General features: G+C 38.1%; 160 protein-coding genes, 10 tRNA genes, 3 rRNA genes and 8 pseudogenes (1 of these 181 running past the window's edge). 86 read left to right on the top strand and 95 right to left on the bottom strand.

The genetic code is table 11. The annotated features are described in order from the left end of the window. Positions 1–201: 201 nt before the first annotated feature. Entirely contained in the window at positions 202–618 is a 417-nt protein-coding gene (locus HW278_RS12230; protein WP_015782950.1) for an acyl-CoA thioesterase, read from the top strand. A gap of 111 nt (positions 619–729) precedes the next feature. Here the strand turns inward: HW278_RS12230 and HW278_RS12225 are convergent, their stop codons facing one another. After that, entirely contained in the window at positions 730–1,557 is an 828-nt protein-coding gene (locus HW278_RS12225; protein WP_178977968.1) for a purine-nucleoside phosphorylase, read from the bottom strand. 117 nt (positions 1,558–1,674) lie between these two features. Continuing rightward, entirely contained in the window at positions 1,675–2,490 is an 816-nt protein-coding gene (locus HW278_RS12220; RefSeq protein ID WP_178977967.1) for a M48 family metallopeptidase, read from the bottom strand. A gap of 740 nt (positions 2,491–3,230) precedes the next feature. On the opposite strand from HW278_RS12220, the gene HW278_RS12215 reads away from it, so the two are divergent. The 3 genes from HW278_RS12215 to HW278_RS12205 are packed head-to-tail and all read left to right on the top strand — an operon-like array spanning position 3,231 to position 5,902. Next, entirely contained in the window at positions 3,231–4,490 is a 1,260-nt protein-coding gene (locus HW278_RS12215; protein WP_034575722.1) for a tetratricopeptide repeat protein, read from the top strand. 39 nt (positions 4,491–4,529) lie between these two features. Further along, entirely contained in the window at positions 4,530–5,318 is a 789-nt protein-coding gene (truA, locus tag HW278_RS12210) for a tRNA pseudouridine(38-40) synthase TruA (RefSeq protein ID WP_053580623.1), read from the top strand. Positions 5,319–5,377: 59 nt separating this feature from the next. Further along, complete coding sequence (locus tag HW278_RS12205) at positions 5,378–5,902, top strand: membrane protein (protein ID WP_009421613.1); 525 nt, start codon at positions 5,378–5,380, stop codon at positions 5,900–5,902. Between the two features lie 56 nt (positions 5,903–5,958). Here HW278_RS12205 and rsmG read toward each other — a convergent pair whose 3' ends face one another. After that, entirely contained in the window at positions 5,959–6,576 is a 618-nt protein-coding gene (gene rsmG / locus HW278_RS12200; RefSeq protein WP_053580622.1) for a 16S rRNA (guanine(527)-N(7))-methyltransferase RsmG, read from the bottom strand. A 77-nt stretch (positions 6,577–6,653) separates the two neighbouring features. Between rsmG and HW278_RS12195 the strand changes: the two genes are divergently transcribed. Further along, the gene (locus HW278_RS12195; RefSeq protein ID WP_255493649.1) at positions 6,654–7,589 is read left to right on the top strand and encodes a DUF4421 family protein; all 936 of its coding nucleotides are present in this window, start codon (positions 6,654–6,656) and stop codon (positions 7,587–7,589) included. Here HW278_RS12195 and HW278_RS12190 read toward each other — a convergent pair. The 9 genes from HW278_RS12190 to HW278_RS12150 all read right to left on the bottom strand — a co-directional run bounded on the left by HW278_RS12190 (position 7,537) and on the right by HW278_RS12150 (position 14,653). Beyond that, on the bottom strand, positions 7,537–8,688 hold the full coding sequence (locus HW278_RS12190) for a class I SAM-dependent methyltransferase (RefSeq protein ID WP_178977966.1): 1,152 nt from the start codon (positions 8,686–8,688) through the stop codon (positions 7,537–7,539). The genes HW278_RS12195 and HW278_RS12190 overlap by 53 nt on opposite strands. A 31-nt stretch (positions 8,689–8,719) precedes the next feature. Further along, positions 8,720–9,808 (bottom strand): magnesium/cobalt transporter CorA, encoded by a 1,089-nt coding sequence (gene corA, locus HW278_RS12185; RefSeq protein ID WP_009419743.1) that lies wholly within the window; start codon positions 9,806–9,808, stop codon positions 8,720–8,722. Between the two features lie 236 nt (positions 9,809–10,044). Beyond that, complete coding sequence (locus tag HW278_RS12180) at positions 10,045–10,569, bottom strand: class I SAM-dependent methyltransferase (RefSeq protein WP_255493648.1); 525 nt, start codon at positions 10,567–10,569, stop codon at positions 10,045–10,047. Positions 10,570–10,689: 120 nt separating this feature from the next. Beyond that, the gene (locus tag HW278_RS12175; protein WP_015782942.1) at positions 10,690–10,977 is read right to left on the bottom strand and encodes a YciI family protein; all 288 of its coding nucleotides are present in this window, start codon (positions 10,975–10,977) and stop codon (positions 10,690–10,692) included. 33 nt (positions 10,978–11,010) lie between these two features. Then, entirely contained in the window at positions 11,011–11,688 is a 678-nt protein-coding gene (locus HW278_RS12170; protein ID WP_015782941.1) for an SDR family NAD(P)-dependent oxidoreductase, read from the bottom strand. Between the two features lies 1 nt (position 11,689). Beyond that, positions 11,690–13,165, bottom strand: coding sequence for an SLC13 family permease (locus HW278_RS12165; RefSeq protein WP_178977964.1), 1,476 nt, complete (start codon positions 13,163–13,165; stop codon positions 11,690–11,692). A gap of 165 nt (positions 13,166–13,330) precedes the next feature. After that, positions 13,331–13,609 carry a SemiSWEET family transporter gene (locus HW278_RS12160; protein WP_002666358.1) on the bottom strand — a complete coding sequence of 93 codons (279 nt, stop codon included), beginning with the start codon at positions 13,607–13,609 and terminating at the stop codon, positions 13,331–13,333. Between the two features lie 82 nt (positions 13,610–13,691). Beyond that, positions 13,692–14,213, bottom strand: a complete 522-nt coding sequence (locus tag HW278_RS12155; RefSeq protein WP_178977963.1) for a hypothetical protein — start codon at positions 14,211–14,213, stop codon at positions 13,692–13,694. Continuing rightward, entirely contained in the window at positions 14,210–14,653 is a 444-nt protein-coding gene (locus HW278_RS12150) for a hypothetical protein (RefSeq protein WP_178977962.1), read from the bottom strand. The genes HW278_RS12155 and HW278_RS12150 overlap by 4 nt, the downstream gene beginning before the upstream one ends. Positions 14,654–14,815: 162 nt before the next feature. Between HW278_RS12150 and HW278_RS12145 the strand changes: the two genes are divergently transcribed. After that, a complete protein-coding gene (locus HW278_RS12145) occupies positions 14,816–14,959 on the top strand; it encodes a hypothetical protein (protein WP_220389377.1) in 144 nt (47 codons plus the stop codon). A 64-nt stretch (positions 14,960–15,023) separates the two neighbouring features. On the opposite strand, the gene HW278_RS12140 is transcribed toward HW278_RS12145, so the two are convergent. From HW278_RS12140 to HW278_RS12080, 13 genes are all read right to left on the bottom strand, one after another. Further along, entirely contained in the window at positions 15,024–16,478 is a 1,455-nt protein-coding gene (locus HW278_RS12140) for a lipopolysaccharide biosynthesis protein (protein ID WP_178977961.1), read from the bottom strand. Positions 16,479–16,481: 3 nt separating this feature from the next. Then, complete coding sequence (locus HW278_RS12135) at positions 16,482–17,831, bottom strand: tetratricopeptide repeat protein (protein WP_178977960.1); 1,350 nt, start codon at positions 17,829–17,831, stop codon at positions 16,482–16,484. 43 nt (positions 17,832–17,874) lie between these two features. Beyond that, positions 17,875–18,321 carry a GyrI-like domain-containing protein gene (locus tag HW278_RS12130; protein ID WP_178977959.1) on the bottom strand — a complete coding sequence of 149 codons (447 nt, stop codon included), beginning with the start codon at positions 18,319–18,321 and terminating at the stop codon, positions 17,875–17,877. Positions 18,322–18,435: 114 nt separating this feature from the next. After that, positions 18,436–18,861, bottom strand: coding sequence for a hypothetical protein (locus HW278_RS12125; RefSeq protein WP_178977958.1), 426 nt, complete (start codon positions 18,859–18,861; stop codon positions 18,436–18,438). A gap of 197 nt (positions 18,862–19,058) precedes the next feature. Next, a complete protein-coding gene (locus HW278_RS12120; RefSeq protein WP_178977957.1) occupies positions 19,059–19,667 on the bottom strand; it encodes a hypothetical protein in 609 nt (202 codons plus the stop codon). Between the two features lie 19 nt (positions 19,668–19,686). After that, positions 19,687–20,724 (bottom strand): hypothetical protein, encoded by a 1,038-nt coding sequence (locus HW278_RS12115; RefSeq protein WP_178977956.1) that lies wholly within the window; start codon positions 20,722–20,724, stop codon positions 19,687–19,689. A 120-nt stretch (positions 20,725–20,844) separates the two neighbouring features. Further along, the gene (locus HW278_RS12110) at positions 20,845–22,464 is read right to left on the bottom strand and encodes an ABC-F family ATP-binding cassette domain-containing protein (RefSeq protein WP_178977955.1); all 1,620 of its coding nucleotides are present in this window, start codon (positions 22,462–22,464) and stop codon (positions 20,845–20,847) included. A gap of 177 nt (positions 22,465–22,641) precedes the next feature. Next, a complete protein-coding gene (locus tag HW278_RS12105) occupies positions 22,642–23,337 on the bottom strand; it encodes a class I SAM-dependent methyltransferase (protein WP_009420607.1) in 696 nt (231 codons plus the stop codon). Positions 23,338–23,356: 19 nt separating this feature from the next. After that, positions 23,357–24,670, bottom strand: coding sequence for a 5-methylcytosine restriction system specificity protein McrC (locus tag HW278_RS12100; protein WP_178977954.1), 1,314 nt, complete (start codon positions 24,668–24,670; stop codon positions 23,357–23,359). Then, complete coding sequence (locus HW278_RS12095; protein WP_178977953.1) at positions 24,651–27,029, bottom strand: McrB family protein; 2,379 nt, start codon at positions 27,027–27,029, stop codon at positions 24,651–24,653. Before HW278_RS12095 ends, HW278_RS12100 begins: the two co-directional genes overlap by 20 nt. A 96-nt stretch (positions 27,030–27,125) precedes the next feature. Beyond that, on the bottom strand, positions 27,126–27,632 hold the full coding sequence (locus HW278_RS12090) for an Lrp/AsnC family transcriptional regulator (RefSeq protein WP_009420604.1): 507 nt from the start codon (positions 27,630–27,632) through the stop codon (positions 27,126–27,128). 26 nt (positions 27,633–27,658) lie between these two features. Then, entirely contained in the window at positions 27,659–28,084 is a 426-nt protein-coding gene (locus HW278_RS12085) for a hypothetical protein (RefSeq protein WP_410493717.1), read from the bottom strand. A 182-nt stretch (positions 28,085–28,266) separates the two neighbouring features. Then, the gene (locus HW278_RS12080) at positions 28,267–29,322 is read right to left on the bottom strand and encodes a M14 metallopeptidase family protein (protein ID WP_178977952.1); all 1,056 of its coding nucleotides are present in this window, start codon (positions 29,320–29,322) and stop codon (positions 28,267–28,269) included. Between the two features lie 387 nt (positions 29,323–29,709). Between HW278_RS12080 and HW278_RS12075 the strand changes: the two genes are divergently transcribed. After that, positions 29,710–30,156, top strand: a complete 447-nt coding sequence (locus HW278_RS12075) for a helix-turn-helix domain-containing protein (protein ID WP_178977951.1) — start codon at positions 29,710–29,712, stop codon at positions 30,154–30,156. A gap of 56 nt (positions 30,157–30,212) precedes the next feature. Beyond that, a complete protein-coding gene (gene mnmE, locus HW278_RS12070; protein WP_178977950.1) occupies positions 30,213–31,631 on the top strand; it encodes a tRNA uridine-5-carboxymethylaminomethyl(34) synthesis GTPase MnmE in 1,419 nt (472 codons plus the stop codon). Here the strand turns inward: mnmE and HW278_RS12065 are convergent. The 8 genes and pseudogenes from HW278_RS12065 to HW278_RS12030 all read right to left on the bottom strand — a co-directional run bounded on the left by HW278_RS12065 (position 31,593) and on the right by HW278_RS12030 (position 38,580). Then, positions 31,593–32,063, bottom strand: a complete 471-nt coding sequence (locus tag HW278_RS12065; protein ID WP_178977949.1) for a hypothetical protein — start codon at positions 32,061–32,063, stop codon at positions 31,593–31,595. The two genes, mnmE and HW278_RS12065, sit on opposite strands and share 39 nt — an antisense overlap. Positions 32,064–32,067: 4 nt before the next feature. Next, positions 32,068–32,628 (bottom strand): hypothetical protein, encoded by a 561-nt coding sequence (locus tag HW278_RS12060; RefSeq protein ID WP_002671901.1) that lies wholly within the window; start codon positions 32,626–32,628, stop codon positions 32,068–32,070. A gap of 27 nt (positions 32,629–32,655) precedes the next feature. Continuing rightward, positions 32,656–33,413, bottom strand: a pseudogene (locus HW278_RS12055) (Mur ligase). A 3-nt stretch (positions 33,414–33,416) separates the two neighbouring features. Next, positions 33,417–35,162 (bottom strand): alpha-amylase family glycosyl hydrolase, encoded by a 1,746-nt coding sequence (locus HW278_RS12050; protein ID WP_178977948.1) that lies wholly within the window; start codon positions 35,160–35,162, stop codon positions 33,417–33,419. A 40-nt stretch (positions 35,163–35,202) separates the two neighbouring features. Next, positions 35,203–36,306 (bottom strand): annotated as a pseudogene (gene prfB / locus HW278_RS12045) (peptide chain release factor 2). 54 nt (positions 36,307–36,360) lie between these two features. After that, entirely contained in the window at positions 36,361–36,915 is a 555-nt protein-coding gene (gene frr, locus HW278_RS12040; protein ID WP_009750469.1) for a ribosome recycling factor, read from the bottom strand. A gap of 69 nt (positions 36,916–36,984) precedes the next feature. Then, a pseudogene (pyrH, locus tag HW278_RS12035) lies at positions 36,985–37,691 on the bottom strand (UMP kinase). Between the two features lie 604 nt (positions 37,692–38,295). Next, complete coding sequence (locus HW278_RS12030; protein WP_178977947.1) at positions 38,296–38,580, bottom strand: hypothetical protein; 285 nt, start codon at positions 38,578–38,580, stop codon at positions 38,296–38,298. Positions 38,581–38,853: 273 nt separating this feature from the next. On the opposite strand from HW278_RS12030, the gene HW278_RS12025 reads away from it, so the two are divergent. The 10 genes and pseudogenes from HW278_RS12025 (at position 38,854) to HW278_RS11980 (ending at position 54,604) form a co-directional block, all read left to right on the top strand. Continuing rightward, the gene (locus HW278_RS12025; RefSeq protein WP_178977946.1) at positions 38,854–39,672 is read left to right on the top strand and encodes an endonuclease I family protein; all 819 of its coding nucleotides are present in this window, start codon (positions 38,854–38,856) and stop codon (positions 39,670–39,672) included. Between the two features lie 5 nt (positions 39,673–39,677). Then, positions 39,678–41,579 (top strand): ATP-dependent DNA helicase RecQ, encoded by a 1,902-nt coding sequence (locus HW278_RS12020; RefSeq protein ID WP_178977945.1) that lies wholly within the window; start codon positions 39,678–39,680, stop codon positions 41,577–41,579. 41 nt (positions 41,580–41,620) lie between these two features. Next, positions 41,621–44,950, top strand: coding sequence for a transcription-repair coupling factor (mfd, locus tag HW278_RS12015; protein WP_178977944.1), 3,330 nt, complete (start codon positions 41,621–41,623; stop codon positions 44,948–44,950). A gap of 66 nt (positions 44,951–45,016) precedes the next feature. Continuing rightward, positions 45,017–47,889: pseudogene (gene uvrA / locus HW278_RS12010) on the top strand (excinuclease ABC subunit UvrA). Positions 47,890–48,000: 111 nt separating this feature from the next. Next, positions 48,001–50,889 (top strand): SusC/RagA family TonB-linked outer membrane protein, encoded by a 2,889-nt coding sequence (locus HW278_RS12005; RefSeq protein ID WP_178977943.1) that lies wholly within the window; start codon positions 48,001–48,003, stop codon positions 50,887–50,889. Between the two features lie 12 nt (positions 50,890–50,901). Continuing rightward, on the top strand, positions 50,902–52,035 hold the full coding sequence (locus HW278_RS12000) for a DUF1735 and LamG domain-containing protein (RefSeq protein WP_178977942.1): 1,134 nt from the start codon (positions 50,902–50,904) through the stop codon (positions 52,033–52,035). 147 nt (positions 52,036–52,182) lie between these two features. Further along, positions 52,183–52,266: transfer RNA gene (locus HW278_RS11995), tRNA-Ser, on the top strand. 29 nt (positions 52,267–52,295) lie between these two features. Then, positions 52,296–52,370 (top strand) — tRNA-Pro (locus tag HW278_RS11990). A 67-nt stretch (positions 52,371–52,437) separates the two neighbouring features. After that, positions 52,438–52,511, top strand: a tRNA-Arg gene (locus tag HW278_RS11985). 554 nt (positions 52,512–53,065) lie between these two features. After that, complete coding sequence (locus HW278_RS11980) at positions 53,066–54,604, top strand: YifB family Mg chelatase-like AAA ATPase (RefSeq protein ID WP_015782911.1); 1,539 nt, start codon at positions 53,066–53,068, stop codon at positions 54,602–54,604. Positions 54,605–54,656: 52 nt separating this feature from the next. Here the strand turns inward: HW278_RS11980 and HW278_RS11975 are convergent, their stop codons facing one another. The 3 genes from HW278_RS11975 to HW278_RS11965 all read right to left on the bottom strand — a co-directional run bounded on the left by HW278_RS11975 (position 54,657) and on the right by HW278_RS11965 (position 60,025). After that, positions 54,657–56,699: a M3 family metallopeptidase gene (locus tag HW278_RS11975; protein WP_178977941.1), complete on the bottom strand. Its 2,043-nt coding sequence runs from the start codon at positions 56,697–56,699 to the stop codon at positions 54,657–54,659. Between the two features lie 85 nt (positions 56,700–56,784). Beyond that, entirely contained in the window at positions 56,785–59,544 is a 2,760-nt protein-coding gene (locus HW278_RS11970) for a sodium-translocating pyrophosphatase (protein WP_178977940.1), read from the bottom strand. Positions 59,545–59,951: 407 nt separating this feature from the next. Beyond that, positions 59,952–60,025 (bottom strand) — tRNA-Met (locus HW278_RS11965). 93 nt (positions 60,026–60,118) lie between these two features. Here HW278_RS11965 and HW278_RS11960 point away from each other — a divergent pair. From HW278_RS11960 to HW278_RS11940, 5 genes are all read left to right on the top strand, one after another. Continuing rightward, the gene (locus HW278_RS11960; protein WP_015782908.1) at positions 60,119–60,856 is read left to right on the top strand and encodes a biotin--[acetyl-CoA-carboxylase] ligase; all 738 of its coding nucleotides are present in this window, start codon (positions 60,119–60,121) and stop codon (positions 60,854–60,856) included. Between the two features lie 210 nt (positions 60,857–61,066). Continuing rightward, positions 61,067–61,139, top strand: a tRNA-Gly gene (locus HW278_RS11955). Positions 61,140–61,322: 183 nt separating this feature from the next. Further along, positions 61,323–64,175 (top strand): carbamoyl-phosphate synthase large subunit, encoded by a 2,853-nt coding sequence (gene carB, locus HW278_RS11950; RefSeq protein WP_178977939.1) that lies wholly within the window; start codon positions 61,323–61,325, stop codon positions 64,173–64,175. A gap of 467 nt (positions 64,176–64,642) precedes the next feature. Then, positions 64,643–66,196, top strand: a complete 1,554-nt coding sequence (locus tag HW278_RS11945; RefSeq protein WP_178977938.1) for a reverse transcriptase domain-containing protein — start codon at positions 64,643–64,645, stop codon at positions 66,194–66,196. A gap of 640 nt (positions 66,197–66,836) precedes the next feature. Further along, entirely contained in the window at positions 66,837–67,673 is an 837-nt protein-coding gene (locus HW278_RS11940; protein ID WP_178977937.1) for a hypothetical protein, read from the top strand. A gap of 174 nt (positions 67,674–67,847) precedes the next feature. Here the strand turns inward: HW278_RS11940 and HW278_RS11935 are convergent, their stop codons facing one another. The 9 genes from HW278_RS11935 to HW278_RS11895 form a co-directional block, all read right to left on the bottom strand. Further along, entirely contained in the window at positions 67,848–68,723 is an 876-nt protein-coding gene (locus HW278_RS11935; RefSeq protein WP_178977936.1) for an outer membrane beta-barrel protein, read from the bottom strand. Between the two features lie 8 nt (positions 68,724–68,731). After that, positions 68,732–69,073, bottom strand: coding sequence for an arsenate reductase (glutaredoxin) (gene arsC / locus HW278_RS11930; protein ID WP_178977935.1), 342 nt, complete (start codon positions 69,071–69,073; stop codon positions 68,732–68,734). Between the two features lie 27 nt (positions 69,074–69,100). Next, complete coding sequence (locus HW278_RS11925; protein WP_002671857.1) at positions 69,101–69,865, bottom strand: DeoR/GlpR family DNA-binding transcription regulator; 765 nt, start codon at positions 69,863–69,865, stop codon at positions 69,101–69,103. A 195-nt stretch (positions 69,866–70,060) separates the two neighbouring features. Beyond that, a complete protein-coding gene (locus HW278_RS11920; protein WP_009750447.1) occupies positions 70,061–70,666 on the bottom strand; it encodes a hypothetical protein in 606 nt (201 codons plus the stop codon). 11 nt (positions 70,667–70,677) lie between these two features. Further along, the gene (dnaX, locus tag HW278_RS11915) at positions 70,678–71,769 is read right to left on the bottom strand and encodes a DNA polymerase III subunit gamma/tau (protein WP_002671849.1); all 1,092 of its coding nucleotides are present in this window, start codon (positions 71,767–71,769) and stop codon (positions 70,678–70,680) included. 2 nt (positions 71,770–71,771) lie between these two features. Further along, the gene (locus HW278_RS11910) at positions 71,772–72,290 is read right to left on the bottom strand and encodes a hypothetical protein (protein WP_106095448.1); all 519 of its coding nucleotides are present in this window, start codon (positions 72,288–72,290) and stop codon (positions 71,772–71,774) included. A 67-nt stretch (positions 72,291–72,357) separates the two neighbouring features. Further along, a complete protein-coding gene (locus HW278_RS11905) occupies positions 72,358–72,810 on the bottom strand; it encodes a retropepsin-like aspartic protease (protein WP_009418247.1) in 453 nt (150 codons plus the stop codon). Beyond that, positions 72,795–73,868 (bottom strand): mannose-1-phosphate guanylyltransferase, encoded by a 1,074-nt coding sequence (locus HW278_RS11900; protein ID WP_002671844.1) that lies wholly within the window; start codon positions 73,866–73,868, stop codon positions 72,795–72,797. Before HW278_RS11900 ends, HW278_RS11905 begins: the two co-directional genes overlap by 16 nt. Positions 73,869–73,896: 28 nt before the next feature. Then, a complete protein-coding gene (locus HW278_RS11895; RefSeq protein WP_053580585.1) occupies positions 73,897–74,496 on the bottom strand; it encodes a SprT-like domain-containing protein in 600 nt (199 codons plus the stop codon). 100 nt (positions 74,497–74,596) lie between these two features. On the opposite strand from HW278_RS11895, the gene HW278_RS11890 reads away from it, so the two are divergent. Further along, positions 74,597–75,118 (top strand): hypothetical protein, encoded by a 522-nt coding sequence (locus HW278_RS11890; protein ID WP_048746400.1) that lies wholly within the window; start codon positions 74,597–74,599, stop codon positions 75,116–75,118. 112 nt (positions 75,119–75,230) lie between these two features. On the opposite strand, the gene HW278_RS11885 is transcribed toward HW278_RS11890, so the two are convergent. Continuing rightward, entirely contained in the window at positions 75,231–76,205 is a 975-nt protein-coding gene (locus HW278_RS11885) for a deoxyhypusine synthase family protein (RefSeq protein ID WP_002671829.1), read from the bottom strand. A gap of 470 nt (positions 76,206–76,675) precedes the next feature. Between HW278_RS11885 and HW278_RS11880 the strand changes: the two genes are divergently transcribed. The 6 genes from HW278_RS11880 (at position 76,676) to HW278_RS11855 (ending at position 84,252) form a co-directional block, all read left to right on the top strand. Next, positions 76,676–77,392, top strand: coding sequence for a hypothetical protein (locus HW278_RS11880; protein ID WP_048746402.1), 717 nt, complete (start codon positions 76,676–76,678; stop codon positions 77,390–77,392). 111 nt (positions 77,393–77,503) lie between these two features. After that, positions 77,504–79,579 carry a phosphate acetyltransferase gene (gene pta / locus HW278_RS11875; protein ID WP_178977934.1) on the top strand — a complete coding sequence of 692 codons (2,076 nt, stop codon included), beginning with the start codon at positions 77,504–77,506 and terminating at the stop codon, positions 79,577–79,579. 62 nt (positions 79,580–79,641) lie between these two features. After that, positions 79,642–80,847 carry an acetate/propionate family kinase gene (locus HW278_RS11870; RefSeq protein ID WP_178977933.1) on the top strand — a complete coding sequence of 402 codons (1,206 nt, stop codon included), beginning with the start codon at positions 79,642–79,644 and terminating at the stop codon, positions 80,845–80,847. Between the two features lie 89 nt (positions 80,848–80,936). Continuing rightward, positions 80,937–81,392, top strand: a complete 456-nt coding sequence (locus HW278_RS11865) for a DUF1569 domain-containing protein (RefSeq protein ID WP_178977932.1) — start codon at positions 80,937–80,939, stop codon at positions 81,390–81,392. 420 nt (positions 81,393–81,812) lie between these two features. After that, the gene (locus tag HW278_RS11860; RefSeq protein WP_178977931.1) at positions 81,813–83,204 is read left to right on the top strand and encodes an arginine decarboxylase; all 1,392 of its coding nucleotides are present in this window, start codon (positions 81,813–81,815) and stop codon (positions 83,202–83,204) included. Between the two features lie 100 nt (positions 83,205–83,304). Then, positions 83,305–84,252: a DUF4421 family protein gene (locus HW278_RS11855; RefSeq protein ID WP_178977930.1), complete on the top strand. Its 948-nt coding sequence runs from the start codon at positions 83,305–83,307 to the stop codon at positions 84,250–84,252. 15 nt (positions 84,253–84,267) lie between these two features. On the opposite strand, the gene HW278_RS11850 is transcribed toward HW278_RS11855, so the two are convergent. The 12 genes from HW278_RS11850 to purE form a co-directional block, all read right to left on the bottom strand. Further along, positions 84,268–84,924 carry a hypothetical protein gene (locus HW278_RS11850; RefSeq protein WP_178977929.1) on the bottom strand — a complete coding sequence of 219 codons (657 nt, stop codon included), beginning with the start codon at positions 84,922–84,924 and terminating at the stop codon, positions 84,268–84,270. Then, positions 84,899–85,759 carry a DUF805 domain-containing protein gene (locus HW278_RS11845; protein ID WP_178977928.1) on the bottom strand — a complete coding sequence of 287 codons (861 nt, stop codon included), beginning with the start codon at positions 85,757–85,759 and terminating at the stop codon, positions 84,899–84,901. Before HW278_RS11845 ends, HW278_RS11850 begins: the two co-directional genes overlap by 26 nt. Before the next feature lie 52 nt (positions 85,760–85,811). Then, positions 85,812–86,648 (bottom strand): tetratricopeptide repeat protein, encoded by an 837-nt coding sequence (locus HW278_RS11840; RefSeq protein ID WP_178977927.1) that lies wholly within the window; start codon positions 86,646–86,648, stop codon positions 85,812–85,814. Between the two features lie 535 nt (positions 86,649–87,183). After that, a 5S ribosomal RNA gene (gene rrf / locus HW278_RS11835) occupies positions 87,184–87,294 on the bottom strand. A gap of 194 nt (positions 87,295–87,488) precedes the next feature. Then, positions 87,489–90,332 (bottom strand): 23S ribosomal RNA (locus tag HW278_RS11830). Positions 90,333–90,494: 162 nt separating this feature from the next. Further along, positions 90,495–90,568 (bottom strand) — tRNA-Ala (locus HW278_RS11825). Between the two features lie 95 nt (positions 90,569–90,663). Then, positions 90,664–90,737, bottom strand: a tRNA-Ile gene (locus HW278_RS11820). Positions 90,738–90,875: 138 nt separating this feature from the next. After that, positions 90,876–92,393: ribosomal RNA gene (locus tag HW278_RS11815) — 16S ribosomal RNA — on the bottom strand. The 16S, 23S and 5S rRNA genes sit together here with 2 tRNA genes alongside, the layout of an rRNA operon. A 358-nt stretch (positions 92,394–92,751) precedes the next feature. Further along, entirely contained in the window at positions 92,752–93,741 is a 990-nt protein-coding gene (locus HW278_RS11810) for an aspartate-semialdehyde dehydrogenase (RefSeq protein WP_009411842.1), read from the bottom strand. Between the two features lie 19 nt (positions 93,742–93,760). Next, positions 93,761–95,689, bottom strand: a complete 1,929-nt coding sequence (locus HW278_RS11805) for a LysM peptidoglycan-binding domain-containing protein (RefSeq protein WP_111973412.1) — start codon at positions 95,687–95,689, stop codon at positions 93,761–93,763. Between the two features lie 59 nt (positions 95,690–95,748). Continuing rightward, a complete protein-coding gene (guaA, locus tag HW278_RS11800) occupies positions 95,749–97,296 on the bottom strand; it encodes a glutamine-hydrolyzing GMP synthase (protein WP_178977926.1) in 1,548 nt (515 codons plus the stop codon). Then, positions 97,289–97,774 carry a 5-(carboxyamino)imidazole ribonucleotide mutase gene (purE, locus tag HW278_RS11795; protein ID WP_016478654.1) on the bottom strand — a complete coding sequence of 162 codons (486 nt, stop codon included), beginning with the start codon at positions 97,772–97,774 and terminating at the stop codon, positions 97,289–97,291. Before purE ends, guaA begins: the two co-directional genes overlap by 8 nt. A 912-nt stretch (positions 97,775–98,686) precedes the next feature. Between purE and clpB the strand changes: the two genes are divergently transcribed. Next, on the top strand, positions 98,687–101,293 hold the full coding sequence (gene clpB / locus HW278_RS11790; protein WP_048746776.1) for an ATP-dependent chaperone ClpB: 2,607 nt from the start codon (positions 98,687–98,689) through the stop codon (positions 101,291–101,293). A 152-nt stretch (positions 101,294–101,445) separates the two neighbouring features. Next, complete coding sequence (gene dnaK, locus HW278_RS11785) at positions 101,446–103,350, top strand: molecular chaperone DnaK (RefSeq protein ID WP_178977925.1); 1,905 nt, start codon at positions 101,446–101,448, stop codon at positions 103,348–103,350. A gap of 495 nt (positions 103,351–103,845) precedes the next feature. Here dnaK and HW278_RS11780 read toward each other — a convergent pair whose 3' ends face one another. Beyond that, a complete protein-coding gene (locus HW278_RS11780; protein WP_178977924.1) occupies positions 103,846–104,343 on the bottom strand; it encodes a hypothetical protein in 498 nt (165 codons plus the stop codon). Between the two features lie 166 nt (positions 104,344–104,509). Between HW278_RS11780 and HW278_RS11775 the strand changes: the two genes are divergently transcribed. From HW278_RS11775 to HW278_RS11750, 6 genes and pseudogenes are all read left to right on the top strand, one after another. Then, complete coding sequence (locus tag HW278_RS11775; protein ID WP_178977923.1) at positions 104,510–105,118, top strand: master DNA invertase Mpi family serine-type recombinase; 609 nt, start codon at positions 104,510–104,512, stop codon at positions 105,116–105,118. Between the two features lie 216 nt (positions 105,119–105,334). After that, positions 105,335–107,523, top strand: a pseudogene (gene recQ / locus HW278_RS11770) (DNA helicase RecQ). 678 nt (positions 107,524–108,201) lie between these two features. After that, positions 108,202–109,785 (top strand): phosphoenolpyruvate carboxykinase (ATP), encoded by a 1,584-nt coding sequence (gene pckA, locus HW278_RS11765; protein WP_009417149.1) that lies wholly within the window; start codon positions 108,202–108,204, stop codon positions 109,783–109,785. Positions 109,786–109,898: 113 nt separating this feature from the next. Then, on the top strand, positions 109,899–110,972 hold the full coding sequence (gene prfA, locus HW278_RS11760) for a peptide chain release factor 1 (RefSeq protein ID WP_002672024.1): 1,074 nt from the start codon (positions 109,899–109,901) through the stop codon (positions 110,970–110,972). Positions 110,973–111,060: 88 nt separating this feature from the next. Beyond that, positions 111,061–111,696 carry a viroplasmin family protein gene (locus HW278_RS11755; RefSeq protein ID WP_178977922.1) on the top strand — a complete coding sequence of 212 codons (636 nt, stop codon included), beginning with the start codon at positions 111,061–111,063 and terminating at the stop codon, positions 111,694–111,696. A 26-nt stretch (positions 111,697–111,722) separates the two neighbouring features. Continuing rightward, the gene (locus HW278_RS11750) at positions 111,723–112,622 is read left to right on the top strand and encodes a NifU family protein (RefSeq protein ID WP_178977921.1); all 900 of its coding nucleotides are present in this window, start codon (positions 111,723–111,725) and stop codon (positions 112,620–112,622) included. A gap of 96 nt (positions 112,623–112,718) precedes the next feature. Here the strand turns inward: HW278_RS11750 and mscL are convergent, their stop codons facing one another. Further along, positions 112,719–113,102 (bottom strand): large conductance mechanosensitive channel protein MscL, encoded by a 384-nt coding sequence (gene mscL / locus HW278_RS11745; RefSeq protein WP_002672032.1) that lies wholly within the window; start codon positions 113,100–113,102, stop codon positions 112,719–112,721. 158 nt (positions 113,103–113,260) lie between these two features. Beyond that, on the bottom strand, positions 113,261–114,625 hold the full coding sequence (hemN, locus tag HW278_RS11740; RefSeq protein ID WP_009419720.1) for an oxygen-independent coproporphyrinogen III oxidase: 1,365 nt from the start codon (positions 114,623–114,625) through the stop codon (positions 113,261–113,263). Between the two features lie 176 nt (positions 114,626–114,801). Here hemN and HW278_RS11735 point away from each other — a divergent pair, with 176 nt between their 5' ends. Further along, positions 114,802–114,966 carry a hypothetical protein gene (locus HW278_RS11735; protein ID WP_009421653.1) on the top strand — a complete coding sequence of 55 codons (165 nt, stop codon included), beginning with the start codon at positions 114,802–114,804 and terminating at the stop codon, positions 114,964–114,966. Between the two features lie 61 nt (positions 114,967–115,027). Here the strand turns inward: HW278_RS11735 and HW278_RS11730 are convergent, their stop codons facing one another. Then, a complete protein-coding gene (locus HW278_RS11730; protein ID WP_009417152.1) occupies positions 115,028–115,696 on the bottom strand; it encodes an alpha/beta fold hydrolase in 669 nt (222 codons plus the stop codon). A gap of 209 nt (positions 115,697–115,905) precedes the next feature. Between HW278_RS11730 and HW278_RS11725 the strand changes: the two genes are divergently transcribed. The 3 genes from HW278_RS11725 to serC all read left to right on the top strand — a co-directional run bounded on the left by HW278_RS11725 (position 115,906) and on the right by serC (position 118,365). Further along, positions 115,906–116,187, top strand: coding sequence for a GNAT family N-acetyltransferase (locus HW278_RS11725; protein ID WP_002672042.1), 282 nt, complete (start codon positions 115,906–115,908; stop codon positions 116,185–116,187). A 164-nt stretch (positions 116,188–116,351) separates the two neighbouring features. After that, the gene (locus HW278_RS11720; protein WP_009419717.1) at positions 116,352–117,317 is read left to right on the top strand and encodes a D-2-hydroxyacid dehydrogenase; all 966 of its coding nucleotides are present in this window, start codon (positions 116,352–116,354) and stop codon (positions 117,315–117,317) included. Continuing rightward, on the top strand, positions 117,304–118,365 hold the full coding sequence (gene serC / locus HW278_RS11715) for a 3-phosphoserine/phosphohydroxythreonine transaminase (protein ID WP_178977920.1): 1,062 nt from the start codon (positions 117,304–117,306) through the stop codon (positions 118,363–118,365). The genes HW278_RS11720 and serC overlap by 14 nt, the downstream gene beginning before the upstream one ends. 103 nt (positions 118,366–118,468) lie before the next feature. Here the strand turns inward: serC and HW278_RS11710 are convergent, their stop codons facing one another. Continuing rightward, positions 118,469–120,124, bottom strand: coding sequence for a ribonucleoside-diphosphate reductase subunit alpha (locus HW278_RS11710; protein ID WP_002672050.1), 1,656 nt, complete (start codon positions 120,122–120,124; stop codon positions 118,469–118,471). 371 nt (positions 120,125–120,495) lie between these two features. Between HW278_RS11710 and HW278_RS11705 the strand changes: the two genes are divergently transcribed. Continuing rightward, positions 120,496–121,185, top strand: a complete 690-nt coding sequence (locus HW278_RS11705) for a PAS domain-containing protein (RefSeq protein ID WP_009419714.1) — start codon at positions 120,496–120,498, stop codon at positions 121,183–121,185. Between the two features lie 77 nt (positions 121,186–121,262). Here HW278_RS11705 and yajC read toward each other — a convergent pair whose 3' ends face one another. Further along, positions 121,263–121,571, bottom strand: coding sequence for a preprotein translocase subunit YajC (yajC, locus tag HW278_RS11700; protein WP_002672058.1), 309 nt, complete (start codon positions 121,569–121,571; stop codon positions 121,263–121,265). 75 nt (positions 121,572–121,646) lie between these two features. After that, positions 121,647–122,588, bottom strand: a complete 942-nt coding sequence (locus tag HW278_RS11695) for a transcription antitermination protein NusB (protein WP_002672060.1) — start codon at positions 122,586–122,588, stop codon at positions 121,647–121,649. 186 nt (positions 122,589–122,774) lie between these two features. Here HW278_RS11695 and HW278_RS11690 point away from each other — a divergent pair, with 186 nt between their 5' ends. The 16 genes and pseudogenes from HW278_RS11690 (at position 122,775) to HW278_RS11615 (ending at position 135,217) form a co-directional block, all read left to right on the top strand. Continuing rightward, positions 122,775–123,065 carry an HU family DNA-binding protein gene (locus tag HW278_RS11690; RefSeq protein WP_255346883.1) on the top strand — a complete coding sequence of 97 codons (291 nt, stop codon included), beginning with the start codon at positions 122,775–122,777 and terminating at the stop codon, positions 123,063–123,065. Between the two features lie 364 nt (positions 123,066–123,429). Further along, positions 123,430–124,119, top strand: a complete 690-nt coding sequence (locus HW278_RS11685) for an SIR2 family NAD-dependent protein deacylase (protein WP_009419710.1) — start codon at positions 123,430–123,432, stop codon at positions 124,117–124,119. Then, the gene (locus HW278_RS11680; RefSeq protein ID WP_002672069.1) at positions 124,116–124,355 is read left to right on the top strand and encodes a hypothetical protein; all 240 of its coding nucleotides are present in this window, start codon (positions 124,116–124,118) and stop codon (positions 124,353–124,355) included. Before HW278_RS11685 ends, HW278_RS11680 begins: the two co-directional genes overlap by 4 nt. Then, positions 124,345–125,159 (top strand): annotated as a pseudogene (pyrF, locus tag HW278_RS11675) (orotidine-5'-phosphate decarboxylase). Before HW278_RS11680 ends, pyrF begins: the two are co-directional and overlap by 11 nt. A gap of 149 nt (positions 125,160–125,308) precedes the next feature. Then, positions 125,309–125,755, top strand: coding sequence for a GNAT family N-acetyltransferase (locus tag HW278_RS11670; protein WP_178977919.1), 447 nt, complete (start codon positions 125,309–125,311; stop codon positions 125,753–125,755). A 55-nt stretch (positions 125,756–125,810) separates the two neighbouring features. Next, positions 125,811–126,461, top strand: coding sequence for an epoxyqueuosine reductase QueH (locus HW278_RS11665; RefSeq protein WP_178977918.1), 651 nt, complete (start codon positions 125,811–125,813; stop codon positions 126,459–126,461). Positions 126,462–126,466: 5 nt separating this feature from the next. Beyond that, complete coding sequence (truB, locus tag HW278_RS11660; RefSeq protein ID WP_178977917.1) at positions 126,467–128,143, top strand: tRNA pseudouridine(55) synthase TruB; 1,677 nt, start codon at positions 126,467–126,469, stop codon at positions 128,141–128,143. Position 128,144: 1 nt separating this feature from the next. Further along, positions 128,145–129,194: a glutaminyl-peptide cyclotransferase gene (locus HW278_RS11655; protein WP_009419705.1), complete on the top strand. Its 1,050-nt coding sequence runs from the start codon at positions 128,145–128,147 to the stop codon at positions 129,192–129,194. 45 nt (positions 129,195–129,239) lie between these two features. Next, a complete protein-coding gene (gene recG / locus HW278_RS11650) occupies positions 129,240–131,354 on the top strand; it encodes an ATP-dependent DNA helicase RecG (RefSeq protein ID WP_178977916.1) in 2,115 nt (704 codons plus the stop codon). 110 nt (positions 131,355–131,464) lie between these two features. Then, positions 131,465–131,539: transfer RNA gene (locus HW278_RS11645), tRNA-Val, on the top strand. 40 nt (positions 131,540–131,579) lie between these two features. Further along, positions 131,580–131,657: transfer RNA gene (locus HW278_RS11640), tRNA-Val, on the top strand. A 36-nt stretch (positions 131,658–131,693) separates the two neighbouring features. Continuing rightward, positions 131,694–131,768 (top strand) — tRNA-Val (locus HW278_RS11635). A gap of 170 nt (positions 131,769–131,938) precedes the next feature. Then, complete coding sequence (locus HW278_RS11630; protein WP_002672085.1) at positions 131,939–132,643, top strand: MotA/TolQ/ExbB proton channel family protein; 705 nt, start codon at positions 131,939–131,941, stop codon at positions 132,641–132,643. A 26-nt stretch (positions 132,644–132,669) separates the two neighbouring features. After that, entirely contained in the window at positions 132,670–133,056 is a 387-nt protein-coding gene (locus HW278_RS11625; protein ID WP_002672086.1) for an ExbD/TolR family protein, read from the top strand. Positions 133,057–133,064: 8 nt separating this feature from the next. After that, positions 133,065–133,892 carry an energy transducer TonB gene (locus HW278_RS11620; RefSeq protein ID WP_178977915.1) on the top strand — a complete coding sequence of 276 codons (828 nt, stop codon included), beginning with the start codon at positions 133,065–133,067 and terminating at the stop codon, positions 133,890–133,892. Between the two features lie 110 nt (positions 133,893–134,002). After that, on the top strand, positions 134,003–135,217 hold the full coding sequence (locus HW278_RS11615; protein WP_178977914.1) for a bifunctional folylpolyglutamate synthase/dihydrofolate synthase: 1,215 nt from the start codon (positions 134,003–134,005) through the stop codon (positions 135,215–135,217). 41 nt (positions 135,218–135,258) lie between these two features. On the opposite strand, the gene mgtE is transcribed toward HW278_RS11615, so the two are convergent. The 7 genes from mgtE to HW278_RS11580 all read right to left on the bottom strand — a co-directional run bounded on the left by mgtE (position 135,259) and on the right by HW278_RS11580 (position 142,376). Continuing rightward, the gene (gene mgtE / locus HW278_RS11610) at positions 135,259–136,614 is read right to left on the bottom strand and encodes a magnesium transporter (RefSeq protein ID WP_016479534.1); all 1,356 of its coding nucleotides are present in this window, start codon (positions 136,612–136,614) and stop codon (positions 135,259–135,261) included. A gap of 27 nt (positions 136,615–136,641) precedes the next feature. Continuing rightward, positions 136,642–137,415, bottom strand: coding sequence for a 16S rRNA (adenine(1518)-N(6)/adenine(1519)-N(6))-dimethyltransferase RsmA (gene rsmA, locus HW278_RS11605; RefSeq protein WP_178977913.1), 774 nt, complete (start codon positions 137,413–137,415; stop codon positions 136,642–136,644). Between the two features lie 23 nt (positions 137,416–137,438). Then, complete coding sequence (locus HW278_RS11600) at positions 137,439–137,882, bottom strand: hypothetical protein (RefSeq protein ID WP_178977912.1); 444 nt, start codon at positions 137,880–137,882, stop codon at positions 137,439–137,441. 146 nt (positions 137,883–138,028) lie between these two features. Further along, on the bottom strand, positions 138,029–138,682 hold the full coding sequence (locus HW278_RS11595; RefSeq protein ID WP_178977911.1) for a hypothetical protein: 654 nt from the start codon (positions 138,680–138,682) through the stop codon (positions 138,029–138,031). Positions 138,683–139,032: 350 nt separating this feature from the next. Then, positions 139,033–140,109, bottom strand: a complete 1,077-nt coding sequence (locus HW278_RS11590; protein WP_178977910.1) for an LptF/LptG family permease — start codon at positions 140,107–140,109, stop codon at positions 139,033–139,035. 13 nt (positions 140,110–140,122) lie between these two features. Next, positions 140,123–141,253, bottom strand: coding sequence for a tRNA guanosine(34) transglycosylase Tgt (gene tgt / locus HW278_RS11585; RefSeq protein ID WP_178977909.1), 1,131 nt, complete (start codon positions 141,251–141,253; stop codon positions 140,123–140,125). A gap of 85 nt (positions 141,254–141,338) precedes the next feature. Next, on the bottom strand, positions 141,339–142,376 hold the full coding sequence (locus HW278_RS11580; protein WP_178977908.1) for a DUF445 domain-containing protein: 1,038 nt from the start codon (positions 142,374–142,376) through the stop codon (positions 141,339–141,341). Between the two features lie 144 nt (positions 142,377–142,520). Here HW278_RS11580 and HW278_RS11575 point away from each other — a divergent pair, with 144 nt between their 5' ends. Both HW278_RS11575 and HW278_RS11570 read left to right on the top strand, forming a co-directional pair. Continuing rightward, complete coding sequence (locus tag HW278_RS11575; RefSeq protein WP_048747467.1) at positions 142,521–143,012, top strand: DUF2271 domain-containing protein; 492 nt, start codon at positions 142,521–142,523, stop codon at positions 143,010–143,012. A 19-nt stretch (positions 143,013–143,031) separates the two neighbouring features. Beyond that, entirely contained in the window at positions 143,032–143,721 is a 690-nt protein-coding gene (locus tag HW278_RS11570; protein WP_178977907.1) for a DNA alkylation repair protein, read from the top strand. On the opposite strand, the gene HW278_RS11565 is transcribed toward HW278_RS11570, so the two are convergent. The 4 genes from HW278_RS11565 to HW278_RS11550 form a co-directional block, all read right to left on the bottom strand. Further along, on the bottom strand, positions 143,718–144,266 hold the full coding sequence (locus HW278_RS11565) for an RsmD family RNA methyltransferase (RefSeq protein ID WP_009422191.1): 549 nt from the start codon (positions 144,264–144,266) through the stop codon (positions 143,718–143,720). The genes HW278_RS11570 and HW278_RS11565 overlap by 4 nt on opposite strands. Before the next feature lie 92 nt (positions 144,267–144,358). Further along, positions 144,359–145,078, bottom strand: coding sequence for a YebC/PmpR family DNA-binding transcriptional regulator (locus HW278_RS11560; protein ID WP_178977906.1), 720 nt, complete (start codon positions 145,076–145,078; stop codon positions 144,359–144,361). Between the two features lie 7 nt (positions 145,079–145,085). Next, positions 145,086–146,222 carry a CapA family protein gene (locus HW278_RS11555; RefSeq protein ID WP_178977905.1) on the bottom strand — a complete coding sequence of 379 codons (1,137 nt, stop codon included), beginning with the start codon at positions 146,220–146,222 and terminating at the stop codon, positions 145,086–145,088. 8 nt (positions 146,223–146,230) lie between these two features. Beyond that, positions 146,231–146,881 carry a phosphatidylserine decarboxylase family protein gene (locus HW278_RS11550; protein WP_178977904.1) on the bottom strand — a complete coding sequence of 217 codons (651 nt, stop codon included), beginning with the start codon at positions 146,879–146,881 and terminating at the stop codon, positions 146,231–146,233. Between the two features lie 498 nt (positions 146,882–147,379). Here HW278_RS11550 and prmA point away from each other — a divergent pair, with 498 nt between their 5' ends. From prmA to HW278_RS11535, 3 genes are read left to right on the top strand one after another with little or no spacing between them, the layout of a single operon-like run. Next, on the top strand, positions 147,380–148,216 hold the full coding sequence (prmA, locus tag HW278_RS11545; RefSeq protein WP_178977903.1) for a 50S ribosomal protein L11 methyltransferase: 837 nt from the start codon (positions 147,380–147,382) through the stop codon (positions 148,214–148,216). After that, entirely contained in the window at positions 148,216–148,902 is a 687-nt protein-coding gene (locus HW278_RS11540; protein ID WP_053580656.1) for an SMUG2 DNA glycosylase family protein, read from the top strand. The genes prmA and HW278_RS11540 overlap by 1 nt, the downstream gene beginning before the upstream one ends. Before the next feature lie 3 nt (positions 148,903–148,905). After that, entirely contained in the window at positions 148,906–150,405 is a 1,500-nt protein-coding gene (locus HW278_RS11535; RefSeq protein ID WP_178977902.1) for a phytoene desaturase family protein, read from the top strand. Here HW278_RS11535 and HW278_RS11530 read toward each other — a convergent pair. The 3 genes from HW278_RS11530 to ettA all read right to left on the bottom strand — a co-directional run bounded on the left by HW278_RS11530 (position 150,369) and on the right by ettA (position 154,926). Beyond that, positions 150,369–152,432, bottom strand: coding sequence for a M13 family metallopeptidase (locus tag HW278_RS11530; RefSeq protein WP_178977901.1), 2,064 nt, complete (start codon positions 152,430–152,432; stop codon positions 150,369–150,371). The genes HW278_RS11535 and HW278_RS11530 overlap by 37 nt on opposite strands. 137 nt (positions 152,433–152,569) lie before the next feature. Beyond that, positions 152,570–153,148, bottom strand: a complete 579-nt coding sequence (locus HW278_RS11525) for a flavin reductase family protein (protein WP_041546842.1) — start codon at positions 153,146–153,148, stop codon at positions 152,570–152,572. A gap of 86 nt (positions 153,149–153,234) precedes the next feature. Beyond that, positions 153,235–154,926, bottom strand: a complete 1,692-nt coding sequence (ettA, locus tag HW278_RS11520; RefSeq protein ID WP_106095354.1) for an energy-dependent translational throttle protein EttA — start codon at positions 154,924–154,926, stop codon at positions 153,235–153,237. A gap of 271 nt (positions 154,927–155,197) precedes the next feature. Here ettA and HW278_RS11515 point away from each other — a divergent pair. After that, positions 155,198–155,796 (top strand): annotated as a pseudogene (locus tag HW278_RS11515) (hypothetical protein). Beyond that, the gene (locus tag HW278_RS11510; RefSeq protein WP_009419679.1) at positions 155,786–156,070 is read left to right on the top strand and encodes a winged helix-turn-helix domain-containing protein; all 285 of its coding nucleotides are present in this window, start codon (positions 155,786–155,788) and stop codon (positions 156,068–156,070) included. The pseudogene HW278_RS11515 and the gene HW278_RS11510 overlap by 11 nt, the downstream one beginning before the upstream one ends. 30 nt (positions 156,071–156,100) lie before the next feature. On the opposite strand, the gene HW278_RS11505 is transcribed toward HW278_RS11510, so the two are convergent. The 6 genes from HW278_RS11505 to HW278_RS11480 form a co-directional block, all read right to left on the bottom strand. Then, positions 156,101–156,721: an L-threonylcarbamoyladenylate synthase gene (locus tag HW278_RS11505; RefSeq protein ID WP_178977900.1), complete on the bottom strand. Its 621-nt coding sequence runs from the start codon at positions 156,719–156,721 to the stop codon at positions 156,101–156,103. Positions 156,722–156,738: 17 nt separating this feature from the next. Further along, positions 156,739–157,155, bottom strand: coding sequence for a PaaI family thioesterase (locus HW278_RS11500; protein ID WP_009750555.1), 417 nt, complete (start codon positions 157,153–157,155; stop codon positions 156,739–156,741). 50 nt (positions 157,156–157,205) lie between these two features. After that, positions 157,206–157,523, bottom strand: a complete 318-nt coding sequence (locus HW278_RS11495) for a DUF4298 domain-containing protein (protein ID WP_002672205.1) — start codon at positions 157,521–157,523, stop codon at positions 157,206–157,208. Between the two features lie 31 nt (positions 157,524–157,554). Then, the gene (locus HW278_RS11490) at positions 157,555–157,863 is read right to left on the bottom strand and encodes a septum formation initiator family protein (protein ID WP_002672207.1); all 309 of its coding nucleotides are present in this window, start codon (positions 157,861–157,863) and stop codon (positions 157,555–157,557) included. Further along, entirely contained in the window at positions 157,863–158,477 is a 615-nt protein-coding gene (gene udk, locus HW278_RS11485) for a uridine kinase (RefSeq protein ID WP_002672209.1), read from the bottom strand. The genes HW278_RS11490 and udk overlap by 1 nt, the downstream gene beginning before the upstream one ends. A 103-nt stretch (positions 158,478–158,580) precedes the next feature. Beyond that, positions 158,581–159,426 carry an NADAR family protein gene (locus HW278_RS11480; protein ID WP_178977899.1) on the bottom strand — a complete coding sequence of 282 codons (846 nt, stop codon included), beginning with the start codon at positions 159,424–159,426 and terminating at the stop codon, positions 158,581–158,583. A gap of 312 nt (positions 159,427–159,738) precedes the next feature. Between HW278_RS11480 and HW278_RS12775 the strand changes: the two genes are divergently transcribed. From HW278_RS12775 to HW278_RS11445, 8 genes are all read left to right on the top strand, one after another. Then, complete coding sequence (locus HW278_RS12775) at positions 159,739–159,864, top strand: hypothetical protein (RefSeq protein WP_255493641.1); 126 nt, start codon at positions 159,739–159,741, stop codon at positions 159,862–159,864. A 351-nt stretch (positions 159,865–160,215) separates the two neighbouring features. Beyond that, positions 160,216–161,544 carry a trigger factor gene (gene tig, locus HW278_RS11475; protein ID WP_009751461.1) on the top strand — a complete coding sequence of 443 codons (1,329 nt, stop codon included), beginning with the start codon at positions 160,216–160,218 and terminating at the stop codon, positions 161,542–161,544. Between the two features lie 232 nt (positions 161,545–161,776). Then, a complete protein-coding gene (clpP, locus tag HW278_RS11470; RefSeq protein ID WP_016479514.1) occupies positions 161,777–162,436 on the top strand; it encodes an ATP-dependent Clp endopeptidase proteolytic subunit ClpP in 660 nt (219 codons plus the stop codon). Further along, positions 162,436–163,668, top strand: a complete 1,233-nt coding sequence (gene clpX, locus HW278_RS11465) for an ATP-dependent Clp protease ATP-binding subunit ClpX (protein ID WP_178958805.1) — start codon at positions 162,436–162,438, stop codon at positions 163,666–163,668. Before clpP ends, clpX begins: the two co-directional genes overlap by 1 nt. 63 nt (positions 163,669–163,731) lie before the next feature. Continuing rightward, positions 163,732–164,334, top strand: a complete 603-nt coding sequence (locus HW278_RS11460) for a thioredoxin family protein (protein ID WP_178958806.1) — start codon at positions 163,732–163,734, stop codon at positions 164,332–164,334. Positions 164,335–164,364: 30 nt separating this feature from the next. Beyond that, positions 164,365–165,003, top strand: coding sequence for a hypothetical protein (locus HW278_RS11455; RefSeq protein ID WP_002672221.1), 639 nt, complete (start codon positions 164,365–164,367; stop codon positions 165,001–165,003). Positions 165,004–165,007: 4 nt separating this feature from the next. Next, entirely contained in the window at positions 165,008–165,682 is a 675-nt protein-coding gene (gene trmD, locus HW278_RS11450; RefSeq protein WP_048747434.1) for a tRNA (guanosine(37)-N1)-methyltransferase TrmD, read from the top strand. Between the two features lie 26 nt (positions 165,683–165,708). Continuing rightward, the gene (locus HW278_RS11445) at positions 165,709–167,337 is read left to right on the top strand and encodes an AMP-binding protein (protein ID WP_178977898.1); all 1,629 of its coding nucleotides are present in this window, start codon (positions 165,709–165,711) and stop codon (positions 167,335–167,337) included. On the opposite strand, the gene HW278_RS11440 is transcribed toward HW278_RS11445, so the two are convergent. The 5 genes from HW278_RS11440 to HW278_RS11420 form a co-directional block, all read right to left on the bottom strand. Next, positions 167,334–168,827 (bottom strand): sulfatase, encoded by a 1,494-nt coding sequence (locus HW278_RS11440; protein WP_178977897.1) that lies wholly within the window; start codon positions 168,825–168,827, stop codon positions 167,334–167,336. The genes HW278_RS11445 and HW278_RS11440 overlap by 4 nt on opposite strands. A 478-nt stretch (positions 168,828–169,305) precedes the next feature. Further along, positions 169,306–171,132, bottom strand: a complete 1,827-nt coding sequence (locus HW278_RS11435; protein WP_178977896.1) for a HEAT repeat domain-containing protein — start codon at positions 171,130–171,132, stop codon at positions 169,306–169,308. A gap of 10 nt (positions 171,133–171,142) precedes the next feature. Next, complete coding sequence (locus tag HW278_RS11430; RefSeq protein WP_178977895.1) at positions 171,143–172,588, bottom strand: SWIM zinc finger family protein; 1,446 nt, start codon at positions 172,586–172,588, stop codon at positions 171,143–171,145. 330 nt (positions 172,589–172,918) lie between these two features. After that, entirely contained in the window at positions 172,919–173,773 is an 855-nt protein-coding gene (locus tag HW278_RS11425; RefSeq protein ID WP_178977894.1) for a hypothetical protein, read from the bottom strand. Positions 173,774–173,829: 56 nt separating this feature from the next. Further along, positions 173,830–174,792 (bottom strand): transketolase family protein, encoded by a 963-nt coding sequence (locus tag HW278_RS11420; protein ID WP_178977893.1) that lies wholly within the window; start codon positions 174,790–174,792, stop codon positions 173,830–173,832. A 281-nt stretch (positions 174,793–175,073) separates the two neighbouring features. Between HW278_RS11420 and gltS the strand changes: the two genes are divergently transcribed. After that, positions 175,074–176,312: a sodium/glutamate symporter gene (gltS, locus tag HW278_RS11415; protein WP_111972411.1), complete on the top strand. Its 1,239-nt coding sequence runs from the start codon at positions 175,074–175,076 to the stop codon at positions 176,310–176,312. A 254-nt stretch (positions 176,313–176,566) separates the two neighbouring features. On the opposite strand, the gene nagB is transcribed toward gltS, so the two are convergent. From nagB to HW278_RS11400, 3 genes are all read right to left on the bottom strand, one after another. Further along, positions 176,567–178,510: a glucosamine-6-phosphate deaminase gene (gene nagB, locus HW278_RS11410; RefSeq protein WP_178977892.1), complete on the bottom strand. Its 1,944-nt coding sequence runs from the start codon at positions 178,508–178,510 to the stop codon at positions 176,567–176,569. A gap of 249 nt (positions 178,511–178,759) precedes the next feature. Next, the gene (gene cysS, locus HW278_RS11405) at positions 178,760–180,238 is read right to left on the bottom strand and encodes a cysteine--tRNA ligase (protein ID WP_178977891.1); all 1,479 of its coding nucleotides are present in this window, start codon (positions 180,236–180,238) and stop codon (positions 178,760–178,762) included. A 33-nt stretch (positions 180,239–180,271) separates the two neighbouring features. Then, the gene (locus tag HW278_RS11400) at positions 180,272–181,216 is read right to left on the bottom strand and encodes a glycosyltransferase family 2 protein (protein WP_178977890.1); all 945 of its coding nucleotides are present in this window, start codon (positions 181,214–181,216) and stop codon (positions 180,272–180,274) included. A gap of 355 nt (positions 181,217–181,571) precedes the next feature. On the opposite strand from HW278_RS11400, the gene gyrA reads away from it, so the two are divergent. Further along, positions 181,572–184,097 carry a DNA gyrase subunit A gene (gene gyrA / locus HW278_RS11395; protein ID WP_178977889.1) on the top strand — a complete coding sequence of 842 codons (2,526 nt, stop codon included), beginning with the start codon at positions 181,572–181,574 and terminating at the stop codon, positions 184,095–184,097. Positions 184,098–184,201: 104 nt separating this feature from the next. Here gyrA and HW278_RS11390 read toward each other — a convergent pair whose 3' ends face one another. Beyond that, the gene (locus HW278_RS11390; protein ID WP_178977888.1) at positions 184,202–184,495 is read right to left on the bottom strand and encodes a hypothetical protein; all 294 of its coding nucleotides are present in this window, start codon (positions 184,493–184,495) and stop codon (positions 184,202–184,204) included. A 226-nt stretch (positions 184,496–184,721) separates the two neighbouring features. Between HW278_RS11390 and HW278_RS11385 the strand changes: the two genes are divergently transcribed. Genes HW278_RS11385 through gltX form a run of 3 tightly spaced genes read left to right on the top strand, consistent with a single transcriptional unit; the run spans position 184,722 to position 187,303 of the window. Beyond that, positions 184,722–185,081 (top strand): YraN family protein, encoded by a 360-nt coding sequence (locus tag HW278_RS11385; protein WP_002672262.1) that lies wholly within the window; start codon positions 184,722–184,724, stop codon positions 185,079–185,081. Between the two features lie 50 nt (positions 185,082–185,131). Continuing rightward, complete coding sequence (locus tag HW278_RS11380; RefSeq protein ID WP_009411092.1) at positions 185,132–185,794, top strand: hypothetical protein; 663 nt, start codon at positions 185,132–185,134, stop codon at positions 185,792–185,794. 6 nt (positions 185,795–185,800) lie between these two features. Then, positions 185,801–187,303 carry a glutamate--tRNA ligase gene (gene gltX / locus HW278_RS11375; protein WP_178977887.1) on the top strand — a complete coding sequence of 501 codons (1,503 nt, stop codon included), beginning with the start codon at positions 185,801–185,803 and terminating at the stop codon, positions 187,301–187,303. Between the two features lie 162 nt (positions 187,304–187,465). On the opposite strand, the gene HW278_RS11370 is transcribed toward gltX, so the two are convergent. Further along, positions 187,466–189,595, bottom strand: a complete 2,130-nt coding sequence (locus tag HW278_RS11370) for a Tex family protein (RefSeq protein ID WP_048748008.1) — start codon at positions 189,593–189,595, stop codon at positions 187,466–187,468. Between the two features lie 276 nt (positions 189,596–189,871). Here HW278_RS11370 and HW278_RS11365 point away from each other — a divergent pair, with 276 nt between their 5' ends. From HW278_RS11365 to HW278_RS11335, 7 genes and pseudogenes are all read left to right on the top strand, one after another. Beyond that, on the top strand, positions 189,872–190,048 hold the full coding sequence (locus HW278_RS11365; protein WP_178977886.1) for a hypothetical protein: 177 nt from the start codon (positions 189,872–189,874) through the stop codon (positions 190,046–190,048). Between the two features lie 185 nt (positions 190,049–190,233). After that, positions 190,234–192,744, top strand: a complete 2,511-nt coding sequence (locus HW278_RS11360) for a tetratricopeptide repeat protein (RefSeq protein ID WP_178977885.1) — start codon at positions 190,234–190,236, stop codon at positions 192,742–192,744. A gap of 84 nt (positions 192,745–192,828) precedes the next feature. Further along, positions 192,829–193,425 carry a lipoprotein signal peptidase gene (locus HW278_RS11355; protein ID WP_178977884.1) on the top strand — a complete coding sequence of 199 codons (597 nt, stop codon included), beginning with the start codon at positions 192,829–192,831 and terminating at the stop codon, positions 193,423–193,425. Beyond that, positions 193,426–195,597 carry an endonuclease MutS2 gene (locus HW278_RS11350; protein WP_178977883.1) on the top strand — a complete coding sequence of 724 codons (2,172 nt, stop codon included), beginning with the start codon at positions 193,426–193,428 and terminating at the stop codon, positions 195,595–195,597. It begins immediately after the preceding gene. A gap of 566 nt (positions 195,598–196,163) precedes the next feature. Beyond that, positions 196,164–196,925: pseudogene (locus HW278_RS11345) on the top strand (DUF6261 family protein). Between the two features lie 3 nt (positions 196,926–196,928). Next, complete coding sequence (ung, locus tag HW278_RS11340; RefSeq protein ID WP_178977882.1) at positions 196,929–197,594, top strand: uracil-DNA glycosylase; 666 nt, start codon at positions 196,929–196,931, stop codon at positions 197,592–197,594. A gap of 218 nt (positions 197,595–197,812) precedes the next feature. Next, positions 197,813–198,343, top strand: partial view of a YihY/virulence factor BrkB family protein gene (locus HW278_RS11335; RefSeq protein ID WP_009411102.1) — the 5' portion only. It continues 381 nt past the right edge of the window; the window shows 531 of its 912 coding nt (coding positions 1–531); it begins with the start codon at positions 197,813–197,815; the stop codon falls past the right edge of the window.

Here is a 198,343-nt window from a genome sequence, read left to right as displayed (position 1 = left end):
CTTTTTTAGTGCTACTTTTTAGCTAAAAATTTGATTATTAGATTTTTTTACTAATTTTGCCGGTGATAAAACTGTTGTTTTTTCAGTGAGCAAAGTTGTGAATAATTTTTGAATAAAAAAAATATTTAACATTTGTTTTTGTACTTTTATTTTATATGGGAGCACTGTTAATGTTTTGTTAATATTTATATCTATCTAAATATGAAAGAATTATATTTTGATTATGTATTGCGTACACGCTATGCAGAAACTGACCAAATGGGGGTAGTGTACTACGGAAATTATCCTCAGTATCTTGAACTGGGAAGAGTGGAGTGGCTAAGGTCTATTGGCTTTACCTATAAGGCGATGGAAGAAGAAGGAATAATGATGCCTGTGGTATCTCTGCAAATTCAGTATAAAAAGCCTGCTTTGTATGACGAGCTCATTACTATTCGTACCAAATTAAAAGAATTACCCTCTACAAAAATAGAGTTTAACTATGAAATTCTCAATGAAAAAGGAGAACTACTCTCTACGGCTAATACTGTATTGGTGTTTGTAGATGCGAAGACTTTCAGACCGGTGCGTTGCCCTGAGAAGGTGCTAAAGCTTATTAAAGCAAAAAGTGAAGAGTAAGGAGAGGAGTGAAAAGTGAATAATTTGGTAATTTAACTTTGCCAAAGGTTGTAGCACAACAAGCTATTGAAACTTTGGCAAAGTTTATACCACAACTAAAAACTATTAAAACTATTGATAGTTTTTAATCAAATTCTTCACCAATAATATCACGTTTGGCATTGCGATATTAGCGGCGTTGAGTACTTCTTCGTGTGATACATCGGGGGAGATGTCAGGACCACCTAAGTCGGTGATGACTGAAAGAGCACACACTTCCATATTCTGATGACGTGCTACAATTACTTCGGGCACGGTACTCATACCTACTGCATCACCTCCTAAAATGCGCACCATACCATATTCGGCTGGGGTTTCAAAAGAAGGACCTTGCAAACCTACATACACTCCTTTTTGAAGCTTAATTTTATGTTTCTTAGCTATCTTTTCGAGCTCGGTTATCATAGCTTGGCTATAAGGCTTGCTCATATCGGGGAAGCGTGCACCAAATAGGTCTAAGTTCTTACCGCGTAGAGGGTGTTCAGGAAATAAATTGATATGATCGCGAATAACCATTACATCACCTATTGAAAAGTTAGGGTTCACCCCTCCTGAAGCGTTAGAAACAATCAGACGTTTAATACCTAATTGCGCAAAAACGCGTATTGGGAAGGTTACTTCTTGCATTGTATATCCTTCGTAATAATGCACACGCCCTGCCATCATTAGCACATAGCGATTTTCTATTTTACCGTAAATCAGTTTACCTTTGTGTCCTTCTACAGTAGATTTAGGGAAGTTAGGGATATTGTTGTATTTAATCTCAGAAATTACTTCTACTTCATCTTCTAACTTATTGAGTCCAGAACCTAAAATAATAGCAAATTCAGGAGTGTGCTCTGTAATGTACGACTGTATGATGCGAGCCGTTTCATTAATTTTATCGTAAACTTGTTGCATATCTTTATAATGTTTTATTTGTTACCTATATTGGTGTGAATAATACTAAAATGTTGACAACCTCTCCCTATACTCCTTCAAAAGAGGAATTGTAGCGATGCTTATCATATCTTTTAGCTATTGAAAATGGGTGACTCCAAACTTAGCAGCTTCAGCACGTGCTTTGGGTACTAAGGCAGTAAGGTTTTTGATACGAGAGGCATCAGAAGGGTGGGTGCTTAAAATAGTAGGTGTAGATTTACCATTATTCTTGGCACTCATACGTTTCCATAGCTCAGGAGCCTCAGCGGGGTCATAACCAGCAATTGCCATAATCTGGATACCTATGGCATCGGCTTCTGTTTCGTTGGAACGACTAAAGGGCAACATTACCCCTAAGTTAGACCCTAAGCCGTAAGCGAGCATAAACTGGTTGGTATAAGCAGCGTATTTGCTGGTTTGCAAGGCTACTGAACCTGCAATAGCACCTATTTGTTGTAAGGTAGCAGCACTCATACGTTGTGCTCCGTGGTCGGCTAAAGCGTGAGCCACCTCGTGCCCCATTACCACTGCCAAACCTGTTTCGGATTGTGTAATAGGTAAGATTCCCGTATAAACCACAATCTTTCCCCCTGGCATACACCAAGCGTTCACCTCGGGACTATCTACCAAGTTATATTCCCAACGATAATCATCTAAATAGCCTTTATAACCATTGGTATCGAGCCATAGTTTGGCAGCTTTGGCTATACGTTCGCCTACGCGTTTCACCATAGCGGCATCGTTTGTATTTTTCACTACCTTATTAGATTTTAAAAAGGTGGAATACTCACTAAAAGCCATCGGGAATACCTGACTATTAGGCATAAAGTTAAGGGTACTCTTTCCTGTAAAAGGGTTTGTCTTACAAGAAAAGACAATTAAAAGGAATGCGATTAAAGTTAATTTCTTCATAAGATTTTATTTGAGGGCAAAGATACAAATAATAATCGGAAATACAATAGTAATAATTTATAAATTTTATTGTTAATGAAAAACAATAATATAATAGGTGAAAAGTATTCTTTTTACAGTGAGACTACGTGCCAGAAATTAAACAAATTCGTTTCAAAATTAAAAGAGAATGAAGGTTGATTAATGCAAGCACTATATGACTTTGGAGAAGCTGAGAAAAAAATGCTAAAATTTCTAAAATAGAGCATATTTTTTTAAAATAAGACAACAAAATTCTTTTTCGTCTTTTAGTGAATTAAAAATAATAATTGTTTATATATCAGTTAGATATAAAATATACCTATCTTACCTTTTAGATGTATCTTAACCGAAGGAAGAGCGAAGGTAAGACGAACCTAAGACGAAGGAAAGACGAAGGAAGGAGGTTACTAAGTTGAATCTCAATTAGTAGAAAGAGGTATTTACGTTATTGAGAAAAAAATCATAAAAACGTGATTTTGGCGAAAAAAATGCAATTTTTAGTGTGAGTAACTTTTGAGGAACGTTTATGAGAATTGAAAATAGAGAGATATAACTTTCGAGGAACTTCAACGGACTAATTGTCAGAAGAATGCGGTTGACACAAGTTTTGTTGCTAAATAAAAAGTTGATAATATTTGGTGCTTTAAAAATAAAGTGCTACATTTGCGACTTCAAATTAGTACATAAAACAAAAAACTGCGTTAAAATTGCAAAACAATATGAGAAAACCATTATTAATGGCTGCTGCCTTACTGATTTCGGCAGTGGCGTTCGGACAAAAAAAAGAACTCAAAGAGATTGAAAAACAAATCCGTAAAGGAGATTTAACAACTGCTAAAAGCGGATTAAGCTCCATTAAAGGTTCTATTGAGGGTACTGAATTTGCACCTCAGTTCTATTTCTTGGAAGCACAAGTGAATGTGGAGGCTGCCAAGAAAAATGAAAATGTATTGGCTTCGTTGCAAGCGGCTTCTTCAGCTTTTGCCAAAGTAAGACAATTAGAAGGAGGTAAAGGCAAATACACAAACCAGTTGCAAACTTTGGCTGATGAGGCTATTAATATTGCAGCTAAGCAAGCACAAGACAATTACGAGCGTAAAAACTACAAGAATGCTTCGGTTGCTTTTGAACAAGTATACCGCCTCAGTCCGCGTGATACTGTATTTTTGTACAATGCGGCAGTAGTATCGGTTGAAAATAAAGATTATGACAACGCTGTGAAACTTTATAAAGAGTTGAAAGACTTAGGTTATGACGGTGCTGAAACACTTTATTTGGCTACTAATAAGCAAACTAAAAAAGAGGAAACTTTCCCTGATAAAAACCAGCGTGATTTGATGGTAAAAGCAGGTACTCACGAAAAAGCTAGAAATGAAAAAACGCCTTCAAAACGTGCTGATATCGTGAAAAATATTGCCTTTATTTACGTAGAGCAAAACAAGACTGATGAGGCGCTAAAAGCTTTTGCAGAAGCAAGAAAAGCTTATCCTAAAGATGCTAACATCATTCTTGCTGAAGCGAATGTTTACTTGCAATTAGACAATAAAGAAAAATTTAAACAACTAATGCAAGAAGCTGCACAGCTTGACCCTAATAATGCTGACCTTCACTACAATATTGGGGTTATCAATATGCAACAAGGTAACAATATAGAGGCTCGTAAAGCTTTTGAACAAGCCCTTAAAATTAAACCTAAATATGCTGATGCTACTTTGAACCTTTCGACTACTTACATTAATGAAGGTAATGCTTTGGTTGAGCAAATGAATTCATTAGGCAATTCGGCTGCTGATACTAAGAAATTCAATGAACTTAGAGACCAAAAAGAAGCTTTGTTTAAAAAAGCTGCTGAAGTATTAGAAAGCTACGTGAAAGCTAATGGCAACGATAAAAATATCTTGGAACAACTAAAGAGCATTTATGGAGCTTTGAGCGACAGTGCTAACTTCCAACGTGTTAAAAAACTATTGGGTGAATAATAATTTAGTATAAGATGTTCGTTAAAAGGTAACAGAGTTATGCTCTGTTACCTTTTACTTTTTATAAAGATAAAAATGCGTTATTTTATAGAACTTTCTTTCTTTGGTAAAAACTATTACGGTTGGCAATCCCAGCCCAAAGCTATTTCAGTGCAAGAAGTTTTACAGAAGGCTCTTTCTACTCTTTTGAGAACGCCTATAGAAGTTGTGGGAGCAGGTCGCACTGATAGTGGTGTGCACGCTTCGCAGATGTATGCTCACTTTGATGTGACAGAAGCGTTGCCCGCTAATCTGGTTCACAAGTTAAATGCTTTTCTTCCAAAAGATATAGCAGTTCATCATATATATGAAGTACAGCCTAATGCACACGCCCGTTTTGACGCTTTGAAACGCACTTATCAGTACCATATTAGCACTCAAAAAGATGCTTTTGCTTACGATTATGCGATGGCATTTACTCTTCCGTTAAATGTAGCGCTTATGAATGAAGCGGCTCAAATACTTTTTGATTATACTGATTTTCAGTGCTTCTCTAAAACACATACCGATGTAAAGACATATAATTGCAAAATATACGAAGCGCATTGGAATAAGGTGGAGAACCAACTCATTTTTACTATTACTGCCGACCGTTTCTTGCGTAATATGGTACGGGCGATTGTAGGAACACTTATAGATGTAGGCTTACAGAAACTTTCGCTTACAGATTTTGAAGATATTATCCTCAGTAAGAAACGCAGTAAAGCAGGAGCATCGGTTCCTGCTTGTGGGTTATATCTCACTCATATAGAATACCCCGAAAGTCTCTTTGTTGAAAAAAAGGATTAAATATTAGCATTATTCAAGAAGAATTACTACCTTTGCAAACTTTTAAAACAAAAACAGAAATGAAATATTTACAGAACAAATATTTAAAGATAGTTATAGCCGTGCTTATCATAGCGTGGGCGGTATATCAGTTCACACAGGGGAATATAGGAAATGGTATAGCGCTTATTTTGCTTTCTCTTATTCCTATTTTACTCTATTTTCGAAACGAATTTATACTTCTCACATTCTTACGTTTGCGCAAGCAAGACTTTGCAGGAATGGAAAAATGGCTCGGTAAAATAGCAGACCCTCAGACAGCTTTACTCCGCAAACAACAAGGCTATTACAACTATATGTACGGTATTATCTACTCGCAAAAGAACCTTACTCAAGCAGAAAAATACTTTCGTAAAGCCCTACAATTGGGACTTACGATGAGTTATGACGTAGCGATGGCAAAATTGAGTTTGGCAGGTATTATGATGCAAAAGCGGAAAAAACGCGAAGCGCAGGAGCTCCTCACTGAGGCTAAAAAGCTAGATAAACAAAACTTGATGAGCGACCAAATAAAGATGATGCAACAACAACTCAAGAAAATTTAAAGCATAAAAAAGGCTGTCGTTTTAGACAGCCTTTTTTATGATTTGGTTCTAATATTTTACCCCTTTAAATACACTATTTTCTTAGTATCGAAGAAAGGTTCATCGTAATAACTACTGATATCAGTCAGTACTGCCTTAGGGAAAGGTGCTAACTCCTCAGTAAGGTCACCGCCTTTTAAGTAAAGAATACCATTAGGGAGGTCGTTTTTGGAAGTCTTCTTGAACTTTCCTTTTACCCAAGGTACAAAGTCCTTCATTTGAGTAACAGCACGACTTACCACAAAGTCGTAAGTATCTTTTAGTTCTTCGGCTCTTATCTGCATAGCCGTTACATTGGTTAGCCTTAAAGCTTTTACTACTTCTTGTACTACTTTTATTTTCTTTCCGATAGAATCGACCAATGTAAACTGACAGTTAGGAAACATTATAGCCAAAGGTATGCCAGGAAAGCCTCCACCAGTACCGACATCTAATAGTACTGTACCATCAACGAACTGAATGCGCTTAGCAATAGCCAAACTATGCAACACGTGTCGCTCGTAGAAATCGTCTATATCTTTGCGAGAGATGACGTTTATTTGAGCATTCCACTTTTCGTACAGCGGTTTGAGCTCTGCAAATTGTTGTTGTTGCAACTCACTAAGTGAGGGAAAGTATTTGAGTATGATTTTCATAGTTGCTAAAAATGTATTACTTTTGCACCCGTTTTTATATATTATAATGAATTTACGAGCCTTATTATTGATTTTTTTTGTGGGGAGGTTGCCTTTCGTTCTTTGCACAAGAGCGCGATACTACCTACATTCAACCTTATCCGCAAGAAATATGGCTCAGAGCATATACTCCTACCAAAATGCTCATACTTACGCAAGGGAAAGAGGCTTATTCACCCAACTACCCATTTAGTTTAGGAGTTGGAATAGGTTTGCGCAAGATATTAGGGCTTAACGTACTTTATGCACAGAACTTATTCCGACTAAAAAATGAAACAAATCTAAAAACTCGCAGTATTGATATACAAGCACATAAATACGGTAAACGCATACTTATAGATGCTTATTATCAAGACTATACAGGATTTTATATCGATAGAGGTAAAGGGAATTATACCCTCTTCCCTACCCTTTCTACCCAGCAAATAGGTGTAGAAAGCACTTACGTATGGCGTGCAGACAAGTTCTCGGCGCGAGCTGCCTTTGAGCAAAGCGAACGCCAAGTGAAATCGGCGGGGAGTTTGCTTTTTGGCAGTGGTTTCTATTGGCATCGCATAGAACCTGATGCTAAAACAGAGAATGTAAGTAGCGAGGCTTTTGAGAATTTCCAAATAGGTTTTCACGTGGGCTATGGCTATTCGTGGGTAGCTGGCAAACACTGGTTACTTACAGGGGCGTTTATTGGTGGATTGAATTTTGGTAACCAAATGGACATACTGCAACAGCTGAATATTAAGGTTTATCCTACTTCTGTGACGCGCTTTTCGTTTGTATATCTGAAAGATGATTGGACTGTAGCCTTATCGGGAATTTTTAATAACAAGTCAGTTTATCCTACCGATAACAAACCTATTCGCTTGATTACTCCCAGTGTACAACTATCGTTTACTAAGCATTTTTACCTCAAAAGGAAAAACTTTCTCACTCGATTACCTTCCCTAAAAGTACGACCAACCCCTCAACGGAACGGGTAAAGATAAGATATTCATTACCACCTTCCACGATACGGTATTTTCTTTTAATTTCTGCTACCGATAACGGATAGTTTTTAGAGAGAATACAATATTTACTACCTTTTTTTAACTTTTTAAGATTGATAGGAGTTACCTGCAAAACACGTCCGGCAAAGGGCTTTTTTAGCTGCTCTGAAGTGTATAGATGAGTATTTACGTCCAACTTCTCTACCTCAAAATACTGCGCTATATAGTTAAATGCTCCTGATTTCAACAAAGCATTATTAGGAATATACAAGTATTGTTTAGGCGCACTATACACCACTTGAGAACTATGCAACACTTCTTCTGCAAATTGCAAAATAGGCTCTTCAGTCTCCAAATTCACACAATGTATTTGTACTTGCGTTTCTTTTTTAGGTTCTTGTACTACCAATACCTCCTTTACTTCATTGCGCAAGGCTACCAAATGAATATGTGTTATCTTGGGTAGCGTATGCAACAGATAACTAATGTCTATCATAGGTGATAGTTTGGTAAGCACTTTATCTGCTTTTTGCAATAGTACAGACTGTAACTCTAAGATATTAGGTGAGAGGTCTTCTAAGAGAAACTTCTTTTGTTTGAGAGCGTCTCTACGAGCAGGATCAAGATAAATAAGGTTGTAATGTGCTGTTGTAGCTTTCAAAAAAGCTTCTGCGCTTCCATTTATAAATGTAGCCTTGCACCCTAATACCTGCCAATTATGTTCTACTTTGCTCAGAAGTTCCTTATTTTGTTCTACCAACATAACTTCTTTAAACTTCTCTGAAAGAAAAAATGCATCAATACCGAACCCACAAGTAAGGTCTAAAAAACATTCTCCGTGTAAGCCTTGTGCCTTATACTGAGCGGTTGCTTCGGAGGAGGTTTGCTCTAAATTAAGTGTTGGGGGAAACAATATACCTTCCGCAGTAAGCAAAAAAGGGAGTTTTTTAGCTGCTGTACGTCTGCCTTCAATCTGTTGTACTAATTCTTTGTTAGAAATGCCATTGAACACAGTTTTTTTAAGGAGCAATGTTGTAGTTGTCCCCTCGTATTCCCTGATAAAGCGTTGTACATTCTCGTCTAACAAATTCATAGCGCGCAAAGATAGTGCATTTTCACAAAAATCAAAGCCATTTTTTGCGTTTGAAGTAGAAAATCATTGTTACTGAAATACCTATCATCACCAACCATACTAACGGATATGCCCACCATACTTCTAATTCAGGCATATACTTGAAATTCATACCGTATACCCCTACAATAAAAGTGAGCGGAATAAATATAGTAGAAATAAGGGTGAGCAAGCGCATAATGTTGTTCATCTTGTTACTCATTGCCCCCATATAGGTGTCAGTAAGTCCCCATAAAATATCGCGGTAGGTACTGAGTGTTTCGACAATTTGCACCGTGTGGTCGTGGAGGTCACGAAAATAATGCTTAGTATCGGTGTCGATAAGATGATGAGGGGTTTTCTCTATCTTGTTTACTACCTCACGCGAGGGCGTAATTGATTTCTGCAAAAAGATAGCACTCTTTCTCAACAACTGGATTTCGGAAATCATATCTTCACGAGGGTGAATAATAATATCATCTTCAATGGTTTCAATCTTATCGCTTACTTTATCCAAAATCACAAAATAGTTGTCTACAATAGCATCTAAGAGTCCGAATAGCAAATAGTCAGCGGGGCGTTTGCGCAGACTGCTATCGGCGTTTTGCAAACGTTTGCGTACGGGGTCAAACACGTCTTCGTCTTCACTTTCTTGAAAAGTGATGAGGTAGTTTTTACCCAATAATAATGCTAAGTGCTCTGAAATGAGTTGCTTATCTTTGCCGTAGTACAGCATTTTAATGATCACAAGAATATGTTCATCGAGGATTTCTACTTTCGGACGGTGTTCGGTATCGAGTACGTCTTCCAAAAATAGGTTATCTAAATGAGTATAAGCACCTAACTTTTTTACTTCCTCAATATTGTTTAAGCCGTTTACATTCACCCACGTGATACGGCTATCGATTATAAATTTAAGGGCTTCCTCAGCCGAAGAGACTTTCTTTACCTCACAAGAATGCTCGTTATAGGCAAAGACTTCTATATTGAGAGGCTTCTCTTTATTACCGAAATACACCAGACTACCGGCAGGCAAACCTACCTTTTTGGAGCGATTTGCCTTGCGTTTCCTCTTGGTAGTAGAGACTATATTTTTACTCATATATAATTATTATATTAAAATATTGGTTATTAATATTTTATTAAAACATTTTAAAGTTAAAGTATAAGTATTATAACAAAAACGAAAGCATTAGTAAGCGTAATAAATGCTTGTTACTTTTATTTAAATTGGTGGTTAATATACTGATTATTAGATTATTTTCACATTTATATACATAGTAAATAGATACTTTATAGAATATACATTAAATAAAAGGTTTACATTTTTATTGTAAGTTACTTATATTCAGTAGTTATTAGCTTGTAAAACACCCAACCTTGTATTCTTTCTTCTTGTACTAAGGATAGTCCTACTGAGTTTAAAAATTGACTAAAATCTTCTGTTCTTTTTAGCTTAGGAAGGTAATAACTAATCTTTGCATATTCACAAGCAATGAGAAAAATGCCTTTGTCTGAAAGTATACGTTTGACTTCCAAAAAAGCCTCTTTGAGGTCTTGCCAATGGAAGTGTGTTTGAAAAGCAGTTATCAAATCAAAAGTTTTATCACCAAATGAGGTATGCCGAATGTCCTCTAACTGAAAGATAGCCTTTGTATGAAGCTTCTTTGCTTCCTTAATAGCGATTTTGGATATTTCAATTCCCCAAACTTCACTATGAGGAAAATATTCAGTGAGCAGGACAGTTGATTTGCCATTTCCTACTCCTATATCTAATATTTTTCGGGGAGCTTCTGACGGTTTATAAAGTCCTAATGCCCATTGTACCATTGGTATATAAACACGATTAAAAAGTTTCATCATTATTACACCTACAAAACCCGAAGGCTTTTTAGACTGCTGAATTAGGTAATAAAGCAGGAGTATTAAGATTGAAAAAGTAAGGGCTGTTAGAAAAATAATTTTCACTTGTTAATTGTGGTTTTAAGAGACTACCTTACCGAACTCCTCAGAGAATTTGGTAGGAGTAAACTCAATGACCTGGTAGGTTGCTATTTTGTGCTGATAAAAAGGGTCTTGGGCAATGATAGTTTCTACCTCTCCCCTACTACCTGCCTTGCACAAAATTATACCACCTACACGGGGTACTTGTGCTCCTGAAGCGACAAAATGTCCTGAAGCATAATGCTTATCTAAATAAGCGCGATGTGCTTCTAAATGTTTTTCAACCTCTGAAAGGTCTTTTTGATACGTTAAAATAATGATGTACATATTTTAGTTATTAGTCGTTAGTTTTTAATTGTTTTATGGAGTTGTATTGGCTACTTGTAATACTTTTCCATTGAATACCTTACTACCATTAAGGGCAAAATCGGCAATGTAGCGTGCCATTTGCTGTGGGGTGATATTAGCTTTATAATCAGGGAAGGCTTCAGTGAGCATCTCGGTCTGTACCGCACCTAAGGCTAAGGTGTTGAAGATGATACCGCGCTCTTTGTATTCTTCGGCTAAAAGTTCCGATAGGGTAATAAGAGCACCTTTGGAGGAACTATACGCTGCCAAACCGCCAAACTTCAAACTCCCTTGTACCCCTCCCATACTGCTGATACTTACCACGTGCGAGCCATTCCTCATAAAAGGCAATACTTTCTGAGTGAGTTGTGCCACTCCGAATACATTTACCTTATACACTTCTAAAAAGTCAGTTTCAGTAAGTTGTTCAAAGGGTTTATTGATGAGTTTTCCTGCGTTATGAATGAGTATATCCACGCACTGCCATTGTTGCAAATAAGTGACTACCGTTTGTATGTCTTCTGTTTTTGTAATATCAAAAGGGAAACAATGCACATTAGGCAATTGCAGTGCCTCTATAGTAGCAGTATGCCGCGAAAGGGCTAAAATGTTATGTCCTTCCGCAGCCAACTGTTGTACTAGCGCAAAGCCTATACCTCTGCTGGTACCTGTTATGATAATGTTCTTCATATTAGCCTAAGAGATGTGTTTCTCCTACAATAAATAAAACAAGGTACCCTATCACCATACTGATAAGCCCTACGATAAGCCCCACTTTCAGCATATCGTTTTGTTTTACTAAGCCTGTAGAGTACGCAATGGCATTTGGAGGGGTAGAAATAGGCAAACACATCGCTGATGATGCTGCCAAAGCTATCCCAATAAGCACTGTAGAGGTACCTCCTATTGCGCTTAGGTTTTCTCCCATTCCTTGACAAATAGTTACCAAAATAGGAATTAACAAGGCTGCCGCAGCAGTATTGGAAATAAAGTTGCTGAGAAGATAACAAATAAGTCCTGAGGCAATCAATACTATTATAGGCGACCACGACCCAAATGGAATAGTATCAATAGCAAGTTCGGCTAAGCCCGATTCATTGATACCTAAACCTAAAGCGAAACCTCCCGCTACCATCCAGATAACGCTCCAATTGATGGACTGTAGGTCTTTGGCGGTAATCACGCCTGTTGCTGCAAAGATACCCATAGGTACTAAGGCAACGGTATTGGCATCAATGCCTGTTAGTTCACTGGGGAGTAGCCATAAAAGAATGGTAATGATAAAAGTGCCACTAACTACCCACATACGCCAACCACGATGTACTTTTCCTAAAATATGTAAGTTGATCGTCTTTTGAGTAAAAGGGAAGAATTTCAGTATGAGTCGCCACGAGATGAATAGCAACAAAAGCACTAAGGGAAACATAAACGACATCCATTCGCCGAAATCAACGCCCATATTCAGTCCTTTTGGGTCATTAAGAGCTTGCAGAGCAATAGCGTTAGGAGGTGTACCAATAGGAGTAGCCATACCGCCTAAGTTAGCGGCAATCGGGATACTCATTGTGAGCGCGGTACGTCCTTTACCACTTGCAGGCAATGCTGCAAAAACAGGAGTAAGAAAAGTGAGCATCATAGCTGCCGTAGCGGTATTACTCACAAACATTGAGAAAATACCCGTAATGAGCAAGAAACCCAATAGCACATTCTCGCTTTTATTTCCGAACGGACGTATCAAATTTTTGGCAAGCAAGACGTCTAACCCCGATTTGGTAGCGGCAATAGCCAAGAAAAAACCACCTAAAAAGAGTATAATCACAGGGTTGGCAAAGGTAGCCATAATCTCTTTACTGCTGAGTAGTTTTCCGAAAATCTCGTTCTCTTCTCCTTTAAAGAAGAACAGACTGTGGTTAGAAACCGTTAAACACATTAGGGTAATGATACCCAGCGAAGTAGCCCACGAAGGGATAGCCTCACTAATCCACATAAGAGTGGCAAACACAAAAATAGCGATAATTCGCTGATGTATCACCGTTAGTCCGCTAATATGAAACACCTCAGTAGGCAAATTCCACACTACAGCAGTTACAATCACTATACATATCAAAGCGATAAGGTGTTTTTTTTCAAAGTGATTGGTCATTACATTTTCTAATTCTTTAGACATAATATTTTGGTAAGTTTAAAAAGTTATTTGCTATTTAACAAACGAATGACAAAGGTATAAAAAAAGAATAATCCACCAAAGAAAAACGATAGTTTTTTATTGATGGATTTATTTATATTTTACTTTCTTTGTTTTAATTGAAATATATCCTATAACTCAATGTATTTAAAGAGAAGTAATAAAAGTTAAAAATCCTAAAACTACCCCCACCAAATTGGGGATAATGAGAATATAATCTGGCTTAGGCTCTTTTGTCCAGCCATACACGACCCAGATAAGACAAGACCCCGCTGCAAACAAAGGTTGCCAAGGTTGTGCTTTGTGCCCCTCTAAGTTGGCCATAATTTGAGGAATATAGGCTACAAATACCGCCACTCCTATAAAGGCTCCTATGGAACCTATAAACAAATTAATTTTTTGCTTGATATTTCTTTTTTCGTTCATAATAATATGGTTTTCTGCAAAGATAGTAATAATTTGCGTATTTTACAAAGAAACTTCAAAAATAATTAGAAAAATTTTTGTTTTACACTCTGCGTAACGAAGCTTGTAATCTACGAATATGAGGGTCTTCTATGTTATCCAAAATAGCTAAAGTATCTCTTGGAATAAAAATACATTTTTCCAAAAGGCTTTTCAGTAAGTTTTCCAATGCCAAAGTATATTCTTGATAAGTAATAAGTTCTTCTATCTGTTCAATAAACGATAAAACTAGTGAATCAGTTGAGAAATCATTAGTAAGTTGCTTTATAAACAAGTTAGTTGAGTAAGAAAGTATACTGATAGGTTCGCAAATACTAATTCCTAATTTCTCTTGAATGAGAGCTTCTACTTCTTCTTTGGTTTTTTCCCATTCTTCTCCTTCTCCCATAAGCCGTAACTCATTGATAACCTCCCACAGCTCATTTGTGGTATTATAGTCTCTGAAGTCTTTGCATATAAAATTGGAAGTATAATCTCCTACTTTTTTAGCATTATAGCCTTCTTTCCAAAGGGCTTGTAAGCCTTGAATGTAATAGACAATTGCTTTTATCTCTTCTAAAGTCATTTTATTACACTTAGTTTTTCAGGTTCATTAATAGGAATTCTTAGTCGTAAGCCAAGTTCAGAACGAGCGATTATATGTTTTGTATCCTCAAAATAGGCTTCCTTAAAATACTCGCTATTATCCAAAAACAAAAACCATAAAAGTTCCCCATTTTCTTTATTGATAATGTAAATAAAACCATCTCCTTCCCAACTACATTCACCTCCATAAATTTTATATTGGGCATTCTCTACCATAATTTTCGGATAGAGATTAGAGACATAATCCTCTTCGTTATAAGAAAAATAACTATCTAAGGACGATTTACACAAAATTCTTAGGTGATACTTCTCTTTAATCCATTGTCCCTCCAAAACAAGCATATCACCATTAGGGTAAGTAATAGATTTGATAATAGGATAAGTGTAATTTTCAAGAATGTTTTTGATACGTGGATGCATATTACATTTATTTTTTTAGTACATTTTAGGGTTACTAAAATCCAACGACAAAGATACAGAAAAAAGTATCATATACAAAGATATTTTGGGATATCTTTTATGATGAACAAATTCATAACAATTATACAAACATACTTAGCATAGAGTTTCACCGAATAATAAATGAAAGAAGAACGAACCTACAGTGGGTCTACAGTGGGTCTACAGTGGGTCTACAGTGGGTCTACAGTGGCTCTACAGTGGCTCTACAGTGGCTCTACAGTGGGTCTACAGTGGCTCTACAGTGGGTCTATAGTGGGTCTATAGTGGGTCTACAGTGGCTCTACAGTGGCTCTACTCTATACGAAAAGCGAATACAAGAACTAATTTACTAATTACTAAATCGGCGAATAAGCCTTATTAACTCCTCCGAAATTCCCAATTTAAGAAGAAAAAATACACTGACTCCCCCTACGAGTAATGATTTTAAGCTGATATTTACAAGAGGGTGAAACGGAAAGTCCCAAAAGAAGAAACCTCCTATGGCTACGATACCAAAGAGGGTGGTCTGTAACGTTTCTTTATAAAAAGGCTGCAAGTTGTATTTGCGATACACAAAAACAGACTTGAGTAGGTTATACGAACTAAAAGCGATTAGGGTTGCTAATCCCGCCCCATTGATGCCGTAAAGCGGTATGAGCCAAATATTCATTAAAACGGTGCCTATGACCAAAAAAACACCCAAAAACAATACGGTGCGATAGTAAGGTGAATTGAGTAATACCGCATTGCTGAAACCTACTAAGGCGTCCGATAGCTTTACTATCGATATGATGATAAGCACCGTGAGTCCTGTGCTGTAATCCTTATCAGGTAGAAGAGCATAACACTGCTGGGCGTTGACGATGATAAGCACACAAATCACCATACTCACAAAATAAGTATTCACGGTGCTACGCTTATACAGGTCGGATAGCTCTTTTGGCTTGCTTTGATTCATAAATTGTGCCGTCAGTGGACTCACAATCTGGTACATACTCCTATACGGAATAGCAATCACCGTAGCTGTAAAAATGGCTACATTATAAACGGCAATCTCACCGATAGGCAAGTATTGGTTGAGCATAAACTTATCAATATCCATCAATACAGAAGCTACCGACCCCGATAAAATCACAAAAAGGCTGTACAAAAAGACTTCTTTCTTGTTCTTAGGCAACCCCCAAGCAAATTGCGGTCGGCGTACATAGAAAGCGAAAACAAACATCAAGAGCATACGCAAGGCATAGACCCAAAATACGCCCCATATCAGTTGGTGAAAGTCGATGAGCTGCAAATAAATGGCTAATAGCAGGAGCATCACTCCTACCCTATGGAATACCTCTTTTAGGAAATTGCCAAAGACGGTTTTTAGCTGTACGCGCGTCCACGCATAAGCAATTTCAAAGTAAGCCATCGCTACGGAAGTGAGGAAGATGAGAAAAACGTAATCGCGTACTTCTTCGTTTTTAGCCGAAAGCCATTGCGCAATCTGTTCGTACCCAATTATCCCGACAAAGGTGGCAGGCACAATGATGAGCAAAGGCAAAAAGCAAAGCATCAGGTTGAATTGCGCTTGCTCTTTCTTATCTTGATAAGCAGTATAATAACGCACCAAGGTATTGTTCACTCCAAAGGCGATAAGAGGGGACAGAATGGTGGCAGTAGAAGTAACATAACTCACCAATCCGTACTGAGCTTTGGAGAGGAAGTAAGTAAACAAGAAAAGGGTGTTCAGTGCCCCTATAGCAAACCCTAAATAGGTAGCCAACACATTCTTAAACGATTGACGGAGCACTATCCCCATAAACTATTGTATTTTAAAGTTGAATTTGTGTTCAAAAAACAACTGCCACTCGGGTGCGTGTTGTAAGCCTAAGTGGTAATAATGAGTAGCCTCCTCTAAATCATCTAATCCGTAATAAGCCAAAGCAATACGATAGTAATTCTCCAGCTCGTGCGGGTAGATTTGTACTATATCGGCAATGATAGATAAGGCTTCTCGGTATTTTTGAGAGAGCAACAGTAGGTCAATCCATTCGATAAGGGTAGTATAGGAATAATCGCCGTTTTGTACCGCTTTCCGATAGCCGTATTCTGCTTCTTTTAGGTTCTGAAAGTGATAATAATTCAGCTCGGCGTAACGGCGCCAATAATAAGGCTCATTAGATTCAAAAGTAAGTACCTTTTTAATGTATTTTAGAGCCTTAGCGTGATTATGACGCAAGTAATGGAAGTCGGCTAAGGTAATCCAAGCCTTATCGAGCTGAGGGTCTTCGTGAGTAGCCCTGAAATAATACTCTTCTGCCTTGGCATCGTTACGCATTTTCTCATAACAACGCCCAATGTGTAGATAAGCTAAAGCTGAAGGGTCGTCTAAGGTAAGAGTAATCTTATAGTTTTCGATAGCTTTTTCGTAATCTTCCATCATTTCGAGCACACGAGCTTTCTCGAAATAAGCCCCCGTGAAAGTATCGTCGCTGATGATAGCAAAATCAAAACAACGCAAGGCATTTTTATGGTCGGTAATGGATAGATAGAGCTTACCGAGGTAATACCAAGCAACTTCACAATAAGGATTTTGGTCTAAGTAAGTGTTTAGAAAGTCGGTTGCCTCTTGCACTTCTCCCAACACCTCATAGCAGAACACTAACTGTTGGAGCGCGGTATAATCCTGAGGGTCTTCTTTCAAACATTTGGTAAAATACTTTTTGGCATTGGTATAATCCTCCGTATAGAGGTATTCCATTGCCATTAGGGCATAGATATTCGAAACGTCATCGGTAAGTGTAATGGCGTATTGTAGCAACTCAATAGCGCGATGATGTTTGTTCATTTTAGAGTACAGATTAGCCTGTTGCACGTGCACTTCAGCATTCATAGGTTCTATGAGCAACAGTTCATTGAGGAGTTCCGAAGCCTCTTCTAAGCGGTCTTCAAACACCAATTGTTCTGCATTTAGCAATTTAAGTGATGAAGCATCGGGGTGTTGTGACAAACCGATTTCCAAGGCACGTTTCGCTTTGCTAATGCGTCCGTATTCTAAGTAATATTCTACGATTTCTTCAAATTCATCAACGTCGAAAAAGAGAATGTTATTCTCTTTGAGCATCAATTCGAATTTGGTAACCGCGTAGTTTTCTTCTTCTGGTAACATCATTTTAGTTAAGAGGTTTTTTGGCGATCCTCTATTTTTAAGTTCGCTATTTGTTCTCTTTTACGCCTATAAAAATATCTACTTCGGAGGCATCACCTTGCTGAGACTTCTCGGTGTAGCGCTCATAGTCATATATATAAGTGCGATTGAGCGTAGCATCATTGTCCCAGATATGTTGCCACATCGCCCCTACTGCTTGAGGCATTGCACCCTTGGCTACAAACTTTTGAAAGGTTTGTTTAGGGAATTCTCTGCCCTCTAAGCCGTCGGGAATCGTGCTGAGCGTGGTAACTTCCACCCCTATTATACAAGTATAAGGCTCGGTATAGTCCTTTTGGTAATCAGTGTAGATGCTATAAATAGCATCGCTTACCTTATTGGGTATTTTTGCCAAAATTTGCTCGCTAAAAAAGCGTTGCCAAAGGTTTCCGATGTCTTGCATCGCTTGTCCGTTCTGATTGGTAGTGCGTACACTAATTCCGATGATTTTCATTTTTTATATGTTTTTATTTTTCAAAAAATCTCCTCTAACTCCTTACAAACTTGCCGATACTCTCTAAAAGTTGGGGTTTGTCTTCCAAAGTGTGATCCCAAGTGTAAATTTGTATTACTTAATGATATGTTTCCTCTTTAGCAACAAAAGGTATAAGTAGTATAAAAGATAGAGCCCTAAGATTACTATATCAAATATAGAGGTTTGTTCTCCTAATAATTGCCAACGATTGCGAAAGCAAAAGGTATAAACGTATAAAAATACCATTGCTATAAGCACATACATCATCATAGAAGTAGCTACCTTCTTGCGAAAAAATAGCACCGTAACAACACTTATAGGAGGTAAGAATACCGTAATACCAAATAGAACAGCTAATAATAAAGGATAATCTTTGAAATAAATCAGACCCCCTGCCCCAAAATGACTACCAATATAAACTTCATCGTAGGTCATTGTTTGATAAAAATCTTTGATACCCGCGCAAGTAATCAGTAAAAACAATACGCTAAAGATCCAAATAGTAATATTCTTTGTCATTTTCTTTTTATTTAAATAGTTTTTAATAAATTCTCTTTAACTTCTTACAAACTTACCGATACTCTCTAAAAGTTGGGGCTATTTGTTCTCTTTTACACCTATAAAAATATCTACGGAGGTATCGCCTTGTTGAGACTTCTCGCTGTAGTGCTTATTGTTGTATAATTAATTTTAGTTATAAGTATTAATTAGTGAAATTATAATTTTGTCTTACCATCTAATACTCCTTTCATATATTCTCCTAATGCACCTAATAAATAAAAAATGAAGACAAATAAGCGAATAACTAAAGTTATTATTATAATTTTAAATGTGATTATAAAGAAATTCTTTACTCCTATTAAAATACTATACTTACTAATTGTTACAAATCTATATTTCATTATATCAATTATAAAAAAATCATTAAACATTACTATAAGTAATAGTAGAACAATTAGAGTAAAACATATTAATAATGATTCTAATAGAATAAAAATAAACTTTCTACTAAAATTTTTAGTTCTAATAAACTCATCTTTATTACTAATTCTATTTTCTTTATTTTCAATATTTTTTCCTAAGAATTTATCAAATATTAAAGTCAAAGCTGGGACTATAAAACAAATTAGAATAGAAAACAGAGTTATAAGAAAAGTACTTATTTTTTCATCCTTGAATAAGTTCTTTACAAAAAGAGAAATAATAATAGCAAATATTATATAGTAAATATTTGACTTAAAAATATTTTTGAAAGTTAATTCTAGAGGATTATTGTTTTCTTTTTCTAATAGGTTTCTATTTCGCCATTTAAAACTTTCTTTCAAAATTAGGATTATATTCTTTCTAATCTTCATCTATAAAATCTTCAGGATATACTTCAGGTATTACAATTTCTTCCAATGTTTTTAATGCAAAATCTTCCAATTCTTTCCATATTGGAGTATAGTTTTCTTCTAATTTTATATAATTCTGTAAAAATATAGTAGGTTTTATTTTTATTGAATCATCATCTAAAACAAATCGAGTAGGAGTAGATAAGGTACTTCCTCCTTCCCTTATATAACCATATTGTTTATTGAATGTATCTAAAGATCGTGCTTCTCCTTTAGAATTTATTATTTTAAAATCTTTAATTTTTTTCTTCCAAAAAGATAGAGAAAGAGGATTTATATTTTTACTCTTAGAAAGTATATTTACCTCAATTATAAAGTTTTCTGAGGAATGTGTATCTCTATCTAAATCATCTATTAAATATTCATTAGAAAAAGTAAACTTTTCAATTATACCATTCTTTTTGATTTCTTTTTGCATTTCAATCGGCATAAAAGGTTTAAGAATAGCTTTCAAAGATAAGTTATCAATTTTGAATAAGTCCCGAATAAAAGGTAAGAAAACATCCGAAATTTGATCTGACGTATAATTTTGTAAAATAAGAATACCTTTACTCTTATCTAAAGGAGTAAAAAGTAAAAAGTAAAAATCATCTAAAAGTACAGATGTATTTGAAAGTTTGCTTTTCTTATCAGGATTTTTCAAATCTCCTTCTTCTTTTCCAGTATCATATTCTCCTCCTTTAATTAGTCCATGGATAATATGTTTTTCAGATAGAAACTTAATATTTTTACTTAAATTCTTCTTTTTTTCTTTCTCAATATAAAAAGCTTTCTTCTTTTGATTATCAACCTTATACTTACCACTGATTTTATCAAAAATATATTGTAAGAAAGTATTCATTAAGACACTATTGTCTATATTATCTCTCGTATTTTTACTTTTTTTAATACTATATAGCTCAGTAAATAAGTCTCTAAATGTAGGTTTTTCTTTCTTGTAAGAGTTTATGTTTATAATAAAAAACTCTATCTTAGGATTTTTAGCCATAATTACATTTTTTTTCTAAAAAGATTCTTAAAACACTCTGGCAAAGTTCATTTTTATCACCTTTTTGTGCAATGACCTTTGCCAAAGTGCTGTGATTAACCATTCATCATTAACCGTTAATCATTGTTTATACATTTTTTCCCTCAATTCCTGAATATTCTTGTCGTCCATATACTCATCAAAGGTCATATAGCGGTCGATAATGCCATTAGGAGTAAGCTCGATGATACGATTGGCGACAGTTTGCGAAAATTCGTGGTCGTGGGTGGTGAAAAGCACGGTACCTTTGAAGTTTTTCAGCGAGTTGTTGAAGGCGGTGATGCTCTCCAAATCCAAATGGTTAGTAGGTTCGTTGAGCATAAGCACATTGGCGCGCAACATCATCATACGGCTAAGCATACAGCGCACTTTCTCGCCTCCTGAGAGCACTTTACAGTTTTTGAGGGCTTCCTCGCCACTGAAAAGCATCTTGCCCAAGAACCCGCGCACGTATACTTCCTCGCGCTCTTCTTCTGTTTTCGCCCATTGGCGCAACCAATCTACCAAGGAAAGGTCTTGAGTGAAGAAATCGGAGTTATCCACCGGCAGGTAAGACTGCGAGGTGGTGATGCCCCACGCAAAAGTACCCGCATCGGGCTTGAGGTTGCCGTTGAGAATCTCATAAAAGGCAGTGGTGGCACGTGAATCCTTAGAAATCACGGCTACTTTGTCGTCTTTGGCAAGGTTAATGTCCACATTTTGGAACAATACCTGTCCGTCGATAGACGCGGCAAGGTTTTCCACGTGTAGGATTTGGTCGCCAGCCTCGCGGTCACGCTCGAAAATGATGGCAGGGTAACGACGAGAGGACGGTTTGATTTCCTCGATATTGAGTTTCTCCAACATCTTCTTACGAGAGGTCGCCTGCTTTGATTTTGCCACGTTAGCACTAAAGCGCGCGATAAATTCCTGCAACTCTTTGGCTTTCTCTTCCGCTTTTTTGTTCTGTTGTGCACGCTGACGCGCTGCCAACTGACTACTTTCGTACCAGAAAGTATAGTTACCCGAATAATGGTTGATTTTTCCGAAGTCAATATCCGAGATATGAGTACAAACAGCATCGAGGAAGTGGCGGTCGTGGGAAACGACAATCACCGTATTGTCATAGTTTGCCAAAAAGTTCTCCAACCAGCCAATGGTCTCAAAGTCGAGGTCGTTGGTAGGCTCGTCCATTATAAGTACATCGGGGTTGCCAAAGAGCGCTTGCGCGAGAAGTACTCGCACCTTGAGCTTACCGTCCATTTCGGACATTAGAGTGTAGTGCATATCTTCGGTAATGCCCAAATTAGAAAGCAGTGCAGCCGCATCACTCTCGGCATTCCAGCCGTTCATCTCATCAAACTGTATTTGTAGCTCACCAATGCGTTCGGCGTGCTCATCGGAATAGTCCGCATAGAGGTCGTCCATCTCTTTTTTGACTTTGGAGAGGACTTTGTTGCCCATAATCACCGTGTCTAAAACGGTGTAGTCGTCATAAGCGTAGTGGTCTTGTTCGAGCACCGACATACGCTTGCCCGGTTCGAGGATAACACGTCCCGAAGTAGGTTCTTGCTTGCCTGAAAGAATTTTAAGGAAAGTAGATTTTCCTGCCCCATTGGCACCGATGATGCCGTAGCAGTTGCCTTGTGTAAAAGTTACGTTTACCTCATCGAAGAGGACGCGCTTGCCGAATTGTACGGATAAATTGGATACTGATAACATTGTTAATGATTAATGTTTAATGATAAATGATTAAATTAAATATCTACTATAAATATAACGTTGAGTTACTTGTTTAAGGCACATAATATTCCTAATCGTGCCATAATGTATTGTTTTAAAGTGCAAAAGTACGGAATATTTGTGAGATATGGAAATAATAGCAATTGTATAGAGAAGTTATTTCTGAGCTGTTACAATAAGCGCCATTGAAGTTTCAGGATTAAAAGACTCTTTTTTGAAGTTGCCGTATAGTTTAAGGTCTTTAAAACCTATTTGAGAGAGCCATTGGGTGAGTTCTTGGGAAAGAATAGGCTGTAAAAGCTCTTCATTGGCAATAGTTTCGTCCAAAACTGTCTTAAAAACTACCTTGTTATCGCTATTTAAGTGATAAGAACGCTCAAACTTTACTTTTTCGTTCTCTATTAGAGGCAGGTTACCGAGAAAATTACCTTCTTTCTGGGCAAAATACTTCTCAAAGTTTACCATTTGCAAGATAAGTTTGCCTCCTTGCGTGAGTTGGTTATAAGCCTTTTTAAGAAAAGTCTGCACTTCGTCTTTATTATCCAAATGTGGGAGCGTATTCCCAATGTTGATAATGGTATCGAACATAGGTAAAGTATCGATAGCAAGCATATTGAGCTCTTGCACTTCAATACCCTTGACAGTAGCCTGAGCAATGAGTGCCTTACTGAGGTCGATAGCCGTAACATCATAGCCCTGTGCGCGCAGATAGGCGGTAAGGTTGCCCGTACCCGCTCCTACATCAAGAACTGTCTTGCCGTGCACTTCGGCAGCGAAAAAAAACCTATGTGCAGGCGATAGCGGAAAGATAGCATCGTATTTCTCAGCGATACTATTGTAGAATTGTGACATATTTTTTAATGATAAATGATTAATTGTTAATGATTAATGGAACAGAAACACTTAATTTATAAATATTTCTGTACTGATGTATCTCCTTTTTATTTGCGATGTTTAAATCGGTATTTTGTTCGAATGAGGGGTAGATGATAAGGCAATCTATCAACCTATCGTCATCTATTTTTAGGGCTTTATAAACCCTTTCCAAACGCGCATAAGCACTCACCTGACGAATATCGTCTATCACTCTACTATCTTCATAAACAGTTTTGTATTTGGCATCAATCACCATTTTGTATTCTGGAGTGTTGAGCAAGAAATCTAATTCAGTGTAATCACCCGTAAAATGATAGTGTACCTCTCCCCTATTGCCGAACTGTTCTTGTAGTTTTTTGTATACATATAACTCAAAAAGTTTGGGCATATCTATCCAAAAAGGCGGAATAGCTACTTTTTGTTGGGTTGTTTCGGTGATATTATACGAAAAACGCTTCAAAATCTGCTTCCCAATGCGAATAGCTTCCTCATATTCTTTAAAAAAAGGATTAGTAGTAAGTTTTTTGAGGTTTTCTACGTCAAGTTCTTCTGAAATCAACTCAAAATGCGGACTACAATACGTAATGACTTCTCGAATAGACTCGTCATTGCCTGCAAAGTAATTAGAGTGTGTATTCTTAAAGCTGATGATAAACTGCAAAACTTTCTTCAAAAAGCGATTTTCGAGGCTATCCATTCCAAACTCTTGATACCTACATACGTGGGCTGTGAGTTTGTTCTTAAAAACATTTTGTTTGAGGTGTTTACCTAACTGTATCTTGCCTTTGATGCGGTTATTAAGATTCTCCTCCACCGTATAGTACGATTTTTTAAGTCCTTTGCGCACAATACGCTTCAGTAGCAATAGGAATTGTACCATTAGGAAAGGCGTGAGCGTGTCTTTTTGCTGTTCGATGGCAATTAGCGGTTCGTCCCAATAGATTTTGATAAGATTTTGTGTATGTTTGGGGTCGAGCGCCGTAATACTGAGAAGCATTTTTAGGTAGTCGATTTCTGCCCATTCTTCCTCTTGGGTAGGTAAGCCTTCAACAATGTGTTTTTTATTCATTTTAGGCTCTATATATACGAATTTGTGATGTTTTACCAACCACAAAGCCCCCACGTAATAGCCTGCCTGCAAACACACTTCTTCCTCATTTGTACGACTAATTTCAAAAGGATATATAGGATTTCCCCATTTATCTTTCTTCAATACATACGGACAAATCTTAGGTATTACTTCAAAGTAAATGCTCCCCTCTTCTTTTTTGATGCTATAGGGTTGATGTTCAAGAAGGGTTATTTTCATAGACTAATGTTTTAATTTCTTGCATTTGTTCTTCAATCTTTATATTATCTATGAGTATCCCATCTTTTATGTATTCCAATAGAATAGGCTTGATTTCGTATTCCCAACGAATAGACATAGGCACATCTTTTCCATCGCTATATTTTTTCTGAATAAAATACGACTGTCCAAGCCACACATCTTCTGGTTTAAATTCAGGTGATAAGGTTTTGGCACGTTTTAATTCAGTATCTGTATTGTTAATATATTCATCATAGTTCTCAATAAAGAGCTTACTTACTGCTTTAAACAAGTTTTTATCAAAATTCCCTTCTAACTCCTTAGGCAACACATTCACAAAGGCAAAGCGCCGACGAATGGCATAATCTATATGCCCTACCGAGCGGTCAGCCGTATTCATTGTACCAATGATGTAGAGGTTAGGCGGTAGTGTGAAACTATTGTCATCATCGATGGCATACATACTCTCCACGTATTCCCCGCGATATTCCAAGGCATAGATGAGTTCCCCTAATACTGTTGAAAGGTTCGCACGGTTGATTTCGTCGATAATGAAAACGTAGTTTTTAAGGGGTATATCCGTTACAATAGGTTTATATGTTTGTTTGAATTCATAGTATTCTTCTACTATTTTTAAGAAATAAGTTGATGATGTATGAGTTAAAGCCTCAAGATTAGAATTTTTCATAATATCTTGTCTTTCTTCAGCTCCAGACTCTATAATCTTTTTTATCTCTGAAAATTTCATATTTAACCCTTTGGAATGAGCAACCCAATTATCGCCTTTGTATTTAAATCGTTTGTCATCAGCATCAAAAAGATAAACGGCTTCAGTTAGTGGGTATTTGTAGTCTTCACTTTGAGCTAATTCTTCTTTGATATGTTCTATAAAAGCCTCAAAAATGTCCTGCTCTTCTAGAGTTTGAGTACTTTGTTGTGTTTTATTCCAATTATTCAAAGCTTTCTCTGCAAACTCAGATAACACTTTATTTTCAGCTGTATAGACAATCCCGTCTCCCTCTTCATTAGGCTTGGCGACAATGCCCCTTACAAAATCTTCGTAAGAGTAACTGGGGTGAAACTGAATCAGTTTAAACTGCTCATTACCCTCTAAACTATCATTGTCATTCAAACCTAATAGCTGTTTGGCAATACGCTTGGCTTCACGGGTTTTACCTGTACCTGGAGGACCTTGTAAAATGATTTGGTGTTTGTAATGTAGTAGGTTAATAATCGTAGGCTTAATCGCTTGATTTGTCATATTACTTTCTATGGTTTCAAATTCTACTTTGTATTTCTTTTCAAAAACATATTCCCTGAAATAGCTATTATCATAACTTTTAGGATAAGTTTCCTTATCAAGTGCTATCTCTTCTTTGACAGCATTTTTGATATCAGAGTAATATGTTTCAATGTGTTGTGGGGTTCCCTGATAATAAAGAAAAGCATTGTTAGGTCTTTCAAACTCTTCCCTTCTCAGTTTGGGAATATCTACTTCCCTTCCCGCAATAAAAAGAAATTCTTTGGGACTTACACTCAAACAAATCCTCTTCCCTATGTGATAACGAAGTGATTTTTCATCTAATCTAACACTGAACACTTGATTTTCGGTATCTTCTAATGCTAAATCCTCTATAATATTTCCTAATTTGTAAAAGAAAACAGAAGCCCAATGCTTAGGAATCTTATCCAATACGTTTCTAAATGCTTTTTCTGAAGAAATTGTCATATTCTGGTACACAATATCCTGAGCCAATAGCAAAGGTTCATCAAAACCTTGTGGAATAAAGTTGCTCGTGAGTTGTTTTAACTCAGGATTGTTAAAATAAGTCGTGATTTCGGTAAGCAACTCAATAAAATGCTCGTATTTGTGTTCTTTTCGAGAAACTTCTCCTAAATACTCACATAACTTAGTATAAATATCCCTTTTATAAAAAGTATACTCATTAGGGAATTTCAGCGTCAGTAAAAAAGAAAGAGTACGCTCATCAATTTTTGTACTAAAATTTGTATTGCTTTTCTCTTTTAAGTCATCAATAACATTTTCAGTGAAAGTCCTGCATTTTCCCAATTTGGTATAGAAATCATCAGTCCCATAAACAATACCCAACAATTCCTTTAATTTCGTTGGATAGTTTTCTCCTAACGCTTCCAATATACCAAAAGGACGGTAATCTACTAAATTATCCTTTTTCCGAAAAGCCTCTTTAAACATTTCGTAAAAATCAGGGGCATTAATATCCCAATGCTGCTCAAAATGTTCTATTGCCTGCCATTTGTACACTTCATCAGGATTAGAAGGTTTTTCTTGTAAGAAACGAATGTAATTGCTTATGAGTGCTTGTATTTTCTCATTCATAGTATTTCAGTTTTTGCGCAACAAAATTACTCAATTTTCTGTATAAACAAAAAGAGCTACCCGATTTTTCATTCAGATAGCCCTTTTAAAAAGTTCTTATTTAGTAGTTAAAAAATCATATAAATCCAATTCTCGGAAAGCCTTATGAAGCAAACGACTCTTATCGTTAAAAGCCTCTTCCATCGATATCATTGTCTCTGAGCGCGACACACCTTGAATGTCGTCTATCATATAAATAACTTCCTTAGCGTGTTTCACCCCCTTTGTCCTAATTTTACAAAACAGATTGTATTTCCCTGAAGTAATGTGTGCCTCTGTTACAAACGGGATAGCCTCTAATTGTTCCAAAACATACTCAGCTTGATGATTGCGCTCCAAAAAGATACCCACATAAGCAATAAAAGTATATCCCATTCTCTCGTAATCTAATGAAATGGCAGAACTTTTTATAATCCCCAATTCTTCCATTTTTCTTATCCGTACATTCACTGTCCCCGACGATATATCAAGTGCCTTAGCAACATCTATATAGGGTTTTCGTGCATCTTCTATAAGAATATCCAATATCTTAAGATCCATTTCATCTAATCTATATTTTGCCATCTACATTAAGTTTATGAGTTCTTTTTTTAAAAAGCGCAAAGTAACAATGTTTTTTTGTATATTCCAAATTGCAACATACTTTTTAAGTTGAAGTCTACCCATAACCTTCTTTTTATCTCTGCCTTAGCTTCAACTTTCCTTCTACTTAGGTTCGTTGTTCCTTCGTTCATCGTTCGTCTTTCGTTCGTTGTAGAGCCACTGTAGAGCCACTGTAGAGCCACTGTAGAGCCACTGTAGAGCCACTGTAGAGCCACTGTAGAGCCACTGTAGAGCCACTGTAGAGCCACTGTAGAGCCACTGTAGAGCCACTGTAGAGCCACTGTAGAGCCACTGTAGAGCCACTGTAGAGCCACTGTAGAGCCACTGTAGAGCCACTGTAGAGCCACTGTAGAGCCACTGTAGAGCCACTGTAGAGCCACTGTAGAGCCACTGTAGAGCCACTGTAGAGCCACTGTAGAGCCACTGTAGAGCCACTGTAGAGCCACTGTAGAGCCACTGTAGAGCCACTGTAGAGCCACTGTAGAGCCACTGTAGACCCACTGTAGACCCACTGTAGAGCCACTCATTGTTCGTCTATTCTATAAGTTTCCTATAAGCTACATCTAATTAACCATTAATCATTAACCATTCACCATTAATCTATTTTCAATGCCGATAAATCCAAGTGATTTTTAATATAATCTTTATCAATAGCTGAACTTATAAACTTCGATAAAACATCTTCTTTATGCCCGTATTTTTTAGATAAATCACCTATCTCAGCAATATAAGGCACAAACGAGATTTGCCCATTCTCCAAAACTTCCTTATAAAGAACACCTACATCATTACCACAGTGAGTGTCGTCTCTTAAAATAATATCGTAAAAACATTTATCGTTTTCAGGTATACTGAAGTAATCTTTATGGTTTACATTTGTAACATCACAAGTAGCTATATATTGTAGAGCTCTAAATATAGCCATAGCAATATATACTCTCGTTTGTTCACGGTTGTAATCATTAGAAAAGTGCCCTGCTTCAAAAAGAATAGTGGGCGTACCTAATTGTGTATACTTATCTCCCGTACAATTAATATTAAAACTATCGTCAAAACGCGCTACCTGATTAGGTATATGGTGCTGTAAAGTGTTATTCATTACTACAATCACTTCCATTGCCTTCTGGCGTACTTCATTAATACTGCGCTCTTCGTTATAAGCAGGTGCTAAGAAAGAAACTGTAGCTGGCAAAGGTGTCTGTCCTACACTGAAAATAGTGCGCTGGTCGTGCAGATTAAAGCAATAATCAGGCTGTACAAGTTCATAAGCTTTCCGCAAACACTTGCTCTCAGGTTGTGTAAGTTCATCGGCATCACGGTTAAGGTCTACGCCGTTATGATTTACACGTGTAAACACCTCAGCACCGTCGGGATTAAGCATAGGAATGCAATAAACACTTAATTCCGATAAGAAATCAGCTGTTTTAAGCTCGTTTAAAACATCAAAAAGTGCTTTGGTAGTAGTTGATTCATTACCGTGCATTTGCGACCACATAAGTATCTTTTTATGACCTTTCCCTACTCTGTACAAGTTAATAGGTGTCCCTTTAACTGAAGTACCTAAGGATATTACCTCCTCAAAAGGGTATTTATCTAAAAGTGGGGCTATCATCGGATAAGTGATATAACGTCCAGAAAGCTGTTTTTTCATCTGTATATTAATATTTAAAAGCAAAAGTAATAAATATTCATTAAAGTACAACCTGTAATAAAGTAAAAGTTCCCTTATATTTAAGTGTTACATTTGTATCACTTAGTATTTACAATTGTAAAACTATCAACTATACTAAATATACTAATCAACGATTATTATGCTCTATAAAAAGGCTTTCCCTCCTATTCTGAAATACCATTTTCATAATGATTACACCTATAGATTATTCTTATAGTGGTTTTGTATAATACTATAAACGAATAATTTACATTGTAAACATAAATAAATACTTTAATGTGATAAAAAATATCCTTGTTTATACTTGTATATCTCAAAATATTGATTTACATTTGTGCATTCTTAGAAAAATAAATAAACGTTACAATGTTAAACACATCAGACTTTGCCATTCGCTTACAACAAGTGATGGATTATTACGGTTTAAATGCTGCAGCCTTTGCTGATAGCTTAGAGATTCAGCGTTCAGGGATTTCTCATCTCTTATCAGAACGCAACAAACCGAGCTTGGATTTTATCCTAAAGCTCATCGAAAAATTTCCTGAAGTAGATATGTATTGGATTACACAAGGAAAAGGAAGTTTCCCTCGTAAGGAAGATAAAGAGCTTGCCAGTGCCAAAAAAACGCAACAACCTGACCTTTTTAGTGATATTCCTGAAATAGAAATGCAAGCCTCTACTCCTGCTCCACCTTCTGCTGCAATAGAAGAAAAGCAAGTAGAGCCAAAAGCCTTACCATTACTCACTAATAAGCATATTAAACGAATTATTTTCTTTTATGAAGATAATCGCTTTGAGGTTTTTGAAAATTAGTAGATTGATAGTAATGAAAAAATCACTACATTTGCACCAATTTTCAATAACATAGAATGAAGAGAGATAATTCGTTATATATAAATGATACGATTGTAGCTTTAGCAACTGCTTCAGGGGTCGGTGCTATTGCTGTAATTCGCCTATCGGGAAAAGAAGCCATAGCTATTGCCGACTCGGTGTTCAAACCTTATACAGGAAAATCTTTACTTGAAGCTCCGTCACATACAGTTCATTTAGGAACTCTCGAAAGTAAAGACCAAGTAATCGACGAGTGTTTGGCTACTATTTTCAAAGGAACTAAATCTTATACAGGTGAGCCCGTAGTTGAGTTTTCGTGTCACGGAAGTAATTATATCGTAGAAGAAGTTATCAAGCTGTGCTTGGCAAAAGGAGCTCGTTTAGCCGATGCTGGGGAGTTCACCAAACGTGCTTTTCTCAATGGTAAATTAGCGCTCAATCAAGCGGAAGCCGTTGCCGATTTGATTGCCTCCGATAGTAAGGCTTCTCATCAGGTAGCATTACAGCAAATGCGAGGTGGTTTTACTTCTGAGATAGAAGGATTACGACAAGAATTATTAAACTTTACTTCATTAATAGAACTTGAATTAGACTTTTCGGAAGAAGATGTAGAGTTCGCCGATAGAACTCAGTTTAAAACGCTTTTAAGCACTATTAAAACCACTGTTTTATCTCTCTTACAATCATTTTCCGTAGGTAATGTACTAAAAAATGGTATTCCTGTGGCTATTGTAGGGAAACCTAATGCAGGCAAATCCACTTTATTAAATGCCCTTCTGAACGAAGAACGCGCTATTGTATCGGATATTGCAGGTACTACCCGCGATACTATTGAAGAAACGCTTCATATAGGAGGCATTGCTTTTCGTTTTATTGATACCGCAGGAATTCGTGATACTCAAGACCAAATCGAGGCTATAGGTGTACAAAAAGCTAAAGAAAAGATAGAAAAAGCCTCTATTGTGCTTTACTTATTCGATGTAAAAGATAGTTCTGCCCAAGAGATTATTTCTTTTGTAAAAGAAAATTACCGTGAAGGAACTAAATTTGTACTATTACATAACAAAACTGACTTATCAACAGAAAGTAATATAACTCCTTTTGATAATGAGATTTTACAATCCTTGAAAGGTTATACCGATACACTACTGAGAATATCAGCTAAAGAAGGAAACAATATTTTAGCCCTTAAAGATTTTCTCTCTCACTATGCTCAAAGTCTTAATAATACAGGTAAAGCAACTATTATTACTAATATCCGCCACTACGAAGCTCTACACAATACCTTACAAAGTATTGAAAGAATAGAACAAGGATTACAATTACAACTTTCAGGTGACCTATTAGCTATCGATATCCGCGAAGCTCTCTATCATTTAGGTACTATTACAGGAGCTGTAAGCAATGATGAGGTCTTAGGAAACATCTTTTCCCGCTTCTGTATTGGCAAATAAGATATCTTGCTGAATATTATCTTCTTTTTTCTTCTTCTTGAACAACAAATAATAGAAGCAAGTGATAAACCACCCTACCCAAAACAGATAAAACCCTAAATGAAAGCTCAACCTCATCATTTTATGTGAAGTAGTTGTGAAGTCAATATAGGTAAAGTAAGCTCCTATTCCCCCTAAAACAATAAGTAAAAAGGCTAATAATCTACTAAACGATACGCTTACTTTTGCTTTAAACAGTTGTAATACAGCAATAAGTACTAACTGTATTACCAATAATAAAAGAGCCGTTTTCCACCAAGTTTTAAAAATGGTATACTCACGGTACATTGTACTTATGCCTATTTTCCCTATAAACGACATTTTGGATATTAAAATCCCAGATATAAGGCTTAATAATGCTTGTACCAAACCAAGTATAGTTACGTTTTTCATAAGTTTATTTCTTTATAATCTTCCAGCCATTTTTCTCATTGTATTTCAACTTAAACTTCTGAGTAATAAAGGTTGTATTAGGATACGGGTCTTTACCAAAATTGTAAAAAGGTGTTTTCTCTTTATCTAATACTACATTACAAATAACCACCTTTTCTGAGTTCTTCTCAATAGTAATCCCTTTATCATTTAATTTATAAATGATTGTTTTAACATTAGCACTGTTCTTGTTCTGTTTCACAAGGTAAGGAAGTGCTTCTTTAGTAAGAGTAGGAGAGATTACATATACACTATCCTTTGAAAACCATCTCTTCCTACTTTTCTCATTATTAATATCAATAAGCCCTTCATCTGCTAATTCCTGTATAGTAATTAGCAAATCTTTGTCTTTAGTACTGTCTAACTTCTGCTTATTGGTATTAAATTTTCCTGTCTCGAATAAAGGGTTCTCTTCTAAATAATCAGCAATAAGGTTAGACACCTCATCTTTACTTATTTGATTGCTCGAATTACAAGCTGTAAAAAAGCTTAAAGCTAAAACTATGAGTGAAAAATAAAACTTCATATATCTAAATTTTTAATTATTATCTTATTAAATACTTGCCATTGCCTCATAAAAGTCGGCTTCGTCTATGCCCATATTCTGGCATACCCATTTGGCTGCTTCTATATAGCTCAATTGTTCAGCACTTGTTTCACCTAAGGGCAATTCACCTTCGGGGTAATGAGGTAAGTCTCACCATTATGAGTTTCAAACGCTGGAATACTATACTCCATCTTGCGAATAGGACTCTCATTATTCCCTACTAACTCATTTAATAGCAGGTCTTCTTCATTGTAAATGAGTATTCCTCCTTTGGTTATTCCTTCTATAAATTGTTTATAAATATCTTTATTTTCTTCTATCATATCGCTGATAAGAGCTACTGTGGGGTGCAACATAGCTCTCTCTTCATTACCTTCTATAAGCACAAATTCAGTATCAGCAAAATGCACTTGCTTCCCTTCGATAGGACTTTCAAAGTAGTAGCTAACTGGTTGATTACAAAAATCCATAGTGTGGAGCACCCTTGCCAATACTTCTTTTCTTCCTTTGTTACCTGTAATCACTACACGAGTTTTGTGTTTAAAGTATTCGTATAGAAAAGAGATAGGCGATAGAATATTAAGTCCTAAGTGTTGCGCTTGTAATAAGTCTGGGTGTGTATGCGAAAGATGCGGGTCTACCACCACGTAATCAATTGTAGCCGTCATCTCTTCGGGGAGTGTAGTGATATGATGTCTTTTGTGTAGCTCAGCCATTAACGGACGCAAATGCGTACTGGGAGCTACTATAAAATGAATGTTCATAATCTACGAATCTACTAATTTGCTAATTTTGAATATTAAAGACTCCAAAGGCGCTATATCTACTCGCAATCTTCCTTTACCATTTGCAATCTGTAAGGTAGTGTGTTTTTCATTGTAAAGAGCATCGGTAAGCGTATAAGTACCATCGTTTAAGAACCAACTACCCAACAAGTAATCTGGCAACTGCAAGTCAAAACCAAAATAGTCGTGCTCACTAAAATTGCTCACAATCACCCACTGTTCTTCCTCATTGCCTCTTGCAAAACTATACACCCTATCGTTGTAATACTCAGTATGCTGTCGATTGTATTGGTGCAAATCAATATAAGCCCCATTTACTTTTAAGTTGAGCAATCGCTGGTAGAAATTGCGTAAAGAACGTTCTGCCTCTGATAACTGACCGCCGTCAAAGCGTTTGTTATTCACCCAACGCTGGTGTGCAGGAACACCTATATAATCAAATATAGACGTGCGCGACGGACTACCAAATCCTGCTACCTCTGCTGCTTTCTCCCCTACTTCCTGACCAAAATACAGCATCACTGGCGACTCGCTAATAAACGTAGAGACTGTCATCGCGGGTTTAGCTTTTTCAGCATATCCCGCAAACTCAGGCGAAGCTATGCGCTGTTCGTCGTGGTTTTCCAAGAAGTGTAACATACGATGTGCAATATCGGCAAGGTTGTGCTGTATAGGGGCAATGGCATCGGTGCTATGCCCGTGAGTCACAATATTGCGCAAAGTGTCGTACAGTTGCACCTTGTCGTATAGATAATCCATTTTGCCCAAATGCAGATAAGGACGATATTCATTAGGATTGTATACTTCAGCCAATAAAAATGCCTTTGGATTTTGGTGCTTGATAGCCGAATTGAGATAACTCCAGAACTCCACCGGCACCATTTCAGCCATATCATAACGGAAGCCGTCTACTCCTTTCCCGAGCCAATACAAGGCTATATCTTTAAATTTTCTCCAAGTGTCGGGTACTGTTTTATCAGCCCAAAAGTGGTAATGCGCTTCAGTATCTTCATTCTCAAAGCTTGCAGGTAGTTCAGCAAAATCCTTAGTGCCGTCAGGTCGTACCCCGTAGTTGAGTTTTACCGTTTCATACCAGTCATTGCGGTCGGGTTTAGAAGCGCGTGCACCATTACCCGTCCATTTGGCAGGAAACTCGTGATACTCGCCATAAATACCCTCAGGCAACTGAAAAGCTTCATTAGGATTGTAATAGAAATTGTTATTTACCGCATATTGTACGGTGGTATCATCGTCTTCGCCAAAACCGCGTATGCCTTCCGGCTTGGCTATACTCTCATACCGACGCGCCACGTGGTTAGGCACTATGTCCATTATTACTTTCAGTCCGCATTGGTGGGTACGGGCAATCAGGTCTTCCCATTCCTCCAAGCGTTGTGTAGGGTCATCGGCAAGGTCGGGGTTTACAGTGTAGTAATCCTTAATAGCATAAGGCGAACCCGCACGACCTTTTACCACTGCGGGAAAGTCGTTACTGATGCCATAAGCCGTATAGTCAGTAGTAAGGGCGTGGTGTAACACCCCTGTAAACCAAATATGTGTTACTCCTAATGCTTTGAGTTCTTCAAGAGCTTTTGTAGTAAAGTCAGCAAACTTACCTACACCGTTCTCTTCTATCGTCCCCCAAGGTTTATTAGTGGTATTAGTATTGCCAAAAAGCCTTGTAAGCACCTGATAAACTACTATTTTATTATCATTCATTACAGCCATATTATAAAAGTATTAACCACTAACCATTAATCATTAACCATTACAAATCACCCGTACGGCTCGTACCCATAAGCATTAGGTAGGCTTTGAGAAACTCATCTAATTCACCGTTCATTACGCTATCTACATCAGTAGATTCGTAATTGGTACGTACATCTTTCACAAGTTTGTAGGGGTGCATTACATAGTTGCGTATTTGTGAGCCCCATTCTATCTTCATCTTTCCTGCTTCTATCTCATCGCGCTTGGCTTGACGCTTTTTGAGCTCTATCTCATACAACTGCGATTTGAGTAGTTGTAATGCCTTGTTCTTATTATCCAACTGACTGCGGGTCTCGGAATTCTCAATAATGATACCCGTAGGGTGGTGACGCAAACGCACAGCTGTCTCTACCTTGTTTACATTCTGCCCCCAGCACCACTGGAGCGCATCGTCTCAAACGTAATATCAGCGGGATTAATGTCTATTTCAATAGTATCATCTACCAAAGGATACACGTATACCGAGGCAAAAGAGGTATGGCGTTTAGCATTACTATCAAAAGGTGAGATGCGTACCAATCGGTGTACGCCATTTTCACCTTTTAGGTAGCCAAAAGCGTATTCGCCTTCAATCTCTATGGTAACCGTCTTTACTCCTGCCACATCGCCTTCTTGGAAGTTGAGTGTTTTTACCTTATATTTTTGGTTATTGCACCACATCGTGTACATACGTAGTAGCATCGATGCCCAGTCACAGCTTTCAGTACCACCTGCGCCTGCCGTAATTTGCAATACCGCACTCATCGTATCGCCCTCGTCCGAAAGCATATTGCGGAACTCCAATGCTTCAATAGCGTGTAAGGCTTGGGCGTATTGGTGGTCTACATCTTCCGCAGTAGCTTCACCTTCTTTAAAAAAGTCAAGTAGTACTTCTATATCCGAGGTAAGATTTTCGGCTTCCTCATAGTCTTTCACCCATTTCTTTTTAGTGCGAAGCTCGCGCATCACTTTCTCAGCTTCTTTGGCATTATCCCAAAAGTCAGGCGCAAAAGTCTTTTCTTCTTCGTTGCTTATTTCAATGCGTTTAGCATCTACGTCAAAGATACCTCCTTAACGCACCCAGGCGATTCACTAAATCCTTTACTTGTTCGTTGTTTGTCATTTCTTATTACTTATTGTATTACTATACCCTCTTACCTCTTATCTCTTACCTAAACTAAACTTTTAGGATCTCAGCTTCTTTTACAGCTAATACTTCTTCTACTTTCTTGATGTATTTGTCGGTGAGCTTTTGCACACGCTCTTCAGCTTCTTTCTTCACATCGTCCGAAGCTTCTACCTTTTTAATCTCTTTATTAGCGTCTTGTCGAGCGTTGCGCACACTTATTTTAGCGTCTTCACCTTCACCTTTGGCTTGTTTCACGAGCTCTCTACGGCGTTCTTCGGTAAGTGGTGGTACGGTAATAATCACCATTTCGCCATTGTTCATTGGGTTAAAGCCCAAATTAGCTATTTGGATAGCTTTCTCAATAGGCTGAATCATTTTCTTTTCCCAAGGTTGAATAGAGATAGTACGTGAGTCGGGAGCTGATACATTGGCTACCTGACTAAGGGGAGTTTGCGCCCCGTAGTAGTCCACCATTACACTACTTACCATTTGCGGACTCGCCTTGCCAGCGCGGATATTGGCTAAAGCCTTATCTAAGTGTTGCAATGCCTCTTGCATCGCTTCGCTTGTAGTTTCTAAGATAATATTAATTTCTTCGTTCATTGTATATTGTTTTTAATTATTTGTTAGTTGTTAGTCTTCAATTGTTAAAGAAGCATCGCAATATAACCATTAATCATTGACCGTCGTTCCTACGTTTTCGCCTGCTACTACTTTAGCAAGATTGCCTTTTTTGTTCATATCGAATACGATGATAGGCAAATGGTTTTCTTGGCTAAGGGTAAAAGCCGTCATATCCATCACTTTAAGGTTTTTATCAATACACTCATTAAAAGAGATATGGTCGAACTTCACCGCATTAGGGTCTTTTTCAGGGTCGGCATTGTAGATACCATCTACACGAGTGCCTTTAAGGATTACATCGGCATTGATTTCGATAGCGCGAAGTACCGCTGCCGAATCGGTCGTAAAGTAAGGATTACCCGTTCCCGCTCCAAAAATCACTACGCGTCCTTTTTCTAAGTGCCGTACTGCACGGCGTTTGATAAAAGGTTCAGCTATAGCTTCCATCTTGATAGCTGTTTGCAAACGGCTAAAAAGTCCTTCGTCTTCTAAGGCACTTTGTAGGGCAAGCGAGTTGATAACGGTAGCCAGCATACCCATATAGTCGCCTTGCACTCTATCCATACCATTGCTAGCACCAGCTACCCCGCGGAAGATATTCCCCCGCCAATTACTATGGCCACTTGCACACCTTGGTTCACTACCTCCTTAATTTCGGCAGCGTATTCTTTTAAACGCGCGGGGTCAATGCCGTACTGGCGACTTCCCATAAGGGCTTCCCCGCTGAGTTTTAGTAAAATTCGTTTGTATTTCATATATGAAAAATGTATTTTATCTAAAGAGTCTGTTTTATAACAAATCGTATATACGTACTTATTTTGGGGGCAAAGATAATGATTAATTAACAATTAACAACATACCATCGAGAATTAAATTCGCAAAATGCGTTCTTTTTTTCTTTCATTTCCACTTTATTCCCCTCTTATTCCTAATTTTTCTTCGTCTTTTCCCTATCTACCCGTGCGGCTTGCACCGTCATTTGTATAAACTTTGCCAAAGTTTCAAATCTTTGGAAAAGTTGAAATCCACTAATAACCTTCTTTTTATCTCTCTCTTAGATTTACCTTATCTTTGATTTAGTATTGCTCTTTCTTCGTTCATTCTTCATCTGTTCGTGTGACTCACACCGTCTTTTGTTTTTCTTAAGCTTGCTTTAACTTCCCTCTATCTTCGAATAAGTCTTGTTTTTCAGACTGATAGCCTTTACCTATTTCTCTTTAAGGCTTGTCCCCTTCGGGGGTTCGGGGGCTTCTCACTCGTCTTTTCTCTATCTGTCCTTGTATCTTGCACCGTTTTTTGTATGAACTTTGCCCAAGTTTCAAACTTTGGCAAAGTTGAAATCCACTAATAACCTTCTTTTTATCTATCTTTTAGCTTTAACTTAGATTTATTCATCATTCGTCTTTTATTCGTTCTAGACCCACTGTAGAGCCACTGTAGAGCCACTGTAGAGCCACTGTAGAGCCACTGTAGAGCCACTGTAGAGCCACTGTAGAGCCACTGTAGAGCCACTGTAGAGCCACTGTAGAGCCACTGTAGAGCCACTGTAGAGCCACTGTAGAGCCACTGTAGAGCCACTGTAGAGCCACTGTAGAGCCACTGTAGACCTACTATAGACCCACTGTAGACCCACTGTAGACCCACTCTCCCTTCGCCTATTGTTCGTTTATCCTATAAGTCTTCTTAATTTCACCATTAATCATTAACCATTAACCATTAATCAATATTTGCTTATTTAATAATTACTTCGTACCTTTGCACTATCATTTAATAAAAATAAGAAATAAAGAAGTATAATGCAACAGTCTGTTTTCAGTACTGATATTACACATCAAGATGAGAATGTACTATTGAAAAACGTTACTAATGCTAAAGTTAGCTTTTTCGTGTAAACAAATAACTAAAAATTAAATACATATGAAAAGAATTTATGTTTTATTATTCGTAATGTTCTTGTTAGCTTGCAAGAATGATGACCAAGCACAACCTCTCCCTGTTGTACCTCCTGCTCCTAACCCTCCTACCACCACTACTCCCACTACTGAGGAGCCCATCCCTCCTGTAAAGATTACAGTACCCGAGGAGTTAAAAACTTACTATAAAGGGTTTGATTTCACTAAAACGGGGACAGCTTTGTATGATGATTTAGCAGCTCTTACTATCGCTAAGCATAAAAATCAATTAGGTTATGGTGAGCGCCATGAATATCTTTATAAAGCCGATGCAAGCCTTAAAAATCCACAAAATGTTGTACTGGTTTATACAGGAGAAGAACGTTTCTGGAGAGAGTACAATAGTGGAAGTAACACTTATAAACCCCAAACATTCAATACAGAACACATCTATCCACAATCAAAGTATAAGGGAAATGCTAAAGGTGATTTACATCATCTAAAAGCTTGTGATAGTAAACTAAATGGTAGTAGAGGAAATATTCCTTTTACCGATGGTAAAGGGAAAGCTGGTCGTACAAAAGGCGCTTGGTATCCAGGAGACGAATGGAAAGGAGATGTTGCACGAATGATTATGTATATCAACTTACGATATCACGACAGAATAGACGATGTTATTGTATTAGGAGGACTTCAAGTTCTCCTAAAATGGAATGACGAAGATCCCGTTTCTGACCTTGAACGTCAGCGTAACAATGTGATTGAAAAGGCACAAGGCAACCGTAATCCGTTTATTGATTTTCCTCAATTGGCGCGTCCAGCATACAAAGGTTATAAGCAGTAGTATTTATGGAGAATGAACCTCTGTACATACTCAAAAAGTATTGGGGTTACGACGGTTTTCGCAACTCTCAAGAAGCTGTTATCAACTCGGTATTATCCGGAAAAGATACCTTAGCCTTATTGCCTACGGGTGGAGGAAAGTCTATTACTTTTCAAGTGCCTGCTATGATGAAAGAAGGCATCTGTATAGTTGTTTCTCCCTTAGTAGCCCTAATGACAGACCAAGTAGAGGCGCTTAAAAATAGAGAAATACGTGCACTATCGTTATCGGGAGGTCTCCCCTACTCTGAGTTGGAACGCTTGCTAAACAATGCTCTCTATGGGCAATACAAATTCTTATACCTGTCCCCTGAACGTCTGCAACAGGAATTGGTGCGCTCTTATCTCAAAGCAATGTCTATTAACTTAATAGTGATAGACGAAGCACATTGTGTATCACATTGGGGTAAAGATTTTCGTCCTGCTTATTTACAGTGTAAATGGCTGAAAGAAGAATTTCCTAACGTCCCATTATTGGCACTCACAGCTTCGGCAACGCATCAAGTACAGCAAGATATCTTACATCATTTAGGTATAGAAAATGCTACTATTATCAGTACTTCTTTAGCACGCCCTAATATCGCTTACAAAGTGTATAAGGTTTCCGATAAATGGCACGAGTTACTACAACTGTTAAGAAAGACCGAAGGGAGTGCTATCGTATACTTGCGCAGCAGAAATGGTTGCATACAATTGGCTGAACTATTGCAGAATCACGGTATCTCAGCAGCCTATTTTCACGGAGGTCTTCCTGCCGAAGAAAAGAATAAAAAGCTCAGTATGTGGTTGCTGAACGATGTGCGTGTAATGGCAGCTACCAATGCTTTCGGAATGGGGATAGACAAACCTGATGTGCGTTTCGTAATTCATTGGGATATACCTCAAACCTTAGAGGACTATTTTCAAGAGGCTGGACGTGCAGGTCGTGATGGTAATCCAGCCGAAGCTATCCTATTCTATGGTAAAATCGACGTTGAAAATGCTAATAAACTGCTAAAAGATTACTTGGTAGACATTCCTTTTCTCAAGCTACTTTATGCGAAACTTAATGCTTATTTTCAAATAGCAATAGGTGAAGGACAAGAAGGGGTATTCAGTTTCTTTTTCCCCGACTTCTGGAAGCGTTATCAGCTATCACCCATAAAGTCCTATAATGGTTTGCAGGTGTTAGACCGAATGTCTATTATTTCACTCAGCCAGCAATTTTACAAGAAGGTTACTTTGCATATTACAGCACCTGCCCCTCAACTTATTACTTATTTACAAACGCATCGTTATCTAAAAAATCTTGTTATCTATCTCATAAGGTCTTACCCTCTTATCTACAGTCAGCCTATAACTTTGGAGATGGAAAAAATCACTGAACTCACAGAACTCGACTATCGTGATATCATCAAGAATTTAGAACATTTGCACAACGATGGAATGGCTATTTTAAAAAACGAAGCTTCTGATATTCAAATTGTCTTTAATGTGCCTCGTGATGATGATCGCACTATCAATAGTATTTCTAAAAACTTAAAAGAGTACAATCACACCAAGCTAAGCTTGCAAGAAGCAGTATTCCACTATCTTCAAAATGAGAATACTTGTCGCAACATCCAGCTCTTAGAATACTTCGGTGAACAGTCCGAAAAGCCTTGTGGAGTATGTTCAAATTGTATTGCCAAACTACCTCCTCCAAAAGTTGATAAAAAAGAGGTTAAAAAAGCGGTTTGGAGTTTATTGAAGTCCAAACCTATAACCCCCAATGAGCTCCTTATCGCATTGCCGTTCCCTGAAAAAGATATCAATAAGGTTTTGGAAGAACTTTTGTATATGCAAAAAATAGCTTATAACAACTGTAATGAATTAGTTGTTAATTCCTAATTTATGCGTACCTTTGCACTTTGTAATCATAATCCCTATTTGTGAAAGAGTTATTACAATTATTTGCAGAAAATAGTACTTATAAAAGTTTATTAACTGAAATTAAAGCACATCATAATATCGTTGCCAATGGTTTGGCAGGGGCTTCTCTGTCCTTACTCATAGCTAATGTTTATACTAATACCAAGCGTCCGCTATTGGTACTCTTGCCCGACAAAGAAGAAAGTGCCTATTTGTTAAACGACTTAGAGACCTTAGTAGGCGAACAAGTACTCTTCTTTCCTGATAGCTATCGCCGCCCGTATCAAATTGAAGATACCGATAACGCCAACGTGTTACTGCGTGCTGAAGTGCTCAATCGGCTGAGCAATAGTGGGCAACCACTGATAGTAGTCTCCTACCCCGAAGCGCTCTTCGAGAAAGTTATCACTCGTAAGCAATTGGAGCAAAATACCTTAAAGATTAGCAAAGGAGACCAACTAACCATTGAACTCTTGAACGAAGTGCTTTTCTCCTATAATTTCAATCGCACTGATTTTGTAACCGAACCTGGCGAATTTTCAGTACGCGGAGGGATTGTTGATGTTTTTTCTTTCTCAAATAACGAACCTTACCGCATTGAATTCTTTGGCAATGAAGTAGAGAGTATTCGCACCTTCGATGTCGAAACACAGCTCTCAACAACACAGCTTTCTAAGATTACCATTATCCCTAACGTCGAAAACAAAGAAGGTAATGAGGTACGTCAATCATTTTTAGAGTATATCAGCGAACAAACCCTTTTAATATCTAAGGAAACATCTACTTTTGGAGCAAAAATCGACAAGCTCTTCACTAAAGCTACTGACATTTACGAAAAGCTCCCTAATGAAGTAAAACACAGTACACCCGATGTGCTATATTGTCAATCAGAAGATTTATTAAACCAAATGGGGAGATTTCAGCAAATAAATATAAATCTTCCCTCATCTTTCTCCAAAGGCGAAAAAGAGATTGTTTTCCGCACTACACCACAGCCCTCATTCAACAAGCAATTCGAGCTACTTATCAGTTATTTAAACGATAAACACACTGAGGGATACCAAAACTATATCCTCTGTGGTAGTGAGCAACAAGCCAAACGCTTCCACGACATCTTTGAGGAGATGGAACAAAAAGTGCATTACCAAACACTATTGTTTTCTCTACACGCAGGCTTTATAGATAATGAGCACAAGCTGAATGTCTTTACTGACCATCAAATATTTGAGCGTTACTACAAATTCCAGCTAAAGAACGGTTATGCCAAAAAACAAGCTATTACGCTCAAAGAGTTAATGCAATTAGAAGTAGGCGACTATGTAACCCATATCGACCACGGTATTGGCAAGTTTGCTGGATTACAGAAGATTGAAGTAGAAGGCAAGCAACAAGAGGCTATCAAACTGATTTACGGCGACCGCGATGTCCTATTCGTAAGCATTCACGCCCTACATAAAATCACTAAATACAACGGTAAGGACGGCAAGCCACCCAAGATATACAAATTAGGCTCTGGAGCCTGGAAGGCACTGAAGCAGAAGACAAAAACAAGAGTGAAGGAAATAGCCTTCAACTTGATTCAGTTGTATGCTAAACGCAAGGAATCTAAAGGGTATGCATACTCTCACGACAGCTATATGCAGAACGAACTGGAAGCCTCTTTCCTATATGAAGATACACCCGACCAAAGCAAAGCTACAGCCGAAGTAAAAGCTGATATGGAGAGCCCAAAACCTATGGACAGGTTGGTGTGTGGTGATGTTGGGTTTGGAAAAACCGAAGTAGCTATTCGTGCTGCTTTCAAAGCGGTAGACAACGGCAAGCAGGTAGCGGTATTAGTACCTACTACGGTACTCGCTTTTCAGCACTTTCAAACCTTTAGTCAGCGTATGAAAGACTTCCCTGTGCGCATTGATTATCTTAACCGATTCCGCACAGCTAAAGAAAAGAAAATCATCTTAGAAGAACTGGCAAATGGTCAGTTAGATATTATCATCGGAACTCATCAGATAGTAGGCGAAAAAGTTGCTTATAAAGATTTAGGTCTACTGATAGTAGATGAAGAGCAAAAGTTTGGTGTAGGCGTGAAGGATAAGCTCAAAACCCTCAAAGAAAACCTCGATGTGCTCACCCTCACTGCTACACCTATCCCCCGAACCTTACAGTTCAGCTTAATGGCAGCCCGCGACCTATCAGTAATCAATACACCACCCCCTAACCGCTACCCTATCGATTCTCAGGTAGTACCTTTCAACGAAGAGATAATACGCGATGGCATTCGTTATGAAATTCAGCGAGGCGGACAAGTGTTCTTTATGCACAACCGTGTAGAGAATATTCAGGAAGTAGCAGGTATGATTCAACGCCTATTACCCGATGCGCGTATAGCCATTGGTCACGGACAAATGGACGGAAAAAAATTAGAAGAAACAATGTTAGCCTTTATGGATGGTGCTTACGATGTATTGGTAGCTACTACTATCATTGAAAATGGTTTAGATGTACCCAATGCTAATACCATCTTCATCAATAATGCACATAATTTTGGCTTATCCGATTTACACCAAATGCGTGGTCGCGTAGGGAGAAGCAACAAAAAAGCTTTCTGTTACTTTATCACGCCTCCCCTCGTTGCAATGAGTGATGATGCCCGCAAGCGTATTGAAGCTATAGCTCAGTTCTCTGATTTGGGAAGCGGGTTAAATATTGCTATGAAGGATTTAGAAATTCGTGGAGCTGGAGACCTCTTAGGCGGGGAACAAAGTGGATTTATCAATGAGTTAGGCTTCGAAACTTATCAGAAAATATTGCAAGAAGCTATAGTAGAGCTCAAAGAAAATGAGTTCTCAGAACTATATCACACTGCCGAAGAAGATAAAACTTACCTCACCGATACTCAAATAGACACCAATTTTGAATTGCTCTTTCCTGATACCTATGTCAATAGAGTGGCAGAACGACTCAATCTTTATAACGAACTGAGTAATTTACCCAATGAGGAAGCTTTACAGCAGTACCAACGCAATCTTACCGACCGTTTTGGCAAAATTCCTCCCCAAGCTATCGACTTGCTCAACAGCGTGCGAGTGAAATGGATAGCTACTCGTATGGGAATTGAAAAGCTCGTGATGAAAAACGGTAAGATGACAGGCTATTTTATCTCCGACCAAAACAGTCCATTTTACCAAAGTGAGCGTTTTCAAAAGGTGCTACTCTTTGTACAACGTTACCCTAACAAGTGTCGTATGCAAGAGAAAGAAACCCGTAACGGGTTGCGTTTGCTCCTTATTTTTGAAGGAATCAATACTGTGTATCAAGCCTTAAAAGTAATGCAGTTATTAGATGCATAGAAAGATTATTATCGTCTAATTATTTAATCATAGGCTACTTATGGTAGCCTCTATAACAGTCACTAAATGAAAAAGAAAACGAATAATGTAGCTCCCACTGATGTACTTGAAGTTCAAGGTGCACGGGTGCATAACCTCAAAAATATAGACCTTTCCATACCTCGCGAAAAGCTTGTAGTCTTCACAGGGCTTTCAGGTAGTGGCAAGTCTTCATTGGCTTTTGATACTATTTATGCCGAAGGACAACGCCGTTATATCGAGACTTTCTCGGCTTATGCTCGCCAGTTTCTCGGGGATTAGAGCGACCTGATGTGGATAAAATCGACGGACTATCGCCTGTGATTGCTATCGAACAGAAAACTACCTCCAAATCACCGCGCTCTACAGTAGGTACGATTACCGAAATCTACGACTTCTTGCGCCTGCTATTTGCCCGTGCTTCCGATGCTTATAGCTACGTAACGGGCGAAAAAATGGTAAGTTATACCGATAGCCAAATTCAGGAACTCATTACCAAAGAATACAAAGGCAAACGCATTAACCTATTAGCTCCTGTGGTACAATCGAGAAAAGGACATTACCGCGAGCTTTTTGAGCAGATTGCTAAACAAGGCTTTGTAAAAGTGCGTACCGATGGCGAAATTCGTGATATCGAAAAAGGTATGAAGCTCGACCGTTACAAAACACACGATATTGAAATCGTAATCGACCGTATGCAAATTGATGATACTGATGACACCCAAAAACGCCTCCAAGAAAGTATCAAAATTGCAATGAACTACGGCGACGATGTGCTAATGGTTTTAGAACACGACCAAAAAAAAGCTCACTATTTCAGCAGACATTTGATGTGTCCTTCTTCGGGCATTTCATATCCTCTTCCTGAACCTAATACCTTCTCTTTCAATTCTCCTAAAGGAATGTGCCCGCACTGCAATGGGTTGGGTGAAGTGCAAGAAATCAACCTCTCCAAGATTATCCCTGATCCTTCTATCTCTATCAAGAACGGCGGGATTACAGCAGTAGGAGAGCAAAAGAACACTTGGATATTCAAACAATTAGAGCTCATTGTACAAAAGTTCGGTCATAAACTCTCCGACCCTATTGAAACACTTCCTAAAGAAGCGATGGATATTATTCTCTATGGTGGTAAAGATAAATACGCTATCAAATCGGATGTATTAGGCATTACGCGCAATTTTGAAATTGATTTCGAAGGTATCATCAACTTCATCAAAAGCCAGCACGAAAATGCCGATATGCTAGCTATCAAGCGCTGGGCTGAAGAGTTTATGGATACCATTCCTTGTGAGGAATGTCACGGCACTCGCTTGCGCAAAGAGGCGCTTTACTTTAAAATAGCTGATAAAAATATAGCTGAACTATCTGCCTTAGATATTACAGATTTATTGGCGTGGTTCAAATCTCTACCTGAGCATCTCTCTACCAAACAGCGCAAAATATCTGAAGAAATCATCAAAGAAATCACCACCCGACTCCAATTCCTCATAGATGTAGGGCTTACTTATTTAGCTCTTAACCGAAGTTCTAAATCGTTATCCGGAGGGGAGGCACAGCGTATCAGACTGGCAACACAGATAGGTTCACAACTCACTGGAGTACTCTATATACTCGATGAACCTAGCATCGGTTTGCATCAGCGAGATAACAAAAGACTTATCAACTCGCTGAAATCGCTCAGAGATATTGGCAACTCAGTAATTGTGGTAGAACACGATGAAGAAATGATACAAGAAGCCGATTATATAGTGGATATAGGACCTAAAGCGGGCGTAAATGGAGGGGATATCATCTTCCAAGGAACGCCTAAAGAGTTGCTAAAAGCAAATACCATCACCGCCGACTATATGAGTGGGAGAAAAAAGATTGAAATACCTACCCAAAGGCGCAAAGGCAATGGCAAAGAAATTATCTTAAAAGGCTGTACGGGCAACAACTTGAAGAACATAACTGTAAAGTTCCCTTTAGGGGTAATGATAGGGGTAACAGGTGTATCGGGAAGTGGCAAATCAACACTTATTAACGAGACTCTGTATCCTATCTTAAACGCTCACTTCTTTAATGGCGTAAAAAAACCAATGCCTTATAAAAGTATTGAGGGCTTAGAACATATTGATAAGGTAATCGATATAGATCAATCTCCTATTGGGCGCACTCCGCGTTCAAATCCCGCCACTTATACAGGTGTTTTCAGTGAGATACGCAACCTCTTCACCCAAGTACCCGAAGCGCAAATACGTGGCTACAAACCAGGTAGATTTAGTTTCAACGTGAAAGGCGGTAGATGTGAAACTTGCGAAGGTTCTGGCTTAAAAGTGATTGAGATGAACTTCCTACCCGATGTCTATGTGCCTTGCGAGACTTGTAAGGGAAAACGTTTTAACCGTGAAACGCTTGAAGTGCGATACAAAGGAAAATCTATTGCCGATGTACTGGATATGACTATAAGTGAGGCAGTAAAATTCTTTGAACCTATCCCTAAGATATACCGCAAACTAAAAACTATTGAAGAGGTAGGTTTAGGCTACATCACTTTAGGGCAACAATCTACTACTCTTTCAGGAGGGGAAGCCCAACGGGTGAAGTTAGCTACTGAGCTATCGAAAATTGATACAGGAAATACTTTTTATATATTAGATGAACCTACTACAGGACTACATTTTGACGATGTGAAAGTACTCCTCGAAGTACTCGACCGTTTGGTAGATAAGGGCAATACTGTTCTGGTGATAGAGCACAACCTCGATGTTATCAGAAAAGTAGACTATATCATAGATATAGGGCACGATGGAGGTAAAGCAGGTGGCGAAGTAATAGCCTTTGGTACTCCTGAAGAAGTAGCTAAAAACAAGAAGAGTTTCACTGCTGAGTATCTGATTAGTTTTCTTACTCTCTTACTTTCTTTATTCTACCTCTGAAAATCGTATTTAGTAATAAGTAATAGAGCTTATATTTAAAAAAATGTGTAAAAATTTTGTATAAGTGAATAAAAGTTGTACCTTTGCAGGGTATATTTATATGTAAACGCTATGAAACAGAAAATACAACTTGTGTTAGTCTTGCTATTCTTATTTGCAGGAGTAGTTCACGCCCAGATGAAAAGCATTACTGGGGAAGTTCTCGATGAGAACAATCAACCTATGCCATCGGTTGCAGTAATTATTAAAAACACACGTTCAACAAAAGCTTCTAAAGGTGTTTCAACGAATACTGATGGTAAGTTTGAACTCAAAGCCAAAGTAGGTGATGTACTTGAGTTTAGTTTTTTAGGATATGAATCCCAGCAAAGAAAAGTAGAGGGTAAAAATAAGAATATTAACTTTAAGGTAGTCTTAAGACCCCAAATAATAGAGCATATTGATCATATCCTAATAGGTAAGCCAAAATATTCTACTGCTCTAGGAATTTATCAAGAAGAGGAAGTTTTACCCTATCAACAACAAAAAGTTTCAGACAAGGACCTCACTCAAGTCAAGCAAGCAAATTTTGTGAATAGCCTTGATGGAAGAATAGCAGGGTTGCATAGCCAGCGAAGTGCTACGGGTATTGGTGGGGCTACTAAAGCTACTATGCGTGGAGTTCGCTCACTCTTTGGTGATAATAATGTACTGTACGTGATAGATGGAATGCCCATCGCTAACCAAGCTGAAAGAGGTATTGGAGGTGATGGTAGAGATACCAGCGAAGGTATTTCCGACCTCAATCCTGAGGATATTGAAGAAGTAGTTGTATTACAAGGAGCGCAAGCAACAGCACTCTATGGAGCTTCCGCTGCCAATGGTGTGGTACTCATTCGCACTAAAAAAGCTGAAAGTAACCAATTTAAAATTAACCTTTCTTCTTCAATAGAGTTTGTAAATAAACTCACAAAACCTGAGTTCCAAGAAACCTATGGCAATGAGTTAGGGCAATACACTTCACTGTCCACTCGTGTTTTGCCTAAGGGTACTTCTTTTAATATAAATGATTTTTATAAAACTGGACACGTGTACCAGAATGCAGTAAGCATTTCAGGAGGTATAGATTTTAAAGGAGGTAAAAATAAAACTTACGCTTCATTAGCTTCTTTACAATCAGGTGGTATAGTGCCCAACAGCGTATATAACCGTTATAATGCTTATTTGCACAATACTACTTCTCTGTTAAATGATGCTTTACAAATAGACCTTTCGGGGAATTATATCCGTCAGTATGAACGCAACCAGGTAGCCTCCGGTATCGCTTTCAATCCTATAGTGGGCTTGTACTTATACCCAAGAGGGGAACAATTTGGTCAAGAACGTTATTTTGAACGTTATGATGCTATCGCAGGTTATGCTAAGCAATATTGGATTGCAGGTTCAGGTACGCCCGATACACCGGCTAACTTAGGTGAAAATGTCCAAAATCCTTATTGGATAGCATACAGAAATTTACGTCCTACTACTAAAGACCGTTATATGTTTTCAGGTAAAGTAAGCTATAAAATTATAGGAGATTTAGACGTAGTAGCACGCTTCCGTATAGATAATACAGCCTCTACAATGGACGATAAGCGTTATGCTTCTACGCTTCCTACTTATGCAGGCATTAATGGTTATTATGCTCATTGGAAAGAGACTTTCAAACAACAATATGCCGATGTACTCTTACATTACAATAAAAATCTATCGAATGACTTCAGTTTAGATGCTCATTTAGGAGCTTCGTATGAAGGGTACAATACTCAAGTAGAAGGTTACAAAGGTAATCTGCATAACGTAAATAATTTTACTCAAAGCAATATCACAGCTCCTACAGCTATAACCCACCCATTATGGGGAAAACGGAGTAACACGGCCTTCTTTGCAATGGCTGAAGTAGGTTGGCAATCTAAGATTTATCTCACTCTCACAGGTCGTGCCGATAAACCGTCCGATTATCCTTCTACAAATAAAAATATGGTCTTCAGTCCATCAGTAGGTGTTTCAGCTTTGTTACATCAATTTATAGGTATAGATAAAGATATATTAAGTTATGCAAAATTGCGTGGAGGCTATAGTCAAGTAGCAGCTCCTATGAGTTATGCGGGCTTAGGGGTAGCTGAAACGTCTCGCGCTTGGTTAGGTGATGCGTATAGTTTGCCTAATTACCCTACTGATTTACAGTTAGAACGTACTACTTCTTATGAAATAGGATTAGATACCCAATGGTTTAACAATCTTTCTTTTAACGCTACTTTCTATCATACTCGTACTAATAATCAATTAGTACCTATTGTATGGCAACAAGCAGGTGAAGTGCAAAATCAAGGAGCAGAAGTTGCTTTAAGGTATACTTATCCTAATACTCCTAAAGGGGTAAATTGGGAAACTCAGCTTGTTGCTTCTACTAATAAGAACAAGATTGTGAGTTTACCTCACGAGATAGCCAACGGTATGTATACCTTACGTGAAGGTGGTGAAATAGGCGATATATACGATGCAAATGGCAACAAATTAGGCTCTACTAATCCCGATTGGCTACTAGGCTGGCAAGGAAAGATGAGCTATAAGAATTTCGATTTGAATTTCTTGTTTAAAGCGCGTTTGGGAGGAATAGTTTTTTCAGAAACAGAACGTTATTTCGATCGCTATGGGGTGTCTAAAGCCTCTGCCGATAACCGAGCTAACTATGCTACTTTCATAGCTAATAGAACGGCTTCTGATTATCAATATTCGGCTACCAATATTCGTCTACAAGAAGCTGCCCTTACCTATCATTTTAGAGAAGGATTCATTGTAAAAGGCTTAAAAGACCTCAGTGTATCATTAGTAGGCAACAACCTGCTAATGCTCTATAACAAAGCACCTTTTGACCCCGAAATAGTGCCTTCTGTAGGTACTTATGACAGTGGATACGACAAATTTATGTTGCCTTCTGTAAGAAGCTATGGACTTAATGTGAAAATGCAATTCTAAAATTCTACAAAGATGAAAAAGATACTTTTAATACTTGGCTTACTAAGTGTAATAGCTTGTCAAGACGAAACTACCGACAAAACACCTCAAGCTCCCAATGTATATCAGGGAGTATTTCTCGATGGTAATAATGTCGTTGAAGTGTACGTACAAGAATACCAAGATAACAAGATTCAAAACTTAAAGGTGAAACTGATAAGAGCTGCTGGTAAGATAGTATCAGCTCAGCTTATTACAGGTGATGCTCAAACCTTAACCGACTATAATGCACAATATGGTACGGATTACAAACTCTTAACTACTGATAAATATAGTATTGATGAAAATGCTATCTTCAATACTTATGAAACAGAAACTCCTATTGATATTACCATTAGTGAACTAACGTTTCCTAACAACGAAGTGTATGCGCTACCCATACAAATAAGAGGTAGAAATAATATTGAAGCTATTGCAGGACAAGACCGTTTGCTTTTAGTAGTCCATAAAGAAACAAGAACAAAGGTATTGAGTATGGCAACTACAAAAGCTACTACGGGAGAAGCTCTATCTAATAACGAGCTTCCTCAATGGACTTTTGAAGCTACAATTAATTGCTCAAATCTCATAGGAAGCAACCCAATAGTAGGAGTGACATCTAATACTCATCAAGTTGAGATAGGCTTTACAAACAATCAATTAGACGTAAAAGCTTCGGATATTTCAATATTAATACCTACTGAGGTATTTAAGGCACAAACTGATAAATGGTATCCTATTGCAGTAACCTGTGACGGCAATACCGTGCGTGTATATGTTGAAGGAAAAGAAGTAGGATCTAAAACAGCAAATACTAATAGTAGAATTTATGTAAAAGATTTATGGTTTGCGGGAGCTAATGAGCTTCTCAGAGAGGTGCGTTTGTGGAAACGAGCCCTAACCCAAAAAGAAATACAATTACAGTTGTGGAGTACTCTTAAACCCACAAATGATTTACTGCTTTATTATCCTCTCAATGGTAAAAAATATAATAAAACTTCTAATACCATTACAGATGATGAAACAAAACTATGGGATTGGTCTACCACAGGCACCTCAATGGAACTTCCTTCAGGAGCAACTTTTAATAACGGTACAGGTTATGGTATTGTTTTTCCTCCTAGATAAACGGATATAAAGAAGATTTTACTTTTTTTAAGTATTTGATAATTATTAGATTGATAAAAAATGTACAAAAAAATTTCTAAAATATTTGTGCAGAATAAAAAGTTGTTATACATTTGCAACCGCAAAAGCAAAGGAGCTTTCAAAATTGGAGAGGTGCCGGAGTGGTAACGGAGCAGATTGCTAATCTGTCGGCGGGTAACCGTCGCCTGGGTTCGAGTCCCAGTCTCTCCGCATCTAATACAAATTGTTAGATATAATTTCGGGGCGTAGCGTAGTCCGGTCATCGCGCCTGGTTTGGGACCAGGAGGTCGCAGGTTCGAATCCTGCCGCCCCGACAAAATAAGATATTTCATAAATGTTTCCTTTTGTGTGGCATTTTTGAAATATTTTTTTTGGAATAGAGGTCACGTAGCTCAGTTGGATAGAGCATCTGCCTTCTAAGCAGACGGTCACAGGTTCGAATCCTGTCGTGATCACGAGAATTTGTTTCATTTTGTATTAAAATTTATGTTCGGAATAACGCAGGATTTACGTCCTGCGTTATTTTGTTTATATACTTACTTAACGCCGGCTCGAAACAACAAAATACTATTTTTCAATCTCCTTTGCGTTGCTACAATTTTCATCTAAGAAATCTTTCTTCATCTCTTCTTTGCTTTTATTTCGTTTTATTACTCTAAAATCACCCCTAATTCTTCACTCTTAACTATTCATTTTTAGTCACTTACATAGTCTTTGTATACCAATCTTCCAAGATTCGTATAAGCTTCCTATAAGCTCTCTATAAGCTAACCATAAGATTTCCTCAAGCAAAAAGCATCTTTCTTTGTTATTTATAATTTCGTTTTTTTATCTTTTATAAAAGTTCTAATCTACTTTGTAATTCCTTGCCGTGCTACGGCTTCCTGTAGTGCAAGAGCTATATTCTCTTATCTTGAACTTTTGTTAACTATATTGTAGATTATTTTTTGAAATAAAATTGCTCATTTACAAAGAATGTTTTACCTTTGTGCAAAAATTAGCCACAGAAATGTTAGTAAAAATTTACGGAAGTGCTGTATTTGGTGTAGAAGCCAGCACAATTACTATTGAAGTAAATATCGATAAAGGTATTGGCTATCATTTGGTTGGATTACCCGATATAGCTATTAAAGAAAGTAATTATCGTATAGCAGCTGCTCTGCAAAACAATGGATATAAAATTCCAGGTAAAAAGATAACCATCAATATGGCTCCTGCCGATATGCGTAAGGAAGGTTCTGCCTATGATTTAAGTTTTGCAATTGGTATTTTAGCAGCTAACGGGCAAATACAAAGTGAAGAATTAGAAAAATATATCATTATGGGAGAACTATCCTTAGATGGCAGTTTGCAACCCATTAAAGGAGCACTACCCATTGCTATTCAAGCACGCAAAGAAGGATTCAAAGGATTTATTCTTCCTAAGCAAAATGCTAAAGAAGCTGCTATAGTAGATAATTTGGACGTTTATGGTGTAGAAAATATAAAAGAAGTCATAGATTTTTTTAATGGAGAAAAAGAATTACAACCTATCGAAATAGATACACGCAAAGAGTTTTACAGAGATTTAGAATCTCCTGAATTTGACTTTGCAGATGTAAAAGGTCAAGAAACTGTAAAACGTTGTATGGAAATAGCTGCTGCTGGTGGACATAATGTTATTTTAATAGGCCCTCCTGGTTCAGGAAAAACAATGCTCGCTAAGCGTTTACCTAGCATTCTTCCTCCGATGACACTTCACGAAGCTCTTGAAACTACTAAAATACACAGTGTAGTAGGACGTATTAGGGACACAGGCTTAATGAGCCATCGTCCTTTCCGTAGTCCTCATCACACTATTTCTGACGTAGCTCTCGTAGGAGGAGGTACTTACCCTCAACCAGGTGAAATATCTCTCGCACATAATGGAGTACTTTTTCTTGATGAGTTACCAGAGTTCAAAAGAGCTGTTCTCGAGGTAATGCGACAACCTTTAGAAGATAGAGAAGTTACTATTTCTAGAGCAAAGTTTTCAGTTACTTACCCCGCTTCATTTATGTTAGTAGCAAGTATGAATCCAAGTCCAAGCGGGTATTTTAACGACCCCGATGCTCCTGTTACTTCTACACCTGCTGAAATGCAACGCTATTTAAGTAAAATTTCAGGACCTCTATTAGATAGAATAGATATTCATATAGAAGTAAATCCTGTACCCTTTGAAAAACTTTCAGATGATAGAAAAGGTGAAAGTAGTCGTGATATCCGTAAACGGGTGATAGATGCTCGAAATATCCAAACAGAACGTTTCAAAGAATATGAACATATTCACTATAACGCTCAAATGAATACTAAACAAATACAGAAATTTTGTAAAGTAAATACGGATTCTTTAACCCTACTAAAAGATGCTATGACGCGTCTCAACCTTTCTGCACGTGCCTATGACCGTATTTTAAAAGTAGCGCGTACAATAGCCGATTTAGAAAAGTCAGAAGAAGTACAACCTCATCATATAGGCGAAGCTATTCAATATCGTAGTTTAGACCGTGAAGGTTGGTTTGGAGGATAAAAGTAGATATTATAAAAAACAAAAAAGCAGGTTATTGTAACCTGCTTTTTTATCACTTCAACCCACGTGCTTTGAGTAGTGGCTCAATAGCAGGAGCTTTCCCTCTGAAGGCTAAATACATTTTTTCGTAATCCATTGTATTGCCTTTGGAGAGTATCAAATCTCTGAAACGTTGTCCATTAGCACGAGTAAGACCGCCGTTTTCTTCAAACCATTGGTAGGCATCGTGGCAAAGCATTTCTGTCCATTGGTAAGAGTAATAGCCTGCTCCATAGCCTCCGCCAAAAATATGAGCAAAGTAAGACGAACGGTATCTTGGAGGTACTTCTTTCACCCATAAGCCTGTTCTTTCAAGGGCTTTCTTCTCAAAATCACTTACATTATTGATGATAGTATCCGAAGGAATAGTATGCCATTGCAAATCTAAATTGGCAGCAGCCAAAACTTCGGTAAAAGCATAGCCCTCATTGAAGGTGCTCGCTTTTTTTATCTTATCAATAAGAGCTTGTGGAATAGGTTGTTTGGTCTCGTAATGTACTGCATAGTTTTTAAGAATATCAGGATACAAAGCCCAATGCTCATTGAATTGCGAAGGGAACTCCACAAAATCACGTGCTACTGCTGTTCCTGATAAACTTGCATACTGTTGGTTAGCAAAGAAACCATGCAATGCGTGACCAAACTCGTGGAAGAGCGTAGTAAGTTCATCGTAAGTAAGCAAAGCAGGTTTACCTTCGGCAGGTTTTACATAGTTGCACACATTGTAAATAACAGGTTTAGTGCCTAATAATTTAGATTGGTTTACAAAGTTGCTCATCCACGCACCACCGCGTTTGCTTTCACGAGCAAAGAAATCGCCATAGAAAAGTCCTAATGGCGTACCATCTTCTTCAAAAAGCTCATACACCAATACATCGGGGTGATATACGGGTATATCTTTGCGTTCTTTAAAGGTAATGCCATAAAGTTTAGTAGCTGCATAGAATACACCATTTTCAAGAGCATTTTTCAATTCGAAATAAGGTTTGATTTCATTCTCATCGAGGTCGTATTTAGCTTTGCGAACTTGTTCGGCATAGAAGTTCCAATCGTAAGGTTCTAAAGTAAAATTACCTCCCGTTTTGGCGATTTGCGCTTGTATTTCTTTAGCTTCTGCTTTGGCTTTACCTACTGAAGCAGGCACTAAATCTTTAAAGAATTGAGCAATAGCAGCAGGTGTTTTAGCCATAGTGCGTTGCAAGCTCCATTCGGCATAGTTTTTAAAGCCCAAGAGTTCAGCTTTTTTAGCGCGCAGTAAAGCAATGCGTTTTAAGATATCATTGGTATTATGAGCTCCCCCATCGGTGCGATTCCAGCTTGCTTCAAACAATTGTTTACGAGCGTTGCGGTTGGCTAATTCACTAAGGAGCGGTTGCTGGGTAGTATTCACAATCGCTACTTTCTGACCATTGATAGTTTGAGCAGCTGCCAATGAACCTTCTAAAAGCGTTTGGTTAAAATCAGTTTCTAAAGAAGCTAACTCACTATTGTACTTTTTAAGAGTTTCTTTATCAGTAGCCGATAGGTTAGCACCTGCTACTACAAAATCTTCGTAGTAATTTTCTAACAATTTAAGCGATTCAGCATCTAATTTCAAGCTATCACGTTTATCATATAAGGCTTTGATACGCGCAAAGAGTTTTTCGTTCAGGTGAATGCCATCGGCGTGCTCAGCAAACTTAGGTGATAGTTCTTTTTGCAATACTTTTAAAGTATCATTAGTATTTGCCTCTGTTAAGGCATTGAATACCGCTGAAGCACGCTCTAACTCTACCCCACTTTTTTCTAAAGCGATAATCGTATTTTCAAAAGTAGGAGTTTCGTTGTTATTAGCGATAGCGGCAATACGTTCGTTTTGCAAAGCCATTCCTTTGAGCAGGGCAGGACGATAATGCTCGTCTTTAATCTTTGAGAAGTCGGGAGCACCATAAGGTAAAGTGCTTTCTACCAATAGCGGATTGTTCTCTGTGTTTTCTGTCATTTTTGAAGTCTTTGAGTCGTTGCAGGCTACCAAAGCAGTGAGCAATATAGCTGCTGAAAATAAAGGTAATTTCATAGTTTTTAGGTGATTATAAAAAGGGTGTTCGAGGAAGAAGTTCCTCAAACACCCCTTTTGAGGTTATATAGTAACTAAAATACTGTTATTTAGCAGTCAAACGTATGTCGATACGTCTGTTTTTAGCTTTGCACTCAGGAGTATCGTTAGCAGGACAAAGAGGGTGTTCTGCACCATAACCTTGAGCACTCAATTGTGCTTTGTTAGCACCCAATGCTACCAATTTGTTTAACACTGAATTAGCACGTCTTTCTGAAAGTTTCAAATTACCTTCGACACTACCCGTATTATCAGTGTAACCACCTAAACGAATAGCAGCTTTAGGATAAGCTTTCAAAATAGCTACAATGTTCTTTAATTGTTGTTCTGAACCTTCAGTAAGTTCATCGCTACCTGTTTTGAAGTAAGTTCTATCCAAAGTAATCCAGTTATCTTTGAACTGTTCTGGAGTAGTAAGGTTTTTATCTTCTATCAATTTTACGAGGTGTGCTTCAGATGAGTTCTTTCCTACTTCTAACATTGTATTGTCAAAAAGGCTCAATTGGAATAAATCACCTACATTGTACTCGAAGTCACCATCGGCGTTAAGCTTACCTTCTTCAATAACTACTACTTCTTCGACAGGCATCACCCCCTCACCTTCACCTTGACGGATTTGAGCTTCTATAGGAGTACCTGAAGCATCAGCGGTATGTCCACCCAAGATAGGAGCGATTACCAAACCTACCAAGCAAGTGAGTTTGATAAGGATATTCATTGAAGGGCCTGAAGTATCTTTGAATGGGTCACCTACAGTATCACCAGTAACGGCAGCTTTATGAGCGTCAGAACCTTTGTAAGTCATTTGTCCGTTGATTTCAACACCTGCTTCAAATGATTTCTTAGCATTGTCCCAAGCACCACCAGCGTTGTTTTGGAAGATAGCCCATACAACTCCTGATACAGCTACACCAGCCATATAAGCGCCAAGAGCTTCAGCACCCATCACAAAACCGATGATAATAGGAGTGATGATAGTAATAGCACCAGGTAACATCATTTCGCGCAAAGCAGCTTTGGTAGAAATATCTACACATCTGCCATACTCTGGAGTACCTTTACCTTCCATAATACCAGGGATTTCGCGGAATTGGCGACGTACTTCGTTCACCATATCCATAGCAGCTTTTCCTACTGATTGCATTGCCAAGGCTGAGAAGATTACTGGAATCATACCTCCGATAAACAAGGCTGCTAATACGTTTGCTTTGAAAATATTGATACCAGAAATGCCTGTAAAGGTCACATAAGCAGCGAACAAGGCTAAGGCGGTAAGAGCTGCTGAAGCAATTGCAAAGCCTTTACCTACCGCAGCAGTAGTATTACCTACTGAGTCTAAAATATCAGTACGTTGACGTACTTCTTTTGGCAATTCACTCATTTCGGCTACACCACCAGCGTTATCGGCAATAGGACCAAAAGCATCGATAGCCAATTGCATAGCTGTAGTTGCCATCATTGCTGATGCTGCAATCGCTACACCATAGAAGCCAGCTAAAGAGTAAGAACCCCAAATAGCTACAGCAAAAAGCAATACAGAACCAAAGGTAGATTTCATACCAGTTGCCAAACCTGCAATAATATTGGTAGCAGCTCCAGTAGATGAATTGCGTACGATATTCAATACCGGTTTTTTACCCAAAGCGGTAAAGTGTTCAGTAATAGCTGAAATGAGCAAGCCTACTGCCAAACCTACGATAGTTGCGTAGAATACATTGATACTTGCGATTTCTTTTACTCCTTCACCAAAGAAACTCATTTGGATAGTTTCGGGCAACATATATTTAATAAGGAAGAAGCAAGCTACTAAAGTAAGTGCTAAAGCTACATAGTTACCTGTATTTAGTGAACTTTGTACTTGTTTTTCTTTAGCATCGTTGTTCTTAATACCTACACAGAAAGTACCAATGATAGAAGCAATGATACCTACACCGGCAATTACTAATGGTAATAAAATAGGACCTAAACCACCAAAGGCATCAGTAAATGTACCACCATTTGCGGTTGCCATATCTTTAATCACGTAGTTACCTAATACCATTGAAGCAAGTACTGTAGCCACATACGAACCGAACAAGTCAGCTCCCATACCAGCCACGTCACCTACGTTATCACCTACGTTATCGGCAATAGTAGCAGGGTTACGAGGGTCGTCTTCAGGGATACCAGCTTCTACTTTACCTACGAGGTCAGCCCCTACGTCGGCAGCTTTGGTGTAAATACCACCACCTACACGAGCAAAGAGCGCAATAGACTCAGCACCGAGTGAGAAACCTGCTAAGGCTTCGAGTACGAGAGTCATTTCGTCGTAGAAAGGTTTGCCTCCTCCTACAAAAGTGTTTACAAAAAGAATGAAGAATAAGCTCAAGCCTAATACAGCTAAACCTGCTACTCCTAATCCCATTACAGTACCACCACCAAAGGATACTTTCAAAGCTTTTGGCAAGCTAGTGCGAGCTGCTTCGGTAGTGCGTACATTAGCATTGGTAGCGATACGCATCCCAATATTTCCCGCTAAGGCAGAGAAGAAAGCTCCACACACAAAAGCTACTACAATGAGCCAGTGAGAAGTTTCTACCATGCGAGAAACAATAAATAGAGCAATAGAAGCAATAATCACAAAAATACCTAAAATGCGGTACTCAGCATTGAGGAATGCCATTGCTCCTTCTTTGATACTTTTGGAAATACTTTGCATTCGATCATTGCCTGTGGTTTGTTTGTTCACCCACGAAGCTTTCGCAATCATAAAGATAAGTCCAAGAATAGCAAGGACTAACGGTAAATATAACATCATTTTATCCATACAAATATTATAATTAGTTAAATTTAGGGCGTAAAAGTACGAAAGATAATTGTAACGAAAAAATAAAAAAGGATTTTTTTAGTACCCACCTCATCCACTATCAAATACCACTCTTAATAATCTAGTTGTCTTTTGCCTCATAGCATCATATAAAACATACTTTGCAGAATATCTTTAAGAAAGTTAATCATCATACTCTTTCGTAACTACTTGAATGGCACGATTTTTGAACCCGTTCCTACCAAGTGGCAACATCATTATTACATTATAAATTCAGAGTTTAGAGTAGAGACTTTTGTTTTTCATAGTGTATGCGTTTCCTATGTGTTTTGTTTTTTGTAAATTCAGGCATAAAAAAAGAGTGATTTACAAATATAAACCACTCTTTTTCTTTTGTTTAATCTTAGTAGCGAAGACGGGATTTGAACCCGTGACCTTTGGGTTATGAATCCAACGCTCTAACCACCTGAGCTACCTCGCCATCTATTTTGTTATGCCTTATTTTGACCTTGCGGGTGCAAATGTACTACATTTTTTTATACTACCAAATTTTTATAACTATTTTTTACTTTTTATGAACATCATTACCTTAAAAAGCATTGATTCTACTAATCAGTACTTAAAAAATTTAATACATATTCAGGATTCTCTTCCTAATTTTTTAGTGGTCTGGACTCCTCAGCAAACTGCAGGTATAGGACAATATGGAACAAAATGGACAAGTGAACCCTATCAGAATCTTACTTTTAGTATTTTATTCCTTCCTGAGCATTTAGATTTAAAAGATGCTTTTTTGCTCAATATGCTTGTACCTATTGCAATAATGAAAGTATTAGAGAAATTAAACATTCCTAATATAAATATTAAATGGCCTAATGATATCCTTTCTCAACGTTACAAAATAGGCGGAATATTAATAGAAAATACTATTAGAAAAACTAAAATTGAGAAATGTATAATCGGTATTGGGCTCAATCTTAACCAAACAAGTTTCGATGGCTTACCTAAAGCCTCTTCTTTAAAAAAATTAACTGGCAAAGATTTTCAAGTAGAACAAGTGATGAAACTAATCTTTTCTGAATTAAAATCAAACCTTTCTACACTTCCTCAACAGTCTTTCGAAAGCATTTATACTATTTACCAGAAGTACCTATTCCAACTAAATAATAGAGTATCCGTTTTCCGTTCTTGCCAAGAAAAGAACTTTTCAGGCATTATAAGAGGTGTGGAACCTTCTGGGAAATTAATTGTAGAAACGGAACAAGGGGTTATAAAGACTTTTTCTCTTAAAGAAATAACTTTATTATACTAAATTCTTTCTACACCTAAATACACCTAACAAATGAAATATATGAGAGTGACAATAGCTTCACTTGATTTAACATTAATTTCATCATAGCTTAGCAGGGTTTCCTTTTTGTTATCCTCTTCTCTCCTATTTTTTGCTTTTCTTAAAATAATTTGTACCTTTGCCCCCGTAAATGGAAAACCAATCAGTTACAAATTTACTAAAACAAGATAAGCGAAAATAGCTCAGTTGGTAGAGCGCAACCTTCCCAAGGTTGAGGTCGCGGGTTCGAGACCCGTTTTTCGCTCTTTTTAATTTTCAATTATTAATTGTTAAATGAATATCACGCCACAAGCCCTCCCTTGTACCCCTTTAAGCAGTACTCTCAAGAGATACGGTGGGATATTCTTTTCTAATAATACAATAGCTATGTTTTTCTTTTGAAAAATGTAGCTATTTTTTTAATAAAACACACAATATCTATATAAAAATGCCTAAAAGAAACGACCTACATTGTGTTCTGCTCATTGGGTCAGGACCTATCATCATTGGGCAAGCCTGTGAGTTTGACTACTCAGGCTCGCAATCGTTGCGCTCTTTGCGCGAAGACGGTATTAAAACCATCCTTATTAACTCTAACCCTGCTACCATTATGACAGACCCGTCTATGGCGGATGTGGTTTATCTGAAACCTCTCACCACTAAGTCATTGGTGGAAATTCTAAAAGCACACCCCGAAATAGATGCCGTTCTCCCTACTATGGGCGGACAAACAGCGCTTAACCTCTGTATTGAGGCTGACGAGAAAGGCATTTGGAAAGACTTTGGGGTAGAAATCATCGGGGTAGATATTGATGCCATACAAATCACTGAAGACCGCGAGAAATTCCGCGTGTTGCTCGATGAAATCGGTATCCCTATGGCACCGTCCGAAACGGCTACTTCTTTCCTTAAAGGAAAAGAAATCGCGCAACGCTTTGGTTTTCCACTCGTAATACGTCCGTCCTTTACTTTGGGTGGCACCGGGGCTTCTATCGTCTATAAAAAAGAAGATTTTGATATGCTCCTCAATCGTGGTTTGGAAGCCTCGCCTATCCACGAGGTGCTTATCGATAAGGCGCTTTTAGGCTGGAAGGAATACGAGCTCGAGCTTTTGCGCGACAAGAACGATAATGTGGCAATTATCTGTACTATCGAAAATATGGATCCTATGGGTATCCACACTGGGGATTCTATTACCGTAGCCCCTGCGATGACTCTATCAGATCGCACTTTCCAGCATATGCGCGATATGGCTATTAAGATGATGCGTAGTATAGGCGATTTTGCAGGTGGCTGCAATGTGCAGTTTGCCGTGTCGCCTGATGAAAAGGAAGATATTATCGCTATTGAAATCAACCCACGTGTATCGCGCTCATCCGCTTTGGCTTCTAAGGCTACGGGTTATCCTATTGCTAAGATTGCCACCAAACTAGCTATCGGTTACCATTTAGACGAACTGCAAAACCAAATCACCAAATCCACCTCAGCTTTCTTTGAGCCTACGTTAGATTATGTGATTGTGAAAATACCGCGTTGGAACTTTGACAAGTTTGAAGGCTCTGACCGAACTATAGGCTTGCAAATGAAATCAGTAGGCGAAGTAATGGGTATAGGGCGTTCTTTCCAAGAGGCATTGCAGAAAGCAACCCAATCGCTCGAAATCAAACGCAATGGTTTGGGAGCTGATGGCAAAGGCTATAAGAATTACGAACAGATTATTGAGAAACTTACCTACCCCAGCTGGGATAGGGTATTCGTGCTCTACGATGCGGTACAGATGGGTATTCCGCTGAGCCGTATACACGAAATCACCAAGATAGATATGTGGTTCCTCAAGCAATACGAAGAACTATGTGTGCTCGAAAAAGAAATATCACGCTACAAAATAGATACCCTACCTAAAGAACTCCTTTTTGAAGCTAAACAAAAAGGGTTTGCCGACCGACAAATTGCTTATATGGTGGGCTGTTGGGAGAGTGAGGTGCACAAGAAACGCGAGGAACTAAACATACGTCGCGTGTTTAAATTGGTAGATACTTGTGCTGCTGAGTTTAAGGCGCAAACCCCTTACTATTATTCTACTTTCGAGGCACCTATTCGCACCGCTGACGGCAAGGAATACGTAGCCAACGACAGCGTAGTAACCGACTGCAAAAAGGTGGTAGTACTCGGTTCAGGTCCTAACCGTATAGGACAGGGTATTGAGTTCGATTACTGTTGTGTACACGGGGTATTGGCTACTGAAGAGTGCGGTTATGAAACCATAATGATCAATTGTAACCCAGAGACCGTTTCCACCGACTTTGATACGGCTAACAAACTCTATTTTGAGCCTGTGTTCTGGGAGTACATCTATGATATTATTCAGCACGAAAAGCCCGAAGGGGTGATTGTACAGCTCGGTGGACAAACAGCTTTGAAGTTGGCTGAGAAATTAGATAAATACGGTATCAAAATCATAGGTACTAGCTTCCAGTCGCTTGACTTGGCAGAAGATAGAGGTAGTTTTTCAACTCTGCTGAAAGAAAATAACATTCCTTATCCGCGTTTTGGTGTAGCTGAAACGGCTGATGAGGCGCTCAAACTCGCCGATGAACTTGACTTCCCGCTACTCGTGCGTCCTTCGTACGTTTTGGGTGGACAGGGTATGAAGATTGTGATCAACAAAGAAGAATTGGAAGCCCACGTGGTAGACCTCTTGCGCAAGATACCTAATAACAAACTGCTACTCGACCACTATTTAGACGGTGCTATAGAAGCAGAAGCTGATGCTATATGCGACGGTGAGAATGTGTATATCATTGGTATTATGGAGCATATAGAGCCTTGCGGTATTCACTCAGGCGACAGTAACGCTACCTTGCCACCGTTCAACTTGGGTGAGTTTGTATTGCAACAAATAAAAGACCATACTCATAAAATAGCCTTAGCACTCAATACGGTAGGGCTTATCAATGTGCAGTTTGCCGTAAAAGATGATGTAGTGTATATCATTGAGGCAAACCCACGAGCTTCACGTACGGTACCGTTTATCTCTAAAGCTTATCAAGAGCCGTATGTAAACTATGCTACCAAGGTAATGCTTGGAGAGAAAAAGCTCACTGATTTCCATTTCAATCCGCACTTAGAGGGCTTTGCTATTAAGCAACCCGTGTTCTCGTTCAACAAATTCCCGAACGTAGATAAGAAGCTAGGACCTGAAATGAAATCTACCGGCGAAAGCATTTTGTTTATCGATAGCCTTAAAGATGATGCTTTCTATGAGATTTATACAAGGAGGAAGATGTATCTTTCAAAATAAAGAACTAAAAGGGCAAGCTAAGGCTTGCCTTTTTGGTTTTTAGTTGTATATTTGCAGAGATTTTAGAATACAAGTTTAAAAATATAAAAAATAAGAGTAGTGAAATAGCCGAACTATGTGTTTTTTGTTTAGGAGAAATCCTATAGCCTTATATGAAAAACTATAAGGGAAATTTCATTTCATATGGACAAACTTCAAGAGAAATAATTTTACCTTGAACAAGTCCGGCTAGGATTAATAACTTAGCTATGATAATAATAGATTTCATAATGTAATGTTTATAATTAATTTGTAAATATACAATGAATATTTTGTTCTACCCAAATAGAAGACGGAGTGATATATTCACAGCTTTTAATTGATTGATATATCGTATTAGCATACATGGTTCTATGAAGATAGTATTATCTTCTTAAAAAGCACGGCTCCGCATTTGGATTTCACTACTCTTTTTTTATAAAGAAAACATGAAAAAAAACAAGAAAGATTGGTTTAAGTTAAAAAAATATCCTCATATAGGAAGACCTATTTCTATTAAAGACAAAAATAAGATAGTGTCTTATATACTTAATCCTAAGAACATTGCTAAACATTCATTTCTACCTTTTATTCATAAAACATCATTAGTTCGTAAGTTTCGTAAGGAATATAATGAGGAAGGAAATCCTATAAAGGCAGAAGGAACTAATAAAATACAAAGAGTAAAAGGTCAGAAAAAAAGAGAACTTTTCTATGCAAGTCATTTAGATTCTCTTATTTTTAGTTATTATTCTTATCAGTTGTCTGATAAATATGAAAAACTTATAAAGAAATATAAATTAGATGAGGTTGTTTGTGCTTATAGAAGTATCCCAATTGATGAGAATAACCCAAATAGCACTAATAAATCTAATATCGAGATTGCAAATGATGCTTTTGATTTAATAAAGAAATATCCTAAAGATTTTTTCTGTGTAATAGCTTTTGATATTACTAGTTTTTTTGATAACTTGGATCATAGAATATTAAGAGAAAAGTGGGAAGAAGTTCTTTCTGTAGATAAATTACCTATAGATCATTTTAATATATACAAAAACATTACACGTTTCAGTTATGTAGATTTAGTGGATATATTCAGTTTTTTTCAAGGTAGTATCCTGACACAAAAAATAATAACTAGGGGAATACAACAGCCAGTTAAAAGAAAGAAGATTAGCAAGATAAAATTCTTAAGGAATCAAAATGCAATAGCTTTCTGTGAAAAAAAGGAATTTCTTAAGGTAAAACATAAATTAGTTCATTCGTTTAAAACTATTAAAAAAGGAGACCAAATTATACCAAGAACATTTGGGATTCCACAGGGCTCCCCCATTAGTGCTACTTTAGCAAATATCTATTTAGTAGATTTTGACAAGGATATTAATAGTTATATTGAAAAGATCGGAGGGCATTATAAAAGATATTCAGACGATATTATTGTTATCTGTACTTATGAATACAGAAAGGAAGTTTGTCATTTTGTAATGGAAGAGATTACAAAGTATAAATTAGAGATACAAGAGGCAAAAACTCAAGTATTTGAATTTAAAAGAGAGAATAATAAATTAACATGTGCACAAATTTTTGAGGATACTATTAATAGAAATAAAAATCTAACATATTTAGGTTTTGAATTTGATGGCGAAAGTATAAGATTAAAAAAATCAAGTCTTTCAGGGTATTATAGAAAAATGAAAAGATATATAAGTAGAGCAAAATTTTATTCTTATAAATATGAAGAGCCAATTTTTAGAAGGCGAATTTTAAAAAAATTCTCTTACAAAGGAGCCAAAAGAAATAGAAAAGTAGTATGGAATGAGGCAGAAAAAAGGCTATATAAATATGATACATATAATTATGGGAACTATATAACTTATGCAAAAAAGGCTATAAGTAGGATGCCTAATAATAAGATTAGTAATCAAATAAAAAAACACTGGAAAAATATCAATAAATTACTTAAAGATTGCCATAAACCTATTTTAAAGAAAGTTCTTCACTAAAAAATTGTTTGTTTTAATTCAATATATTTTGAGCTTTCTAAAATAATAGGAACTTACGAACCTGAAGTAATGAATTATATACGTTAGAATTTGGATTAAACTAATTACCTCACTATAAATCACCTTCATCTCGTAGATTAAAAAAATATGAAGCTTAAAAGTAGATATTACGCTCCGTTTGTTTTTATTTTCATTAGCGCAATATCCTAAAGCAATGGATTTTAGCAAGCTCTATCAGGGGAAATTAGACAGTGTCGTGGTTATACATCGTACCCAAATAGCTGACAATCTACAAAGGAGAAGAACTTATCTTTGCAGGAACAAGTAAAGGGAAACTTACTAAAAAGCTCATTCGCTATCTGTATCCTAAAACTTTCTGCTAAGGAACTGTATATGAATTTCTTTATCCTATGGGAGGAGATTTAGAAAAATAGCAGTATTTCTTTACAAGCAGTCAATGCAAGCAAAAAAAGCCAAACCAAGTGTGAACTTGCTCTTTTGTTTTTAGTTGCATTTTTGGAGAGATTTTTTTTAACCCTAAGAAGAATTAGATAAATAGAAAAGAAAAAATAAACACAACTTGGTGAATAAAAAATTAATAGTTACTTTTGCGCCCTCGAAACTAAAAAAATAATCACTAATGAAAAAAAATTTTATCACTATGTTGTTAGGCATTAGCACACTAACTACTTTTGCACAAAACGCTTCTACTGAGCGTTACACTACCCACAATAAAGGTAAATTTTTCTTATATTGGGGCGGTAATCGTGCCTATTATACCAATTCGGATATTACTTTCTCGGGTAACAATTACAACTTTACCATCAAAGATGTAGAGGCTGTAGATAAACCGAAAGGTTGGCATATAGATTATATTAATCCTTTGCGAATGACCATTCCTCAAACTAACTTCCATATTGGTTACCATATTTCCGACCATTATACTATTTCTGCAGGCGTAGACCATATGAAATACGTAATGAAAAATGGACAAACTGTAAAAATGAACGGTTACATCAATGGTTCTAACACTTCTCATGATGGTACTTATAACAACACTGACAAGTTACTTAGCGAAGATTTTCTCACCTTTGAGCATACTGACGGTCTGAACTATGTAGTAGTTGAAGGAGCTCGTATAGACGATATTTCCCGTTTATTTGGTATCCGCAACACCGATATATTACAGGTAAATCTTACTGAAGGTATCGGTTTTGGAGCACTATATCCAAAAACGAATACTAAGTTACTTAATAAAGAACGTTATGACGAGTTTCACATTGCAGGGACAGGCGTAAATGCTAAAGCAGGTTTGCACCTCACTTTTTTTAAATACTTCCTTATAGTTGGTGAACTCAAAGGAGGTTATATTAATATGTATGACGTTCGAACTACTTATGATATTGCCGATAAAGCCAAACATGATTTCTTCTTCTTTGAAACTGTTTTAGGTATAGGAGGAACTTTTAGATTTTAGCTAATAAAAGAAATAAAAGCATAAAATAAAATTGCCCCAAAACTTTTGGGGCAATTTTATTATTTAATATCAGTTCGATATAACAAAATATTAATTATTCTTCCATTTCCTACGGCAGTACAAGTACGCTTTTATATCTTATAATTTGTTTTTTCTTTTAGAAAAGTTATATTTTTAAAACATATAAGTAACTCCAAAGTGAAACCCTATAGAAGAATAAGGGGCATTAGGAGCTCCTTTACCTTCCCAACTATAACTATCTTCAAGTAACGGTGCTACTTGAGTAGCCAATTGTTTAAGGCGTTCTGTTCTAGGGGATGTTGGTACATTTTGTAAGGCTAACATATATCTCTTAAACTCTTGAAGTGTAAGTGCTAGAGATGTTCCTCCTACTGTGCGAGTAGCCGAAAAATCCTTAAGTTTAGATTCCTTTCGAGGCACATTAATATTCAGATATTCACCTTCTATAAAAAAAGCTACTTTATCACTAACCTTAAAGCGGTAGCCTATCCCTCCTATAAAACCAAAGGGAATTTTACCGTGGAAATTGTTTTGAAAATTAGCTTTTATATCTACAGTTGCCCCAGCTGGTGCTGTTGGATTAAACAAGCTCAAGGGTAAACCAAAAGCATTGAGCTCTGTTTGTATTTCTGTTCTGCCCCCTATTTTGGTAACACCTCCAGCACGCAGATATAAATTATCAGTAATATTAAATACTAACGAAAGAGAAGCTCCAAAAGCCCTCCCATGTCCTTTCATATTCAATATTTGGTTTTTATTAGTGTCCATATCTTCACCATGAAGATATCCTAAAGCTAATTCACCTCCCCAACGCTTATGGAAAAAATATCCTCCTCGTAATTGTGCTTGGTATCCTTCTCCATAACTCCCTTTGAGCTCGGTTATAGCTGTTGGGTCAGTAGCATCTCTACCCAATACCTTCTGGTGGGTTTTAAAACCATACCCCCCACTCACTGACAGATATGCCTGCGAGTACATAGCTGTTGCTCCAAAAATGAAAGCAATAGCGCTTAATAGCGTTCTTCTCATTCTTTATTTTATATAATTTCTTTTATTCTTTCAGTAGGTCGCCCTATCACAGCTTTATCACCGACTATTACGATAGGTCGCTCAATAAGTTGAGGATATTGTATCATTGCCTCTATAACTTCATCATCAGTAAGCGTTTTTCCTTTGAACTGCTCTTTCCAAATATTTTCTTTAGTACGCACTAATTCAATAGGAGACATCTGTAACTTAGTGAGGAGATTTTTTAGTTCATCTTTAGAAATACCTTTTTTAAGATAATCTATTATCTGATATTCTTTCCCCAAATCTTTTAAAAGCTCCAAACCACAACGTGATTTGGAGCATTTAGGATTGTGATATATAGTTATCATTCTTATATGTGTCAATCATTTTGATAATTAACAAATAATTACTTCTACACCGCGTTTTTCAAGTTCTTCTACGAACTCAGGGTCAGCACCTGCATCAGTGATAAGCATATCTATTTTCTCTACATAACAGATAAAACCAAAGCCTCGTTTGTGAATCTTAGAGGAGTCGGCTAAAACAATAGTTTTGTCTACACGTTCCATCATCTTCCGATTTAGATGAGCTTCTCCTACATTGGTAGAACTCAATCCATAATCAAGGTCAATACCTTCAACTCCTAAGAATAAAGTAGTACAAGAGAAGTTACTAAGAGTTTCTTCAGCAAGTACGCCAATAGTGGAGGTAGAGTTTTTACGAACTTCTCCTCCTAAGTGAATGGTATTTACACTAGGATTTTTGCAGACCTCTAAAGCTACTCTAAGGGAAGGAGTGAGTACTGTAAGGTTGCGTATGCCATAAATTTTTTGAGCTAAAAGATTAGCTGTAGTTCCTGATGAAAGTATGATAAACTCATTTTCTTTAATAAAGTCCAACGCTTTAGTAATAATACGCGTTTTCTCTTCTACGTTTTGAGTTTCTTTCTCAGTTATTGTTTGCTCAAACACATAACGCATTTGCTTACTAGCTCCACCGTGAGTACGATGCAAATAACCTTCCTGTTCCAAGAGATTAAGGTCTTTACGTATAGTAACGACCGAAACTTTAAGCTTATCACTCAATTCATTTACACTAACGTACTTTTTAGTTTCTAAGCTCTCTAAAATCTTTGATTGTCGTTCATTAAGTACTTTCATATTTTATTAATTTTATTAATATTCAACTGTTTAACGTACCTCTTGTCTATACTTATCTAACCATAGACAAAACATCTTATTAAGATTATTTTCGGCAAAATTAGGCATTATATTGAAAAAAACAAAAGAATTAGAAAATAAAAAACACTACTAACTATAAATTATGTAGCACTGAGTTTTAAAAATACTGTTTTTCTATCCTTTTAAATTTAGTTCAAAAGCTCTTCTAAACTCTTGTAAGATAGGATTTTCTTCTAATAATTTCTCATATTTATCTTCGGGAGTTACTACTATTCTTTTAGCTATCTCTTCATTTACACTTATCTCAATAGTAAGATCATAATTCTGCAAAGATTTGTGCAAATAATTTAAGAGTTTATGCTCCATCTGAACAATATCATTTTTAGCTGTATTACTTGATACTTCCAAATGAATAGTAGTTCCTTCTAATCTTAATATTGCAATTTTAAGAATAGAAGCTTGTATACGTTCTCCTTTAACAAGTAATTCATCTATATAACGTTCCCAAAACTGATTAAAGGTCTCTTCCGAAAAACTCTCACGAGGTAGCGTATTAGGATCTATTACCACCTCTTTGAAATTCCTTTGATGTTCTGTTTTTAGATGTACACTTTTAATTGAAAAATTAGAAACAGCCTCTGTACGTTCCGTTTTACTAATAATGGGTATATTAGGATTAAGCGTAGCTGTCGTAGTATTTGTATAATTTATAGGAGGGGCAACGATAGGTGTTTGTGAGTTGAGCTGTATTTCTGTTGTATGACTTTGCCCATTAAACACATAAGCAGGAATTATGAAGCGTCCATCATTTTTTTTTTATCCCCCTCATAGGTCAGAGAGGCGAGTTGCATTAGGGCAACCTCCACTAACAAACGCTGATTTTTGCTGGTGCGATATTTTAGGTCGCAGTCATTGGCAATAGCAATAGCTTCCATTAAAAAAGGTACAGTAGCACGAACGCTCTGCTCAGTATATTTCTTCTGGGTCTCCTCCCCTACTTCCATTAAGGAAATGGTTGTAGGATTCTTGCATACCATTAAATCACGAAAATGACTTGCCAAGCCTGCAATAAAATGATTACCGTCAAAACCTTGTGCAATACTATCATTAAATGCGATCAATAGTTCAGGGAGTTTATTGTCTAAAATAAGATCAGTTACTTTAAAATAGACCTCATAATCTAACACATTCAGTATTTCGGAAGTAGCTTGTCGTGTTATTTTTTCTCCTGAAAAGCTCACCACACGATCGAAGATAGAAAGGGCATCACGCATTGCACCGTCGGCTTTTTGTGCTATGATTTGCAAAGCTTCATCTTCTGCTTCAATTCCTTGTTGTTCTGCAATATATTTTAGGTATTCTCGAATGTCATTAATAGTAATACGCTTGAAATCGAATATCTGGCAACGTGACAATATGGTAGGAATAATCTTATGTTTTTCAGTAGTTGCTAAGATAAAAATAGCGTGTTTAGGAGGCTCTTCTAATGTTTTGAGAAAAGCATTAAAAGCCGCAGTAGACAGCATATGCACCTCATCGATGATATACACTTTATATTTGCCTACTTGAGGCGGAATACGCACTTGTTCAATTAGTTTGCGAATATCATCTACACTGTTATTAGAGGCAGCATCTAACTCAAAAACGTTAAAAGCAAAATCGTTTTCATCTTCTACCCCAGAAGTTTGTTCATTTATCTTTTTCGCTAAAATACGGGCACAAGTAGTTTTTCCTACTCCACGAGGACCAGTGAAGAGAAGTGCCTGTGCCAAGTGATTATTTTCAATGGCATTGAGTAGGGTATTAGTAATAGCTTGCTGTCCCACTACATCACGAAATGATTGTGGACGATATTTGCGTGCTGATACTATAAAGTGGTTCATTTCTACTGTTTGTTAGTTTTATAAGTCCCAAAAACAAAATTAGAATCTACTATTTTATTGCCTTCTTGATTTACGAGTACCAAATCAGTGATGCTTATTTGATGGTCATAACGCAACAAAGCACCTGTTGTTTCATTATAAATGGGACGTGAGACAATTGTAACAGTTCCTCCTGTCGCTTCAATTTGCGAAGTAACATTAGGGGTAGCAGGAGGATAAGCATTACAAAAATAATTGGTAGTTACCGCATCGCTGAAAGTACGGTAATAAAGTTTAAAATTAGTGGGTATAGTGCCTGAAACAGTCTTTTCTTTATTTTCTAAAATATTAGCAGGTAAATTAAGAATAAGTGCTTGCTTTTGACTATATTTGAATAAAAAAGTAGCCGTAGTATCATTGGTCGTACAAGATAGCACATCAGAATTTTCAAATGAAATGGTATCTACTTCCAAATTACCATCATTGCAAGCTATTGCAAATAGCCCTATCACAAAGGCAAAATAAAGTGTCTTTTTACTCATCAAGTATAAATGTTTTTGCAAATGTACGAAAAAAATATGAACCTACAACAAGAGGTAATACATTTTGCTATTTAGGAGCCCAATAGAGATACAACCTTTTCTTTGCATAATCTATCACAGCTTTTCTCTTTTGGAGTACTTCAGCTCCTATAATACCGTGAACAGGGGGTGTTTGAAACTCTGCTAATGCTTCGTTTACGTGAGTTAAATCAAAAAGCACTAAAGGAAGTTTGTGCATACTCATTCCTCCTATCTCTAAGTGATTTTTTGCGGCAACTTGTGTTTCCATACCACTTGCTCCTGCTCCTGCTGCTTTTATTTCGGAGGCTTCGGCTTGCAGATTAAAATAGGTTATCCACTCTACTCCTACACAGGTGTTAGAAGCCCCCGTATCCAAAATAAAACGTCCTTCTACTCCATTGATTTTAGCTTGTAGAACAAAGTGTTTGGTAAGCGTAAATTCAAGAGGAACAGAGGTGTATCCCTTCTCGGTGAGTAACTTCTTTAATGTAATCCCCATTTATTCTTTACTTCGTTTACTATCTCTTTAATGTTTTGTTCTTTTGCCTTGGGATAAATCAACAATACATCGTCTCTATCTACCACTATGTAGTTCTTGAGTCCATCTATTACCACACATTTATCACCTTCGGTGCGGATAATATTGTTTTCGGCATCTTTAAGTAATACTCTTGCATTAATTACAGCATTTTGGGCACTATCCTTAGGGGTCTTGTCGTGTAGAGAGCCCCAAGAACCTAAATCGTTCCAATCGAAATTAGCGGGCAGTACATAAATGTTAGTAGACGGCTCTAAAATAGCGTAATCTACCGATATATTTTCGGCTTTCGGATAAGCTTTAGCGATAAAATCGACTTCGTTTTCAGTATTATAAGTAGCTTTACCTTTCTCAAAGAGTTCATACATCACCGGTTGATAGGTTTTATAAGCAGTAAGTACCGTTTGTGTACTCCATATAAAGATACCCGCATTCCACAAAAAATTACCTTGTTTTAAAAACTCTTTGGCGGTATCGTAATCAGGTTTTTCTCGAAACTGATTTACTTTTTTGATATTAGTATTATCGTCTTTGTCATACTGAATGTAACCATAACCAGTGTTAGGGAAAGTAGGTACTATACCCAAAGTAAGAATATTGTCGGCTTTCTGTGCAGCATTAAAACAAGTAATCACATTGTGCATAAAAGCTTTTTCGTCTTCAATCCACGCATCGCTGGGGGCTACTATCATCACGCCATTGGGGTTGCGTTTGTTCACTTTCATTGCGGCATAGAGTATACACGGAGCTGTATTGCGCATACAGGGCTCTAATACCAAGTTTTTAGGCAATATATTAGGAATTTGTTCCTCTACAATCTCTTTGTAACGTTCGTTAGTAAGAATGAGAATATTCTCTTGCGGAATAAACTTCTGCAAGCGAGAATAAGTGCGCTGTAAAAGCGTTTGCCCTGTACCGAGCATATCGTGAAATTGTTTAGGATATTCAGTTGTACTTACAGGCCAAAAGCGCGAACCTATGCCTCCTGCCATAATCACTGCATAATAATTGTTCACCATAATATTTGTAATATTTTAATTCAAGATTTTAAGTTTTTATGAGCTCTACTTCGGCGTGAGGTTGAAAGATATACTTCTTGCCTGAGCCGAGTTCCACACAATCATAACATTTCACACGGCGTTGTCCTTTGCGAAATACGCGTCCGTCTTTGATACGAAACGTACTACCTAAAGGAATCTCATAAATAAAGCTCATATTTTCATTGATATCAAACTGTTTTAGGGCGATTGTCAATGCGGGGTCTACATCACTAGTAGACATAGGGTTGAGAAAGTGCCGTTGTAATACTCCTAATAATTGCTGAGGGAATATCTCAGGGATGATAAAAGGTTTCATCAGTTGTTGGAAAGTGTATTTCCATTCGTTACCGTGAGGTTTGATAAGCCGTCCAAAGCGTTCAAAAGCTACCAGATGAGCTACTTCGTGAATAAAAGTTATCAAGAAACGATACTTATTAGCAGTAGCATTCATTGTGATGAGATGTTGCCCGTTAGGAAGTTGCCGATAGTCGCCGTGCCTTGTTTTTCGTTCGTTTACAATTCTCAAATAGATGTTGTTTACTTTTATCAGTTCAAAACAAGGTGTTACTGCGTTATCAGGTAAATATTTAACAAGAATTTCTCTCATAGCCTGCAAATGTACAAATAATATTTTATACCCACAAATAAAATTTGCCAATTTACTAATTTTCTCTACCTTTGCCGTGTTTGTTTGAAGAAAAGAAAAGATGCAATTTAAGAGTTATTTAAAATTCCTTTTAAAATCTACCAATGAGCACGGGGTGCACTCACCTTTTGTCTACAACTTTGTAACTCGTTGCTTGTACAATAAACAATTAGTAAATCGTCAAGAAATCAAGGGTTTTCCTCCTACCCTATCCAAAAGACAATTAATGTTATTATTGAAGATTATTCGCTATTTAGAGGTAAAAACTATTTTCACTGATGAAGATGTGCTAAATAGTATAACTGCTATAAAAGAAACCTGTAACATTAGCTTTCAGTTGCAACCTTCTGTTACATACGACTTGCTTTTTATCAATTACCCCAAAGAAGATTTAAGTATTTATCTAAATTATATGCACAACGATAGTATTCTTATCATCAACAATATTTACCAAAAAGAAAAAGCCTCTCTATGGCAAGCTCTTACTGCTAATGAAAGGGTTACGGTGTATATAGACGTCTACTCCCAAGGCTATATTTTCATAAGAAGAGAACAAGGAAAAGAAGGGTTCTATATAAGGTAAAAGGTAAAAGATAAAAGGTAAAGCCAGCGAGGGCTCACAGCTGGATATATGAGTAAAAGGTAAAAGGGAACAAGTACCACTATACTTGTTCCCTTTTATCTTTTAGTTTAAATTACTTACCTAAAAGATAAGCAAAAATAAGAGGTGCTACAATGGTAGCATCGGATTCTACTATAAATTTAGGGGTGTCAATATCTAATTTACCCCAAGTAATCTTCTCATTAGGCACTGCTCCTGAATAAGAACCGTAGCTGGTGGTAGAATCGGAAATCTGACAGAAATACGACCAGAAAGGTACGCCTTCCCATTCCAAATCTTGATACATCATAGGTACCACGCAGATAGGGAAATCACCAGCAATACCGCCTCCTATTTGGAAGAAACCTACGCCCTTACCCGCTGAATTGGCACGATACCATTCGGTGAGATAAATCATATACTCAATACCTGTTTTCACAGTAGAGGCTTTCAAGTTTCCTTTGATTACATTGGCAGCGAAGATGTTACCGGTAGTTGAATCTTCCCAACCTGGACATACGATAGGCAAGTTCTTTTCGGCTGCTGCCAATATCCAAGAGTTTTTAGGGTCGATTTCATAATATTGCTCCAATACCCCCGATTTCACTACTTGATATAGATATTCGTGAGGAAAATAGCGCTCACCTTTACTTTCGGCTGCGTGCCATACATCTTCTAAGTGTTTTTGTAAACGACGGAAAGCTTCTTCCTCAGGAATACAAGTGTCGGTTACACGGTTGTAATGACCGTCGAGGAGTTCTCTTTCTTGCTCAGGAGTGAGGTCGCGATAATGAGGAACACGCTTGTAATGAGAGTGCGCTACAAGATTCATCACATCTTCTTCGAGGTTCGCCCCTGTACAAGAGATAATATCTATTTTTCCTGCGCGAATCATCTCGGCAAGCGAAATGCCTAATTCTGCCGTACTCATTGCTCCAGCAAGTGCTACGAGCATTTTTCCGCCTTCAGTGATATGGGTTTCATATCCTTTGGCAGCATCAACTAAAGCTGCTGCATTAAAGTGTAAAAAGTTTTTCTCGATAAATTGAGAAATAGGTCCTTTACTCATTTCTTTACTTTAAAATCTAAATTGTTGGTGCAAAGATAATACATTTAAATTTACTGACAAATTATCACGGACAAAAATATTATAATGATGAAAACGAGCTTAATAGTATAGGGCAAGATTAGGTATAAGAAACAAGAAAAGAAAACGAAATTATAAATAACAAGGAAATGTACTTTTGTTTGAAAAAATCTTATACTTAGCTTATAGGGAGCTTATAGGAAGCTTATACGAATCTTGGACGATTGGTATAGAAAGGGTATATAAACAGTTGATAATAAGAGGTTAAGAGTGAAGAAAAAAGGTAATTTTGAGGGCAATAAAACGAAAGAAAAACAAAGGAGCAACGAGCTAAGATACACGAACGAGAAAGAGCCAAATAAAGAGATGTGAGGTACAGAAACTTTCTTGTTTGATTAATTATTAAAAAATTCCTTATCTTTGTGCTTTCAACTGATATTCTTATAAGAACGATGAAACGACTACTTTTTATCTTTACTTTATTATTTTGCTCTTATGTGGTAAAAGCTCAAGAGAACGCACAAGCTTACAATCAAGTTATCAAGACTTTGGGAATTCCTAAAAACAAGATTGATAAAGACTTGTATACCGAAAAGGTATTGCCTTACGACACTCATAAATTGGTAATGGTATTTCCTATAAGAAAAGGGGACGACGAAAACGAGGCAACATTTGACCTTTATGTGGTGGTGTATGACTTCTTACAACAACGAATAACACAGTCGTATAAGGGAATTGATGAGTATTATTCGGATGCTGTTGAATTACAAGAGCTTTCTATTGATACGGCTAAGTTTATACTTACCGAAGGAATACGTGCTTTTGGCATTCGGGCTTTCTATAAAAATGGTAGCAAAGTAAATCCTTATTCTGAAGAAACATTTAGTTTGTTTTTACCAGAAAACACTTCTCTTAAAAAAATACTGCATCAATATCAATTAAGTACATATAACGGAGAATGGAGCTATAACTGTGAAGGAAGTTGGTCAGATGAGCGTAATTCTATGTTTATAATGGATAGTAAAAAAACAAATGGCTATTTTAACATTAAGGATAAACAGACTTTTATTAGAAAGGCTACAGATAAAAATTGCGATGATAAAGTAGTGGAAAAAAGCACTAAAACTGTATTCTTGAAATATAACGGCAAGGAGTATAAAGAAGAATAGATATTGATTATTGAGGTATTAAAAATAAAAATATCTTTTTTATGTTGCTTTCTTAAATTATATTGTTACCTTTGCAACTTAATATATAAACACTAAAAAGTAAATAAAAAAATGAATAAATCTGTTTATATCATCGCTACCAATGCACACAGCGGTAAGTCGGTGGTGAGTTTGGGTGTGTTGCAAATGATTATGCGCAACACTGCTAAGGTAGGTTATTTTAGACCTATTGTAGAAAGTAAATCTAAAAAAGACACTTTCATCGAGACTGTCTTGGAGCACTTTCAGCTCGATATGAGTTACGATGAAGCCTATGCTTACACACGTCAGGAGGTTATCGCTCTTAAAAACGAAGGCAATATAGGGGAAGTATACGACACTATCATCAAAAAATACAAAGCCTTAGAAAGCAAATTCGACTTTGTTTTAGTGGATAGTTCAAGTACTATAGACGATAGCTATTTCGACCCAAACTTCAACGCTTCGGTAGCACAAAGCCTCAACATTCCTGCTTTGATAGTGCTTAAAGACAACTTTTCATCAGAAGATGAATTGGTGAACCAAGTACAGGCAGATCTTAACAACTTCTTGGAAAAAGATTTGCGCGTACTTAGCGTATTTGTAAACAAGGCTACTAATGCCACTGCTAATACGCTCAGCAAATTAGAACAACGTTTTAAAGATATAACCTTCACTTTGATTCCGCGCAAAGAAGAGCTTTCACGCCCTACTATCCGCGAGATAGCCAATGCACTCAACGTTGAATTCCTTTACAAAGGCGACAATATAGACGTTACCACCAAACGTACCATTGTGGGAGCTATGCAACTTTCTAACTATTTAGCCAAACTAAACGAAGATACTTTGGCTGTACTCCCTACCGACCGTATTGACCTCATAGCAGGTTCTTTGGTGGCTAACTATTCCAATTTCTCTAATATCAAAGGGGTAGTACTATACGGCGACTTAACTCCCGACCCTTCAATGAGTAAGATTTTAGATGGTATCCAAAAGAACATTCCTATAATGATAGCTAAAACAGATACTTTTGAAACTGCTAATATCATTGGGAATACAAAATCAAGCATCTATCCTGAAAATACTGAAAAGGTAAAAATGCTTCTTCAACTATTTGATGAAAATGTAGATGCTGCGAAACTCAACAGCAGTATAGCCTCTTTCAAATCGGAAACTATTACCCCTCGTATGTTTCAATACAATATGGTACAAAAAGCACGTGCAGGACAAAAACGCATTGTGTTACCAGAAGGTACTGACGACCGTATTCTTACAGCAGCTTCCCAATTGGCAGAGGACGAACTCGTTTACCTCACTATCTTGGGAGAACCCGAAGCGATTAAAACACGAGCTAAGAACATTTTGGGCTTGAAATGGAACGAAGAGCGTATCAGTATTATCAATCCTGCCGAGAGTGATAAATATGAGGCGTATGCTGAAAAACTATACGAATTGCGCAAGAGCAAAGGATTGGAGCTTTCGCAAGCCAAAGACTTAATGCTCGATTCGTCTTATTTCGGTACAATGATGGTATTCTTAGGCGATGCTGATGGTATGGTATCAGGGGCTGTAAATACTACTGCTCACACTATCCGTCCGTCTTTGCAATTTGTAAAGACCAAACCAGGGGTAAACACGGTATCATCAGTATTCTTTATGCTCTTGCACGACCGCGTACTAGTATATGGTGACTGCGCCGTAGTGCCTAACCCTACTGCTGAACAATTAGCCGATATCGCTATTAGCTCTGCCGACTCAGCTATTGCTTTTGGTATTGAACCTAAGGTAGCACTCCTCTCCTACTCTTCTGGCAACTCAGGTAGTGGTGCTGATGTTGATAAAGTGCGTGAAGCAACAGCCCTTGTAAAAGAACGTCGCCCAGAGTTACTCGTAGAAGGGCCTATACAATATGACGCTGCGGTAGACCCAAAAGTAGGGAAACAAAAGATGCCAAATTCACCTGTGGCAGGACAAGCCAATGTGCTTATTTTCCCTGACCTTAACACTGGTAATAACACCTATAAGGCGGTGCAACGCGAAACAGGCGGTTTAGCCATAGGGCCTATGCTACAAGGATTAAAGAAACCCGTAAACGACCTCAGTCGTGGGGCTCTTATTCCTGATATTTACAACACTGTACTTATCACTGCGATACAATCAGAGTTTTAGTATCCTCCCCTGCCCCCTCTCCAAAGGAGGGGAAAACTAACGACTAATAACAAAAGACTAAAATGGAAATATTAATCATTAATTCAGGGAGTTCATCTCTCAAATATCAGCTTATCGACTCTAAAACAGGAGAATCAAAAGCAAAAGGAATTGTAGACCGCATCAATATTGACGGTAGCTACGTGAAATATGTGGCTGTAAAAAACGGCAAAGAGATAGAAGTGAAGAAAGAACAACCTATTCCTACTCACGAAGTGGGTATGAATTTGGTAGCTGAACTTCTTACAGACCCCGAAGTAGGCGTTATCCACAACCCTAGCGATATTAAAGGGGTAGGACACCGCGTAGTACACGGAGGTGAGAAGTTTGTACAACCTACTGTAATTACTGATGAGGTAGTAGCCGAAATTAAACGCCTTATTCCACTATCACCTTTGCACAACCCAGGACATTTAGAAGGGATACGCGTAGCACAAAAACTCTTTAATAAAGCTACTCACGTAGCCGTTTTTGACACTGCTTTCCACCAAACAATGCCTGCTAAAGCCTTTCGCTATGCCATTCCTAATGAATACTATGAAAAATACGGATTGCGCGCTTATGGATTCCACGGCACTAGTCATAAGTATGTAGATGCACAGGCTCGTAAACACCTTAATAATCAACATATCAAGAACATTACCATTCACTTGGGCAATGGGGCGAGTATGGCTGCTGTAAACGAAAAAGGACAATGTGTAGACACTTCAATGGGACTTACACCACTCGATGGACTCATTATGGGAACGCGCACTGGACAGATAGATGCCTCAGTAGCTTTCTTTTTGGGGCAAGAACTGGGTATGAGTTATGAAGAAGTGAAAACATTATTCAACAAGAAGAGTGGTATGCTTGGACTTACAGGACACTCTGACGCTCGCGATGTAGCAGCTCTATATCGTTCAGGTGATGCCAATGCAGCCCTTTGCTATGAGATGTATGGCTACCGTATTCAGAAGTTTATAGGAGCTTACGCAGCAGCACTTAACGGTTTGGATAGCATTGTATTTACCGCAGGTTTGGGCGAAAACGATGCTCTTACACGTTCATTTGCTTGTAAGCACTTAGATTTCTTTGGTATCAAGCTTGATGAGAAGAAAAACGAAGAGCTCAATCATCCTACTAAACCGGTAGAAATACAAGCTACTGATAGTCGTGTAAAAATACTTATCATCCCTACTAATGAAGAATTGCAAATAGTAAATGAGATAGTAGATTTGGTAAAATAACAAATAATTAGACTATACACTTTGCTAAAGGAACGAGTCGCATAGGCAATTCGTATCTTTGGCAAAGCTTTTTAAAACAACTCTCAGTAATGAAAAACTTATATAACGAAGTCGATAAAAACGAAATACTACATCGTTTAGAAAATTTAAAAGTAGATGCTGAGCGTAAATGGGGAAAAATGAACATTGTACAGATGTTAGCCCATTTGAACGCCTCTATAGAAACACCCTTAGGCAAGAACTTTCCGAAGAGAATGTTCATTGGTAGAATCATAGGAAAATTGATGAAGAAAAAGTTTCTAAACGACCAACCAATGGCAAAAAACGCTCCAACCGATAAAATGTATGTCGTTACCGATATTTCTATTGATGATTTTGACAAGGAAAAGCAAAAAACTAAAGAACTCATCACCCTTTTCTACACCAATGGAAAAGAAAAATGTAGCACTCACCCACATTCTTTTTTTGGAAAACTCTCTCCTGACGAATGGGGTATTCTTCAATGGAAACACTTCGACCACCACTTGAGACAGTTTGGAGTATAAAATCAATGGTAGAGAAGCGCAAACTATGGTAAAATGTTTTTTATACCGATGAAGGATATATAAAAATAGAAAAATAGGAATCGGTTCTGGAATGGGCTCACAATACTTTTTTCCATCGAATGTATTTGTAATTTAAAAATAATAATTACTTTTGCATTCTGATAAGTAATGATACACTATCACCGAACTATAAAATAATTTAATTACTAAAAACCTTTGGTTGCTGAAAATGAACATCTTATTTTTAAGTTATTTTCACTCTGCACGTACTCATTCCTTGCAAATTAAGTTTAAGGCTAAGAGCCTTTCACCGCTTCGTATTTGAATCAGGTGTAATTAGGTAATATGAATAGATAGCCAAGATGTTATCTGAATATTTTTTACTAAAAATTTACTCATTATTTAAATTACACTGTACAAATGAAAAATAAATATATCGACCTAATTGACCAAACCTATTACTTCCCACAAGACGAATTTACTTTAGATGGCGATGAACTTCGCTTTCACAATATCGATTTAATGGAGCTCGTTCGCAAGTATGGAGCACCGCTTAAATTTATGTATCTCCCAAAAATATCCGAGAATATTCAGCGCGCCAAAAGATGGTTTGAAAAGGCTATCAAGAAGCACAAGTACAAAGGAGCATACAACTATTGTTATTGCACTAAAAGTTCGCATTTCAAACACGTAATGGTAGAAGCATTGAAGAACGATATTCATATGGAAACCTCTTCAGCTTTTGATATCAATATCATCAATAATCTTATCAATGACGGACTTATTAGTAAAGAGACTCACATTCTATGCAACGGTTTCAAGCGCGATGCTTATATCGATGGCATAGCTGACCTTATCAATCGTGGCTACCACAACTGTATTCCTATCATTGATAACTATGAGGAAATTAATTTATTTGAAGAAAAAATAAAAGGTTCATACAGTATAGGTATTCGTATTGCTTCTGAAGAAGACCCTCGTTCAGAATTTTATACCAGTCGTTTGGGAATTGGTTATAAAAACATTGTTCCTTTTTACAACCGTGAGATTAAGGACAACCCTAAAGTACAACTCAAAATGTTGCACTTTTTTATCAATACGGGGATTAAAGACAATGCCTACTATTGGAATGAGCTCCTCAAGTGTTTGCGTGTGTATATCCAACTCAAAAAGGTGGCTTCTGAACTCGACAGCCTTAATATAGGCGGTGGTTTTCCTATCAAGAGCTCGTTAGCTTTTGAATTCGATTATGCTTATATGGTAGACGAGATTATCCGTCAGATAAAAATCACTTGTGACCAAGAAAAAGTGCCTGTACCAAATATCTTTACTGAATTTGGTAGTTTTACAGTAGGCGAAGCTGGGGGGGCTATTTATGAGATAATGTATCAAAAGCAGCAAAACGACCGTGAAAAATGGGATATGATAAACTCCTCTTTCATTACTACCTTACCTGACTCTTGGGCTATCAACAAGCGTTTTGTACTATTGCCTATTAACCGTTGGAACGATGAGTACGAACGCGTACTGCTCGGTGGACTCACTTGTGATGGTGACGATTATTACAACAGCGAACAGAATATGAACGCTATCTATTTACCAAAATACAACAAAAATAAGCCACTGTATATAGGTTTCTTCAACACAGGAGCTTATCAGGATAGTATTGGAGGAGTAGGAGGCTTACAACACTGTTTGATTCCACAACCTAAAATAGTACTTATTGATAAAGATAAAAATGGGAACCTTACCTCTCGTCTCTTTATGGAGCAACAAAAAGCTGACGAAATGCTAAAGATTTTAGGCTACTAAATGCAGTATATACTTTGCAAAGTCTTACGACTTTGAAAAAGTATTTCTAATAATACCTAAACATTTAATTCCTAGTTCTTAAAATCTAATATCTAACAAAATGAAATACATAATATTATTTTTCTTATCAATCACTACTCTATGGGCACAAGATACCACTTCCACTAAGAAGCATTACTATAAAATGTGGATAAAACCTTCTTTAAGTATCAATTATCTATCAATAGATATAGAAGATGAACCATTAAATCCTGCTTTGAAAAATAAGTCGTTATTGCCCAACTACCCACTTACAGTTGGGTTAGGATTTGGTATCCACAATACTTATATTAACCTTGATTATGCTCAGAGTGTTGCCCCTTTGCGCAATGAGAGCAAATACGGAAAAACAAGATATTTTGATTTTCAGTTACATTCATTTGTAAGTCAAAAGATTTTACTTGATTTCTATTATCAAAGTTATAAGGGTTTTTACTATGAAGAAGGCAAGAATAATATTCAGATATTGGCAGATACTCGTATACAACAAATAGGTTCTGAAATGTTATATTTCTTCAACTTGAAAAACTTTTCAGTAAAGAATATTTTCAACCCCGATGGAGACCCTTTGCGACCTACTTTCAGTTGGTACGCAGGAGCTGGAATCTATTATCACAAAGTAGCAATTCCTGCTATTTCACTTGATGAGGATACTTTTAGACATATACAAGGAGGCTTCAGTGGAGGCGTTTCGGGAGGTATCGAAATATTGCCTCGCCTTACCTTTACAGCTTTAGCGGGTATGGGATTCTATTTTGGAGGTGAAGTTAATCCACTAAGCAAAATGAAGTTTAATCAGTACGTAAACTTTAGGCTTAATACTTCATTATCTTATACACAAAAAGACTGGTCACTTGCCTTTTCAATTCTTTACAACAACAAGAATTTATACTTTAAAGATGTTGATTTACTGGGTATTAATACTGCGAATTTTAAACTTACATACATAAAACAAATCAAATTCTCTACTCGTCGCAGTAACAAAGTAACTCGTTATTTAGGAATGTAAAATTTAAGTAGAAGGTTATCTTCTTCTCTTCACATTTTTTATAGTATCATCTATCACTCGGTCATAGATTTTACTCTTACCCCAATGTTCCTTTTGATAAGTAGTCAAACGCTGTATTAGAGCTTCTCTCTCTTTTTTATTATTAGGAGATTTTAAAAACAATCTATATTCCGACATAACCTTATAATACGCCAATTCATAAGAAGGTATATAACCATTTTCACTATATATTGCTACTAAGTTTAGTACCTTTTCAAATTGTAATCCGTCAAAAGCCTGCTTCAAAGTAGTTAACTGATGTTGTTTTGCTTTTTGAGAGCGAATACTTAAAAATATTTCTTCAGTATCAGGATATGATTTCAATGAATCACTCAATAATTTTATTCCACTTAAATCTGCCGCCCTTTTATCAATATGAGAGAGATAATAAGCTATTTGTTCTCTTATTCTCATCACTCTACTGAAGTCGAACTCAGCAATGTGTTCTTCATAATCTTTGGTAATTAAATCATACTCTGTTTGAATTAACAAATATAACGAATCTAAGTCCTTATAAACCTCTCTTGTCTTTTGTGCGTTTACTTCCCAAAAGTAAAATATACATAAATATAATAAAACTCGTTTCATAATCTTTATTGTTGTTTGATTAATGTCCTTGAATAATATCTGCATATTTATCCCAAGCTCTGGCTATCTTATATTTTTCTACAAATTCAATAGGCACATAAATAGCTTTCAATTTCTCATCATTATATGCCAAATAACCTTCCAACATAGGAGGTTCTTTAGCCTCAAGTGTTATACTTTCTGGACAATTCTTACCAAAAATACAATTACCTATATGTAAACATTTACTAGGGAAAGTCACTGAACACAAATGCTCACAATCGTCAAGAGCAAAATCACTAATAAAGTTAAGATGTTCTGGAAAAATAATATAAATGAGCTTATTGCAACCATAAAATACATCTCTTCCTATAGAACTCACTTTATTAAGTATTGGGTCAGCAGACATATTGATAGACTCTACCTCAGTATCAAGCCATTTCTTCAGAATAGTATCATCTTTTGTAACTACAAAATCATATCTATGAGAAGTATTACCCTCAGAAATATCTTCAGCTATCGGTTGATATGCTCTAACTAAGGACAGTTGTAAAATAGATGAAGAAGAGGTTGATACATTGAAAAAATTTACTCTCTTTTTAGGGTCTTCTCCGTATTCATTTTTTCCTAATACACCTTCTGAAAAAAGTAAAAAGAAAGGATTATAGAAAGGTAAAAGCACATACCAGCCACTTTGCCCCAAGTCGTGTGAACGTTTCACTGATTGAGCTAAAATAAACCAAAACAATAATGTAAAGAATAAAAACTTTATTACTATTCCTAAAGTTACTACGGCATCTATTACACCCAAAAATATAAGAGCAAAATAATCTATAATAATAGATAGTCCAAATTCTGTACGCCTAATACGCCCTTCAAAAAGAAAGATATTCTTAAACATATATCACTAATTTATAATTATCTTATCTTTCTTATTCCTAACTTTATAGTTATTACTGCTGAATAGCGTTTAAATACTCACAAGCTTTAGGACTATTATTCCTACACCCCTTCTCAAACCAGTAAATAGCCCTTTTTTGTGATTTATCCACACCAGTACCAGCATAATAGCAAAATCCTAAAATAGTTTGAGCTTCCTTGTCTCCTTGATTGGCTGCTTTTTCAAACCAAAAGATAGCCTTAGTATACGACTGAGGTATTCCCTGCCCCTTGAAATAATAAGAACCTAAATTGCGTTGTGCCTCAACATCACCTTGATTAGCAGCTTTCTCATACCAAAGTACCGCATCACTATCCGATTGTGCCACTCCTAAACCTTTGTAGTAACAATATCCTAAAAAACTCTGTGCCTCTGCAAAATCTTGATCAGCTGCTTTCTGAAACCACAATACAGCTTGTTCATCCGATTGTTTTACTCCTTGCCCTTTGTGATAGCACACACCTAATTTCGATTGAGCCTCAGCATACCCCTGTTCAGCTGCTTTCTGAAACCAATAAGCTGCTTTTTCATAAGACTGTACAACTCCTTTCCGATAATAATAACAAAGTCCTAATTTCGTCTGTGATTTTACATCACCCTGTTCTGCTGCTTTTTCATACCAAGCAACAGCTTTAGGAAAAGACTGAGGTACTCCAATACCTTTTTCATAATTAGTTGCCAAACGCACTTGAGCTTCCATATCACCCTTTGTGGCTTTCTCTACCAAAGTCTTAAAGTCTTCCCGTTGAGCATAACTCATACCAAAGAAAAATAGCAAGCAAACAAACCAAGCTTTAAAGCAAAGTTTGTTCAGTTTTTTTAATACTTTTGAGTTGAATATTATATTCATATGTCAGCGAATTAAAAGTTAATAATAATGATAGTGAAGAGGTCAGTTTTATATTATCTTCGATGGCAAAGATAAAACATTATTTTATACAAAACAAGTTTTTTGATTATTTCTTATACACCTCTTAAAAATAGGCAATATATCATAACATATAAAATAAAGGAATTTTTTAGTATATTTTATCTTCATTAAATCTTCACCCATTCTTCGTTCATTCTTCGTTCATTGTTCGTCTTTTCTTCGTCTTAGCTTCGCTCTTCCTTCGAATAAACCCTATTTTTCAAGTATTTCACTTACCTCACAAGCTTTCTTTCGCTACTCAATCAAAAACTTTTCACTCCTAACTTTTTAGATATTTTTTGTATAACAATTGTTCAAAATTCATATAAGGTTCATATAAGCTAAACTTTTTTTTGCAATATACAGCTTTGTTAATTCTCCTACTTTTTCTCCAACTCGTCCTTCCCCTTCCAAGCAGTCCCACAACTTCTAACAACAAAAAAAGAGCAATTCTTTATCAGAATTGCTCTTTATAAGAAGGCGGCGACATACTCTCCCACAACAAGTGTAGTACCATCTGCGCTAAAAGGTTTAACTGCTCTGTTCGGAATGGTAAGAGGTGAGACCTTTGACTATAACCACCTTAAATCGTTTTAGGTAAGAGGTAAGAGGTAAAAGATAAGAGCTTTTTAAAACTCCTTTTTGTATCTTAACCTAAAATACCAATTCCTAATCATATTTTTAACATATAGGGATAAAAAACATATTTTCTCAATTGACAATTGATAATTAATAATTAACAATTGTTCTAACTAACGTTTCAGTAAAAAAAGAATGCTGCGCGAAAAGTCTACGGGTGATTAGTATTACTCGGCTATGATGTTACCACCGTTACACCTGTAACCTATCAACGTGGTCATCTCCCACGACCCTTAAAAGAAATCTCATCTTGTGGCGGGTTTCGTACTTATATGCTTTCAGCACTTATCCCATCCGCACTTAGCTACTCTGCTATGCCCTTGGCAAGACAACAGATACACCAGCGGTGCGTCCAACTCGGTCCTCTCGTACTAGAGTCAGATCCACGCAAATTTCTAACGCCCACAGTAGATAGAGACCGAACTGTCTCACGACGTTCTGAACCCAGCTCGCGTGCCACTTTAATGGGCGAACAGCCCAACCCTTGGGACCTTCTCCAGCCCCAGGATGTGACGAGCCGACATCGAGGTGCCAAACCCCCCCGTCGATGTGAGCTCTTGGGGGAGATCAGCCTGTTATCCCCGGCGTACCTTTTATCCTTTGAGCGATGGCCCTTCCATTCGGAACCACCGGATCACTATGCTCTACTTTCGTACCTGATCGACTTGTGAGTCTCTCAGTCAAGCTCCCTTATGCCATTGCACTCTACGCACGGTTACCAAGCGTGCTGAGGGAACCTTTAGAAGCCTCCGTTACTCTTTTGGAGGCGACCACCCCAGTCAAACTACCCTCCACGAATTGTCCCCTGCACTCTGCAGGGTTAGACCTCAGATAAGCAAAGGGTGGTATTTCAACAACGACTCCACAACTACCAGAATAGCCACTTCATAGTCTCCCACCTATCCTACGCATCACTTATCCAAGACCAATACGAAGATATAGTAAAGGTGCACAGGGTCTTTTCGTCCCACTGCGGGTAATCGGCATCTTCACCGATACTACAATTTCACCGAGCTCATGGCCGAGACAGTGTCCAAATCGTTACACCATTCGTGCAGGTCGGAACTTACCCGACAAGGAATTTCGCTACCTTAGGACCGTTATAGTTACGGCCGCCGTTTACTGGGGCTTCAATTCAAACCTTCGTGTTACCACTAAGCTCTCCTCTTAACCTTCCAGCACCGGGCAGGTGTCAGACCCTATACCTCATCTTTCGATTTTGCAGAGTCCTGTGTTTTTGATAAACAGTCGCTTGGACCTTTTCACTGCGGCCTATCTTACGATAGGCGACCTTTCTCCCGAAGTTACAGGTCTATTTTGCCTAGTTCCTTAGCCATGAATCTCTCGAGCGCCTTAGAATTCTCATCCCAATCACCTGTGTCGGTTTACGGTACGGGCATTAATCTTCGCTTTTCTTGGAAACGTTGTCACCACTCTATCACCTCGACCGAAGCCTCAGTGTACTATCAAAGCTATAACTGCTCCTTTAACGTACTATTCCGTCAGTACGCGGTAGTTATCTCGTTCCGTCACTTTTATCAGATTAATGGTACGGGAATATTAACCCGTTGTACATCCACTTCCCCTTCTCGGGTGCGCGTTAGTCCCCGACTAACCCTCAGCTGATTAGCATAGCTGAGGAAACCTTGATCTTTCGGCGGGCAGGTTTCTCGCCTGCCTTATCGTTACTTATGCCTACATTTTCTTTTCTATCAGCTCCACTACGGCTCACGCCTTTAGCTTCTACGCCTATAGAATGCTCCCCTACCGGTAGGTACTTCTGTACTACCCCATAGCTTCGGTAATATGCTTATGCCCGTTTATTATCCATGCCCAACCGCTCGACTAGTGAGCTGTTACGCACTCTTTAAATGTATGGCTGCTTCCAAGCCAACATCCTAGCTGTCAGTGCAGTCAGACCGCGTTTGGTCAACTTAGCATATATTTGGGGACCTTAGCTGATGGTCCGGGTTCTTTCCCTTTAGGATATGGACCTTAGCACCCATACCCTCACTGCTGATGAGCATTTAATAGCATTCGGAGTTTGTCAGGAATTGGTAGGCGATGAAACCCCCGCATCCAATCAGTAGCTCTACCTCTATTAAACTCACACCAACGCTGCACCTAAATGCATTTCGGGGAGTACGAGCTATTTCCCAGTTTGATTGGCCTTTCACCCCTACCCTCAGGTCATCCGAAGTCTTTTCAACGACAACCAGTTCGGTCCTCCACGCTGTGTTACCAGCGCTTCAACCTGCCCAAGGGTAGATCACCAGGTTTCGCGTCTACTACTACCAACTTAACGCCCTATTCAGACTCTCTTTCGATGCGGATTCGTATCTGAAATACTTATCCTCGCTGGTAACAGTAACTCGTAGGCTCATTATGCAAAAGGCACGCCGTCACAGCCTAACGCTGCTCCGACCGCTTGTAAGCGTATGGTTTCAGGGTCTATTTCACTCCGTTATTCACGGTTCTTTTCACCTTTCCCTCACGGTACTAGTTCACTATCGGTCTCTCAGGAGTATTTAGCCTTACCGGATGGTCCCGGCTGATTCAGTCAAGGTTCCTCGTGCCCCGACCTACTCAGGATTCCCATAAGATTTATAAAACTGTACCTATACGAGACTTTCACTCTCTGTGGTGTGTCTTTCCAAACACTTCTAATCCAGCTCTACAACCTATATCTGGGTCCTACAACCCCCACTCTGCCGTAACAAAGTGGGTTTGGGCTATTCCCATTTCGCTCGCCACTACTTTGGGAATCACTTTTGTTTTCTTCTCCTCTGCCTACTAAGATGTTTCAGTTCAGCAGGTTTGCCCACCTTTACGATGTAGTACATCTTCAATGTACTGGGTTGCCCCATTCGGATATTTGCGTATCATCTCGTATGTGCCAATACACGCAACTTTTCGCAGCTTATCACGTCCTTCTTCGCCTCTGAGAGCCTAGGCATCCCCCATACGCCTTTACATAACTTTTCGCGCTTGTAGTCCTAGTCAATTGACAATTAACAATTGATAATTGTCAATTATCTAGGTACCTCTCGTTCTCTTTGATTCTTTTTAATATTTCGTTAGATTAATCAATAATCTATTATTGATCTCTTATGCTCTTTATCCCAATATGTCAATGTACGTTTGTTGTGGAGAATAAGGGATTCGAACCCTTGACCCCCTGCGTGCAAGGCAGGTGCTCTAGCCAGCTGAGCTAATTCCCCCTGTCTCTAGGTAAGAGATATGTGGTAAGAGGTAAGAGGATCCTTCCCCTAGCTCACTCCTAGAAATTTCCTTCTTTTTAAGCTTCTTTTGCTTGTAGTCCCAGGCAGACTCGAACTGCCGACCTCTACATTATCAGTGTAGCGCTCTAACCAGCTGAGCTATGAGACTTTGTTCTAATTAGCAAATTTGTAAATTAGCAAATTTGCAAATTTTATTTTGTTGCCAGCAAGATTTAAAGAATCAAATATACCATCAGTCATTAATCATTAATAATTAACCATTAATAATTAAATCGGTCTTCTCTAGAAAGGAGGTGTTCCAGCCGCACCTTCCGGTACGGCTACCTTGTTACGACTTAGCCCCAGTCACTAGTTTTACCCTAAACAGCTCCTTTAGGTAACCGTCTTCAGGTACTCCCAGCTTCCATGGCTTGACGGGCGGTGTGTACAAGGCCCGGGAACGTATTCACCGGATCATGGCTGATATCCGATTACTAGCGATTCCAGCTTCACGGAGTCGAGTTGCAGACTCCGATCCGAACTGTGACCGTCTTTATAGATTCGCGCCTGCTCACGCAGTGGCTGCTCTCTGTAACGGCCATTGTAGCACGTGTGTAGCCCAAGATGTAAGGGCCGTGATGATTTGACGTCATCCCCACCTTCCTCTCGGTTTGCACCGGCAGTCCCATTAGAGGGCTCGACTCGACTCGTTAGCAACTAATGGCAGGGGTTGCGCTCGTTATAGGACTTAACCTGACACCTCACGGCACGAGCTGACGACAACCATGCAGCACCTTGAAAACTGTCCGAAGAAAAAGGTATCTCTACCTCTGTCAGTCCCCATTTAAACCTTGGTAAGGTTCCTCGCGTATCATCGAATTAAACCACATGCTCCACCGCTTGTGCGGGCCCCCGTCAATTCCTTTGAGTTTCATTCTTGCGAACGTACTCCCCAGGTGGGATACTTATCACTTTCGCTTAGCCACTCAATCCTTAAACCAAACAGCTAGTATCCATCGTTTACAGCGTGGACTACCAGGGTATCTAATCCTGTTCGCTCCCCACGCTTTCGTCCATCAGCGTCAATTAATTGTTAGTAATATGCCTTCGCTATCGGTGTTCTGTGTAATATCTAAGCATTTCACCGCTACACTACACATTCCAACTACTTCACAACCATTCAAGACCAACAGTTTCAAAGGCAGTTGCTCAGTTGAGCTGAGCGCTTTCACCTCTGACTTACAAGCCCGCCTACAGACCCTTTAAACCCAATGATTCCGGATAACGCTCGCATCCTCCGTATTACCGCGGCTGCTGGCACGGAGTTAGCCGATGCTTATTCATAAGGTACCGTCATCAAACTACGCGTAGCCCTTATTCTTCCCTTACAAAAGCAGTTTACAATCCATAAGACCTTCATCCTGCACGCGGCATGGCTGGATCAGTCTTCCGACCATTGTCCAATATTCCTCACTGCTGCCTCCCGTAGGAGTCTGGTCCGTATCTCAGTACCAGTGTGGGGGACATCCCTCTCAGAACCCCTATCTATCATAGCCTTGGGGAGCCGTTACCTCTCCAACTAGCTAATAGAACGCATACTCATCTTTCACCACCTAAGCTTTAATAGTATCACGATGCCGTGCTCCTATACTATGGGGTATTAATCCAAATTTCTTCGGGCTATCCCCCAGTGAAAGGCAGATTGTATACGCGTTACGCACCCGTACGCCGGTCTCAGTTACCCGAAAGTAACTTCCCCCTCGACTTGCATGTGTTAGGCCTGCCGCTAGCGTTCATCCTGAGCCAGGATCAAACTCTTCATCGTTAAATTCTTTTATATCTTCTAACCGATCTTCAAGTTATTGACTTCAGGTTTCACTCAATCCTTTAAATCTTCTTTGTGCTGTACAACATTATGTCAAGGTACGTGTTGTTTCTTTCTTTTAGGCGTATGCTATACCCCCTACAAATGTGCCTTATCGTCTCATTTGCGGGTGCAAAGGTACACCTTTTATCTTTACCTCCAAAATTTTTATACATTTTTTTTCGAAGATTTTTTTAATAATTTGATAAGTAATTGATTATAAGATTTATAAAATTTTATATATTTTATTTTCTTATTATCAATGTAACACTTTTTTATATTTTCTAAGCATTAATACTTTTCAAATACATCATCATTACTACAACAGTTTATGTGCGATAAGATACTCAGCAATCTGTATGGTATTAGTAGCAGCTCCTTTGCGCAGGTTATCAGCTACTACCCATAAGTTAAGAGTATTAGGTTGTGACTCATCACGACGGATACGCCCTACAAATACGTCATCTTTGCCGTGAGCGTACAGTGGCATAGGGTAAGTATTCGTATCAGTGTTATCCTGCACCTTAATCCCAGGCGATTGTGCTAAGAGCGCACGTACTTCATCAATATTAAAATCCTTTTTCAATTCTACATTCACCGCTTCACTATGTCCGCCTACTACTGGTATGCGCACCGCTGTAGCTGTTACTGCAATACTGTCGTCTCGGAGTATCTTTTTAGTTTCACGCACCAATTTCATTTCTTCCTTGGTATAACCATTATCTTCAAACACGTCACAATGAGGAATCACATTGCGGTGTATTGGGTAATGATAAGCCATCTCGCCTTTTTCTCCTTTGTATTCGTTTTCTAACTGGCGTACGGCTTTCACTCCTGTACCTGTAATCGATTGGTAAGTAGAGACTACCACACGCTTGATACCGTATTTCTTTTGTAAAGGAGCTAAAGCTACGAGCATCTGTATCGTAGAACAATTAGGGTTTGCAATAATCTTATCGTCTTTCGTAAGCACATCGGCATTGATTTCAGGAATTACCAATTTTTTAGTGTCGTCCATACGCCACGCCGATGAGTTATCTACCACTGTTGTCCCTACTTGGGCAAACTTAGGTGCCCATTCTTTTGAGACGGTAGCTCCTGCTGAAAAAAGAGCTAAATCGGGTTTGAGTGATACGGCTTGTTGTAAGCCTATCACAGTATATTCAGTTCCTTGAAAAGTAATTTTCTTCCCTACTGACTTCTCTGATGCTACGGGAATTAATTCGGTTACAGGAAATTTGTGTTCTGCAAGTACTTCTAACATCACGTTACCTACCATTCCGGTAACGCCTACTACTGCTACTCTCATTTTTAATTATAATTTTGTTTTATTTTAATTCTTTTACTTCCATATTGTCATACTGTACAATATATACGCCTTGGTTTTCATAGCCACCTCCCTTATAAGCATTTTTTAGGTAGGCAAATTTATTCTCTAAGTAAGAAGTCTCCCCTATACGTGTATTGGCACTGGTAAGATTACCCGATACTCCCAAACGCAATACAGCATCCATAGTAAGGTCAAACCCGCGAATAGCATACTTATTAGGTAGAATACCATAAGTCTTTAAATATCGCGCAGAAAAACTATCTGTACCATTAGAATATTTATTTACAGTAGGATAAGTAAAACGTAAATCGGATAGCTGGTTGTTAGAAAGATTATTAGAATCGTATACTGAACCTCTATCCACAGTCGCCAACATAATCTTAGGGAAGGTATTGTTCCTTTTAGATTTAAGCGCATTGTGCAACAAACGCACTGCCATCGACACGTAACCTATATCATTCGACTGTAATAACACTACATTTTCCTTGTTGTAGTTTAGAGCATTAACAAATCCATTAGCTGACATTTCGGTTACTACCTTAGCATTAGGGAATGAACGCTCTAATTTCTCACGCAAAGAACTATTCTTGCTATCAGCTAAGATAATCATATTCTCATCTGAATAGTTTTTATTCAGATAGTCAATCATTTGTGCTTGTAACACCTCATCGTTCGGTAAGGTCTGATACACATTAGGATTGAGAGTTATATTCTTATTAGATAAGGGGGCTAATAATATCGTATTGTTACTTGTAACCAATGATGCTAAAGTATTAAACGATTTGGTGGTAAAAGGACCTATTACTACTTGTGAGTTCTGTACTGAGGCGTTAGAAGCTATCTTCTTTAAGTCACCTTCACTATCGTATACATTCACTTTAAACTTATATCCCATTTTTTGAAGAGAGTCCAAAGCTATTAGAGCTCCTGAATAGAAATCAGTAGCCACAGGAGTTAGTTTATTTTCAGTAAGTCTAGATTTTATAATAGCAATTTGGCCAGTGCTGACATCCGATAGTTTAAAAGGTAAAATATAAGATATCTCCTTCACATTGGCTGGTGAAGATGCTGAACGCAAGGTATTGTTAGAATTCTGAAAGTTGTAGTTTGCTGTATTATTCTGTGAAGCACTTTTATAGTGTTCGTAATTCTCTTTTGGTATCCATATTTGAGCATCGCTTTTCAATCCATCTTTAAGACTAGGATTTAGTTTCACAAGTTCAGCTTCCGATAAACCAAACTTACGTTCTAAGCTGTAAAATCCTTCCCCTCTCTCCACAAGATAAAGCACCACTTCTTTCTTAGTATTAGGGCGAGCTGGTGGTTCAGGCTCTGTACTATCGGTAGAAGAGGCTGGCACCCAGATTTCTTGCCCTTCTCTTATACTATTAGGGTTGAAACCTTTTTCGTTTTTGTTCAGCTTTTCCAATTCCTCTACACTCACATTGTGGTTTTTAGCAATGCGCCAAAGCGTTTCTTGTGGTTTTACTACGTACCGCTTTTGTCCTTGTACGCTTTTTTGTACCATTTCAGCTGTTTTGCTAAATAGCGGAATAGTAATACGCTCACCCTCTTGTAACTCTCTTATATAGAGGTCTAAATTATAACGCTTTAAATCATCAATAGTGATGTTGTATTTTTGCGACAGACCAAAGAAAGTCTCACCCCCTTTTACCAAGTGAGTCGTAAACCCTACAGGACGTTGGGTATTGTAATGCTTCACTTTACTAATAGGAATATTAATGGTCATTCCCTTTTGTACTCCATCTTTAAGCCCTGGATTGAGTTTTAAGATGTCAGCGGGCGAAAAGCGATAGGTCTTAGCTATATTTTCAATACTTTCATAGTTATTTGCTGTGTACGTTTGCGGTTGTGCATAGGCAACTCCTAAGCACAATAACAAAGCTAATGTAAAAAGTTGTTTCATAATATTGTCTTATGATTTATTTTTTTAGTGTTAATTGATAATTCTAAATTGTTTATTGTCTATTCCCATTCTATCGTGGCAGGCGGTTTACTGCTGATATCGTACACCACACGGTTTACACCTTTCACCTTATTGATAATATCGTTAGACACTTTTTGCAGAAATTTATAAGGTAAGTCTACCCAATCTGCCGTCATACCGTCTATGCTTTCCACAGCGCGCAAGGCTACCACACGCTCGTAGGTACGTTCGTCTCCCATTACTCCCACACTGTTGATAGGCAGTAAAATAGCCCCTGCTTGCCACACTTTGTCGTATAAGTTATTTTCTTTCAGTGCGTTGATGAATATAGCATCTACTTCTTGCAAAATAGTTACCTTTTCGGCAGTGATATCTCCCAAAATGCGGATAGCCAATCCAGGTCCTGGAAAAGGGTGTCTGCCTAATAGTTCATCACTGATGCCCAAACTGCGTCCTACTCTTCGCACTTCATCTTTGAAGAGCATACGCAAAGGCTCTACTACTTTCAATTTCATATAGTCGGGTAAGCCTCCTACGTTATGATGTGATTTGATAGTAGCTGAAGGTCCCTTTACTGATAGTGATTCAATCACGTCAGGATAGATAGTGCCTTGTGCCAACCATTGAGCATCGGTAATTTTATGAGCCTCATCATCAAATACTTCAATAAAAACGCGCCCTATGGTTTTGCGTTTTTCCTCGGGGTCGGTTTTGCCTGCTAAGGCAGTAAGGAAACGCGCTGAGGCATCTACACCCTTCACATTCAGTCCCATACCCTCATATTGTTTCAGTACGTTTTCGAACTCGTTTTTGCGCAAGAGTCCATTATTTACAAAAATACAATGTAATTGCTTGCCAATCGCTTTGTTAAGTAATACAGCAGCTACCGTAGAGTCTACTCCTCCCGATAAGCCTAATATCACTTTCTCATTACCCACTTGTGCTTTTAGCTGGGCAACCGTCATTTCTACAAAGTTGTCGGACGTCCAATTAGGGGTAAGTTTCGCTATTTTGAAAAGGAAGTTAGCTAATAGCTTCATTCCATCAACTGAGTGGGTCACTTCGGGGTGAAACTGAATTGCGTAGGTTTCTTCTCCTTTTATGCGATAAGCCGCGTTCACTACATCAGGAGTACTCGCCAAACAAACCGCCCCAGTAGGCAATTGTTTGATAGTGTCACTATGGCTCATCCACACTACACTTCCTTCTGCAATCCCTTCAAAAAGAGGTTCATTAGGCTTAATATAGGTAAGGTGAGCACGCCCGTACTCTCGTATGTTCGAAGGGGCTACTTCACCACCGCCAAAGTGTGCCAAATACTGCGCTCCGTAACATACTGCCAAAAGGGGCTTTTTACCTTTCAGTGCTGATAGGTCTGGGTGCAAGGCTTCTGCACTACGCACCGAATAAGGCGAACCTGAGAGTATCACTGCCGAGAAGTCTTCTAAGTTCTCAGGCAAATGGTTGTAGGGGTGCATTTCGCAATACACGTTCAATTCGCGCACACGGCGTGCAATAAGTTGGGTGTATTGCGAGCCAAAGTCTAATAATAAAAGACGTGAGCCCTGAAAAGTATCTTTATTCATCGTCGAGGGTTGCTGCGGCAGTAAGCACCGCTTGTTTCAAATTTTCTTTATAATCAATCATTTTTTGCAAGAGCTCAGCGTCGGCACTTGCCAATATTTGCACGGCTAATAAACCTGCGTTCTTAGCAGCATTTAAAGCTACGGTAGCCACAGGCACTCCGCCAGGCATTTGTAAGATAGAAAGGATAGAATCCCAACCGTCAATAGAGTTACTGCTTTTCACCGGCACACCTATCACAGGCAAAGGCGACATCGAGGCGACCATACCAGGTAAATGAGCTGCACCCCCTGCTCCCGCAATAATTACCTGAATGCCTTTTTTATGAGCGTTCTTACTGAACTCCATCAGCTTTTCAGGCGTGCGATGCGCCGATACGATGTCTACCACAGTTGTGATACCAAAGGACTTGAGGATATCAATAGCGTCCTGCATCACAGGCAAATCACTCTTGCTTCCCATTACCACAGCTACTTTCATTTTGTCTATATTTTGGTGCAAAGGTACAAAAAAATATCAATTCACAATATAAAGGCTTTATATTTTGTTCCCTCGTGCTACTTCCTTGTAACCTTATCATTCGCCATTCGCAACTCGTCATTAATTTGGTATTATTAGTATTTTGGGTATTGTGGCATTAAATTCGCCTTCGCACTTTCTTCTAGTAAGCCTTGTCTTTTAGTCTAATAGCTATCTATACTTTTTTCTCTTGAAGAATGTTTATACTTCTATTTACCTTTGCTCATCTCACATTTTTGTATCGCCACACTCCCCTTTTAAAAAGATTACTTCTTTCCCTTATTTTCGTTTTTCTTCTACTTTAAATCCGCTTAAATCTCTTTTTTCTACTCATTCTTAATCCCTCATTATTAACTATTTATATACCCTTTCTATATCTATCTTCCAAGATTCGTATAAGCTTCCTATAAGCTCTCTATAAGCTACCACCACCCTCTCAACAGCTACTTTACCTCTTGTTTTTTACCTTTTACCTAAATTTTCTCTTCCGAATCTCTCCGTTATCTTCCGAGACCTCCAACCTGCCAAGTAACTTTTTTCATTCCACCTCATATTTTCGGTAAGTGTTTTGAAGTAGAGGCACTATTACTCTTTAGCTTCAAAAATAGATAGGTATCAGCACCTACCCGTTAATGAACAGAGATTCAATTAGTCACCGACATTTTGTCACTCGTTACACATTTCTTATCAAGTAGTTATTATTAAATAATAATCAGATTGTTAATTATTTTTAGATTCCTATTTAATATTCTATTTGGTATAAAAATCCTTTTTAAAAACTGTCTTTTTGTCAGTTAAAAGCTGTTGGCACAACTCTTGCCCTATTGGGAGTGAACAAATCATAAAATGTTGAACACACTAAATTGAAAATATATGAATTTTAATAACTTTACTATCAAAGCGCAAGAAGCGGTACAAACCGCTCAGCAAATTGCCCAGCAGTACGGGCACCAGGAATTGCAAAACGAACATTTCTTCAAAGCTATTGAGCAGGTAGATGAGAACGTATTGCCTTTCCTATTCAAAAAATTGAATATCAACCGCGAGCAATTAAATAAACAATTAGAAACTGCTCTGCAAGGCTTTGCCAAAGTCAGCGGTGGCGATATGGGGCTCTCACGCGAAGCAAACACTATGCTGAACGAAGCTGCTAACATCGCTAAAAAATGGAATGACGAATATGTATCCTTAGAACACCTTATATTGGCTATCTTCAAATCAAACAGTAAAATCGCCCAAGCCCTGAAAGACCAAGGCGTAAGTGAAAAAGAGTTGGAGAAAGCCATTCAAGAATTGCGCAAAGGCGAACGCGTAACTTCGGCTTCGGCTGAAGATACTTACAATTCGCTCAACAAATACGCTAAAAATCTCAATCAGTTAGCTGATAGCGGGAAACTCGACCCTGTGATTGGTCGTGATGAGGAAATACGTCGTGTATTGCAAATTCTTTCACGTCGTACCAAGAACAACCCTATGTTGGTGGGTGAACCTGGGGTAGGTAAAACGGCTATAGCCGAAGGCTTAGCGCACCGTATTGTGAAAGGTGACGTGCCTGAAAACCTAAAAGACAAGGTAATTTACTCCCTCGATATGGGTGCCCTTATCGCAGGTGCGAAGTACAAAGGTGAGTTTGAAGAACGACTCAAATCAGTAGTGAAAGAGGTTACCTCATCCGATGGCAATATCATTCTGTTTATAGATGAAATTCATACCCTTGTGGGAGCAGGAGGAGGCGAAGGTGCTATGGACGCTGCTAATATCTTAAAACCTGCCTTAGCACGTGGTGAACTCCGTGCCATTGGTGCCACTACTCTCGATGAGTACCAAAAATATTTTGAGAAAGATAAGGCTCTTGAACGTCGTTTTCAAAAGGTAATGGTAGACGAACCAGATACCGAGAGTGCTATATCAATATTGCGTGGTATCAAAGAAAAATACGAAACTCACCACAAAGTGCGTATCAAAGACGAGGCTATTATCGCAGCAGTAGAGCTTTCTGAACGCTATATCACTAATCGTTTCTTGCCCGATAAGGCAATAGACCTAATGGACGAGGCAGCTGCCAAGCTCCGTATGGAAATCAATTCTAAACCCGAAGAGTTAGACGTACTCGACCGTAAGATAATGCAACTCGAAATAGAAATTGAGGCTATCAAACGTGAGAAAGACGAAGATAAGCTCAAAATGCTATATGTAGATTTGGCAAATCTTAAAGAAGAACGTAACGCTATCAATGCTAAATGGCAGAGTGAAAAAAGCGTAATTGATGAAGTGCAAACCACTAAGGAAGCTATTGAGAAATACCGTTTGGAAGCCGATAGAGCTGAACGTGAAGGCGACTACGGTAAAGTAGCGGAATTGCGTTATGGAAAAATCAAAGAAGCGGAAGACAAGTTAGTGGAATTGCAAAAGAATTTAGACAGCAAATCACACGAAAATGCTCTTGTAAAAGAAGAAGTAACCGCCGAAGACATCGCTGAAGTAGTCGCAAAATGGACAGGTATACCTGTAGCTAAAATGTTACAAGGCGAACGCGAAAAACTCTTAAACTTAGAAAAAGAATTGCACCGTCGTGTAGTAGGTCAAGAAGAAGCCATCGAGGCAGTTTCCGATGCCATACGCCGTAGTCGTGCTGGTTTGCAAGACCCACGTCGTCCTATAGGTTCTTTTCTTTTCTTAGGAACTACGGGGGTAGGTAAAACCGAACTTGCCAAAGCCTTAGCCGAGTATCTATTCGACGATGAAAATGCAATGACGCGTATAGATATGAGTGAATATCAAGAGAAACACGCTGTTAGCCGATTAGTAGGTGCGCCTCCAGGATATGTGGGGTATGACGAAGGTGGTCAGCTTACTGAAGCTGTGCGTCGCCGTCCGTATTCCGTAATACTTTTAGACGAAATCGAAAAAGCTCACCCCGATACTTTCAACATCTTGTTGCAAGTACTCGACGAAGGTAGGCTTACTGACAACAAAGGTCGTACCGCCGACTTTAAGAATACGATTATCATTATGACCTCCAATATGGGTAGCCATATCATTCAGGAAACTTTTGAAAAGTATCCTAAGGATACCGAGCGCGCTATCGACGAGTCACGTGACGAGGTGTTACAACTCCTCAAACAAACTGTACGTCCTGAGTTTTTGAACCGTATAGACGACATTATAATGTTCACACCGCTCAACGCCAAGGATATCCGTAGTATTGTGCGTTTGCAATTGCAATCAGTGTTCCGTATGGTTGCCAAAGAAGGCATCTTGCTCGATGCCACCGATGAGGCTATTGATTACTTAGCACAAAAAGGTTTTGACCCTCAGTTTGGTGCTCGTCCAGTGAAACGTATCATTCAGAAAGAAGTGCTTAACAAGCTTTCTAAAGAAATTTTGAGTGGCACAGTACAACGCGATGCTGTCATCTTATTAGATGCTTTTGATAACCAATTGGTATTTAGAAATCAAACATCAGAAGATAAAAAATAGAAATTAGTTGTTAGTCGCTTACTAACAACTAATGACTGAAAATGACAATTTGTCAGTTTTTATCCCTTTGGCACAATCATTGACTGCTACTAACTACGTAAGCGTAAGGCTTACAAAAATAATGTTGAACTTAAAAAAACGATAATATTAATATGAGTAAGATTATAGGTATTGACTTAGGAACCACAAACTCTTGTGTTTCTGTAATGGAAGGTAATGACCCCGTGGTGATTACCAATGCCGAAGGTAAACGCACAACCCCTTCAGTGGTAGCTTTTACCGAAGGTGGCGAAATAAAAGTAGGTGACGCTGCTAAACGTCAGGCAGTTACCAACCCTAAAAACACGGTATATTCTATCAAGCGTTTTATGGGGAACAAGTTTTCTGAATTGGAAAAAGAAATCGCTCGTGTACCTTATAAAGTAGTACGTGGCGACAACGATACTCCTCGTGTGGACATAGACGGACGTTTGTATACTCCACAAGAAATCTCAGCTATGATTCTTCAAAAAATGAAGAAAACTGCAGAAGACTTCTTAGGACAACCCGTAACAAGCGCGGTAATTACTGTACCAGCTTACTTTAACGACGCTCAACGTCAAGCTACTAAAGAAGCAGGTGAAATCGCAGGCTTAAAAGTAGAACGTATCATCAACGAACCTACTGCCGCTGCATTGGCTTATGGCTTGGATAAAGACCATAGCGACCATAAGATTGTTGTATTCGACTTTGGGGGTGGTACTCACGATGTGTCTATCTTGGAACTTGGCGACGGCGTGTTTGAAGTACTCGCTACTGATGGTGATACCCACTTAGGAGGTGACGATGTAGATGAAAAAATCATCAACTGGTTAGCTGAAGAGTTTGAAAAAGAAGAACAAATCGACCTTCGTAAAGACCCTATGGCATTGCAACGTCTTAAAGAAGCTGCTGAAAAGGCTAAGATTGAACTTTCTTCAACTACTGAAACCGAAATCAACTTGCCTTATATCACTGCTACAGCTTCAGGTCCTAAACACTTGGTGCGCAAGCTCAGCCGTGCTAAATTCGAACAACTCATCGACGACCTCGTAAAACGCACAATTGAACCTTGCAAAAAAGCATTAGAAAATGCAGGTCTCAGCGTAAGTGATATCAACGAAGTAATCTTAGTAGGTGGTTCTACTCGTATTCCTGCCGTACAAGAAGCCGTTGAAAAATTCTTTGGCAAAAAACCTAATAAGAGCGTAAACCCTGATGAGGTAGTAGCTATTGGAGCCGCTATTCAAGGGGGCGTACTTACTGGTGATGTGAAAGATGTATTGCTTTTGGACGTTACTCCTCTTTCTTTGGGTATCGAAACTATGGGAGGTGTGATGACTAAACTGATAGAAGCCAATACAACTATCCCTACTAAGAAATCGCAAGTGTTCTCAACTGCTGCCGATAATCAGCCGAGTGTGGAAATTCACGTATTGCAAGGTGAAAGACCTATGGCAAACGACAACAAGACTATCGGTCGTTTCCACTTAGATGACATTCCACCTGCCCCACGTGGCGTACCACAAATTGAGGTTACTTTCGATATCGATGCTAACGGTATTATCAACGTATCGGCAACTGATAAAGGTACAGGCAAGTCTCACAATATCCGTATAGAAGCATCTTCTGGACTTTCAAAAGAAGATATTGAGAAGATGAAACGCGAAGCCGAAGCCAATGCCGAAGCTGATAAGAAAGCTAAAGAAAAAGTAGATAAGCTCAACGAAGCTGATGCGATGATATTCCAAACTGAAAAACAACTCAAAGAGTTTGGTGATAAAATCCCAGCCGACAAGAAAGGCACTATCGAGACTGTTCTTAGCGAACTTAAAACAGCTTACGAAGGCAAAGACCTCAGCTCTATTGAAACTGCTTTGGGCAAAATCAATACTGCTTGGCAACAAGCCTCTGAGGACATCTACAAAGCCCAACAGGGAGGCGGTAGCTCTACCGCACAAGAGCAACCTAACGCTGGTGGGGCACAAGACGTCAATACAGACAATGTTCAAGACGTAGATTTCGAAGAAGTAAAATAGATTAATAACTAATATTAAAGACCACTATAAACAATTAGTTTATAGTGGTCTTTTTATTTTTAAATTAATCAAAAATATTTGTTTTTCCTATTTTTTAATTATAATTTCATACCATATTTGTACCGGGTCTTAATTTACTACAATGTGGTTCTTAAAACGCTTATAATTCTTAATAGTTTAAAATGGGATTTAGTAAACTGAAAATACCAAAGGTTTATGAACAATGTCAGAAACCATTTGAGGCAAAAACAATAACAACTCGTTTTTGCTCGCATTCTTGTGCGGATAAAAATAAAAAAGAACAAAAAAAGCAAAAACTAGAATTACAGAAAAAAGAAAAAGTTTTAGAAAAATATGCAGATAAGATTGCTATTCTACAACATAGAAAATTAATTTCTGTAAGTGAGGCAGTTGTTTTATTTGGAATTTCAAAAAGTTCTATTCATAGATTGATTATGCGAAATATCATTTGTAGTGTGAATTTGGGAGAGCGACTTACGAGAATAAATAAAATAGAATTAGAAAAACTTTTTTCTCCCAATAATTTGCTCCCCAACGTTGTAAGGCATAACATTCATAATGTATCCCTGTTTCTGCCTTATTTCTATTAGAAAGTTCTGTCTTATATTGTAAAAGGTGATTATAGATTGCAGGGTACTGATTTTCAAAAGCTTTTTCAGCCTCTTTAGAAGCACCTTTAATTTCCGGCTTTATTTGATGAAGCGGGAAGTGCCAAGGTATAAATAATAGATATAAATCTGCAAACACATACCCATATCGCTTAATTTCACGTCCTCTCAATATTGGTCTTATAATTTCGGCACTTTTTGGATCTTGGGCTATAAGTTCAGTACGTTTTTTCCCGTCTATGATAAAAGCATCATTGAAGCCTGTCAGTATACCTCTATTTATCTGTATATCCCAATCCTTAAGTGGGGTGTCGATAGCTTCAATTTTAGCCTTGATACGCTGTTCAATGTCGGAAAGTATCACCCAGCTATCAGCATTTTTAAACTGAGTGGTTTGGGCGTGTTGTCTAACATAAAGGCTGGTAAAAAATAAAGGGGCATTATTGTATTTAATATAGACAAAAAATGATTTATTTTCTACAAAATCTGTATATTGTACCCTTTAATAACTATTTAAATAATTTTTAAAGATGATTTACGGATACATTAGGGTCAGTACAGACCGACAAACAGTAGAAAACCAACGTTTTGAAATCAATCAGTTTTGTGAAAAACAACAAATAGTTGTCAATAAATGGATTGAAGAAACTATTTCGGGTACTAAAGAAGTACAAGAACGACAATTGGGCAAACTCCTCAAAAAAATGAAGAAAGGCGATGTCCTTATTTGCTCAGAACTGTCGCGTTTGGGGCGTAACCTCTTGATGATTATGGAGGTGCTTAATGAGTGTATGAACCGCAATATTCAGGTGTGGACTATCAAAGATAATTATCGCTTGGGGAGTGATATCAATAGCAAAGTGTTGGCGTTTGCCTTTGGGCTGTCGGCTGAAATTGAACGCAATCTTATCAGTCAGCGTACCAAAGAGGCTTTGGCACGTAAAAAAGCAGAAGGGGTAGTACTGGGTCGCCCTAAAGGAAGCAAATCGGCTAAAACGAAACTCACAGGGCAAGAAAAGAAGATTAAAGAGTTGCTAGATAAGCGAGTATCATATTCAGCTATTGGGCGTATTCTTGGGGTACATAGGCTTACAGTGAGTAGTTTTGTGAAAGAACGTTTACCCTTAATTTCGCATTAGAATAATTCTACCTCATAAACACTTACTTTTGCAGATCCTACATTCTCATCTCTTGATGGCGCTTTCCCCTTGCTATTGTCGGCAATTGTCGAGTAAGTGAGTCGGCGGGAAACACTTTTTTTATCAAAAATTTTTGTGGTTTAGAAAAATGTCGTAAATTTGTAAACTGAATGTAATAACAGAAAAACTCAACACTAAAACAGAAGAATTTTTAATATGGAAATGACAAAAGATGATTTACACAATGCCCTGAAACACTACTTTGGGTTTGAAGCGTTTAAAGGGCATCAAGAAGAAATTATTACCAGTGTAATTAATAAAGAGAACACCTTTGTTATTATGCCTACAGGTGGTGGTAAATCATTGTGTTACCAATTACCTGCCTTAGTCTTGGAGGGGACTGCTATTGTTATCTCTCCGCTTATCGCTTTGATGAAAAACCAAGTAGATGCTATGCGTGGTATTTCGTCAACCGATAGTATTGCCCACGTGCTGAACTCTTCGCTTACTAAAAATGAAATTCGCGAGGTAATGGAAGACATCAGTGCAGGCAAGACTAAATTGCTATACGTTGCCCCCGAGTCGCTTATCAAAGAGGAATATGCTAACTTTCTCAAAACAGTACCTATTTCCTTTGTAGCGGTAGATGAGGCGCACTGTATCTCGGAATGGGGACACGATTTCCGTCCTGAGTACCGCAATATTAGAACCATTATCGAGCGTTTGGGCAGTAATATACCTATTGTAGCGCTTACTGCTACGGCTACTCCTAAGGTACAAGAAGATATTTTGAAGAACTTAGGAATGCAGGAGGCTAACGTGTTTAAGTCGTCGTTCAACCGTCCAAACTTGTATTACGAGGTACGCCCTAAAACTAAAAATGTAGATGCCGATATCATTCGTTTTGTGAAACAGAACAGTAAAAAATCTGGGATTATATACTGTCTCAGCCGTAAAAAGGTGGAAGACCTCGCGCAAACCTTACAAGTAAACGGCATTTCGGCAGTGCCTTATCACGCAGGATTAGATGCCAAAACACGCGCCAAGCACCAAGATATGTTCTTGATGGAAGAAGTAGATGTGGTAGTTGCAACTATTGCTTTTGGTATGGGTATTGACAAACCCGATGTGCGCTTTGTAATTCACCACGATATTCCTAAAAGTATAGAGAGTTACTATCAAGAAACCGGACGTGCCGGTCGCGATGGTGGTGAAGGGCATTGCTTAGCTTTCTATTCCTATAAAGATGTAGAGAAGCTGGAAAAATTTATGATAGGCAAACCTATAGCTGAGCAAGAAATAGGACAAGCGCTCTTGCAAGATATTGTAGCCTATGCCGAAACGTCTAGTTCGCGCCGTAAATTTATCTTACATTACTTTGGTGAAGAGTTTGACGAGGTGAATGGCGAAGGTGCTAATATGGACGATAATGTACGTTTCCCTAAAGAAAAGAAAGAAGCTAAAGACGATGTGGTGAAATTGCTAAACGTAATTATTGCTACCAAACAGAAATTTAAAGCTAAAGAGATTGTAAATACGCTTATTGGAAAAGTAAGTGCTATTATCAAAGCACACCGTATTGACGAACAAGAGTTCTTTGGTATTGGGAAGGAAAAAGACGATGCTTACTGGATGGCACTCCTCCGTCAGGTAATGGTAAACGGACTCATACGCAAAGATATAGAAACTTACGGAGTGATGTTTATCACCGACAAAGGAAAAGAGTTTTTAAAAGATGTACCTTCATTTATGATGACTGAAGACCACAGTTATGAAGAAGAACCCGAAGATATCAACAGTGCTAATGCCGTAGCAGCCGACCCTGTACTTCTTGAAATGCTCAAAGATTTGCGTAAGAAAGTAGCCAAACAAAAAGGGGTGCCTCCGTTTGTGGTATTCCAAGACCCTTCGCTAGAAGATATGGCTCTCAAATACCCTATTACTATTCAAGAGCTTACTAATGTACACGGTATAGGTGAAGGCAAAGCTAAGAAATATGGTAGTGAGTTTGTAAAGCTCATTGAGCGTTACGTAGAAGAGAATGACATTGTGCGTGCTGAGGATTTAATAGTAAAAACTACAGGGTCTAACTCAGCTTTGAAATTGTTTATCATTCAGAATATAGACCGCAAATTGCCTTTGCCTGACATCGCACAAGCCAAAGATTGGAAATGGATGAGTTCCTCAAAGAAATGGAGCAAATAGTATACAGCGGTACCAAGCTGAATATCGATTATTGGGTGAATGAAATCTTTGATGAAGAGCAACAAGAAGAGCTTCACGAATACTTTATGGAAGCTGAAAGTGATAAAATATCGTTAGCTTCTAAAGAGTTTGCCGGTGATTACGAAGATGATGAATTAAGAATCTACCGATTGAAATTTATTAGTGAAGTAGCGAATTAATATGAGAAGTTTTACATTTAACCTATAATAAAATAAGTAAGTTAGATTAAATAAAGTGTCTGAGAGTTAGCTATAATTTCTCAGACACTTTTTTTAGTGAAAACGGTGTGAGCCACACAAGCAGGTGTGAGCCACACGGGCAGGTGCGAGCCGCACAGGCAAATAAACAAAAGACGAACAAAAGACGAACAAATGACGAACAAATGACGAACAAATGACGGTGCGAGCCACACGGGCAGATAGAGAAATGACGAAGAAAATCTCCCCCTTACACATACCCAGCTTTCGCTGGCTTCCTCCAAAAGGAGAACTAAAGCGACATAAAGACGAATAGATGACAAATAAAGAACGAATAAATGACGGTGCGAGCAGCAGGGGCAAATAAAGAATGAACGAAGGATAAATGGAAATAAAGTAAAGATAAGATGATTTAGAGCATTATTATAAAACCTAAAAATCTTTTATTAGAACTTGAAAATACAGGTAAATAAGGAGTATATAGAGTGTTATAAATACTCGTAAAAATAACTTCAAAAAAACATTAAAAAATATTTTTCAGTATCAAAATTAATTTGTACATTTGCACCGGTTTTTGAGAGACCTCTCAAAAATTGAGGCAATTTTATATTGCTATTAGATAAAAAAGAATTGTTAAATTAATATCAAATTTAAGACATTATGAGTAAACCAAAAACACTTTCCGTTGATAAATACGGAATTAAGAACGCTAATGTTCGTTATCAGTTAACTGCTGACGAACTACAACAAGAAACTTTGGATAAAAAATTAGGCGTTGAAGCTTCTTCAGGAGCTATTGCTATTAAAACAGGTAAATTTACAGGGCGTTCTCCTAAAGACCGTTTCATCGTAAAAGATGATATCACCAAAGATCGCGTATGGTGGGGAAGTATTAACATTCCTTTTGAACCTGCAAAATTTGACAAACTATATGAAAAAGTAGTAGCTTACTTATCTAACAAAGAAATCTACGTTCACGATGGTTATGTTTGTGCAGATCCTAAATACCGTACTAACATTCGTACCATTACTGAGCTTCCTTGGAGCAATCTTTTCGCTTACAATATGTTCTTGCGTATAGATGATAGCGAACTTCCTTCTTTCAAAGAAGATTGGTTGGTAGTAAATGCACCTGGTTTTGAAGCTGACCCTGCTGTAGATGGTACTCGCCAAGCTAACTTCGCTATCTTGAACTTCACCAAAAAAATTGCTTTGATTGGTGGTACAGGTTATACCGGAGAAATTAAAAAAGGTATCTTCTCAGCTATGAACTTTGAATTGCCTGTGTTCCGCAACACTATGCCAATGCACTGTTCAGCTAACGTAGGTAAAGGTGGTGATACTGCTATCTTCTTTGGCTTATCAGGTACTGGTAAAACTACTCTTTCAGCTGACCCTAACCGTCATTTAATTGGTGATGACGAACACGGTTGGACTCCTGAAAATACAGTATTTAACTTTGAAGGTGGTTGCTATGCTAAAGTAGTAGACCTCACTGCTGAAAAAGAACCTGAAATCTTTGGAGCTATTAAAAAAGGTGCTATCCTTGAAAACGTAATTATGGACGATAAAGGTGTAGTTGATTTCTCTCGCACTGATATCACTGAAAACACTCGTGTTTCTTATCCTATTTACCACATCGCAAATATCCAGCCAGGTTCTATAGGACACAATCCTAAGAACATCTTCTTCCTTACTTTCGATGCTTATGGTGTATTGCCTCCAATCTCTAAATTGACTCCTGAACAAGCTGCTTATCAATTTGTATCTGGTTATACTTCAAAAGTAGCCGGTACTGAGGTAGGTATCACTACCCCTCAAAAAACTTTCTCTGCTTGTTTTGGTGCTGCCTTTATGCCACTTCACCCAGCTGAATACGGAAAACGTTTGGCTGAGAAAATCAAAGAAACTGGCGTAAACGTATGGTTGGTAAACACTGGTTACAACGGAAAAATGAAAAGATGTAGCTTAAAAGATACTCGTGCTCTTATCACTGCTGCCCTTAATGGCAAACTTAACAACGTTGAGTACAAAGAATTGCCTATCTTTGGCTTCAAAGTACCTCAATCTTGTGAAGGTGTATCAGACCAAAGCATCTTGAACCCAGAAAATACTTGGAGTGACAAAGCACAATTCAGTGCTAAACTCAAAGAATTGGCTGAATCATTTGTACAAAACTTCAAAGACAAAAAATTTGCTGAAGGTGCAAGTGCTGACGTCCTTGCTGGAGCTCCTAAATTGTAATTATTTAGATAACCATATTCAAAAGGCTGTTCTTAAATGAACAGCCTTTTATTTTTGTTTTTTACTAATATTATTACTATTTTTGCACCCCAAATAGAATTTAAAGATAAAAAATGCTCGACAAATTAAATATCGTAAAACAACGTTTCGACGAAGTTTCGGACTTAATCATTCAACCTGATATTATTGCAGACCAAAAGCGCTATATCCAGCTCAATAAGGAATATAAAGACCTTAAAGAACTGATGGATAAGCGCGATGAGTATATAAACGTAACTGGAAACTTGCAAGAAGCTGAGGAAATTATTGCTGATGGCAGCGATGCCGAAATGGTGGAAATGGCAAAGTTACAATTAGAGGAAAGCAAAGAGCGTTTGCCTCAGTTAGAAGAAGAAATCAAGTATATGCTTATCCCCAAAGACCCCGAAGATGCTAAGAATGCCGTAATGGAAATTCGTGCAGGAACAGGTGGAGATGAGGCTTCAATCTTTGCAGGCGACCTATACCGTATGTACACCAAATACTGCCAAAGTAAAGGCTGGAGTACCTCAGTAATGGACTTTAATGAAGGAACTGCTGGCGGGTATAAAGAAATTATTTTTGAAGTAACGGGTGACAATGTATATGGTACCTTAAAATTTGAAGCAGGAGTACATCGTGTACAACGAGTGCCTCAAACAGAAACACAAGGGCGCGTACACACTTCGGCAGCAACTGTAATTGTATTGCCAGAAGCAGAAGAATTTGATGTGGAACTTGATATGGCTGATGTGAAAATCATTCGTACTACTTCTACGGGACCCGGAGGGCAGTCGGTGAATACAACCTATTCGGCTATTCAGTTGCAACATATTCCTACAGGCATTGAGGTACGTTGCCAAGATGAGAAATCGCAACACAAGAATCTTGAAAAGGCACTTAAAGTATTGCGTTCACGTTTGTACGAAATGGAGCTAGCAAAGAAGATGGAAGCTGATTCTGCTCGTAGGAAATCAATGGTTTCCAGCGGTGACCGCTCAGCTAAAATACGCACTTATAACTATCCGCAAGGACGCGTAACTGACCACCGCATAGGTCTTACCCTTTATGATTTGCAAAATGTTATCAATGGTGATGTACAACGTCTTATTGATGAACTTCAATTGGCTGAAAATGCTGAGAAGCTAAAAGAAGGAGATGTTTTTTAAACTATTATTAAAAAAGAAAATAGCAATATTGTTATTGTAGCGATAGTAGCTGTTATTTTCTTTTTGGCAATCCTATTTATTTTGTGAGATGGCAAAGAAGTATTATGTAGTATGGGAGGGACACCAAACGGGGGTCTTTACCTCGTGGGCTGAATGTAAGAAGGCTGTTAATAATTTTCCAAACGCTAAATACAAAAGTTTTCCTACGGAAGAAATGGCACAAAAAGCCTATGCAGGGAATTATGAAACGTACAAAGGTAAAAAGATAGAAGAGCCTGCACTTTCATCAGAAGCATTAAAACTTATCGGGAAGCCTATTTTGCCTTCTATTGCGGTAGATGCTGCTTGTAGCGGTAACCCTGGTATAATGGAATATCGGGGGGTAGATACTGAAACACAAGCCGAGATATTTAGGCTTTCACCTATGAAAGATGGTACCAATAACATAGGGGAGTTTTTGGCTATAGTACACGCTTTGGCTTTTTTAAAACAACGCAATCTTACAATGCCTATCTATTCAGATAGTGAAATAGCAATGCGCTGGGTACAACAAAAAGTATGTAAAACTAAACTTGGAAAGACAGCTGATAATGCAAAAATATTTGAACTAATAACTCGTGCTGAAAAATGGCTACAAGAAAACACTTATCCTAATCGTATTCTCAAATGGGAAACTAAAGCGTGGGGCGAAATCCCTGCGGACTTTGGTAGAAAAGACTCTTAACTTTTCTTCTTAAATCTAAAAAATAAATGACTGATATTACTCTATCTGTACAGCCTACTTCCAGTCCTGATATTATTAAATTGGAGGCAAATAAAGCCTTAGTAAAAGGTAGTTATGAGTATAAAAATATTGATGAAGCTAAAAACTCACCCTTAGCAAAAGAGCTGTTTTACCTTCCTTTTGTAAAGACAGTATATATCTCGAGTAATTTTATTGGGTTAAAACGATTTCCAATTATAGAATGGAAAGACGTACAAGAAGAAGTGGCACAGCAAGTGTTGTTTTATTTACAGTCAGGGAGAGAAATTGTAAGTACTGAGGGTGAACAAAAGAAGGTTATTTCTATATATACTGAAACCACTCCTAACCCTTCGGTAATGAAGTTTGTAGCTAATAAACGTCTTGTTCCTACTATTATAGAATATAAGCATATAAAGGAGACTGATGAGGCTCCTATGGCTAAAGCTCTTTTCACTCAGTTTCCTTTTATTGAGGAGGTATTTTTTGATGATAACTATATTTCAGTTACTAAAAAAGATAACAAAGAGTGGGCAATGGTTACCCCTAATATACGAGAATTCATTAAGAATTATCTTTCAGAAGGGCATATGCTTATTTCTTCTTCTGAAATTAAACGACATCAGCAAGCAACACAAGAACGACTACTCTCTATGGTTACTACTGATGAGGTATCAAAACAAATTGTAGCTATTATAGATGAGTTTGTAAAACCTGCTGTAGCCTCTGATGGAGGAAATATTCAGTTTATTTCGTACAATCCAGAAACGCATTACGTAGAGGTAATACTGCAAGGAGCTTGCAGTGGTTGCCCCTCCTCTACCCTAACCTTAAAAAAGGGAATTGAAGTCATCTTGAAAGATAAGCTACAAAACCCTTATATTAGTGTAAACGCTCTTAACGGATAAGAACATTTTCTGAAATAAAATAACCACGCCTTATGGAGCGTGGTTTAGTTAAACAATTCTTGAAATGTGTAGTGTTGCGGTTACACGAAATTCTTCTTATTTATTTTTCAATAAATCTCTAATCTCAGTAAGTAACTCTTCTTGAGTAGGACCAGCTGGTGCAGCGGGAGCCTCTTCTTCTTTTTTCTGTTTGTTTAGCTTATTGATACCTTTTAGAAGTATAAACAATACAAGTGCAATACAGAAAAAGTTAATTACAGCAGCAAGAAACTTACCATAAGCTACTCCATTCCATACCAAACCTTCTAAGTGTTCAGCACCCGTAGCTTTTAAAGCAGGTGTTAATAATAAAGGTGTAATAACATCAGACACTAATGATGATACGATAGCACCAAAAGCAGCCCCAATGATAACCCCGATGGCTAAATCGACTACGTTACCTTTTACGGCAAATTCTTTAAATTCTTTTAAAAATCCCATAATGATTCATTTTAAGTTTATAAAAATAATTTGTTACTTAATTCGGGGCAAAAATAATACTTTTTTCGGAAATACAAAAAGAAAAGGGACGAATTTCACAACTGTCCCTTTTCATCACTAACTAAAAAACTCAATCACTATGATGGTTAAGTATAACTTTACACAGTCATACTAAATATTTTGGTATTAGGCATTTTGCGTTGTAAGTGCAAATCGAAAGCCATACAGATATTTCTAATAAAAGGTTTTCCCTCATCGGGGACTTCTATATGATTGCCTGCTATATGCAGTAAACCATCGTTTTGCATCTCTTGGAGATGTGCTATTACTTCTGTTATTTCAGGAAACTGAAGAGATTCGTCGTTCCAAGAAGTAGTAAACTGACACATCAAGTTGAGGATATGACGCCTAATAATTAAATCTTCTTTATTGAGAATATGCCCTTTACACACGGGTATTTCATTCTTCTCAAGACGTGCATAATAAGCATCTAAATCTTTCTCGTTTTGGGCAAAACCGTACCAACTATCGCTGATAGAAGACATTCCTAAGCCTATCATCACTTGCGTTTTGGAGGCTGTATAGCCCATAAAGTTACGATGCAATTGATGATTTTTGAAAGCCTTATACATACTATCAGTAGGTAAAGCAAAGTGATCCATTCCTATTTCGGCATATCCTGCTTTCAATAAGTATTGTTTTCCTACTTCATACAGCTCTCGTTTTACTTCGCCTGTGGGCACATCTTCATCTTTAAAACCGCGTTGCCCACTGCCTTTTATCCAAGGTACGTGCGCATAGCTATAAAAAGCAATACGGTCGGGACGAAGAGTGTTACTCCTATCAATAGTAAAGAGTACATCGTCTAAGGTTTGAAACGGCAAACCAAAAACCAAATCGTGGCTTACAGAGGTATAGCCGATAGCTCTGGCTTGCTGGGTAACACGCTGTACATTCTCAAAAGGTTGAATGCGGTGAATGGCTTTTTGTACCTTAGGCGAATAATCTTGTACGCCATAACTCACGCGCCTAAAACCTAAGTCGTAAAGCGTTTGTAGGTGAGTTTCAGTGGTATTATTAGGATGACCTTCAAAACTAAATTCGTGAGCATCAGCTTTATCAGCACGTTCAAAAATACCTTCTATCAAACGGCGCAACTGCAAAGGTTCAAAAAAGGTAGGCGTACCTCCCCCTAAGTGTATTTCCTTAATACGAGGGCGTTCTTCCAAAAAATCAGTGTATAACTGCCATTCTTTAAGTATTGCCTCTATATAAGGGGCTTCCATTTCGTGGCGCTTAGTAATGCGTTTATGACAACCACAGAAAGTACAAAGACTCTCACAGAAAGGCAAATGAATGTATAGACTAATCCCTTCGGTACTATTGCTCTCAGCATAAGATTTTCGTAAGCTCTCCAACCATTTTTCAGTAGAAAAAGTACTACTATCCCAATAGGGAACAGTAGGATAGCTAGTATAGCGAGGTCCAGCTACATTGTATTTTTGAATGAGAGATATTGCCATTTTCACTAAAAACGGGGCAAAGGTATAAAAAAAAGTGGAAAGTGAAAAGAGAAAAGAAAAAAATATAGATTCGCTAATACCGTAATGCCAATAATATCAAACTAATGACGAGGGACGAATGACGGGATAAGCTATACAGATAAATAATTATAAGACGAACAACAAGAGGTTCTACAGTGGCTCTACAGTGGCTCTACAGTGGCTCTACAGTGGCTCTACAGTGGCTCTACAGTGGCTCTACAGTAGCTCTACAGTGGCTCTACAACGAACAAAAGACGAACGATGAACGAAGGAATAACGAACCTAAGGCAAAGAAAAGTTATTTGAATATTGAATATTAGACATCTATGTTTAGATTCGTTTGCAGAAAAAATAGCAAGACTCTTTTAATCTTGTACTTTTCTAATTTGACTGCAATATATTTAAAAGGTTTTCATTGAACCATTTATACCGATTGATAATCATAATATGAGTACCATTTTTTACTACAATAGCATTTTTTATGTACTGAATAGGAAAAACAGGATCTTTATCTCCGTGAATGTGAACTGTGTGGGGTAAAGGTTCTTTTTGTTGCCAATTCACTATGCGGTCTATTGACCAATCGAGATAGGCAGGGGAGCGCATTCCTATATATTTCTCGTATAGAGCTATTCGTTTAGTCATCAGTTCAGAAAAAGAAAATCTTTTCCAAAACTCCAAATCGCTGATAGTACGAGTGGGCAATAACTTATGCAGGTTTGTATAGCGTGCCAAGAGCATTTTTTTAGGCAGTTCGTACTGCGTTTTTACGCTGGAAATGAGGACTATTTTTCGATAATCGTTCAGTTGTTTAGCTATCTCTTGTACAATAATTCCTCCAAAAGACACCCCTAAGAGCACAGGAGAAGGCTCGGTAATTGCTACTGCAATACGTCCTGCATAGTGAGCTAGACTTTCTTCTTTTTCGGGAGTAATCCAGTCGAGTAAGTGCACACGGAAATTGTTGGGGAATTGCAAACGCTCGAAAATCTTAGGGCTGGCAGCCATTCCAGGCATTAAATAAATAGAAAGATTATCTTTTATATTCATTTGATATTGCTTTTTTACGAAAAATAAGTAACTTTGCACCAAATTTTAAATGAGTAACAGGTTATAGGTAAAAAGTAAAAACTAACGATAGTTAGGTATGTGAATGAGGTATAATGCTCATCTCTTACTTCTTATCTCTTATCTAGACAGAAGCAAAAGTACAACATTTTTGTCAAATAACGAATATTACTAATTAAAAACATAGTACAATGGAAGTAATAGACAGCGAATTTTCACGTCAATACCAAGCCAAAATCAACGGTGAACTTGCCTTTGTAGAATACGCTATTCAGGAGCGTAAGATATTCTTTACCAAAACATTGCTACCTGAAACGACGGACGAAGCGCTCATTGATGAATTCTTTAAAGGGGTAATAGCCTTAGTAGCTGAGAAAAAATATAGAGTGGTGCCCGTTTGCCCTGTGGCTATTGCTTTTTTTAAGCGTAATAAGGAGTGTAAAGACATACTTCCTGCTGGTATTAGGATTTAATAGTTAATGATTAACGGTTAATTAAAAAACTTCGTTTTGCATTGATTATATACAGATAAAGTATGCGAGGGCAGAGTATGTAAGGTATACGCTCTAACAAAAAGAGCAGGGCTCTCCCCTACTCTCTTAACTATGTAGATAAAAAAGAATTAATAATATATTATATGAAAGCCGTATTTTTAGACCGCAACACGCTCTCTGAGCGCATAGATGTGGATATCCCGAAAGGGATAGCCCAATGGGTAGCCTTCCAAAAAACAGCTCCCGATGAAATTGTTCAACGTCTCAAACCTGCTGATATAGCAATTGTGAACAAGGTGAAACTCGATGAGAGTATCCTTAGGCAGTTGCCTAACCTTAAGCTCATTCACCTTACTGCTACGGGTATGGATAATATTGATAAAGAGGCTGCGAAAGCCTTGGGTATAGAAGTGAAAAACGTAGCGGGTTACTCTACTGAAAGTGTAACTGAACACTTCTTCTTGTTGTTACTATCGGCTATGCGTGCCCTAAAAACCTATCACACAAGTGTAGAAGATGGTACTTGGGAAAAAGATGGTCGTTTTTGCCTTACTGAACCACCGGTGTTTGAATTGCATACCAAAACCTTAGGTATTATAGGGGTAGGCAACATAGGGAAAGCTATTAGTAAAGTAGCTGAAGCCTTTGGTATGAAAGTGCTATGGGCTGAACGCCAAGGTAAAGCGCCACGTAGTAAAGAATATACTGAATTCGATAAGGTATTGGCACAGAGTGATATCATCTCGCTTAACTGTCCGCTTACTCCTGAGACTAAGCATTTAGTAGATGAAGATTTCATCTCTAAATTGCGTAAAAAACCATTAATTATCAATATGGCTCGTGGGGCTATAGTAGACCCTCAGGCGGTATATGAAGCTATAGAAAGCAATCGTATAATGGGCTTTGCTACCGATGTGTTTGAAGAAGAACCACCAATGGCTAATGACCCTCTACTAAAAATAGCCAACCACCCTCGTGTGATTTACACTCCTCACGTGGCTTGGGCAAGCGAATACGCACAAGATAAGTTATGGCGTATCTTGAAACGCCAAGTAGAAGATTTTATCGTAAAATATAAAACAGAACATAAGGAAAATGAAAAAGCATAATTTTAGCGCAGGCCCCTCTATCTTAGCACCTGAGGTATTCCAAAAAGCCTCTGAAGCCTTATTAGATTTTGAGGGGACTGGCTTATCGGTAATAGAAATATCACACCGCAGTCCAGAGTTTGTACGCGTGATAGAACGCGCTCGTGCATTGGCATTGGAAATCGCCGGATTGGACGATTCGTACACTGCACTCTTCTTGCAAGGAGGAGCTAGTATGCAATTTTTGATGGTGCCATACAACCTCCTCGAAACCAAAGCTGCTTATATAGATACAGGTACTTGGGCTAACAAAGCACAAAAAGAAGCTGCTCTCTTTGGCAATGCCGAAGTGATAGCCTCTTCTAAAGCCGATGGGTATAAGTATATTCCAAAAAATGTGACTGTCCCTACTGATATTGATTATCTGTACATCACTACCAATAATACGATTTACGGTACCGAGTACCACAGTTTACCTCAAACGAGCGTCCCTTTGGTAGCCGATATGAGTTCTGATATTTTCTCACGTCCGTTAGATTACAAGCAGTTTAGTTTGATTTATGCGGGTTCACAGAAGAATTTAGGAGCTTCGGGGTCTACCTTAGTGATTGTGAAGAAGGATATATTGGGCAAGGTAAGTAGGAAACTGCCTTCGATGATGGACTATCAGTTGCATATTAAAAACGATAGTATGTTCAACACGCCTTCTACTTTTGCAGTATATGTAAACCTATTAGTACTCGAATGGATACAAGCACAAGGTGGATTACAAGCCTTAGGCAAACGCAACCGAGCTAAAGCCGATTTGCTTTACGGAGAAATCGACCGCAATCCGTTAGTAGTAGGGTATGCTAATAAAGAAGACCGCTCCCTAATGAATGTAGTGTTCAACCTCACTGACGAAAGCACCAAAGAACGCTTTGATGCTTTGTGTAAAGAAGCCAATATCAGCGGAATAAAAGGACACCGCAGTGTGGGAGGTTATCGCGCTTCTATCTACAACGCTTTGCCTTTAGAAAGTGTACAAGTATTAGTAGATGTACTTAAAGAATTTGAACGCACCGCGTAAAGAAGAATAATATGGAAAACAAAATAAGTCCGATACAAATATCGGACTTATTTTATATTATACAATATGTTATTTAATCTCTAAGGCTTTATAATCAAATGTATTAAGCTTCGCAACTACTACAGTTTACAAAATTCATCATCATTTCTTTTGCTACTGATTGACTGCGCTGATAGTATAAACTTTTAACTCCTAATTTCCAAGCCTCAATAAGCACTTTATTCACATCGCGAATAGGCATCGCTGAAGGAATATTTAAGTTCAAACTTTGCGTTTGGTCAATGTACGCTTGGCGCTGTGCCGCTTGTGATATAATTTCCATCGGTGAAATCTCTTTAAAAGTTTTAAACACATTCTTCTCTAATTGAGATAACTCTTGCAAGTGTTGTACAGAGCCATTATTCAAACGAATAGAACGCCATACCTCTTCATTATTAAGACCTTTTTCCTCCAAAAGTTGAGTGAGATACTTATTTTTGCGCATAAAGTTCCCTTTAGAAAGCCCTACTTTATAGTAATTGCTCGAATAAGGTTCGATACCTGGTGATACCTGTCCTAAAATAGCCGAGCTGGAAGTGGTAGGAGCGATTGCCATAGTGGTAGTATTTCGTCTACCATATCCTTTTAAAATTTCTGGTTCTCCGTAAATATGAGCTAATTCTTTAGTTGCCTTATCAGCTTCTTCACGAATGTATCTAAAAGCGCGGGCATTGAACTGAGTTGCCTCAAAGCTCTCAAAAGGTATCATATTGCGTTGCAAGTAAGAATGATATCCCAACACACCCAAACCTAAAGCACGGTGACGAATAGCAAAATTGCGAGCTGCCTGTAAATAGTAATTACCCTTTGTCTTTTCTATAAACTCTGAAAGTACCGCATCTAAAAAGAATACCGCTAACTTTACTGCTTTGGTATCTTTCCACTCATCAAAGAGCTCTAAGTTCATAGAAGAAAGACAGCAAATAAACGATTCATCTTCACTAGAAGGTAACATAATCTCACTACACAAGTTACTTGAACGAATGAGCATATCTTTATCTTTATACACTTGAGGACGATTACGATTGGCATTATCCGTAAAGATAATGTAAGGTAAACCTTTTTGCTGGCGAGACTCCAAGACACGAGCCCATAGGCGACGTTTTTCTACATCACCATCTATCATTTCTTGCATCCAATAATCAGGTACACAAATACCAAAAAAAAGATTCTGAATAGGAAATTCTACATCTTTAATTTGTAGAAACTCTTCGGCATCAGGATGGTCTATATCTAAATAAGCAGCAAAAGCTCCGCGCCTTACTCCTCCTTGTGATACAACGTCCATAGCTGAATCGAACAACTTCATAAAACTAACTGCCCCACTTGATTTACCATTATCGGTAACTGCAGAACCGCGACTACGCAATTCGCCAAAATAACCAGAAGTACCTCCCCCTATTTTGGTTTGCATAATCACCTCTCCAAGTTTATGAGTAATCCCCTCGATGCTATCAGGTACGTGTACATTAAAACAAGAAATAGGCAAACCTCTTTCAGTACCCATATTTGCCCAAATAGGAGATGAGAAACTAATCCACCCTTTAGTAATCATTTCTTTGAAAGCGGGCTGTAATTCGGGTTTATAAAGCCTATGTGCAGCAGCACTTGTAATGCGGTCTATCGCACCTTCTACGCTTTCTCCTTTTAGTAAATAGCCTCTATTGAGGATTTGTTCAGACTCTTCATTGAGCCACCAAATGTCTTTTTCTTCGTTCATAACTTTTTATTTTCGGGGTGCAAAGTAACAGCTTTATATTCTAATTTCACCCTCTATCCAAAATAAGTTATTAACAAAGTTTTTAACAATATAGCAAAATCAGCCTCTTAGGATAATTTTTTAACATACAGTTATACTTTTATATTACTTGAATAGCTAAAATAATAAAAAATAAATGTACGGGAAAGCAAAAGCTACTAAAAATAAGAAGATATAGAAGAGTAGAAATATAGCTGTTAATTACTACAAATCAACGTGTTAAAAAGAATTGTTATATTTAAAACAAAATAGTAATACGATTTTATCTAAAATATTTTGTTCTTTCAGATAACTTTTGTACTTTTGTAGCGTTAAGTATAAAAGGAAATCTTATGTCAGAACTAATTACTAGACCTATACCTATTGATGAAGAAGTAGTGTGGGATAAAACAAAAACTATTATCAGTACTACTGATAAGTTGGGTGCTATTACTGACGTAAATCAAACATTTATAGACGTTTGTGGTTATCCTGCGGTTGAATTATTAGGAAAACCACATAGCATCATTCGTCACCCCGATATGCCTAAAATCATATTTAAGATTACTTGGGATAATATTTTGGCGGGGAGAAACTTTCACGCTATTATTAAAAACTTAGCTAAATCGGGTAAGTATTATTGGGTAATTACCGATTTTGAAGTAGGCAGGAATATTATTGGGGATGTTGTTACTATTATGGCGCGTCAGCATTCAGTACCTAAGTATGTAATTACAGAGCATATTGAGCCTTTATATCAAACGCTCCTTAAACTTGAAAAAATAGGAGATATGGAGCTCAGTAATCGTTATTTTAAGGGCTTTTTAGAAAAACAAGGCAAATCATATATTGAATATATTATGGATATTATGGACGAAAGCAAGCGAGAAATTCACTTTGATCCTATCCCTAATATGCCTCACACTGATACTAACATTGGAGACTATGAAATTTCTGATGATATATTTAGTGAAGAACATCACGAAGAAGAAACTATGATGCAACGCAAGAGTTTCTTTGCAAAATTATTTTCTACGAATTAGAATTTTACAAATATCACAATAAAATGAGAGCGTATCTATTGCAATAGATACGCTCTCCTTTTTGGTTCTTTCTATGACTACGATTCTTTCTTGTCTTGAATTTCTTTCTTATCGTCTTTTAATTTAGCTGACAGTTCCATAGAAATAGCAGAACGTTCAAATTTAATTTTTCCTGAAAGTGTTTCTAAGACACAAGTATCATCAGTAAGTTCTACAATGCGTCCGTGCATACCACTTTTAGTAATTACTTTATCGCCTCTTTTCATTCCTTCAATAAAGTTTTTTTCTTGTTTTTGTCGTCTTACTTGCGGACGAATCATAAAAAAGTAGAATACTAGGATTATCAATATAAGAGGTAGTAAACCACTGTTCATCAATTGTTGCATATTTATTAATTTAATTATTAGTTTTTAGTTATTTTAGAAAATTGTAATTAAGAACTTTTAGCTTTTGGCTTTCAATTATAAAAGTCCTCTTCCTATCTTTTTTATTTGTTGTTTTTCTTCGAGTTCTTTATGTACATTTTTCATTACACCATTAATAAACGCACTACTTTTAGTAGTAGAATATTCCTTGGCAAGTTCTAAATATTCATTAAGTGTTACTTTCACTGGAATACTAGGAAAACTAAGCATCTCACAAACAGCCATTTTTAACAATATACTATCTATTACAGCCACACGATCTTTCTCCCAACCCGTCATTCTACTAATAATTTCATTCTCCCATTTACTATCATTGAGCACTGCCTTCTTTAGTAAACCTGTAAGAAAATCTTTTTCTTCTTCATCTTTATAAAGTGAAGGAACAAAATATTTATCAGGTGAGGTGGGGAGCACTTCTCTAAATAACCTACTTATATAGGTATTTACAATGGGATAATCATCTACCCAAGTGAGATTATAATCTTCAATATATTCATATATTGTCTCATCGGGAGCTATAATTTCTTCAAAAATAGTCATTAAAAAAGATTTATCAGCTTCAAAACTGCTCTTTTGTTTGCTGTATTTCTTATAAAGCTCACTTTCTATAATGCTTTTATATATAGTACGCACATACTCTTCGTGTATTTCCCAATGATTTATACGTGCATCAGCAATGGCTTCTTGTAATAATGTATTATGAACGATGGCTAAGAGCAAAAGGTTTTCAGAGAATTTTTGATGTACTGTTCTTTCTTCAGTAGTAGCCAAATATTTTTTCTGAGCTACTTTGTGTTGATGAGTTGCCAAAGAATGCAGTTCAATGAAAAGTGATAATATTAATAAATATAGGTGTCGCATTTCATCAGCACTGTTTTGCAAGAACTTCAATTCTTTGTCTAAATCCTGACTTTGGCTCTGACGCATTGCATAAATTGATTGCATTACTTTTGCCCTAATATGTCGTCTTGTAAGCATAATTTGTAAGAACTTTCTTAACTTTATTTTGAGAGTGCAAAAGTAGAAAAAAAGGTTTAACGAGCCAAAAAAAAGCGCTAAAAAAGCACCTAAAATGTTAATTTTTTACTAAAAATCGCATTTTTTCTTGTTTTATACTTGCTATGATGAAATATATTACTACCTTTGTCCTTATTAACTGTATTTATAAGTTATCATATGAACAAATCAGAATTAATTGATGCAATTGCAGCAGGGTCTGGACTTACAAAAACCGACTCTAAAAAAGCTGTTGAAGCGTTCTTTTCAAGTGTTGAAAAGGCTCTAAAAAAAGGTGACAAAGTAGCTGTCGTAGGATTCGGTTCTTGGTCAGTTGCTAAAAAAGAAGCCAGAGAGGCTCGCAACCCTCGTACTGGTGCAGTAATTAAAGTACCTGCTAAGAAAGTTGTAAAATTCAAAGCAGGGGCTGAATTATCTGAAGCAGTAAACAAAAAGTAATTGCAGTAAAAAAGTCCCTTTCAGTTGAAAGGGACTTTTTTTATTTATTAGTAGATGAGTTAATTAGCATAGAAGCCTTATTTAATGATTAATGGTTAACGATTAATGGTTAATTTGGGAGAAGCTTATAGAAAGCTTATAGGAAAGACGAACAAAAGACGAACAATGAACGAAGGAAAAGTGAAGTTAAGTTGATGCTAAAGTAGAGATAAGAAGTAGGAAATTAGTAGACTTCTACTTTGCTAAAAGTCGTAGCACAACAGGCAAGTCGTAGCACGACGGGCTATTAGAAACTTTAGCAAGGTGCAAAGCGCACGAAAGCGCAAATTAATTCTCTGACAAGACTATAACTAACATTACCAATATGAAAAAGAAGAAAATAGTAGTCCTCACGGGGGCAGGGATTAGCGCTGAAAGTGGTGTGAAAACTTTCCGAGATGCCGATGGTTTGTGGGAAGGTCACGATATAGAACAAGTGGCAACACCTTATGGTTTTGAGAAAGACCCTGAACTTGTATTGAACTTCTACAACGGCTTACGCAAACAGGTGAAAAATGTGCAACCTAATCCCGCTCACTTATTATTAGCCGAGTTGGAAAAAGAGTACGACGTAGTGATCATCACTCAAAATGTAGATGACTTGCACGAACGTGCGGGTAGCCATCACATTATTCACTTACACGGCGAACTGCTAAAAATGAGGGGAGTAGATGACCCCTATACACTCTACGACTGTACTGACGACATTAAAGTGGGCGACCTGAGCCCCAGTGGAGCACAATTACGACCTCACATCGTGTGGTTTGGCGAAGATGTACCAATGATTGTAAAGGCTGCCGAAGAGGTAGAAACTGCCGATATAGTGGTTATTGTAGGTACTTCATTACAAGTGTACCCCGCTGCTGGATTGATGAACTGTGCCAAGAAAGATACACCTATATATTATATAGACCCACGTCCAAGCATCAGTAGTAAAGATAAAATCACTGTAATTAAAGACGTTGCTTCAACAGGGGTAGCTAAAGCTATTGAACTAATAAAAGAATTGAAATGAGTAACTTCCCAAAATTTATTTTAGGTGACAACACCGATATGCCCGACGCTATGTTCGTGGTGCATTTAGAGTATCCGCGCTTCGTGCTGAACTTAGACAACGATGAAGTAGAATGGCTCGAAGAGTTCGACGAAGAAGACACCAAAGAGTTAGAGGCTGAAAGCGAGAACCTTATAGAAGAAGCTATCGCTTTCTACGAACGAGAAATCGCCCGTATAGAAGAAAATGACTACTAAGCAACTCATACAGCAAATCGAAGCTAAACAATCGCTGTTATGTGTGGGCTTGGATACCGATATGACTAAAATTCCTCCTCACTTGCTTGAAGAGGAAGACCCGCTGTTCGCGTTCAACAAGGCGATTATAGAGGCTACTCACTCATTTGCGGTAGCCTACAAACCCAATACAGCTTTCTACGAAGCACACGGCGAAAAAGGTTGGTACGCCTTAAAAAAGACGATTGACTACCTGAACCGTCACCACCCTGAGATTTTCACTATTGCTGATGCCAAACGCGGGATATAGGCAACACTTCAAGTATGTATGCCAAAGCTTTCTTTGAAGATATGCAATTCGATAGCGTGACAGTAGCCCCTTATATGGGAAGGGATTCGGTAGAGCCTTTTTTAGCTTTTGAGAACAAACACACCATTCTCTTAGCACTAACTTCTAATGAAGGAGCTTTCGACTTCCAAACGCAAAAACTCAACGATGAAGAGCTGTACAAAAGGGTATTACGCACCTCACTCACTTGGCAAAACAGTCAAAACTTGATGTACGTAGTAGGTGCGACCAAGGCGGAATACTTAAAGGAAATACGCAAAATTATACCTGAACATTTCTTGTTAGTACCAGGAGTAGGGGCACAAGGAGGTAGCTTGGAAGAGGTATGTAAGTATGGTTTGAACGACCACTACGGACTGCTTATCAACTCGTCAAGAGGGATTATCTACGCTTCTAAGGGCGAAGACTATGCCAAAATAGCAGGTGAAAAAGCTGAGGAATTACAACAGAAGATGAAATTAATGATTAATGGTTAATGATAAGTAGTAAATGAGTAGTAATGAAAAGGAGCAAGAGAAATGACAAGTGTGAGAAGTAATAGGTATATCAACTTTGTACAAGTTTAAAACTTTGTCAGAATATGGTGATTAAGAACTAGTAAACTAATGACTAACAACTAAATAATATGATTACATTTTTAAATAAAAGCAACATTACACCAACCATTGAAGATGACGCCCACAGACTTTTTTCACTGTTGAGCAGGCGCTACCAACAACGACTATCTGACCTTTTTCAAGACAAAACTAAAGCGCCTTATGTAGTAGGTTATATAGAAGACGGTCGCCTACACGGAATGGCTTCTATGGCTATCTACAGAGTGATTTCGGGCTATAAAGGTTGGATAGAAGATGTGGTGGTAGACGAGATGGCACGTGGTAAAAAAATAGGCACTCAGCTCATTCAACTTCTTATTGCCAAAGGCAAAGAATTGGGTTTGGGAGAAATATTGCTCTTTACCTCACCTACTAACGAAGTAGCTATTAAGCTCTATGAAAATGAAGGCTTTAAACGCAAAGGTGCAGAGGTATATGTGAACGCTCTCAAACAAATGTACCCACCAGAGTCTTGATATATTACTATTTCTTTGTATTTTTGCCCTCTGATAAGGAAACAATAAAAATACTATGGAATTAGTCCACAAGAATCTCGTATTGCCCAATAATGGCAAAAAGCTCTTGTTGCACACTTGTTGTGCGCCTTGCTCGGGCTCTATTATACTATCTATTCAGGGGTCGGGGATAGAGTTTACTATATTTTTTTACAACCCTAATATTCACCCTCAAAAAGAATACGAAATTCGCAAAGAGGAAAATATACGCTTTGCCGAAAAGTCTGGCGTACCTATTGTAGATGCCGAATACGACACCGATAACTGGTATACGCGTGCTAAAGGTATGGAATTTGAACCCGAACGCGGTAGCCGTTGTGCAATGTGCTTTGATATGCGTATGGAGCGTACGGCTTTATATGCTTACGAAAACGGCTTTGATACCATTGCAACCTCACTGGGCATCTCTCGTTGGAAAGACCTCAACCAAGTGAATGAAGCAGGCAAAAATGCTGCCAGTAAGTACGAGGGACTTACCTATTGGGACTACAATTGGCGCAAAAACGGAGGTGCTGCCTGTAATATGGAAATCTGCAAAAACGAGAAGTTCTATCAACAAGAGTACTGCGGTTGTGCTTTCTCGTTGCGCGATGCTAACAAATGGCGAGTAGCCAACGGAAGAGAAAAAATACGAATAGGGGAAAAATACTACGGAAGTGAAAAGTGAATAGTATGATAACTCCAGAAGAACTTACAGAGGGTCGTATCTTGCTTATCGATAAGCCCTTGCAATGGTCGTCGTTTCAAGCGGTGAACAAAATCAAATGGGCAATACTCAAACACTATAAGCTCAAGAAGATAAAGATAGGGCACGCAGGAACATTAGACCCGCTTGCCTCTGGTTTATTGGTGATTTGTACGGGCAAATTTACTAAGAAGATTACCGAAATACAAGACGCTGTAAAAACTTATACAGGTACTATCACCGTAGGGGCTACGACTCTTTCCTACGATAAGGAAACCGAAATAGATGCCTACTACCCTACTGACCATATCACTCCTGAACTGATAGAACAAGTGCGAATGCAGTTTATAGGGGAGCTCACGCAAACGCCTCCTGTATTTTCGGCTATCAAGAAAGAAGGCAAACGGCTCTACGAATTTGCCCGCGACGGCAAAGAAATAGAAGTTCCTCAGCGCACTATCTATATTTACAGTTTCGATATAGATGCAAGTCAGTTTCCTAAGTTGCACTTTGAGGTGGTATGTAGCAAAGGCACCTACATACGCTCCTTGGCAAATGACTTTGGTAAAGCCTTAGGGTCTGGTGGCTATCTATCTGCATTGCGACGTACTAAGATAGGTGATTTTTCGGTAAATGATGCCTTAACGCCTGATGAATTTATAAACATACATATTCCAAAAATGCAAACAAAACCTATTATTCTCACTACTGTATTCGAGCGATTTATCGATAAGAATAAAACAACTCTTAATGACCATTTCGCTCGAAAAGAATCTACTTTGAACACACAAAACAATAGGAAAAAGTCTATTAATGAAGTGTATGAAGAGCGAGAGCGAGAACGCCTTAATAAACAACAAAAACAACAACACACTTCCGACCTTAATATAGAAGCTATTTTTCCTCGAAAAAAGAAGAAAAAGACCTCAGGAATCAAATATGAGTTTCGCTACTTTCTATCGATGTTTTCAAATACTGATAAGGCAATTATACTTACTTTACTGATACTTTTCGGTACGATAGTAACCCTTATGGTGATACAACTTAGCAGTAGAGAGAAAGAAATAATGATTGAAATGGCACTCACTCCAGATGATTTACCTTATGAACCTCCAAAATTAGAGGAACAAACTGAAGCGCCTGATCTTTCTCAAGCTATGAATACAAAACTGACTACTAATGCCTATAATCAAGCCGATGCTGACTTACGTCATACTGAGAATTTTAAAACTTTAGACGAAATAATGGCAGAGCGTGCTTCTCAAGAGATGGAAAGCGCTAAAGAAGAATTGGTGAGTAATAATAAAATGTCGTCCAACTTAGTAATATCGGACGATAATACTCTTCAAAAAACGACTAAAATTTCATCTGATAATAAAGTAAATAAGAATACTTTAGTAAAATATGCCTTATCTGGCAGGACAGGAAATATACCTAACCCTGTATTTACTTGTGAAAAGGAAGGGCAAGTAGTGATTATTATTACAGTTGATGAAGCAGGAAGAGTTATTAGAACAACTCTTGACAAAATGAATTCAACTACCAATGATGATTGCCTTATAGAAAACTCATTACTATATGCTAGCAGAGCCAGATTTAATGCTGTAACAGGCAAAAAAGAGCAAACAGGAACTATTACTTATATTTTTCAAAGTAAACGATAGAATGAAATTACAACAGTTAATTTGCATATTAAGTTTCTTATTAATAGGAGCTTGCAAAAATGCAAATCCACCTAAGCAAGACGCTTTCAATATAGAACTGTATCCTAAAAAGAAGGAATACCACATAGGAGAAACTTTACAGATAAAAGTTGTGAATCCTAAGTTTGAAGGTAAAATAGTAAAGATTAGTTATCAGTTTCATCACCAAGAGCTTGTTGTTACTAATGAGAACATAGTACTTGAAAACCTAATGTTAGGTAAACAGCCTTTAGAAGTAACTGTATATACTGATAAAGGAGAAGTTTATAAAGTACGAAAAGAAATTTTACTTTTAGCAGGACAAGCTCCTAAATTGTATACTTATAAAATACTAAATGAATATCCCCACGACAAACAGGCTTATACTCAAGGTTTAGAATTTATAGGTGATACTTTAGTAGAAAGCACAGGGCAATACCGAGAATCTTCCATACGCAAATGGAATCCTTTTACGGGCGAAATGTACAAAAATGTACCTTTACAAGCAATGTATTTTGGTGAAGGAGCTACCGTTTTTAGAGATAAAATTATCCAACTCACTTGGAGAGAAAATATAGGATTCGTATATGATACTCAGCTAAAATTGTTAAAAACATTCTCTTACAATAAAAGTAAAGAAGGTTGGGGACTCTGTCATAACGGTAGTGATAAACTTTACAAAAGTGATGGTTCAGAAAAGATTTGGATACTCAATCCTAACACTTTTGAAGAAGTAGACAGTTTACAACTATGTACTAATAAATCTATTTTTACCAATGCTAACGAATTAGAATTTGTAGACGGGAAAATATATGCTAATACTTATCTAAAAGATGGTATTATGATTATCAACCCCAATAATGGTGCTATAGAAGGCGTTGTAGATGTACGAGGATTAAAAGAAAAAGTAGAACAAACTCCTGATTTAGATGTTCTTAATGGCATTGCTTATCACGCTAGGCGTAATACTTTCTTCATCACGGGTAAGAATTGGAGTAAGATATTTGAGGTAGTTTTTATAAACAAGAATTAAATAACGTGAGCTTGATGTTTGTATTTTTTTATTACTTTTGCTCTTATGATTCCAGAGAATATCCTACATACTCCCATCAACTATCTGCGTGGCGTGGGCAATCAGCGGGCTGAACTCCTGAAAACAGAGCTCGGTATCTATGAGTATCAAGATTTGCTAAACTTGTTCCCTAACAGGTATATCGACCGTACCAAGTTTTACAAAATCAACGAATTGCAGAACAATAATACCGAGGTGCAACTCGTAGGCAAGATAGTAACCTTACGCACAGTAGAGTCGGCTCACCAAAAAGGTACTCGTCTTGTTGCTACCTTTGTAGACGATACGGGCGCTATGGAGCTCGTGTGGTTCAAAGGACTCAAATGGTTGCGTGAATCCCTAAAAATCAACGAACCTTATGTGATTTTTGGCAAACTGAATTTCTTTGGAGGTACTTTCTCTATGCCTCACCCCGAAATGGACTTGCTCAGCGAATTCAAGAAGGCAGGACACAGCAGTATTCAGCCCGTATATCCCTCTACCGAAAAATTAGCTAAACGCAACATTACCAATAGAGTGATGCGCCAATTAGTACAAACAGTTTTTGAAGAAATAGGCAATAGCTTTGTCGAGAATTTACCAGATAACATACTCGCTTCTATGAACCTCATCTCCAAGCAAGAGGCAATGCGCAATATCCACTTTCCTACAAATCAAACTTTGCTTACTAAAGCCTCTGTACGGCTCAAATTTGAAGAGCTTTTCTACATACAAGTGCAGTTGGTACGCAAGAATCTTCTGCACAAACAGAAGTTCCAAGGACAACCTTTCAAGAAGGTAGGCGATGCTTTTATGAACTTCTATAACCATCATTTGCCTTTTCCGCTTACCAATGCCCAAAAACGAGTATTGAAAGAGATACGCGCCGATGTGGGCTCAAATGCCCAAATGAACCGCTTGTTGCAAGGCGATGTAGGCTCTGGTAAAACCATCGTAGCCCTAATGACGATGCTTTTAGCAATAGATAATGGTTGTCAGGCCTGCTTGATGGCACCTACCGAAATTCTCGCCAATCAGCATTACCAAAACATTAGTGAACTACTAAAAGAAACAGGAGTAACTGTAGCACTGCTCACAGGTTCGTCTAAAACTAAAGAACGCAAAATGTTAGACGAACAATTACAGTCTGGAGAGCTTTCTATCCTTATAGGCACTCACGCTCTTTTGGAAAACAAAGTACAGTTCAGAAACTTAGGACTCGCCATTATCGATGAGCAACACCGATTTGGGGTAGAACAGCGCTCGAAGTTATGGCATAAAAACACTATTCCACCTCATATCTTAGTAATGACCGCCACCCCTATCCCGCGCACTTTAGCGATGAGTGTATATGGTGATTTAGATGTTTCGATAATAGATGAACTCCCCCCTGGGCGTAAGCCTATTAAAACTCTACATCAGTTTGAAAACCATCGTGCAGAGACTTATGAATTTATTAAAAAAGAGATAGATAAAGGACGACAAGCTTATGTAGTATATCCACTTATAGAAGAATCGGAAGCGTTAGATTTTAAGAACCTTACCGAAGGCTATGATTATATCACAGCAAGCTTCCCTTTGCCAAAATATAAGGTTTCTATGGTACACGGTAGACTCAAACCAGCTGAAAAAGATGCTGAAATGGAGCGATTCCTACGTAATGAAACACAAATAATGGTGGCTACTACCGTGATAGAAGTAGGAGTAAATGTTCCCAATGCCTCCGTAATGGTAATTGAGAGTGCCGAGCGCTTTGGACTCTCACAACTACACCAGCTACGCGGGCGTGTAGGGCGTGGCAGTGAACAGAGTTATTGTATATTACTCACAGGCAACAAAATGAGTAACGATACTCGTACACGTATGGAAACGATGGTGCGCACCAACGACGGTTTTGAAATCGCTGAAGTAGACCTAAAATTGCGTGGGCCTGGTGACCTAATGGGTACACAACAAAGTGGAGTGCTCGCTCTAAAAATAGCCGACCTTGTAAAAGACCAAGATATACTAAAAGCAGCGCGCTTTCAGGCTATCGATCTACTGAAAGCCGACCCTAATTTAGAGTTGCCCCCAAACCAACGCATAGTCCACACACTCTATCAGTTACAACGCTATAAGAACCTCTGGACATACATTTCATAAAGGAGTTGAAGAGGTAATACTTACTACATTGTAATCTTTTTCTACTTTTTTTACCAAAAAATTTGGAGAGTTAAAAAAAAGTAGTACCTTTGCACCCGAATTAAACGTAAGGGTTCTTAGCTCAGCTGGTTCAGAGCATCTGCCTTACAAGCAGAGGGTCACTGGTTCGAATCCAGTAGGACCCACTTAGGTTAAAATTAAAAAATTTTTATCATTGTAATTTTTGGGTTCTTAGCTCAGCTGGTTCAGAGCATCTGCCTTACAAGCAGAGGGTCACTGGTTCGAATCCAGTAGGACCCACCAAAACTCGGATTTTATTGTTGTTTTCATAATTAAAAGGGATTCTTAGCTCAGCTGGTTCAGAGCATCTGCCTTACAAGCAGAGGGTCACTGGTTCGAATCCAGTAGAGTCCACAAAAGCTACTCAATATACTGAGTAGCTTTTTTTGTTAATTATTCATTTAAACAACAAATGACTATCAAGCACTTATAATTTTATAAATTGTTAATTATTAATTAATAATTGTGTATTGATAATTATTTCTTACTTTTGCAATATTTTTAAACAGAAAAACAAAAATAATATGTTAGGATTACAAACTTCTGTAGACGTTGCGACTACTGCAACTGACACTGCTCCCGTCGCAGTACAAGAGAAAACCCTTTCTATAATGGAACTGATTCTAGATGGTGGTATGGGGAGTATCATTATTATTAGTATTTTATTTGTGATGCTCGCTGTAGCTCTTTTTCTCTATTTTGAACGCCTTTTTGCTATTAAGGCAGCTTCTAAGATGGATAAAACTTTTATGTATAAAATACGTGATTGTATCTCAGCTGGGCGCTTAGATGCTGCTAAAATGCTTTGTGTACAATCCAATACTCCTGTAGCACGCCTTATTGAAAAGGGGGTTTCTCGTATAGGTAAACCTCTTGAAGATATTAATAAAGCTATTGAAAATGCAGGTACTTTAGAGGTCTACAATCTTGAAAAGAATACGGCTATTCTCGCTACTATTGCAGGAGCAGGACCTATGATTGGATTCTTAGGTACAGTTGTTGGTATGATTATGTCATTCCACGAAATGGCTTCAGCAGGCGGTCAGGCAGAGATGGGGTCATTAGCAAGTGGTATCTACACCGCGATGGCAACTACCGTAGCGGGGCTTATAGTAGGAATTATTGCTTATGTAGGCTACAACCACTTAGTAGTAAAAACTGATAAGGTGGTACACCTAATGGAAGCCAATGCTGTTGAATTCTTAGACTTGTTAAACGAACCTCTATAGTCTTAAAAAACTACTCTGATCTAATTATGAAATTAAAAGGTAGAAATAAAGTAAGTCCTGAGTTCAGTATGTCGTCTATGACGGACATTGTGTTTCTGTTGTTAATATTCTTTATGATTACTGCCAACAGCCCCAATGCACTCGATTTGTTATTGCCTAAAGCTAAAGGTAAAAGTACTAATACACAAAACGTTTCAGTAAGCATTGATAAAGATTTAAACTATTTTCTTGACAAGAAACCTATTTCAGTAGATAATCTCGATACAGAGCTCAAATCAGCGCTCAAGGGAGTGGAAAATCCTACTATCATTTTGCGTGTAGAGGAAAGTGTACCTATTGAAAATGCGGTAACAGTGATGGATGTGGCAAACCAAAACCAATTTAAGGTGATTTTGGCTGTTCGTCCAAAATAGAAAGGTATATGAATTTATTCGATACAGAACATAAACGTAAATCCTTAGCACTCACTACGGTTGTGATGTGTTTAGTAATCTTCATACTGTTTTTTGCAGGAATGAAGTACTTAGACCCACCGCCCGAAAAAGGTGTAGAGGTTATTTATGGAGTCGATTTGGTAGGAATGGGCGAACGCACTCCTCCGCCAAGTGCTGCTAAGCAGGAAGAAACTAAAACGCCTCCTCAAACACAACCAGAACAGAGTACTTCACAAGAAGTAAAGGAAAACCTTTTGGCTCAAGATAACAACGAAGAAGTTTCTGTACCCGAAGTACCGAAAAAGAAAGAAAAAAAGAAAGAAACACCTAAAAAAGACATTCCAAAAGAGAGTCCCAAACCCGCTCCTAAACCTTCACGGGAAACTTCGGATGCGTTATCAAATATATTGGGAGCTGCCAATGCAGGTGGTAGTGGTATCTCAGGACAAGGAGATGGCAACCAACCTGGTTATCAGGGACAGATAGATGGTAGTCAGTACGCTAATTCTTATTATGGCTCAGGAGGTGGTAATGGCACTGGCAAAGGTTGGGGACTTAAAGGTCGTACTATTGCTTCACAAGGTAAAGTACCTCAAAATTGTAATGAAGAAGGACGCGTAGTAGTACAAATAGAAGTAGACCGTAGTGGTAAAGTAGTAAAAGCTACTGCTGGTGTGAAAGGAACTACTAACTCTGCTCAGTGTTTGCTGGAAGCTGCTCGAAAAACAGCTGCTATGCACCGCTGGAACGCAGATGATAATGCCCCTGCACGTCAAGTAGGTTTTATTGTTATCAACTTTAAACTTGGAGAATAAGAAATCAATTAATAATTGGTAATTAATAATTAACAAGGATGAGATAATGGTTATAGTATAACTGATTATCTCATTTTTGATTGTACAACAACTAAAAAATATCTTTAACATTGAATTATCAAGAAACACTTTCGTGGATGTTCAGCCGCTTGCCAATGTTTCAAACACAGGGTAAAACCGCTTTGAACAACAAATTAGATAATATCCTCGCCTTTACTTCGGTGTTAGGAAACCCTCAAACAAAATTCAAAAGTTTGCATATCGCAGGCACTAACGGAAAGGGTTCTTCCAGCAGTATGCTCGCATCTATCCTACAAGAGGCAGGATATAAGGTAGGATTGTACACCTCTCCACATCTCAAAGACTTCCGCGAACGTATCAAAATTAATGGGAAGGAAATACCCGAAGACTATGTGGTAAGTTTTATAGCTAAAAACAGACCCTTTTTGGAAGAATATCACCTCTCATTCTTCGAAATGACAGTAGGAATGGCGTTCAGCTATTTCGAAAATGAAAAAGTAGATATCGCTGTGATAGAAGTAGGTTTAGGAGGACGTTTTGACTCCACTAATATTATCACCCCTGAAGTTTCTCTTATTACCAATATCTCTAAAGACCATACTGATATTTTAGGAGATACTTTACCTAAAATAGCTTTTGAAAAAGCTGGTATTATCAAACAAAATGTGCCTGTAGTAATCAGTGAATATCAAGAGGAGACAGCTCCCGTCTTCACAGCAAAAGCTAAAGAAATGAATGCTCCTATTATTTTTGCCAATCACATAGAAACTTCTCTTACAACCGACCTTCAAGGTGCCTATCAAGAGAAAAACATCAAAGGAGTAATAGCCGTTACCGAATTGCTTATCCACCAGGGGTGGGATATTACTCCGGAGAATATTGCACAAGGACTTTTACACGTGGTGCACAATACAAACCTGAAAGGTCGTTGGCAAACCCTTGGCTCCTACCCTACTATCGTATGTGATACAGGACATAATGTGGGAGGACTTACTTATGTGATGGAACAACTCAAAAAGCAAACCTATACACACCTTCATATTGTAGTAGGTTTTGTAAAAGAAAAAGATGTAAATAGTGTTTTAGAGCTTTTCCCAAAAGAAGCTACCTATTATTTTTGCAGTCCTGCTATTGCAAGAGGACTTAATGTAGATACATTAAAGGAAATTGCTACTGCAAAAGGACTCCAAGGGGACGCATATTCTTCAGTAGCAGAAGCCTTAAATGTCGCTAAGGCACAAGCGCTTACCACTGACTTTATCTTTGTGGGTGGAAGCACGTTTGTAGTTGCGGAAGTATTGTAAAATAACAAAAAGCGGATACAGAAAAGCAAATGAAGGTTGTTTTAAAACCCTAATATCATTTTAGCGATAAAAAAGTAAATCAAGATACCTAAAACATCGTTGCTGGTAGTGATAAACGGACCCGTAGCAACTGCTGGGTCAATACCGCGCTTATGGAGAAGTATCGGGATAAAAGTACCTATCACAGCAGCATTTACAATCACTGTAATGAGTGCTATGGCTACCGTAATACTTACCAAATACTCAGCTTGAAAAGCAAAATGGCTTACTAATATCACTATTCCTGCAATAGTTCCTCCGTTGATGAGTCCTAATAGAAATTCTTTGAACAACCGCTTGATAAGTTCGCCGTCGATAGAATTATTTGCCAACCCTTGTACTATTATCGCTGATGATTGTACTCCCACATTTCCTGCAGTAGCTTGAATAAGCGGAATAAATATCAATAATATAGGGTAAATCATCATCGTATCCTGAAAACCATTGATAATACTCGCTGCACCTAATCCTCCGAACATTCCAATAAGTAACCAAGGCAAACGCGCTTTGGTAAGTTTCCATACACTATCGCTTGCCTCCACATCATTGGTGATACCTGCTGCCAACTGATAGTCTTTTTCAGCTTCTTCTTTTATCACGTCCACCACATCATCAATAGTGATGCGTCCCACAAGACGTTTCATCTCATCAACTACGGGAATTGCCTCTAAGTCATACTTACTCATTATGTGAGCTACCTCTTCGGCAGTATCAGTAACGTATACATAGTCTACTTTTGGAATATAAATGTCTTTCACTTCTGAACGTGTGGAAGTAGTAAGCAAATCTTTAAGTGAAAGTCGTCCTTTAAGCACATCATTATCATCTACTACATAAATAGAATGCACACGAGTAACGTGAGCCGCCTGTTCGCGCATTTCTTTTACGCATTTTAGCACATTCCAATTCTCATTTACCTTTACAAGTTCCTTCGCCATTAGTCCTCCCGCAGTATCTTCGCCATAACGAAGTAATTCTACGATGTCTTTGGCGTGTTCTACATCTGTGATATGCGAAATAACTTCTGTTTTTCTATCCTCGGGCAGTTCAGAGATAATATCCACCGCATCATCGGTGTCTAACTCGATGATTTCATCGGCAATTTCTTTTGCAGAAAGGTTTTTTAAGATATTCTCACGATAATCATCGTCTAATTCTGTGAGTACATCTGATGTTTTCTCAGCATCAATTAAACGAATGATGTATACCCCCTCTTCAATATCCAATTCGTGAATGATTTCGGCTATATCGGCATAGTGTAAATCATTTAAGAGGGTTGTAAGTTCTTTATTTTGTTTTTCCTCAATGAGTTTATGGATTTTCTCAATGAGTTCATCTGTTATTTTAAAAGTTGTCATAGTTTTAAGACGTCAAATCGTTAGCTATCAAACTTGATTACTGATTTTTTTAGTAATAAAAACAAACTCTTGCCAAGGCAATTGCTCAGGACGTTTATCAAATATAGAGTCTTGCTTTAAATTCTCATCTGTAAGTAGTGATTTTAGACTATTGCGAAGGGTTTTTCGCCGTTGATTGAAAGCCGTTTTCACTACGGTAAAGAATAATCCTTCATCACAATCTAAATGGAAGTCAGTTTTGCGTACTAATCGTATTACACCACTCTTTACTTTGGGCGGAGGATTAAAAACACTCTCCGAAACTGTGAATAAATAGCTCGTTTCATAAAAAGCCTGTACTAAAACTGACAAAATTCCATACGTTTTACTGCCTTCGTGCTCGCATATACGTTCGGCAACCTCTTTCTGAAACATTCCGCTAAACTCAGAAACGTATTCTCGCAGTTCAAGTAGTTTAAAAACGATTTGAGTAGATATATTATAAGGAAAATTACCTATAATGGCAAATGGTTCGGCTAAATAACCCGCTACATCATATTTCAAAAAGTCATCAGCAATTATTTTTCCTCTTAATGCAGGATAATTTGCCTCCAAATAAGCTACCGATTCCTTATCGATTTCCACTATGTGCACATCAACGTCTTTTTTGAGCAAAAACTGAGTAAGTACGCCCATTCCAGCTCCTATTTCTACTACTTTTTTATAGTTTTTTAGCGATAATGTATCAGCTATCTTCTGTGCAATGTTCAAATCTCTTAAGAAATGTTGCCCTAAATGCTTTTTTGCTTTTACTAATTCCATTTATATACCTTTCAGCGAGGCTTTTAGTTGTTATTTTGCAGAAGTATCGACCTTATTTCCTCATAATGGTCAGTTCCTACCAAAAACACTTTCTTTCTGTCCTTAGACACTATCCTGATTGCCTTATTATGTTTCGTATTATAGATGATACCTGCCGAAGTATACCGTATTCCGATGCCATAATACCAAGGAACATCAATAAGTTGAATAGTAGAGACGTCCATTTCTTGAAAATTCATTCGTCTACTCAAAAAACCGATACCAAATGAAGCTACAATACCATAATCATCAATTACAGTAGTGAGTTTATAGAATACAGCTACTAAAATAGCCACTAATAATAAAATTATTACCCAACCTCCTTTGTTTTGATAGCCCGAAAAAGCTATAATCCCTATAAAAAGGGCTAAAATAGACAGTAATATATAAGAAAATTGTGTTTCTTTAAATTCTATAGCTGTTTTCATAATATTATTCTTTTGTGCAATTTAAAAATACACAGAAGCCACACCCTAAAATCTAATAAAAATTTATAAACAAGAAAAAGAACAAATTCTTAACTTTGGTGGCGGGTGAGCTTCTGTGCTAAAATGTTTATATTATTGCATTACAACTAACTCTTTACGAGTTTACCAATGCTTTCAAGTAGTTGCGGACGGTCAGAAAGAGCTATCTTAGCTACTTCGTAAAATTCCTTCACCCATTTGTTCATTGCCTCAAAAGCTTTGTTCTTATCCTGAGTGGCTTGTTGGTCGATACCGCGCAATTTCACGTATTGCGCACGGAGTTCTTCCACTTTCGCAATGGCTGAAAGCTGTTCATCGGCGACGGCTTCGGTAAGTTTAAACCTGTCGAGCACTGCTCGCTGGGTAGTAGTGGCTTTAATGCCTTCGTAAAGCTTTTTCGTAGTGGCTAAACCTTCCAGATAATCGCGTGACATCGTTCCTTTTAACCCAAATGATACCAGCGCTTCGGGAGATGCTTTTAACGCTACTTTTGCGACCTTGCGATGTTCTTTATATTTGTCGCTCATCGCTTTATAAGCCTTTTCAAACAAGGCTCTTTTCTCTACCGTTTGGCTTGTTTTTGCCAAATTATCGTTATAAGCAGCTTGTGCTTTATCATAAAGCGCTTTACCCACTTTCATAGCCTCTTCATTGTATTGATATTCCTCTAACTGAGCTTTCAATTCGGCTATTTCGCTGTAATTGGTAAATAACAAACGTCTGTTTTCTAGTGTTTTTAATTCTGTGCTCTTTTCCTTCATAATATTACATATTTTAAAAGGTCTATAAATTAGTTGAAAAATGTTAAATCATTATGATTTACATTCATTTTTATACCGCAAAAATCCTGCCAAATAACACTGTACAAATTATTGTTTTTGTTTGTAGAAAAGCATTCTTTGTAAACTTCTCATATCAATTTAAAATAATATGATAAGCTGTTACATTACTTACGTTTGTAGTTACAGTGGGTTATTTTGGCATTACAATACGCTTTTTACTTATTACTTAGTTTCGTTATTTTATTACTTTGTTATCTTTTAAATTTGCTTTCTTTTATTTTCAAATTACAAAACTTTCTTTTTGTGTTACAAAGGGTTAAAATGCTCTATCAGTTTCTTACTTTACGGAGTAACAAGATAGCTAAAGTAAGGAAAATAAGATTAGGCAATAGGACAGCCATCAAAGGTGATAAGCCTCCTGAGGTTTGAGCAAGGGTTCCAAACACACGGTCGAAAAATACAAAGCTAAACCCTACGACTACCCCCACCATTAAGTTGATTCCCATTCCTCCGCGCTTTTTCACCGATGAAACAGCCACGCCGATAAGCGTAAGGATAAAGGCAGTACTTATTGCACCCCAACGGCGGTATTTTACCAATAGATACATATTTAAATTGGGTGAACCTTTCATCTTTTCGCGTTCAATGAACTTGTTTAGCTCAAACAAGTTCTTATTTTCCGCTGTATATTCCATTGGCATCAGGTCATCGGGTTTGAAATTGAATATCGTGTCTAACTGGTCGTGTTTCACTATCACATCGTCGCCCTCCCCTATCTTTCTTTTGGAGTAATTAGTAAGTCGATAGGTTTTCGTGCTGTCTATCCACTGAATCGTTTCGGCATTTATCTTTTCCGTCATCTTAATACCATTAAAATGTTCTACTGAAAAATTATACCCGCGTTTGTCTTGGTAGTTAAACGAGCTTACATAAAGATAATCGTTGTCAGAAAACTGATTGTAAAGGTCTGAAACGCTTTCCACCTTCGAAGAACGTATATACTTATTCCAAAAATCATTATACACAGTGCTGGCAGCGGGTACAATAAACATTCCCATAAAAAACACTATCACCGAAATGATACTCGCACCCACAATATACGGACGCAAAAAACGCATATACGATACACCTGAGCTCTGGATAGCGATTATCTCGGTATTATTGGCTAACTTTGATGTAAACCAGATGATAGAGAGGAATAGCAAGATGGGAAACAATATATTGGCAAAATAAACGATAAAACTAAGGTAATACCACAGTATTTCGTTCATCGGAGCGCCCTTTTGTATCATCTTGTCTACTTTTTCAGATAAATCTACGATAATTCCGATAGGAATAAAGAGAATTATCATCATAAAGAAGGTAAGAAGATAGCGTTTTAAGATGTACCAGTCGAGTATTTTCATTTTTTTTGTTTTTTTATAAACGATTTGACATATCAGCAACCATTTTTGTCTTCCACGTAAGAAAAGTACCCGCTACAATTTGTCGGCGAGCTTCCCTCACAAGCCATAAATAGAAACCAAGATTGTGAATTGAAGCGATTTGTTTGCCCAAAAACTCGTTAGCAGCGAATAAATGACGTAAATAGGCTTTCGTGTAATAGGTATCTACGTATGTATGCCCATCAGGGTCTATGGGCGAGAAATCATCTTCCCATTTTTTGTTTTTAATATTGATAATTCCTTTTGCAGTAAAGAGCATTCCGTTGCGAGCATTGCGCGTGGGCATTACACAATCCATCATATCCACTCCCAAAGCAATATTTTCTAATATATTAGCGGGTGTGCCCACTCCCATAAGGTATCGGGGCTTGTCTTTGGGGAGAATATCGCATACAAGTTCAGTTATTTCATACATTTGTTCTACGGGTTCGCCTACTGATAGCCCCCCGATAGCGTTTCCGTCGGCATTTTTGCTTGCAATATATTCGGCAGACTGTGTACGAAGGTCTTTATAGACTGACCCTTGTACTATCGGGAATAAACTTTGATGATAACCGTATTTAGGAGGTACTTTTTCGAGGTGAGCAATGCATCTATCGAGCCACCTATGCGTGAGATGCATTGAACGTTTGGCATAACCATATTCACAAGGGTAAGGCGTGCATTCATCAAAAGCCATCATAATATCAGCACCTATACTGCGCTCTATTTCCATTACTTTTTCGGGTGAAAAAACGTGAAAAGAGCCATCGATATGGCTTTTGAACTTTACACCTTCTTCTTTTATCTTTCGGTTGGCAGCCAATGAATATACTTGATAACCACCGCTATCGGTAAGTATGTTTCTATTCCAATTAATAAACTTATGTAAGCCTCCTGCTTTTTCCAAAATGGGTGTTTGAGGTCGTAAATAAAGATGATAGGTGTTCCCCAAGATGATATCGGCATTAATATCGTCTTTCAGTTCGCGTTGGTGCACTCCTTTCACGCTTCCCACCGTTCCCACAGGCATAAAAATGGGGGTTTCAATCACGCCGTGGCTGGTAGTAATCTTCCCAGCACGTGCTTTAGTATGTTCGTCTGTTTTTAGTATTTCAAAATCCATAGTTGAAACATTTTCGGGCGCAAAGGTAGGGAAGAATTAGCAAATTAGCAAATTAGAAAAGTTAGCAAATAGGCTAATATCTCTTTCAGAGTAACTGAGTAAAGGCGTAAATAGCCAAACCGACTGATCCGCCTACCAAAGTGCCATTGATACGGATAAATTGAAGGTCTTTACCTACTTCCAATTCAAGTTTTTCGCTCAATTCGCGTCCCTCCCAGTTCTCCACCGTATGACTGATGAGTTTCCCCACTTCTTCTTTATTTTTTAGTACAAACTGATAGGCAGTTTTCTGTACCCAAGCGTCTATTTGGTGTTGCAGCTGGGCATTTTGGCGGAGTTCATCGGTGAGGCGCTCCGTAGCGGTGCGCAATAGCTTTGCAAGATGTTGTTCCCACTCAGGAGTATTGAGTTTTTCGGCAAATTCATACAATTGCGCTGTAATTTCAGCCCTGATAGGATGTGTTTCATCTTCCGATGCTTTTACAACTAACTGATAGAGCCCATTGCTTACCTTCCGAGTAATTGTATCTTTAATAAACGATGGAACAAGAGGAGGAAATTGGCTGTCAATTTCGTGTTGCACCAGCTCTTGATGTTCGGCGAGGTAAATAGCTACCTTTTCAAAAGCTTTCCGAAGGAATTTCTGATGTTTATTCTCATCTAAAAAAGTGGTGAGTACTTCGCTCGCTTTTGCATTGAGAGGTATTTTTCTTACAAAAGTTTCTATCTGGTGAGGAGTACTTTCTTTCGAGAGCCACTCAACTATAAATGATGATACTTTGATATCGGTGATGTAAGGACGTATCTGTTTAGGTTTAAGGAAGTTCTCCACGACGAAATCGCCTAAATTCTCCCCGATGTCATTCTTTCTTTCCTCAATGAGGTTGGTATGTGGAATGTTTAATCCTAATGGTTTGTGAAAGAGTGCTGTTACTGCAAACCAATCGGCAAGCGCTCCTACCATAGCAGCTTCGGAAAAAGCCTTTATATAACCTATAAAAGTGTGTTCGGGAGCTTTTTTGTGCCATACCACCATTGCCATATAAATGATGAGCATCAAAACAAAGAGCCCCGTAGCTATTTTCTTATGGTGTTGTAGTTTTTGGCGCTTGGAACTGTTCATAAATTATCAGTTTTTCAGGTGCAAAGGTACGAAGAAAAGTGGGAAAAATAAAAAAGTTGGGTATATAAATTGTCAGATAGTAATTATTGCCTATCTTTGCATCAGTTTATTCTAAATAATAGTATTTTAAAACTTGTAATAAAGATGATAAAAAAGCACTTTTTAATAACATTAGCCGTAGGAATAATTGCTTTGCTTACTCTTTCATTTGTACAGCAAGCAACTGTTAAAAAATACAAATGCCTCATACAACTCACCAATTACAAGGGTGAAGGAGCCTACATAGTAGTTTCACTCATCAATCCCGAAGGTAAATATGAGCAAACACTACAAATCCTTGGAGATGATCCTGAATGGTACGACGATCTTACTCAATGGTGGAAGTTTTATGGCAAACGCCAAACAATTGATGGGATTACGGGGGCTACCATTAGCGGAGGAGAACGCGCTGTAAAAATACTTACAATTGATGATAGTAAACTGAACAAGGGCTACAAAATACGTTTTGAGACTGCCGTTGAAGATGAATATTACTATGCTAAAGATGCTGAAGTAGAATTTAAAACCGAGAACCTTAACACTAAAATTGAAGGTAAAGGATATATCCGTTATGTGAGATTAATGCCTAACGATTGACAATCACCTTAAAGAAATTATGAGTAAAGAAATTATTTTAGACCGGTTATGGGCATTAGAAGACTCTCCTTATAGAGATTTTACAGCGAATTTGATTCCCACTGTGGAGAAATCCCGTATTATAGGGGTTAGAACACCTGCAATGCGAGCGTTGGCTAAAGAATTAGTAAAGCATTATCCCACTGAGGCAATATCTTTCTTAGAAGAGTTACCTCATTATTATTATGAGGAGAATAATCTACACGGTTTTATCATTGAACAGCTAAAAGATTTTGATAAAGCAATGCAATATACAGAGCGGTTCCTCCCTTATATTGATAATTGGGCTACGTGTGATACCTTTGCTCCTAAAATCTTCTTGAAATACCCCGAAGAGACATTAAAACACATCAAACAATGGATTACAAGCAAAGAAACCTATACAGTACGTTACGGAATTGGCTTGTTATTGTCTAATTATTTAGATGCTCTTTTTAAGGAAGAATACTTAACCTGGGTAGCAAAAATTACCTCAGATGAATATTACATAAATATGATGATAGCGTGGTACTTTGCCACTGCTTTAACAAAACAATATGAAACAACAATACCTTATATAGAATCAAAAACACTTTCTCCCTTTGTTCAAAATAAGAGTATACAAAAAGCAAGAGAAAGCCGTCGTATTTCCGAAGATACTAAAAAATATTTGTTGCAGTTTAAACTCTAATCTTGTTCTTCTCTTTCAAAAAAACTAAATACACTTCCTCCATATTTCTTCGCTTGTGAGAAAAATGGCTGTTCTGATAAATCTGTTTTAGACGAATGTTCAATAATGAGCATTCCATTTTCAGTAAGTAAGTTTTGATTGAAGACAATATCGGCAATAGTAACAAACTTTTCAATCGGGAAATCATACGGAGGGTCAGCAAAGATAACATCAAACTGCTGAGTAGTACGTTTTAAATATTCATATACATCGGCTTTAAGTGCTGTAATAGGATAGACTAATTCACGTGCTATTTTATTGATAAATTGCACACAACCGTTATGGTTATCAACTGATAATACTGAGGGGCAACCTCTACTGGCAAACTCATAGCTAATATTTCCTGTTCCTGCAAAAAGGTCGAGTACAGAAAGTTCTTCAAAATAATAATAGTTATTGAGTATATTAAAAAGAGCTTCCTTCGCAAAATCGGTAGTAGGGCGAACTGGCAATTTATTAGGTGCTATAAGCTGTTTTCCTTTATTCTTCCCTGATATTATTCTCATAAAGATTAACCTTTTTATTGAACAGTTTCCCTCACTGTTAAACTCTGCATTACCTCGTTCATAGCTTTTTGGGTAAAGGATAAACTCATTAATTATTCTTCCACTTCTTTCATCGTATGGTACACCTGTTGCACGTCCTCATCTTCCTCTATCTTCTCGAGAAGTTTCTCCACATCGGCTTGTTCTTCAGGGGTAAGTTCTTTCGTTACTTGTGGAATACGCTCAAAGCCTGACGATAAGATTTCTATGTTACGACTTTCTAACTCTTTTTGGATAGCTCCAAAGCTCTCAAAAGGCGCATAGATGAGGATACCGTCTTCGTCTACGAACACTTCTTCTGCCCCGAAGTCTATCATTTCGAGTTCCAACTCTTCGGGGTCTATCCCATTGCCATTAATACGGAAGTTACAAGTGTGGTCGAACATAAACTCCACTGACCCCGATGTACCTAAAGTACCATTACACTTGTTAAAATAACTGCGAATATTAGCTACGGTACGGTTGTTATTGTCGGTTGCCGTTTCTATGAGTACAGCAATACCGTGAGGTGCATAGCCTTCAAAAAGAACTTCTTTATAGTTTGCAGTATCTTTTTCAGTTGCTTTTTTGATGGCACGCTCAATATTTTCTTTAGGCATATTGGCGGCTTTGGCATTCTGTATCACGGCACGCAAACGCGAGTTACTCTGAGGGTGAGGACCTCCTTCTTTCACTGCCATTACGATGTCTTTCCCTAAACGGGTAAATGTTTTTGCCATTGCTGCCCAACGTTTAAATTTACGGGCTTTTCTAAATTCAAATGCTCTTCCCATTTTTATTTTAGTTATTAGTTATTAGTTTGTTATCTGTCTGTTCTGTTGTTTTAATCAAAATTTGGTTATTCACAAAGTGTAAAGGTGTCTCAGGAAAGTCAAGATGAGTAAGGCGTTTCATCTCGTTAAACACCTTGCAATCATTATCGAGTTTTAATCCTTTCACTTTCGACTGTTTCACTGAAATCACATTGGCATAAAGAAAATTGCCTTTGCGGTCAATCTTAATATCAAGCAAAGGAGCAATACCATTAACTCCTTGCAGATTAAAATGCCCATAAGTATTGAAATTTCCCATACTATAAGCGATAAACTTCCTATTGTACACTTCCACCGCGCGGGTAACGTGAGGCCCGTGCCCCAATACAATATCAGCACCTGCGTCTATTACCGAGTGCGCAAACTTATACACATTCCCCCTATTTTCACCGAAGAAAAACTCATCAGCTCTCGGCACACGTGTATTTTTAGAGCCTTCAGCGCCTCCGTGGAAAGAAACAATGAGGATATCTGCCTGTGGGCGCAATTCCTTTACCAAATTGGTAGCTTGCTCTATGTTGTTTATCGATAGCATATTGCTATTGGGTGAAAAAGCACAAAAACCGTACTTTATACCTTCTTTCTCAAATACAACCGACTTTTTTTCTACTGGCCCTGCGTGGTATATACCTACCTTATCAAGTATTTTAGCCGTATTACGCCGTCCTTTTTCACCAAAGTCATTGGCGTGATTATTAGCGGTACTCATCAGGTTAAAACCTGCTTCCTTAATGATTTTCCCATAGCGGTTGGGCATACGGAAAACATAGCAAGGACTCTCTTCTGTATCCTTGCACTTCTCCAAATCGCCACTCTTGCACTTCTCCGAATCGCCACTATCGAGTATCGCTCCTTCTAAATTTCCGAACACAATATCACCTTTCAGATAGGGTTTTACGTATTTAAAACTGTTCACCGCATCGTCCTTAGGCAAATAACCAGCAGGAAAACCCGAGCCTATCATCACATCGCCAACAGCTACTATGGTAAGCGTATCTTTGGTACGAACGAGTAAGGTATCAACAGTAGTATGCACCAAACTATCTATTTGAGCTGTAGCATATCCACTAAAACTTAATGCTATTAACAATAAGAATCTCTGCATCTTATCCTTTATTTTTCGGCAATCACATCAATTCCTCCTTTTACGGTCTGATTGAGTTGTACATTTATTTTCGTCCCCAAAGGCAAATACACGTCTACACGCGACCCGAATTTGATAAATCCAGCATCTTCGCCTTGTACCACTGTTTCACCGACTTTGGCATAATTCACAATGCGTTTAGCCAATGCTCCCGCTATTTGTCGGTATAACACTTCACCGAACACAGGGTTATCTACCACTATGGTAGTACGTTCATTCTCTTCCGAAGCCTTAGGGTGCCACGCCACCAAATACTTTCCCGGGTGATACTCGCTATAAGTAACCTTTCCACCTAAAGCATAACGAGTTACGTGCACATTCACAGGCGACATAAAAATCGATACCTGCAAACGTTTATCTTTAAAATATTCTTTCTCAAACACTTCTTCTATCACCACCACCTTACCGTCTACGGGAGCGATAATATGCTGGTCATTTTTAGGCGTAATGCGTTTAGGATTTCTAAAGAACTGCAATATAGCTATCAAAAATAAAAAAGCTACTATCTGTATAAGCTTTTTAAGCCACAGTATATCAACAAAATAATGCGCTATAAGCGATATACCTATCACGGCAAATAGCGTAATGAGAATAATCTTAAAACCTTCCTTGTGAAACATTGTATGCAATTATTTTAGGGTGCAAAGATACGAAAGAATTAACAAATTGCAACGCACAATAAATATTTTTCAACCATAATTCTTGGTCTTCCCTATTTTTTTACTACTTTTGCCCTCTGACATTAAAACTTTAATAAATATTGCATTTTTTTTGGCATATCGGCAATTTTAACATTTTTTCCTCAATGTCGAAAATTGAAGTTTTTACCAATTGAAATACAGCTTAATAAGACGTTAGCTTCGCCTTACCTTCGTCTTAGGTTCGTCTTTCCTTCGTCTTAGCTTCGCTCTAACACCATCTAAACAGCAGAGTAGCTGCAATTCTTATTTAACTGATTAATAAATATTTAATATTTTTCATAGTAATAAAGATAAAGAAGTGTTTTAATCAATTTTTTTGAAGAAAATGCACGGTTTTTATATATTTTAACATTTTTTTCTCAGTTTTCTAATCAGTACTCCACTTTAATAGATAATACTGATAATCAATTATATTTAATGAATTACATAGAATACACTTTTACCATTGCCCCTATGGGGGTTGCTTCTGAAATATTAGTTGCCGAACTCGCCGAAGTAGGCTTCGAGAGCTTTGTAGATACCGAAACCGGTTTGCAGGCTTATATACAAGAACCTTTTTGGAATGCTAATATACTCTCTGATATACAGATACTTCACAGCGAGGAGTTCCAAATTACCTACACACATCAAACTATTGAACAGGTGAATTGGAATGAGGAATGGGAAAAACACTTCGAGCCTATCACCGTAGACGATGAGTGTACCGTGCGTGCTACCTTCCACCCCGAAGCACATACCCCTTATGAAATTGTTATCGACCCTAAGATGAGTTTCGGTACTGGTCATCACGAAACTACTTATATGATGTTGCAATTCCTTTTAAAGGAAGAACTCAAAGGCAAAAAGGTGCTCGATATGGGTTGTGGCACAAGCGTACTCGCTATTATGGCAAGCAAACGCGGGGCGAGTGAGGTACTCGCCATTGATGTAGACGAATGGTGTGTAGAGAACTCCATTGAAAACGTAGAACGCAATGGTTGTAAGCACATCAAAGTACAGTTGGGAGATGCTTCTTCACTGGTTAATGAAAAAGACTTCGACCTTATTATTGCGAATATCAACCGTAATATTCTCTTAAACGATATACCGCAGTATGTACCAGCTCTCAAAACAGGAGGGGCTCTCTTGCTCAGTGGTTTTTACAAGGAAGATATACCTCTTATCCGCGAAAAAGCGGAAGCATACGGTTTGCAATACATCGAGAACTTAGAACGCAACAACTGGGTAGCAGTAAAATTCAAAAAACAAGCCTAATGAATACTTTTGCCGATAGAATTATCAACTTCAACACACATTTAGAGTACAACCAATCCTTGCCTAAGGATTTTGATGTGCTGAATCCTTATATGGATAACCCTGAAACTATGGAGGTAATGCGTGCTTTTTATCACAAATTCTACAACGATAACCGTCAGCGGAAATTCATTATAGGCATCAATCCCAGCCGACACGGGGCAGGAGTTACAGGCGTTCCTTTTACTGATACCAAGCGATTAGAAAGCGAGTGTGGCATTACAATGAAGTCGGCACATACACACGAAGTATCATCGGTTTTTATGTATGATATGATAAAAGCATACGGTGGAGTCACTAAGTTCTACAATGATTTTTATATCAATTCTCCTTTCCCTTTGGCTATTGTGCGAAAAGCCTCGGACGGCAAATGGCTCAATGCTAATTATTACGATGAAGAAGCACTCTTCAAATCATTAAAGGATTATATGATAGAAACTTTAAAAAAGCATATCGCCTTAGGAGTAGATACTCAAAAGGTGTTCGTATTAGGCAAAAAGAACGCTACTTTCTTACAAAAATTGAATAAAGAAGCTACTTTATTTGGTGAAATGGTAGTATTAGAGCATCCTCGCTTTATCCAACAGTATAAATCAAAAGAAAAACAGCTGTATATCGATAAGTTTTTGACGAGTTTTGGAATATAGACAATGAAGCAATACGATGTTTTGGTGATAGGTAGCGGACTCTCGGGGCTCTTTTCGGCTTTGCTCTTGGCTAAAGCAGGAAAGAAAGTGTGTATATTGGAGAAAAATGAGCAGTATGGGGGTAACCTGCAAACTTTTGTGCGCAATAATACGCTGTTTGATACAGGAGTGCATTACATAGGAAGTCTTGCTGAAGGTCAGGTGTTATACGAGTATTTTAAAGATGTAGGTATTGCCAATCATCTTTCGGTAGAACGCCTTGATATAAACGGCTACGACCGTATTTGTTTTGGCGATACACCTAACGTGATGTATCCTCACGCTCAAGGTTATGAGAACTTTGTGCAACAACTCCTCGCCTATTTTCCTAATGAAAAGAAAGCCTTAGAAGCGTACGCTCACACAATGCAATCTATTTGCGATAAGTTTCCACTCTACCGCCATAAACAAGCCGTAGCCGATTACGATGTGCATACACTTTCCTTAAACCTCTTAGATTTCCTCAACGGTATCACTACTAACGACCGACTCAAAGCAGTGCTCTTAGGCTCTAACTTTCTCTATGGAGGCGCTGATGAGCAGACACCTTTATACGTGCACGCACTATCGGTTAATTCATATATAGAAAGCGCTTGGCGACTCACACAAGGGGGTAGCCAAATCACCAACTTACTCATTGAAAAATTGCGCCAATACGGTGCTGACCTTTTCAACCAAAGGAAGGTCATAGGCTTTGAATACAGTGAGGGGAATACTATCAACACAGTACTCACCAAGCAAGGAGAGCAGTTTGTTGCAAAACAAATCATCTCGGCTATAGATGTAAAGCAACTACTCAACATCACAGGCAAAAAGCCTTTTAAGCCTTCTTTTTGTAAACGCGTGCAGGGCTTACAACCTACGGTTGCTGCCTTTTCATTGCATTTGGTACTCAAGCCAAATGCTTTTCGTTACTTGCCCTATAATGTGTATTGGTTTAAGGATAACAATAGCGTTTACCACGCTACTAATTACCCTACTAACAACTTCCCGATTTCGTATATGCTCTCTATGAATCCACCAAAGGACAGCAGGGAGTATACTGATAATGTTACTATCCTTACCTATATGAACACTGATGAACTGCAACGCTGGCAAGATAGTTTCACGACCAACACCGAGGGTAATCATAGAGGCAACCAGTATGAAGTTTTCAAAAGTCAGCGTGCTATGGATTTATTAGATGTAGTTGCTCAACAATTTCCTACACTCAAAACTGCTATTGCTCATTACTACACTTCTACACCGCTTACTTACCGCGATTATATAGGAAGCCCTATGGGAGCATTGTACGGCTACAAAAAAAACGCTAACCATATAATGGAAAGCGTTTTTATGCCACAAACTCACATCAAGAATTTGTATGTTACAGGGCAGAGTGTTGCAATGCACGGATTAGTAGGTGTTACTATCAGTGCGGTGCTCACCTACCAAATTTTGATGCGGTCTTCAGGTTTTTTATAGAGTTTATCACCTTCTTTTACATCAAAGGCTTTATACCAAGCGTCTACATTCACAAGCGGACCGAATGAACGGAAATATCCTGGGCTATGAGGGTCGGTTTTTACTTGGTTTGTAAGGTATTTATCAGTCGAAAGCGTACGCCATACGGTACCCCAAGAGATAAAGAAACGTTGTTCTTGAGTGAAATTGCTTATTTTACCTACATTACCTTTATCTTTTAAGTACATTTGCAAAGCATCAAAAGCGATGTTCACCCCACCGAGGTCGGCTATGTTTTCACCACTGGTGAAAGTACCATTTACAAATACACCTTTTACAGGTTCGTATTGGTCGTATTGTTTAGCAAGGGCTTTGGTAGCGTTCTCAAAGTTCTTTTTATCTTCAGGAGTCCACCAATTTTTTAGATTACCATCGCCGTCAAATTCAGCGCCACTATCGTCAAATCCGTGTGTCATTTCGTGACCTATTACAGCACCAATACCACCGAAGTTCACCGCAGGGTCGGCTTCGAAATTGAAGAAAGGAGGTTGTAAGATAGCCGCAGGGAAAACGATTTCATTATACAATGGATTGTAATACGCATTCACTGTTTGAGGCGACATACCCCATTTAGTTTTATCTACAGGCTTGCCTACTTTTTCCAAACTTTTTTGGTAAGCCCATTCACTCACGCGTTGCAAGTTAGCAAAATACACCGTTTTAGCAGCCGGTTCAATGGTTAGTTTAGAGTAATCTTCCCACTTATCAGGGTAACCTACCTTCACAGTAAATTTATTGAGTTTAGCCAAAGCCTTTTCCTTAGTAGCATCTGACATCCAAGTTACATCTTTAATGTGTTGTGCAAAGCTCTTTTTGAGATAATCTACCAAAGTAACCATTTCTTCTTTAGCTTTAGGTGGAAAATACTTTTCTACATACAATTTACCAAAAGCTTCACCCAAAATACCATTGATCACACTTAGAGCGCGTTTGTTCATTGGACGTTGTTCTTGTTGTCCTTGCAACTCCTTGTTGTAGAAGTTAAAAGAAAGCTCATCGAGTTCTTTGGTAAGGTTGCTCGCATTATCGGCTACTAATTGATATTTGAGGTAATCTTTGATAAGAGGCAAGTTCTTTTCGTTGATAAACTTATCGTATTGTTTGTACAAACGAATTTCAGAAACAACTACTTTATCAGTGTTCACCCCTACGTTTTTAAGAAACTGAGGTAGATTGAGGTTCTTCACCAACTTGCTGAGCTCAGCCATTGTTTGAGGGTTGTAGCTAAGGTTAGGATTGCGATCTTCCTCATTGGTGAGCATCAATTTGGCTACCGAGCGTTCAAAATCTACCATTTGTTTAGCTTTTTCAGCAGCTTTGTCGTCTTTAAGAACTTTAAAGATAGCCTTTACATAATCTTGATACTTTTGTAAAGCCTCAGTATTCTCCTTGTTGTCTTTTTGATAGTAATCGCGGCCCATACCGATGCTAAAGTTGCCGAGATACACAGTATTCATATTAGAATCCTTCATATCGGCATATACCCCCCAAGCACAGATAGGGTTTTCACCCTCGCGAGTTACCTCTTCCAAATACTTTTGAAGGTCTGTGAGGTTTTTAATAGCCTCAATCTTATTCAAATAACCTTCAATAGGTTTAAGCCCTTCGGCATCACGCTTTTTCCAATCGATAAACGATTCGTAGAGGTCTTTTATTTTCTGACCTTCAGTACCTTGAGCAAAGTTTTCCTTGAGGAGGTTATCCAAGATGAGCAAGCAATTCTCATCGGTTTTCTCGCGTAGGATATGGAAAGAGCCCCACGTAGGTTTATCGGCTGGTATTTTGGCAGTTTTAGCCCAAGTGCCGTTCACATAATTGTAGAAATCATCTTGCGGACGCACCGTAGTGTCCATTTCAGCAAGAGCAATCCCCTTGTCTGCATTTTTGTCTGTCATTGCATTTTCTGATTTTTTGTTATTTTCGCCACAAGCAACGATGAGTGCTGCCGACGAAAACAACAGTGCGGTTTTTACTGTTTTTCTCATCATCTTGTATAATGTTTTTGTTTAATGAAGCAAAGGTAAAAAATAATTAGCAATTAACAACAAAAAATATAAAAAAAGCTTTGCTAAACCTTGTAAGAGTTTTTAGCAAAGCTTTCTTTTTTCTTATCTTAGATAAGCCATTACTTAATACTGAAATTCAAACCTTTGTGTTCTCCCAATCCGTAATAATGTTTAAAATTATAGATAAGTGGTTCCCACTCTAGTGGATTGATTTTATTACCTTCCATTACCAAATGGTCTTCAGCGTGTACTTGCACAAATTCCAATTCTACAAGTACATAAGCATCGCGGTCATTCACGTTTTTCACTTTAGCTTCTGCCTGAATAGGACATTCGGCAATACGCGGAGGGCGTACTTTTTCTGAAGGTAATTGAGTAAATCCTCCAATACTAAACTTGTCGTCAGTATAAGTGTATTTACCCATTTTTTGAGGGGGCACAGGGTTTTGAGCGGTATAAGGGGCAATTGCCTCTACTTTTTCCCACATAGCTGCCGTAGGGAGGTTAAAAACTACCTCGGGCACTTCCATCACATTATGATAAGCCTTGTTTAGTTTTACAAGCGCTATCACAGCATTCACACCTAAAGTAAAGGTGCTTGAAATAGGCGTTACATCGGCGTTTCCATCTTTATCGGTAGTAGTAAGAAGTACTACAGGAAACCCGTAATAAAACATAGTTGGTAAAAAAGACTTCATACTATTTTTTTATTTTGGCACAAAAGTACAAAATCTAATTGGAAAAACAATAAATATTTATCAAAAAGTTTTCATATTTATTATTCTTACCGTACTAATTTCTTATACTTAATACGAGTAGGTGTTACTTCTTTGCCAAGTCGTTTTTTCTTATTCTCTTCATACTCTGAAAAGCTACCTTCAAAGAAATACACTTGTGAGTCACCTTCAAAAGCTAAAATATGAGTACAAATACGGTCTAAAAACCAACGGTCGTGTGAAATCACTACTGCACAACCTGCAAAGTTCTCTAAACCTTCTTCTAAGGCGCGAAGAGTATTTACGTCTAAATCGTTGGTAGGCTCGTCTAACAGTAATACGTTACCCTCTTCTTTAAGAGTCATTGCCAAGTGTAAACGGTTGCGTTCTCCTCCTGAAAGAGTGGCTACTTTTTTATTTTGTTCGCTACCACCAAAGTTAAATCTACTGAGATAAGCACGAGAGTTCACTTGTCTACCCCCCATCATAATGAGGTCTTGCCCACCAGAAAAGTTCTCCCATATAGACTTCTCGGGGTCTATTTGTTTGTGAGTTTGGTCTACATAAGCTATCTTCACCGTGTCACCTACCAGAAACTCACCACTATCGGGCTGTTCTTCACCCATTATCATACGGAAGATAGTAGATTTACCTGCTCCATTAGGACCTATCACTCCTACTATTCCTGCTTGAGGAAGCACAAAGTTTAAATCATCATAGAGTAGTTTATCACCAAAAGCTTTGGCTACGTGACGTGCTTCTATTACATTAGTTCCTAAACGAGGTCCGTTGGGAATATATATTTCCAACTTTTCTTCTAATTGTTTTTGGTCTTCATTGAGCAGACGGTCATAATTCTGCAAACGTGCTTTTTGTTTGGCTTGACGTCCTTTAGCTCCTTGACGTACCCATTCGAGCTCACGCTCCAATACTTTTTGACGTTTGTTTTCAGTTTTCTGTTCTTGAGCCAAACGTTTAGCTTTTTGGTCGAGCCAAGAGGAGTAGTTACCCTTCCAAGGAATACCTTCTCCACGATCGAGCTCTAATATCCAACCCGCTACATTGTCTAAAAAATAACGGTCGTGGGTAACGGCTATGACTGTACCTGCATATTGTTGCAGATGCTGTTCTAACCACAATACCGATTCTGCATCGAGGTGGTTAGTTGGCTCGTCGAGTAACAAAACATCGGGTTGTTGCAAGAGCAGACGGCAGAGTGCTACCCTACGGCGTTCTCCTCCCGAAAGCACTTTGATAGGCGTATCGGGTTCAGGGGTACGGAGGGCTTCCATCGCTACTTCTAACTGATTGTCGAGTTCCCAAGCATTCAAGGCATCTATCTTATCTTGTAACTCGGCTTGCTTATCCATCAGCTTTTGCATCTTATCGGGGTCAGAATAGTTTTCCTCGAGCCCAAAAAGGTTGTTGATATGATTGAATTCCTCTAAGAGCTTTACAGTTTCGGCTACTCCTTCGCGTACTACTTCAATAACAGTTTTATCATCATCAAGATGAGGTTCTTGTTCGAGATAGCCTACGGTATAATTAGGAGCAAATACTACTTCTCCTTGATAGTTTTTATCTATTCCTGCAATAATTTTTAGCAGAGAGGATTTACCAGAGCCATTAAGCCCTAAAATACCGATTTTGGCTCCATAGAAGAAACTTAGGTAAATATCTTTGAGAACCTGTTTATTAGTAGATGAATAGGTTTTGCTTACCTTATTCATCGAAAAGATTATCTTTTTATCGTCAGCCATAGTTTAGTGAAAAGTAAAAAATGAATGGTAAATGAAATCATTAAAGATTCTCATTATTATAAGTGCAAAAATATAAAAACAATACCAAGTAAACAAATTTTGGCTCGCACTCACTTGTAAACTGTAAAATTAAACTTCTATAATTAATTGAATTACAGGTTTATATAAAAAAACATATCTTATGATATAAAAATAATTGCTAAAAATTTGGTTTATATTATAAACTAACTTATATTTGCAGCGAATTTATAACATTAAACATTTTAACATTATGGACTTACAAGTATCCGACAGCTTGAAAATCATTCAGTCTGTCATCAATCAACGAAAACAAAAGTACGAAGAGAACGGTTTCTTCCTTATCTTTTGGAGTGTGCTTATTATGCTTGCAGGCGTACTGCAGTTTGCGATGCTTATCACCAACTATTATCCCAAACAATCAGGATTTGTATGGTTGATATTAATGCCTCTTGGCTTTGTGGTGAACTTCATTATCAAATACAAAGAAAAGAAAGTTGCTACACAAAAAACTACGTCGATTGGTTAGATTGGACATGGGCAGTTGCAGGCATTAATGCAATTTTTGCTTTTTTAGTACCTTTGAGCCCTTTTGGAAAATTTCAAATAGCTATTTTGGTCATTTATCTGCCTTTTGCTTTTGTAGCTTTAGCAATGGCATTACAAATGAAAATGAAACTCTGGATAGCAACATCGTTAGTAGCTTTGTTGTTAATTTATGCAGGTATATTTGTGCCTTTTAGTTATGAAATCTATTTGCCTTTGCTATGCGTAGTATTAGCAGCCTTATTATTCTTAATACCTGGTATTCAATTCCATTTAGACTATAAAAAGAGAAGTAATGTTCGCTGATTTAGACCCTATTTTGCACTCACAGCTTCGTTTGGCTATCGTCTCTCTATTGGTTTCAGAAGAAAAGGCTGATTTTGCTCGTATTAAGGAAATAACCAAGGCTACCTCTGGTAATATTTCTGTGCAAATCCAGAAGTTAGAGACTGCTGGTTATATCACTGTTAAAAAATCTTTTAAAGACAACTACCCCAATACCGAAGTTCAGCTCACCAAAGAAGGTCTTTTAGCTTTTGAGCGATATGTAGAGGCACTAAAAAGCTATATTAGCCGTTAGTCGTTAGTTTCTAACCACTAACGGCTAATATTAAATAATCGATATGTCTCCTTTGCCTTCACGCAATACTTTAGGAGCATCTCCTGAAAGGTCTATAACTGTGGAAGCTACATTATCGCCATAACCGCCGTCAATCACCAAATCTACTTTGTTTTGCCATTTTTCGAAAATAAGTTCTGGATCGGTGGTATATTCTATCACATCATCTTCATCATAAATAGAGGTAGATACAATAGGGTTCCCTAATTTCTCTACAATTGTACGAGCTATTAAATTATCGGGGACACGAATACCCACTGTTTTTTTCTTCTTAAAATCTTTAGGTAAATTATTATTACCTTGCATAATGAAAGTATAAGGACCAGGTAACGTACGTTTCAACAACTTAAAAGTACTTGTATCTATTTGTTTTACGTAATCTGATAGGTTCTTTAAATCAGAACATACAAAAGAGAAGTTTGCTTTTTCGAGCTTTACTCCTTTGATACGAGCAATCTTTTCAAGAGCTTTAGTGTTAGTAATATCACAGCCCAATCCGTAAACTGTGTCGGTAGGATAAATAATCAATCCTCCACGACGAAGGACTTCTACTACCCTACTTATATCTTTTTCATTGGGATTTTCATTATATAGTTTTATAAACTCAGCCATTTTTCAATGATTAACAGTTAGTAATTAATTCGTATAGTGGTAAATTTGCAGTAAGAGATAAGCTTTTCGTCTTGATTTGTTACTTTTATTTCCCATAACTGGAGCGTTCTACCTGCATTCACACATATTGCCTTAGCATAGAGTGTATCTCCTACCCTACCTGCTCGCACGTGATTAGCACTTAGTTCTATACCTCGTATCTGCTCTCCTTCTTCTCGATAGAGCAAATAAGCTCCTAAACTCCCTGCTGTTTCTGCCAGCGCAAGTGTAGCCCCTCCGTGAAGAACCCCGTCTATCTGAGTAACACGTTCGGTAACTGGCATACTAAGAGTAATAGTACTTTCAGTAATTTCAGCAATTTCCATTTGCCAATCACGCATTAAATTATTAGGAGGTAGTGTTTCCCACAGTTGTCGCAAGGTTTCTTTATTCATATGATTTAGTAAAAACTTTAAGAGTTTACAAAAGTATAAACGGTGATTTCCTAAGGATTCATTTCTTTTGCTTTAATTTTATCCAATAAAGTGCGATATTCATCAGCTAAATAAAACTGAGTGCCAATAGCATCAAAAATAGCATCTTGTGTAAGTACCCATTGCGGTACTTCGTCAGGTATTTTACCATCGTTGCTATCAAAATAGTCTTGGCGCCACTGTTTACTATCGTAATAAGCTACCAACTGGTCATACTCAGGTTGGATTGCTTTCCATTCTTCCAATACTTCTTGAGCTTTGGTAAGAGTATTTTCTAATTTAGCAAGAATGTCGTTCATCTTGCTAATATTCTCATATCGTTTGTTCATAGCTAATTCAAAAAAAAGTTAGTTTATTGTTTTAATTAATGCTATCGTATTCGATGATAAACACTTCTTCGTCGTCGTGTTTGAGATAGTATATTTCACGTCCTAACTTCTCTTTACCTTCTTCGGTGTAAAGAGATTGAAGTTCTTTTTTATCTTTTTCAATCTCCCTTTTAAGGAACTGTTTTTGCTTATTGAGTTTTTCTCTTTCTTTATTGAGTTCGTGGTGAGTTAATATAGAATTAGCATCAAAGAAAGTCATCCATATTATAAAAAAGAATAATATGGCGAGATATAGTTTATAGCCCTTCAATAAAGATAGATATTCAAGTAACTTTTTCATTATTTTTGAAATATACGGTTATGCACTATTGTTTTAATGATATCAATAGCTACTTTATTCCGCTTATTATTAGGAATAATGATATCGGCGAATTCTTTAGCAGGTTCAATAAACTCTAAATGCATAGGTTTTAAGGTGGTTTGATAGCGATTGAGTACTTCATTCACATCACGACCTCTCTCGGTTGTATCGCGTTTGATACGACGTATAAGTCGTTCATCAGAATCGGCGTGTACAAATATTTTAATATCAAAAAGCTCACGGATATCGGGGTGTGCAAAGATAAGAATACCTTCTACAATTACTACTTTGGTAGGTTTAACTAAAATGGTTTCGTTAGTACGGTTGTGTTCTACGAATGAATAAGTAGGACTTTGAATATCTTTTCCTTCTCTTAATGCTAATAAATGTTCTTTAAGCAAATCAAAATCGATAGAGTTGGGATGATCAAAATTGATTTTGGTGCGGTCAGAAAAGCTAAGATAACTCAAATCTTTATAGTAAGAATCTTGTGAAATAACGGTAACTTCCTCGCCTGAGAGTTCTTTAATAATTTGATTAACAACAGTTGTTTTACCACAACCTGTTCCTCCTGTAATTCCTATGATAAGCATCTTTGATGTATTTTGGGGCAAAAATATAAAATACTACTCAATTGACAAAGTAAAACTTAAAAATCGTCAATGAGAAGTTCTTTTAGTGATTGGTCTTTACATACTACAGCAACAAGTGTGCGTTCTTATAAAGTTTGCGCAGTTCATCTCGTACTTCCATTAGGGCAAACCCCAAGAGATTCTTACCACGCCACGAAGCGATGTTGAACGCTTTTTCGTTATCTTTACCTAAACCAATGCCCCAAATGGTGTCTAACGGACTGGCTTCTACTAATATCTTATCACCCGTAGATAAAAGAAAATCCATCATTGCTTGGTTTTGGGTAAATTTATAGTAATTGCCATTAAGTACAATACTGTATTTCACCTTATCCCATACGGCAGGGTCGAAATTGCGCACCTTTCTACCTAAAGCTTTCATCAGCTTAGGATCGGTAGTATTCATTATTTCCTTTTCTATTTCTTCATCGTCAAACAAACGTGCTTTTTCAGCCATCATATACTGCTCAGTACACGAATATTCATCGGCATTTACATTAAAAGGCGAAAGTTGCCATTGTGAAAAACAGGATTCATCTATGGTATCGGCATTAGGTTTCCAAAAGAAGAGAAACTTGAGTTTTTTAGGAGAGTTAAGAAAGGTTTCTTTGGAATATTTACACATTCCCTTAGGTTGCCAAAAGGAAATACTTCCAAAGTAATAATCCTCTTCATTATCAACAATATCTTGAGATAATTTACCGTCATTATTAATCATTTTCCAATTGTTGTGATGCCAAAAAACAGGATAAGGAAAAAGCTTTTGATACTCTTGTTGCTGTTTAGATGTAAGCGTGTCGTACCAATCCCAAAAATGGTAACGGTACTCTTCGCCATAGCCCATACGCCAGCCCATCGTAAATTCAGAAAGTTCAGGATATTTAATCCACTGCGGAGTCATATAATCCATAATTGAATAATTAATCATTAACAATGGGACAAAGATAGTAAATAATTAGATAATTAGCAAATGCACTGTTAATACCACAGTGCGAGTCGTATGAGCAGTCGTAGCACGACAGGCAATCATAGCACTATGTACGGGTAATAAAAAGACGGTGCGAGCCACAAGAGCAGATAATGAAAAGACTAGTGAGAAGCCCCCGAACCCCCGAAGGGGGACAAGCCTTAAAAAAAAATTGGTAAAGACTATCAGTCTGAAAGACAAAACTTATTTGAAGATAGAGCGAAACTGAATCAAGCCTAAGGAAAACAAAAGACGGTGCGAGCTACAAGAGTAGATAAACAATTAACGAACAAAAGACGAACAAAAGACGAACAAAAGACGAACAAAAGACGAACAAAAGACGAACAAAAGACGAACAAAAGACGAATAAAAGACGAATAAAAGACGAACAAAAGACGAACAAATGACGGTGCGAGCCGCACAGGCAGATAAAGAAAAGACGAAGAAAAGAAGGTGCGAGTCGCAAGGGCAGATGAACAAATGACGAACAATGAATGAAGATAAGGTAAAAGAAACCTCTCCCTATTCACATACTGAGCTGGTGCAAACTTCCTCTCTGAGGAATGTAGCAACGCAAAGAATATTGTGAGATGAAAATGATTAAAAATTTAGGGTGAAGAAAAAAGTAAAATTAATGCTTTTAAAATATAAGAATTAGCATAAAGTTTTGCTATATAAAAAAAATGTACTACTTTTGCAAACTGAAAAATTTGGATTAATATTTTTTAAAAAATGAATATAAACAGAGAGCAAGTAGATGCTTTGAATGCTGTCATTAAGATAGCTATTGAAAAAAACGACTACGCCGATAAAGTAGAGAAAGTACTAAACGATTACAGAAAAACTGCTTCTATTCCTGGATTTAGAAAGGGTCACGTACCTGCTGGTATGATTAAAAGACAGTATGGAAAAGCTGTGAAGTTTGACGAAATCAACCGAGTGTTACAAGACTCGTTATACAAATACATAGGCGATGAAAAACTCAATATTTTAGGTAACCCACTCCCCAAAGAGAAAAAAGACATCGACTTAGATGCCGATGACTTTACTTTTGAGTTTGAAATAGGCTTAGCTCCTGCTATCGAAGTAAACTTGCAACCTAAAAAAGGAATCGTTCGCTACGAAATTACCGTTACTGATGACCAAATCGACAAACAAATAGAACGCATTCAGAAACAATTTGGTAAACTCGTTGCCAAAGGCGAAGTAATAGATGATGACAGTCTTGAAGTAACTGGTACTTTCTTTAACGAGGAAAAAGGTATTGACTCTCAAGCTACTTTCACCTTAGAAGAACTCAGCAATGCTGTTCGCAAAGAGTTTGTAGGCAAAAAGATAGGTGACCAATTTCAGTTGCAAACTAAAGGGTTGTTCAAAGATGCACACAGCTTAATGCACTACCTAAAAGTATCGCACGACGAAGCTCATCACTTAGATGTAGAAGTTACTTTTACGCTGGAAGAAGTGAATGAACGCGAAAAAGCTGCTTTAAACCAAGAATTGTTTAATAAACTCTTCCCTGATGGTTCTGTTACCACCGAAGAGCAATTGCGCAACAAGATAAGAGAAGGTGCTCAACAACAATACAATGAGCAAGCCGACCAGCATTTCTTAAACACTGTTACCGATTATTTGGTAGACAATACTCAGTTTGACCTCCCTGTTGCTTTCCTTAAAAAATGGTTGCGCACCGCTGGTGAAAAAGAACTTACTGAGGAAGAAGCGGAAAAAGAATACGAGCATTCAGAAAAAGGATTGCGTTATCAGCTTATCGAAGGCAAGGTAATGGAAGATAATAACTTGCACCCTAAATTTGAAGAGTTAAAAGACTTTGCGCGCACTTATATCAAAGCACAGTTATCTCAATACGGTATGCCTACCGATGACGATAGTTATGTAGACGGCATTGTAGACCGTGTATTGCAAAACAGAGAAGAAGTACAACGCATTCAGCAACAATTGGTATTTAAGAAACTCATTGAGTTCTACAAAGAAAATGTAAATACTGATGTAAAGAAAGTTACTTTCGATGAATTTGTAAAGTTAGCTTTCCCTGAATAGAACTTCACAAAAAACATAAAAAACCAGTCCAAAATTGCTAATGATAAATACCTTTTCTGTATCTTACTTTGGCAATTTTGGACTACCCTTTTTAGGTAAAAAGTAAGAGATAAAAGGTAAAAACAGCTACACTTTGACAAAGTTTGATATTTTGAAGAAGTATGTTAATCATTATCTAACCATACTTCCTAAAAAGATAACCTTTAAATATTAACAATTAATCATTAAAAAAGTGAATTTATCAGACGAATTTAAAAAATATGCTACTAAACAGCACGGTGTAAATAGTCTTTACTACGATAAGATTATCGGCAGTATGACCCCTTACATTATGGAGGAACGCCAGCTGAATGTAGCCCAAATGGACGTATTTTCGCGCTTGATGATGGATAGAATCATCTTCTTGGGCACCGATGTAAATGACCAAGTAGCGAATATTGTAACTGCTCAACTACTTTTCTTGGAAAGTGTGGATAGCGCTAAAGATATTCAAATCTATATCAATTCGCCAGGGGGTAGCGTGTATGCCGGCTTAGGTATTTACGATACGATGCAGTTTATAAAACCTGATGTGGCTACTATCTGTACCGGTATTGCTGCTTCGATGGCTGCCGTATTGCTATGTGCTGGAACTGAGGGCAAACGCTCGGCATTGCCACACTCTCGTGTAATGATTCACCAACCTTCGGGAGGTGCACAAGGGGTAGCCAGCGATATGGAAATAAATCTAAAAGAAATGTTGAAACTCAAAAACGAACTATACGAAATCATTGCCAAGCACTCTAAGCAACCTTTTGCTAAAGTGTATAAAGACTCAGAACGCGACTACTGGATGATAGCACGCGAAGCTAAAGAGTATGGTATGATAGACGAAGTGTTAGAAAGAAAATAATGGCTAAAAAAGAAGTAGAATATTGTTCATTCTGCGGTCGTGCAGAACCCGAAACCGAGATGCTAATTCGCGGTATGGCTGGTAATATATGTAACTATTGCGTTGAACAAGCTAATATCATTATAGAAGAGGCATTCGGTACTAAAGCTCAAAAAGGGAAGTCTGTAGTATCGGGTGATATGACCTTGAAAACTCCACAAGAGATTAAAAAATTCCTTGACCAGTATGTAATAGGTCAGGACTTTACTAAAAAAATACTCTCGGTGGCGGTATACAATCACTACAAGCGTTTGCAACAACCCGATGCCGACGATGAAGTGGAAATACAAAAGAGTAACGTGATAATGGTAGGCGAAACGGGTACAGGTAAAACCTTAGTAGCACGCACCATTGCTAAGATGCTAAATGTGCCTATTGCCATTGTAGACGCGACAGTACTCACTGAGGCAGGCTATGTAGGTGAAGATGTGGAGAGTATTCTCTCACGCCTGTTACAAGCTGCTGACTACGATGTGGAAAAAGCTGAAAGAGGCATCGTGTTCATAGACGAAATCGACAAGATTGCTCGCAAGAGCGACAATCCTTCTATCACTCGTGACGTATCGGGCGAAGGGGTACAACAAGCACTGCTAAAACTCCTCGAAGGCTCTGTGGTGAACGTACCTCCCAAGGGCGGACGCAAGCACCCCGATCAGAAGTATATAGAAGTAAACACCGAACACATCTTGTTTATTGCCGGAGGAGCTTTTGACGGCATTGAGCGTGTTATTTCTAAACGCCTGAATATGCAAGCGGTGGGTTACAATTCGTCTAAAAATACACAAGTAGATAGGAAAAACTTGGTGCAATACATCATACCCAAAGACCTAAAAGACTTCGGTTTGATACCCGAGATTATAGGTCGTTTGCCGGTGCTTACCTATATGAATCCATTAGATAAACACACTTTGCGTATGATTCTTACCGAACCTAAGAATGCCATTATCAAACAGTATAAAAAACTCTTTGAGATGGATGGCATTAAATTTGATATAACAGAAGAAGCACTCGACTTTATCGTTGAGAAAGCCTTAGAATATAAACTCGGCGCACGTGGTTTGCGTTCGCTATGCGAGAATATACTCACTGATGCGATGTTTGAGCTTCCTAATTCAGGCGTAAAAGAACTGACAATAACCAAAGAATACGCTGAGGAAAAACTGAACAAATCAGCTTTGCAAATAGCTTCTTAAATTACAAAAGCAGGTGCGAGCTTGTAGCTCGTGCCTTACCTTTTAATTGTTAATTAATTGAATATGGATACAACACAAATCATTCGCAATAGCCTTCTAAAAGCTGTTTCTTACGAGACCTATCGCAACCTGATAGACAAGTATGCAACAGAAGGAAAATCGAGCGGAAAAGAACAAACCGAAGAACGCATATATTACACTGCTTTAAACCAGAAACGCTACAAACGCTTAGATAAGACCATAGAAATACCTGAAGATAAGGCTCAATTCTTTGCAAACTACCCTAAGAGCGTTTGTTTATTAGTGATTACCGAAAGTTGGTGTGCTGATGCGGCTCAAATTGTACCCGTAGTACATAAAATAGCGACTCTCAACCCTAAAATCACTATGAAACTTGTTTTTAGAGATGAGAATGAAGAGCTGATGAATCTTTTTCTTACCAATGGAGGCAAAGCCATTCCTGTAGTAGTGTTTTTAGACTTAGAAGATAAGGTATTAGCACATTGGGGCTCTCGTCCGTCAGTAGCTACTAAAATGGTAGAAGAAGAGAAGGCTAAGAATGGTAAACTCACCCCTGAATTCAAAGAAGAACTACAAAAATGGTACAACCAGGACAAAGGAGCCACCATTGTAGACGATTTTACGAAGATAATGAAAACACTGTAACCTCAATTATTAATTTAAAATATAAGTTATATGAAAAAACTAATAATAATGATGGCACTTAGTGCCTTTTCTGGTGTATCAATTAAAGCACAAGATGCGACAACAACTTCATTTAGTTCACAGAAAACTGCTTCAACTACTGTGGAAGTACAACCTGAAGAACCAAAGCCTACCAGCCTACCCGAACAGTTCCAACGTATGATAGACAGAGCAGGGTCTTGGCAAAACTACAAAATGTTTGACAAAGTTAAGCTTGCCAGCTTTCAACGCAGTATGGCAGATAGTGTGAATAATATAAAATCACGCCTCGCAGCTGAAAAGGGAAAAGTAAAAACTCACGAAGAAACTATCAAGACACTAAATGATAATATAGCCTCTTTACAAACTACCTTAGACCAGACCCGCAATGAGAAAGATAGTATGAATCTGTTTGGAGCTTTACTATCCAAAGGCTTATACAATACCATTATGTGGGGAATTATTATTGCTTTAGGAGTTCTATTAGTGCTATATATTTACAAATACTCTAACGGAAATATTGTTACAAGAAAGTCTCTTCATCAATTATCAGAATTACAAGAGGAATACGAGAGCTATCGCAAAGCAGCTATTGAACGCGAACAGAAAGTGCGTCGCCAGTTGCAAGACGAAATAAACAAACATCGTTAGACTGATGCATATTGATATTATATCGGTTATTCCTGAACTAATGGAGAGTCCTTTTGGCTACTCCATTATAAAGCGTGCGATTGATAAACAATTAGTAGAAGTATATTTCCACAACTTGCACGACTATGCCAATAATGCTTACCGACAAGTAGATGACTATCAGTTTGGTGGAGGAGCAGGTATGGTGCTGATGATAGAGCCTATCGATAAGTGTATTTCAGCTCTCAAAGCTGAAAGAGATTATGACGAGGTGATATTCCTCACCCCTGATGGTGATACACTGCAACAAAAGATGGCTAACCAACTGTCGTTGGCTAAAAATCTTATCATCTTGTGTGGGCACTTTAAAGGGGTAGACCAACGCGTACGCGACCACTTTATCACCAAAGAAATATCCATAGGTGACTATGTGCTTTCAGGTGGGGAATTAGGAGCTGCTGTACTCTGCGATGCAATTATTCGCCTTATCCCTGGTGTCCTCTCCGATGAAACCTCAGCCCTTACCGATTCGTTTCAAGACAATTTGTTGGCTCCACCAGTCTATACACGTCCTGCTAACTACAAGGGGTGGGAAGTACCCGAAATCCTTACCAGTGGCAATACTCCTAAAATAGAACAATGGCGGGAAAATATGGCTTATGAACATACCAAAGCCAAACGACCTGACTTACTGAAATAACAAAAGAATAACTTAAAATAATCCTTATGAATAAAAACTTAGCTTACACTTACGGAGCTTCCAATATCTCTCTTATAGGGGAGACTATCGACCAGAATCTTCGTAAAACAGTGGAAAAATACCCTAATAAGGAAGCGCTTATATCCGTACACCAGGACTATCGAGTTACTTACGCCGAGTTTTATGCACAAGTAACGACTGTAGCCAAAGGGCTTATCGCCTTAGGTGTGAAACAAGGCGATAGGGTAGGTATTTGGTCGCCTAATTGCTATGAGTGGACGCTCTTGCAGTATGCTACCGCCAAAATAGGAGCGATAATGGTGAATATCAATCCTGCTTATCGTACCAGCGAGTTGATTTATGTAATCAATCAATCAGGGATATCATATATCTTCGCTGCCCCTCAGTTTAAAAGTAGTAATTATAAAAAAATGATAGACGATGCGCGTGAGTTTACTGAAACTTTGCGTAAAGAAGTGTATTGGGGAGAGAGCTGGCAACATTTCTTAGCACACGGTGAAAAAGTTACCGACGAGAAACTACTTTCTTTTGAAGAGAAAGTGCAGTTTGATGACCCCGTAAATATACAATATACTTCAGGAACTACGGGCAACCCCAAAGGTGTTACACTTTCTCACCACAATATCCTCAATAACGGTTATTTTATCGGTATCCGAATGAATTATACCGAAAAAGACAGAGTGTGTATTCCTGTACCTTTTTACCACTGTTTCGGAATGGTTATTGGAAATCTCGCTTGTACAGTTCACGGGGCTACAATGGTAATCCCTAATGACAGTTTCGATGCTACTAAAACACTCGAAGCTGTAGAGAAAGAAAAATGTACTTCGCTTTATGGTGTGCCTACGATGTTCATCTCAGAACTGTATGTATTAGACAAACAACCTTATGATTTATCAAGTCTGCGTACAGGAGTAATGGCAGGTGCTTTGTGTCCTCCTGAAATTATGAAACGTGTAAAAGAGCAAATGAATATGCACGAAATAACTATTTGCTACGGTATGACAGAAACTTCACCTGTCTCTACACAAACTAAAATAGGAGCACCTTTCGAGAAACAAATCTACTCGGTAGGAACTATTCACGACCACTTAGAGATTAAGATTATCAATCCTGAGACCAAAGCTATCGTCAAACGAGGTGAGAACGGTGAGCTATGCACCCGTGGCTATTCAGTAATGTTGAAGTATTGGAACAGTCCGCAGGCTACACAGCAGGTGATAGACGAACAACGCTGGATGCACTCTGGCGATTTGGCTATGATGGACGAGGATGGCTATATTCATATCTCAGGTCGCATTAAAGATTTGATTATTCGCGGAGGTGAGAATATCTCTCCTAAAGAAATAGAAGACTTCCTCTATACCTATAAAGGAGTAATGGACGCGCAAGTAATTGGTGTCCCTAGCAAAAAATACGGTGAAGAAGTTATGGCTTGGATTAAGCCTAAAGAAGGGGTTACCCTCACCGAAGAAGAACTCCACGACTTCTGCAAAGGGCGTATTGCTCATTACAAAGTGCCTCGTTATTGGAAATTTGTAGAAGAGTTCCCGATGACTATCTCGGGTAAAATACGCAAGGTAGAAATGCGTGAAATATCAGCGAGAGAACTCGGTTTAGAGGACGAAGATTAAGGTAAGGGAACTATTTTCCCTGTCTCTTTATTCATAGGCATCTGCGCCTTTACTTCTTTGAGGTAATGGCGCAATTTTTTTGTGAGTTGCTTTGTCTTACGAGGGTACTGCTTAATTAAGTTATGAGCTTCGCTTATATCTTCTTTAATATTGAACAACTGTTTTTCACCCGTTTTGTGCATATATACTAATTTCCAATCGCCTTGCCTTATAGCACTCGAAGCTCCATAACCATAGCCTTCTACTGTATACCAATTGTTAGGACAATGCCAATAAAAGCAACGGTGCTCCTCTCCTACTCTTTTACCTTTTAAGGTTGTCAAAAAACTTTTCCCATCTACCTTTTGAGGTACTTTATAGTCTCTTATCTTCGCCACTTCCAAAAGCGTCGGAAATACATCTTCTATAATTACAGGTTGCTCCGTGCGCTTATTCGTGGGTAGTTGCCCTTGCCAAGAGGCTATCATAGGAATACGCACACCTCCTTCATAAGCCGAGCCTTTACCTGCTTGTAGCGGATAGTTATGTGTATTGGGCTTTCCACCACGACCTACGGCACTCAGCCCTCCGTTGTCCGATAGAAACAAAATAAAAGTATCATTTTCTAACTGATGTGCTTTGAGATAATCCAACACATCGCCCAAACTCTTGTCCATAGCTTCTATCATCGAGGCATAACGGGCTTCAATAGGGTTTAAATGCTGATATTTAGCACTGAAACGCTTATCTTCCTCAATAGGAATATGCACTGCGTAATGTGAGAGGTAGAGAAAAAACGGACGGTCTTTAGGTCGGTTATCTAATGTTTCAAGTGCTTCTAACGTAAGTGCTTCAGTTACCGAAATATCTTTCCCCCAATATTTTTCGAGGTCAGGAATCGCAAAAGCCGACGAAGGTTGTCCATCGGTACGATTGCCAAAATTAGTAAGCCCTGAATAGCTTGCAGGTCCTCCTCCCGCGTGTCCTGCAATATTCTTCTCAAATCCTAAATTCAACGGATTAGCCCCTAAGGTTTGAGTTGCCCCAAAGTGTGCTTTTCCTATGCAAATAGTGTAATAGCCAGCTTCTTTTAATAACTGAGGAAGCGTTTTAGCATAATAAGCGTAAGGCACATTAGGTATGGGTGAAATACCATTCACATTCCAATCGGGTGGTGTGAGCACGGTATCTTCCACATCGGTAGGGGTATTGTAGTGCAACGTCCAGTTAGTAACACGGTGGCGCGCCGCATTGCTACCGGTAAGTAAACTCACTCTGCTGGGCGAACAAATTGACGCCGCATAACCTTGCGTAAGCTGCACTCCTCGCGAAGCCAATCGCTCCATATTAGGCGTGTGATAAATATCGTTATTAGGAACACGTTCACTCCAAAAAGGCAAAGAAGTGTCTTCCCATCCCATATCATCTACTATAAAAACTACTATATTAGGGTGTTGCGCTTCAACCGTGAAAAAAAGGAGTGTTGAAGCAAGTAAAAAGAGTGTTCTCATTTCATTTAAAGTTTTAGCAAAGATACAACTTTTCAATTAAAGAAAATTATATATAACTAAAATAATAACTAAATTTCATCTTAGATAGGGTCTAAGTTGATCTTAGATATATTTATTGTTCGTCATTTGTTTATCTGCCCGTGTGGCTCGCACCGTCATTTGTTCGTCATTTGTTCGTCATTTGTTCGTCATTTGTTCGTCATTTGTTCGTCATTTGTTCGTCATTTGTTCGTCATTTGTTCGTCATTTGTTCGTCATTTGTTCGTCATTTGTTCGTCTTTTGTTCGTCTTTTGTTCGTCTTTTGTTCGTCTTTTGTTCGTCTTTTCTTCGTCTTTTCTTCGTTAATTGTTTATCTGCCTGTGCGACTCGCACCTGCCTATGTGGTTCGCACCGTCTATCCTATAAGCTTTGTACAAATCTTACTAATTCACTATTAATCATTAACCATTCATTTATACTTTTGTCACACCCTTTTTGTTATCCTCTTTCTATCTCTTCTGCTATTTCTTTAAATATCTTTAACTTATTTTTCTCAGCCAAAATTCTGAACTTCTGTGCGTATTCCTTAGGAAACTGCTTCCAAAAATCTGTGTCAGAAAGGTTATACAGAAAATAATAAGCATTTCCAGCCTTTATTTTTTCTAATGAGTGATAAACAAGCTCATACTTATTGGGTAAGTTTCGTTTTAAAATAAGGTGATACAACCATATGGTGTCTTCTGAAAAAGTTTCTGAGAGTGCTTTCAAAAGCCATTCATCTAATGATTTTCCATCTTTTTCTAAGGCATCGAGTATAATAAAAGTATTTAATGCATAATTGTTATGGAGCTTTTTAAGACTACGGAGGAATGAATAAAACACAGGTATCCAACGAGGGTCTATTCTATCTACTCTCACCTCTGAACATTTACGAACTGTATAAGTATAATAACCATTAGTTCCACTAAATGCTTCTAACATACTTCCTGTTGCAAGTGATTTTCCAAGTGTAGTGCTAAATGTTTCAAATAGTTGTTCCTTACTAAAATTTTCATTATTGAAAGCTCTCCAAAAAAAGTTTATCCACAAATCATTATAACCACTGTTAAAAGTGAGATATTGCTTATGCTTATCATAGAATGCCACTACCTTATCAGCTTCAAAGCTATTGAGAATACCCACTATTTTCATAGGTATGGGGTCATAAGTATTCTTAAATAGATTCCTCCGAAGAGTATTGAATTTCTGAGATTGTAGTAATTCAGATAAAAACTCATATACTTCATTACAATCCTTATTCTCCAAAATATCCAAATCAATAGCAAAACGTTCAAAAGCATTGGTTACTGTTGCATTGTTATCTGTTTTTTCTATTGAAAGTAGTATGTTAAATTGCTCGTATACCTTTTTAAGAAAAGGTTGATAATGTGAAGGTATTGCTAATAAAGAAATAGCTTCAGCCAAAGCTTTTGCATTCCCTTTTGCTTTATTAGTTTCATAAAGTGCAAGTAACTTATCAATGCTACGTTGTGTCCCCAATATTGCTAATGCCTTATAGGAAGCCTCCCGTACCAGCTTATTCTTGTCACTTGTAAGGCTCATAATAAAGTCTTCTGTTTGTGTATCTTTCCTCTCAGCTATTATGCTAATGGCTTCAGCTTGTAGGTTAGGTAAACTCTCATCGAATATCTTATCCGTTAGGCTATCCATCTGGGCATACTTTAGCTGGTATAATAATCGCAAACGGCGTACGTTTTCAGTCTTATCCTCTAAACGAAAATCCGATAGCAGGAAAGGGAGCATCGCTTGACCACAAGTGGGAATAATAGTTTGGAGTACATAATCGGCGAGTTCAGTATACTTATCAGCCAAGGCATAGCTCAAATAACCAAAGGTACGAGAATCTTTAAATATACCACGTTCAAAAGCATCTTTAAGTACTTCTAAACGTCCTGAGTTACTCTGGGTAAGAGCTTGCAATACAGGTTTCAGTTGTAAATACGAATAGGTTGTATTCACATCGGCTATAGATACATTGGGTTCTTGTAAGGCTTTGGTAGCTTCTGCTTGTATAGTAACGCCTTGTGTATAGAGTACCGAATAGAGCAAAGTGGAAACATTTAATAGCTTTTCGGCAGATTGCTGGCTTTCAACTTGTAGCAATGCTTCTACTTCTTGGGCTAATTTATTAAATACAGGAGCCTTTTCTCCCAATTTTTTCAGTATAGGAATGTACTTCTGCAAGCGAGGGTCATTTTTAGCAAACTTACTTCCTGCTATAAACAGGCGGTTAAGTTCTTGTTGTAAATCGTATAAAGGTTTCATATCTAATATGCTAATATAATAAACGAATAATTTTATCAGGGGTAATGAGCGACATTGGTTGAGCAGACAAAAGTCCACTGGCTACATCATTATGCATCATTGCTGTGAGGGTGAGCCCTTCGGCGTTGGAGGGCAAAAAAGCTTTCAGATTGCCCGTTGGCGATACAGCCCCTTCTCCTATATCTTTCAAGGTGATAGCAAAACCATTAGCATCTTCTACAACCAAATCCTCCCCTACTCTATAAGCTTTATGCAGTGCCAAAAGTACTACCGGATGCTTGTCCATCAATGGATTTTTTATAGTGTTCTTCACACTCTTGATAGTATCAGCAAACTGATTCGATGCCCATTGCTTAATGGTAGTAAGGTCTGTTTTTTGTAGAGGACGTTCCGTTATACTGTCAGCTTCCCAACGAATACGAGGATTGGTATCGCCAGGGTAAATATATAGGTCTTTCAGTTGTAAAACACCAAACATAGTGTTCTCTTCCTTGATGTACTTTGCTGCCTTGTAAGGACGATAATTCATCGTTTTGAATATCTTGCCTGTGGTTAGGTTAAGCCATAATCCTTCGTCTACATATTCTTTGCGCGCTTCATTGTCATAACTATTAAACGAAAGCTGTACAAGGCTTGCATTTTCCTCATAAAGTCCATATTGCATTAGCTCTACTAACTTCCATACATAGCCTATTTGCTCTTCAATAGCTGAAGATAGTTCAGGTAACCCTTCTGGATCCTCTTTGCGGGCTTTTAGATATTCAGAGGCTTTTTTCAGTAAAGCTGAAAGATAATTTAAGTTATTTACTACCTCTGTATATTCTTCCTCTTCTACTTCTTCAAGTGATAAAAGTAGGTTATTGAAAGCCGTTTGTATACCGCCTATATAGTAGTTGCCCAATTCTTTTATTTGAGTTCTAAGGGTGGCGCGTAATTTAGCATCTATTGAAGAAAGTCCTGTACTGACTATATCGCGCAAAAGTTTCTGAGCTGTATCAATACCTATAAGCTGAGTGTCTACTTTCTTAACAAAAGCCACTCTATTTACCTTCTTAGGTTTCTCAGCTTTCTCTTTGATAGACTCTTTTTCTTGAGTTTTCTTTTCCTGTCTTTTCTCTATTTTTTCACGCTTAGCAGTAATATCTTCTGGCACCTCACCTTCACTAAATTGACTCTTATCTGCCTCAAAGCAATACAATAAACCAATAGCGTGTTTGCAAGGAAACTGACGACTAGGGCAATTGCAGCGAAACACTGGGTTATGGCTATCTATATAGTCAGCTGAGCAATAATAAGGATTTTTACCACTTCCTGCACATTCACCCCATATAAGGTTCTTTTCAGCATTGATTTTTAGATTAGTAAATTTTCCTTTCTTTTGTAAATCTCGCCCTTTTTTAGCTGCTTCGGCATTAGGAGCGAGTTCTTCAATCTTTTGTTGTGTTACTTCTATCATATTGTATTGTGAATTATATAGTTTTATAGGAACATAAACAACTTATTATCCTTTTATAAAAGTGAAAGCTACAAAACGGAACGCAGTCGATGGCAATGTTTAAGTTCAAGACCTCTATACCCACAAAGGCAAAGACTATAACAAAGTTTTAATTATGATGTGATAAACATCAGCGGGGTAACACACATTCCCCTTATTAAAAACTGTTTGGGTATAGAGCGAAATGTCAATGAGTGTGTTTGCTATCTTATGAAAAATCCGTTTTGTAGCTTTCTAAATTGGTATGATGTAAATCTGTTATAGGTCAACTATTTTACACCGCACCAAACCCTATTTCTTTAAAAGGTGCTCAATAGTATTTTTGTAACTGTTAGGCACTACGATTCTAAAACCTGCAACCGTTTCCTTTATTTTCATCAATTCGGATGTTTTTTCTACTACTAGAGCAGTTACCTTTTTCTGACGTTCTTGTTGCAACTTTTGAAGTTCTTGTTCATATTGCAATTGAGCGTTATTCTGGAACGTACGGAACTGAGCCTTATAAAAGTTTACTTCACTTTCAACCTCACGATGCTGAGCTAATAGCTGTTCTTGCAGTTTTTGTAGCTCAGCGAGGTCATACAGAGGTACATTCTTTACTTTAAATACCTGCTCACCTACTTGCTTTAAGGTAATAAGTTCTTTCTTGGTGAGATTTGCTCGTACTTCATCAAAATTATGAATATACTTCCCGATGTGGGCAGCTTTAGCCTCAGCTTCCTTATATCGTACTAGTTCTTCAAGTGATAAAGTTTTGAGGTAATCTTCTATGGTAACCTCTCTAAGCCGATTGAGGTGTTCATAGTCAATTGGTTTTACTTCAGCTTCTGCTTCAAGTTGTATATTGGTTAGCTTTTTTGTTAGCACATCTAATCGAGCTTCCTTTTCCTTAATTGTCGTACGCAAATAAGCTGAGATTGCATATAGCGACCCTATTTCAGTGAGCTTACCTCCGATATCATCTACCTTCTCAAAGTTATCTAAGGGTTCTCCATCAATACTGGAAGTATGAGTTTCAATAGTATTAACAAGGTCTTGAATGGGTTTGAGTCGTTCTTTAATACGTTCACACACATAGTTAGCCTCTGATGAGGTTAGTCCAGAGGTATTAAAATAAGGATTCTTAGTTTGTAAATAATCTATCATAAACAATTTGCTTTTTATCTGTTTTACAAATAAAATAGTAGTTATTTCATCTTTCCTTAATGGGTAGTTTTTCTTTTGAGTACTTTCTCAACAGCTTTCAAAATACCTTCTTTGTCTAAACCGTACTTTTGCATTAGCTGAGCAGGAGTTCCACTTTCACCAAAAGTGTCGTTTACAGCCACAAATTCCTGTGGAACAGGACAACGCTGTGTAAGCACACGAGCTATGCTCTCACCTAATCCACCATAGTAATTATGCTCTTCACAAGTTACTACTGCTTTAGTCTTCTTTACTGAAGTAAGAATAAGCTCTTCGTCTAATGGTTTAATAGTGTGGATATCGATAACTTCTGCTGAAATACCTTTTTGCTCTAATTCCTCACAAGCCAAAAGAGCTTCCCATACCAAATGCCCTGTAGCGATAATAGTAACGTCCTTCCCTTCGTTTAACAAAATACCTTTTCCTATTTCAAAGGTTTGGTCTTCAGGAGTAAAATTTGCTACCGTAGGACGACCGAAACGCAGGTAAACAGGACCTACATAATCAGCAATGGCAATAGTAGCAGCTTTCGTTTGATTGTAATCACAAGGATTGATAACTACCATATTAGGAAGCATTTTCATCAAACCAATATCTTCTAATATTTGATGGGTAGCTCCATCTTCTCCGAGAGTAAGCCCAGCGTGAGAGGCACAAATTTTTACATTTTTATTTGAATAAGCTATCGACTGGCGTATTTGGTCATACACACGCCCTGTAGAGAAAGCTGCAAAGGTGCCTGTAAAAGGTATTTTACCCCCAATAGCAAGCCCAGCAGCAATACCCATCATATTTGCCTCAGCAATACCTATTTGAAAGAAACGTGTAGGGTTCTCCTCGATAAATTTTTCCATCTTCAATGAGCCAATCAAATCGGCACAAAGAGCAACTACATTAGGGTTCTTACGTCCTAACTCAGCAAGTCCTGCCCCGAAACCACTTCGGGTGTCTTTTTTTCCTGTATCAATATATTTTTTCATCGGTAAATGAGTGTTATTCTTTTTGAGCGACAAAAGTAATACTTTTTATCTTTTTTTCCTAACAAAACTTTCTATTTCTGTATAAACAAAATAAATGAAAAGCAGAAACGCCTCTATAAGCATAAGAAGAAAACTAATTAGTTCTATCACAAGCTATCGTTTTAAATTAAGAGTAAAAATAGTAAACATTCATTACTTACAGTTTTTTTTGTTTATTTATTTCTTCAGTAAAATAATCTTTTGTACTTTTAGCCACTCATTAAATCTATATCTCGCTTATTATGGATATGAAAACCATTATCATCGACCCTTATTACACCCTGATTGTCGCTACAATAGTGTTACTCGTAGGGCGACTATTAGTGCATAAAATCAAATTTTTAAGAAACTTCAATATACCCGAACCTGTAGCGGGCGGATTGTTAGCAGCAGTATTTATCTATCTGCTGTATACTGCCACAGGCATTTCCTTAGAGTTCAATAACAGCTTGCAAGATGCTTTTATGCTATTTTTCTTTTCGTCCATAGGTTTGAGTGCCGATTTCTCTCGACTAAAAGCTGGTGGTAGAGGGCTGATTATTTTCCTGGGGGTGGTCGCCCTCTTTATTGTAGTACAGAACTTTGTGGGGGTGGGTTTAGCAAGTGCCTTGGGGCAAAACCCTGTTATGGGACTCATCACGGGCTCTATAACACTTACTGGCGGACACGGAACAGCAGGTGCTTGGGGTAAAATATTAGAAACCGACTACGGTATAAAGGGAGCTACTGACCTGGGAATGGCTTCGGCTACCTTCGGATTGGTACTCGGCGGACTTATTGGTGGTCCCATAGCACGCAAGTTAGTGAACAATATAGGAAAAAAGCCTATTACTGAAAAACAAAGTACTGACACCGTAGCCGATAACGTAGTAGAAGTTTTTGAAAATGCAATTAAACAACGTCTCATCACTTCTAAATCAGCGATAGAAACAATGGCACTATTTGCCGCTTGCCTATCGTTTTCAGCTATAATGGTATCACCCACAGTAACTGCCTTCTTCCCTGAGAGATTCACTATTCCTCAGTTTGTATGGGCATTGTTCTTTGGTGTACTCTTGCGCAATGTGCTCACCAGAGGCTTTAGTGTAAATATGTTCGACCGCGCTATCGATGTGTTTGGCAACGCTTCTCTGAGTTTGTTTTTAGGCATCGCCCTCTTAAACCTCAAACTGTGGCAATTGCTTGATTTAGCCCTCCCGATGCTCATTATTTTGGCTGTGCAAACCTTTGTGATGTGCTCTTATGCCTATTTTGTTACCTTCCGCCTGATGGGTAGCAACTACGATGCTGCTGTACTCTCAGCAGGACACTGCGGTTTTGGTATGGGTGCTACCCCTACGGCAGTCGCCAATATGCAGTCGGTAACCGAGCGTTTTGGACCTTCACACAAAGCCTTCTTGATAGTGCCAATGGTAGGGGCTTTCTTTATCGACTTCATCAATGCTTTTATCTTAACTACATTTATTAGTTTGTTGCAATGATAATAGTCGGATGATTAATGGTAAAAATAGGGTTAGCTTATAGAAAGTTTATAGGGTAAACGAACAAAGACAAAAAAAGTATTAGATTCTGAAAAACCAAAAGGTTTATTCTATCAAAGGACAATATTCGTGGTAAAACACTAAATAAAATGAGGCTATCTAATAATAGATAACCTCATTATTTTTTAGATTGATAAACAATCTTTTAAAACTTTATAGAAAAGTTACTTCTATAATAAAAACCTATCAAATTCTTAGAAGAAGTAACGTTTGAAAGCCTCGATAGCGGCATAGTCGGCGAAGCCTAAATTGCGGTAACGACGAGCGGTTTCGCTGTTACGAGCTTCGGCGCGTTGCCAGAATTCACGCAAGTCGTCTCCTTGGAACATAGCACCATCTTTTTGAGATTGGTGGAAGAAGATAGCTTGACGTTTTTTGAGTACTTGTGCTGGGCTCATAGGGACTGCCATTTCGATTTCGTGGATATCCCATTCGTGCCAAGCACCGCGGTACAACCATACCCAGCAGTCTTTCATATAATCTTTGTGTTTCAAATTCTTCAAAGCAGCAAAGATAGCATCGAGACATACTTTGTGAGTACCGTGAGGGTCGGCGAGGTCACCAGCAGCATAGATTTGGTGAGGTTTTACTTCTTCAATCAAATCCATAATGATTTTGATATCGGCTTCACCTATAGGGTTCTTTTTCACACCTCCTGTTTCGTAGAAAGGCAAGTTGAGGAAGTGTACTTGGTTATCGGGTACACCTTCGTAGCGTGTAGCAGCCAATGATTCGTGGCGACGAATGTTACCTTTGAGTTGGCGTACAAGCAAGCTATCAATTTCATTGGATTTTTTGTTGGTGATGTTGCTAATAATCTCGTTGATTACGGCTACTTCGGTTTTGTTTTCTTTGGCTATATCTTTGAATACTTCGGCGAATTTAAGCGCTTCGTGGTCGGATACGGCAAAGTTACCGGAAGTTTGGTAAGCTACGTGTACTTCGTGACCTTGAGAAACTAAGCGGTCGAAAGTGCCTCCCATAGAAATCACGTCGTCATCGGGGTGAGGACTGAAGATGATTACGCGTTTTTTGTGAGGATGTTCGCGTTCAGGGCGGTTGGTATCATCGGCATTAGGTTTACCACCTGGCCATCCTGTGATGGTGTGTTGCAAGCGGTTGAACATAGCGATGTTCAAATCGTAAGCAGGACCTGATTCTGCCAAGAGTTTGGACATACCGTACTCGTTGTAATCGGAATCTGTGAGTTTGAGGATTGTTTTATTAAGATGTTCGCAAAGCCAAACAATAGCTTTAGCTTTGAGGTCTTCATTCCATTGTACATCGGTAACGAGCCAAGGGGTTTTGATACGAGTAAGATCGGCAGAAGCCTCTTCGTCTAATACAAAAGTAGTGTTTTCGTGAAGTTGGAGGTAGCTTGAAGGTACTTCGGCAGTGATATCGCCTTCTACAGCTCTGGCTACGATAGAGGCTTTACTGCTACCCCAAGCGAGCAATACGATGCGGTGTGCTTTTAACACTGTGCGGATACCCATTGTAATGGCTTGACGAGGTACATTGTCGATACCGTGGAAGGTTTCGGCAGCATCGGAACGAGTGATGTGGTCGAGAGTGATGATGCGAGTACCAGAATTGCGGTTAGAACCAGGTTCGTTGAAGCCGATGTGACCGGTACGACCGATACCGAGGAGTTGGAAATCGAGTCCGCCACATTCTTCAATTTTTTTGTCGTAATTAGCACAATAAGCTTCTAATTCGTCGTGAGGTACTGTTCCGTCAGGGATATTGATATTTTCCTTAGGGATATCAATATGGTTGAAGAGGTGCTCGTGCATAAAGTACCAATAACTTTGTATATCCTGTTTTTCCATAGGATAATACTCGTCTAAGTTGAAGGTAATTACGTTTTTGAAGCTAAGACCTTCTTCTTTGTGCATACGCACGAGTTCGTCGTAAACTTTCACTGGAGAGGAGCCAGTAGCTAAGCCTAATATGCATTTTTTGCCTTCGGCTTGTTTCTTTTTGATAAGGTCGGCGATTTCGTGTGCGACACTAATTGAAGCGGTTACTGAGTTCGAGAAAACAACGTTGTAGATTTTCTCGAAACGAGTTTCCTCAACGGAGCCAGCAGGCTGATGAGCAATTGATGAAACTTCTTTTCTGATATGTGTTCTCATTTTTGTTAATGAATAATTATTATAATTTCAGTTTTGACCCTGCAAAAGTATTTCTTTTTTATAAATTACACAAATAAATTTAACATTTCTTTATAGTATCTTTTTATACAGCATTCTAAGAACTTAAAGCATAGATAATTTGGTTCATAAATCAAATTATTAAACACTTAATAATCACCATAAAAGCGAATCTCTACATTCTCTAAATTAAGTACTACTGAGTTCTTTGTTTCAACCGCAACAGTTGTTTTAATTTACACTATAACTCGTTCCTTCTTTACCGTCTTTGAGCTGAATACCCAATGCAAGGAGTTCATCTCTAATCTTGTCGGAAAGCGCCCAGTCTTTATTGGCACGGGCTTCCATTCGCATATTAATAAGCAAGTGGAGTACGCCGTCGAGCTTGTCGTTGTTATTAGCCGTTTGTTGCTCACTTTGTAACCCCAATACATCAAAAACAAAAGCTTTCATCAGTTCTTTCAACTCCTTGAGTTCTGTTACTGAAATCTTTTCTTCGCCGTTTTTTAATTGAAATATCCATTTTACAGCTTCAAAGAGATGGGCTATGAGTATAGGTGAATTGAAATCGTCTAACAATGCATCGTAGCATTTTTGTTTCCATTCGGCTATAGGGAGCGAAGTTGAGAGCTCTGCATCCGTAGTAAGTTCATTCAATATCTTCATCGCTTCCATAAGTCTATTAAAGCCTTTTTCGGCAGCGAGCATCGCTTCGTTGGAGATATCGAGTACACTGCGGTAGTGCGCTTGCATAAAGCAAAAGCGAATAACAGCGGGAGCAAAAGGTTTCTCAAAGAAAGTATTCTCTCCGCTGATGAGTTGCATAGGCAATATATAGTTACCAGTAGATTTACTCATACGTTGTCCGTTCATTGTGAGCATATTGGCGTGCATCCAGTAGCGTACGGGACTTTCGCCGTGACCCGCTTTACCTTGTGCAATTTCGCATTCGTGGTGCGGAAACTTCAAGTCCATACCGCCTCCGTGAATGTCAAATTGGTTACCGAGGTATTTGGTACTCATCACTGTACATTCTAAGTGCCAACCTGGGAAGCCGTCGCCCCAAGGTGACGCCCAACGCATAATGTGGGCAGGAGAGGCTTTCTTCCAGAGCGCAAAGTCCTGAGGATTGCGTTTTTCGCCTTGCCCATCCAAATCACGAGTATTGGCAAAGAGCTCTTCTATATTGCGTCGAGAGAGCTCCCCATAATTGAGTCCGCGTTTGTTGTATTCAAGTACATCGAAGTATACAGAACCATTGCTTTCATAAGCAAATCCGTCTTTCAAGAGTTTTTCGGTAAGCTGTATTTGCTCCAATATATGCCCTGTAGCGGTAGGCTCAATAGTAGGAGGCAGTAAGTTAAATATTTCTAATACTTTGTGAAAATCTACAGTGTATTTCTGTACAATTTCCATAGGTTCGAGTTTTTCGAGACGTGATTGTTTTACAAAGCGGTCGTTGTTCACATCACCGTCATCGGTAAGGTGACCTGCATCGGTGATATTGCGTACATAGCGCACTTTGTAACCTAAGAATTTAAGCGTGCGATACACAAAATCAAACGACATAAAGGTGCGCACATTGCCTAAATGGACATTGCTGTATACAGTAGGCCCACATACGTACATTCCTACATTGTTTTCGTGTAAGGGTACGAACACTTCTTTTTCTCCCGTTAAAGAATTAAATATTTTTAATTGATGTTCCATTACTGTTATATTATCTACTAATTTGCTAATTTACTAATTTGTTAATTCCTTAATTTTATATCTCTCTTCGTTACTTTTAGTCTTTAAAATAATTTCTCCCAGAAAGCCTGCAATAAATAGTTGTGTACCAATGATCATAGTGGTAAGCGCAAGGTAAAACTGAGGTCTATCAGCAATAAGGCGACCGTGTGGATTGATAAATAATTTATCAATACCAAGGTAAGCCGAAAACAAAAAACCTATAAAGAACATCAGTACTCCCAATGCTCCAAAGAAGTGCATCGGGCGTTTACCGAAATGGGATAGAAAACTAATGGTGATAAGGTCTAAAAAACCATTGATAAACCTATTCATACCGAATTTGGTCACACCGTATTTGCGGGCTTGGTGTTGTACAACTTTCTCGGTAATGCGGTTGAAACCAGCGTTCTTTGCCAATACAGGAATATAGCGATGCATCTCACCTGATACTTCAACATTCTTTACAACCTCTTGTTTGTAGGCTTTAAGTCCGCAATTGAAATCGTGAAGAGTAAGACCTGAGGTTTTGCGCGCTGCCCAGTTGAAGAGTTTAGAAGGCAGATTTTTTGCCAATACCGAATCATAACGTTTTTTCTTCCAACCCGATACAAGGTCATACCCCTCTTGGGTAATCATATTATAAAGAGCAGGAATCTCATCCGGACTGTCTTGCAGGTCGGCGTCCATAGTAATCACCACTTCACCTTGTGCTTGTTTGAATCCTGCGTGCAGTGCTTGTGATTTGCCGTAATTGCGCAAAAAACGAATACCCTGTACATTAGTATCTTTACCCGATAAATCTTTGATTACCTGCCAAGAATTATCAGTACTACCATCGTCTACAAAGATAATTTCATAAGAATAACGGTGTTCAGTGAGTACTTTGTGTAGCCACTGATAAAGTTCAGGTAGCGATTCTTGTTCGTTGAGAAGCGGTATGACGATTGATATTTGCATCTTATAACAATTTGAAGTGCAAAAGTAATAAATTAATAATGAATACCAATAAATGTAGCAAATAAATTCATTTTTATCAGCATATAACTTATTTATATGAATGATATAAGGTTAATCACTCTAAAATACAATTTTATAGATAATAACACCGCATTTTCACCTATCAGAGGCTCTTTTACTTAATATATAGCAGTACTTTTCTTCTTTTCTATTAATTTTTTATAAGTTATTTTCACACTTACTATCAAACACTTACAGTTTAATGATGAAAAAACAAACATTTTTTTATTGCCAATATAAAAAAAGGTTGTATCTTAGCACGCTAATTTATATAACAGATACCTATTAATATATTATGACAGAAGGAGAAAAACTGATTCCTGTAGACATCAGCGATGAAATGAAATCTGCCTATATCGATTATTCGATGTCGGTAATCGTTTCACGTGCATTGCCCGATGTTCGTGATGGTTTAAAACCTGTACACCGCCGTGTACTTTACGGTATGTACGATATGGGAGTGCTCAGCAATCGCCCTTATAAAAAGTCGGCTGCTATTGTGGGTGAGGTTCTCGGTAAATACCACCCTCACGGCGATAAAGCTGTTTACGATACTATGGTGCGTATGGCACAATATTGGAGTTTACGCTATATGCTTGTAGACGGACAAGGTAACTTCGGTTCAATGGGTGGTGACCCCCCTGCCGCAATGCGTTATACCGAAGCCCGTATGCGTAAATTCTCCGAAGAAATGCTCTCAGATATCGACAAGGAGACAGTTGACCACCAACTTACTTATGACGACTCTCGTGAAGAGCCTATCGTACTCCCTACACGCATCCCTAACCTATTGGTGAACGGTTCAGCAGGTATCGCAGTAGGTATGGCTACTAATATGGCTCCTCATAACCTTAATGAAGTTATCGATGGAACTATTGCTTATATCGACAATAACGATATTGAAATCGATGAACTCATTAAATACATCAAAGCTCCTGATTTTCCTACGGGAGGTATTATCTATGGCTATGAAGGCGTAAAAGAAGCCTTCAAAACAGGACGCGGACGAGTAATCATTCGTGCCAAAGCTGAGTTTCAAGAAATAAAAGGTAAAGATTGTATTGTAGTAACCGAAGTCCCTTATCAAGTCGATACATCTGTGCTTTTGAAAAAAACATCTGACCTCGTAAAAGAAGGTAGGTTAGAGGGTATCACCGATGTACGCGATGAATCAGCTCGTGGTAAAATACGTATCGTTTATATTCTCAAACGCGATGCAGTCCCTAATGTAGTGCTCAACAATCTCTTTAAGCATACCGAGCTACAAACCTCATTTAGTGTTAATAACATCGCCTTAGTAAAAGGACGCCCTCAGTTGTTAAATCTTAAAGACCTTATCTTTCACTTCGTAGAACACCGTTATGACGTAGTGTATAGACGTACCGACTATGAACTTCGCAAAGCCAAAGAGCGTATTCATATTTTAGAAGGGTATATGAAGGTGATGGCAACCGAGGACACTATGGGTAAAGCTATTGAGATTATTCGTTTCCACGATAAACCTAAAGAAGATTTAATTGCCGAATTCGACCTTACCGATGTACAAGCCGAAGCTATCTTGGCGTTAGCACTACGTCGTATCAATAAGGTTCTTATCCAACAAACAAAAGAAGAATACGAAGAAAAGCTAGCTGAAATACGCGATTTAGAAGATATCTTAGCTCGCAAAGAACGTCGTACCGAAATTATTAAGGAAGAACTACTCGAAATAAAAGAGAAGTATGGCGATGAGCGTCGTTCTACTATTGAATACGCAGGGGGCGAATTCAGTGTAGAAGATATGATTCCTGATGATAAAATGGTAATTACCATTTCACACGCAGGCTATATCAAACGCACTCAGCTTAGTGAATATAAGACCCAAAGCCGTGGCGGTGTAGGACAAAAAGCCTCTACCACACGCGACCAAGATTTCTTAGAACACCTCTTTGTAAGTTCTAATCACCAATATTTATTATTCTTTACTCAAAAAGGTAAGTGTTTCTGGATGCGTGTATACGAAATACCAGAAGGTAGTAAAACTGCCAAAGGTCGTGCTATACAAAACCTTATCAATATCGAATCCGATGATAAGATTAAGGCTTTCGTGAGTGTACAAAACCTCAAAGATGAAGACTACATCAGCAACAATTACCTCATTATGGCTACTAAAAAGGGTATTGTTAAGAAAACGCTTCTCAAAGAATACTCTCGTCCACGCCAGAATGGTATCAATGCCATCACTATTAAAGAAGGTGACGAACTTATCGAAGCAAAACTTACCTCAGGCAGTAGCCAGTTGATGTTAGCCGTGAAATCAGGTCGTGCGATTCGTTTTGCCGAAGACAAAGTGCGTGCCGTAGGGCGTAATTCGCAAGGGGTTCGTGGTATCGACTTAGATACTGAAAACGATGAGGTAGTAGGTATGATTGCTATTGAAAACCCACGCGAAGAGACTGTATTGGTAGTATCAGAAAACGGCTATGGTAAACGTTCCTATATTGATGACCCCGAAACACACGAAGCCGTATATCGTATTACTAACCGTGGTGGTAAAGGGGTTAAAACCATTTCTATTACCGAGAAAACAGGTCAGTTAGTAGCCATTAAAAGCGTATTAGAAGGTGAAGATTTGATGATTATCAATAAATCAGGTATTGCTATTCGTTTATCAATCGATACCCTTCGTATTTTAGGACGTGCTACTCAAGGCGTAAAACTCATCAATATCAAAGGCAAAGACTCTATTGCCGCCGTTACTAAGGTAATGAAAGAAGATGACGATGAGAGCACTGAAGAAGCTCCTACTAATGATAATGAACCTTTAGATACTCAGGAATAAAATTTGTGTTCATAATTAATTAAATAAAAAAAGCCCGTAATACTGTGTATTACGGGCTTTTTTTCTACCCTAAACCACCCACCTTACCTCCGCTATTCCTTTAACTACCGTTCGTCTTTTATTCGTCTTTTCTTTATCTGCCCATGCGACTCGCACCGTCTTTTGTTCGTTCTTTGTTCGTTCTTTGTTCGTTCTTTGTTCGTTCTTTGTTCGTTCTTTGTTCGTTCTTTGTTCGTCTTTTGTTCGTTCTTTGTTCGTTCTTTGTTCGTTCTTTGTTCGTTCTTTGTTCGTTCTTTGTTCGTTCTTTGTTCGTTCTTTGTTCGTTCTTTGTTCGTCTTTTGTTTATCTGCCCGTGCGGCTCGCACCGTCTTTTGTTTATCTGCCCGTGTGGCTCGCACCGTCTTTTGTTTATTTGCCTGTCGTGCTACGACTGCCTGTGCGGCTCACACTATCTACCTGTCGTGCTACGACCTCGCATTGTTTTACCTTTTATATAATTAGTATTGTGATATCAAATAGCTTACTCCCTCTCAACTTGTAGAAATGAAAAAAAACTAATATTTTTTTGTTACATTTATTAATATTTTGTACTTTTGGCGTTAAATTATAAAACCAACGCTTATTATGGCAATGCACAACGATTTAGGAAATGAAGGAGAACAAGATGCCGTAAACTTCCTAATTGAAAAAGGTCATACTATTTTAGAACGCAATTTTAGGTTTGGGCACGCCGAGATTGATATCATTTCGCAAAAAGGAAATATTTTGCATATCACAGAAGTAAAAACACGTAGCTCAAGTGCTTATGGTGAACCCGAGAGCTTTGTAAATCAGCAAAAGATAGAACTATTAGTGAAAGCTACCGATTTTTATATAAAGAAAAAAGACTTAGATGTAGAAATACAATTCGATATTATATCCATCGTAAAAAACAATGCAGAATTTAGCTTAAACTACATAGAAGACGCTTTTTATCCTTTTTAATGATTTATGCCCCCAATTACTTTTTAATAAATTTATAATATCCAATACAAATGAAAACAATAGCATCAGCCGTCGAGCACTATATCAAATCAAAACCTTTCTTACAAACCGCTCTTTCAGAAGGGATTATTAACCTTACTTCTTTGGCTCGTATCATACGTAAGGATATACAAGCTGAAACTACTCAGCGTGAAGTGCGCAATGGGGCTATTGTTATGGCTCTCAAACGCCTTTCAGTAGATATGGAGTTTCGCTCTACTCATCGTATTGTAAAAGTATTGAAGAATATAGGCGATATTATTGTTCGTTCAAATTTAACCGACTATACTTTCTTAACCTCTGAAACCTTTATGAATGCTCAGGCTCAGCTACTCAATAAAATCAAAAATAATAGAGATATCTTCTACGCTACTACTCGTGGGGTAAATGAAGCAAATATTATTGTCAGTAACTCAATGGAGTCTATTGTTGAGAATATCTTTAAGAAGGAACGCATTTTGCACAAATTCACCGATTTAGGAGCTATCAGTGTAAAACTTCCCGAAGAAAACGTCTCAGTATCGGGCATTTATTATTTTATATTTCAACGTTTGGCTTGGGAGGGAGTGAATATGAACGAGGTGATTTCTACCGCCAATGAATTTACTATCGTAATCCCCGAAAATCACATCGATATAGCTTTCAAAGTAATTAAAGATTTAAAATTATTATAAAAATAAATGGTTAGAGTTAGATTTGCTCCCAGTCCTACGGGAGCATTGCATATCGGAGGCGTGCGTACCGCCCTATTTAATTATTTGTTCGCCAAAAAGCACGGCGGTGATTTTTTACTTCGTATAGAAGATACCGACCAAAATCGCTATGTTGAAGGCGCAGAACAGTACATCATAAATTCCCTCAATTGGTTAGGTCTTACTTATGACGAGGGAGTAGGCAAAGAAGGCAAACACGCCCCTTATCGCCAAAGTGAACGCAAACCGTTATACAAACAATACGCCGATACCCTTATCAATAACGGTTGGGCATACTACGCTTTTGATACTGCTGAGGCATTAGATACAGCTCGCAAAGAAGCAGAAGCCAAAGGAGAGACCTTTATATACAATTGGGCTACACGTGATGCATTGCAAAACTCACTTTCACTTAGCAAAGAAGAAGTACAACAACGCTTAGAGCGTGGCGATGAGTATGTGATTCGCTTTAAAATGCCACATAACGAACAGCTAAAAATGAACGATATGATTCGTGGTGAAGTAACTATCGATACGAGTACCTTAGACGATAAAGTGCTCTTTAAAAGCGACGGAATGCCTACTTACCACTTGGCAAATATCGTAGACGATCACTTAATGGAAATCACTCACGTGATACGCGGTGAAGAGTGGTTGCCTTCTATGGCATTGCACCTTTTGCTCTATCGCGCTTTTGGTTGGCAAGCCCCTGCTTTTGCACACTTACCTCTTATCCTCAAACCGGTGGGTAATGGTAAACTCAGCAAGCGTGACGGTATTAAATTAGGCTTCCCTGTTTTCCCAATGGATTGGACAGAGAATGGCGAAACCCTCAAAGGTTTTAGTGGAGAAGGGTATTTTCCCGAAGCACTTATCAATTTTTTAGCACTCTTGGGTTGGAATCCTGGTACCGATGAAGAAATCTTCACTATCGAGCAACTCGTGCGACTCTTCGATTTGGAAAAAGTACATAAGGCAGGGGCTCGCTTTGACCCTGAAAAGATAAAGTGGTTCAACCACCAATACCTACAAATGAAGCCTAATGCAGAATTAGCTATCCTTTTCCAAAAAGACCTTACCCAAAGAGGCGTTACAGTTCCGATGGCTACGATAGAGAAAGTAGTTGGTCTCATCAAAGAGCGCGCTACTTTTGTGAGTGATTTTTGGGAACTTAGCAAATTCTTTTTTGAAGCTCCTGCTGAGTACGACGAAAAGGCACTCAAAAAACAATGGAAAGAGCAAACTCCTGAAATCGTAAAAGAAGTAAGTGAGGTACTTAAAAACACATCTAACTTCACCTCAGTAACTTTAGAAGAAGCAGTAAAACAATATATGGAAACTAAAAGCTTAGGCTTCGGACAAGTGATGCCTCCGTTGCGTTTAGCCTTAGTAGGTGAACTCAAAGGACCTCACGTATTCGATATTATAGAAGTGATTGGCAAAGAGGATACACTACGCCGTTTAGACGCACTTCTTTCAGCTGAAAAGTAACATATATAGAGCAGAATAGCAACTCTCACTAAATATAAAATAAGCCTGTATGAAAAGTTTTCATACAGGCTTATTTTATTCTGATAATACGAACCGTGTTTGATGAGGTACTTTATAGCGTTTGTATCTACTGCAAATTGTGAGTGTTTCCATCGTTAATTATTACCACACCATACTTAGTGAAATGCGTTTGCGCACTTCGTCTTTCTCTATAACTTTTACTTGCACTTGTTGGTGGAGTTTTACTACTTCATTTACATCAGAGACATAACCATCTTTCAGTTGAGAGATGTGTACCAATCCACTTTCTTTAACACCTATATCCACAAAGCAACCAAAGGCAGTAATATTATTTACTATACCAGGTAATATCATTCCTACACGCACATCATCAAAGGTTTTTACATTAGGGTCGAAGGCAAAGGCTTTAGCAGTAGTACGAGGGTCGAGCCCTGGTTTTTCTAATTCCTTTAATACATCCTTCAAATAAAGTTCACCCACCTTATCTGTATCTGTTTTGTACTTTTGAATATCAATAGAGGTAATAGCTTGCTTGTTACCTATAAGTTGTGCAACTGAGATACCCGTGTCCTTTGCCATTTGTTTGATAATAGGATAGGCTTCAGGGTGTACTGCTGAATTGTCGAGCGGGTTCTCACTATTATGTACACGTAAGAAAGCTACTGCCTGTTGGTATACTTTATCACCCAAACGAGGTACCTTTTTTAAGTCTTCTCGCTTACTAAAAGCACCATTAGCCGAGCGGTAAGCTACTATGTTTTCAGCCATCTTCTCCCCTATTCCTGATACATAACTGAGTAGTGATTTGCTTGCTGTGTTGAGGTTTACCCCTACTTTGTTCACGCAACGCACTACGGTTGCATCGAGCTCCTCTTTCAATAACGACTGGTTTACATCGTGTTGGTATTGACCTACTCCTATGCTCTTAGGGTCTATCTTCACTAATTCAGCTAATGGGTCAGCAAGACGCCTGCCTATGGATACTGCCCCACGTACAGTTACATCGTAATCGGGGAACTCATCGCGAGCTATTTTAGAAGCTGAATAGACCGATGCTCCTGCTTCACTCACCACAAATACTTCTACCTTTTTAGGGAAAGCAATACTTCTTACAAACGACTCTGTTTCACGAGAAGCAGTCCCATTGCCTATACTAATGGCTTGGATATTGTATTGAGAGACCATTGTGCTGAGCTTTTTGGTAGCCATAGTCATATCATTTTGGGGAGCGTGAGGGTAGATAACATCGTGATGCAAAAGGTCGCCTTTTTCATCTAAGCAAACTACCTTACAACCTGTACGATATCCTGGATCAATAGCCAAAATGCGCTTTTCACCCAAAGGAGACGCTAATAACAACTGTGAGAGGTTCTCGGCAAACACACTGATAGCTTTTGCATCGGCTTTATCTTTTGCCTCTTGTAGTGTTTCGTTGGAAATAGAAGGCTCTAATAAGCGTTTGTAGCTGTCTTTTACCGTTTTCTTCAAGAAATCGGCTACTTCTCCCCTACTCTTTATGATGTTTTCTTCCATAAAAGGTAAGGTTTCTTCATTATCTACTTGTACTTTTAGTTTTACAAATCCTTCTTTTTCAGCACGCAACATTGCTAATACACGGTGAGAAGGCGCTTTGTTAAGGACTTCTTCCCAATCGAAATACTGAGCGTATTTCTGAGCTTCTTCCTCTTCGTTTTTACCTTTGGCTACTTCGCTACTGATGATTGCTTTGCGCTGGAATATTCGGCGAAGAGTGCGACGTATAAACGTATTCTCGTTAATCCATTCAGCTATAATATCCGAAGCTCCTTGTAAAGCTTCTTCTTCACTAGGTACTTTATCGGAAAGATAACGCCCTGCTAATAGTTCCAAGTCGGTTACACGCTGACTCATTATCTGTTTTGCAAGAGATTCTAAGCCGTTTTCTTTGGCTACATCGGCTTTTGTTTTACGTCGTTTTTTGTAAGGCAAGTATAGGTCTTCTAATTCATTGAGCTCAAAAGAGTTCTCAATACGTTTACGCAAATCGTCTGTAAGCTTTCCTTGTTCTTCAATAGAAGAGAGAATTGTTTCTTTGCGCTTACAGATATTGTCGTAATCAGCTTGGGATTTGGCTATATGCTCAATGGCTACTTCATCTAAATTCTGAGTGCTATCTTTTCGATAGCGTGCAATGAAGGGGATAGTACAGCCTTCGGTTAATAGTGAAAGTGTGTGTTCAATAGCTTTTTCAGGTAGTTGTGTTTGGGCTTTTATATATTGAATGTTTGTCATACTAATGTGTTATCGATTTAATAGTGTTTTTAAATTGAAGGTGCAAAGATATTGAAGAATTAGCAGATTAGCAAATGTCTTTTAATACCACAATGCCAATAATGCCAATAATACTAAATCAATGACAGTGCGAGGTCGTAGCACGACAGGCAAATAAACAATAAACGAACAAAATATCCTCTCCCCAGTCACATACTCTCCTATTCGGAGACTTCTCCCAAGGAGAGGGAGTGTAGTAACGGAAAAGTGAGATAAACAATAAACGAACAAAAGACGGTGCGAGCCACACGGGCAGATAAACAATTAACGAACAAAAGACGAACAAAAGACGAACAAAAGACGAACAAAAGACGAACAAAAGACGAACAAAAGACGAACAAAAGACGAACAATAAACGAACAAAAGACGAACAAAAGACGAACAAAAGACGGTGCGAGCCGCACGGGCAGATAAACAAAAGACGAAGAAAGGACGAACAAAAGACGAACAATGAACGAAGGATAACAAGAGTAAAAATATATCTAAACTGTATACAAAGCGGTACTTTGGTAGAGAAAACTTATTTTTTTGAAATAATATTTCGCTCTTTTAAAAAAAAGTAGTACTTTCGCACTCTGTAACAGCACTTATGAAAAAGTATGAAAAGAGTTTTACTATACAGTAGTTTTTTAGTTGTCTTTTTGCTATATTTAGCTTGTACACCTAATGCTAATACCTATTATAACCGTCAGATGCAACCTATTGTTACCAAGTATAATGTACTGTTCAATGGGGAGGAAGCATATGCCAAAGGTCTTAATGAACTACGCGAAAAATATCAAGATAATTTTAGTGAAATTCTACCCGTAGAGCCTATTGGTATGACAGGAAAAGTGCAATTAGATGGTACAGGTAATGCTGATTTTCAACGTGCTGAAGAAAAAGCTATTAAAACCATTCAGAAACACTCTATGGTTTTTAAAGGAGTACAACGCAACTATAAAATTGACGACGCTTATATGTTACTAGGTCAAGCCCGTTATTACGATGAGCGTTTCTTTCCTGCCTTAGAGGCTTTCAATCACCTGCTTACGAACTACGGAACGAGCGAGCGTATTCCTGAGGCAGCGGTTTGGGCACAAAAAGCTAATCTCCGTTTAGGTAAAGATAAAATTGCCATAGAAAAACTCACTGAATTTTTAAAAGAGAATCCTAAATTACGCAAAAATGATAGAGCTGAAGCCTATGCTACCTTAGGACAGGCTTATATCAACCAAGAACAATATCCTGAGGCTGCCGATGCACTTTACAATGCTGGTAAATACACTCGTAATAAGGCTTTACGCGGTAGATATTACTTTATTGCAGCTCAGCTTTATGAAAAACAGCATCAAAAAGACTCTGCCGAAGTAGCTTTTGAAAAGGTTGTGAAGCAAAACTGGAAGATTCCGCGTAAGCTATGGGTAGAAGCCCAAGCAGGAAAGGCTCGCAACAAAACATTCACCCCTAAAGAAAAGGCTGATTTTTTAGCTTACCTTACCAAGCTTGAACGCCGTTATGAGCACAAAAACTATCTCGATGTGCTTTACTACACTCACGGCGAACTTTTAAAAGACGATGATAAGCGTTTGGCTACCGATTTTTATCGCAGTTCTCTTCTCAATAATAAGAATAATAATCCGTTAAAAGCAAAAGCTCATACACGTCTCTCTGAATTATTTTTTGACCAAAAAGACTACACGGGAGCTTACCAGCATTTGGATAGTACTCTTACTTATATCCCTGAACATACCTTTGAACATCTTTTTATTCGCAGAAAAAGAGATAACTTGTCCAAGATTGCTGAGTTAGAATACGTCGTTAAGAAAAATGATAGCGTTTTAAAAGTTATGCGCTTGCCAGAGACAGAACGTCGTGCGTATTACCAAAGACATATCGATTCTGTACAGAAAGCAATTGCTCTTCGCACACAAAAGCAACACAATAAAAAGGTTGCCAACACAGGTATGGGGGTAACGATGCCCGATGCTACTACTGAAAAGGGTGGCAAGTTCTATTTCTACAATCCGATGAGTGTAGCTTATGGGAAACAACAGTTTCAACAATATTGGGGAGACCGCAAATTGGAGGATAACTGGCGTTGGTCGAGTGTGGGGAATGCTACTGTGGCGAACCTCACTGTCTCAGCTACTACACAACAAATAGCTGAAAAAGAAGTAGAAACTCCCGATACTTATCTTTCTCAACTTCCTAAGACCGAAGCCGAAATCGCTCAACTTAACATCGATAGAAATAAAGCCTTGTACCAGTTGGGCGTGCTCTATCGCTCTAAATTCAGTGAAAATGAATTGGCTATACAACGTTTAGAACGTGTTCTTGCCAACAATCCTTCTCCCGAATTAGAAGTAGTTACACTTTATGAGCTCCAAAAGAATTACACTGATACTCATAACCCCAAAGCTGAAACCATCAAAGGGCGACTACTTGCTAATTATCCTAATACCGATTATGCAAAACTATTGCAAGGAAGCGAAACCTCACAACAAGAACGCAATAAACAGGCACAAGTTTTTGTCGATACCCTTATGGCTCGATACAATCGCGGTGAAATTATCGAGACGGCTCACCAGTTACAAACAGAAGGGGCGCAGTATCGTGAAACTTCAGTAGCACCTGCTATCGCACTGTTGCAAGCCAAAACAACGGCACGTTTAGAGGGGCTTGCTCCTTACCAAGCGCAGTTACAACAGATAGCGACTAACTATCCTGCCACTGCTGAAAGTGAAGAGGCTAAAAATCTATTAGATGAGCTTAAAGATGTAGAAACCGAAGATTTTGTTACTGACGATAAGGCTACGAAATGGAAAGTAGTCATTACAGGGACGGTTTCCGAGACACGTACAACTATAAAAGAACAACTTACCCAGAAATTGAAGGCAATTTCTGAAGTTCTCACCCTTTCAGAAGACCTCTATAATGCCGATGAAACTTGGTTGGTAGTTCATAATATCCGCGATGCTTATTCAGCTCAGAGCATTGTTACTGATTTGAAAGAGTTCTTGGAGAAAAACAAACTATCTGCTTTTGTTATAGCCACTGAAAACTACCGATTGGTACAAATTCGCAAAGACAAAGAAAAATTCTTGGAGAAAGAAAAAAATGAAAACTAAGTCAGCTTATAGTATTTGTTGCTTTATGGCTTGTCATTCACCTTTATTTTAGTATCTTTGCGCCTCATTTAGCAAAAAAACAATATGAAATTAAAACACGCATTCCTTATTATTCTGTTGGTACTTATCATCGACCAATGGAGCAAAATATACATCAAAACACACTTTATCCTCAACGAAGCCGTAACCGTTTTCAGTTGGTTTCAAATATACTTTGTAGAAAACGAAGGTGCAGCTTGGGGTACTAAAATTCCCGGCGAATACGGCAAACTCATTCTTACTCTCTTTCGCATTGTAGCGGTAATAGGTATCGGTTATTGGCTGGTATCGGCAGTAAGAAAGCAACAACCTAAGATACTTATTATTTGCATTTCTTTGATATTGGCAGGAGCACTGGGCAATATCATCGATTCGGTGTTTTACGGCATAATTTTCGACCATAGTTATGGTAACATTGCTACCCTATTTGCCGAAAATCCTTACGGAACCCTCTTGCACGGCAAAGTGGTGGATATGTTCTACTTCCCTATTATCGATACTACACTTCCCAGCTGGGTACCCATTTGGGGAGACGAACGCTTTCGTTTCTTCGAGCCCGTGTTCAATGTGGCTGACTCTGCAATATGTATAGCAGTGGGGCTGATGATTTTATATCACAAAAAGATATTTCCTAAAAACTAAATGAATACAAAAACACTTGAAGACTTAGAGTTCCCCATTGTACTCTCTCATTTGTCTGACCTTTGCCTTACTGAACTCGGCAAGAAATACGCCTTACGTATCAAGCCTTTCGACAATCAGGAGAGCCTGTTATTGGCACTGAATCAAACCAATGAATACCTATCGTCTTTTGATAATAACAACACAATCCCTTCACACTATTGCGAATCTATCACTTCCGAAATTAAACTTCTATCTATTGAAAACGCCTTGTTAGAAGTGTCGAGTATTAGGAAGATTCATCGTATCAGCGAGGTTGTAAACACTCAAATTCTCTTCTTTAAGAAGTTCAAAACGCTATACCCTACCCTTTTCGAAACGGCTGATAGTATCGAGTATACTACCGAACTGCTGAACGCTATCGATAAAGTGCTGGACAAGTACGGCGAGATAAAAAACGAAGCCTCTCCTACGCTTGGCAATATACGTCGCGAGCTGAGTGCCTTGAAAGGAAAACTCAACGAGAGTTTCAACCGTGCTCTCGCCGAGTATAACACTGCCGACTATCTCGATGATATCCGCGAGACCGTAATAGAAAACCGTCGCGTATTGGCAGTGAAAGCAATGTACCGCCGAAAAGTACAAGGCACCGTATGGGGGAGCTCAAAAACGGGTAGCATAGTGTATATAGAACCGCAACAAACCGAAATCTACTCTCGCGAACTCTCCAATCTGCTTTATGACGAAAAAGAGGAAATCCAGCGTATATTAAGAGAACTTACCGCCTTCATCAGTCAGTTTGCTGACCTGCTGAAAGACTATCAGCAATACATTACAGCCGTTGATATTATTTGCGCCAAAGCTAAGTACGCTCACCAAATGAACGCACTTTTGCCAGAAATCACTCAGGAGCGCGAACTATTCCTCCGTGAAGCATATCACCCTTTGCTGTACCTTAGCAATGCCAAAAAAGGTGTTACTACCTTTCCTCAAACCATAGAACTGAATGATGAAAATCGTATTATCGTCATCTCGGGACCTAATGCGGGCGGAAAGAGTATTACGCTTAAAACCATTGGCTTATTGCAATTAATGTTACAAAGTGGAATGCTCGTTCCGGTGCATCATCGTTCTAAAATGTGTTTGTTTGAACGCATTCTTACCGATATCGGCGATAACCAATCTATTGAAAACCACCTTAGCACATACAGCTACCGACTCAAAAATATGAATTACTTTCTCAAAAAGTGCAACCACCGCACCTTGTTTTTGATAGATGAGTTCGGGACAGGTAGCGACCCTGAATTAGGAGGTGCTTTGGCTGAAATATTCTTAGAAGAGTTCTATCACCGAAAGGCTTTCGGAGTGATTACCACCCATTACACCAATTTAAAAATGCTGGCAGATGAATTACCTCACGCCAGCAATGCCAATATGCTTTTCAACGATAAAACCTTAGAGCCCATCTATAAGCTGATAATAGGCGAAGCGGGAAGCTCTTTCACTTTTGAAGTGGCGCAGAAAAACGGTATTCCGTTTAGCCTCATCAATCGGGCTAAGAAAAAAATAGAGAAAGGAAAAGTACGTTTTGATGCCACTATCGCCAAATTGCAGAAAGAACGCTCCAAAATGGAAAAAACTGCCGAAACCCTGAAAGATGAGGAAACCAAAGCCCGCGAAGAAGCCAAACGCTTGGAGGAACTCAATGATAAAGTAAAAAGCAAGCTCGTAAATTATCAAGAGCTCTATGACCAAAGCCAACGTATGATTACCTTAGGTAGTAAGGTAGACCAGATAGCCGAACGTTATTTCTACGATGGTAAGCGTCGCCCTTTGGTATCCGAATTTCTCAAACTCATTGAAATGGAAAATGCCAAGCGCAAACAAATGAGCAAAGAGGAACGCACCAAGCAAAAAGAGGAGAAAAAAACTACTACCGAAGAAGTTCATAAGCAAATGGAGACTATCCGCCAGCAACGCAAAGAAGAGAAGAAAGAGCGTATTGCCCAAGAACGCGCCGAAAAGGAAAAGCTACAACGCGCCCTTTCAGTAGGCGACCGTGTACGCATTAAAGACAGCCGGAGCGTGGGAAGTATCGATAAAATTGAAAAAGGCAAAGCCATAGTAAATTACGGGGCGTTTACTACCTCTGTTTCTTTGGACGAATTGGAGCTCGTACAGAAAATCCGATAAAGTTCAACTTACCGAAAAGGCACCTTATTAATATTTCAAAAAAGTGATTGTCCAAAAAACAATCACTTTTTAAGTTCTTTATCTTTTTAAAGTGGATAGAAAGTCACTTTTTGACTTGCCGAACTTTATAAAATTAATAGCGAGCCACTTTTTGAGTAGTTTAACTTTGTAAAGTTACAAAAAAGTGTGTTTTTGCGGATTGTCCCCCTTCGGAGGGGGAACGGGGGAGGTCTTTTCTGCGTAAATTATTACAATTATAATGCAAACACCCCCCTTGCCCCCCTCAAGGGGGGAATGTTGCGACTATTATTGCACTTGAATAGTAGTTTTTGCAGTATTAACTTTGCCAAAGTTTGAAACTTTGGCAAAGTTGAATCAAATATAATACAAACACCATATAATAATATTGATTTTTCATATATCAATAAAAAACTTTGAAAATAATTTTGGATATAAGAAAAGGAATTCGTAATTTTGTCGCATAAAAACGAGGATTATCATTATTAGGATAATCTCTAATTTATAATATTATATTATTTAACAACCTCAAAAAATATTTTCTACTTATGAAAAAGGAGAAGTTAATCAATTTAGACCTTGCTCGCTTGCATAATGCCGAGTTTAAACAATTTTTAGTGTGATTTTTTGAAGATTTCGGCAAGACTGATTTAAAATTGGAAACAGATGCCGATTTTAAAGTACTCTTCGAAAAGTTAAAAGGCAAAATTCCTTCTTATGAAAAGGGATTGGAAAGAATCCGTTCTAGTGAAGAGACCAAAAAACTCGCCGAACTTGACCACGCAAGAGATACCGATATGCGTGCCTTGCGTTTGAGTATTCGCCCTTATAAATATGCGAAGACGGACGATAAGAAAAAGGCTTTTGAAACGCTAAAAAGGCTTATAGACCCTTATAAAGATGTTTCAAAAGAAACGTATGAGGAAGAAACCAGCAACCTTACAACCCTCATTACTCAGCTCAAAGCTGAACCTTATGTAAGTGCAGTGAAAACCTTGCAAATTAAGGAGTTTGTAAGTGAGTTGGAAAAATCTAATAAGGCGTTTGATGAACTTTTTTCGCACAGGTCGTTCCAAACCTTGCAAAAAGAAGCCTATCATATACGTCCGCTACGCAAAGAGCTCTCAGATGATTACCGCAATATGGTAAATTACATTGTAACCCTATCGGGGGTAAAACAAGATGAGTTCTACAAAAAGACGTTGGAGGTCATCAATAACAGCAGGAAGTATTACGCCGATGTGATAGCACGTAGAAAGCCGAATGCCCCTTCTGCTAAAAACAAAGAAAATACAAATGTTATCCCATAAACTATGGAAGTGAACATACACCCCAGCTGGAAGTCGGTATTACAAGAAGAATTTAATAAGCCGTATTTCAGTCAGCTCACCGATTTTGTAAAGAAAGAATATGCCGAAAATATCTGTTATCCCAAAGGAAAGCAAATATTTTCGGCTTTCGACCATTGTCCGCTGGACAAGGTGAAAGTAGTTATCATCGGGCAAGACCCCTATCACGGCGAAGGGCAGGCAAACGGTTTGTGTTTTTCAGTACACGATGGCATTGCCCACCCACCTTCACTTATCAATATTTTTAGGGAAATAGGGCAAGATTTAGGTACCTCCTACCCTATCAGTGGCAATTTGGAGTGCTGGGCATCGCAAGGAGTTTTGCTGCTGAACGCCACTCTCACCGTAAGAGCCAACGAAGCTGGTAGCCACCAAAATAAAGGGTGGGAAACTTTTACTGACGCTGTTATTAAAGCAGTTTCAGCACATTGTAACAATATAGTATTTATGTTGTGGGGTGGTTATGCCAAAAAGAAAATAAGCCTTATCGACCCGGCAAAACATTGTATTCTTACCTCAGGGCACCCCTCTCCTTTGAGTGCAAACAAAGGCTATTGGTTTGGCAACAAGCATTTCAGCAAAGCTAATGCCTATCTTACATCCGTAGGGAAGGAAGCCATAAACTGGTAATTAAGATAGGAAAAGTTATGAGCGTTTATTATCTATCATTCAGTATTGAGCAATATTTAGGTTTTCTCCTTTTTGTAGTCATTTTCCTAATTGGTTTTTGGCTATTCTGCCTTTTATGTATGGTTATTCCTTATTGGTTTATTGGGGCGATAAAAGAGCGACTAAAAGAAAGAAAATCAACTAAAAGCAATATACTTTCCAAAAAAAACTAACTACTGATGACATTAAAAGAGAGAATACATAACCTTCCCATTATCAAGCAATTCGTAAGCTTTTTGAAAAGTATTCCTTTAGCTAAGAACGCTTTTTCATTATATGATTTGCTCGAACTGTATACCGCAGGGATTATTAGAGGCGCACTTACCTATCGGGCGAGCGCTATCTCGTATAGTTTTTTCTTGGCAATCTTTCCTTTTTTGCTGTTCATTTTAAACTTAATCCCTTATATTCCTATCGAAAATTTCCAGGGAGACTTTTGGGCTTTTATTGAAGATATGCTTCCCCCAGGTACGCACGATTTCTTTTCGGATATTTTTTTCGATATCGCCGATAAAAAACGTGGTGGCTTGTTGTCTTCGGTATTTTTTCTCTCTATTTTCTTAATGACCAATGGTATTATGGCAATTTTTGGAGGTTTTGAGTACTCGTACCATCGGCAAATCACACGCACCTATATCAAGCAATATCTCTACGCCCTAATGGTAGCAATTATTTTGGCACTTCTTGTTCTATTTGCTGTGGTTGTATTC

The sequence above is a fragment of the Capnocytophaga sp. oral taxon 902 genome (assembly GCF_013394735.1).
GTDB classification, from domain to species: domain Bacteria; phylum Bacteroidota; class Bacteroidia; order Flavobacteriales; family Flavobacteriaceae; genus Capnocytophaga; species Capnocytophaga ochracea.
Note: the sequence above shows the minus strand (reverse complement) of the source record. Positions and strands in the feature narration are given on the sequence as shown.

What these genes read in the sequence shown, in the direction of transcription:
- HW278_RS12230 (WP_015782950.1), top strand. Translation starts at nt 202, where the DNA reads ATGAAAGAATTATATTTTGATTATGTATTGCGTACACGCTATGCAGAA.
- HW278_RS12225 (WP_178977968.1), bottom strand. Translation starts at nt 1,557, where the DNA reads ATGCAACAAGTTTACGATAAAATTAATGAAACGGCTCGCATCATACAG.
- HW278_RS12220 (WP_178977967.1), bottom strand. Translation starts at nt 2,490, where the DNA reads ATGAAGAAATTAACTTTAATCGCATTCCTTTTAATTGTCTTTTCTTGT.
- HW278_RS12215 (WP_034575722.1), top strand. Translation starts at nt 3,231, where the DNA reads ATGAGAAAACCATTATTAATGGCTGCTGCCTTACTGATTTCGGCAGTG.
- truA (WP_053580623.1), top strand. Translation starts at nt 4,530, where the DNA reads ATGCTCTGTTACCTTTTACTTTTTATAAAGATAAAAATGCGTTATTTT.
- HW278_RS12205 (WP_009421613.1), top strand. Translation starts at nt 5,378, where the DNA reads ATGAAATATTTACAGAACAAATATTTAAAGATAGTTATAGCCGTGCTT.
- rsmG (WP_053580622.1), bottom strand. Translation starts at nt 6,576, where the DNA reads ATGAAAATCATACTCAAATACTTTCCCTCACTTAGTGAGTTGCAACAA.
- HW278_RS12190 (WP_178977966.1), bottom strand. Translation starts at nt 8,688, where the DNA reads ATGAATTTGTTAGACGAGAATGTACAACGCTTTATCAGGGAATACGAG.
- corA (WP_009419743.1), bottom strand. Translation starts at nt 9,808, where the DNA reads ATGAGTAAAAATATAGTCTCTACTACCAAGAGGAAACGCAAGGCAAAT.
- HW278_RS12180 (WP_255493648.1), bottom strand. Translation starts at nt 10,569, where the DNA reads ATGATGAAACTTTTTAATCGTGTTTATATACCAATGGTACAATGGGCA.
- HW278_RS12175 (WP_015782942.1), bottom strand. Translation starts at nt 10,977, where the DNA reads ATGTACATCATTATTTTAACGTATCAAAAAGACCTTTCAGAGGTTGAA.
- HW278_RS12170 (WP_015782941.1), bottom strand. Translation starts at nt 11,688, where the DNA reads ATGAAGAACATTATCATAACAGGTACCAGCAGAGGTATAGGCTTTGCG.
- HW278_RS12165 (WP_178977964.1), bottom strand. Translation starts at nt 13,165, where the DNA reads ATGTCTAAAGAATTAGAAAATGTAATGACCAATCACTTTGAAAAAAAA.
- HW278_RS12160 (WP_002666358.1), bottom strand. Translation starts at nt 13,609, where the DNA reads ATGAACGAAAAAAGAAATATCAAGCAAAAAATTAATTTGTTTATAGGT.
- HW278_RS12155 (WP_178977963.1), bottom strand. Translation starts at nt 14,213, where the DNA reads ATGACTTTAGAAGAGATAAAAGCAATTGTCTATTACATTCAAGGCTTA.
- HW278_RS12150 (WP_178977962.1), bottom strand. Translation starts at nt 14,653, where the DNA reads ATGCATCCACGTATCAAAAACATTCTTGAAAATTACACTTATCCTATT.
- HW278_RS12145 (WP_220389377.1), top strand. Translation starts at nt 14,816, where the DNA reads ATGAAAGAAGAACGAACCTACAGTGGGTCTACAGTGGGTCTACAGTGG.
- HW278_RS12140 (WP_178977961.1), bottom strand. Translation starts at nt 16,478, where the DNA reads ATGGGGATAGTGCTCCGTCAATCGTTTAAGAATGTGTTGGCTACCTAT.
- HW278_RS12135 (WP_178977960.1), bottom strand. Translation starts at nt 17,831, where the DNA reads ATGATGTTACCAGAAGAAGAAAACTACGCGGTTACCAAATTCGAATTG.
- HW278_RS12130 (WP_178977959.1), bottom strand. Translation starts at nt 18,321, where the DNA reads ATGAAAATCATCGGAATTAGTGTACGCACTACCAATCAGAACGGACAA.
- HW278_RS12125 (WP_178977958.1), bottom strand. Translation starts at nt 18,861, where the DNA reads ATGACAAAGAATATTACTATTTGGATCTTTAGCGTATTGTTTTTACTG.
- HW278_RS12115 (WP_178977956.1), bottom strand. Translation starts at nt 20,724, where the DNA reads ATGGCTAAAAATCCTAAGATAGAGTTTTTTATTATAAACATAAACTCT.
- HW278_RS12110 (WP_178977955.1), bottom strand. Translation starts at nt 22,464, where the DNA reads ATGTTATCAGTATCCAATTTATCCGTACAATTCGGCAAGCGCGTCCTC.
- HW278_RS12105 (WP_009420607.1), bottom strand. Translation starts at nt 23,337, where the DNA reads ATGTCACAATTCTACAATAGTATCGCTGAGAAATACGATGCTATCTTT.
- HW278_RS12100 (WP_178977954.1), bottom strand. Translation starts at nt 24,670, where the DNA reads ATGAAAATAACCCTTCTTGAACATCAACCCTATAGCATCAAAAAAGAA.
- HW278_RS12095 (WP_178977953.1), bottom strand. Translation starts at nt 27,029, where the DNA reads ATGAATGAGAAAATACAAGCACTCATAAGCAATTACATTCGTTTCTTA.
- HW278_RS12090 (WP_009420604.1), bottom strand. Translation starts at nt 27,632, where the DNA reads ATGGCAAAATATAGATTAGATGAAATGGATCTTAAGATATTGGATATT.
- HW278_RS12080 (WP_178977952.1), bottom strand. Translation starts at nt 29,322, where the DNA reads ATGAAAAAACAGCTTTCTGGACGTTATATCACTTATCCGATGATAGCC.
- HW278_RS12075 (WP_178977951.1), top strand. Translation starts at nt 29,710, where the DNA reads ATGTTAAACACATCAGACTTTGCCATTCGCTTACAACAAGTGATGGAT.
- mnmE (WP_178977950.1), top strand. Translation starts at nt 30,213, where the DNA reads ATGAAGAGAGATAATTCGTTATATATAAATGATACGATTGTAGCTTTA.
- HW278_RS12065 (WP_178977949.1), bottom strand. Translation starts at nt 32,063, where the DNA reads ATGAAAAACGTAACTATACTTGGTTTGGTACAAGCATTATTAAGCCTT.
- HW278_RS12060 (WP_002671901.1), bottom strand. Translation starts at nt 32,628, where the DNA reads ATGAAGTTTTATTTTTCACTCATAGTTTTAGCTTTAAGCTTTTTTACA.
- HW278_RS12050 (WP_178977948.1), bottom strand. Translation starts at nt 35,162, where the DNA reads ATGGCTGTAATGAATGATAATAAAATAGTAGTTTATCAGGTGCTTACA.
- frr (WP_009750469.1), bottom strand. Translation starts at nt 36,915, where the DNA reads ATGAACGAAGAAATTAATATTATCTTAGAAACTACAAGCGAAGCGATG.
- HW278_RS12025 (WP_178977946.1), top strand. Translation starts at nt 38,854, where the DNA reads ATGAAAAGAATTTATGTTTTATTATTCGTAATGTTCTTGTTAGCTTGC.
- HW278_RS12020 (WP_178977945.1), top strand. Translation starts at nt 39,678, where the DNA reads ATGGAGAATGAACCTCTGTACATACTCAAAAAGTATTGGGGTTACGAC.
- HW278_RS12005 (WP_178977943.1), top strand. Translation starts at nt 48,001, where the DNA reads ATGAAACAGAAAATACAACTTGTGTTAGTCTTGCTATTCTTATTTGCA.
- HW278_RS12000 (WP_178977942.1), top strand. Translation starts at nt 50,902, where the DNA reads ATGAAAAAGATACTTTTAATACTTGGCTTACTAAGTGTAATAGCTTGT.
- HW278_RS11980 (WP_015782911.1), top strand. Translation starts at nt 53,066, where the DNA reads ATGTTAGTAAAAATTTACGGAAGTGCTGTATTTGGTGTAGAAGCCAGC.
- HW278_RS11975 (WP_178977941.1), bottom strand. Translation starts at nt 56,699, where the DNA reads ATGAAATTACCTTTATTTTCAGCAGCTATATTGCTCACTGCTTTGGTA.
- HW278_RS11970 (WP_178977940.1), bottom strand. Translation starts at nt 59,544, where the DNA reads ATGGATAAAATGATGTTATATTTACCGTTAGTCCTTGCTATTCTTGGA.
- HW278_RS11960 (WP_015782908.1), top strand. Translation starts at nt 60,119, where the DNA reads ATGAACATCATTACCTTAAAAAGCATTGATTCTACTAATCAGTACTTA.
- carB (WP_178977939.1), top strand. Translation starts at nt 61,323, where the DNA reads ATGCCTAAAAGAAACGACCTACATTGTGTTCTGCTCATTGGGTCAGGA.
- HW278_RS11945 (WP_178977938.1), top strand. Translation starts at nt 64,643, where the DNA reads ATGAAAAAAAACAAGAAAGATTGGTTTAAGTTAAAAAAATATCCTCAT.
- HW278_RS11940 (WP_178977937.1), top strand. Translation starts at nt 66,837, where the DNA reads ATGAAAAAAAATTTTATCACTATGTTGTTAGGCATTAGCACACTAACT.
- HW278_RS11935 (WP_178977936.1), bottom strand. Translation starts at nt 68,723, where the DNA reads ATGAGAAGAACGCTATTAAGCGCTATTGCTTTCATTTTTGGAGCAACA.
- arsC (WP_178977935.1), bottom strand. Translation starts at nt 69,073, where the DNA reads ATGATAACTATATATCACAATCCTAAATGCTCCAAATCACGTTGTGGT.
- HW278_RS11925 (WP_002671857.1), bottom strand. Translation starts at nt 69,865, where the DNA reads ATGAAAGTACTTAATGAACGACAATCAAAGATTTTAGAGAGCTTAGAA.
- dnaX (WP_002671849.1), bottom strand. Translation starts at nt 71,769, where the DNA reads ATGAACCACTTTATAGTATCAGCACGCAAATATCGTCCACAATCATTT.
- HW278_RS11910 (WP_106095448.1), bottom strand. Translation starts at nt 72,290, where the DNA reads ATGAGTAAAAAGACACTTTATTTTGCCTTTGTGATAGGGCTATTTGCA.
- HW278_RS11905 (WP_009418247.1), bottom strand. Translation starts at nt 72,810, where the DNA reads ATGGGGATTACATTAAAGAAGTTACTCACCGAGAAGGGATACACCTCT.
- HW278_RS11900 (WP_002671844.1), bottom strand. Translation starts at nt 73,868, where the DNA reads ATGGTGAACAATTATTATGCAGTGATTATGGCAGGAGGCATAGGTTCG.
- HW278_RS11895 (WP_053580585.1), bottom strand. Translation starts at nt 74,496, where the DNA reads ATGAGAGAAATTCTTGTTAAATATTTACCTGATAACGCAGTAACACCT.
- HW278_RS11890 (WP_048746400.1), top strand. Translation starts at nt 74,597, where the DNA reads ATGCAATTTAAGAGTTATTTAAAATTCCTTTTAAAATCTACCAATGAG.
- HW278_RS11885 (WP_002671829.1), bottom strand. Translation starts at nt 76,205, where the DNA reads ATGAGTAAAGGACCTATTTCTCAATTTATCGAGAAAAACTTTTTACAC.
- HW278_RS11880 (WP_048746402.1), top strand. Translation starts at nt 76,676, where the DNA reads ATGAAACGACTACTTTTTATCTTTACTTTATTATTTTGCTCTTATGTG.
- pta (WP_178977934.1), top strand. Translation starts at nt 77,504, where the DNA reads ATGAATAAATCTGTTTATATCATCGCTACCAATGCACACAGCGGTAAG.
- HW278_RS11870 (WP_178977933.1), top strand. Translation starts at nt 79,642, where the DNA reads ATGGAAATATTAATCATTAATTCAGGGAGTTCATCTCTCAAATATCAG.
- HW278_RS11865 (WP_178977932.1), top strand. Translation starts at nt 80,937, where the DNA reads ATGAAAAACTTATATAACGAAGTCGATAAAAACGAAATACTACATCGT.
- HW278_RS11860 (WP_178977931.1), top strand. Translation starts at nt 81,813, where the DNA reads ATGAAAAATAAATATATCGACCTAATTGACCAAACCTATTACTTCCCA.
- HW278_RS11855 (WP_178977930.1), top strand. Translation starts at nt 83,305, where the DNA reads ATGAAATACATAATATTATTTTTCTTATCAATCACTACTCTATGGGCA.
- HW278_RS11850 (WP_178977929.1), bottom strand. Translation starts at nt 84,924, where the DNA reads ATGCAGATATTATTCAAGGACATTAATCAAACAACAATAAAGATTATG.
- HW278_RS11845 (WP_178977928.1), bottom strand. Translation starts at nt 85,759, where the DNA reads ATGTTTAAGAATATCTTTCTTTTTGAAGGGCGTATTAGGCGTACAGAA.
- HW278_RS11840 (WP_178977927.1), bottom strand. Translation starts at nt 86,648, where the DNA reads ATGAATATAATATTCAACTCAAAAGTATTAAAAAAACTGAACAAACTT.
- HW278_RS11810 (WP_009411842.1), bottom strand. Translation starts at nt 93,741, where the DNA reads ATGAGAGTAGCAGTAGTAGGCGTTACCGGAATGGTAGGTAACGTGATG.
- HW278_RS11805 (WP_111973412.1), bottom strand. Translation starts at nt 95,689, where the DNA reads ATGAAACAACTTTTTACATTAGCTTTGTTATTGTGCTTAGGAGTTGCC.
- guaA (WP_178977926.1), bottom strand. Translation starts at nt 97,296, where the DNA reads ATGAATAAAGATACTTTTCAGGGCTCACGTCTTTTATTATTAGACTTT.
- purE (WP_016478654.1), bottom strand. Translation starts at nt 97,774, where the DNA reads ATGAAAGTAGCTGTGGTAATGGGAAGCAAGAGTGATTTGCCTGTGATG.
- clpB (WP_048746776.1), top strand. Translation starts at nt 98,687, where the DNA reads ATGAATTTTAATAACTTTACTATCAAAGCGCAAGAAGCGGTACAAACC.
- dnaK (WP_178977925.1), top strand. Translation starts at nt 101,446, where the DNA reads ATGAGTAAGATTATAGGTATTGACTTAGGAACCACAAACTCTTGTGTT.
- HW278_RS11775 (WP_178977923.1), top strand. Translation starts at nt 104,510, where the DNA reads ATGATTTACGGATACATTAGGGTCAGTACAGACCGACAAACAGTAGAA.
- pckA (WP_009417149.1), top strand. Translation starts at nt 108,202, where the DNA reads ATGAGTAAACCAAAAACACTTTCCGTTGATAAATACGGAATTAAGAAC.
- prfA (WP_002672024.1), top strand. Translation starts at nt 109,899, where the DNA reads ATGCTCGACAAATTAAATATCGTAAAACAACGTTTCGACGAAGTTTCG.
- HW278_RS11755 (WP_178977922.1), top strand. Translation starts at nt 111,061, where the DNA reads ATGGCAAAGAAGTATTATGTAGTATGGGAGGGACACCAAACGGGGGTC.
- HW278_RS11750 (WP_178977921.1), top strand. Translation starts at nt 111,723, where the DNA reads ATGACTGATATTACTCTATCTGTACAGCCTACTTCCAGTCCTGATATT.
- mscL (WP_002672032.1), bottom strand. Translation starts at nt 113,102, where the DNA reads ATGGGATTTTTAAAAGAATTTAAAGAATTTGCCGTAAAAGGTAACGTA.
- hemN (WP_009419720.1), bottom strand. Translation starts at nt 114,625, where the DNA reads ATGGCAATATCTCTCATTCAAAAATACAATGTAGCTGGACCTCGCTAT.
- HW278_RS11730 (WP_009417152.1), bottom strand. Translation starts at nt 115,696, where the DNA reads ATGAATATAAAAGATAATCTTTCTATTTATTTAATGCCTGGAATGGCT.
- HW278_RS11725 (WP_002672042.1), top strand. Translation starts at nt 115,906, where the DNA reads ATGGAAGTAATAGACAGCGAATTTTCACGTCAATACCAAGCCAAAATC.
- HW278_RS11720 (WP_009419717.1), top strand. Translation starts at nt 116,352, where the DNA reads ATGAAAGCCGTATTTTTAGACCGCAACACGCTCTCTGAGCGCATAGAT.
- serC (WP_178977920.1), top strand. Translation starts at nt 117,304, where the DNA reads ATGAAAAAGCATAATTTTAGCGCAGGCCCCTCTATCTTAGCACCTGAG.
- HW278_RS11710 (WP_002672050.1), bottom strand. Translation starts at nt 120,124, where the DNA reads ATGAACGAAGAAAAAGACATTTGGTGGCTCAATGAAGAGTCTGAACAA.
- HW278_RS11705 (WP_009419714.1), top strand. Translation starts at nt 120,496, where the DNA reads ATGTCAGAACTAATTACTAGACCTATACCTATTGATGAAGAAGTAGTG.
- yajC (WP_002672058.1), bottom strand. Translation starts at nt 121,571, where the DNA reads ATGCAACAATTGATGAACAGTGGTTTACTACCTCTTATATTGATAATC.
- HW278_RS11695 (WP_002672060.1), bottom strand. Translation starts at nt 122,588, where the DNA reads ATGCTTACAAGACGACATATTAGGGCAAAAGTAATGCAATCAATTTAT.
- HW278_RS11685 (WP_009419710.1), top strand. Translation starts at nt 123,430, where the DNA reads ATGAAAAAGAAGAAAATAGTAGTCCTCACGGGGGCAGGGATTAGCGCT.
- HW278_RS11680 (WP_002672069.1), top strand. Translation starts at nt 124,116, where the DNA reads ATGAGTAACTTCCCAAAATTTATTTTAGGTGACAACACCGATATGCCC.
- HW278_RS11670 (WP_178977919.1), top strand. Translation starts at nt 125,309, where the DNA reads ATGATTACATTTTTAAATAAAAGCAACATTACACCAACCATTGAAGAT.
- HW278_RS11665 (WP_178977918.1), top strand. Translation starts at nt 125,811, where the DNA reads ATGGAATTAGTCCACAAGAATCTCGTATTGCCCAATAATGGCAAAAAG.
- truB (WP_178977917.1), top strand. Translation starts at nt 126,467, where the DNA reads ATGATAACTCCAGAAGAACTTACAGAGGGTCGTATCTTGCTTATCGAT.
- HW278_RS11655 (WP_009419705.1), top strand. Translation starts at nt 128,145, where the DNA reads ATGAAATTACAACAGTTAATTTGCATATTAAGTTTCTTATTAATAGGA.
- recG (WP_178977916.1), top strand. Translation starts at nt 129,240, where the DNA reads ATGATTCCAGAGAATATCCTACATACTCCCATCAACTATCTGCGTGGC.
- HW278_RS11630 (WP_002672085.1), top strand. Translation starts at nt 131,939, where the DNA reads ATGTTAGGATTACAAACTTCTGTAGACGTTGCGACTACTGCAACTGAC.
- HW278_RS11625 (WP_002672086.1), top strand. Translation starts at nt 132,670, where the DNA reads ATGAAATTAAAAGGTAGAAATAAAGTAAGTCCTGAGTTCAGTATGTCG.
- HW278_RS11620 (WP_178977915.1), top strand. Translation starts at nt 133,065, where the DNA reads ATGAATTTATTCGATACAGAACATAAACGTAAATCCTTAGCACTCACT.
- mgtE (WP_016479534.1), bottom strand. Translation starts at nt 136,614, where the DNA reads ATGACAACTTTTAAAATAACAGATGAACTCATTGAGAAAATCCATAAA.
- rsmA (WP_178977913.1), bottom strand. Translation starts at nt 137,415, where the DNA reads ATGGAATTAGTAAAAGCAAAAAAGCATTTAGGGCAACATTTCTTAAGA.
- HW278_RS11600 (WP_178977912.1), bottom strand. Translation starts at nt 137,882, where the DNA reads ATGAAAACAGCTATAGAATTTAAAGAAACACAATTTTCTTATATATTA.
- HW278_RS11595 (WP_178977911.1), bottom strand. Translation starts at nt 138,682, where the DNA reads ATGAAGGAAAAGAGCACAGAATTAAAAACACTAGAAAACAGACGTTTG.
- HW278_RS11590 (WP_178977910.1), bottom strand. Translation starts at nt 140,109, where the DNA reads ATGAAAATACTCGACTGGTACATCTTAAAACGCTATCTTCTTACCTTC.
- tgt (WP_178977909.1), bottom strand. Translation starts at nt 141,253, where the DNA reads ATGGATTTTGAAATACTAAAAACAGACGAACATACTAAAGCACGTGCT.
- HW278_RS11580 (WP_178977908.1), bottom strand. Translation starts at nt 142,376, where the DNA reads ATGAACAGTTCCAAGCGCCAAAAACTACAACACCATAAGAAAATAGCT.
- HW278_RS11575 (WP_048747467.1), top strand. Translation starts at nt 142,521, where the DNA reads ATGATAAAAAAGCACTTTTTAATAACATTAGCCGTAGGAATAATTGCT.
- HW278_RS11570 (WP_178977907.1), top strand. Translation starts at nt 143,032, where the DNA reads ATGAGTAAAGAAATTATTTTAGACCGGTTATGGGCATTAGAAGACTCT.
- HW278_RS11565 (WP_009422191.1), bottom strand. Translation starts at nt 144,266, where the DNA reads ATGAGAATAATATCAGGGAAGAATAAAGGAAAACAGCTTATAGCACCT.
- HW278_RS11560 (WP_178977906.1), bottom strand. Translation starts at nt 145,078, where the DNA reads ATGGGAAGAGCATTTGAATTTAGAAAAGCCCGTAAATTTAAACGTTGG.
- HW278_RS11555 (WP_178977905.1), bottom strand. Translation starts at nt 146,222, where the DNA reads ATGCAGAGATTCTTATTGTTAATAGCATTAAGTTTTAGTGGATATGCT.
- HW278_RS11550 (WP_178977904.1), bottom strand. Translation starts at nt 146,881, where the DNA reads ATGTTTCACAAGGAAGGTTTTAAGATTATTCTCATTACGCTATTTGCC.
- prmA (WP_178977903.1), top strand. Translation starts at nt 147,380, where the DNA reads ATGAATTACATAGAATACACTTTTACCATTGCCCCTATGGGGGTTGCT.
- HW278_RS11540 (WP_053580656.1), top strand. Translation starts at nt 148,216, where the DNA reads ATGAATACTTTTGCCGATAGAATTATCAACTTCAACACACATTTAGAG.
- HW278_RS11535 (WP_178977902.1), top strand. Translation starts at nt 148,906, where the DNA reads ATGAAGCAATACGATGTTTTGGTGATAGGTAGCGGACTCTCGGGGCTC.
- HW278_RS11530 (WP_178977901.1), bottom strand. Translation starts at nt 152,432, where the DNA reads ATGATGAGAAAAACAGTAAAAACCGCACTGTTGTTTTCGTCGGCAGCA.
- HW278_RS11525 (WP_041546842.1), bottom strand. Translation starts at nt 153,148, where the DNA reads ATGAAGTCTTTTTTACCAACTATGTTTTATTACGGGTTTCCTGTAGTA.
- ettA (WP_106095354.1), bottom strand. Translation starts at nt 154,926, where the DNA reads ATGGCTGACGATAAAAAGATAATCTTTTCGATGAATAAGGTAAGCAAA.
- HW278_RS11510 (WP_009419679.1), top strand. Translation starts at nt 155,786, where the DNA reads ATGTTCGCTGATTTAGACCCTATTTTGCACTCACAGCTTCGTTTGGCT.
- HW278_RS11505 (WP_178977900.1), bottom strand. Translation starts at nt 156,721, where the DNA reads ATGGCTGAGTTTATAAAACTATATAATGAAAATCCCAATGAAAAAGAT.
- HW278_RS11500 (WP_009750555.1), bottom strand. Translation starts at nt 157,155, where the DNA reads ATGAATAAAGAAACCTTGCGACAACTGTGGGAAACACTACCTCCTAAT.
- HW278_RS11495 (WP_002672205.1), bottom strand. Translation starts at nt 157,523, where the DNA reads ATGAACAAACGATATGAGAATATTAGCAAGATGAACGACATTCTTGCT.
- HW278_RS11490 (WP_002672207.1), bottom strand. Translation starts at nt 157,863, where the DNA reads ATGAAAAAGTTACTTGAATATCTATCTTTATTGAAGGGCTATAAACTA.
- udk (WP_002672209.1), bottom strand. Translation starts at nt 158,477, where the DNA reads ATGCTTATCATAGGAATTACAGGAGGAACAGGTTGTGGTAAAACAACT.
- HW278_RS11480 (WP_178977899.1), bottom strand. Translation starts at nt 159,426, where the DNA reads ATGGATTATATGACTCCGCAGTGGATTAAATATCCTGAACTTTCTGAA.
- tig (WP_009751461.1), top strand. Translation starts at nt 160,216, where the DNA reads ATGAATATAAACAGAGAGCAAGTAGATGCTTTGAATGCTGTCATTAAG.
- clpX (WP_178958805.1), top strand. Translation starts at nt 162,436, where the DNA reads ATGGCTAAAAAAGAAGTAGAATATTGTTCATTCTGCGGTCGTGCAGAA.
- HW278_RS11460 (WP_178958806.1), top strand. Translation starts at nt 163,732, where the DNA reads ATGGATACAACACAAATCATTCGCAATAGCCTTCTAAAAGCTGTTTCT.
- HW278_RS11455 (WP_002672221.1), top strand. Translation starts at nt 164,365, where the DNA reads ATGAAAAAACTAATAATAATGATGGCACTTAGTGCCTTTTCTGGTGTA.
- trmD (WP_048747434.1), top strand. Translation starts at nt 165,008, where the DNA reads ATGCATATTGATATTATATCGGTTATTCCTGAACTAATGGAGAGTCCT.
- HW278_RS11445 (WP_178977898.1), top strand. Translation starts at nt 165,709, where the DNA reads ATGAATAAAAACTTAGCTTACACTTACGGAGCTTCCAATATCTCTCTT.
- HW278_RS11440 (WP_178977897.1), bottom strand. Translation starts at nt 168,827, where the DNA reads ATGAGAACACTCTTTTTACTTGCTTCAACACTCCTTTTTTTCACGGTT.
- HW278_RS11435 (WP_178977896.1), bottom strand. Translation starts at nt 171,132, where the DNA reads ATGAAACCTTTATACGATTTACAACAAGAACTTAACCGCCTGTTTATA.
- HW278_RS11430 (WP_178977895.1), bottom strand. Translation starts at nt 172,588, where the DNA reads ATGATAGAAGTAACACAACAAAAGATTGAAGAACTCGCTCCTAATGCC.
- HW278_RS11425 (WP_178977894.1), bottom strand. Translation starts at nt 173,773, where the DNA reads ATGATAGATTATTTACAAACTAAGAATCCTTATTTTAATACCTCTGGA.
- HW278_RS11420 (WP_178977893.1), bottom strand. Translation starts at nt 174,792, where the DNA reads ATGAAAAAATATATTGATACAGGAAAAAAAGACACCCGAAGTGGTTTC.
- gltS (WP_111972411.1), top strand. Translation starts at nt 175,074, where the DNA reads ATGGATATGAAAACCATTATCATCGACCCTTATTACACCCTGATTGTC.
- nagB (WP_178977892.1), bottom strand. Translation starts at nt 178,510, where the DNA reads ATGAGAACACATATCAGAAAAGAAGTTTCATCAATTGCTCATCAGCCT.
- cysS (WP_178977891.1), bottom strand. Translation starts at nt 180,238, where the DNA reads ATGGAACATCAATTAAAAATATTTAATTCTTTAACGGGAGAAAAAGAA.
- HW278_RS11400 (WP_178977890.1), bottom strand. Translation starts at nt 181,216, where the DNA reads ATGCAAATATCAATCGTCATACCGCTTCTCAACGAACAAGAATCGCTA.
- gyrA (WP_178977889.1), top strand. Translation starts at nt 181,572, where the DNA reads ATGACAGAAGGAGAAAAACTGATTCCTGTAGACATCAGCGATGAAATG.
- HW278_RS11385 (WP_002672262.1), top strand. Translation starts at nt 184,722, where the DNA reads ATGGCAATGCACAACGATTTAGGAAATGAAGGAGAACAAGATGCCGTA.
- HW278_RS11380 (WP_009411092.1), top strand. Translation starts at nt 185,132, where the DNA reads ATGAAAACAATAGCATCAGCCGTCGAGCACTATATCAAATCAAAACCT.
- gltX (WP_178977887.1), top strand. Translation starts at nt 185,801, where the DNA reads ATGGTTAGAGTTAGATTTGCTCCCAGTCCTACGGGAGCATTGCATATC.
- HW278_RS11370 (WP_048748008.1), bottom strand. Translation starts at nt 189,595, where the DNA reads ATGACAAACATTCAATATATAAAAGCCCAAACACAACTACCTGAAAAA.
- HW278_RS11360 (WP_178977885.1), top strand. Translation starts at nt 190,234, where the DNA reads ATGAAAAGAGTTTTACTATACAGTAGTTTTTTAGTTGTCTTTTTGCTA.
- HW278_RS11355 (WP_178977884.1), top strand. Translation starts at nt 192,829, where the DNA reads ATGAAATTAAAACACGCATTCCTTATTATTCTGTTGGTACTTATCATC.
- HW278_RS11350 (WP_178977883.1), top strand. Translation starts at nt 193,426, where the DNA reads ATGAATACAAAAACACTTGAAGACTTAGAGTTCCCCATTGTACTCTCT.
- ung (WP_178977882.1), top strand. Translation starts at nt 196,929, where the DNA reads ATGGAAGTGAACATACACCCCAGCTGGAAGTCGGTATTACAAGAAGAA.